At 58.8% G+C, this 195,324-nt stretch carries 166 protein-coding genes and 6 tRNA genes (1 of these 172 cut by a window edge); 129 read left to right on the forward strand and 43 right to left on the reverse strand.

Annotated features, from left to right (window positions below; translation table 11 throughout):
* On the forward strand, positions 1–123 hold the 3' portion of the coding sequence (locus tag HMPREF2878_RS04185; RefSeq protein ID WP_070652901.1) for a DEAD/DEAH box helicase. 2,049 nt of this gene lie to the left of the window's left edge; 123 of the gene's 2,172 nt are visible here — the last part of the coding sequence; its start codon lies beyond the left edge, outside the window; its stop codon occupies positions 121–123.
* Positions 124–285: 162 nt separating this feature from the next.
* Here HMPREF2878_RS04185 and HMPREF2878_RS04190 read toward each other — a convergent pair whose 3' ends face one another.
* The 3 genes from HMPREF2878_RS04190 to putP all read right to left on the reverse strand — a co-directional run bounded on the left by HMPREF2878_RS04190 (position 286) and on the right by putP (position 3,157).
* The gene (locus tag HMPREF2878_RS04190) at positions 286–786 is read right to left on the reverse strand and encodes a hypothetical protein (protein WP_048732816.1); all 501 of its coding nucleotides are present in this window, start codon (positions 784–786) and stop codon (positions 286–288) included.
* A 108-nt stretch (positions 787–894) separates the two neighbouring features.
* On the reverse strand, positions 895–1,536 hold the full coding sequence (locus HMPREF2878_RS04195) for an HNH endonuclease family protein (RefSeq protein WP_070652902.1): 642 nt from the start codon (positions 1,534–1,536) through the stop codon (positions 895–897).
* A gap of 97 nt (positions 1,537–1,633) precedes the next feature.
* Entirely contained in the window at positions 1,634–3,157 is a 1,524-nt protein-coding gene (gene putP / locus HMPREF2878_RS04200) for a sodium/proline symporter PutP (RefSeq protein WP_070546799.1), read from the reverse strand.
* Positions 3,158–3,735: 578 nt separating this feature from the next.
* Between putP and HMPREF2878_RS04205 the strand changes: the two genes are divergently transcribed.
* The 10 genes from HMPREF2878_RS04205 (at position 3,736) to HMPREF2878_RS04250 (ending at position 16,436) form a co-directional block, all read left to right on the forward strand.
* Positions 3,736–6,975 carry a DEAD/DEAH box helicase gene (locus HMPREF2878_RS04205; RefSeq protein WP_070652903.1) on the forward strand — a complete coding sequence of 1,080 codons (3,240 nt, stop codon included), beginning with the start codon at positions 3,736–3,738 and terminating at the stop codon, positions 6,973–6,975.
* Complete coding sequence (locus HMPREF2878_RS04210) at positions 6,975–8,033, forward strand: hypothetical protein (protein WP_070429342.1); 1,059 nt, start codon at positions 6,975–6,977, stop codon at positions 8,031–8,033. Before HMPREF2878_RS04205 ends, HMPREF2878_RS04210 begins: the two co-directional genes overlap by 1 nt.
* 2 nt (positions 8,034–8,035) lie before the next feature.
* Positions 8,036–9,211, forward strand: coding sequence for a metallophosphoesterase family protein (locus HMPREF2878_RS04215; RefSeq protein WP_070652904.1), 1,176 nt, complete (start codon positions 8,036–8,038; stop codon positions 9,209–9,211).
* Between the two features lie 3 nt (positions 9,212–9,214).
* A complete protein-coding gene (locus HMPREF2878_RS04220) occupies positions 9,215–11,872 on the forward strand; it encodes an ATP-binding protein (protein ID WP_070652905.1) in 2,658 nt (885 codons plus the stop codon).
* 14 nt (positions 11,873–11,886) lie between these two features.
* Positions 11,887–12,378, forward strand: a complete 492-nt coding sequence (locus HMPREF2878_RS04225; protein ID WP_070437900.1) for a MarR family winged helix-turn-helix transcriptional regulator — start codon at positions 11,887–11,889, stop codon at positions 12,376–12,378.
* 70 nt (positions 12,379–12,448) lie between these two features.
* Positions 12,449–12,901 carry a MarR family winged helix-turn-helix transcriptional regulator gene (locus tag HMPREF2878_RS04230; RefSeq protein WP_070437896.1) on the forward strand — a complete coding sequence of 151 codons (453 nt, stop codon included), beginning with the start codon at positions 12,449–12,451 and terminating at the stop codon, positions 12,899–12,901.
* Between the two features lie 169 nt (positions 12,902–13,070).
* Positions 13,071–14,273: an ABC transporter substrate-binding protein gene (locus tag HMPREF2878_RS04235; protein WP_070429338.1), complete on the forward strand. Its 1,203-nt coding sequence runs from the start codon at positions 13,071–13,073 to the stop codon at positions 14,271–14,273.
* A 30-nt stretch (positions 14,274–14,303) separates the two neighbouring features.
* Positions 14,304–15,479 carry a FecCD family ABC transporter permease gene (locus HMPREF2878_RS04240; RefSeq protein WP_070652906.1) on the forward strand — a complete coding sequence of 392 codons (1,176 nt, stop codon included), beginning with the start codon at positions 14,304–14,306 and terminating at the stop codon, positions 15,477–15,479.
* Positions 15,479–16,270 (forward strand): ABC transporter ATP-binding protein, encoded by a 792-nt coding sequence (locus HMPREF2878_RS04245; protein WP_049190084.1) that lies wholly within the window; start codon positions 15,479–15,481, stop codon positions 16,268–16,270. The genes HMPREF2878_RS04240 and HMPREF2878_RS04245 overlap by 1 nt, the downstream gene beginning before the upstream one ends.
* Before the next feature lie 93 nt (positions 16,271–16,363).
* Positions 16,364–16,436 (forward strand) — tRNA-Arg (locus HMPREF2878_RS04250).
* A gap of 97 nt (positions 16,437–16,533) precedes the next feature.
* Here HMPREF2878_RS04250 and HMPREF2878_RS04255 read toward each other — a convergent pair.
* The 4 genes from HMPREF2878_RS04255 to HMPREF2878_RS04270 form a co-directional block, all read right to left on the reverse strand.
* Complete coding sequence (locus HMPREF2878_RS04255; protein ID WP_246821914.1) at positions 16,534–17,655, reverse strand: pirin family protein; 1,122 nt, start codon at positions 17,653–17,655, stop codon at positions 16,534–16,536.
* Between the two features lie 92 nt (positions 17,656–17,747).
* On the reverse strand, positions 17,748–18,476 hold the full coding sequence (locus HMPREF2878_RS04260) for a LutC/YkgG family protein (RefSeq protein WP_083310818.1): 729 nt from the start codon (positions 18,474–18,476) through the stop codon (positions 17,748–17,750).
* Between the two features lie 2 nt (positions 18,477–18,478).
* On the reverse strand, positions 18,479–20,059 hold the full coding sequence (locus HMPREF2878_RS04265; RefSeq protein ID WP_070652907.1) for a LutB/LldF family L-lactate oxidation iron-sulfur protein: 1,581 nt from the start codon (positions 20,057–20,059) through the stop codon (positions 18,479–18,481).
* A complete protein-coding gene (locus HMPREF2878_RS04270) occupies positions 20,059–20,847 on the reverse strand; it encodes a (Fe-S)-binding protein (protein WP_042388597.1) in 789 nt (262 codons plus the stop codon). The genes HMPREF2878_RS04265 and HMPREF2878_RS04270 overlap by 1 nt, the downstream gene beginning before the upstream one ends.
* Before the next feature lie 213 nt (positions 20,848–21,060).
* Between HMPREF2878_RS04270 and argS the strand changes: the two genes are divergently transcribed.
* The 4 genes from argS to thrB all read left to right on the forward strand — a co-directional run bounded on the left by argS (position 21,061) and on the right by thrB (position 26,455).
* Positions 21,061–22,713: an arginine--tRNA ligase gene (gene argS / locus HMPREF2878_RS04275; RefSeq protein WP_049172039.1), complete on the forward strand. Its 1,653-nt coding sequence runs from the start codon at positions 21,061–21,063 to the stop codon at positions 22,711–22,713.
* A 65-nt stretch (positions 22,714–22,778) separates the two neighbouring features.
* Positions 22,779–24,197, forward strand: coding sequence for a diaminopimelate decarboxylase (gene lysA, locus HMPREF2878_RS04280; protein WP_070549675.1), 1,419 nt, complete (start codon positions 22,779–22,781; stop codon positions 24,195–24,197).
* Complete coding sequence (locus tag HMPREF2878_RS04285) at positions 24,194–25,528, forward strand: homoserine dehydrogenase (RefSeq protein ID WP_016422448.1); 1,335 nt, start codon at positions 24,194–24,196, stop codon at positions 25,526–25,528. The genes lysA and HMPREF2878_RS04285 overlap by 4 nt, the downstream gene beginning before the upstream one ends.
* Positions 25,529–26,455 carry a homoserine kinase gene (thrB, locus tag HMPREF2878_RS04290; protein ID WP_005509404.1) on the forward strand — a complete coding sequence of 309 codons (927 nt, stop codon included), beginning with the start codon at positions 25,529–25,531 and terminating at the stop codon, positions 26,453–26,455.
* Between the two features lie 45 nt (positions 26,456–26,500).
* Here the strand turns inward: thrB and HMPREF2878_RS04295 are convergent, their stop codons facing one another.
* Complete coding sequence (locus HMPREF2878_RS04295; protein ID WP_049172045.1) at positions 26,501–28,219, reverse strand: long-chain fatty-acid--CoA ligase; 1,719 nt, start codon at positions 28,217–28,219, stop codon at positions 26,501–26,503.
* 515 nt (positions 28,220–28,734) lie between these two features.
* On the opposite strand from HMPREF2878_RS04295, the gene rho reads away from it, so the two are divergent.
* The 16 genes from rho (at position 28,735) to nucS (ending at position 44,259) form a co-directional block, all read left to right on the forward strand.
* Positions 28,735–30,687, forward strand: a complete 1,953-nt coding sequence (gene rho, locus HMPREF2878_RS04300) for a transcription termination factor Rho (protein WP_069358826.1) — start codon at positions 28,735–28,737, stop codon at positions 30,685–30,687.
* Positions 30,688–30,753: 66 nt separating this feature from the next.
* On the forward strand, positions 30,754–31,827 hold the full coding sequence (gene prfA / locus HMPREF2878_RS04305; RefSeq protein ID WP_005509382.1) for a peptide chain release factor 1: 1,074 nt from the start codon (positions 30,754–30,756) through the stop codon (positions 31,825–31,827).
* Positions 31,814–32,758, forward strand: coding sequence for a peptide chain release factor N(5)-glutamine methyltransferase (gene prmC, locus HMPREF2878_RS04310; RefSeq protein ID WP_070652908.1), 945 nt, complete (start codon positions 31,814–31,816; stop codon positions 32,756–32,758). The genes prfA and prmC overlap by 14 nt, the downstream gene beginning before the upstream one ends.
* Positions 32,759–32,795: 37 nt before the next feature.
* Complete coding sequence (locus HMPREF2878_RS04315) at positions 32,796–33,452, forward strand: L-threonylcarbamoyladenylate synthase (RefSeq protein ID WP_005509411.1); 657 nt, start codon at positions 32,796–32,798, stop codon at positions 33,450–33,452.
* A gap of 82 nt (positions 33,453–33,534) precedes the next feature.
* A complete protein-coding gene (locus HMPREF2878_RS04320; protein ID WP_224784249.1) occupies positions 33,535–34,767 on the forward strand; it encodes an MraY family glycosyltransferase in 1,233 nt (410 codons plus the stop codon).
* Positions 34,764–35,213, forward strand: coding sequence for a Cg1360 family ATP-synthase-associated protein (locus HMPREF2878_RS04325; RefSeq protein WP_005509564.1), 450 nt, complete (start codon positions 34,764–34,766; stop codon positions 35,211–35,213). Before HMPREF2878_RS04320 ends, HMPREF2878_RS04325 begins: the two co-directional genes overlap by 4 nt.
* A 390-nt stretch (positions 35,214–35,603) precedes the next feature.
* A complete protein-coding gene (gene atpB / locus HMPREF2878_RS04330) occupies positions 35,604–36,398 on the forward strand; it encodes a F0F1 ATP synthase subunit A (RefSeq protein WP_016422455.1) in 795 nt (264 codons plus the stop codon).
* A 141-nt stretch (positions 36,399–36,539) separates the two neighbouring features.
* Complete coding sequence (locus HMPREF2878_RS04335; protein ID WP_016422456.1) at positions 36,540–36,791, forward strand: ATP synthase F0 subunit C; 252 nt, start codon at positions 36,540–36,542, stop codon at positions 36,789–36,791.
* A gap of 32 nt (positions 36,792–36,823) precedes the next feature.
* On the forward strand, positions 36,824–37,387 hold the full coding sequence (locus tag HMPREF2878_RS04340) for a F0F1 ATP synthase subunit B (RefSeq protein ID WP_005509352.1): 564 nt from the start codon (positions 36,824–36,826) through the stop codon (positions 37,385–37,387).
* A gap of 5 nt (positions 37,388–37,392) precedes the next feature.
* A complete protein-coding gene (locus HMPREF2878_RS04345; protein ID WP_070429330.1) occupies positions 37,393–38,211 on the forward strand; it encodes a F0F1 ATP synthase subunit delta in 819 nt (272 codons plus the stop codon).
* Positions 38,212–38,265: 54 nt separating this feature from the next.
* Complete coding sequence (gene atpA, locus HMPREF2878_RS04350) at positions 38,266–39,909, forward strand: F0F1 ATP synthase subunit alpha (RefSeq protein ID WP_005509387.1); 1,644 nt, start codon at positions 38,266–38,268, stop codon at positions 39,907–39,909.
* A 53-nt stretch (positions 39,910–39,962) separates the two neighbouring features.
* Positions 39,963–40,943 carry a F0F1 ATP synthase subunit gamma gene (locus HMPREF2878_RS04355; RefSeq protein ID WP_005509705.1) on the forward strand — a complete coding sequence of 327 codons (981 nt, stop codon included), beginning with the start codon at positions 39,963–39,965 and terminating at the stop codon, positions 40,941–40,943.
* Between the two features lie 2 nt (positions 40,944–40,945).
* On the forward strand, positions 40,946–42,385 hold the full coding sequence (gene atpD, locus HMPREF2878_RS04360; protein WP_005509621.1) for a F0F1 ATP synthase subunit beta: 1,440 nt from the start codon (positions 40,946–40,948) through the stop codon (positions 42,383–42,385).
* An 11-nt stretch (positions 42,386–42,396) separates the two neighbouring features.
* Positions 42,397–42,768, forward strand: coding sequence for a F0F1 ATP synthase subunit epsilon (locus HMPREF2878_RS04365; protein ID WP_016422459.1), 372 nt, complete (start codon positions 42,397–42,399; stop codon positions 42,766–42,768).
* A gap of 217 nt (positions 42,769–42,985) precedes the next feature.
* Positions 42,986–43,489 carry a DUF2550 domain-containing protein gene (locus HMPREF2878_RS04370; RefSeq protein WP_016422460.1) on the forward strand — a complete coding sequence of 168 codons (504 nt, stop codon included), beginning with the start codon at positions 42,986–42,988 and terminating at the stop codon, positions 43,487–43,489.
* A gap of 77 nt (positions 43,490–43,566) precedes the next feature.
* Positions 43,567–44,259, forward strand: coding sequence for an endonuclease NucS (gene nucS, locus HMPREF2878_RS04375; RefSeq protein WP_005509457.1), 693 nt, complete (start codon positions 43,567–43,569; stop codon positions 44,257–44,259).
* Between the two features lie 364 nt (positions 44,260–44,623).
* Here nucS and mce read toward each other — a convergent pair whose 3' ends face one another.
* A complete protein-coding gene (gene mce, locus HMPREF2878_RS04380; protein WP_005509354.1) occupies positions 44,624–45,076 on the reverse strand; it encodes a methylmalonyl-CoA epimerase in 453 nt (150 codons plus the stop codon).
* Between the two features lie 31 nt (positions 45,077–45,107).
* On the opposite strand from mce, the gene HMPREF2878_RS04385 reads away from it, so the two are divergent.
* Positions 45,108–45,413: a thiamine-binding protein gene (locus HMPREF2878_RS04385; protein ID WP_049172056.1), complete on the forward strand. Its 306-nt coding sequence runs from the start codon at positions 45,108–45,110 to the stop codon at positions 45,411–45,413.
* An 84-nt stretch (positions 45,414–45,497) separates the two neighbouring features.
* Positions 45,498–46,547: a co-chaperone YbbN gene (locus HMPREF2878_RS04390; protein ID WP_070595727.1), complete on the forward strand. Its 1,050-nt coding sequence runs from the start codon at positions 45,498–45,500 to the stop codon at positions 46,545–46,547.
* Between the two features lie 51 nt (positions 46,548–46,598).
* Here HMPREF2878_RS04390 and HMPREF2878_RS04395 read toward each other — a convergent pair whose 3' ends face one another.
* Entirely contained in the window at positions 46,599–46,994 is a 396-nt protein-coding gene (locus HMPREF2878_RS04395; protein WP_016422463.1) for a TIGR02611 family protein, read from the reverse strand.
* A 333-nt stretch (positions 46,995–47,327) separates the two neighbouring features.
* Here HMPREF2878_RS04395 and HMPREF2878_RS04400 point away from each other — a divergent pair, with 333 nt between their 5' ends.
* Entirely contained in the window at positions 47,328–48,500 is a 1,173-nt protein-coding gene (locus HMPREF2878_RS04400) for a serine hydrolase (protein WP_049172060.1), read from the forward strand.
* A gap of 128 nt (positions 48,501–48,628) precedes the next feature.
* On the opposite strand, the gene glgB is transcribed toward HMPREF2878_RS04400, so the two are convergent.
* Positions 48,629–50,824: a 1,4-alpha-glucan branching protein GlgB gene (glgB, locus tag HMPREF2878_RS04405; RefSeq protein ID WP_070652909.1), complete on the reverse strand. Its 2,196-nt coding sequence runs from the start codon at positions 50,822–50,824 to the stop codon at positions 48,629–48,631.
* Positions 50,825–51,004: 180 nt separating this feature from the next.
* Entirely contained in the window at positions 51,005–53,035 is a 2,031-nt protein-coding gene (locus HMPREF2878_RS04410; RefSeq protein WP_070643859.1) for an alpha-1,4-glucan--maltose-1-phosphate maltosyltransferase, read from the reverse strand.
* A gap of 140 nt (positions 53,036–53,175) precedes the next feature.
* Between HMPREF2878_RS04410 and HMPREF2878_RS04415 the strand changes: the two genes are divergently transcribed.
* The 8 genes from HMPREF2878_RS04415 (at position 53,176) to HMPREF2878_RS04450 (ending at position 61,875) form a co-directional block, all read left to right on the forward strand.
* Positions 53,176–54,012 carry an ABC transporter ATP-binding protein gene (locus HMPREF2878_RS04415; RefSeq protein WP_048735276.1) on the forward strand — a complete coding sequence of 279 codons (837 nt, stop codon included), beginning with the start codon at positions 53,176–53,178 and terminating at the stop codon, positions 54,010–54,012.
* A gap of 6 nt (positions 54,013–54,018) precedes the next feature.
* Positions 54,019–54,858, forward strand: a complete 840-nt coding sequence (locus tag HMPREF2878_RS04420) for an NUDIX hydrolase (protein WP_070652910.1) — start codon at positions 54,019–54,021, stop codon at positions 54,856–54,858.
* A 54-nt stretch (positions 54,859–54,912) separates the two neighbouring features.
* Complete coding sequence (locus HMPREF2878_RS04425) at positions 54,913–56,097, forward strand: THUMP-like domain-containing protein (RefSeq protein WP_049194092.1); 1,185 nt, start codon at positions 54,913–54,915, stop codon at positions 56,095–56,097.
* A gap of 337 nt (positions 56,098–56,434) precedes the next feature.
* Positions 56,435–57,220: an electron transfer flavoprotein subunit beta/FixA family protein gene (locus HMPREF2878_RS04430; protein WP_049194091.1), complete on the forward strand. Its 786-nt coding sequence runs from the start codon at positions 56,435–56,437 to the stop codon at positions 57,218–57,220.
* A gap of 54 nt (positions 57,221–57,274) precedes the next feature.
* Positions 57,275–58,219, forward strand: a complete 945-nt coding sequence (locus HMPREF2878_RS04435; RefSeq protein ID WP_016422471.1) for an electron transfer flavoprotein subunit alpha/FixB family protein — start codon at positions 57,275–57,277, stop codon at positions 58,217–58,219.
* A 252-nt stretch (positions 58,220–58,471) separates the two neighbouring features.
* On the forward strand, positions 58,472–59,623 hold the full coding sequence (locus HMPREF2878_RS04440) for a cysteine desulfurase family protein (RefSeq protein WP_049194138.1): 1,152 nt from the start codon (positions 58,472–58,474) through the stop codon (positions 59,621–59,623).
* Positions 59,624–59,686: 63 nt separating this feature from the next.
* Positions 59,687–60,826, forward strand: coding sequence for a tRNA 2-thiouridine(34) synthase MnmA (mnmA, locus tag HMPREF2878_RS04445; RefSeq protein WP_070437874.1), 1,140 nt, complete (start codon positions 59,687–59,689; stop codon positions 60,824–60,826).
* Positions 60,823–61,875, forward strand: a complete 1,053-nt coding sequence (locus HMPREF2878_RS04450; RefSeq protein ID WP_070652911.1) for a uroporphyrinogen decarboxylase/cobalamine-independent methonine synthase family protein — start codon at positions 60,823–60,825, stop codon at positions 61,873–61,875. Before mnmA ends, HMPREF2878_RS04450 begins: the two co-directional genes overlap by 4 nt.
* Before the next feature lie 5 nt (positions 61,876–61,880).
* Here HMPREF2878_RS04450 and HMPREF2878_RS04455 read toward each other — a convergent pair whose 3' ends face one another.
* Together HMPREF2878_RS04455 and HMPREF2878_RS04460 are read right to left on the reverse strand one after the other, a co-directional pair.
* On the reverse strand, positions 61,881–63,041 hold the full coding sequence (locus HMPREF2878_RS04455) for an ATP-binding protein (protein WP_070652912.1): 1,161 nt from the start codon (positions 63,039–63,041) through the stop codon (positions 61,881–61,883).
* 139 nt (positions 63,042–63,180) lie between these two features.
* Positions 63,181–63,849, reverse strand: a complete 669-nt coding sequence (locus tag HMPREF2878_RS04460) for a 3'-5' exonuclease (RefSeq protein WP_070652913.1) — start codon at positions 63,847–63,849, stop codon at positions 63,181–63,183.
* 96 nt (positions 63,850–63,945) lie between these two features.
* Between HMPREF2878_RS04460 and ligA the strand changes: the two genes are divergently transcribed.
* Positions 63,946–66,066, forward strand: a complete 2,121-nt coding sequence (gene ligA, locus HMPREF2878_RS04465) for an NAD-dependent DNA ligase LigA (protein WP_101738712.1) — start codon at positions 63,946–63,948, stop codon at positions 66,064–66,066.
* Positions 66,067–66,104: 38 nt separating this feature from the next.
* Here the strand turns inward: ligA and HMPREF2878_RS04470 are convergent, their stop codons facing one another.
* Both HMPREF2878_RS04470 and HMPREF2878_RS04475 read right to left on the reverse strand, forming a co-directional pair.
* Positions 66,105–68,471: a glycogen/starch/alpha-glucan phosphorylase gene (locus HMPREF2878_RS04470; RefSeq protein WP_069358818.1), complete on the reverse strand. Its 2,367-nt coding sequence runs from the start codon at positions 68,469–68,471 to the stop codon at positions 66,105–66,107.
* 144 nt (positions 68,472–68,615) lie between these two features.
* Positions 68,616–69,281 (reverse strand): ACT domain-containing protein, encoded by a 666-nt coding sequence (locus HMPREF2878_RS04475; RefSeq protein WP_048735304.1) that lies wholly within the window; start codon positions 69,279–69,281, stop codon positions 68,616–68,618.
* Between the two features lie 227 nt (positions 69,282–69,508).
* Between HMPREF2878_RS04475 and gatC the strand changes: the two genes are divergently transcribed.
* The 7 genes from gatC (at position 69,509) to HMPREF2878_RS04510 (ending at position 77,157) form a co-directional block, all read left to right on the forward strand.
* Positions 69,509–69,802: an Asp-tRNA(Asn)/Glu-tRNA(Gln) amidotransferase subunit GatC gene (gene gatC, locus HMPREF2878_RS04480; protein WP_005509328.1), complete on the forward strand. Its 294-nt coding sequence runs from the start codon at positions 69,509–69,511 to the stop codon at positions 69,800–69,802.
* A 15-nt stretch (positions 69,803–69,817) separates the two neighbouring features.
* Positions 69,818–71,332: an Asp-tRNA(Asn)/Glu-tRNA(Gln) amidotransferase subunit GatA gene (gene gatA / locus HMPREF2878_RS04485; RefSeq protein WP_049172086.1), complete on the forward strand. Its 1,515-nt coding sequence runs from the start codon at positions 69,818–69,820 to the stop codon at positions 71,330–71,332.
* A 115-nt stretch (positions 71,333–71,447) separates the two neighbouring features.
* Positions 71,448–72,515, forward strand: a complete 1,068-nt coding sequence (locus HMPREF2878_RS04490; protein ID WP_370449368.1) for a FecCD family ABC transporter permease — start codon at positions 71,448–71,450, stop codon at positions 72,513–72,515.
* The gene (locus tag HMPREF2878_RS04495; RefSeq protein ID WP_049172090.1) at positions 72,516–73,316 is read left to right on the forward strand and encodes an ABC transporter ATP-binding protein; all 801 of its coding nucleotides are present in this window, start codon (positions 72,516–72,518) and stop codon (positions 73,314–73,316) included.
* Between the two features lie 10 nt (positions 73,317–73,326).
* The gene (locus HMPREF2878_RS04500) at positions 73,327–74,451 is read left to right on the forward strand and encodes an ABC transporter substrate-binding protein (RefSeq protein ID WP_049172092.1); all 1,125 of its coding nucleotides are present in this window, start codon (positions 73,327–73,329) and stop codon (positions 74,449–74,451) included.
* A 53-nt stretch (positions 74,452–74,504) separates the two neighbouring features.
* Positions 74,505–75,536, forward strand: coding sequence for an ATP-dependent 6-phosphofructokinase (locus tag HMPREF2878_RS04505; RefSeq protein ID WP_038628534.1), 1,032 nt, complete (start codon positions 74,505–74,507; stop codon positions 75,534–75,536).
* Between the two features lie 157 nt (positions 75,537–75,693).
* Positions 75,694–77,157: a membrane protein gene (locus tag HMPREF2878_RS04510; RefSeq protein ID WP_049172094.1), complete on the forward strand. Its 1,464-nt coding sequence runs from the start codon at positions 75,694–75,696 to the stop codon at positions 77,155–77,157.
* 26 nt (positions 77,158–77,183) lie between these two features.
* Here HMPREF2878_RS04510 and HMPREF2878_RS04515 read toward each other — a convergent pair whose 3' ends face one another.
* Positions 77,184–78,017 carry a class I SAM-dependent methyltransferase gene (locus HMPREF2878_RS04515; RefSeq protein WP_049194081.1) on the reverse strand — a complete coding sequence of 278 codons (834 nt, stop codon included), beginning with the start codon at positions 78,015–78,017 and terminating at the stop codon, positions 77,184–77,186.
* Between the two features lie 53 nt (positions 78,018–78,070).
* Here HMPREF2878_RS04515 and gatB point away from each other — a divergent pair, with 53 nt between their 5' ends.
* Positions 78,071–79,579 carry an Asp-tRNA(Asn)/Glu-tRNA(Gln) amidotransferase subunit GatB gene (gatB, locus tag HMPREF2878_RS04520; protein ID WP_016422487.1) on the forward strand — a complete coding sequence of 503 codons (1,509 nt, stop codon included), beginning with the start codon at positions 78,071–78,073 and terminating at the stop codon, positions 79,577–79,579.
* 12 nt (positions 79,580–79,591) lie between these two features.
* On the opposite strand, the gene HMPREF2878_RS04525 is transcribed toward gatB, so the two are convergent.
* A complete protein-coding gene (locus HMPREF2878_RS04525) occupies positions 79,592–80,668 on the reverse strand; it encodes a glucose dehydrogenase (RefSeq protein WP_224783716.1) in 1,077 nt (358 codons plus the stop codon).
* A gap of 76 nt (positions 80,669–80,744) precedes the next feature.
* On the opposite strand from HMPREF2878_RS04525, the gene HMPREF2878_RS04530 reads away from it, so the two are divergent.
* Together HMPREF2878_RS04530 and HMPREF2878_RS04535 are read left to right on the forward strand one after the other, a co-directional pair.
* Positions 80,745–82,139: a DoxX family membrane protein gene (locus tag HMPREF2878_RS04530; protein ID WP_239271930.1), complete on the forward strand. Its 1,395-nt coding sequence runs from the start codon at positions 80,745–80,747 to the stop codon at positions 82,137–82,139.
* A gap of 75 nt (positions 82,140–82,214) precedes the next feature.
* A complete protein-coding gene (locus HMPREF2878_RS04535) occupies positions 82,215–83,099 on the forward strand; it encodes a hypothetical protein (protein ID WP_239271932.1) in 885 nt (294 codons plus the stop codon).
* Positions 83,100–83,114: 15 nt separating this feature from the next.
* Here HMPREF2878_RS04535 and ilvD read toward each other — a convergent pair whose 3' ends face one another.
* The 3 genes from ilvD to HMPREF2878_RS04550 all read right to left on the reverse strand — a co-directional run bounded on the left by ilvD (position 83,115) and on the right by HMPREF2878_RS04550 (position 87,355).
* The gene (gene ilvD / locus HMPREF2878_RS04540) at positions 83,115–84,959 is read right to left on the reverse strand and encodes a dihydroxy-acid dehydratase (RefSeq protein ID WP_070546729.1); all 1,845 of its coding nucleotides are present in this window, start codon (positions 84,957–84,959) and stop codon (positions 83,115–83,117) included.
* 134 nt (positions 84,960–85,093) lie between these two features.
* Positions 85,094–85,642 carry a PH domain-containing protein gene (locus tag HMPREF2878_RS04545; RefSeq protein WP_070437865.1) on the reverse strand — a complete coding sequence of 183 codons (549 nt, stop codon included), beginning with the start codon at positions 85,640–85,642 and terminating at the stop codon, positions 85,094–85,096.
* Positions 85,643–85,699: 57 nt separating this feature from the next.
* The gene (locus tag HMPREF2878_RS04550; RefSeq protein WP_070652967.1) at positions 85,700–87,355 is read right to left on the reverse strand and encodes a mechanosensitive ion channel family protein; all 1,656 of its coding nucleotides are present in this window, start codon (positions 87,353–87,355) and stop codon (positions 85,700–85,702) included.
* 374 nt (positions 87,356–87,729) lie between these two features.
* Here HMPREF2878_RS04550 and HMPREF2878_RS04555 point away from each other — a divergent pair, with 374 nt between their 5' ends.
* The 5 genes from HMPREF2878_RS04555 (at position 87,730) to serA (ending at position 95,088) form a co-directional block, all read left to right on the forward strand.
* A complete protein-coding gene (locus tag HMPREF2878_RS04555; RefSeq protein ID WP_069358810.1) occupies positions 87,730–89,640 on the forward strand; it encodes an acetolactate synthase large subunit in 1,911 nt (636 codons plus the stop codon).
* A 34-nt stretch (positions 89,641–89,674) separates the two neighbouring features.
* Positions 89,675–90,178 carry an acetolactate synthase small subunit gene (ilvN, locus tag HMPREF2878_RS04560; RefSeq protein ID WP_048735338.1) on the forward strand — a complete coding sequence of 168 codons (504 nt, stop codon included), beginning with the start codon at positions 89,675–89,677 and terminating at the stop codon, positions 90,176–90,178.
* Between the two features lie 53 nt (positions 90,179–90,231).
* The gene (gene ilvC / locus HMPREF2878_RS04565) at positions 90,232–91,248 is read left to right on the forward strand and encodes a ketol-acid reductoisomerase (protein ID WP_049194075.1); all 1,017 of its coding nucleotides are present in this window, start codon (positions 90,232–90,234) and stop codon (positions 91,246–91,248) included.
* Between the two features lie 281 nt (positions 91,249–91,529).
* Positions 91,530–93,254 (forward strand): hypothetical protein, encoded by a 1,725-nt coding sequence (locus HMPREF2878_RS04570; protein WP_049172104.1) that lies wholly within the window; start codon positions 91,530–91,532, stop codon positions 93,252–93,254.
* Positions 93,255–93,492: 238 nt separating this feature from the next.
* Positions 93,493–95,088: a phosphoglycerate dehydrogenase gene (gene serA / locus HMPREF2878_RS04575; protein ID WP_049190146.1), complete on the forward strand. Its 1,596-nt coding sequence runs from the start codon at positions 93,493–93,495 to the stop codon at positions 95,086–95,088.
* A 122-nt stretch (positions 95,089–95,210) separates the two neighbouring features.
* On the opposite strand, the gene HMPREF2878_RS04580 is transcribed toward serA, so the two are convergent.
* Both HMPREF2878_RS04580 and HMPREF2878_RS04585 read right to left on the reverse strand, forming a co-directional pair.
* On the reverse strand, positions 95,211–96,713 hold the full coding sequence (locus tag HMPREF2878_RS04580) for an acetyl-CoA hydrolase/transferase family protein (RefSeq protein ID WP_048735346.1): 1,503 nt from the start codon (positions 96,711–96,713) through the stop codon (positions 95,211–95,213).
* A 151-nt stretch (positions 96,714–96,864) separates the two neighbouring features.
* The gene (locus HMPREF2878_RS04585) at positions 96,865–97,941 is read right to left on the reverse strand and encodes a GTP-binding protein (protein WP_049172106.1); all 1,077 of its coding nucleotides are present in this window, start codon (positions 97,939–97,941) and stop codon (positions 96,865–96,867) included.
* Positions 97,942–98,230: 289 nt separating this feature from the next.
* Between HMPREF2878_RS04585 and HMPREF2878_RS04590 the strand changes: the two genes are divergently transcribed.
* The 3 genes from HMPREF2878_RS04590 (at position 98,231) to HMPREF2878_RS04600 (ending at position 102,561) form a co-directional block, all read left to right on the forward strand.
* Positions 98,231–99,745, forward strand: coding sequence for an acetyl-CoA hydrolase/transferase family protein (locus tag HMPREF2878_RS04590; RefSeq protein ID WP_070605060.1), 1,515 nt, complete (start codon positions 98,231–98,233; stop codon positions 99,743–99,745).
* A 201-nt stretch (positions 99,746–99,946) separates the two neighbouring features.
* A complete protein-coding gene (locus tag HMPREF2878_RS04595; RefSeq protein WP_070652914.1) occupies positions 99,947–101,470 on the forward strand; it encodes an HNH endonuclease signature motif containing protein in 1,524 nt (507 codons plus the stop codon).
* A 74-nt stretch (positions 101,471–101,544) separates the two neighbouring features.
* Positions 101,545–102,561, forward strand: coding sequence for a 3-isopropylmalate dehydrogenase (locus tag HMPREF2878_RS04600; protein WP_141753112.1), 1,017 nt, complete (start codon positions 101,545–101,547; stop codon positions 102,559–102,561).
* Positions 102,562–102,588: 27 nt separating this feature from the next.
* Here HMPREF2878_RS04600 and HMPREF2878_RS04605 read toward each other — a convergent pair whose 3' ends face one another.
* The gene (locus tag HMPREF2878_RS04605; RefSeq protein ID WP_070652916.1) at positions 102,589–103,242 is read right to left on the reverse strand and encodes a mycothiol transferase; all 654 of its coding nucleotides are present in this window, start codon (positions 103,240–103,242) and stop codon (positions 102,589–102,591) included.
* Positions 103,243–103,303: 61 nt separating this feature from the next.
* Between HMPREF2878_RS04605 and HMPREF2878_RS04610 the strand changes: the two genes are divergently transcribed.
* The 3 genes from HMPREF2878_RS04610 (at position 103,304) to HMPREF2878_RS04620 (ending at position 106,627) form a co-directional block, all read left to right on the forward strand.
* Positions 103,304–105,178 carry a DUF294 nucleotidyltransferase-like domain-containing protein gene (locus HMPREF2878_RS04610; protein WP_070652917.1) on the forward strand — a complete coding sequence of 625 codons (1,875 nt, stop codon included), beginning with the start codon at positions 103,304–103,306 and terminating at the stop codon, positions 105,176–105,178.
* 40 nt (positions 105,179–105,218) lie between these two features.
* Positions 105,219–105,773 carry a 3'-5' exonuclease gene (locus HMPREF2878_RS04615; protein ID WP_246821108.1) on the forward strand — a complete coding sequence of 185 codons (555 nt, stop codon included), beginning with the start codon at positions 105,219–105,221 and terminating at the stop codon, positions 105,771–105,773.
* 65 nt (positions 105,774–105,838) lie between these two features.
* On the forward strand, positions 105,839–106,627 hold the full coding sequence (locus HMPREF2878_RS04620) for a fumarylacetoacetate hydrolase family protein (RefSeq protein ID WP_049172137.1): 789 nt from the start codon (positions 105,839–105,841) through the stop codon (positions 106,625–106,627).
* Positions 106,628–106,667: 40 nt separating this feature from the next.
* Here HMPREF2878_RS04620 and HMPREF2878_RS04625 read toward each other — a convergent pair whose 3' ends face one another.
* Together HMPREF2878_RS04625 and HMPREF2878_RS04630 are read right to left on the reverse strand one after the other, a co-directional pair.
* Positions 106,668–107,900, reverse strand: coding sequence for an isochorismate synthase (locus HMPREF2878_RS04625; RefSeq protein WP_070549661.1), 1,233 nt, complete (start codon positions 107,898–107,900; stop codon positions 106,668–106,670).
* Positions 107,901–107,956: 56 nt separating this feature from the next.
* Complete coding sequence (locus tag HMPREF2878_RS04630) at positions 107,957–108,679, reverse strand: SDR family oxidoreductase (protein WP_070652918.1); 723 nt, start codon at positions 108,677–108,679, stop codon at positions 107,957–107,959.
* Between HMPREF2878_RS04630 and HMPREF2878_RS04635 the strand changes: the two genes are divergently transcribed.
* Positions 108,678–109,391 (forward strand): TIM barrel protein, encoded by a 714-nt coding sequence (locus HMPREF2878_RS04635; protein ID WP_070549659.1) that lies wholly within the window; start codon positions 108,678–108,680, stop codon positions 109,389–109,391. The two genes, HMPREF2878_RS04630 and HMPREF2878_RS04635, sit on opposite strands and share 2 nt — an antisense overlap.
* A gap of 57 nt (positions 109,392–109,448) precedes the next feature.
* Entirely contained in the window at positions 109,449–110,936 is a 1,488-nt protein-coding gene (gene gltX, locus HMPREF2878_RS04640; protein WP_070652919.1) for a glutamate--tRNA ligase, read from the forward strand.
* Here the strand turns inward: gltX and HMPREF2878_RS04645 are convergent.
* Positions 110,920–112,329 carry a hypothetical protein gene (locus tag HMPREF2878_RS04645; RefSeq protein WP_241482129.1) on the reverse strand — a complete coding sequence of 470 codons (1,410 nt, stop codon included), beginning with the start codon at positions 112,327–112,329 and terminating at the stop codon, positions 110,920–110,922. The genes gltX and HMPREF2878_RS04645 overlap by 17 nt on opposite strands.
* 254 nt (positions 112,330–112,583) lie before the next feature.
* On the opposite strand from HMPREF2878_RS04645, the gene HMPREF2878_RS04650 reads away from it, so the two are divergent.
* From HMPREF2878_RS04650 to HMPREF2878_RS04690, 10 genes are all read left to right on the forward strand, one after another.
* Positions 112,584–112,655 (forward strand) — tRNA-Gln (locus HMPREF2878_RS04650).
* A gap of 39 nt (positions 112,656–112,694) precedes the next feature.
* Positions 112,695–112,767, forward strand: a tRNA-Glu gene (locus HMPREF2878_RS04655).
* A 30-nt stretch (positions 112,768–112,797) separates the two neighbouring features.
* A tRNA-Gln gene (locus HMPREF2878_RS04660) sits at positions 112,798–112,869 on the forward strand.
* 49 nt (positions 112,870–112,918) lie between these two features.
* Positions 112,919–112,991: transfer RNA gene (locus HMPREF2878_RS04665), tRNA-Glu, on the forward strand.
* A 76-nt stretch (positions 112,992–113,067) separates the two neighbouring features.
* The gene (locus HMPREF2878_RS04670; protein WP_048735404.1) at positions 113,068–113,847 is read left to right on the forward strand and encodes a tRNA threonylcarbamoyladenosine dehydratase; all 780 of its coding nucleotides are present in this window, start codon (positions 113,068–113,070) and stop codon (positions 113,845–113,847) included.
* The gene (locus HMPREF2878_RS04675; RefSeq protein ID WP_246821811.1) at positions 113,844–114,629 is read left to right on the forward strand and encodes a TatD family hydrolase; all 786 of its coding nucleotides are present in this window, start codon (positions 113,844–113,846) and stop codon (positions 114,627–114,629) included. The genes HMPREF2878_RS04670 and HMPREF2878_RS04675 overlap by 4 nt, the downstream gene beginning before the upstream one ends.
* An 84-nt stretch (positions 114,630–114,713) precedes the next feature.
* A tRNA-Glu gene (locus HMPREF2878_RS04680) sits at positions 114,714–114,786 on the forward strand.
* A 193-nt stretch (positions 114,787–114,979) separates the two neighbouring features.
* Entirely contained in the window at positions 114,980–116,416 is a 1,437-nt protein-coding gene (locus tag HMPREF2878_RS04685) for a hypothetical protein (RefSeq protein ID WP_049171601.1), read from the forward strand.
* Positions 116,417–117,580: 1,164 nt separating this feature from the next.
* Positions 117,581–117,913 (forward strand): hypothetical protein, encoded by a 333-nt coding sequence (locus tag HMPREF2878_RS11135; protein WP_126107984.1) that lies wholly within the window; start codon positions 117,581–117,583, stop codon positions 117,911–117,913.
* 325 nt (positions 117,914–118,238) lie between these two features.
* Positions 118,239–119,435, forward strand: a complete 1,197-nt coding sequence (locus tag HMPREF2878_RS04690) for an acyltransferase family protein (RefSeq protein WP_246821809.1) — start codon at positions 118,239–118,241, stop codon at positions 119,433–119,435.
* Here the strand turns inward: HMPREF2878_RS04690 and HMPREF2878_RS04695 are convergent.
* Together HMPREF2878_RS04695 and HMPREF2878_RS04700 are read right to left on the reverse strand one after the other, a co-directional pair.
* The gene (locus HMPREF2878_RS04695; protein ID WP_070546713.1) at positions 119,342–119,767 is read right to left on the reverse strand and encodes a carboxymuconolactone decarboxylase family protein; all 426 of its coding nucleotides are present in this window, start codon (positions 119,765–119,767) and stop codon (positions 119,342–119,344) included. The genes HMPREF2878_RS04690 and HMPREF2878_RS04695 overlap by 94 nt on opposite strands.
* Positions 119,751–120,653, reverse strand: a complete 903-nt coding sequence (locus HMPREF2878_RS04700; protein ID WP_070652921.1) for a LysR family transcriptional regulator — start codon at positions 120,651–120,653, stop codon at positions 119,751–119,753. The genes HMPREF2878_RS04695 and HMPREF2878_RS04700 overlap by 17 nt, the downstream gene beginning before the upstream one ends.
* A 69-nt stretch (positions 120,654–120,722) precedes the next feature.
* On the opposite strand from HMPREF2878_RS04700, the gene HMPREF2878_RS04705 reads away from it, so the two are divergent.
* A complete protein-coding gene (locus tag HMPREF2878_RS04705) occupies positions 120,723–121,646 on the forward strand; it encodes a TDT family transporter (RefSeq protein WP_070652968.1) in 924 nt (307 codons plus the stop codon).
* Here the strand turns inward: HMPREF2878_RS04705 and HMPREF2878_RS04710 are convergent, their stop codons facing one another.
* Both HMPREF2878_RS04710 and HMPREF2878_RS04715 read right to left on the reverse strand, forming a co-directional pair.
* On the reverse strand, positions 121,647–122,837 hold the full coding sequence (locus HMPREF2878_RS04710) for an MFS transporter (protein WP_049189543.1): 1,191 nt from the start codon (positions 122,835–122,837) through the stop codon (positions 121,647–121,649).
* Positions 122,837–123,562 carry an IclR family transcriptional regulator gene (locus HMPREF2878_RS04715; protein WP_049171587.1) on the reverse strand — a complete coding sequence of 242 codons (726 nt, stop codon included), beginning with the start codon at positions 123,560–123,562 and terminating at the stop codon, positions 122,837–122,839. Before HMPREF2878_RS04715 ends, HMPREF2878_RS04710 begins: the two co-directional genes overlap by 1 nt.
* Before the next feature lie 65 nt (positions 123,563–123,627).
* Between HMPREF2878_RS04715 and leuC the strand changes: the two genes are divergently transcribed.
* The 4 genes from leuC (at position 123,628) to HMPREF2878_RS04735 (ending at position 129,619) form a co-directional block, all read left to right on the forward strand.
* A complete protein-coding gene (leuC, locus tag HMPREF2878_RS04720) occupies positions 123,628–125,055 on the forward strand; it encodes a 3-isopropylmalate dehydratase large subunit (RefSeq protein WP_049189542.1) in 1,428 nt (475 codons plus the stop codon).
* 62 nt (positions 125,056–125,117) lie between these two features.
* Positions 125,118–125,708 (forward strand): 3-isopropylmalate dehydratase small subunit, encoded by a 591-nt coding sequence (gene leuD, locus HMPREF2878_RS04725; RefSeq protein WP_049189541.1) that lies wholly within the window; start codon positions 125,118–125,120, stop codon positions 125,706–125,708.
* A 48-nt stretch (positions 125,709–125,756) separates the two neighbouring features.
* The gene (locus HMPREF2878_RS04730; RefSeq protein ID WP_070652922.1) at positions 125,757–127,148 is read left to right on the forward strand and encodes a 3' terminal RNA ribose 2'-O-methyltransferase Hen1; all 1,392 of its coding nucleotides are present in this window, start codon (positions 125,757–125,759) and stop codon (positions 127,146–127,148) included.
* A 2-nt stretch (positions 127,149–127,150) separates the two neighbouring features.
* Positions 127,151–129,619: a polynucleotide kinase-phosphatase gene (locus HMPREF2878_RS04735; protein WP_070652923.1), complete on the forward strand. Its 2,469-nt coding sequence runs from the start codon at positions 127,151–127,153 to the stop codon at positions 129,617–129,619.
* A gap of 3 nt (positions 129,620–129,622) precedes the next feature.
* Here the strand turns inward: HMPREF2878_RS04735 and HMPREF2878_RS04740 are convergent, their stop codons facing one another.
* The gene (locus HMPREF2878_RS04740) at positions 129,623–130,603 is read right to left on the reverse strand and encodes an NUDIX hydrolase (RefSeq protein ID WP_187269903.1); all 981 of its coding nucleotides are present in this window, start codon (positions 130,601–130,603) and stop codon (positions 129,623–129,625) included.
* Positions 130,604–130,715: 112 nt separating this feature from the next.
* On the opposite strand from HMPREF2878_RS04740, the gene HMPREF2878_RS04745 reads away from it, so the two are divergent.
* Together HMPREF2878_RS04745 and HMPREF2878_RS04750 are read left to right on the forward strand one after the other, a co-directional pair.
* Positions 130,716–131,714, forward strand: a complete 999-nt coding sequence (locus tag HMPREF2878_RS04745) for an NAD(P)H-dependent glycerol-3-phosphate dehydrogenase (protein ID WP_070652925.1) — start codon at positions 130,716–130,718, stop codon at positions 131,712–131,714.
* Between the two features lie 35 nt (positions 131,715–131,749).
* Positions 131,750–132,853, forward strand: coding sequence for a D-alanine--D-alanine ligase family protein (locus HMPREF2878_RS04750; protein WP_069358787.1), 1,104 nt, complete (start codon positions 131,750–131,752; stop codon positions 132,851–132,853).
* A gap of 10 nt (positions 132,854–132,863) precedes the next feature.
* Here the strand turns inward: HMPREF2878_RS04750 and HMPREF2878_RS04755 are convergent, their stop codons facing one another.
* On the reverse strand, positions 132,864–133,844 hold the full coding sequence (locus tag HMPREF2878_RS04755; RefSeq protein ID WP_070652926.1) for a DUF3515 domain-containing protein: 981 nt from the start codon (positions 133,842–133,844) through the stop codon (positions 132,864–132,866).
* 112 nt (positions 133,845–133,956) lie between these two features.
* Between HMPREF2878_RS04755 and HMPREF2878_RS04760 the strand changes: the two genes are divergently transcribed.
* From HMPREF2878_RS04760 to ftsY, 16 genes are all read left to right on the forward strand, one after another.
* On the forward strand, positions 133,957–134,913 hold the full coding sequence (locus HMPREF2878_RS04760; RefSeq protein ID WP_049171566.1) for a thiamine-phosphate kinase: 957 nt from the start codon (positions 133,957–133,959) through the stop codon (positions 134,911–134,913).
* A gap of 37 nt (positions 134,914–134,950) precedes the next feature.
* Positions 134,951–135,616 (forward strand): uracil-DNA glycosylase, encoded by a 666-nt coding sequence (locus HMPREF2878_RS04765; protein WP_048735462.1) that lies wholly within the window; start codon positions 134,951–134,953, stop codon positions 135,614–135,616.
* Between the two features lie 6 nt (positions 135,617–135,622).
* Positions 135,623–137,149, forward strand: a complete 1,527-nt coding sequence (locus tag HMPREF2878_RS04770; RefSeq protein ID WP_049189537.1) for a DAK2 domain-containing protein — start codon at positions 135,623–135,625, stop codon at positions 137,147–137,149.
* Between the two features lie 4 nt (positions 137,150–137,153).
* A complete protein-coding gene (locus HMPREF2878_RS04775; RefSeq protein ID WP_070652927.1) occupies positions 137,154–139,304 on the forward strand; it encodes an ATP-dependent DNA helicase RecG in 2,151 nt (716 codons plus the stop codon).
* A 24-nt stretch (positions 139,305–139,328) separates the two neighbouring features.
* Entirely contained in the window at positions 139,329–139,601 is a 273-nt protein-coding gene (locus HMPREF2878_RS04780) for an acyl-CoA carboxylase biotin carboxyl carrier protein subunit (RefSeq protein ID WP_070439653.1), read from the forward strand.
* Positions 139,602–140,168: a 16S rRNA (guanine(966)-N(2))-methyltransferase RsmD gene (gene rsmD / locus HMPREF2878_RS04785; RefSeq protein ID WP_048735471.1), complete on the forward strand. Its 567-nt coding sequence runs from the start codon at positions 139,602–139,604 to the stop codon at positions 140,166–140,168.
* A gap of 45 nt (positions 140,169–140,213) precedes the next feature.
* Positions 140,214–140,687 (forward strand): pantetheine-phosphate adenylyltransferase, encoded by a 474-nt coding sequence (gene coaD, locus HMPREF2878_RS04790; protein ID WP_016422540.1) that lies wholly within the window; start codon positions 140,214–140,216, stop codon positions 140,685–140,687.
* Positions 140,688–140,697: 10 nt separating this feature from the next.
* Complete coding sequence (locus tag HMPREF2878_RS04795) at positions 140,698–141,459, forward strand: SPFH domain-containing protein (protein WP_049171555.1); 762 nt, start codon at positions 140,698–140,700, stop codon at positions 141,457–141,459.
* A gap of 29 nt (positions 141,460–141,488) precedes the next feature.
* Positions 141,489–142,049 (forward strand): YceD family protein, encoded by a 561-nt coding sequence (locus HMPREF2878_RS04800; protein WP_048735478.1) that lies wholly within the window; start codon positions 141,489–141,491, stop codon positions 142,047–142,049.
* A gap of 42 nt (positions 142,050–142,091) precedes the next feature.
* The gene (rnc, locus tag HMPREF2878_RS04805; RefSeq protein WP_038628630.1) at positions 142,092–142,820 is read left to right on the forward strand and encodes a ribonuclease III; all 729 of its coding nucleotides are present in this window, start codon (positions 142,092–142,094) and stop codon (positions 142,818–142,820) included.
* Positions 142,820–143,683 (forward strand): bifunctional DNA-formamidopyrimidine glycosylase/DNA-(apurinic or apyrimidinic site) lyase, encoded by an 864-nt coding sequence (gene mutM, locus HMPREF2878_RS04810; RefSeq protein ID WP_070652928.1) that lies wholly within the window; start codon positions 142,820–142,822, stop codon positions 143,681–143,683. Before rnc ends, mutM begins: the two co-directional genes overlap by 1 nt.
* 18 nt (positions 143,684–143,701) lie before the next feature.
* On the forward strand, positions 143,702–145,162 hold the full coding sequence (locus HMPREF2878_RS04815) for an alanine/glycine:cation symporter family protein (RefSeq protein WP_070652969.1): 1,461 nt from the start codon (positions 143,702–143,704) through the stop codon (positions 145,160–145,162).
* On the forward strand, positions 145,152–145,433 hold the full coding sequence (locus tag HMPREF2878_RS04820) for an acylphosphatase (protein ID WP_069358780.1): 282 nt from the start codon (positions 145,152–145,154) through the stop codon (positions 145,431–145,433). Before HMPREF2878_RS04815 ends, HMPREF2878_RS04820 begins: the two co-directional genes overlap by 11 nt.
* A gap of 259 nt (positions 145,434–145,692) precedes the next feature.
* Positions 145,693–147,009, forward strand: a complete 1,317-nt coding sequence (locus HMPREF2878_RS04825; protein ID WP_070652929.1) for an ammonium transporter — start codon at positions 145,693–145,695, stop codon at positions 147,007–147,009.
* An 88-nt stretch (positions 147,010–147,097) separates the two neighbouring features.
* Positions 147,098–150,592, forward strand: a complete 3,495-nt coding sequence (smc, locus tag HMPREF2878_RS04830) for a chromosome segregation protein SMC (protein WP_070652930.1) — start codon at positions 147,098–147,100, stop codon at positions 150,590–150,592.
* Between the two features lie 47 nt (positions 150,593–150,639).
* A complete protein-coding gene (gene ftsY, locus HMPREF2878_RS04835; RefSeq protein WP_049171536.1) occupies positions 150,640–152,199 on the forward strand; it encodes a signal recognition particle-docking protein FtsY in 1,560 nt (519 codons plus the stop codon).
* Positions 152,200–152,366: 167 nt separating this feature from the next.
* Here ftsY and HMPREF2878_RS04840 read toward each other — a convergent pair whose 3' ends face one another.
* Together HMPREF2878_RS04840 and HMPREF2878_RS11260 are read right to left on the reverse strand one after the other, a co-directional pair.
* A complete protein-coding gene (locus HMPREF2878_RS04840) occupies positions 152,367–153,116 on the reverse strand; it encodes an intestinal mucin (RefSeq protein ID WP_070652931.1) in 750 nt (249 codons plus the stop codon).
* Between the two features lie 478 nt (positions 153,117–153,594).
* Positions 153,595–154,539 (reverse strand): hypothetical protein, encoded by a 945-nt coding sequence (locus tag HMPREF2878_RS11260; protein ID WP_070652932.1) that lies wholly within the window; start codon positions 154,537–154,539, stop codon positions 153,595–153,597.
* A gap of 605 nt (positions 154,540–155,144) precedes the next feature.
* Here HMPREF2878_RS11260 and ffh point away from each other — a divergent pair.
* Positions 155,145–156,758 carry a signal recognition particle protein gene (gene ffh / locus HMPREF2878_RS04850; RefSeq protein WP_070652933.1) on the forward strand — a complete coding sequence of 538 codons (1,614 nt, stop codon included), beginning with the start codon at positions 155,145–155,147 and terminating at the stop codon, positions 156,756–156,758.
* A 16-nt stretch (positions 156,759–156,774) separates the two neighbouring features.
* On the opposite strand, the gene HMPREF2878_RS04855 is transcribed toward ffh, so the two are convergent.
* Complete coding sequence (locus HMPREF2878_RS04855; protein ID WP_070652934.1) at positions 156,775–158,925, reverse strand: acyltransferase family protein; 2,151 nt, start codon at positions 158,923–158,925, stop codon at positions 156,775–156,777.
* Between the two features lie 298 nt (positions 158,926–159,223).
* Between HMPREF2878_RS04855 and rpsP the strand changes: the two genes are divergently transcribed.
* The 4 genes from rpsP (at position 159,224) to HMPREF2878_RS04875 (ending at position 161,867) form a co-directional block, all read left to right on the forward strand.
* Positions 159,224–159,697, forward strand: coding sequence for a 30S ribosomal protein S16 (rpsP, locus tag HMPREF2878_RS04860; protein WP_070652935.1), 474 nt, complete (start codon positions 159,224–159,226; stop codon positions 159,695–159,697).
* 144 nt (positions 159,698–159,841) lie between these two features.
* Positions 159,842–160,336: a ribosome maturation factor RimM gene (rimM, locus tag HMPREF2878_RS04865; RefSeq protein WP_070652970.1), complete on the forward strand. Its 495-nt coding sequence runs from the start codon at positions 159,842–159,844 to the stop codon at positions 160,334–160,336.
* On the forward strand, positions 160,333–161,220 hold the full coding sequence (gene trmD, locus HMPREF2878_RS04870) for a tRNA (guanosine(37)-N1)-methyltransferase TrmD (protein WP_070652936.1): 888 nt from the start codon (positions 160,333–160,335) through the stop codon (positions 161,218–161,220). The genes rimM and trmD overlap by 4 nt, the downstream gene beginning before the upstream one ends.
* The gene (locus HMPREF2878_RS04875; RefSeq protein ID WP_070546686.1) at positions 161,220–161,867 is read left to right on the forward strand and encodes a phosphatase PAP2 family protein; all 648 of its coding nucleotides are present in this window, start codon (positions 161,220–161,222) and stop codon (positions 161,865–161,867) included. Before trmD ends, HMPREF2878_RS04875 begins: the two co-directional genes overlap by 1 nt.
* On the opposite strand, the gene HMPREF2878_RS04880 is transcribed toward HMPREF2878_RS04875, so the two are convergent.
* A complete protein-coding gene (locus HMPREF2878_RS04880) occupies positions 161,827–162,321 on the reverse strand; it encodes a DUF1877 family protein (RefSeq protein ID WP_049171521.1) in 495 nt (164 codons plus the stop codon). The two genes, HMPREF2878_RS04875 and HMPREF2878_RS04880, sit on opposite strands and share 41 nt — an antisense overlap.
* A gap of 82 nt (positions 162,322–162,403) precedes the next feature.
* On the opposite strand from HMPREF2878_RS04880, the gene HMPREF2878_RS04885 reads away from it, so the two are divergent.
* Positions 162,404–164,719 (forward strand): Tex family protein, encoded by a 2,316-nt coding sequence (locus tag HMPREF2878_RS04885; protein ID WP_070652937.1) that lies wholly within the window; start codon positions 162,404–162,406, stop codon positions 164,717–164,719.
* 38 nt (positions 164,720–164,757) lie between these two features.
* On the opposite strand, the gene HMPREF2878_RS04890 is transcribed toward HMPREF2878_RS04885, so the two are convergent.
* Positions 164,758–165,741 carry a DUF1648 domain-containing protein gene (locus HMPREF2878_RS04890; RefSeq protein WP_070652938.1) on the reverse strand — a complete coding sequence of 328 codons (984 nt, stop codon included), beginning with the start codon at positions 165,739–165,741 and terminating at the stop codon, positions 164,758–164,760.
* A 341-nt stretch (positions 165,742–166,082) separates the two neighbouring features.
* On the opposite strand from HMPREF2878_RS04890, the gene HMPREF2878_RS04895 reads away from it, so the two are divergent.
* The 9 genes from HMPREF2878_RS04895 (at position 166,083) to HMPREF2878_RS04935 (ending at position 174,360) form a co-directional block, all read left to right on the forward strand.
* A complete protein-coding gene (locus tag HMPREF2878_RS04895) occupies positions 166,083–167,492 on the forward strand; it encodes an HNH endonuclease signature motif containing protein (RefSeq protein ID WP_049170763.1) in 1,410 nt (469 codons plus the stop codon).
* A gap of 139 nt (positions 167,493–167,631) precedes the next feature.
* On the forward strand, positions 167,632–167,973 hold the full coding sequence (rplS, locus tag HMPREF2878_RS04900) for a 50S ribosomal protein L19 (RefSeq protein ID WP_048761860.1): 342 nt from the start codon (positions 167,632–167,634) through the stop codon (positions 167,971–167,973).
* A gap of 74 nt (positions 167,974–168,047) precedes the next feature.
* Positions 168,048–168,845, forward strand: coding sequence for a signal peptidase I (gene lepB, locus HMPREF2878_RS04905; RefSeq protein WP_048735525.1), 798 nt, complete (start codon positions 168,048–168,050; stop codon positions 168,843–168,845).
* A complete protein-coding gene (locus HMPREF2878_RS04910) occupies positions 168,820–169,524 on the forward strand; it encodes a ribonuclease HII (RefSeq protein ID WP_224783775.1) in 705 nt (234 codons plus the stop codon). The genes lepB and HMPREF2878_RS04910 overlap by 26 nt, the downstream gene beginning before the upstream one ends.
* 54 nt (positions 169,525–169,578) lie before the next feature.
* The gene (locus HMPREF2878_RS04915) at positions 169,579–169,881 is read left to right on the forward strand and encodes a DUF2469 domain-containing protein (RefSeq protein ID WP_005509529.1); all 303 of its coding nucleotides are present in this window, start codon (positions 169,579–169,581) and stop codon (positions 169,879–169,881) included.
* 211 nt (positions 169,882–170,092) lie between these two features.
* Positions 170,093–170,515, forward strand: a complete 423-nt coding sequence (locus HMPREF2878_RS04920) for a YraN family protein (RefSeq protein WP_070652939.1) — start codon at positions 170,093–170,095, stop codon at positions 170,513–170,515.
* Complete coding sequence (locus HMPREF2878_RS04925) at positions 170,516–172,048, forward strand: YifB family Mg chelatase-like AAA ATPase (protein ID WP_049194022.1); 1,533 nt, start codon at positions 170,516–170,518, stop codon at positions 172,046–172,048.
* Positions 172,049–172,077: 29 nt separating this feature from the next.
* Positions 172,078–173,214 carry a DNA-processing protein DprA gene (gene dprA / locus HMPREF2878_RS04930; protein ID WP_070652940.1) on the forward strand — a complete coding sequence of 379 codons (1,137 nt, stop codon included), beginning with the start codon at positions 172,078–172,080 and terminating at the stop codon, positions 173,212–173,214.
* Between the two features lie 291 nt (positions 173,215–173,505).
* Positions 173,506–174,360 carry a tyrosine recombinase XerC gene (locus tag HMPREF2878_RS04935; RefSeq protein ID WP_070652971.1) on the forward strand — a complete coding sequence of 285 codons (855 nt, stop codon included), beginning with the start codon at positions 173,506–173,508 and terminating at the stop codon, positions 174,358–174,360.
* A gap of 14 nt (positions 174,361–174,374) precedes the next feature.
* Here the strand turns inward: HMPREF2878_RS04935 and HMPREF2878_RS04940 are convergent, their stop codons facing one another.
* The gene (locus HMPREF2878_RS04940) at positions 174,375–174,896 is read right to left on the reverse strand and encodes a murein hydrolase activator EnvC family protein (RefSeq protein ID WP_065421708.1); all 522 of its coding nucleotides are present in this window, start codon (positions 174,894–174,896) and stop codon (positions 174,375–174,377) included.
* 377 nt (positions 174,897–175,273) lie between these two features.
* Here HMPREF2878_RS04940 and rpsB point away from each other — a divergent pair, with 377 nt between their 5' ends.
* The 5 genes from rpsB to HMPREF2878_RS04965 all read left to right on the forward strand — a co-directional run bounded on the left by rpsB (position 175,274) and on the right by HMPREF2878_RS04965 (position 179,471).
* Positions 175,274–176,095, forward strand: coding sequence for a 30S ribosomal protein S2 (rpsB, locus tag HMPREF2878_RS04945; RefSeq protein WP_040360682.1), 822 nt, complete (start codon positions 175,274–175,276; stop codon positions 176,093–176,095).
* A 55-nt stretch (positions 176,096–176,150) separates the two neighbouring features.
* A complete protein-coding gene (tsf, locus tag HMPREF2878_RS04950; protein ID WP_049170780.1) occupies positions 176,151–176,978 on the forward strand; it encodes a translation elongation factor Ts in 828 nt (275 codons plus the stop codon).
* A 181-nt stretch (positions 176,979–177,159) separates the two neighbouring features.
* Positions 177,160–177,885 (forward strand): UMP kinase, encoded by a 726-nt coding sequence (pyrH, locus tag HMPREF2878_RS04955; RefSeq protein ID WP_005509726.1) that lies wholly within the window; start codon positions 177,160–177,162, stop codon positions 177,883–177,885.
* Between the two features lie 83 nt (positions 177,886–177,968).
* Entirely contained in the window at positions 177,969–178,526 is a 558-nt protein-coding gene (gene frr, locus HMPREF2878_RS04960; protein WP_038628675.1) for a ribosome recycling factor, read from the forward strand.
* Between the two features lie 39 nt (positions 178,527–178,565).
* Positions 178,566–179,471: a phosphatidate cytidylyltransferase gene (locus tag HMPREF2878_RS04965; RefSeq protein WP_049170784.1), complete on the forward strand. Its 906-nt coding sequence runs from the start codon at positions 178,566–178,568 to the stop codon at positions 179,469–179,471.
* A gap of 21 nt (positions 179,472–179,492) precedes the next feature.
* On the opposite strand, the gene HMPREF2878_RS04970 is transcribed toward HMPREF2878_RS04965, so the two are convergent.
* A complete protein-coding gene (locus HMPREF2878_RS04970; protein WP_065421645.1) occupies positions 179,493–179,921 on the reverse strand; it encodes a lipopolysaccharide assembly protein LapA domain-containing protein in 429 nt (142 codons plus the stop codon).
* A 117-nt stretch (positions 179,922–180,038) separates the two neighbouring features.
* Here HMPREF2878_RS04970 and rlmN point away from each other — a divergent pair, with 117 nt between their 5' ends.
* Positions 180,039–181,136: a dual-specificity RNA methyltransferase RlmN gene (gene rlmN, locus HMPREF2878_RS04975; protein WP_049189669.1), complete on the forward strand. Its 1,098-nt coding sequence runs from the start codon at positions 180,039–180,041 to the stop codon at positions 181,134–181,136.
* Positions 181,137–181,253: 117 nt separating this feature from the next.
* Here the strand turns inward: rlmN and HMPREF2878_RS04980 are convergent, their stop codons facing one another.
* Complete coding sequence (locus HMPREF2878_RS04980; protein ID WP_070652941.1) at positions 181,254–181,655, reverse strand: DUF2631 domain-containing protein; 402 nt, start codon at positions 181,653–181,655, stop codon at positions 181,254–181,256.
* A gap of 215 nt (positions 181,656–181,870) precedes the next feature.
* Here HMPREF2878_RS04980 and HMPREF2878_RS04985 point away from each other — a divergent pair, with 215 nt between their 5' ends.
* From HMPREF2878_RS04985 to HMPREF2878_RS05000, 4 genes are all read left to right on the forward strand, one after another.
* Entirely contained in the window at positions 181,871–183,103 is a 1,233-nt protein-coding gene (locus HMPREF2878_RS04985) for a M50 family metallopeptidase (RefSeq protein ID WP_070652942.1), read from the forward strand.
* Positions 183,104–183,162: 59 nt separating this feature from the next.
* Positions 183,163–185,010 carry a penicillin-binding transpeptidase domain-containing protein gene (locus tag HMPREF2878_RS04990; RefSeq protein ID WP_070652943.1) on the forward strand — a complete coding sequence of 616 codons (1,848 nt, stop codon included), beginning with the start codon at positions 183,163–183,165 and terminating at the stop codon, positions 185,008–185,010.
* A 68-nt stretch (positions 185,011–185,078) separates the two neighbouring features.
* The gene (map, locus tag HMPREF2878_RS04995; protein WP_049189666.1) at positions 185,079–185,990 is read left to right on the forward strand and encodes a type I methionyl aminopeptidase; all 912 of its coding nucleotides are present in this window, start codon (positions 185,079–185,081) and stop codon (positions 185,988–185,990) included.
* Between the two features lie 3 nt (positions 185,991–185,993).
* Positions 185,994–187,457 (forward strand): cobyric acid synthase, encoded by a 1,464-nt coding sequence (locus tag HMPREF2878_RS05000; protein WP_070652944.1) that lies wholly within the window; start codon positions 185,994–185,996, stop codon positions 187,455–187,457.
* On the opposite strand, the gene mtr is transcribed toward HMPREF2878_RS05000, so the two are convergent.
* Together mtr and HMPREF2878_RS05010 are read right to left on the reverse strand one after the other, a co-directional pair.
* Positions 187,454–188,878 carry a mycothione reductase gene (gene mtr / locus HMPREF2878_RS05005; protein WP_101738674.1) on the reverse strand — a complete coding sequence of 475 codons (1,425 nt, stop codon included), beginning with the start codon at positions 188,876–188,878 and terminating at the stop codon, positions 187,454–187,456. The two genes, HMPREF2878_RS05000 and mtr, sit on opposite strands and share 4 nt — an antisense overlap.
* An 82-nt stretch (positions 188,879–188,960) precedes the next feature.
* A complete protein-coding gene (locus tag HMPREF2878_RS05010; protein WP_049170801.1) occupies positions 188,961–190,001 on the reverse strand; it encodes an alpha/beta hydrolase in 1,041 nt (346 codons plus the stop codon).
* 163 nt (positions 190,002–190,164) lie between these two features.
* On the opposite strand from HMPREF2878_RS05010, the gene mqo reads away from it, so the two are divergent.
* The 5 genes from mqo to HMPREF2878_RS05035 all read left to right on the forward strand — a co-directional run.
* Positions 190,165–191,661 (forward strand): malate dehydrogenase (quinone), encoded by a 1,497-nt coding sequence (gene mqo, locus HMPREF2878_RS05015; protein WP_049170803.1) that lies wholly within the window; start codon positions 190,165–190,167, stop codon positions 191,659–191,661.
* A gap of 93 nt (positions 191,662–191,754) precedes the next feature.
* Positions 191,755–192,906, forward strand: coding sequence for a magnesium chelatase ATPase subunit I (locus HMPREF2878_RS05020; RefSeq protein WP_048735587.1), 1,152 nt, complete (start codon positions 191,755–191,757; stop codon positions 192,904–192,906).
* 106 nt (positions 192,907–193,012) lie between these two features.
* Entirely contained in the window at positions 193,013–193,690 is a 678-nt protein-coding gene (locus HMPREF2878_RS05025; protein ID WP_224784241.1) for a vWA domain-containing protein, read from the forward strand.
* Positions 193,671–194,291 (forward strand): cob(I)yrinic acid a,c-diamide adenosyltransferase, encoded by a 621-nt coding sequence (gene cobO / locus HMPREF2878_RS05030; protein ID WP_042389270.1) that lies wholly within the window; start codon positions 193,671–193,673, stop codon positions 194,289–194,291. Before HMPREF2878_RS05025 ends, cobO begins: the two co-directional genes overlap by 20 nt.
* A partial coding sequence (locus tag HMPREF2878_RS05035; protein ID WP_070549639.1) for a cobyrinic acid a,c-diamide synthase CobB occupies positions 194,285–195,324 on the forward strand: 1,040 nt, incomplete at its 3' end. The genes cobO and HMPREF2878_RS05035, both read left to right, overlap by 7 nt.

Here is a 195,324-nt window from a genome sequence, read left to right on the forward strand (position 1 = left end):
GACGGTTTCGGCGGTCGTGGTCGCGGTCGCGATGACCGTCGTGGTGGCGGACGCGGTCGCGGTGGCTACCGTGGTGACCGGGATGACCGCCGTGGTGGTTACCACCGAGGCGGACGCCGCTAAACCTACTAGGCAGCTGTGCAGGGTGGTTGTCGTCAGGCGACCAACGTCCGTGGCGCTGACCTAGAAAATAAAAACTGCCGGTGCGCATGTACTTCCCAGCCCTAAAAGTCGGGCCGAGACGTACAGGCGCACCGGCAGTTTTATTGTGTCTGAGCGTGTGCTCTAGATGAAGAACATCAGGATGCCGGCGACAACCCACAGCAGGGAGAAGATGCCGGAGAACATGGCCAGCTGGCCCTTCTGCTTGTCCCAGTCGAGCTCGTCAGCCTTCTTACGACGTTCGATGAACTCCGGATCGTCAACATCCTCGTCTTCGTCAGCGATGCCGAGGCCGGCCATCATCAGACGCTGACGCGGAATGACCAGGAAGAACAGCAGTGCCCAGGCGATGATCGCCAGCAGGATTGCGGCGTGCATTGCCCCGGACTTCATGTAGGTCGACACATCGGTGAACATGACACCGAAGCCGAGCAGCGGCACGAGCAGCGACCACATGCCGTAGGTGCGCGAAATGGCGTGCATGGTGCGCGCGGCGCCGACCGTTCCTGCCTCTCCGCCGCGGGCTGCAAGCGCGAGCTTCGGGAACATCGAAATTGCGACAGTCACCGGTCCAAGCAGCAGAATTGCCGCTAGGACGTGAACCATAAGAACTACGTTTTGCACGTATTACCTTTCCACGACTGAATGTAGGCCTCGCGTTCAAGCGAGGAGTGGCCTGGATATTTCCTTATTAAGACCAGTCCTTAACTTAACGTGCTCGCACTATTTTCTCTATTTCGTGCCTTTCCCAGCGCGGATCCCACACGCAGCTGCCAGCGCCGTCCAGTCTGCCGAAGATACGGGCAGGTCCCATTTAATGGCCACCGCTAAGTAACGATGCGAGTAGTCACACGCCTTCGCATCCTCGGGAAGCCATTCCGCCGGGCTGGCATCTCCTTTATCCCGGTTGACCGCGCTTCGCGTGGGCACGAGGTTGGTCTCGATATCGTTGGCAAATTGCCGACGCCTCTCGGGATCCCAGGCGTAGGCTCCGAAATCCCACGCCGCTGCCAACGGATAAATGTGGTCGATATCGACCTCATGCGCACCAACCGGGTCACCCGTGTAAGGGTCAGGGATTTCGCGCGGGGAGCCGTCGTCAAGCGAACACGCAGAGCCCCCGAACCACGCCGCCAACACTTTATGGCGTGTATTGCAATCGGCAGAACCTGCCCAGACGTCGAAGCGCTCGCGCTTGTATCCGGTGACGGTGGGGCGGTCGGCGACGACGCGTACGGTGCGCAGTTGCTTGACGACGGCTTCCGTCTCCGAGCCCGCGGGGGAGGAGGTGACGAGAACTCGCGTAAGCGCAAAGGATGAGACAAAGGCGGCAGTCAGGGAGGCGGCCAGGATGGCAAATAAAAAAGGGCGCATACCTAGTTGGGCGCGAAAAATACTTTTTCGGTTCCCTTGTAGGTATGCGCCGGGGCTAGCCTGCGGGGCTAGCGGAGGCCAAGCCTAGATCAAAGCGTTAGACCAGAGCCTGCTTTGCTGCGTGGTCGAACTCTTCCTTGATTTTCTCGTTCGGCTCCTTGGTAAGCAGCGTGACAATGATCATCACGACAGTTGCAGCGGCGAAGCCCGGGACGATCTCGTAGAGAGTGTCGCTGAGCGAGCTCATGCCCCATGCGAAGGAGACAACCGCACCGGTGATCATGCCGGCAGCAGCACCTGGCGTGTTCAGGCGCGACCAGTAGAGGGCGGCCAGCAGCACCGGGCCGAATGCCGAGCCGAAGCCAGCCCACGCGAAGCCAACCAGATCCAGAATGGAGCTGTTCGGGTTAGCAGCGATGATTGCGGCGATGATGGCGATCAGCGCGACGGCGACGCGGGAGAGAGCCATGTAGGTCTTCGGACGCAGGGACTTGTTGACCGTTGCCTTGAACAGGTCCTCGATTAGCGCGGAGGAAGACACCAGCAGCTGCGAGGAAATGGTGGACATGATTGCTGCCAGTACTGCAGTCAGAATCAGGCCTGCAATCAGCGGGTGGAACAGGATGCGGGTCATGTCCAGGAAGATGGTCTCGTAGGAAGACGCATCAGTGACCGAAGCATCTGGGTTCGTAGCGAAGAAAACAGTTGCGGTCAGCGCCACGAGGACGGAGCCGAGCATGCACAGTGCCTGCCAGCCAACGCCCCAGCGGCGGCCCTCGGTTGCGTCCTTTGCACTACGCAGAGCCATGAAGCGAACGATAATGTGCGGCTGGCCGAAGTAGCCCAGACCCCAGCCGAGCAGACCGATAATCGTGATTAGCGGAATGCCAGCGAACGGATCGAAGAAGGCCTCAACCGGCTGTCCCTCGCTGCCCGGGTAGGGGTTGTTAGCAGCAAAGCTGAAGATGTCCGAGGCGGAGTTGCCATTGTTGATTAGGTAGATGATGCCGACAGTCGGAACCGCCAGCAGTGCGATGAACATAATGATGCCCTGCACCGTGTCTGTGTAAGACACCGCCAGGAAGCCACCGAACAGGGTGTACGCGACAGTGATAGCCGCTACCAACAGCATGCCGACGAGGTAGTTGCCACCGAACGTCGACTCCCAGTAACGGCCACCTGCCACCATGCCCGAGGAGACGTAGAAGGTGAAGAACAGCAAAATAATCAGGCCTGCGGCAACGCGCAGCACCTTCGACGTATCGTGCAGACGATTCTCCAGGAACGACGGCACGGTAATCGAGTTACGAGCAATCTTGGTGTAACTACGCAGGCGTGGTGCGGTGAACTTCCAGTTCAGCCATGCGCCTGCGACCAGGCCGATTGCAATCCAGGTCTGGTTCAGACCCGAAAGGTAAATCGCGCCGGGCAGACCCATCAGCAGCCAGCCGGACATGTCCGATGCACCCGCTGACAGTGCCGCGACGAACGGATGTAGGCCGCGGCCGCCAATCATGTATTCGTCATACTCTGCAGTCTTTTTCCATCCGGTCCAACCGATGTAGACCATCAACAGCAGATAAATGACTAGTGCGATGATGAACCATGTGTGTTGGTCCACAGGGCAACTCCTCATTATTTATTAGTCGTACAGTCGGACTCGCGCACTACCTAGCGCACCAAAAAGCATTTTCGGCGCACAACTCAGTTTCGCTTAATCAAGTCTGCTTGACGACGTTCACAGCGCCGCGGCAGCATCGAGCCAAAAAGTGGCCGACGTCCACGGTGGAACCTGCGGTTCGCGATTCAGCACAGCTTCAGCTTCCGGACTATCTTCGACAGTCAGCGGAGCCTACTGGCACATGCGAACCATGGCAGAACTATTGCACGAGTCACACATTTTTAATTCTTGTGGCCTATACGACGTTTTCATGTGATGCGCTGCATTGCAAGATAAGAAGCGTTGAAAAAGCTTTTAAAAATCGGTTAAGTGCGACAAATTACCTGGGAAAAGGGGTATTTGGGTAGAGGAGGAGTAATTTTTGCAAGATACATAATTCGAACATGCGTGCTAATGTTGTGGTGTGGTGGAAAAGCTGATCCGGGGTGCGTGGCAGAATCTTCATTGAACAAATATCTGGTGGCGAAGTCGCCGGGTGATTAGACGGTGATGACTGAGCAAGCAGTGGGGAGGAAGTAATGGACCAAGTTGCTAAGTCAGCGGTGCCGTTGCTGCTGCACGCGGTCTGGAAAGATGATTCGGGTCTTCACCTATGGGTGGAGCGGCCAGAGGGGCACCGGATTATTGCGGACGTGGATTTGCTGGAAGTCCCGGCGCATCAGCGTCGGCTTTTTGCAGTGCTGGACCAGGGGAGTCGAGCGCAACTGACGCTAAAACTGCGCACACCGAAGGGGCGGGCAGTAGAGAAAGCGGTACCCACATGGGTGTTCCCGCCATGGGCTGCGGTGACGGCACTGGTGCAATTGCAGGAGGAAGTTTCCTCGGCGGCGATGGCACCGGATCTTCGGTTCTTTGTGGATGTTGTACAGGGATTGGATGCTTTCGCACGCTCTGGGCGGGCATTGGTGGCGCTGACGTGGGAAGACAATGAGTGGTGGCCGACGTGGCGGATGTCGGAGGGGCTGAGTGAGATTGCTTGGCAGAGTCAGGTCATTTCTCGTACACCACCGGTATTGATTGATAACGGAGGCGCCACGGTGGCTGAGGATTTCATCAATCGGATGTTTCATTGGGTCACCAACGCGCTTCTGGCCGATCTGGATGAACCGGCAGAACAGCGGCAGAGTTTCGTGCGGTCGTTGTTGCAGTCTCAGTCCCTGGGGCGTGCGACGCCGGGGGTGGCGCAGTCACTGGCAAAGTGGAGGCTGTCGGCCGATGGTGAGGATGTTCGTCTGCAGCTAATGGTGCAGGAACCTGTTGGTTTTGAAGGCCAGCTGGAAGACTTGCCGGATGTGGATCTTCCGCAGCTGTTGGAGTTGCGGAATCGAGCGGATGAAGAAGGCGGCTCAGTAACTCGCTTCAATCCTCGTTCAGCTGCGGTGGAACATGAGACTCTATGGCCATTGCGGATGTACTACCGCATCGGCGTCGCAGCTCCGGAGCGCCTGAATCCAGAAATGTGTCGCCGGTCCGTGCTGTCGCTGCTTCGCCCGCAGCTATTGGCGGCACAGGAGGCATTCCCAACGCTCAAATATGCGAAAGCAGCGGGACACCCGGGCTTGGATCTGCTGCTGACCTCAGAGCAGCTGATAGAGCTTATGACTGATGGCATCTCGCAGCTGGCAAAGGTTGATATCGATGTGATGCTGCCGCCGAACTGGAAGTCAGTGGAGACCACCCTGCAGTTGCACACTGAAGTCGTCCAGTTAGATCCGACGGGGCCTGCTGGGCGCCGTTCGGAACCGAAACTCGGATTTGACCAACTGGTTGATTACGAGTGGAAGCTGGCCGTGGGGGATGCCGTACTGACGGAAGCGGAAATGCGTGAGCTCGCTGCATCGAGTACGGGGCTAGTGCATCTGCGAGACCATTGGGTGCACGCGAACCCAGAGGTAGCTAGGGAAGCCCTGCAGTTTTTGGTGGAGCAGACCAAGGCCGGGGAGGAAACCGGTAAGGGGCAAGCCACCCTGAAAGAGCTGGTCTTCGACGGTGGCTTAGAGTCGCAAGCTCCAGCAGCAGTGCCAGTCGCCCCCAGGGACCCCTCTTGGCTCAAGGCGTTGGTGTCGAAGTACTCAGACGGTTCCACGGCCCTCGCAGAGTCGGTCGAGGTGCCACCGAGTTTTGTCGGTGAGCTGCGGGAGTATCAACAGCGCGGTGTGGAGTGGCTGGCGGATATGTCCAACCGCGGCTTTGGTGTCATTCTCGCGGATGACATGGGGCTCGGTAAGACTGTGCAAATTCTGGCGCTGTTGGAGTATGAGCGCTGCCGTCGGAAAGCAGATGCTACGGCTCAAGGGCACAAGACTTCGCTGCTGGTGGTTCCGACAGGTGTGTTGCGCAACTGGGCAGCAGAAGCGGCAAAGTTCACTCCAGAGCTTAAGGTTGGGCTGCTGCATGGTTCAAACCGCCCTCATGGAGGGGAACTACAAGAATTTATCGGAAAACACGATGTTGTTGTGACGACCTATGGTGTTGCTACCCGCGATGTGAACGAACTCGCCCAAGTGCAGTGGGATCATGTGATTGCTGACGAAGCACAGGCAATTAAGAACCCCAACGCCCAGGTATCCAGAGCGCTGCGGAGCCTGGGCTCGCGGCACAACATCGCCATGACTGGTACTCCGGTGGAAAACGACTTGGGCGAGCTGCGCACCATCATGGATTTCTGTAATCCAGGCATGCTGGGGTCGGCGAATGCATTTCGCAACAAGTTTGCGATTCCCATCGAGCGTGATGGGAATGCGGAAATGCTACTGCAATTGCAGTCGATTACAGCACCTTTTATTCTGCGCCGACTCAAGTCGGATCCAGCTATTGCGCCGGACCTGCCCAAGAAGAATGAGCAGGTGGAGATGGTTCCTCTCACGACGGAGCAGGCTTTCTTGTATCAGGAAGCTGTGAAGGACATCGAGGACAAGCTCAAGCGCTCGAAGCGGAATCGCTCTGGCAACTTCGGGCGAAAGAGCATCATCCTCGGCGGCATCATGAAGTTGAAGCAGATTTGCAACCACCCAGCGCACTACCAGCACGACGGCTCAGGGCTGCTTAATCATGGGCAGCATCGCTCGGGCAAGGTTGCACGGCTGGAAGAGCTCGTCGATGAGATTGTCCAAAACGGTGAACGCGCGCTTGTGTTCACGCAGTTCGTGGAGTTCGGCAAGATGCTCGCCCCTCATTTCAGCAAGCGCCTGGGCGTGGACATTCCGTTTATCCAAGGGGCAATGACTCCGGCACAGCGCGAGAAAGTAGTGGCAGAGTTTAATGCCCCGGACGGCCCACCAATCATTTTGCTGTCTACTCTCGCGGCAGGTGTTGGCATCAACCTGGTTGCCGCCAACCACGTCATTCACATTGACAGGTGGTGGAATCCAGCAGTTGAAAACCAGGCCACGGACCGCTCTTACCGCATCGGTCAGCGTAAAGACGTACACGTGCACAAGCTGGTCAGTGTGGGAACGCTTGAAGAGCGTATCGACGAGCTGATTTTCGAGAAGGCAGAATTGGCGGATGCGGTTGTGCGCGCTGGTGAAACCAAGCTGACGGAGATGGACTTTCACCGTTTGCGGTCTCTGTGGCAATTGGACAAGGACAAGATTCAGTCACTGCGTGAATCGATGGACGCAGCGGAGTCAAAGTCCGGTGGGACGGTGACCGATGGGGTGAACCCGGAGGGCACGGCATCGGACTCCACAATCTCGGATGACGATTCGATTCCCAACAATGTGACCCCGTTTAGGGTCCAGAAGAGGTGGTACTGATGGCCGGTGACGGAGACGTGACATGGGGCGACAATGTCATCTTTGCCGAGTTTGGCAAGGGGCCCTCTGGAAAGCGTGGTCGTAAAAGGACTACGGCGCGAAGCGCGCCAGCAACCAGCTCGACGATTGAAAAGCTCCTGGCCACCCAGGACTGGGCTGGTGCATTTACCGGACAGCAGCGACGTGGAACCGCAGCGCGCGTGGCGGTCGAGCCACGTACTACTTTTGCCCGGTGGGTGTGGGAGTTCATCATCCGTGGCGCTGATTCGGGTCGTGTTCACAGAGGTGAGAAGTACAGGTTCGACGGCAATGTGCTGGGGCTTCGAATCGCGGATGGCTACATCATCGGTGAAGTGCAGGGCAGCCAGCCGGAACCATTTTCAGTCTTTATTCGGTTCCCACGGCGGGAGCAGAAACAAACTGACGACGTACTGCGGTGGTTGGTGAACAATCCGTCGGCCTTCACAGAGTTTGAGCACGGCGAGTTGCCGTATGAGCAGATGGAAATGCTGTTGTGCGATGGCGAAGAGCACATTTACAGCGAATGCACCTGCCCGGACCCGGCACCTGTGTGTAAGCACACCGTTGCAGTTGCCGCTCAACTTGTCGCTGATATCGACCGCGATCCGCTGTCGCTACTACAGCTGCGCGATTATCCGCAGCGCGAATTGCAACGCCGGCTTCAGGAACTAACACAGCTGCGAAACCGGACTGCGCCGAAGCGCCTCGGGCTTGGTGGCGCGGTTCGGGAGAATCCCAATAAAACCGCCCAGAAGTCGAATGACGCTGGTGGAAAAGATAGCGGTGACAACGAGCAGAAGAAGGTTGCCGAACTTTTCGCTGTCGAAGCCGACTACTGGGGCAATGATTTGGAACGAGTCAGTGTTCCTTCGCTCGAGGTTATTGACCCACTAACAGTTACCGACCGCAGTTTGCTGCATGAAGCATTGCAGCCAACCTGCGTAATTTCGAGAGAGACCATTCGTGCAGTCGCTGATTTGGAAGATTGTTGGCAACATCTGCAGGAATCGCTGAGCCTGGGACAAAAGGAGCGCTAGTCATGAAATTCATTCACACCTCAGATTGGCAACTGGGAATGACTCGGTGGTTCCTAGAGCTCGACGGCGGTGAAGCCCAAGCTAGGTTCCACGAAAGTCGACTCAACGCCATCGATCGCATCGGCGAGTTGGCGATTAGCGAAGGCGCTGAGTTCATTGTCGTCGCTGGAGACGTGTTCGATTCCAACACATTGCCGGACAAGGTGTTTTTGCGGGCTCTTGAGCGAATCGCCAAGCTACCCGTGCCGGTGTATTTCCTACCCGGCAACCATGATGCGCTTGATGCTTCTTCCATTTATCGACGTAGTGCTTTCGAATCTTTGGAAGACCGAGGAGTTTACGTAATTCGCGACAGCGCGCCCATTGCAATCCGTGACGGGGTGGAACTCATCGGTGTGCCAGTGCGCGGCAAGTATTCGGCAGACGACATCGTGGCGGAAATAGCCACGGAGCTTGAGCCCGCCGATGGAATCCGAGTGATGGTCGCACACGGCCAAGTAGAAGGCTTTGGTGCTGATGCAGGAGCCACCATTGATCTGACCAGCTTGGAACAAGCTATTGACCGCGGGGCGTTGCACTATGTTGCGCTGGGGGATTCCCACTCCACGAGCCAACTCGATCATGCTGGCAGAGTTTATTTCTCCGGCGCACACGAAACCACAGCGTACGACGACAAAGAACGGGATTCCGGCAATGCACTCGTCGTCGACATTGTAGAGAGCGGCCCCGAAAAGGACTCAGTTACCGTGGCCTCCCACCGAGTGGGGCAGTGGGCTTTTCATGCCATCGACATGGATATCACTGGTGCGGAAGACCTCGATGAGTTCTTTGCTGAACTGGACGGTATCGAGGCGAAGACAGACACAGCGGTGAAGTATTCATTGCGAGGAACCGTGACACTGTCGGAGTCGACTACCTTTGAAAATCGACTTGAGCAGTATCAACAGCTTTTCGCTGCACTTTATCGCCGGGAAAGTGGCTCCGATTTGACGGTGGTTCCGTCCGAGGGGGATATCTCTAATCTCAATCTCACCGGTTATCCGCTCATAGCTGCAGAAAAACTAACGGTCTTGAGCAAAGGGCGAACCGAGAGCGGCAGCCCCCTATCAGAATCTGAAACCACCGCAGCAGCCGATGCGCTTCGCTTGCTGGCGCGCCTGGCCGGAGAGAAGGAATAAATCATGCGTTTTCACGACATCGAATTACACAATGTACGTGCGATTGATTCACTCTCAATCACAGGGCTCGCCGAGCGTGGCGTGGTAGTGATTTCCGGTGAAAACGAGTCAGGTAAGACGACAATTGCCAAAGCTATTCACGTTGCGCTGACGACAAAATGGAAGTCCAGGTCAAGCGAAGCGCTTAGTCTGAACAGTCACTCCAGCCAGGAAAAGCCGCAGGTTAAGCTCCGGCTGGAGCTTGACGGCTACGAATTTACGCTGGACAAGGTCTTTGGTAGCACCAAGGACACCGGCACAATCGTCACCGTCCACTCTCCGACAGCCGAGGTTCTTAAAGATGACCAGGCGGAAGAGTGGCTGGCCGCCCGAATGCACAATGCGGACACCAAGAACCTGTGGCAGGTTTTCGTTGCTGAACAGGGACAAGCGCAAAAGACACTCTCCTTGGGCGGGTATGCGCAGGTCACAAGCGCACTGCAGTCGGCATCGGGGCAGCGCGCGGAAACCGCAGAAGAGGTAGGTCTGTTTGAAGCCGTTGAAGCTGAATACGGCAACTATTTCCAAAAAAATGGCAAAGAGCGCAAGCAGCTTACCGACGTAGACAAGGAGCTGGCGGAAGCCCAGCGGGTGCGCGACGAAGCGGCGAAAAAGGTCCGGGAATTCGAAGCGCTCAATGAGGAAGCTGCTCGTAATGAAGAAAGCCAACACACGCAGCGGGCATCGTTGCCAGAAGCCAAAAACGAAGTCGAGCATTGGGCGCAGGCGCTCGAAGAACTCGAAAAGTTCAGGGTTGCCGTGTCCCAGGCACAGGAGGTCTCTGCAGCGGCGAAGCAGCAGCTCGACTTAGCTAAACAGGCTCAGCAAGAGCGCGAAACCTTCATTCAGCAGGCACAAGATGCCAGGGATCAGCATTCCGCCACAGAGAAGAAAGTTGCTGAACTTAAGGAAGCGTTCGATAAGGAGGTCGCAGCTTTAAAGAAGGCACAGGAAGATCGCGATGCGGTTGTGACCGCGTACCGCGAAGTTCGAAAAGCAGAAGAGCTGGCTGCAGCTGAAGTCGCATTGGGGGAGAAGCGCGGCTTGGTTGAAGCCTTGTCGAATCGAGTGGAGAAGCTCGATGCGCTCCGCGCGCAATTGGCAGAGCAAAAGGAGGTAATTGCTCGGAATTCCGTTACCGAGGAGGTAATGGAAAAACTGTTGACCTGCGAACGCGAAGTTGCAACAGCCACCGCTGTGCTGGAGGCGTCGAGCCCGAGTGTGCAGCTCTCGGCTAGTAGTGCGCAGGAGGTCACAGTCGACGGCGAGAAAGTGGGGCTAGCTCCGGAGGCTGAGACAGTTCAACGTGCGGTTACTAAGCCGTTGGCCATCGAAGTTGGCGACGTCACGGTTGCTATCCAGCCCGGAGACGGCTCAGATTCGCAGCAGCGCAAGCTAGAAAAAGCAGAGATATCGCTCAAGGAACAGCTTGAGGCGGCAGGCGCTGATTCTGTCGCGGAAGCACAAAAGGCATACGCACGACGTCGTGAAGCGGAAAAAGCAAAATTCCAGGTGGAGACATCCATAACTGCGGTGTCCGACGGTGTGGAGTATCACCAGCTCAACGCAGAGCTGGACGATGCGAAGGAAGAAGCACGAGTACAGGGCGAGCGGTATCGGGTACTTGCGGGCGAGGATGCGCCGACGGAGATTGACTTGGTAGCGGCGAAGGCGCGGTTGGAAGAAGCTGCAGCGGGGCGTAGGGATGCCGAGTCGAAGCGTGACAATGCCGATATGCGCTTGTCGAAGCTGGAAAAGCGTCCTGCACACGCCAACTATACGAAGGCCAGCAGCGAGCTTGAAGGGGCTCGGTCCGTCCTGAAGGTCCGCGAAGATTCGCTCACGACGGCGCGAGAAAAAGCCTCGGATGCCGAGATCTTTGCTGCGGTGGAAAACCGAGGCAAGGACTATGAGGCGGCAGAAGAGCAGCTGGCTACGGCTCTGAAAGAGCTGGCGCAGCGGGATGCCGACGACGTGGAAGCATCGCTCGCGGGCGCTAAGCAGCGACGGGATGCAGTTGAGAATCGCCTGGCTGAGCTGGAAAAGCGCCGGCAAGAGATTCGGGTGCACTTGGACTATTTCGACAGCGCGAATGAGAAGCTGGCAGCTGCTGAGGGGGTAGTGGAGCGAACACAGCGAGATCGGGACTCGATGCGTCGCCGTGCAGCCGCCGCCAAGACTCTTATGGAGGTAATGACACAGGCACGCGCGGCATCGCGGAATGCGCTGGCTGACCCCTTGCTCCGCAAGCTCGAAGAGTACGGCGGCGGTGTGTTCGGTGCGGGAACCCAGTTCACGATGAATGAGGACTTGCAGATTGAGTCACGGTCCAATGCCGATGGCAAGTTCGATGTCGATGAGCTATCTGGTGGAGCGCAGGAGCAGCTGGACATTCTGCTGCGCTTGGCCGTTGCCGGTGTCATGGAGGGCGGGCAAGGCGCTCCGGTGATTATTGATGATGCATTAGGTTATTCAGACGAACACCGTTTGCGGCGGATGAATAATGCTCTTGCCAAAGCGGGGCGCGATATGCAGGTATTAGTCCTGACGTGCGATGAAGCCCGGTTTGATCGTGTGACGGGAGCGGAGTTTATGAAAATTCAGGATTTGGTTTCAAGATAGTAGGCTCTGTACATATGCAAGATGTTCCGTGGTTAAGTGATGAAGAGCAGCGGTTATGGCGCTCAATTCTGAACGCTAAACGGGCCGTTGACAGGTCAATCGACCTTCAGCTGCAAGATTCTCTCGATATTTCCACTGCAGATTTTTCGGTTCTGGTTGTTCTCTCCGAGGCTGAAGACAATGTAGTGCGCATGCGCACCCTGTGCGAATCCCTGGAATGGGACCGCAGCCGAATGTCGCATCAAATTACTCGCATGGAGCGACGCGGGCTAGTAACTAAGGAACGCTGCGCCTGCGATAACCGTGGTATTGATGTCACGCTTACTGAACACGGTCGAACCGTGATTGAGAAGGCGGCGCCGAACCATGTGAAGCTTGTGCGCCATGTTTTGTTTGATGTGCTCGGTGAGAATATCGACTATCAGGGGATTTCCGCTGTGCTCGATAAGATTGCAGAGACCGCCAATGCTACGGTCACCGATTCAGTCGACGGAAAAGCAGAGTAGCCAGAAGTTTTTTGTGAGTGTTTTCTCATTTGTCTCCGCTACGAGGCTCTCACCATTAGCCTAGAGCAGTATGAACTCATTTGAATGGCTGAGTGATGATGAACAGCTCTTTTGGCAGTCGATGGTAGCTGCTTTTCGCGAGGTAGAGCGCAATATCGAGCGAAGCCTACGCACTCGAACCGGGCTGACGTTCGCGGACTTTACCCTGCTCATCGCTCTGCATGAGGTAGAGGATGGGATTCTGCATGTTGACAAGATTTGTGATCGACTGAAGTGGAACCATCCCCGCGCGCTGCTGCATACCAACAGGTTGGAAAAGCGCGGATTTATTCACACCGAAGACCACGGCGAAGACCCGGACTCGGATTATGTCGTCGTCTTAACAGGCGTTGGTCGGCACGTGTTTGCCGAGGCGGCGCCGGATTATGTAGACACTGTTCGCCAGGAAGTAATTTCACCACTTGCTAATGAAGACCGCGAAGTGATGCTGAGGTGCTTCCAGTCGGTTCTCGAAAGGAAGTAAGACTTCCACGCCCTGCTAGTAAAACAACCACTAGCAGGGCGCTTTTTTCTCTACGTTTCAAGCTGTAAGGTAAGGCGTGCCTAAAGCAAAGGGGTGACTGTTCACTTCTCTTTGTGCACCCTAAGTACCAAAAATTACGCAGAAATAAACAAGGCAGAAACTGAAACGCATGAGAGTCAATATTTTCGCCAAGGCTAAAACCGCGCCAAAGACCAAAACTCTGGCCGCAATCGGGTGTGCAGCGCTGAGCTTCGTCGCTACAGCATGCGGTGCGGACGCAGAGTCGAACGAGGCTGCCGACAACAAAGGAGAACTCACTGTCACTGATGTCGCAGGTCGCACTGTGACCTTCGACAAGCAGCCAGAACGAGTCGTGCTCGGTGAAGGCCGCGCCATGTTTGTCACCGCGATGCTTGACCAAGAAAACCCGGGTGACCACGTTGTCGCCATGGGCAGCGATTTGCATTCGGGCGCACCGTCGTTTGAAACCAAGCTTTTCGAGACGAACCCCGAGCTGAAAGACATGCCGACCATCGGCAATATCGCCAAGGGCGATGTCACAGTTGAAAACCTCATCTCCCACGACCCAGACGTGGTCGTCATGACCCTTGACCACAAGAAGGCCGCGGAGCAGTCCGGTTTCCTCACCAAGCTCGATCAGGCAGGTCTGAAGTACGTATTCACCGACTTCCGGCAAAAGCCCCTGGAGAATACCGCCAAGTCCGTCGAGCTCCTCGGCCAGATCGTCGATGAGCAGGACAATGCCAAGAAGTTCACCGACTTCTACACAAAGCGCGTCAACGAGATCACCGAACGTGCCGCCAAGCTCGAAGACAAGCCAAAGACCTTCGTCTGGCGAGCAGCCGGTCTCAAGGATTGCTGCTCGACCGTCAACAAGTCCAACCTCGGTGACCTTGTCACAGCAGCCGGCGGTGAGAACCTCGGAGACAGCCTCCTCGACACCGAATCGGGCGACGTGACCGCAGAGAAGGTCCTGTCCGTCCAGCCGGAGAAGATCATCGCCACCGGTGGTTCTTGGGCGCTCGATCCGAAGAAGCCGGAAGTGCTGCCACACGTCGAACTCGGCTACACCGCCACTCCAGAGACCGCACAGCGCACTCTGGAAGGCCTGCTGAAGACTCCGGGTTTTGACACCCTGACTGCGCCGAAGAAGGGGGACCTGTACGCCGCCTTCCACCAGTTCTACGACTCGCCGTACAACGTCTTCGCTCTCGAGCAGTTCGCTAAGTGGATTCACCCCGAAGAGTTCGCTGACCTCGACCCAGTCGCTGACTTCGCCAAGTTCCACAAGGACTACCTACCCTTCGAACTCAGCGGCACCTTCTTCACCGCGCTGGAGCCGACCAAGTAACCCATCTTCCACCATCGAAGAAGGAATCCGATGACTTACACCAATCTGCACGCTCCCGCGTCAGGGCTTGACGACGAACCCCGCGAGCCCACCTCCACCAACGACAGTGGCGGTGAAGAGTCGCAGCTCTCCACCGAACAGCACGAGTGTCCGTCGTCAAGCACGACCTACGACTCTGCGCGACAGTACCGACGACGCTCAGCCCGAAAGATCGCCGTTATTGCGGTGCTGGTGGGGCTGGCCGTGTGCGCGTTTGTAGTGGCGACAATCGTGGGGCCGATGTCACTGAGTGTGGGAGACGTCGTCCGGGGCATCGTGAGCCCGAATGATGTTGATGAAACCACTCGTACGGTGCTGTGGAAGCTGCGCCTTCCTGCATCAGTGATGGCAGTGCTGATTGGTGCAGCGCTGTCGCTTGCCGGTGCACAGATGCAGACAATCCTCGACAACCCACTGGCGGAGCCGTTTACCCTCGGTATTTCGGCTGCAGCGGCGTTCGGTGGGGCGGCATCGATTGTGCTGGGCTGGGTGATTATTCCGCATGCGCAGTTCAACCTGGCGGCCGTGGCCTGGGTATCATCCGTCATCGCGGTGGCGATTGTGGCGGCGGCGTCGGTATGGCGCGGCTCGGGTAAGGAATCGATGATTCTGCTGGGTATTGGTCTGGTGTTTCTATTCCAAGCGCTGTTGTCGCTGTTGCAATACCGCGCGACTACCGAGGCGCTCCAGCAGATTGTGTTCTGGACGATGGGCTCGCTCCAGCGCGCGAACTGGGTGGCCAACGGCATTATTGCGGCGGCACTGCTGATCGCCATTCCGTTCACCATTCGCTATGCGTGGGCGCTGACGGTGTTGCGACTTGGCGATGCCCGCGCAAAAGCCGTGGGCATCAATGTGGATAGGCTGCGCATTGCGACGCTGATTGTAGCCTCGCTGCTGGCGGCAACCGCAGTGGCCTTTGCCGGCATCATCGGCTTCATCGGACTGGTCGGTCCACACATTGCGCGCATGCTGGTCGGTGAAGAACAGCGCTTCTTTGCCCCGGCATCGATGGCGGCAGGCGCGGCGCTGCTTGCGGCAGCTCATGCGGTATCCATCACGGTGGTGCCGGGTGTGGCAGTGCCGATTGGCATCATTACCGCAATCGTCGGTGTCCCATTCTTTGTCGGTTTGGTTTTCCTGCGTAAGAGGACGGTGTGGAACTAATGGGCGTATTTCTCGATGTCAACGAAGTAGCTGCAGGCTATGGCAAGCGGAAGGTGCTGCGCGGGGCGTCGATGCGCACGCTGAAGCCGGGTACGGTGACGGGTTTGCTCGGGCCAAACGCTGCGGGTAAGTCCACACTGATGACCACCCTGGCGGGGATTCGAAAGCCCATGTCCGGGGAGATTGTGCTGACCCGTGACACTGAGCGGGTTGTCGGCTCCGAACTGCGCGATGTGGTGGGCTACGTGCCCCAGGATCTGCCAGCAAGTGCCTCGCTGACCGCATTTGAATCGGTGTTGGTCTCTGGCCGGCGCGCCGGGCGTCTGCGCGTGCGCGGCTCCGAGATTGAGCACACTGCGGCGGTTCTCCGGAAGGTTGGTATTGAGCACCTTGCCGACCGCTTCGTCGGCGAGCTCTCCGGCGGTCAGCGTCAGCTCGTCGCCGTCGCGCAGATGTTTGTCCGCGATCCCGAGGTCATGCTTCTCGACGAACCCACCTCCGCCCTCGACCTGCGCCACCAGGTGGAACTCCTACAGCTCGTCCGCGCGGAGGTCGCCTCACGGAGCTCCTTGGCGCTCGTCGCAATCCACGATCTCAATCTCGCAGCCCGCTACTGCGATGAGCTTGTCATGCTTCACGACGGCCACGTGGTTGCCCAGGGGAGTCCTGCTGACGTTCTCACACCGGATCTTTTGGCCCGCGTCTATGGAATTCGAGCCCGCGTGCTTAATGATGGAGGCGTTCCTGTGGTGTGTCCTATTGAGGAAGACCAGGTTTCTGAGGCCGCATAGTGCGGATTTGGCTGGGGTGCGGGGCATTTCGCTAATCGCCCCAGCCAAGTGGTAACATCTCTTCTCGTTGCACTTGTTGTACTTGTGCCACACGCCCCCGTAGCTCAGTGGATAGAGCGCCGGTTTCCGGTACCGAAGGTCGGAGGTTCGACTCCTCTCGGGGGCACGTTTTATCCCTTAAGCGGTTAGGTTCGATTAGATTCGCCTGGTTGCTTGAGGGATTTTTGTTTCGGGTGTACCTGGCGGAAGCGGGCCAATCCGAGTTACTGACTGCGTTTATGACAAAAATGACCCAAAAAATGGCCTGAAAGTGTCATAAACTCACACAGTTTCACATGTGCAGCCCGTCGGGGATCCCGGTTAATTGACCGGGCGACGAACCGTACCGTCCGGATAGCGGGCAAAGCGCCCCTCTTCAAAGGGGGGGCAACCGGATCGTTGGAATCAAACCGCCATGCGCCGAACTCGCCACGCTGGTAGGCATCGAATGCCTCAACGAGCTCTTCGCGGCTATTCGCGACAAACGGGCCATGCTGATACACGGGAGCGCCAATTGGCCGTCCCTGGAGGATGAGCGCGAAGGCCCCCTCGGCACCTGCAGAAATGTCCAGTGCCTCGGTTGAGCGCAGCACTGCGCCCTCTTGCACCAGCGTTTCGCCCTCGATAGTGAGGCTGCCGCGTAGAGAGTAGAGAGTCCGAATTGTCTCGGCATGTTTGGTTGGTGGCAACGTTAGCTGTGCGCCCGGCTGCAGGCGCAGCACCCACACGGCTACATCGGAATCTGGTGCAGCGGCCCAGGATTCCGGTGGTGGTGCGAGTGGCTTGGTATCGCCAAATGCGCCAGCGATGACTTTTACGTCGTAACCGTGGCCATTGTCATCAGTCCAGGTGACATGCGGAGTGTCTTCTGCCCAGAACATCTGGAAGTGCGGCTTTGCCTCCTTGCCTTCGGGCGGCAGGTTCAGCCAAATCTGAAACATGTGGTGAGGATTGGGGCCGTCGTTATGCAGAAGCGGGAACATTTCAGCATGCGCAGTGCCTGCGCCGGTGGTCAGCCACTGAGTGTCGCCGTCGCCGTAACGAGCCTGTGCGCCTTCGGAGTCGGTGTGGTCGACGTAACCTTCCTCGACAATCGAGATAGTTTCAAAGCCGCGGTGTGGGTGGGAGGGGAAGCCGGGGACGGTTGTGCCGTGGTACATGGACCAGCCGTCCTTGCCGGAAAAGTCCATCCCGATATTGCGGCCGAGTAGAGAGGCATCGGGAGCCATAGTTTGGCCCTTGGCCTGTGGATATAGGTCATAGTGGTGGACGGCAAACAGGAATGGGTCCATACCTGGAAGCTGCGGATTATCGGCTACGGAGAATTTTTGAATGATTGCGCTCATGACAGGCTCCTTTGGCTAGCTAAATTCATCATCCACAACAAAATGTTGGCGTGTCAATCAAAAATGCTAGCCAAGGACCGACCCGACTGTCTCTATTCAGCAATAATCACAATCAGCGTGCGCGGCCCGTGGACACCTTCGACTCGGGCAAGCTCGATGTCCGAGGTCGCAGAAGGCCCCGAAATCATGGTGATCGGAGCGGTGGGATCACTCTCGCGTAGACGGGAAATTGCCTCCGGGATGCCGTAGACGACCGTGGAAGCAGGGACAACGCAGATGTGAATATCCGGCACCAAGGTCAGCGCGCGGCGGCCAGAAGTGGCCGAACCGTCCAGGAAAATGGTGCCGGTCTCGGCGCAGGTGACAGCAGAGCTGGTGACAATCGCATCGAGCTCGTCCAGCTCTTTGGCGGTGAAACCGGTGTCGATGCGAATCTCGGTGGTGGCCTTACCTCCACCAGACTCCAACCCCGCAACCCACTCGCGGTCTAGACCTTCGGGAATACCAATCAACGAGGCCCCGACATCAGCAATTGCCTTCTTCACAGCCTCATTGATGTCGGTTGCCGAGTTGCCACAGTGGCGCACGTCGGCCTTGTAATCGGCGATGCGTTCGTCGGCAAGCGAGATGATCTCTTTGGCCGTCAGGTCGGAGGAGCGCTCGTAGTCGCGGGGGATGTCGAAATGCGCGCCGGGCTCGCCAGGGATGATGCCCACGTCAGAGGCCAAGTCACGGCCTTCGAAGGCGATTTTCTGAGCATTGCGGATACGCTCGAGGATTTCGCTCTTGGCAATGTTTGCGGATGCTGAGGAGTGGGACATCGCTAGGCCTCCTTGCCGGATGTGTCGGGCGAGTCAGATCGATCAGAACCCGATAGCCCATTAATCTTCGTTGGAACCTGATTGACCGATTCGCGCGCCAGCTGTGTCGAGAAATCCTCCGAACCCCACAGTGAGCGGAACGGCTTTTTCGGCGGAACCGGCGTATCACGCGCATCCGACCACCCGCTGAGGAAGAGTGGCAGAGCGTGAATCTCGCCGTCCTTCAACCCGAGTACGCGGGCGAGGGAGGCCATCTTTGCGCTCATATTCCAGAGCTTCTGATTGCCCATGATGACCCCGAGCGTGGCAAACAGCTTGCCCTCCACCGGTGGGCGGTGCTCTGTGACCTTGCGATGGCGCAGCTCCAGCAGGGCAGCGGGGATGTCAATTCGCACCGGGCAGACCTCAAAGCAAGCCCCGCACAGCGAGGACGCATAGGGCAGCGAAGCATTCGGATCATCGTAGGAATCCATGCCAGTGAGCTGCGGGGACAAAATCGCACCAATCGGGCCCGGGTAGACCGAACCGTAAGCGTGCCCGCCCACGTGCTCATAAACAGGGCAGATATTCAGGCATGCCGAGCAGCGAATGCACTTCAGAGCTTCACGCCCAATCGGATCTGCAAGAGTGGCCGAGCGCCCATTGTCCAGCAACACAATGTGGAAATTCTTCGGGCCGTCGCCGTCGGTCGTTCCCGTCCACAGAGAGGTGTAGGGATTCATACGCTCGCCTGTCGACGACCGTGGCAGTAGCTGCAAGAAGACTTCCAGATCCTGGAAGGTGGGAAGCAGCTTCTCAATACCCATCACCGAAATCAGTGTTTCCGGCAGCGTGAGACACATACGGCCGTTGCCCTCTGACTCGACGACGGCCACAGTACCGGTTTCGGCCACACCGAAGTTGGCGCCGGAAATCGCAACCTTGGCCTCCATAAACTGCTCGCGCAGGAACTTACGGGATGCCTCGGCGAGATCGGCCGGATTGGCTTTCAGGTCCGGGTCGACTCCGGGGATTCCATTGAGGAAGATCTCGCGGATATCTTCGCGATTGCGGTGGATAGCAGGAACCAGGATGTGGCTCGGCATGTCGTCGGCAAGCTGAACGATGAGTTCCGCCAGGTCGGTTTCGCGGGCGGTGATGCCGGCGTCGGCAAGTGCTTCGTTCAAGCCGATTTCCTGTGTGGCCATCGACTTAATCTTGACGACCTTTTCTTCGCCGGTCTCTTTCACCAAGTCCGTGATGATGCGGTTTGCCTCGGCGGCATCGCGCGCCCAGTGGACGTGACCGCCGGCATTCGTAACTGACTCTTCAAACTGCTCCAGCAGTTCCGGCAGACGCGCCATAACATCGCGCTTGATGTGGCTGCCCGCGAGCCGCAGCTGCTCCCAGTCATTCTTCTCGGCTACGACATGCGCGCGCTTCTGACGAATCGAACGCGTGGCATGACCGACATTTTCGCGCATGCGAGTGTTCTTGAGCTCCTCGTGCGCTGCGGCCGTGAACCCGCGCGTACCGCGCAGATGCCCGACGTTGTGCGGCGCGCGGGGAGGAAGGGCTGGCATGCCGACGTTAATTGCGACCATTACTGTTCACCTCGCAGGGAAGCCTCTTGGCGGTTGTGCACATCAAACGGGGTCTCCTTGGTGGAGGCCAGAATCTCGGCCATATGGATGGCGTGCACGCCAGAGTCCTGGCGACGCAACGCGCCACCGATATTGAGCAAGCAGGAAGCATCGCCAGCGGTGACGAACTCCGCTTCCGTAGCGCGGATATTGGCTGTCTTGTCGGCAACCATTGCAGCGGAGGTCTCCGCATTCTTCACCGAGAAGGTGCCGCCAAAACCGCAGCACTCCGCCGCGCCGGGCAGCTCGCGCAGATCGATTCCATCGACTGCGCTGAGCAGCCGCCACGGACGGTCACCCACCTTGAGTACCCGCAAGCTGTGGCAGGTGGAGTGGTAGGTCACTGAGTGGGGGAAGTAAGCACCGACGTCAGTCACGCCAGCGACATCGGTGATGAACTCGGAGAGATCCAGCGTCTTGTTCGCGCAGGCCTGTGCCGCGTGGACTTGGGCACGGGTACCGTAGCGGCCCGCGATCATCGGATGCTGGTGGCGAACGGCGCCGGCGCAGGAACCGGACGGGGCGACAACGTAGTCAATCGAGGAATCTGCAAAAGCATCAGCGTAGGTGTCCAGCTGAGGAAGGACTTCCTTTTGGTACCCGGTGTTGACGTGCATTTGGCCGCAGCAGGTTTGTTGTGGTGGAAAGACCACATCGCATCCTAGGCGCGTGAGAACTCTGGCGGTCGCACTCACTGCATCTGGAAACATCATGTCCCCGATGCAGGTCGCGAAAAGTGCTACTTTCACGGTCGCTCCAAAAAGGGTTGAGGGGTAAGGCAATAATTTCCTACCTGAATGCTACGCCTAGCCCCGGATTAAATCTGTTCTCAACCTGAATTCGGCTGGACCGTGAAAGCGGTGTAGGACAGCCGGACGCGGTGGCCTGCAGATACCCCTCAAATCAATCTTTTGGTGGCTGATGTTTCCACGACTGCGATTGACCTAATAGGATAGGCAATCGTGAATCCTGCTGATCTTGCTGTACTAGTCCGAAAAGTCACCGTCGAGGTTTTGACTGCCCACGATGCCGATGTCTCTATCGTGCCGGAAAACCCGACCGTCGAGCGTCCGCGTAACCCTGAGCACGGCGACTATGCAACCAATATCGCCATGCAGCTGGGCAAGCGCGTCGGCATGGTGCCGCGTGACTTGGCAACTGAAATTGCCACAGCGCTCGGCGCTTCTGAGGGCATCGATGAAGCAACCATCGCAGGCCCGGGCTTTATTAACATCCGCCTGGCCTCCGATGCCCAGGGCAAGATCGTCGAGGACGTCCTGGCAGCGGGGGAGAAGTGGGGTCATGCCGACTTCAACTCCAACCTCGACGTGAACCTGGAGTTCGTCTCCGCGAATCCGACCGGGCCGATCCACCTGGGCGGTACTCGCTGGGCAGCAGTCGGTGACGCTCTCGGTCGTGTCCTGTCCGCCACCGGTGCCAAGGTCACTCGCGAGTACTACTTCAATGACCACGGTCGCCAGATTGACCGCTTCTCCGACTCCTTGGTTGCAGCCGCTCGCAACGAGCCGACTCCGGAAGATGGCTACGGCGGAGAGTACATCCAGGACATCGCCGCTGCTGTGCTGGAGAAGAACCCGCAGGCACTCGAGGGCTCTGAGGAAGAGGTCCAGGAGCACTTCCGCGCCATCGGCGTGGACATGATGTTCGAGCACATCAAGAAGTCTCTGCACGAGTTCGGCACCGATTTCGACGTTTACTTCCACGAAAACTCGCTGTTCGAGTCCGGTCAGGTAGAAGCAGCTGTCAATTCCCTGAAGGAAAACGGCAAGCTCTACGAAGCTGACGGCGCATGGTGGCTGAAGTCCACCGATTACGGTGACGACAAGGACCGCGTGGTCATCAAGTCCGACGGCGACGCAGCCTACATCGCAGGTGACATCGCATACGTTAAGAACAAGTTCGACCGCGGCCACAACCTGTGCATCTACATGCTGGGTGCCGATCACCACGGCTACATCGCGCGTCTGCGCGCGGCCGCTGCAGCGCTCGGCTACAACGCCGATGGCGTCGAGGTGCTCATCGGTCAGATGGTCAACTTGCTTCGCGACGGCAAGGCTGTCCGGATGTCGAAGCGTGCGGGCACAGTGGTCACCTTGGACGACCTGGTTGAGGCAATCGGCGTCGATGCTGCTCGCTACTCGCTAATCCGTTCCTCTGTGGACTCCAGCCTGGATATCGACCTGGGGCTGTGGGCTTCGCAGTCCAGCGACAACCCGGTCTACTACGTCCAGTACGGCCACGCTCGTTTGTGCTCAATCGGCCGCCGTGCCGAAGAGGCCGGTGTGACCAGCGAAGGCGCTGACTTCTCCCTGCTGGTAGAGGACCGTGAAGGTGAGCTCATCCGCACTATCGGTGAGTTCCCGGCCATCATCAAGTCTGCTGCTGACCTGCGGGAACCACACCGCATTGCCCGTTACTCTGAGCAGCTCGCCGGTGTCTTCCACCGCTTCTACGACACCTGCCAGATTCTGCCAAAGGCAGACGAAGAGGTATCTGAGCTACACCGTGCTCGTCTCGGCCTGGCTGAGGCTACCCGCCAGACGCTGGCCAATGCTCTGCAGCTGCTCGGTGTTACCGCACCTGAGCGCATGTAGTCGAACGCGCCCGTAAAACTACACCCCGTTGCTCCGCCCGGGTAACGGAGAAAGAGAGCTGTTTCGTGCCTATCGACGGCAATGGTTTCGAACTGGGTGGCTACACTCGACCCGATTCCACCCAATTTAATGAACTACCAGCGCATGTCTGGCCAACTACCGCCCGTCGTCGGGGCGATGACGAAGATAACCCCGGCTCGGTGGAAATTGGCGGCGTGAGCCTGGTCGACATTGCCAAGGAATTTGGCACTCCGGTTTTTGTCGTCGATGAGCAGGACTTCCGCTCCCGCTGCCGCTCGATGGCCAAGGCCTTCCGCGGCGCGGAGAATGTCCACTACGCATCCAAGGCTTTCCTGTCGAAGACCATCGCCCGCTGGGTAATGGAGGAGGGGCTGCATCTCGATGTCGCCTCGGGCAACGAGATGGCTATCGCTCTGGCTGCGGGATTCCCAGCCAAGGACATGACCTTCCACGGCAACAACAAGTCCACCGCTGAGCTGCGTGATGCTATCTCCGCCGGCGTGGGCAAGATTGTGCTTGACTCCCGTTCGGAGCTACGTCGCCTGTCCGAGGTAGCGGCTGAAGCAGGCGTGGTGCAGGACGTGCTCGTTCGCGTGAAGCCCGGTGTGGAAGCGCACACCCACGAGTTCATTGCTACTGCGCATGAAGATCAAAAGTTCGGCTTTTCCCTCGCGTCCGGTTCGGCGCTGGAAGCTGCCAACCTCGTAGAAGAGGACGACAATCTGCGCCTAGTTGGTCTGCACTGCCACATCGGCTCCCAGATTGTCGATTCCGACGGTTTCATTCTCGCCGCCGAGCGCGTGTTCTCACTGGTGGAAAAGCTGGTCGAACGTCACGGCACTGAAATCTCGGAACACTTCAACACCCTCGACCTCGGTGGCGGTTTCGGAATCGCCTACACCGCAGGCGAGCAGCCCCTCGACGTTGCTCCGCTTGCCGACGAGATCCTCACTGCTGTGGACAAGCTTGCGCAGCATATCGGCATTGCGACTCCGGCAGTGGCTGTTGAACCAGGTCGTGCCATCGTTGGCCCGTCCATGGTCACGGTGTACGAAGTGGGCACTTTGAAGGATGTGACCATCGATGACGGCATGACCCGTCGTTACGTATCGGTCGATGGCGGCATGAGCGACAATATTCGTCCGGCGCTTTACGGCTCGAACTATGATGGTCGCGTTGTTAATCGCGAGGTGTCCGGTTCCAGGATTCCCACCCGCGTCGTCGGAAAGCACTGTGAATCGGGAGACATTCTGATTAACGATGCGAACTACCCGAACGACATTGTCGAGGGTGATCTGTTCGCGCTCGCTGCTACTGGGGCATACTGTTACGCAATGGCCAGCCGCTACAACATGCTGACGCGACCACCAGTAGTGTCGGTATGCGATGGTCAAGTGACCCAAATATTAAGACGAGAAACCGTACAAGACTTACTAAGCCTGGAGTGTGAAACGCCACGATGACTGCCGCAACGAATAATCCTGGAAAGGGCGAGGGCCACAAAGTTGGTGTCGCTATTTTAGGTCTTGGCACAGTCGGTACTGAGGTTTACCGCCTGCTCAACGAGAAGGCTGAGGACTTCGAGCGCCGCATCGGCGGCCCGGTCGAGGTCGTTGGTATTGCTGTGAGCGACAAGACCAAGCCGCGTCCGAATGTGGATCAGGATCTTCTTACCGATGATGCTTTTTCGCTGGTTCAGCGCGATGACGTTGACCTGGTAGTCGAGGTCATCGGCGGCATTGATTACCCACGTCGCGTTGTGCTGGAGGCACTGCGTGCCGGCAAGTCGGTCGTGACCGCCAACAAGGCACTCGTCGCCGCTCACGGCGAGGAGCTCTCTGAGGCTGCCGATTCCTCGGGTGTCGACCTGTTCTTTGAGGCAGCTGTGGCTGCAGCTATCCCGGTCGTCGGGCCGCTGCGCCGTTCGCTGGCCGGTGACACTGTCAATAAGGTCATGGGTATTGTCAACGGCACTACCAACTTCATCCTTGATGCGATGGACTCCACTGGTGCGGACTACGACGAGATGCTGGCAGAGGCCACCCGCCTGGGTTACGCCGAGGCCGACCCGACTGCAGACGTCGAGGGCCACGATGCCGCTTCCAAGGCAGCTATTCTGGCCAGCCTGGCATTCCACACCCGCGTGACTGCTGATGATGTTCACTGCGAGGGTATTACCGAGATCACCGCTGACGACATCGCAGCCGCCAAGAGCGCAGACTGCACCATTAAGCTGCTGGCTACCTGTGAGCGGGTTACGGACGAAAATGGCAAGGAGTCCATTTCCGCCCGCGTGTACCCAGCGCTGATTCCACGTCGTCACCCGCTGGCAACTGTGCGTGAGTCTTTCAACGCTGTCTTCATTGAGGCCGAGGCCGCTGGTCGCCTGATGTTCTACGGCAACGGCGCTGGTGGTAATCCGACCGCCTCCGCAGTGCTCGGTGACCTCGTTGCAGCTGCTCGCAACATTGTCCACGGTGGTCGCGCACCGGGAGATTCCACCTACGCTAACCTGCCGATTCTCGACTTCGGTGACGTTCGCACCCGCTACCACATCGACCTGCACGTCGACGATCGTGTCGGAGTGCTTGCCGATGTCGCTCGTACCTTCTCTGATCACAACATCTCCCTGCGCACCGTCCGCCAGGAAGAGGGCGCCAACGGCGCTCGCCTGGTCATCGTGACCCACAAGGCACTGGAGAAGGATTTGGAAGCAACGGTCGACGAATTGCGCGCCAACGACGCGGTTTTGGCCGTCAACAACGTCATTCGTATCGAAGGAATGGATATCTAAATGGCACAGGAGCTTTTCCCGGGTCAGAAGGTCACCGTCACGGTTGCAGGTTCGTCAGCGAACTTGGGCCCGGGCTTCGACACCCTGGGGTTGGCAGTTGCGCTCTACGACATCGTCGAGGTCGAGGTCATCGAGTCCGGTGTCGTCGTTGAAATTCACGGCGAGGGCGAAGTCGACCTGCCGCGCAACGAATCTAATCTGGTTGTGCGCGCGATTCGCGCGGGCCTTCGCGCCGCAGGTGTCGAGGCACCGGGGCTGAAGGTTATTTGCCACAACACCATTCCGCAGTCGCGCGGTCTAGGCTCTTCCGCAGCCGCCGCCGTTGCTGGTGTCGCTGCCGCTAACGGTCTGGCGGGCTTCCCGCTTACCGACGACCAGGTAATCCAAGAATCCTCGGTATTCGAAGGCCACCCGGATAACGCTGGTGCATCCGTCCTCGGCGGGGCAGTGGTCAGCTGGACCGACAAGCCTGTCGATGGTCGCACCGCGCCCCAGTACCGAGCAGTGAGCATTCCGGTGCATGAGTCCATTCAGGCGACCGCACTCGTACCGGCATTCCACGCCTCCACGAATGCAGTTCGTCAGGTGCTGCCGAGCGATGTTTCGCATGTCGACGCTCGTTTCAATGTCTCTCGTACTGCGGTTATGACCGCAGCGCTGCAGTCCCACCCGGAACTGCTGTGGGAGGGAACGCGAGATCGCCTGCACCAGCCGTACCGCTCCGACGTGCTGCCGGTGACCGCAGAGTGGGTCAACCGCCTGCGCAACCGTGGCTACGCGGCATTCCTCTCGGGTGCTGGTCCGACCTGTATGGTTCTGGGAACTACTGCAGTAGATGAGAAGATCTTGGACGATGCCCGCGAGGCTGGCATCAAGGTCATGGAGCTGGGAATCGGTGAGCCGGTTAAGGTCGTGGTCGACGGCTAAGCCGCAGCTGCGGCCAGGTGCCGGGCCAGTGGCTTAGCCTGCTACCTACTTTTCGCCCGGCCCCTTCAGTTTCACGATGCTGTACTGACCTGCGCTCAAGTGCGAGCGCAGGTCTTTCTTGTCGAACTTGCCCACTGAGGTCTTATCGATTGAGTCCACGAAGGCCCAGTACTCCGGCAGCATCCACTTTGGCAGCTTTGGCCGCAGTTCATCGCGGAGCATTTCAGCGGTCTCCTTGCTCTGTTCAACTTCCGGCATCAGCACCGTAATGGCCAGTGGGCGCTCACCCCACTTTTTATCTGGCATGCCGATAATCGCGCACTCGAGTACCTGTGGGCTTTCCATTACGAAGTTTTCCAGCTGAGCGGAGTAGATCCACTCGCCACCGGAACGAATGACATCGCGAGCACGGTCATGAATAGTCAGGTAGCCGTCGTGAGTAATCGAGCCGACATCGCCAGTGCGGAGCCACCCGTCCTCGGTGAACTGTTCGCTAGCCTCGTCGACCTCCGCACCGCGGAAGAAGTGCGCGGTGCCTCCATCTTGAGCCTCCGGAGAGCTGTAGTAGCCTCCGGTGACCGTGTTGCCGCGCACCTGCAGCTCACCCTGGTTGCGGTCATGCAGGTCGAGCACGCGGTCGTTGTCATCAACAATGCGGAACTGCATGATGTCCGGGAAACGTCCTTGGCTGACACGGTAGCGTTCGCGGGCCTCACCGGAGGCGCCGTACGGAGGTCGTGCCACGGTACCGATAGGCGAAGTCTCGGTCATGCCCCAGAAGTGGATGACATCGACACCGTAGCGCTCTTCCCATAGCCGAATCAATGCAGGTGGGACAGGAGAACCGCCCGAGAAAATCTCCTGCAGACTCATGCGCTTCGGAGGATTGCTGAGGTAGTGTGCCATGAGGTTAATCCACAGCGTCGGCACGCCCTGAGCTACGCGCGGCATTGAGGTTTCGATGATTTCTGCCAGACGCGGTGCGGACAGGTCCGCGCCGGGGAAGATTAGCGACGCCCCGCACATGAAGGAGGCCAGCGGCACGCCCCAGGACAGGACGTGATAAATGGGCACACAGCAAAGCCACGGGTTTCCATGCGAGATGGCAAAGGAGTCAGTGGTGCGCATATTCAGGCTGTGCAAGTACAGCGAACGGTGGCTGTAGACGACACCTTTAGGTGCGCCCTCGGTGCCCGTCGAATAGCACATGGCTGCACCGGAGTTTTCATCGAGCTCAGGCCAGTCGAAGCGGCTGGGGCGTCCGTCGATGAGCGATTCGTAGGAGTACCACGGGATACCATCCGGCAGTTGCTCAGCCACGTCAGACAGATCACCGATACCGATAATGATGACAGCGCGGACGCGCGGGCAGTGCGGAAGAACCTCGGCGAGTAGTTCGATCTCGGTCGGGTCCGCGATGATGACCTGGTCATCGGCGTGATTGATAATGTGCACAATCTGATCCGGCATGAGCTGCTTGTTCAGCGGCTGGAATACCGCGCCCATGGAGGCGACGCCGAGGAAGACCTCGAAGTGTTCGGCGCAGTTGTACATCAGGGTAGCGATGCGCTGATCCCCGTCGATGCCGAGCTCATCGCGAAGTGCATGTGCCAGCGCACTAGCGCGTGCGGCGATGGCGGCAAAAGTGGTGGTCTCGGGGCCGTCACTGTTCCAGGAGGTCACCGGAGTCCGACCGTGAATGGTGCGACCGTATTCCACAATCTGAGCGATATTGAGAGGAATATGAGGCATCGTACTGCGCATGAGCTCTACAGTACCGACTCGCAGCCCCGCGACCTAGCGAAACGCAGGTGAGAACTAGTGTTGCTACCTGACTATTTGGTGACTATCCTTGGGCAGTAGGTCGTTTTCAATACGCGGCTAGATACGTACTTCTTCATGTACTCCGCTTGCCGTTGACCTTCGCAGTTGTTCACACAACGCGACGGCGCAACGTGACATTGAAAACACATAAATCAGTAGTGCGACTACATAGTCTTGCGGTGCTGTGGACCTAAAATTTCCTAACCATCTTCAGCCCGGACGCTCGGGTTTGAGATGCGGAAATAACGTAGGCAAGATGCCTCGGTTTAGTTTCAACGTCGAGGTCTTTTGCCTGGCTTTTTCGATAATTTCCCGTCAGCTGCGGCTACTTTTCCGCCCGTGGTAAAGGTTCGACGACGGAGCACACGCGGTGGCGGGCAGTAAGAGCGAAAAAGTGTCAATGACATAGCCCCCTGCAGAGAGTGACTGCAGGGAAGGTCGATGAAAGGACATCCGTGACCGATACGGACACCACTGCCACGGCAGGCGGCCCAGAGAATCTTGCGGCCCTCCGAATGGCAGAACTGCGTGAAATCGCTTCCAGCAAGGGCATTCGCGGCATCTCCGCCATGCGCAAGCATGAGCTGATTGAGGCCATTAAGAATGGTGCCCCGGCTGCTGGTTCCGCTCCAGCTCGGAAATCCCGCGCGAAGAAGGCTGCGGCTGGGGCTGCGGATACCGGCTCCAAAGCGAAGGATGCCAAGGAATCGCCGTCGGAAAGCGCGGATAAGGGTTCCAGTAAGAGCGCCGACAAGAGCGACAAGGGCAACGACAAGCGAGACGACGCCAACGCGGATGGTCGCGAGGAGATGTCCCGTTCTCAGCAGCGTCGAAATCGTCGTAACCGTGCTCGTCAGCGCGAGCAGGAGAATCAGGACGATCGCAGCAACGATAGCCGCGATGATTCCGATAACGGCAACGACCGCAGTGAGCGTAACGACAATCGCAACGATCGTAATGATCGTAATGACCGCGGTGATCGCAACGACCGTAATAACCGCAACGATCGCAACAACCACGATCGAGACAACGACGATGAAGGCCGCGGCAACCGCAACAACCGCCGCGGTCGCAACAACAATCGCAATAACGACCGCAATAACCATGACGATGACGGTCGTGGCAACCGTAACCGCCGCAACCGTCGCAATCGCCGCGACCGTCGCGGACGCGATAACAACGGTGGGGGACACGGCGGTCAGGACGAGATCCGCGAGGATGACGTTCTCCAGCCGGTGGCTGGCATCGTCGATGTGCTAGATAACAAGACCGCATTCGTGCGCACGTCCGGATACCTGCCGGGCTCTAACGATGTGCTGGTGTCCGCGCAAATGGTTCGTAAGTACGGCCTGCGCAAGGGCGACGCCGTCACCGGTCAGGTCCGCATGCCGCGCGAGAATGGCTCGGGCCAGGTCACTCATGGCAACGGCCGTAATCGCCGCAAGTACAACCCGCTGGTCAAGGTTGAAACCGTAAACGGCATCGATCCGGAGCAGGCAAAGCAGCGCCCGAACTTCGCTAAGCTCACTCCGCTGTACCCGAACCGCCGCCTGCGCCTGGAGACCGAGCAGAAGATCCTCACCACTCGCGTCATCGACCTGATTATGCCGATTGGTAAGGGTCAGCGTGCGCTCATCGTTTCGCCGCCGAAGGCCGGTAAGACCACGATCCTGCAGAACATCGCGAACGCTATCGCGACGAACAACCCCGAGTGCTACATGATGGTCGTGCTTGTCGACGAGCGCCCGGAGGAAGTCACCGACATGCAGCGCAGTGTCCGTGGCGAGGTCATTGCCTCCACTTTCGACCGCCCGCCGTCAGATCACACGGCAGTGGCCGAGTTGGCTATTGAGCGTGCAAAGCGTCTGGTGGAACAGGGGCAGGACGTCGTCGTACTGCTGGACTCCATTACCCGCCTTGGCCGTGCGTACAACAACTCTTCGCCGGCATCGGGACGAATCCTCTCCGGTGGTGTGGACTCCAACGCTCTGTACCCACCGAAGCGCTTCTTGGGTGCTGCCCGAAACATCGAGGAAGGCGGCAGCCTCACCATCATCGCCACCGCGATGGTGGAGACCGGCTCCGCAGGCGATACCGTCATCTTCGAGGAGTTCAAGGGCACCGGTAACGCCGAGCTGAAGCTCGACCGTAAAATCTCCGAGCGCCGCGTGTTCCCGGCAGTGGATGTCAACCCGTCGGGTACTCGTAAGGATGAGCTGCTGCTCAGCACGGAGGAGGCTCGCATTATGCACAAGCTGCGCCGCATCCTCTCCGCGCTAGAGTCGCAGGCTGCTATTGACCTGTTGATTAAGCAGCTGAAGAAGACCCGGAACAATAAGGAATTCCTGATGCAGGTGGCTTCTTCTGCACCAATGGCCGCCGACGTTGATGTGGACGACATGCTTTAGCTGGGGTTAGCCGCAAACCACAGCACCAACCAGCATTTCACCCATCACAATCTGAAGGAATATTCAATGGCTAATCAGGTTTCCGCAGTTGACGACATCCTCTCCGAATACCACGGGCTCGAGGCGCAGCTGGCTGACCCCGAGCTGCACAACGACCCGAAGGCTGCCCGTAAGGTCGGCAAGCGCTTCAATGAGCTGCAGCCGGTCATTCAGACTCACAAGAAGCTGACTGAGGTCCAGGATGACCTGGAGGCAGCTCGCGAGATGGCATACGAGGACTCCGAGTTCGCAGCTGAGGCTGAGCGTCTCGCTGCCGAGGCAGAGGAACTCGAGGAGAAGCTCGCCGACCTGCTGGCTCCGCGCGATCCGCACGACAGCGATGACATCGTTATGGAGCTCAAGTCCGGTGCCGGCGGTGAGGAGGCTGCGCTCTTCGCAGGTGAGCTCGCTCGCATGTACCAGCGCTATGCAGAAAAGCACGGCTTTACCACCGAGATTCTCGGTCTGTCCGAGTCTGATCTCGGCGGCGTGAAGGACATGACTATGTCCATCCGAGCCAAGACTCCGTCCCGCGACGGTGCGTGGAGCGTGTTCAAGTTTGAAGGTGGCGTCCACCGCGTGCAGCGCGTGCCGGTTACCGAATCTCAGGGCCGTATTCAAACGTCCGCCGCTGGTGTGCTGGTCTACCCGGAGCCCGACGAGGTCGAAGACATTCAGATTGATGAAAAGGATCTGCGTGTCGACGTCTACCGCTCCTCCGGTAAGGGCGGTCAGGGTGTTAACACGACTGACTCCGCCGTTCGCCTGACGCACCTTCCGACTGGTCTCGTTGTTACCTGTCAGAAGGAACGCTCGCAGATTCAGAACAAGGCCCGCGCTATGCAGGTCCTTGCTGCTCGACTGCAGCAGATGAAGGAAGAGGAGATCGCCGAGGCTGCCTCTGACCAGCGTAAGTCTCAGGTGCGCAACATGGATCGCTCCGAGCGCATCCGCACTTACAACTTCCCGGAGAACCGCGTTTCCGATCACCGCATCGGTTACAAGGCTCACAACCTGGACTCGGTGCTGGGCGGCGACATGGATGACCTGCTCAAGGCCCTCCACGACGCGGAGCGCGCTGAGCGTCTTGAAGCCGAGTAGCCCCACGCCCGCAGAAAATAGCTCGCCGACGTTACCGGATTCCGTCCGTACTCTCGGCGAGCTGTTTCGCTATGCGCGTCGCACGCTTGACGACGCGGCGCTGGCTTCTCCGGATGCCGACGCACGGGCGCTATTTGCAGCCGCAGTCGATGCGGGATCGGCAGACATTATCTTCCGCGGAGACGAACCGTACACCGATGAGGACGGTCGCAAGTATCTGGCCGAGGTACTGGCCCGCAGAGTGGCTCGTGAGCCACTGCAGCACATCCTCGGTACGGCGCCGATGATGAGCCTGGAACTACAGGTTGGGCCCGGTGTTTTTGTACCCCGGCCGGAGACGGAACTGCTTGCGCAGTGGGCAATCGATCGAGCCCGTGAACTGGTCGCAAGTGGCGTCGTCAAGCCGAAAATCGTTGACTTGTGTACCGGATCTGGTGCGCTTGCGTTGGCGATTGCCGATGCCGTACCCGAAGCGGACGTGGTGGCTGTGGAGCTCTCTGAGCGGGCACGGGCGTGGGCTGCGAAGAATATCGAGACGTACGGCGATGGGCGTGTGCGTCTGATTGCTGGCGATGTCACGGATATACAGCTGATTGATGCTGGCGGTGAACTCGCAGATTGGGTAGATGAGACCGACATTGTTGTGTCCAACCCTCCATATGTGCCCGAAGACACCGAGGTTGCGCCCGAAGTGAGAGCTGATCCGCACTCTGCGGTCTTCGGCGGCGACGATGGGCTAGATGTCATTCGACCTATGATGAACCTAGTGGATGCGCTGGTGCGGCCGGGTGGAGTCATCGGCATCGAGCACGATGACTCTTCAGGAGACGATGTCAGTTCACTGCTGAAGGACACCTGGGATTACGCTGATGTAGAGATCCGCCGTGACTTTGCAGGCCGTGATCGTTTTACGGTGGGACGCAAAAATTAATCTTAAAAGCAAACTTTGAAGCAGGAGCAAATATCTGATGAGCAGGATTATGGACTGCAGCACAGATGAAAACCGCGAACGCGCAATTGCAGCAGCAGTAGATGCAGTGAAGGCAGGACGGCTGGTCGTTATGCCTACCGATACCGTCTACGGCCTTGGCTGCGATGCCTTTGATAACCAGGCCGTTGCCTCCTTGCTGCGTGCCAAGCACCGCGGCCCGGATATGCCGGTACCGGTGCTCGTGGGTTCCTGGAACACGATTGAGGGGCTCGTCCGCGAATACTCGCCAGCTGCTCGCACGCTGGTGGAGGCTTTCTGGCCGGGCGGACTGTCGCTGGTTGTGAACCAGGCGCCGAGCTTGCCATGGAACCTTGGTGATACCGCGGGTACGGTCATGCTGCGCATGCCGCTGCACCCAATTGCTATCGAGATTCTGCGCCGCACCGGTCCGATGGCCGTGTCCAGTGCGAACATCTCCGGCCAGGCACCGGCCACCAATGCCGTGCGTGCCAAGCAGATGTTGGGTGGGGAAGCGGCTGTCTACGTCGACGGCGGCGAAGCCACGATTGGCACCCCATCGACGATTGTCGATATCTCGACTCCAGTGCCGCGGATTCTGCGCGAAGGCGCTGTGTCAGCAGCGGCGGTTGCTGAGGTTTTGAGTACGACGCCCGAGCGACTGCTGGGGCAGTAGTCTTGGCTACCTAAGGTTTTTCCTGTTTAATATCTGCAGCGATTGTGTGGGTGAGTAGTACCTAGTGGCGGACATGAGCTTATTGGCAGCCCAGTCGGGTGGGGCAGGTGTGCCCATCCGCGAGCTCGCCATGCTCGTTTTAGTTTCCGCTGCTGTCAGTTATTTGCTCACTGGAGTAGTGCGTTTTGTGCTGGTTCGCTCGGGCTGGTTGGATGCGCCCCGCACGCGCGATGTCCACGATATTCCGAAGCCCAGGCTCGGAGGCGTGGCGATGTACTCTGGGGTGGTCGCAGCTATCGCCCTTGCCTCGGTTATGCCGGCCCTCAACCGTGGTTTTCCACCTATGACTCCAGATATGAGGGCAGTTGTGGCGGCCGCGTCGCTCTTGCTAATCGTCGGTATTTGGGATGACCTCTTTGACTTAGATGCCCTTACGAAGTTGGTGGGGCAGGTCGCGGCGGCACTTTTGATGTCATTTATGGGCGTCAATTGGTATCTGCTCTATATCCCGTTCAGTGGCGGCGCCACTCTCATTCTCGATCCAATCATGTCCACAGTCTTGACTGTCCTATTTACTGTGGCATTGATTAACGCCTTCAATTTTGTTGACGGAATTGATGGTCTCGCAGCTGGACTCGGCATGATTGCCGCAGCTGCAATCCTTGTCTATTCGATGGTCCTGCTTCACGACCAAGGCGGAACCGTGTCTGCCTATCCACCCGCGATGATCTCCGCGTGCCTCCTCGGCGCTTGCCTGGGCTTCTTGCCGCACAACTTCGAGCCCGCACGCATTTTCATGGGCGATTCCGGTGCCATGATGATCGGCTTGCTGCTCGCAGCGGCATCGGTGTCGGCGTCGGGACGCATCGCGCCCTCCATGTACGGCACCGCTGACGTCATCGCTCTAATCTCGCCGATTGTGGTCGTCATCGCAGCAATTAGCGTGCCAATGCTAGACCTACTTCTCGCTGTCGTTCGCCGCGTCAGTCAGGGCAAGTCACCTTTCTCACCCGACAAAATGCATATTCACCACCGCCTCTTGTCGATGGGGCACAGTCATCGCCGCGTGGTGCTAGTGCTTTACCTATGGGTGTCGGTCGTCGCGTACGCCGCCGTTGCCACCACCATTTTCCCCTTTGAATTCGTCGCTCTCACCTTCGGGGTCCTGCTTATCATCGCGGTTGTCTTCACCCTCCGTCGTCGCAATGCGCTTGCCGACGACCGTTCAAGGGGAGCGCGTCCCAGAAGTGGAAGTGGGGTCCGGCAGGTTATAAGACGTCGACGTGGACGCAGAAGGTACAATCTTCGACCGTGACTGAAAAAACAACTCCGGAGCCCGAGTCTAAATACGATGATTCGCGGCGACCGCTGCTGGCTGCTGCTCGCTCGGGCGCAATCGCGCTCGCTGTGATTACCGTGCTTTCGCTGCTGGTCTGGGGTGGCAAAAACGGTATGCCCGGTGTCTGGGGCGTACTCCTTGGAGCGGGCATTAGCGGAAGCTTCGTATTGCTTACCGTTCTAGGCATCCTCTTTACTGCTCGAACTTCGCCGTCCGTTACGCTTGCCGTTGTACTGGGTGGTTGGTTGTTGAAGATTGTCGTACTAATCGGTGTCCTGGTTGTTATTAGAAATCTTGAGTTTTATGACAACATGACTTTCTTCGTCACTGTTGTACTCACTCTGATGGTGACACTCGGTGCAGAAGTGTGGGGAATGTCGCAATCTAACCTCACTTATGTGCAACCAATGAAGGACGAATAGCTCGTTAATAACTTGTTGACCTGCTGAGAGGCTGCAATACGCTTCTAAAACCGCAGGTAATAAGCATATTGTCCAGTTTGTGCAGAAGATGCCACAAATAGAGGCCGAAACCCACAGAGGGGGTCGGCCTCTTTGTTGGATTCGGGGTCGGAAACGCGGGGGTGTACCGGGTGGGGAAAATGAGTCAGAACTGTTATCCTGAGTTTCGGGTAAGACGGCCTGTAGCGAAATAACTATCATTTCCACAGGTACGGTCCCCGTGAGCGCCGTGCTGATGAGCGAATGGAATCCGCGGCGCGACACGTTAAATGACGTCCTTCGCACCGCTTGACAATAGTTCTAGCGGCCCAATCACGGGAGAGAACGCTGAGCGTTACAACACTTGCCGAGATGCGGGGTGAGTTTCACTCACCCAACTTGCAGGAGGAGTATTTCCCGGGTGAACAATTTGGCGACTTCATTCTAGGTGGCAGTGGCGACTGGTACGCCATGGACCGCCTGATGATTGTTCGTCTTTTGATGGCCGTGATCGTCGCCGTGTTCTTCGTCGTCGCAATGCGTCGTCCGAAGCTCGTGCCGACTGGTCTGCAGAACGTTGCGGAGTTGATGCTGGACTTCGTCCGCATCCACATCGCGGAGGAGATTCTGGGTAAGAAGGAGGGGCGTCGTTTCCTTCCGGTTCTGGCCACCATCTTCTTCCTTGTTATCTCGATGAATATTGCGGCTATTATTCCTGGCCTCAATATTTCGCCGAACGCCCGAATCGGTATGCCACTGGTTCTGGCCCTGTTCGCATACGTTGCCTTCATTTACGCGGGCTCGAAGAAGATGGGCTTCTTCAAGTTTGTGAAGTCGGCAGTCGTTATTCCGAACTTGCCACCGGTACTCCACCTCATCGTGGTGCCGATCGAGATTTTCTCCAACTTCGTTCTCCGCCCAGTTACGCTGACCATCCGTCTGATGGCCAACATGCTGGCGGGCCACATGGTTCTAGTCCTGCTTTTCGGTGCCACGAACTTCTTCTTCTGGCAGCTGAATGGTTGGACCGCCCTGTCCGGGTTGACCCTTGTCGCTGCGGTAGCATTCACGCTGTTCGAGATGCTGGTGATTTTCCTGCAGGCATACATCTTTGCCCTGCTGAGCGCCGTCTACATCGAACTGTCGCTGCACGCAGACGAGCACTAACCCATAACTAATGAGGCCGCAACTTCGGCAACAAGGCCTCGCAAATTTAATAGCAAGACCCACTTGACCCACAAAAGCCCCGGGCCTACTTAGAACAATCTTTAATCCGGGGCCATCCTTTAAGAAAGGGAACGGTTCATAATGAACGACGTCATCCTCTCCGCCCAGGACGCTGTCCAGGCTGTCGACACCAACGCTGGCCTGAAGACCATCGGTTACGGTCTGTCCACCCTGGGCCCGGGCCTCGGTATCGGCATCGTCGCCGGCAAGACCGTTGAGGGTATGGCACGCCAGCCTGAGATGGCCGGCCAGCTGCGTACCACCATGTTCCTGGGTATCGCCTTCACTGAGGCTCTCGCCCTGATCGGCCTGGTCGCAGGCTTCGTTTTCTAAGTCCGGACCTTCAAGCGGAGAACACGTAAACCATGACAGATTTCACCTTTTTGCTAGCGGCGGGTGACCTCCCGATGGGAGAGTCCATTAACCCGCTGCTGCCAAAGACCTATGACATCGTCTGGTCCGTTGTCCCGCTGGTAGTTATCCTGGTTCTCTTCTGGAAGCTCGTTCTTCCGAAGTTCCAGGAGGTCCTGACCGAGCGGGAGGACCGGATTGAGGGCGGCATTGAACGCGCTGAAGCTGCACAGGCTGAAGCCAAAGCCGCTCTGGAAAAGTACAACAGTCAGCTCGCAGAGGCCCGTACTGAAGCAGCAAAGATTCGCGACGAAGCCCGTGCACAGGGTCAGCGCATCATTGCAGACGCTACGACCAAGGCTAATGACGAGAGCGCACGAATCATCGAGTCCGGTGAGAAGCAGCTCGCTGCCCAGCGTGAGCAGGTAGTCGCAGAGCTGCGCAAGGAAATGGGCCAGAACTCCATCAATCTCGCTGAGCGCCTTCTGGGCGAGCAGCTTTCCGACGACGTTCGTAACTCGTCGACGATTGACAACTTCTTGTCCAACCTTGACACCGTGGCCCCGGCCGGAAAGTAGGCGACATGCACGCAGCAAGCCGCGAATCCCTGGCAGCCCTTAGCCAGCGACTGGACGCCGCTATCAGTGGCGACAATGTCGCTGTTGCTCAGGCTGCTCAGACTGGTTCCGAGCTTTTCGACATCGTCGAGGTCCTGGACTCCGACCGCGGCCTGCGTGTCGCTGTCGCCGACACCTCGGCGACTGCGGAACAGCGTTCCGGCCTTGTCCGGAGCCTGTTCGCGGGCAAGGTATCTGAGACGACTCTTAACCTCGTCGTGGATGCTGCCGCGCAGGTATGGTCCACCCCGCGTGAAATGCGTGAGGGTTTGGTAGAGCTGGGCCGTCGAGCCCTCCTTCGCTCTGCCGAAGGCCAGGGACAGCTTGAGACTGTTGAGTCTGAGCTGTTCCAACTGGGACACATCCTGGCTGAGCAGTCGCAGCTTGAACAGCTGCTGGCCGACAAGGCCGCAACCCCCGAAGCCAAGCGTGGGCTCCTCGCCTCTGTGCTGTACGGCAAGGTCACTTCCGTGACCGAAACCCTCGCACTGCAGGCTGTTGGCCGCCCATCCAAGCGCCCCGCGGACGACATTGACTCCCTGTCCCGGCTAGCCGCCGGCCTGCGGAACCACGTCGTCGCTCGCGTGACCAGTGCCACGGCCGTCTCTGACGAGCAAGAGCGAGCACTGGCGGACAAGCTCGGCCGAGTCTACGGCAAGGCGATGTCCATCCACACCGTGATCGATAAGTCGATTCTCGGTGGACTGGTCATCCGGGTTGGCGACGAGGTCATCGACGGTAGCCTTTCAACAAAGCTTGAGAAGCTGCGCGTCGGCCTCGGCTGACGGATGGTTTAGACGATTAATCACTGGAAGAATATTACCGAGAGCAGGAAGAACATGGCGGAGCTGACGATCTCCTCCGACGAGATCCGTAGCGCGATTGCGAACTACACCTCGAGCTACTCCCCGGAGGCCTCCCGCGAGGAGGTTGGCGTTGTTATCAGTGCAGCTGATGGTATCGCCCAGGTTTCGGGAATGCCGTCGGTCATGACGAATGAGCTTCTGGAGTTCCCGGGCGGCGTTATTGGCGTCGCTCAGAACCTCGACACCGACAAGGTCGGCGTTGTGGTGCTGGGTAACTTCGAGTCGCTTAAAGAGGGTGACGAGGTAAAGCGGACGGGTGACGTCCTTTCGATTCCGGTCGGGGACAAGTTCCTCGGTCGCGTAATTAACCCCCTGGGCCAGCCGATTGACGGCCTGGGCGACATTGAGGCTGAAGAGGACCGCGTCCTCGAGCTGCAGGCACCGACCGTGCTGCAGCGTCAGCCGGTTGAAGAGCCGATGGCTACTGGTATTAAGGCCATCGACGCAATGACCCCAATTGGTCGTGGTCAGCGTCAGTTGATCATTGGTGACCGTAAGACCGGTAAGACCGCGGTCTGCCTGGACACCATCTTGAACCAGAAGGCTAACTGGGAGTCCGGTGACCCGAGCAAGCAGGTGCGATGCATCTACGTTGCTATCGGTCAGAAGGGCTCCACCATTGCTGGTGTGCGCCAGACCCTCGAGGAGCAGGGCGCACTCGAGTACACCACTATCGTTGCTGCCCCGGCGTCGGATGCCGCAGGCTTCAAGTGGCTTGCACCATTCGCAGGCGCCGCACTGGGTCAGCACTGGATGTACCAGGGCAAGCACGTCCTGGTCATTTACGATGATCTGACTAAGCAGGCAGAGGCATACCGTGCCATCTCGCTGCTGCTGCGTCGCCCGCCGGGACGCGAAGCTTACCCGGGTGACGTCTTCTACCTCCACTCCCGTCTGCTGGAGCGTGCTGCGAAGCTCTCCGACGACATGGGTGCAGGCTCGCTGACCGCACTGCCGATCATCGAGACCAAGGCAAACGACGTGTCGGCCTTCATTCCGACCAACGTCATTTCCATTACCGACGGCCAGGTCTTCCTCGAGTCCGACCTGTTCAACCAGGGTGTCCGCCCGGCTATTAACGTCGGTGTGTCGGTTTCCCGTGTTGGTGGTGCCGCACAGACCAAGGGCATGAAGAAGGTTTCCGGTAACCTGCGTCTGGACCTCGCGTCCTACCGCGACCTGGAAGCATTCGCAATGTTCGCATCCGACCTGGACGATGCCTCCAAGCGTCAGCTGGAGCGCGGTCAGCGTCTGGTTGAGCTGCTGAAGCAGAAGGAAAACCACCCGCAGCCGGTCGAGTACCAGATGACCTCCATCTACCTCGCTGGCGAGGGCGAATTCGACGATGTCCCGGTTGAGGACGTCCGTCGCTTCGAGGCCGAGCTGCTTGAGCACCTGCAGGACACTCAGCCTGCAGTCTTCGAGCAGATTGACGGCGGCGTCGCCTTCTCTGACGAGTCCAAGGCTGCTCTGAAGTCCGCTACCGCTAACTTCAAGAAGTCCTTCCAGACTTCTGAGGGCGCACCGCTGGCTTCCGAGGCTCCGGTCGAGGCACTCGACGAGGGCGAGCTCAAGAAGCAGCAGATTACGGTCTCCCGCAAGACTGCCCAGAACTAGGCAGGTTGAGCTACTCAATGACCGTTTTCGCAATTGAAGGGAGGGAATAGGACATGGCGAATCTTCGTGAACTTCGAGCCCGAATCAAGTCGGTGAACTCGACCAAGAAGATCACCAAGGCCCAGGAGCTTATCGCAACCTCGCGCATTACTAAGGCGCAGCGTCGCGTAGCAGACTCCCAGCCGTACGCCGACGAAATCGAGAAGGTCATCGGACGTCTCGCATCGGCTTCGTCGTTGGATCACCCGATGCTCGTAAAGCGTGAGGGTAACCAGCGTGTTGCAGTCCTGGTTGTCACCAGTGACCGCGGCATGTGTGGCGGCTACAACCACAACGTCCTGAAGAAGGCTGCAGAACTGCGTACCGCTCTGGAAGAGCAGGGGCATGAGGTCGTTCTCTACGTGACTGGCCGTAAGGGCACCGACTACTACGACTTCCGTGGTGTCGAGCTCGCCGGTACGTGGGAGGGCTTCTCCCAGGATCCGGACTACGCCGCAACCCACGACGTGCGTCGTCACCTCATTGATGGTTTCAACGCTACGGCCGAGGGCACTGCCAAGTACCGCGAAGGCCTGCGTGGCACCAACGGCGAGGCCGTTCAGGGCTTCGACCAGGTCCACGTTGTCTACACGGAATTCGTGTCCATGCTTTCTCAGATTCCGCGTGCACACCAGATGCTCCCGATTGAGCCTGTGTACGAGGATGTCGAGATTGCTCAGGGCGAGGACATGCTGTCCGATGGATCAGATGACCTCAAGCCGGACTATGAATTCGAGCCTGATGCAGACACCCTGTTGGCAGAGCTTCTGCCGCAGTACGTGTCCCGCACTCTGTTCGCAGTGATGCTCGAGGCCGCTGCCTCTGAGTCCGCTGCCCGTCGTAACGCTATGAAGTCCGCGACGGACAACGCTACCGAGCTGGTCAAGGACCTCTCGCGTGTTGCTAACCAGGCACGTCAGGCACAGATTACCCAGGAAATCACAGAAATCGTCGGTGGCGCCGGTGCGCTCGACGACAGCGGAGAAAGTGACTAGATATGAGCACAGCTCTAAGTGAGCAGAACACCACCACGGCTGTGGGCCGTGTTGTGCGTGTCATCGGTGCCGTCGTCGACGTGGAGTTCCCGCGTAACGAACTGCCGGCACTTTACAACGCGCTGACCGTGGAAGTTACCCTTCCTTCGGTCGCCAAGACCATTGTCCTCGAGACTGCACAGCACCTCGGTGACAACATGGTTCGTACCATTGCTATGGCTCCGACCGACGGCCTGGTCCGCGGTGCAGAGGTCAAGGACACCGGTAAGCCGATTTCGGTTCCGGTTGGTGACGTCGTCAAGGGTCACGTCTTTAACGCAATGGGCGACTGCCTGGATGAGCCGGGCCTGGGTCGCGATGGTGAGCAGTGGGGCATCCACCGTGAGCCGCCGGCCTTCGACCAGCTCGAGGGCAAGACCGAGATTCTGGAAACCGGTATTAAGGTCATCGACCTGCTGACCCCGTACGTTAAGGGCGGCAAGATTGGTCTGTTCGGTGGTGCCGGTGTCGGTAAGACCGTTCTGATCCAGGAGATGATTACTCGTATTGCACGCGAGTTCTCCGGTACTTCGGTCTTCGCCGGTGTTGGTGAGCGTACCCGTGAGGGCACCGACCTCTTCCTGGAAATGGAAGAGATGGGCGTTCTCCAGGACACCGCCCTCGTCTTCGGCCAGATGGACGAGCCTCCGGGAGTCCGTATGCGCGTCGCGCTGTCGGGTCTGACCATGGCAGAGTACTTCCGCGATGTTCAGCACCAGGACGTGCTGCTCTTCATTGACAACATCTTCCGTTTCACCCAGGCCGGTTCTGAGGTTTCGACCCTGCTGGGTCGTATGCCTTCCGCCGTGGGTTACCAGCCGACCCTGGCTGACGAGATGGGTGTTCTGCAGGAGCGCATTACGTCCACCAAGGGCCGTTCGATTACCTCTCTGCAGGCCGTCTACGTGCCTGCCGATGACTACACCGACCCGGCTCCGGCAACGACCTTCGCCCACCTCGATGCAACCACCGAGCTCGACCGCTCGATTGCATCGAAGGGTATTTACCCGGCAGTGAACCCGCTGACTTCGACTTCTCGTATCCTCGAGCCGTCGATCGTCGGTGAGGAGCACTACCGCGTTGCTCAGCAGGTTATTAACATCCTGCAGAAGAACAAGGAACTCCAGGACATCATCGCCATCCTCGGTATGGACGAGCTGTCTGAGGAGGACAAGGTGACCGTGCAGCGTGCACGTCGTATCCAGCGATTCTTGGGTCAGAACTTCTTCGTTGCTGAGAAGTTCACGGGTCTGCCTGGTTCGTACGTCCCGCTGAAGGACACCATCGTTGCCTTCGACCGCATCTGCAAGGGCGACTTCGACAACTACCCGGAGATGGCCTTCGACGGCCTGGGTGGCCTCGACGATGTCGAGAAGAAGTACGCTGAAATGCAGAAGAAGTAAGGGGCATCCTCATGGCTGAAATCACCGCTGAACTGGTTGCCGTTGAGCGACCGCTCTGGAAGGGCAAGGCCACCTTGGTCTCTGCCCAGACCACCGAGGGTGAGATCGGCGTGCTGCCCGGACACCAGCCGTTGCTTGGCCAGCTGGTCAACAACGGCACGGTGACCATCAAGACCGCAGACGGCAAGGTTCTTGTCGCTTCGGTACAGGGTGGGTTCATTTCCGTGTCTACCTCGAAGGTTTCGATCCTCGCGGATAAGGCAATCTGGGCTGACGAGGTTAACCTCTCCGAGGCCGAGTCCAACCTGACTTCGGATGACCCTGCAGTAAAGGCACAGGCTGAGTCGGAGGTCCGCGCGGCTCGTCGCGCTTCCACCAACTAGTCTTTTCGCCTGAACATCCGGTCGCACGACCGTATTCTTCCTGCTTCTTTAAACGGGGCGGGGAGCTCGCAAGAGAAATCTTGCCAGCTTCCCGCCCCGTTTTTCTTAGTTATTTTTCATGTCAGTGCAACAATCGGGTAGGGTTTGTAAAAAGCCTCTAAAGCGCTTTTGAACCAAGGTTCGTCGTCTATTCACCCGGATGCGAGGCTGGCAGATAGTGTTTTCAAGCGTAACCATGATGTCAATCATGTTCATGATTATCGGTGCGATGTTGATCGTCGGCGGGGTCCTTGCCCTGTGGCGTTTCGCCAGCCTGCATGCAAAAGGTACTCCTGTTATTGCTCGTCGCCTTCCTGCAGGTGATGGCAGTCATTGGCGCCATGGTGTCATTGTTTATTCAGAGTCGACGTTGAAGATGTACAAGCTACGTTCGCTGCGTCCTGGCTGTGATGCCGAATTTGCCCGTCACGATGTCACTATTGTGGATCGCCGAGATCCGACTGACATCGAGGCGGGTTTTTTCGCGCCCGGGCTTCGGGTAGTCAGGATTAAAACGGGGAAAAATACCGAATGGGAGTTTGCCGTGGACTCGTCCTCGGACACTGCGCTGGTGGCGTGGGTGGAGTCGAAGCCGTCGTCACGCCAGACTCGTGAGTTTCCTACAGATATTGAGCGACGTTTCCGTTCGGCTTATAACCGTGGCCGGGGAAGTCAGTACTAGTCTCTTACGACAGGCTATTGCTAAGGCTCTAGTGGGTATTGTTTTCTCCCGCGCGGCAGTCACGTTAGGGTAGGGGAATGCGCCTTGTGATTGCTGAATGCACTGTTGACTATGTCGGTCGCTTGAATGCCCATCTGCCTCATGCCCCGCGCTTGCTGTTGGTGAAAGCAGATGGGTCAGTTTCTGTGCATGCCGACGACCGTGCATATAAGCCTCTGAACTGGATGACACCGCCGTGCACGCTGACGGAGAAGGATATTCTCGACGAGTCGGGGGAAGACACTGGTGAAAAGCTCTGGGTCGTTGAGAATAAGAAGGGCGAGCAACTTCGTATCACTATCGGCAAGGTGCTGGCTGATAGCACGTACGAACTGGGAGAGGACCCTGGCCTGGAGAAGGACGGGGTAGAAGCGCATCTACAGGAACTGCTTGCAGATCAGTTCACAACGTTTGGCGAGGGCTACACCCTGATTAGGCGCGAATACCCAACCCCGATCGGACCGGTGGACCTGCTTGGCCGCGATGAAAACGGCGCCACCGTTGCAGTCGAGGTTAAGCGTCGGGGCGGTATCGATGGCGTTGAGCAGCTAACCCGTTACTTGGAGATGCTGAACCGCGATGAGCTGCTGGCACCGGTGGAAGGGATTTTTGCTGCCCAGGAGATTAAGCCACAGGCCAAGACTCTGGCAGAGGATCGTGGGATTCGCTGTGTGACCGTGGATTACGACGCCCTGCGTGGCCTGGAGTCCAATGAATTGCGGTTGTTCTAGCCATGCCTAGGCGAAACCACAAGCGGCGCGGTAATCAACGAGGCAACCAACGCGGCGGGCGTAATAACCACGGCCAGAATCGCGGCAGCCTGCCCACATTTGGCAGTTCTTTCCAAAACACCCGCACTGAATCTGGGCCTGCTGGTTGGCAGGACGTGGACTTTGCGGTGCGTAACATCAGCGCTGGACAGTCGAACAAGGTTTATCGCTGTCCAGGGTGCGACCAGGAAATCATGCCCGGGACCTCGCACATCGTAGCTTGGCCGCAGGATTATGGTGCAGGCGCCGATGACCGGCGCCATTGGCACACTAACTGCTGGCGCAACAGAGCTCACCGCACTATCACGCGCCGCTGGGGATAGATTTACTTAGCCGGCTCAACGAGCTCCAGCAGGACGCCACCGGCATCCTTCGGGTGGATGAAGTTGATGCGCGAACCTGCGGTACCGATCTTCGGCTCCGGATACAGCACCCGGGTGCCCTGCTCCTTCAGGTGCGCCATCAGCGCCTCCAGATCAGTGACACGAACTGCGTACTGCTGGATTCCTGGACCCTTCTTGTCCAGGTACTTTGCAATCGTGGACTGGTCATTCAGTGGCGCGAGAATCTGAACCAGAGTGCCACCTTCAACCTTGTCGGCCGGGCCGACCATGGCCTCGTGGACACCCTGCTCTTCATTGACTTCATCGTGGTAGTTGATGAAACCAAGGTTTGCGCGGTACCACTCGATAGCGGCATCAAAATCCGGGACTGCGACGCCGACGTGATCAACAGCGACTACGTACTTATGGGGAACGGGAATCTGTGTCTCACTCATAGTTCCCAGGGTACTCGCTATTATCGGCGCCATGATTGTCGCATTTTCTGTTGCCCCCACTTTCTCCGATCCTGAGCAGGGAATGGCTGAGGCTGTTGCTGAAGCCGTGCGTGTTGTGCGCGAATCTGGCCTGCCCAACGAGACCAATGCCATGTTCACCCTTGTTGAAGGCGAATGGGATGAGGTGATGGATGTCATTAAGCGAGCCACGGAAGCAGTCAGCCGTGTCAGTCCGCGTACTTCTCTGGTCATCAAAGCGGACATTCGCAACGGATATACCGGGCAGCTGCGTGCGAAAGTGGATGCGGTCGAGGATGCGCTGAAAGCCACCGACTAGTCTCTTGTTCGGATTGGACACGTAGGCTCTACATAGGTCTTTACATAGGCTTTACGACGACACTGGAGAGGAACCCCTTTGACGATGCCAGCTGGACATGGTCACGCACATGGCCATTCTCATGGTCACTCGCATGGAGCACACGGTCACCGCGAGTGCTCGACTCCGCCGCCACCACCCGGCACGGTTGATTTGGAGCAGCTCCACCAGCGCGCCGAAGCCGAACGTAAGCGCCGAGAGGAGATCGAGCGGGCAACCAGTGATCAGGGAAATGGGCTTCCTCCTGTAGTTGAGATTGTCCCGCAGACCCTTGAGGCAGAAGTCGTTCTGCGCTCGGAGCAGGTCCCGGTTATTGTCTTGATCGGCATGGCTGGAGCAGCTGATTCGTTGCGTCTTCGGGCTGAGCTAGAAGGCATGGCCCGTGAGGCTAATTTGAACTGGATCCTGGCGTGGGCAGATGCTGAGGAGCATCCGCAGCTGGCCCAGGCATTCGGTGTGCAGGCAGTGCCGACAGTCACGGCTGTGGCTATGGGCAGTCCCATTGGCATGTTTGTCGGCGAGAAAACCAGGGATTGGCTGGAGCAGTGGCTGGCGCAGGTTATGGAGGCCACTCGGGGTCGTCTCAAGGGGTTGCCGGCGGGAACTCGTATGGCTGGGGAGGGCAGCGGGCCGGAGGCTCCGGAGCCGACTGACTTCTTCGGCAATCCCGTACCCACCGATGACCCGCGTTTGGAGCAGGCTGAAGAGTTGCTCGAGGAGGGCGATTTCGACGGAGCGTTGGAGCTGTATGACGCTATGCTGCAGTCCGAGCCCGCAAATCAGGGGCTGAAGCGCGCTCACGCGAATGTGTCCTTCTTCGCCCGCGCTGCCAAAATCGATCGCAGCGCAGATCCAATTGCAAAGGCCGACGCTGCGCCGAAGGACGTCGCGCTCGCCCTCGATGCCGCGGATGTCACGATGCTTGTCGACGATCCAGCGAAGGCGCTCGATCGTTTGTTGAAGTTGCTCCCGCAGGTGTTTGGCGATGACCGTGAGGCCATCAAGTCGCGTCTACTAGAGCTGCTTGTGCTATTCGATACCGCAGATCCAGTGGCATTGGATGCACGCCGGAGGATGGCTAGCGCACTGTACTAGGAGTACTGGACTAGGGGCACTGTACTAGGAGCCTGGAAAGCGCTCAGGCTCCTAGCTTGAAGCGTCGGTGTATGGCCAGTCATCCGGAGCCATGAAGTAGTAGACGCTGCCCATTACAGCGGCCATAAACGCCATTAGCAACAGGAAAAGTGTTGCTTTCATTGCCACATGACGCTCCGCATACCAGGCGTAAAAGGCGTCCAATTTTGCTGCCAACCAGATGTTCAGGCGACGTGTCGGCGGATGCACCAACGAGAGAATTCCCAGTGCAACAAAGATGCAGAGCCATCCGGGAGCAGGAGTTGGCAAAATGATAATGCCAACAATGAGCAATACGAAGCCTGCGACGAGAAGAACCGGGGAGAGTACCGGCCCATACCAGGTGTTGCGCATATGGGCATGGCGAATCTGCATGCGGTCCATCAAGCGATGTACCTTTTCCTTCATTGCGATTCACTTCCTCCGATTTTCGGTGCCGTGCGCTATTTCTAGCAGCGGTCTCGGACGAGGCATCGTTGAAGCATTAAGCATCAAATGTGCAGCTCAACTGCCTGGGTGCACCGTTGGACATTGATTCTTTTAATCATGTCTATATTTAATCCATTGTTGCACAAAAGCTGCGCCCCAGTGCAACGAGATTTTTCGGAAGGTGGTAATCTTCCAACAGTTCTCAGTGGTTTACAGCAGTTACCACTGCATCTCATCCACCTGTTCACCTCAGACAGTTCATACTGCGCTAGGTGCCTTTGGTCTTCAGTTTTCTGCAGCCAGGAGTTTTGCATGCGACTTCGCCCCAAAGCCCTTCGCGCTACTTCCGCCTCGGTCATTGTTGCGCTTTCGGCCTCGACTCTGTTGGCGGGGTGCACCATCGATGTCCCAAGCACCACCGGGTCCAAGGCCACCACTGCTACCACAAAACCTAATGCTCCAGATAACGGTTGGGATGCTTCCGAGGAAGTCACCTGGTCTGATGCACAGGACGTCCTCGATACTGCGGCTAAGAGTTTCTCCGACAACTATGGCATTGATTTAGGTGTCTATTTGCGTGTCATTGACGGTCCATACAAAGGGCTCACGGCGTCGGTAGGCGAGGATACGAAGGAGTACTCCGCATCGACCATCAAGGCTCCGTTAGTGGTTACTGCGCTGAAGAAATTCGGCGATGACCTAGACAAGACGGTGACGGTCGATTGGGACAATGGTGTTGGCGGAAGCGTGATTGGCCCTGGCCAATACACGCTCGACGGGCTGTTGCAGTACGTGATGCGGTATTCGGACAACACCGCGGCGAATGGGTTGATTGACGCTGTCGCTGGTTTCGACGAGGTCAACAAAACCATCAAGGAAGCCGGTGTTGATGACAAGCGCTACCACCTGGGCAACAAGTTCAACATCCCCAATCCCAGCGGTGATCGGTCCTGGTTTACTCCCTCTCAAGCTGCGCTGTTCATGGCACGTCTCCAGGAAGTGGCCGATGGCACCTCAAAGCACAACTTCATTACCAAGGACACGGCACAAACTGCATTGACCTACCTCACTTACGGTGGTTCGCAGAAGTTTGTGATGTACGTCGGCTCCGCAGTCCAGAAGACCGGTGACACTGCCGAGGGCGTTAATGACCACGGTATTTTGTACACCGCAGCCGGACCCATCGCTTACGCCATTACGACGCGCTTTGATGAGGTGCCGCTCAATGAGCTTACCGACGGCCTGCTCGGCCAGCTGGGTTCCCAAATAGCCCCGCTTCTGCCGGATTACAATCGCCTTGGTAAGGATGGCAAGCCACTGACTGCCAAGCAGGCTGCGACGTGGAGCGCGGATGAGGATGGCGACGGCATTCCGGATCGCATCGGAACCGACAGCATGGATGGATCCGCGTACACCGATGATTCAGATTCTGCGAATTACAACGAATCTTTGGAACCTGACTGGTTCAATCCGTTCCGAGGATAAAACCTGGATACGCTCCCCAAAACAAAATTGCCCGTGTGTCAGGTTTTCAGGAGGAAACTCAGATCACTGAAAACCGTGCAGCACGGGCAATTCCTATGTGATTGTCTTTTGTTTGGCTGGATTCGGGACTAGCCCTGCCACTTCAGCCAAACGGCGGTGTTGGCCGGCAGCACCAAATCAATCGAGTGAGCCTGGCCGTTCCAACCGTGCTCGACCGCGGTCACAGTACCGTTTTCACCGTAGCCGGAGCCCTCGTAACGCGATGCGTTTGTGTTCAGAATCTCCGTCCATTGGCCACCGCGCGGTACGCCAATCTTGTAGATTTCCTGCGTGGTTCCCGACAGGTTATAGACGCAGGCGACGACCGAGTCATCGGTGCCGTAACGGACAAAGGACACAACATTGTTTGTGGAATCATCCGCGTTAATCCACTGGAAGCCCTCTGGGCGGTCATCCTGGGTGTAGAACGCTGGGTTTTCCTTGTAGATGGCGTTGATGTCCTTAACCAGCAGCTGAATGCCGCGGTGGAATTCGCCGCTCCAACCTTCGAGGTTGTCCCAAGCCACAGACTCGTCGTGGTTCCACTCGTGGTTCTGGCCAAGATCCTGACCCTGGAATAGAAGCTGCTTGCCCGGGTGTGCCCACATGAAGGTCAGGAAAGTACGTAGGCCTGCGGCCTTATCCCAATCGCCGCCCGGCATGCGCTCCCACAGCGAGCCCTTGCCGTGCACGACCTCGTCGTGGCTAATCGGCAGAATGAACTCTTCCGAGTAGGCGTAGACCATAGCGAAAGTGAGCTCATGGTGGTGGTAGGAGCGGTAAATCGGCTCCTTGCTGAAGTACTCCAGCGTGTCATTCATCCAGCCCATGTTCCACTTCATAGAGAAGCCCAAGCCACCGTGTTCGGTAGGTGCGGTCACCCCCGGCCAAGAAGTGGATTCTTCGGCCACGGTGAGGAAGCCCGGGTTGTGCTTGTGTACAGTGGCGTTGAATTCCTGCAGGAACTGAACAGCATCGAGGTTTTCACGACCACCGTACTGGTTCGGCAGCCACTCGCCTTCATTGCGGGAGTAGTCCAGGTACAGCATGGAAGCCACTGCGTCGACGCGTAGACCGTCGATGTGGAACTCTTCTGCCCAGTACAGTGCGTTGGCGTAGAGGAAGTTGCGTACCTCGTTGCGGCCGAAGTCGAAAACGTAGGTGCCCCAGTCGCGCTGCTCGCCGCGGCGCCAGTCCGGGTGCTCGTAGCAAGCCGTGCCATCGAAGCGGGCAAGTGCGAACTCGTCCTTCGGGAAGTGCCCCGGAACCCAGTCCATGATGACACCGATGCCAGCGGCGTGGAAGGCATCAACTAGACCGCGGAACTGATCTGGGGTGCCGAAGCGGCTGGTCGGAGCGTAGTAGCCGGAAACCTGATAACCCCAGGAACCGGTGAACGGGTGCTCACATACTGGCATGAACTCCACGTGGGTGTAGCCCATGTCGACCACGTAGCGCACCAGCTTCTCCGCCATAACTTCGTAGCTCAGGCCCTGCTTCCAGGAACCCAAGTGGACCTCGTAGATAGAGATGGGCTCTTCGGTCCAGTCAGTGTTGGCGCGCTTTTCCATCCACGCTTGGTCACCCCAGGCGTAGTCAGAGGTCGCAACAATCGACCCGGTAGCCGGTGGGAGCTCAGCAGCACGCGCCATAGGGTCGGCCTTATCGCGGCGCTGTCCCTCCGGTGTCGTGATCGCGAACTTGTAGACTTCGCCCTCACCCACACCCGGGATGAACAGCTCCCAGATACCTGCGCCACCCATAGAGCGCATTGGGTACTGCGCGCCGTTCCACATACAGAAGTCACCGACCACGGCGACGCCGCGTGCGTTCGGAGCCCAGACCGTAAACGAGGTGCCTTCGACCGTACCCAGCTCTGTGTCGTAACTGCGAAGGTGAGCACCGAGAACCTTCCACAGTTCCTCATGACGTCCCTCGCCGATTAGGTGTAGGTCACCAGCGCCGATAGTGGGGAGGAAACGGTAGCCGTCGGCACGCTCTACGGTCTCGCCGGAGTCCCACGTAATGCGCAGACGGTAGTCGAAGTCATCGCCGCCGGGGACGAGGGCGGTGAAGAAACCGTCGCCCAGGTTCTCCGCTTCAAACTCGCCGCGAGTGCTGACGACAGTAACTGCCTGTGCGCCGAAGACCCTCGTGCGAATAACCGTGTCACCGTCCACGACGTGTGCGCCGTAGATGCTGTGCGGATCGTGATGGGTGCAGTAGCGCAGGCGATCCATATCGCCGGAATCAATTGCGAGGCGGGGATCTGTGTGGGCTCCCATGGAAGGTCCTTCCGAAGCGTTTCTAGGTAGGTGAATGTGAAGTTGTTGAGTTCAGTTCTAAAGAAATAGAGGGAGGTAGGGGACAGTGGGCTGCTAACTCACCCGCCAGCCTAACGACGAATCGTTGCGACAGTGGTCAGGTCAGCGGCCCACTAACCCCGAAAGTTCCCAGCAAGCGTTCTAGCCCTCGTAGTCGGGGACGTCGCGCCAAGCCAACTTGTGGCGGAGCTTGACATCGATTTCCGGCAGCTTGATGATGTGCGCGACGTTTTCCCACGGTGCCAGGCGGACGTAGTTGTCCTTGCCCCAGTTGAACTGGTTGCCGGTAATCAGGTCAGTGACATCCATGCGGTCGTGGTTGCGGAGCCCAATGCGATCCATGTCGAGGTGCACGGTAGCTTCCTGGGCATTCCACGGATCGAGGTTGAGAACAACGAGGATGGCATCGCCGGTGACCGGATCGAGCTTCGAGTAAGCCAGCAGGTTGTCGTTGTCGATGTCGTGGAAGTGCAAGTTGCGCAGCTGCTGCAGAGCAGGGTGCTCGCGGCGAATCTTGTTCAGCGTGGCAATGAACGGCTCCAGCGAGTTGCCGGTGGCCAGTGCCTGGTCGTAATCGCGGCTGCGGAGCTGGTACTTCTCGCTGTCGAGGTACTCCTCGGAGCCCTCCTTGACCGGAACGTTTTCAAACAGCTCGAAGCCGGAGTACATGCCCCACAGCGGAGATAGGGTGGAAGCCAGCGCGGCGCGGATGGCGAAGGCGCCACGGCCGCCCTTGACCAGGAAGTCATGCAGAATATCGGGGGTATTGACCCATAGGGATGGGCGAGCGATGTCCGCATGGCGGGTAATCTCCTCGCCGAATTCGGTCAGCTCTTCCTTCGTAGTCTTCCACGGGAAGTAGATGTAGGACTGAGTGAAGCCAGCCTTGGCCAGGCCGTAGAGGCGGGCCGGGGCGGTGAAGGCCTCGGCGAGGAAGATGACCTCCGGGTTGGTTTCGTGAACGGTTTCAATCAGCCATTCCCAGAAGTTGCCCGGCTTGGTGTGGGGGTTATCCACGCGGAAGACCTTGACTCCACGCTTGACCCAAAACTTCACTACACGCAGAACCTCTGCGTACAGGCCCTTGGCATCGTTGTCGAAGTTCAGCGGGTAGATGTCCTGGTACTTCTTCGGCGGATTCTCGGCGTAGGCAATGGTGCCGTCCGGCAGCACGGTGAACCACTCCGGGTGAGCCTTAGCCCAGGGGTGGTCCGGTGCACACTGGAGCGCTAGGTCGATAGCGACCTCGAGGTTGCGCTCCTTAGCAGCCTTGATGAATTCCTTGAAGTCCTTTTCGTCACCGAGGCTCGGGTGGATGGCGTCGTGGCCACCTTCTGCGGAGCCGATAGCCCACGGAGATCCGACATCGCCCGGTTCCGGGGTCAGGGTGTTGTTGCGACCCTTGCGATTGATTTCACCGATTGGGTGAATCGGGGGCAGATAGACCGTGTCGAAGCCCATGCGCTGAGCGCGATCAAGCTGTGCAACCGCAGTCTTGAATGTGCCGTGCAGCAGCTCGCCATTTTCGCCGTAACCACCGTTGGAACGAGGGAAGAACTCATACCAAGAGGAGTACAGGGCTTCGCGGCGGTCAACCTTGATCTTGCGGGTCTTTCCGCGGGTCAAAAGGTCGCGCACCGGGTGCGCCTGCAAAATGGCGCGGGTCTCGTCGGAAAGCGCGGCTGCAATGCGGGCGCGAAGATCGCCGTCGCCGCGCAGACCTGCGGCGATGGAGCGTAGGTGGTTGCGGTGGATAGCAGCGGCACCAGCGGCGGCGCGGTCGAAGAGAGCGGCGCCAATTTCTAGATCATTAGCGAGTTCAGCTTCGCTCTGACCGGCCTCGAACTTCTTGGTGATAGCGTTGCGCCACGTTGCCATCGGGTCGGACCAGGCATCAATGCGAATGGTCCACAGCCCGGGAACATCTGGGACGAAGGTGGCATTGACCTGATTTGGATCATGGTCAGAAAAGTGCATTGGAATGCGCTGTGAGCGGGAAGCAAAAGCTGATTCCTTCGGCCCCTTGACGTTGAGCGTGGCGTTCATCGCGTCATGGCCTTCTCGCCAAATGACGGCAAAGGTTGGGACGACTTCACCCACTACGGCCTTCGATGGAGTTGCACCACCGTTGATTTGAGGACGGATGTCATCAATACCGATTCGACCAGTCATAAAAGACGTTCTCCTAATTGTCGGCGAGCTAGGTGAAAATCGAAGCAAAACCATCTCGAGTGAACTCGATTTGCTCTCTACCGAGGATAGATGAGAATGTCCAAGCGCACATTTGGGCAAAGTTAGGGCACCATGGATGTGTGGCTGAATTGGAAGAAGACTTTAACGAAGATTTGCTACTCGACTTTCGCGACGTAAACCTCATCCGTGGTGGCCGTACGCTGGTCGGGCCGGTGGATTGGCAAGTAGAACTTGATGAGCGCTGGGTCATCATGGGGCCGAACGGCGCAGGCAAGACTTCTTTAATGCGCATTGCTGCAGCGGAGGAGTTCCCGTCTTCAGGGGTGGCCCATGTGATGGGCGAGCAGATTGGGCGCACCGACATGCGTGATCTGCGCACAATGATTGGTTTGACGTCATCGTCGATTGCTCACCGCATTCCCAATGACGAAAAGGTCGCGGACCTTGTTATTTCCGCCAGTTACTCCGTCCTGGGGCGCTGGCGTGAGACCTATGAAGAGATGGATTTCGAACAGCTCTCCGAGATTCTCGAGCGCATGGGTGCTGAGCATCTTGCAGACCGCACCTGGGGCACTCTCAGCGAGGGAGAGCGCAAGCGCGTACTCATCGCACGAGCCATGATGGTCAACCCCGAATTGCTGCTTCTCGATGAGCCGGGAGCCGGACTCGACCTCGGCGGCCGTGAGGACCTGGTCGGTTACTTAGGCGAACTCGCACTCGACCCGGATGCGCCGGCGATGGTGATGATTACGCACCACCCGGAAGAAATTCCGTACGGCTTCACCCATGCGATGCTCCTCGACGAAGGCAATGTCATCGCACAGGGGCTTATTGACGACGTCCTGACCAGTGAGAACCTGACCAAGGCTTTCCACCAGGAAATCGTCGTCGATCGCATCGATGATCGCTACTTTGCGCGCCGGGCACGGCCTGCTGGAAAGCACCGGAAGAAGTAGACGCTCATGGCGGTTCCGACACCTGAAACCCCGAATACACCCGCGTCGCCGAAACTGGCTGCGACTGTGTTGCTGCTCCGCGACACCCACTGCGGGCTCGAGGTCTACGTTCAAGAACGCGTATCCTCAATGCGCTTTGCGGCCAACATGACCGTGTTCCCCGGCGGTGGAGTAGACCAGCGTGATTTCCCAGCTGTCGCGAATGAGGTCATGGCCGTGACCGAGCCGTCGGAAGCCGACCCCGAGTCGCGGATCGCGCAGGCTTTTAACGTCGGTCGCGCGCGGGCGCACGCGCTCACCTGCGCGGCCGTGCGTGAGACCTTTGAGGAAACAGGCACTCTGTTGGTTCGCAATGCTGGCGGTGAGATTGTCGCAGATGGCCACCGCTTCCACCGTCAGCGACGACAGCTGGAAGCCCACGAGTTGTCGTTGACGGATTTCCTTAGCAATGAAAATCTGGCGCTCGATGCCGAACTCGTCAGTCCTTGGGCTAACTGGGTGACACCCGAATCCAACCCCATTCGCTACGACACCTATTTCTTCCTCGCCGCGCTTCCCGACGGTCAAAGGGCCGACGGTGACACCTCTGAGGCATCATCTTCAGGCTGGTTCCGCCCGACTACGATTTTGGATGGATGGCGCCGTGGGCTACTTGGCCTCATGCCTCCGACCTGGGCGCAACTGACTCGTTTGGACGGTGTCGGTACTGTGGCGGAGGCTCTCGAGGCGGCCAGAAACACTCCGGTGCGACGCACCAGTAGTGACTTCCTCGGGGAACCTTTTATGGATGAGTACTTTGCCGTTGCCACCCACATGGGGCATTTGCGCAAAGGTATGAACCGTTAGCCGACTACTCAACCCCCGTTAACCGGCTGATCCCTAGTTGGAAGGAGATAACGAGTGTCCCTGTCCGCTGCAGAGGTGGCCGCTGTTGCTGCTCACCCGAAGTGGCTAGATGAGGCCGACCAGCTCGCGCTCACTAAAAAGTCTCTGATTGCAGACTCCGCGCATCTACGCCAACACTGTGGCGAGTTTGGTCGCGCGGTCATTGAGGTCGCGGCAGCTCGGCGTTCGGCGGTCAGCAAACTGCCAGGGGACTGGATCTTCTCTTCCGAAGCAGCGCAACAGGCCACGCCCTTTGTCGTCGCGATGGCTCGCGCCCGTAGGCTTGCGCATCTCGGTGTCGAAGCAGTGGCCGATGTGACCTGCTCCATCGGTACTGAAGTGGCAGCAATTGACCACCTGGGCCTGACCGTCGTCGGGTCTGATCTCGACCTTGCACGGCTGGCCATGGCGCGGCATAACGTCGGCAAGAACATTTTCGCGCAGGCCGATGCTTTGCAACCGGCCTTTGACGCACCCGTCATTGTCGCTGACCCTGCACGCCGCTCCGGGGGCCGCAGGATCACCAACCCGGAGGACTTGCTCCCGTCGCTGCCGGCGCTCATAGCCGCCTGGCCCGACAAAGAACTAGCTATCAAATGTGCGCCGGGCCTCGACTTCAGCGAGTGGAGCGGGGAAGTGGCTGTCACTTCGGTGGACGGTGCGGTCAAGGAGGCGTGTCTATATACGCCGGGGCTGGCCGGAGTTACCGATGGGCAATCCGTAACGCGATCGGCGATGGTTATCCAGACCGTCGATAAGCACAGGCCGTTAGAGTTGTCGGCGGTGGACGTGCAGACCTACGACGACACCATGCCTGACGACGTCGATGTGCGCGCTGCCGGCCGGTACATCATTGATCCGGATGGGGCGATTGTGCGCGCCGGGCTGGTGCGGCATTTTGCGGCGGCGCATGGGCTCTGGCAGCTCGATGAGCGGATTGCGCACGTCAGTGGCGATGTTTTGCCGCAGGGGATTGCCGGGTTCGAAGTTATTGAGCAAGTGGGGTTGAAGCAGGTTCGCAAGGCACTGGCAGCGTTGGATTGCGGATCGGTGGAGATTCTCGTGCGCGGGGTAGACGCCAACCCCGACGCGTTGCGCAAGCAGTGGAAACTTAAGGGCTCCAGGGCATTGGCGGTGGTTGTCACGCGCATCGGACGGAGCGCGACGGCGTTTATCTGTCAGCCCCGGGAGATCGGTTAAGGACCGCTTTACGACGGAAAACTGGTGGGGGTAGCCCGTTGGGGATCGGTGTTTGCTGTCGGCGAATACTGCGGAGATAGCTGCAGTTGATTGCGTACTATTAACGTCTGACATGCGGAAATAGCATGTTGGCGGGCGGGCTGTGCTCGTGGTGTAGAAAAAAATTTAAAAAAATAACGACATTGTTATCTGGATCACCTTCGCATTGGCGATAGGTTCTGTTATCTTCAACACAGACGACCTAGAGCGTGGCCTGGTTCACTTTATTGTGAGGCGGCTTGCGAAGTAAGGTCAGATAAACGTTCACCAGTAATCAACCAGTAAGGACGACAGAAAAATGCCGAACATCGTGGTTCTGGTCAAGCAGGTTCCGGACACCTGGTCCGAGCGTAAGCTCACCGATGACAAGTTTGTCCTCGATCGTGAGTCTGCAGACGCAGTTCTCGACGAAATTAATGAGAACGCTGTTGAGGCTGCCCTGCAGCTGAAGGAAGAGCACGGCGGAAACGTTACCGTCGCAACTGTTGGCCCGGATCGTGCCATCGAGGCACTGCGCAAGGCTCTGTCCATGGGTGCAGACGACGCCGTCATTCTTTCGGACGACGCACTTGAAGGTTCCGACGCTGTTCAGACCGCATGGGCTCTGTCCAACGTCATTGACACCCTCGAAGATGTTGACCTCATCGTCACCGGTAACGCCTCCACCGACGGTGGCACCGCTTCCGTCCCGGCTATCCTCGGTGTCTACCGCGACCTTCCGGTTCTGACTCACCTGCGTTCCGTCGCTATCGACGGTGACTCCATCACCGGTGAGCGCGAGGTCGAAGACGGCATCTACCAGCTCAAGGCATCCCTGCCGGCAGTCGTTTCCGTCACTGAGAAGGCTAATAGCCCGCGCTTCGCATCCTTCAAGGGCATCATGGCCGCTAAGAAGAAGCCGGTCACCGAGCTGACTCTGGACGATGTTGCTGCTGAGGCAGAGCAGGTTGGTCTCGAAAACGCTGCTACCGGTGTCACTGGCTCCACTCCGAAGCCGGCTAAGACCGCTGGTGAGCGCATTAACGATGAGGGAGACGGCGGCGCCAAGCTGGCCGAGTACCTCAAGGCCCAGAAGTTCATCTAAGGCGCTTGACGCGAATAGAAGACAAATAGAGATACAAGTAGGAGAAAGATCACTATGACCGACGTCCTCGTTCTCGTCGAGCACGCAAATGGCGAGCTGAAGAACACCACCGCTGAACTGCTGACCGCTGCTTCCGCATTCGGCACCCCGGCCGCAGTTGTCGTGGGTACCCCGGGTACCGCTGCTGGCTTCGCAGACACCCTGGCCTCCTACGGCGCTGGCGAGATTCTCGCTGCTGAGTCCGACGATGCCGACAAGTACCTGATCACCCCTGAGGTTGACGTTCTCGTCGGCCTGGCCTCCGAGCGTGAGGTTCCGGTGCTGGTTTCCGCTTCCGCAACCGGCAAGGAAATCGCTGGCCGCGTCGCTGCGCTGACCGGTTCCGGTCTGCTGTCCGACGTTGTTGCTATCAACGATGACGCTTCCGTTAAGTACTCCATCTTCGGTGGCGAGTACATCGTCGACGGTGTCGGCTACGGCGCATCCCCGGTCTACGCTCTGCGTCCGGGCTCCGTTGACCCGGAGGAGAAGTCCGGTTCCGCTGACGTTACCGAGATTGCATTCCCAGAGATCGGCAACAACGCTGTCGAGATCGTTTCCTTCGCACCGGCTGAGGGCGGCGACCGTCCGGAGCTGACCGAGGCTAAGCTGGTTGTTTCCGGTGGCCGCGGTGTCGCATCCGAGGATGGCTTCAAGAACGTTGTTGAGCCGCTGGCAGACGTTCTCGGCGCAGCTGTTGGTGCTTCCCGTGCTGCTGTTGACGCTGGCTACTACCCGGGTCAGTTCCAGGTTGGCCAGACCGGTAAGACCGTTTCCCCGGACCTCTACGTTGCTCTGGGTATTTCCGGTGCTATCCAGCACAAGGCAGGTATGCAGACCTCCAAGACCATCGTTGTGGTCAACAAGGACGAAGAGGCTCCGCTGTTCGAGATTGCTGACTTCGGTGTCGTCGGTGACCTGTTCGACGTTGTCCCGCAGGCTATCGAGAACCTGAAGTAATACGCACTTGCCTTAAGGCTGCTAGTTGCGTAAGGCTGCTGGCCGAGAGTCAACTCGGCTAGCAACTACCCGCTCGGGGTGGGCACAGATTTCCTGTCTGTTCCCGCCCCGAGCATTTTTTGGTCCTACTCATCTGTTCGTGCAGACAGTGAGGTTTAACTATGGCGGATAGTGAGCATAAGGCGCACGCAGCGTTATACTGCCTGCATGCTTAATGACCACATCGTTGCCGCTCCGGACGAGAAGAGTGAAATGAAGTCTGCTGCGAAGACCCGTTACTTTGTGGATCATGCCGCGACTACACCATTGCGCCCAGAAGCGCGCACGGCAATGGTCGAGAACCTAGGTCTGGCCAACCCCTCGGGGCAGTACGCCACCGCACGCATTGCGAAAAAGGTTCTGGAAGAGTCCCGAGAAGAAATTGCAGAGCTGCTCAGTGCCGATCCCATCGAGGTAGTTTTTACTTCCGGTGGAACTGAGGCCGACAATCTAGCGATTTCAGGCCTGTACTTCAAGGCCTCTGGCTCGGACATTGTGGTTCCACCAATCGAGCACGATGCAGTGTTGAAGACATGCCACCATCTGGAAAAGGAACACTGGGCCAAGATTGTTGAGGCTCCTGTAGGTGCTGATGGTCGCGTTGACATGGTGCAGTTCCCGGAGATGAGTCGGCAGAACACCGCGCTGGTGACGTGCATGTGGGCGAACAATGAGACCGGCACCATCCAGCCGGTGGAGGAGATTGCCAAGCGGGCGAAGGATGCTCGCGTGCCTTTCCATATCGATGCTGTGCAGGCAGCCGGACATCTGCCCATTGATTTCCACGCAAGTGGCGCCACTACAATGGCCATCTCCGCGCACAAGTTCGGCGGTCCCCGTGGGATTGGGGCGCTGCTTGTTCGTCGTGAAGCGAAACTTACCCCGCATAACAACGGCGGCGGGCAGGAACGCGGACTGCGTTCGGGCACGCAGGACGTGGCGTCGGCGGCGGGCATGGCGGCAGGACTGCGCGCGGCGGTGGACACGATGGCGGCGGACGATGAGCGAATCCGCGGTCTGACGCAGCAGCTCATCAGGGCAATCATGCACATCGACGGTGCGATTATCCACACCAGCGAGCTCGCTTTGCCGGGGCATGTCTACGCCAGCTTCCCGGGCGCGGAGGCCGATAGTTTGATCATGCTGTTCGATGCGGCGGGAATTGACTGTTCTACGGGATCGGCATGTAGCGCGGGCGTTAATCGTCCCTCGCACGTGCTGATGGCGATGGGCGTTTCGGAGCCGGAAGCGCGGTCGTCGATTCGTTTTACGCTGGGGTACACCTCGACGCAGGCGGATGTCGACGCCGTCATTTCGGCGCTGCCGGAAACGGTCGAGCGGGCGCGGCGTGCTGGCATGGCTTAGTTTTTGCCCCGTGGTGGTACGGTGACACGTGCACAAAATCTAGAGGGGAAAGGTTGCAACGCAATGCGAGTTCTTGCAGCAATGAGCGGTGGTGTGGATTCGTCCGTGGCTGCGGCGCGTGCATTGGCCGCAGGTCACGAGGTCGTCGGCGTGCACTTGGCGCTGTCGAAAGATCCGCAGTCCGTTCGCGCCGGATCCCGCGGCTGCTGTTCGCTAGAGGACTCCGGCGATGCCCGCCGCGTCTGCGATGAGCTGGGCATTCCTTTCTACGTCTGGGATTTCTCCGAGCGCTTCAAGGAAGAGGTCATGGATGACTTCTACGACTCCTACGAGCGCGGCGAGACGCCGAACCCATGCCTGCGCTGCAATGAACGCATCAAGTTCGCCGCTCTACTAGAGCGCGGCATCGCGCTCGGCTTCGACGCTGTGGTCACGGGGCACTACGCTTTGCTTGGCGACGACGGCCTGTTGCGCCGCGGCCGCGATGCGAAGAAGGACCAGTCCTATGTCCTGGGCGTGCTGGATCGCGAGCAGCTGCAGCGCTCGATGTTCCCGGTAGGAAACACCGAGAAGCCAGAGATTCGTGAAGAAGCCCGCGGGATGGGACTAGGCACTGCCAACAAGCCGGACTCTTACGACATCTGCTTCATCCCGGATGGCAATACCAAGGCGTTCCTGGGCGCGAAGATTGGCCGTCGCCCGGGCACCATTGTGGATAAGGAAACTGGCGACACCGTCGCTGAGCACGACGGTGTCTACGGTTTCACCATTGGTCAGCGCAAGGGGATTGGCCTGGCGGGGCCGATGCCGGATGGCAAGCCGCGCTATGTCACCGGCATTGATGCAGAGACCGGCACGGTGACAATCGGCACGGCTGCGGACTTGAATGTCAACGTGCTCGAGGCCGACCGTGCCATCTGGCTGGCCAACCCGGATGAAGTACTCGCTGCCTCGGAGGCCGGCAAGCTGCAGGTGCAGGTGCGTGCGCACGGTCGCCCCATCGACTGCCGTATTGAAGTGCTGGCAGGACCTGACGATGACATCACCGGACGCGGTGGCGCCTTCCGGCTGCGCCTGAGCGATCCGCTCCGTGGTGTCGCTCCTGGCCAGGCCGCTGTTTTGTACCACACTGACACTGCGGGCGACTACGTGCTGGGCTCCGGCACGATTGTCTCGACCGCCCGTGAAGAGGACTTGTCGTGACCTCCTTTGTCGGCCTTGGCCCGATGCCGGGCCGCAATCCACACGAGGCGGCAGAGATTGTCATTGGCGAATGCCTGGAAGGTCACCTCACGCTACCGACGTTGCCCGCCCGTGGGTTCGGCGCCGATGCCGTCGGTCGCACGGCCGCCCTCATGGCTGACCTCGTCGTGGACAGGGGAGCGCGCTCCTGGAAAGTCGCCGACCGTCGTGGTCGCGCGAGTGCCTTGGCCACTGATTATCTCCACCGAGACATCGACGCGTGCGAGGAAGCGTGGGGACGCACCCCGCAGAAGATTCGCCTGACCGCTCTCGGCCCATGGACGATGGCGACTTCGGTGGAAAATGCCGCAGGCCATCTCATCGCCGTTGACCGCGGCGCCGTGAAGTACTTCGCGCAGTCGCTGGCCGCGGGATTGGCTTCCCACATCGCCGATGTCCGTCGGCGTTTCGACAGCGACATCGAGGTACTTCTGGCAGAACCCGCACTCGGCGCAGTCGTACAGGGCAAGATCAAGGCTCCGTCCATGCTGATGGGCAACGCGGGCTATCTCCCCGCCCAGGGGCACCGCGAGATCGCGGAGATCTTCCTCGAGGTCACGGGGCCGCTGCGTGACGACGACATCGAAGTGACCATCGCGCTGTCGAGCCCCGATGGCCTGGCTGTTCAGGCCTTGGCGGATTCCGGTGCGGCCGGAGTGTGGCTACCTCGCAAAGAACTGACCACCACGCAGCAACTGGATTTTGCGGCTGCCGTGGTCGGTGCCGATATGTCCCTGGAGCTGGGTATTGTGCCAGTGACGGTCACGGAGCGAGAAGAGCACACGGGCGTCCCGGTGGCGACACCGGCTCGAGCACTCGCTGAGCAAGCAGCGCTGTTCTGGGATGAGCTGGGCTATTCGCGCCTACAGATTGCTGAGAGCTTGAATCTGGCGCCGATGGGCGGCTTTGCTGCCAGCTCCAATGAAGAAGCACAGGCGCAACTCGGCGCAGGCCGTAATGCCACGGAACTTCTTCGTCGGGCAGCCGGTGACTTGGCTCGCGACGAATAGCGACCTTATTCCACCAGCGTATTGAGGTAGTCGGCGAAGTAGGGAAGTGTGAATTCCACGTATCCCGTCGACGCTGACACAATCAACTCGCGGTAAATCAGGTCATGGCGAAGCTGTGAGATGCCAGAGAGTTTGCGTCCCATGGTCTCTGCGATGGCGCTCGTGGCCACGGGCTTTCCATTGGGGGAGAGGCGCGCCATCGCTTTGAGAAAATCAATCTGGCGAGGTGGCACTTTCCGCAGGCTGGGCGCATGAACTTGCAGCCCGATGCGGCGGATGGATTCCGCTGCGGCATCCGAGACATGCTGAGCGGTAATGGTGTCCGAGTGGGCCAACCTGGCCTTAGCCCAAGCGACTGAGCCAATGGTCTGTATGAGATACGGGTAGCCGTGGCTGAGTTCAGCGGCCAGCTCGACGGCATCCTCGGTCATCGCGCGTTCGCCGAGTTCTGCAGTTCTGCGAATGATGTCCTTGGTGGTCTCCACGTCCAATCGGCCCAGAGACACGCGCTCGGCACGGCGTAAGAATGTTGCGCCCTCTAGCTGGAGCAAGTCTTCGATACCGCTGGGCAGCCCGGCTGCGACAAAGGCAATCTCCGCATCGTCGCGATTTAGGTCCTGGATTGCATGGGCAATTTCGTTGAGCTGTGCGGGGTCTGCACTTTGAACCTCGTCGAGAGTGAGCAAGATGCCGGATCCCTGTGGCATGAGGAGAGCCGAGAGATCCTGAAGTTGGCTGAGCAGATTCCTGCCGGGCTCGGGCTGAGAAGTGCTGACTTCCGTCTTAAACCCGCCAATGCCGGCGATGGACAGGCCGGTGAGGTGACGGCCCTTGCCCATCGGTGCACTGTCAATGGCACTGAAAGTGCGCGGAATGGTGACATCGGTGAGTTCAGAAATCATTTCAGAGCCGATGTGAGCACGCAGCACAATCCATCCCAGTTGCTTTGCTGCGGCTTCAAACTCGTTGAGAAGTACCGTCTTACCGATTCCGCGGGTACCGGAAATTAGCGCGGTTCGCCAGGGATTACCGGGGCCTTCCGCCAGAGCCAGCTCAAACGAGTCCAGCTCGACATCGCGCCCACCGATGATGGCCGGGGATCGGCCGAATGTGGGGTGGAAAGGATTGCGTGGGATGGAGATGGCCTTGTCGCCGCGAGTGGTCACGCATCAATCATAGCAATGGATAATCCACATCGGCTTGGATAACTTGGATATTCCGCCGAATTTTGGATATTCGATTTCCATTGGATAATCACAAAACTCTGGATATTGGGAGAGCCGGGGAGGGTGAGGGGGCCGCTGCTCAGTCCATCGGCCACCCGAAGGTGAAGTCCGACGTATCCTTACCTTTTTCGGTCAGGTACTGCTGCAGGTTCTTCTTGTACTGGTAGTACGCGACGGCCTGCAGCTCCATCAGCTCTTCTCCCGATTTTTCGGTTAGCTCCCGGTAGTGGCGCGCCATCACCCATGCGATGCGCGCAGCCGCCAGAGCATCTTCGGTGGCATCATGTGCCCCGTCCAGGCGCACCTGATAATGGCGGGAGACATCAGTCAATGTGCGTTTTTCACGGCGTTCTGGGTCGAAGTAATTATCCAGCACAAAGGGGTCGACGACGAGGCCGTCAACAGTAAAATTGGGATCCTGCGAGCGCAGTACCGTCAGATCATAAGCCGCGTTATAGGCCACTACGGTCAGACCATCGCGCCAGGCAGCTCGAAGGCCGGCAATGGTATCCGCTAGCACTTCATCGTGCGGGCGTCCCTCCGCGCGAGCTTTTTCAGTGGTGATGCCATGCACATCAGACGCAGCTTGCGGAATTTCGACACCGGGATTAGCGAGCATGATGGTGGAATCTTTGCCCTGCTCAGTCAGTCGGACCAGTGCGGAAGTGACAATCTTGCAGGTGCGAGGATCCGTGCCGGTAGTCTCCAGATCAAACGCGAGCATGCGTCGCGGATCGAAATTATGCATGTCTCAACTGTAGCGGAGAGTGCGGATTCGCTGAGGGGCAGGAACAAGGTCAAGAGAATTTCCGTGTCCTCCGGCGCATCCGGGCAATGACATAGAATGAGCGACGTGACTTCCTCGACCGATGAGAACTCCGACCTGTCAACCTCCGATTTGTCTTCGTTTTCCAGCGCCCCCGCCTCCGAGCCAGCGCCGGCGGACGTCCGGGAGAAGTGGCAAGATCTAGCAACTCGCATTCGTGAAAACGCTGCGCTGTACTACACCGCGCAGCCGGTTATCTCCGATGCTGAGTATGACGAGATGTTCCGTCAACTGCAGCGGTTAGAGGAGCAGTGGCCCGATCTGGTGGTGCCGGACAGCCCCACGCAGCAGGTCGGTGCGCAGGTCGACACGCCTGCCGACGGGGAAGTGTTCGAGCCTGTTGAGCACCTCGAACGCCTTTACAGCTTGGACAATGTTTTCGATGAGCAGGAGTTGCGCGGCTGGCTGGCCCGCACCCCGGCCAGCACGTATCTGACCGAGCTGAAAATCGATGGCCTGTCTATCGATCTGGTCTATGAGAATGGCCGCCTTGTCCGGGCGGCCACCCGCGGAGACGGCCGCGTGGGGGAGAACGTCACCGCCAATGCGCGCACTATCGAAGATATTCCGCATGAAATCAGCGGCGAGAACATCCCCGACGTGCTCGAGGTGCGTGGTGAAGTCTTTATCTCGTTGGAAGAGTTCGAACGCATCAACGCCGATCGCGTCGAAGCGGGTCAGAAGCCGTTTGCCAACCCCCGTAACGCCGCCGCCGGTTCCCTGCGACAGAAGGATGTTGCAGAAGTGGCCAAGCGCCGGTTGTCCATGATTTGCCATGGAATTGGTCATATCGAGGGCTGGCGTCCACAGTCCCAGCACGAGGCATATCGTGCCTTGGACGAGTGGGGTTTCCACGTGTCGCCGTATACAAAGCAGGTTCATTCCGCGGATGACGTCGTTAAGCAGATGCAGTACTGGGGCGAGCACCGCCACGACGCCATCCACGAGATGGACGGGCTTGTGGTCAAGGTTGACTCCCTTTCCGAGCAGCGCGCGTTGGGCGCGACCTCGCGGGCGCCGCGCTGGGCGATTGCCTACAAGTATCCGCCAGAAGAGGTCACCACGGACCTGCTGGACATTCGAGTCTCCATCGGCCGAACTGGTCGTGCGACGCCATATGCCGTGATGAAGCCGGTCTTCGTGGCCGGGTCAACTGTCGAGATGGCGACGCTACACAACCCTTCCGAGGTGCACCGAAAGGGTGTGCTCATCGGGGACCGTGTGACCATCCGCAAGGCCGGTGACGTGATTCCAGAGGTACTCGGCCCCGTAGCCGATCTCCGAGATGGTAGCGAGCGAAAGTACATTTACCCGACTCTCTGCCCCGAGTGCGGTACTCGTTTGGCTCCGGCAAAGGACAGCGATGCCGATTGGCGTTGCCCCAATACCCGCTACTGTCCAGGTCAGCTGCGGCGTCGAATTGAATTCCTCGCCTCCCGCTCCGGGTTCGATATCGAAAACCTGGGGGAGAGGGGCGCTGCCGATTTGATTCATCGCGGCGTGCTTGCCGACGAGTCCCGCCTCTTCGACCTCACCGAGGAAGATTTGCTCGGCACTGAGGTCTACACTACGGCTTCGCGGAAAACCCTGAACGCCAATGGTAAGAAACTGTTGGCCAACATCGAGGCAGCTAAGGATAAAGAGCTGTGGCGCGTATTGGTCAGCCTGTCCATTCGTCATGTGGGTCCAACAGTGGCGCGGACCTTGGCACAGAAGTTCGGCTCGATGGAGGCGCTGCGCGCTGCGAGCCGCGAGGAGATTTCGGCCATCGATGGCATTGGCGAGATCATCGGCGATTCCGTGGCTGACTGGTTCGAGGTGGACTGGCACCGCGAGGTTGTCGAGCGCTGGGAAGCTGCCGGTGTGCGTATGGCCGATGAGGTCGCCGATCGTCCAGATCAGGTGCTAGAGGGATTGACCGTGGTAGTCACCGGCTCTTTGGAGGACTTCACTCGCGACAGCGCGAAGGAAGCCGTTATCTCCCGTGGCGGTAAGGCCGCAGGGTCGGTGTCGAAGAAGACCGACTACGTGGTGGTTGGCGAAAACGCCGGTTCCAAGGCCACAAAGGCCGAGGAGCTGGGCTTGCCCATCCTCGACGAGGATGGGTTCAAGCGATTGCTGGAAACTGGTCAGGCCTAGCTGGGGCTTGGCCCAGCCAGGATTTGACCCAGCCGGGCCTAAATCTTGGTCTCTTCCAGCTTCCAGACCTCATTGGCGTAATCGCGGATAGTGCGGTCGGAGGAGAAGCGGCCCGAACGGATGATGTTCAGGAAGCACTTCTTGGCCCACGCCAGCTCGTCGCGGTAGTCCTCGGCCATGCGGTCGCGGGTCTCGCGGTAGTCAGCGAAGTCGCCGAGGACGTAGTAGACATCGGCTGGCTCGTACCCGTTGGACTCCAGCAGCGAGAAGTGCAGGTCGTGGAACATTCCGCTGCCACCGTCAGCAAAAGTGCCGTCGACAAGCGAATCGACCGCGCGCTTGAGCCCCGGCACCGTTTCGTAAGTGCCACGCGGGCTGTAGGTGCGACGCAGCTCCGGCAGCTCCTCTTCCAGCGCACCGAAGATGTAGGCGTTCTCTTCGCCGGCGGCGTCGACGATTTCGACGTTTGCGCCGTCCATGGTGCCCAGCGTCAGTGCGCCGTTCATCATGAACTTCATGTTCGAGGTACCCGAAGCCTCCTTACCGGCAGTGGAAATCTGCTCGGAGACGTCGGTGGCCGGGATGATGTGCTCTGCCGGGGTGACGTTGTAATTCTCAACGAAAGCGACCTGCAGGCGACCGTCCATGTCCGGATCGTTATTGACCTTGTCCGCGATAGCGTTGATGAACTTAATGATGGCCTTCGCGCGAACGTAGCCTGGGGCGGCCTTGGCACCGAAGATGAACACGCGCGGTGGCACGTCCAGCGCTGGGTCTTCCTTGATGCGGTAGTAGAGATCGAGGATGTAGAGCGCGTTGAGAAGCTGGCGCTTGTACTCGTGCAGACGCTTAATCTGGGTATCGAAGATGGCGTCCGGGTTCACCGAAATACCCTGGCGGTGCTCCAGCCAGGTGGCGAAGTCCTTCTTGTTCTCGTGCTTGATGTCGAGAATCTCACGCAACACGGCCTCGTCGTCAGCAAACTTTTCGAGCTCAGCGAGCTTGTCCAAGTCAGTGACCCAGGCGTCCGAACCCGACAGGCGAGTCAGCAGTGCCGACAGGCGCGGGTTGCACTGGTTGAGCCAGCGGCGCGGGGTGACGCCATTGGTCTTGTTGTTGAAGCGCTCCGGCCAGATATCGTGCCAGTCCTTCAACGTTTCGCGCTTAATAATCTCCGTGTGCAGGGCAGCAACACCGTTGATGGAGTACGCGGCGTAGCAGGCGATCCACGCCATGTGGATGCGACCGTGAGAAATCGGCGCCATGTAGTCAATCTTGCCCTGGTCGAAGCCGCGCTCCGCCAGGTCTTCGCGGAAGCGGCGGTCAATCTCGCGGGTGATCTCCAGAACGCGGCCGAAGAGACGGTCAAAAATGGAGTATTCCCAGGTCTCCAACGCTTCTGCCAGAACGGTGTGGTTGGTGTAGGCGAAGGTGTTGGACACGACGTTCCAGGCGTCGTCCCAGCTCATATCGTGCTCATCCAGGAGCAGACGCATCAGCTCTGGGATAGCGAGCACCGGGTGGGTGTCATTGAGCTGAATGGAGTTGTACTTGTGGAAATCGCGCAGGTCCTCGCCGTGATTCTCGATGTAAGAATCGATCATCGTCTGCAGCGAAGCGGAGACGAAGAAGTACTGCTGGCGGACACGCAGGACCTTGCCGTCATAGGTCGAGTCATTCGGGTAGAGCACGCGGCACAGGTCATGGACGCGCTCCCGTTCGACAATGGCGTCGGTGAAGCGCTGCGAGTTGAAGGCGTCATAGTCGAACTCACGCATCGGCTCCGAGTGCCACAGGCGCAGCGTGCCGACGTTATCGGTGCCGTAGCCGGTAATTGGCATGTCATATGGAACAGCGCGCACCACCAAGTCATCAAAGGTGACAATCTTGGACAGTTCCTCGCGACGAATGACGAAGGGGTAGCCCTCTTCCATCCACGGGTCCGGGTGCTCATCCTGGAAGCCATCTTCGAAGGTCTGCTTGAACAGACCGTAGCGGTAGAGGATGCCATAACCGGTCACCGGCAGATTCTGCGTGGCACAGGAATCCAGGAAGCAGGCGGCCAGACGACCCAGGCCACCGTTACCGAGAGCGGCGTCGTGTTCAGCCTCGAGCACGTCTGTCAGATTCTTGCCGTACTTTTTCACGGCAGCAGAGGCCTCATCCACCAGACCTGCATTGAGCAGGTTATTCAGCAGGGCGCGACCCATGAGGAACTCGGCGGAGAAGTAGTGCTGCTGGCGGGTAGCAGCGTATGCCTCCGTGGTGCGCTGCCAGTTGTCCGCTAGGTCATCGACAACAACCCGTGACAGACCGGACCAGAATTCCATCTCAGTGGACGACTGGGGGACACGGCCGGATTCGGCACGCACGTGGGATCCGACGAGGTCACTCAAGTTCGACATCAAAGAAGCTCCTTATTGACTGGTATCATTTCCAGACTTTACCGCTAAGCGTGAATCACTGCGCTCCATAGGGGAGGAGCCATAGGGTAAGAGCTTCGAGCAGAAGGGAGCAGCCCACAGAAGGGAGCAGCCCACTAGCCGCTGCTAGTCGATAATCGCACCGACAATCGTGCCAATACGTCCCAAGTGCTCAACCTCACTTGGCAGGAAGTCTGGCCCGCCGGGCCGGCCAATAACGAGAACGAGGCCCTTGCCCATTGGGGTAGCGGCAATGGAGGAGTCCATAACCGTCCAGTCCTCCGGAAGCCACGTTTCTTCGTCCGGATCCAGGTTTCGTGGCGAGTCAATCGGGGCTTCCGGCAGAGTCCGGCCGTTATCCTCTGGAGCAGCGGTAGAGGAAGCGCGACGTACCCACCGGCCATCGCTCTGTTCGCCGAGGACGATAGCCCAGCCGGCAGTCATAGTCTGAGGCAGGCCGTCGACGACATCTCCGAGGGCACGATCCAAATTCTTCGTGTGCTGTGAGAACTTGGCCAGCAGCGCAATCTGTCCGCGGCGGTCGACCGAGCCGGAAAAAGGCCTAATTGAATCGACTTCCACTCCGCTAATGGACTGAGCCGCCGTAATCAGTGTGTCTGGGAGCAGGCCCATGGGCAGGTCAACCACGATGTCGTCGACAACAACGCCATTAGCGCCGTAATCTACGACATCGACACTGCGAATATCACCTTCTACTTCGCCCAGGGCAGCCGCGACGTAGCCAAGTGCGCCTGGTTCGTCGGGAAGCTGGATGCGAAGGAGGTAACTCATGGCTGTGTGCACAACCTTTCGAATAATTGATAGTGATGCTTGCGGTGTAACTATAGAAGTAGTGATTTAGGCTACAGGGTAAACCTTTGAAATGTAAGACCCTGCGGACAACTACTTGGCGACAACGACTACTGTTGGCAAGTACAGCCCGCTCGCGCGGTTCAAAATCAGTTTCAACTAAACTTCTGTGCACTAGCTTCGTACGAAGAAATGAAAGGGGTACTAGCGTGCCAGCTATCTCACGCGATGAGGTCGCCCACCTAGCGCGATTGTCCCGTCTGGCTCTGACTGACGCGGAACTCGACGAGTTCGCCGGTCAGATCGACGGCATTATTAACCACGTCCAGGCCGTTCAAAAGGTGGCTGCGGATGATGTTGAACCGATGAGTCACCCCTCTTCGCTGTCCGGTGTGATGCGCGAGGACGTCGTCAAGCCGACGCTGACTGCGGAGCAGGCGCTGGACCAGGCGCCGTCGCAGGACCGCCAGCGCTTCGAAGTTCCCCAGATTCTCGGCGAGTAGGAGTACGTGGAAGAAATGATTGCAGCTAACCCGAACCTGCATGCCGCTGTTGCTGAGGACCCGATTCTGGGGCTGAGCGCTTTTGAGCTCGCACAGAAGATTCACGCTCGTGAGCTGACCTCGGTAGAGGTCACCCAGGCGTTCCTCGACCGTATCGCGGCAATTGATGAGGACATTCACGCATTCCTGCACGTCGGTGCCGAAGAGGCCCTGGCTGCAGCTCGCAAGGTCGATGAGTCGCTGGATGCTGGCGAGGAGCCGGCCTCCGCGCTGGCCGGTGTTCCGCTGGCGCTGAAGGATGTCTTCACTACCACCGATGCGCCGACCACCTGCGCTTCCAAGATGCTCGAGGGCTACATGAGCCCTTACGACGCAACGGTTACTGCCAAGCTGCGTGCAGCTGGCATCCCAATTCTGGGTAAGACCAACATGGATGAGTTCGCCATGGGCTCGTCGACTGAAAACTCCGCTTACGGCCCGACTCACAACCCGTGGGATGTTGAGCGCACCGCAGGCGGTTCCGGTGGTGGCTCTTCCGCGGCGCTGGCCTCCGGTATGGCTCCGCTGGCTATCGGTACTGACACCGGTGGCTCGATTCGTCAGCCAGCAGCTCTGACCGCAACGGTCGGCGTGAAGCCGACCTATGGCACGGTATCCCGCTACGGCCTGGTCGCTTGCGCCTCCTCGTTGGATCAGGGTGGGCCGACCGCGCGAACCGTTCTGGACACCGCGCTGCTGCACGAAATCATTGCTGGTCACGACGAGAATGACTCGACTTCCACGGAGCAGCCGATTGCCGATGTGGTTGCTGCTGCCAAGGAAGGTGCTACCGGTGACCTCACGGGGGTTAAGGTCGGCATCGTCAAGCAGTTCGACCGCACCGAGGGTTACCAGGCCGGCGTACTGGACAGCTTCCACGAGGCCGTCGACAAGCTTAAGGAAGCTGGCGCAGAGGTGGTCGAGGTCGATTGCCCGAACTTCGACCACGCACTGAGCGCGTACTACCTGATTCTGCCGTGTGAGGTCAGCTCCAACCTGGCTCGTTTCGACGGCATGCGTTACGGCCAGCGTGTTGGTGATGACGGTTCGCACTCGGCCGATGAGGTCATGGCTATGACCCGTGCCGCTGGTTTCGGCGATGAGGTTAAGCGACGCATCATCATTGGTACCTACGCGCTATCGGTCGGTTACTACGATGCCTACTACATCCAGGCACAGCGCGTCCGTACCCTGATTCAGCAGGACTTCGAGCGGGCCTTCGAACAGGTAGATGTCCTGATCTCGCCGACCACTCCGACCACTGCGTTTAAGTTGGGCGAGAAGGTTGACGACCCGCTGAGCATGTACATGTTCGACCTGTGTACTCTGCCGCTCAACCTGGCCGGCATGTGTGGCATGTCCGTGCCGTCGGGCCTGGCTGAAGACACCGGCCTGCCGGTAGGCCTGCAGATTATGGCTCCGCGCCACGGTGACGATCGTCTGTACAAGGTCGGCGCTGCCTACGAAAAGGTTCGCGGCTCGATTGCATAAAGACGCTCAATAAGCCTTAGTCGGTTTTCTGCAACCGTCGTTTTCTCACTGAAGTGGGAGAGCGGCGGTTGTTGTCGTGTCGGGGAGAGTTTCATACATACGCAGGAACGCAAACATGGAGAGAGTTAGATTTAAAAACCCACCGCGGTTTATGCCTTGGATCTATGGGCTGGTCATTGTCATAGCCATTGCCGTCAGTCTGGTCGCTGCGGTGGTCTTCGGCTCGGCGGATATCACCTGGTCCACCACGACACAGGTCATTTCGCATCACATCTTCGGCATTGAGCTCGATGAATCTGTGCCCGCCAGTTCGGACACCATCGTCTGGAATCTCCGCGCTCCCCGGGGTATTCTCGCAGCGATTGTAGGGGCGGGGCTAGCTGTCTCCGGTGTGGCTATGCAGACATTGGTCCGTAACCCGTTGGCAGACCCATATCTGCTAGGTATTTCCGCCGGCGCCGGTGCCGGTGCGACCGCGGTGATTATCTTTGGTGCTTTCTCCGGTAGCCCCATCGCGCCGCTGACATTCGGTGCACTCCTCGGTGCAGTAATGGCCACCCTCGCGGTCGGTGCTTTCGCCACTGCAGGCGGTGGGCTGACTCCGCTGCGTTTGGTGCTCTCCGGCGTTGTGCTCTCCGCTGCGTTTTCCGCGCTGAGTAGCTTCATGGTCTTCGCTGGGCCAGACCCGAGGGCCGCGCAGTCCGTGATGTTTTGGATGCTGGGCTCTGTTGCCGGTGCGACATGGCTGAAGACGCTCTTCCCGCTCATTGTCCTCATCGCAGTACTGTTGTTTTTCCTGGTCAAAGCCCGTCATCTGGATGCGCTGGCAACTGGTGAGAGCACCGCAGCGGCCGTAGGTATTGATGTTTCTCGGCTACGCACACAGGTATTTGTGCTCCAGGCTGTCCTCGTTGGCACGCTCGTTGCGGTCTCTGGCGGCATCGGGTTTGTCGGCCTGGTGATTCCACACTTGACCCGCATCTTGGTAGGGGCCACGCACCGCGTTGTCCTACCGGTTGCTGCCCTCATGGGTGGACTGTTTCTCATCTGGGTGGACATCATCGCGCGCGTAGTGGGCGGAAGCCAGGAAATGCCGCTGGGAGTAGTCACGGGATTGGTTGGCGCACCACTTTTCCTCTACCTCATGAGCCGCTCGCACTACAGCTACGGAGGTGCTGAGTAAATGAGCGCTCTACCAAAATCTGTACTCGCCGCTAAAGATATGCGCTGTGATATCGCTGGGCGCACCATTGTCAGCGGAGTCAACCTCAACTTCGGTGCAGAACCCATGACCGCCATCATTGGTGTTAACGGCGCGGGTAAATCCACGTTGCTGCGTGCGCTCGGTGGAATCACGAAACCGGCCACGGGCGAGGTCGAGATTAACGGCAAATCGATGAGCTCAATCAGCTCGAAGCACCGCGCCCGCGATCTGGCTTTCGTCGCGCAAAACGAGGTTCCACCCGCCGAAATGCGCGTGCGCGACTTTGTCTCCCTGGGGCGCTTGCCCTACCAGCGCCTTTTTGGTGGCAACACCGCCGAGGACAATTCCCACGTCGACCGTGCGCTGGAGCTCGTGGGGTTGGAAGCGGTTGCGCAACGCCTGTGTGGGCAACTCTCGGGTGGGCAACGTCGTCGCGTGTGTCTGGCGCGTGCCATCGCCCAGGACTCGCCAATCATGCTTCTCGACGAGCCCACTAACCACCTCGACGTGCGCCATCAACAATCCGTCCTCCGTCTGGCCCGCTCCAGCGGAGCGTGTGTCATTGCCGCGATCCACGACTTGGACCTGGTGATGAACCACTTCGACCGCGTCATCGTGGTCGCGGACGGCGGTATCGCGGCCGACGGCATTCCCGCAGAAGTGCTTACCCGCGACTTTGTCGCCCAAATCTTTCAGGTTGAATCCTGTCAGCTCAATTCCCCCGCTGGCCGCCGCCACCTCGCAATCGATAGCGAGCTGGATGCTGCCACCATCAACTAGGAGTACTCCCTTGAATAACGCACATGCTTTCCGACGTCCCCTTCGTGCCTCAGCAGCTGGTATCGCTGTGGCTGCTCTGGCATTCGGAGCCGCCGCCTGTGGCTCTGATGAGGGAACGCAGGCCTCGTCGTCAGGCCTTACCCTCACCAACTGCGGTGAAGAAGTCAGCTACCCGGGTGTAGCTAAAAAGCTGCTGATTAATGACGGCAATATTGCTTCGCTGGCGCTGGCTGTCGGTGCTGCGGATGAGATCACAGCGGTGAGCTCTATGGCCTCGCATCTGCCGGTGTTGACCGCAGCTTATGGCGATGCAATTGCGCAGAAGCCAGAAGTTGCGAAGGAATACCCGAATCTGGAGCAGGTCATTGCGGCCGAACCGGATGTGATGCTGGCGGGCTGGGGCTATGGCTTTAGTGAAGACAAGGGCATTACCCCGGAATCGCTTTCCGAGCACGGTATCGGTGCCTACACCCTGACGGAATCTTGCCGTACTGGTGACGCAGCCTCGGCGGGCAAGGAAGGCAGTGGCGACCCGGGGCATACTCGTGGTCTGGTGGATCCGTGGGAAGCTGTCAAAATTGATTTGAAGAATATCGCTACCTTGACCGGACACGACGGTGAGGGCGACAAGGTTATTGCAGATATTGATAACCGACTGCAAGCCCTGGATGCCGCGCCAAAGGGAGATAAGAAGCCAGTGGGCTTCCTCTTTGATTCTGTCGGTGAAGCACCAATTACCTCGGGTTCCTTTGGCGCACCGCAGGGCATCCTGGAAAAGGCCGGTGCAATCAATGCGACCGAGTCGATTAAGGACACTTGGACTACGACCTCCTGGGAGCATGTCGCGGAGATGAATCCTGACTTCATCGCGCTTGTGGACTACCCAGGTCAGACCTTCGAAGAGAAAATCAAGGTTTTGCGCACGAATCCGGCAACGAAGGATCTCGAGGCGGTCAAGGAGAACCGCTTTATTAACCTGCCGATTGCATTGTGGACGGAGTCTCCGCTGAACGTCGATGCCGCAGAGTACGTGCGCAAGGCGCTCGAGGAATATGGTCTTGTGCCGGCGTCGGAGGTGACGACGAAGATGGAGCTACCGTCTGAGCTACCAGGGCAGGAGTACCTGCAGAAGTAGTTTCGACCAAGGCCGTCAAGCACGAACTGACTAACGCGACTAAGGTGGGCATCATGCGAATTGCGACCCTTACCTCCGGTGGAGATTGTCCCGGTCTGAATGCCGTTATCCGTGCAATTGTCCGTACCAGCTCGAGCGAGTACGGCTCAACCGTCGTCGGTTTTGAGGACGGTTGGATTGGTCTTATGGAAGACCGTAGGGTCCAGCTTTACGACGATGAGCGGATTGACCGTATGCTGCTGCGTGGCGGCACGATGCTGGGCACCGGCCGCGTGCATCCGGACATTCTCATGTCTAACCTCGACCGCATCAAGGAAAATCTCTCTGATGCGGGCATCGATGCCCTGATCCCAATCGGTGGCGAAGGTACGCTGAAGGCCGGCAAGTGGCTTTCGGACAATGGGGTGCCGGTCGTCGGTGTTCCGAAGACTATTGATAATGACGTCAACGGTACGGACTACACCTTCGGTTTCGACACGGCTGTGGCTGTTGCCACCGACGCGGTTGACCGTCTGCACACCACTGCGGAATCCCACCAGCGCGTCATGATTGTTGAGGTCATGGGTCGACACGTGGGCTGGATCGCTTTGCATGCGGGTATGGCCGGCGGTGCTCACCACATTGTCATTCCGGAAAAGCCATTCGACATCAACGAGATTGTGAAGTCGATGGAGCGCCGTTTCCAGATGGGTGAGAAGTACGGCATTATCGTCGTCGCTGAGGGCGCCACCCCGAAGCCGGGCACCATGGAGTACGAAGAGGGCGGTGTCGACCAGTTCGGCCACCAAACCTTCAACGGCATTGGTCAGGTTATTGGTGCGGAGATTAAGAAGCGCACCGGGTACGACGTTCGCACCACGGTGCTGGGTCACATTCAGCGTGGCGGTACGCCGACTGCGTACGACCGCGTGCTTGCTACCCGCTACGGTGTCCACGCCACCCGAGCAGTACACGAGGGGGACTTCGGCAAGATCGTCGCTCTGCACGGTGAGAACATCGAGCGTATCGACATCGACGATGCGGTTGCTGAGTTGAAGGTTGTGCCGGATGGCCGTTACCGCGCAGCTGCTGCGCTGTTTGGTTAAACGCGTCGGTTAAGCACGCGTTGCTAAACATTTAGGCACATCTTCGTAACAAAATAGGCATACTGCCCGAGCTGGTGTATCAATCACCAGCTCGGGCAGTATGCTTTGTAAGGTTCCGGTTTTTGAAAAATAGACTTATATTTAGGATTTTCTCGTTATGTGGAAAAGAGCCACAACAATCGCGATGGCCTTTGTCGGCCTAACTGTCGGTGCCGGATTCGCATCCGGCCAGGAAATGATGCAGTACTTCGTGGCATTTGGCACTAACGGCTTGTGGGGCGTGGTACTTGCCTCCGTCGTGATGATTGCCAGTGGCCTGGCAGTGCTGTCAATTGCCAGCTACTTGCAGGCTGATGAGCACTCCGAGGTCTTCGACGTAATCACCCGCAGTTGGGTTTCGAAGATTTTGGATATCGCCGTGATGATCACGCTGTTCTGTACCGGCTTCGTCATGTTCGCCGGTGCCGGTGCGAACTTGAACCAGCAGTTCGGACTTGAGGTGTGGATCGGCGCCGTCATCATGGTTGCCCTGACTTTGGGTGTAGGCATGCTGGATGCCGACAAGGTCAGCCGCGTGATTGGCATGATCACTCCATTCATTATCGTGTTCCTGCTTGGAGCCGGTATCTACACTTTGTTCACCACCGACACGTCGATGTCGGAGGCCGCGCAGTACACCAATGAACTGTCGACATCGCTGCCACACTGGTCTATTTCTGCCCTGAACTATGTCGGTTTCTGTGTGATGGTGGCCGTATCGATGTCGATTGTCATCGGCGGTAGCTACCTGAACCCGCGTGAAGCTGGCATCGGTGGTCTCATGGGCGGGAGCATCTATGCAGGTCTGCTGACGCTGGTGACCTTTGCCCTCTTCTTCAAGGTCAAGGATGTTGGCCACGAAGATATGCCGACCCTGGCAATCGTCAATGACATCCACCCGGTCCTGGGTACCGTGATGGCAATCATCATCTACGCCATGATTTTCAACACGGCCATTGGCATGTTCTACGCGCTGGGCCGCCGCCTAACACGCAATACCCCGCAGCGTTTCCGCCTGGTATTCATCGTGACGGTGCTGATTGGTTTTGGCCTAAGTTTCTTTGGGTTCAAGGCCCTGGTTGGCTCCATCTACCCGGCCCTTGGCTACGTCGGTATCGCTCTTATCGTGATTCTGTGTGGTGCGTACCTGGCTGGACGTAACAAGCTGATGGAGGAGTCGAAGCGTCGCGGCCGTATCCGTAAGCTCGCACGCCGGAAGATGCACCCGAACAAGAAGTTCACCACCGCCGATCAGAAGAAGCTCGACCGCGCTTTGGCCAACTCCAACATTTCCAACGTCGATCTTCAGGAGAGCGTCCGCGACGACATCGTCGAGGAACTGGTCAGCGACGATAATGTTGAATTCACCGAGGATGACGCCGAGCGCATCGTAGAAAAGGATAATGAGCGCCTGGAGAAACTTTCCGAAATCGAGGAAGCCTCCGATGATGACAATCCTCGCGAGACCGCGAGGGACTCCTTCCCAGGCGAGGCCACAGCCACTGCGCCGAAGAAGCTTGCCGGACAGACTAAGAATGCATTCAAGCGCGTGGCTCACCCTAAGCCGAAGAAAGAAAAGTAACTAGCGCGACTAGGCAGCTCGAAAATTTAGGCAGCTCGAAAATAGAAGGCATCGCACCGGTAGGGAAGGGCGATGCCTTCTTCGTATGTGTGCCCCAAGTGTTCGTGGAGATACCAATGCAAGTTCGCCTCCACCTTGGCGCGAGTGGCGGGCTTGGAACGAAGCCAATAGGAACGGGTTCGTGCCAGCAGCACGATGTCCTCGATGGTCAGTGTCTGCTCCCAGGCCAGACGCACCTCATCGACTAGCTCCAGCTCCGGGCCAACCTCGGGGTAGAAGCCGGGACGCAACACGTCGCCGGCGTGCATTATGCGGCTGAGCCGATGCACCCACGGTACGGAAACATCCAAGGTGTTCCACACCAACATAGCCACGCTATCCGCGCGTAGCACCCGAGTGAGTTCTTTACTTGCAGCTGTCGGGTCCACCCAGTGCCATGTCTGCGCACATGTTGCTACATCGACGCTGTTGGACTCCAGTCCCGTGCGCTCCGCAGTGCCTTCCAGGCATTCCGCCGCTGGCACATTGTGCATCAGTGCTTGCCGCATCGCGGTGGAGGGATCGAGTGCCAGCAGGGTGGCATCGCGGTAGACGTCGGCAAGCGAGGCGGTGAGCTTCCCAGTGCCGGCGCCGATATCGGCGACTACCTGTGGGTGCGGTGCGAGACGGGTAAGCGCTTCGATGACGGTTGGAGGATATCCGGGGCGCACGCGGTGGTAGCCCGTGGCTCCGTCGGCGCTTTCCTGCAGGTCGTTGTCGAAAGTAGCGCCTGCGCGGTGGCGGTCAGCGGCGTCGCGGAACGTTGGCGTATCGCGTGCTGACGTCGGTGGAATCGGTGGGTGTTCGTTAACTCCGGGCACGACTTATACCCTAGGGCACGCCTGCGGGGCCATCGCTAGTAGACTCTACAAACATGACCGCTGCATACGCTGATGACTTGATGGACTTTGATGAGGTCCTCGAACGTTTTGACCCGGTAATGGGCATGGAGGTTCACGTCGAGCTCTCGACGAATACCAAGATGTTCTCCTCCTCCTCGGCGCACTTTGGTGCCGAGCCGAATAGCAACGTCGATCCCTGCAGCCTCGGCCTACCTGGCGCGCTGCCTGTGGTTAACCGTCAGGGCGTTGAGTGGGCCATCAAGATTGGCCTGGCGCTGAACTGCGAGATTGCTGAGTCCTCCCGCTTCGCGCGCAAGAACTACTTCTACCCGGACCAGCCGAAGAACTACCAGATTTCGCAGTACGACGAACCAATCGCCTACGACGGATATCTTGACGTTCAGCTTGACGACGGCACGGAGTTCCGTGTCGAAATCGAGCGCGCTCACATGGAAGAAGACACCGGCAAGCTGACGCACTTGGGCGGTGCCGATGGTCGTATTCACGGCGCCACGCGTTCGCTGGTGGACTGCAACCGCGCAGGTATTCCGCTGATTGAGATCGTTACTAAGCCAATTCTCGGTGCAGGGGAGCGTGCCCCAGAGGTTGCTCGTGCGTACGTTTCTGCGCTGCGTGACCTGGTGAAGTCCCTCGGTGTCTCCGATGCCCGCATGGACCAGGGCTCGATGCGTGTGGACTCCAACGTTTCCCTGCGCCCAATCGGCCAGGAGGAGTTCGGCACTCGTACCGAGACTAAGAACATCAACTCCCTGAAGTCGGTTGAACAGGCTGTTCGCTACGAGATGCAGCGCCAGGCTGCTGCGATTACTAATGGCGAGGAGATCGTTCAGGAAACCCGCCACTACCAGGAGACCGACGGCACGACCTCCAAGGGCCGCCCGAAGGAATCGCAGTCGGATTACCGCTACTTCAACGACCCGGATCTGCCACCTGTGATTGCGCCGCGTGAGTGGGTGGAGGAAATCCGCGCAACTCTGCCGGAGCTGCCGTGGGTGCGTCGTGCCCGTATTCAGGAAGAGTGGGGTCTGAAGGACGAGGAAATGCGCGACCTGGTTAACGCCGGCGCTCTCGACCTGATTGTCGACACCGTTGAGGCTGGTGCCGGCCCGGCTGAGGCTCGTTCCTGGTGGGTCGCTTACCTGGCGCAGAAGGCCAACGAGGCAGGCGTGGAGCTGGCTGAGCTCGCGATTACCCCGGCACAGGTTGCACGTGTGATTGCACTGATTGAAGAGGGCAAGCTGACCAACAAGCTGGCCCGTAAGGCCGTTGACGGCGTGCTCGCAGGCGAGGGCGATGTTGATGAGGTCGTTGCTGCCCGTGGCCTGGAGGTCGTTCGCGACGACGGTGCTATTGAGAAGGCCGTCGACGATGCACTGGCTGCTAACCCGGACATCGTCGAGAAGTACCGAGCTGGCAACAAGAAGGTCGTCGGTGCCATCGTGGGGCAGGTCATGAAGGCCACCCGCGGCAAGGCAGACCCGGCTCAGGTCAACCAGCTGATTGCGAAGAAGCTGAGCTAGCCTCCCTGAAAGCTAATCCGGGGAACCGCCGGCGGCACCATCGCTCGGCAGTCTGACGACGCGCTCGTCGGACTCCGACGGTTGTGCCCCGGCGGTTTTGTTGGTCGTGGCACCCCAAACTTCAATACCCTGATTTGCTGCGACAGCCGCTACATACGAGATGTGGCCGAAGTCGCCGTCGACAAGCACTTCAGGGGAACCCTTGACCTCCCACGCCGCGTCGGGCCCACTTGACTTCGGACCCACCGGCATGGAGATGACCTTCTGCGCGTCTGGGATGGCAATGACCACGCGGTCACCCATCACTGCGCATCCACCGATGGAATCGTTCAGGTCCACACCGCCGAGGGGATTAATCACAGGGCCGGTGAGCTGAACCAGCTGTGGGGTGCCGTCGAGAATGGCGGTTGCCAACGGCGGCATTCCGTCCGGACCATGGCAGAACTGCTGAAACTCAATGCCTGGATCTCCCACGAGCAATTTGCGCGGGGACAGGGTGTCCGAAGTTCGGTCAAAATAGATTCCGAGAATGCCGGGCTCGCTGAGGTCCGGAAGTTCGCGCACATCAGCGGTGCTGCCCTCCACGAGGGTGACGCGCGCAATGGTGTCGTCGTTACGCAAAACAAAGACCTGACGGTCCTCTTCAACCGAGGGACTGGGCAGCAGTTGTTTTGCAGGGGCGCCGAGCCGTGCGACCTCACGCGGTGTCTTACCCGGTGCGACAACGGTGAGTGCACCGTCGTCGGTGGCGACGAGAGCCTCCCCAGGGCCGGTTGAGGCTAGCGCGGTGGTAAGCGGTAGGCAGGCCGCGAGAGTGACATCGTCGAGGTCGCAGGGACCTTTGTCTTTGGCTTTGCTTTCCGTGGTTGGGACCGGGGTAGAGGGCAAATCAGGGGAGGAAAACTTCGGCATGGCAATGCCTGTCGGTTCCGACTTGTCTTCAGTAAACGGTGACTCAAGCGCGCTCGAGGCACTCATGCAGCCGGAAAGAGAGACCATCCCGACGACACCAGCGGCGAGCGCAGCACGACGACGCCGCCCGCGAGCGCGAGCCTGTGCACTGCTGGTGTGGACGAGGTGGAATCCCATAGGCATACACAATACAGCCTCGTTTCCCGGCCACGCCTGCGACCAAAAGTGAGGCAGTAGTTTTAATGTGGACGATGTGAGCGACTCAGAGAAGTACCCGAACGACCGCGCCCTCGAGAATGTGGAGGACGGATTCGATGACGATCTCGACGTCCCGACCTACCGCAAGCTCGCTGAGCCAATGAACGAAGAAACAAACCGTGACGACAGCGACAACACCGCAACGCAGATTTTTCCGGGTGTGCCGGAAAAGCGCGTAGAGGAGGAGTCGGAGGCGGAGGTAGACCAAGAAAACCTGCCGCCGGAAGCCGAGACCGATAGCGGTGCTGAAGCCGAGGTGGAAACCGAGTCTGAAACAGAAACAGTGACTGAGCCGAGCCCCGAGCCGGAGCCTGAAGTTCAGGAAGCCCCGAAGAAGCGCTACGACGCCTACGCCGCTGCAGGCCGCACGGCACCTCAGGTGATTAGCCCTGCCGGTAAGCCTTCGCCGCGGGATGAACAGGCCGAAACTGAATTGGCACCCGCGGCCGATAAAGAGTCGGAGGTAGCCCCGGAGTCGGAGGCGACCGAAATCTTTGAGCAGCCGGCCCGTAGCGAGCGCGTTGATTCAGATGAGGATTTCAGTCAGCCGACGCAAGCCTTCTCGGCTTCTGAAGCAGCAGCAGCGTCCGCAGCGGGAACTGCCGCAAATAAGTCGGAAGCACAGTCAGCATTCGACGATGAGGCGGAGTCAACCTATGGCTCTGCACGCAATTCCGCAGCTGAGACTCAGTATTTCGATGAATCGGATTTCGCTGAACCGGCTGCCTCTCGCGATACCGCTGGTGCCGCTGGTGTTGCAGGAGCAGGCGTAGGGGCCGCCGGGGCAACTGCTGCTACGACTACCGCCGCTGCTGACGACGATGAAGACACGGACTTTTACGACGACAACGAACCGGAGCACCGTCGCGGCACCACCGATTTCGGCCTTCTGCTGCTGCGTCTTGGATTGGGTGCGCTGTTGTTGGTCCATGGCCTGACAACGCTGCTCGGCTGGGGTAACTCCGGTGGCACCACTGCGCTGGAGACACAGTTTAGCCAGAACAACTTCGCCCTCGGCCCTGTGATGGCCACTGCCATCCCAACGGTTCAGCTCATCGCGGGTGCCCTGCTCATCTTAGGGCTTGCGACACCGCTGGCCGCAGCATTGGCGCTGGCATTGTCCGCCTACCTCAGCATGTTTGATGTGGCTACCTCTGCCAATGGCGTGAATATCGTCGGCCAGGATTCCAGCAACCTTCAGCTACAACTGTTGATGACCGCCATGGCACTTGGCTTGCAGTTCACCGGTCCGGGCCGCATCGGTATCGACTTCGGACGCGGCTGGGCTCGTCGCCCACTGGCATCGTCTTGGATCTTCGGAATTCTGTCCATCGCTGCAGCAATTGGCCTGTGGTGGCTGACGACCAGCACGCTGCCGTTTGTTGGCTAAGGCAGTTCGCAGCTACACAAACAGTCGAGCGGCCTAAACTAGGTTCTCGGTTAGGGGCGGGGTACAATGCCCCCTATGCCAAAGTCGAGACACGCACTAAAGACCACCCTCGCGGTGGTCTTTTTCATGTCTTCGATAGGCGCGACAACGTCGATCCACTCACCGTCGACAGCTGCTGCCGACGAGCACAGTGAGGTTGCAGCCTCCGTCTCGTCGGCAAGCGTCTGGCCGACACATCAGGTGAGTCTGCCACGCATGGACCTCAACGCCGAAGGGTTGATTGAGGTTGACCCACGCACGCAAATGGCGGTGAGCTACGAACCGGTGGGCGTGGGGTACAGCAGCCAGGCATCGCAACGCCCGCTGCCGGCGCTATCCCTGATTAAGTTGTATATCGGTCAGTATGTGCTCGAACACGGCACTGCCGACGATGCCGAGCGCGTCGAAAAGATGATTTCGCGTTCCGACGACGATTTGGCAGCCGACTTCTACCGGAAGTACCCGGAATCGGTCGATTCCGTTGCGACCGAGTACGGCCTGTTCAACACCTCCGGCGGAGAAAAGTGGGGAGTATCGAGGACCACCGCGGAAGATGTGGTGTCTTTTATTTCCCAGCTCCGTCTGAAGCATCCTAATTCTGAGGTGCTTGAGGCGATGCGACACTGGTCGCCGATTGCTGCCGATGGCTATCGACAGAATTTTGGTCTTGCCGGCCTGCCCGGTTCTGAAGGCGCGAAGATGGGCTGGTCCAACCGGCGTTCGTGGCACTCTTCCGTTGTTTTTGGCCCCGGATATGTAATGGCGGCCATTACCGAGGGTGGCAAAAATGCACACACCGAGGACGTCGCTGAGGGGATTGCCGACGTCGAGTGCCGGGATTTGGTGAAGCCCACGCGGAAGACTGGGCGCAAAGCTACCCTAGAAACGCCAAAGGCCCGTGCGGTAAGCACAGGCCTTTAAGCGGGTTTGATCTAGCTAGTCGACAATGCGGACCGCGCCCTTATCCGCACTGGACGCCATCTTGGCGTATGCGCGCAGCGCCTTGGACACCTTGCGCGGACGCGGCTTGTGCGGAGTAAACGGCTTGTCGCGCTTGAGCTCCTCATCGCGGCGAGCGGCCAGCTCCTCGTCGGACACCTGAATTTCGAGGCGTCGTTCAGCGACATCGATGTACACCGGGTCGCCGTTGCGGACGAGACCGATTGCACCGCCGGCAGCGGCCTCCGGGGAAACGTGGCCGATAGACAGTCCGGAGGAACCGCCGGAGAAGCGACCATCGGTGACCAGTGCACAGACCTTACCCAGGCCAGCGCCCTTGATGAATGCGGTCGGGTGCAGCATCTCCTGCATGCCCGGGCCACCGGAAGGACCCTCGTAGATGACAAAGAGAACTTCGCCCGGCTGCAAGGTGCGGTTCAAGATGACCGAGACAGCCTCTTCCTGGCTCTCTACGACACGAGCGGTGCCTTCGAAGTGGAACTGATCCTCGCCGATACCCGCGGTCTTCAGGACAGCACCGTCTTCGGCGATGTTGCCGCGCAGGACACACAGACCGCCTTCCTTCGTGTAGGCGTGGTCGAAGTCGCGAATGCAACCATTTACGGAGTCCGTATCTAGGCTCTCCCAGCGGTTGGACGTGGAGAACGGCTCGGTGGTGCGGACACCGCCAGGGGCTGCGTGGAACAGCTCAATCGCCTCGTCAGTGGCCTTGCCGCCGCGGATATCCCAGTTGTCCAGGTGTTCCTCCAGAGATGGGGAGTGAACGGAGCGGACATTCATTTGCAGCAGGCCCGCGCGGCGCAGTTCGCCGAGGATGGCTGGAATACCGCCGGCGCGGTGGACGTCCTCCATGTAGTAGTCCGAGTTCGGTGCCACCTTGGACAGACAAGGCACGCGGCGGGAAATGGCGTCGATGTCAGAGAGATTGAAGTCGATCTCGCCCTCCTGTGCGGCAGCGAGAATGTGCAGCACGGTGTTGGTGGAACCGCCCATGGCAACGTCGAGCGTCATTGCGTTGACAAAGGCATCGCGGTTGGCGATGTTGCGCGGCAGCACGGACTCGTCACCATCGTGGTAGTAGCTCTTCGCCAAGTCCACAATCAGTTCACCGGCGCGGGTGAACAAATCGCGACGGGCCTGCTGAGTCGCCAAGGTAGAACCGTTGCCCGGCAGGGACAGGCCGAGGGCCTCGGTCAGGCAGTTCATCGAGTTTGCGGTGAACATACCCGAGCACGATCCGCAGGTCGGGCACGCCGAGCGCTCGATGTCGAGCAGATTCTTGTCATCGACCTTGTCGTTCGCGGATGCAGAAATAGCCGAGATGAGGTCAGAGCCGGGCTTGACGACGCCATCGATAACAACCGAAGATCCCGATTCCATCGGCCCGCCGGAAACGAAGACCACCGGGATATTCAGACGCAGAGCCGCATTGAGCATGCCCGGCGTGATCTTGTCACAGTTGGAAATACAGACCAATGCGTCAGCGGTGTGAGCGTTGACCATGTACTCCACAGAGTCAGCAATAATCTCACGGGACGGCAGCGAGTAGAGCATGCCGTCGTGCCCCATCGCAATTCCGTCATCGACAGCAATGGTGTTGAACTCACGGGGGACACCGCCTGCTGCGGTCACAGCTTCTGCGACGATGTCGCCAACGTCCTTCAGGTGCACGTGCCCCGGAACGAACTGAGTGTAAGAGTTTGCAATTGCGATAATCGGCTTGCCGAAGTCGCTATCGGTCATGCCAGTTGCGCGCCATAGGGAACGCGCACCTGCAGCATTACGGCCGGCAGTGGTGACTTTAGAGCGAAGGGGAATCATGGGGGCTGCCCTTCCTAGATAGGGTGCAAGGTAATTAATTATCCATATTAATCACAAAAAGCCCCTAATGTCTCATTTCGTGGTCACTAGTGTCCGCATAATGAGATTTAGGGGCTTTGTGGACTGCTTATATGTTACTCGGCAGTGGTGTCACTTTTAGGCTTGGCACCTTTGGCTTTAGCGCTTTTAGCCTTGGCATCGGCCTCAACCTCACTGACCTTCTTCATTACCGAGTAGCCATCGCGGTCGAAAACCTCGACCTTGTCATTTTCCGCCATGCGAGCCGAAGCAATCGGATCTGGAATCAGACCGCCGGTGGCTTCCTTCAACTCCGGTAGCGAATTAAAAGAGATGGCCGGCAGGGCGATGCGCTCATCGGACTTGGTCACTGCAAAGGCGCGACCGCCCTTGTTGAAGAAGATGCCCGCAAATTCGCTCCAGGGCACCGAGCGGCGCTTGGCCAATAGGTACACCGCGGTGATACCGCGTGGTCCCACAGTGGTGCGTACTCGGAAAATCCAAAGCGTATAAATCAACGGTGCCAGGAAGGTAACGGCCAGCCACGGGGCAAAACCGGTGGCAATTACACACAGCACGAGCATGAACGCAACGATGAACAGATGCGTCTTCTGTGGGCGAAATCGCTGCGTCGCAATTTTTGGCTGTGGAGTCGAGTCAGTCATGGCCTTTGATTGTAGCGGGTAGTTCGGATTCGCCAATGCACGGTGGGCGGTTGCGCGTTATTGCGTATCAGCGGAGTTCGGTTCCGCGTTGTTAGTGGAGTATGTCGACTGTGATCCGCCAGAGCTCTCGTTGTCGGTGTTGCTCTGGTCAGAGTCCGGCTCGGTGGAGGTGGCGGTCGAAGGTGCGCGGTTCTGCGTGCTCTGAGGCTGCTGTGAAGTCTCGGACGGCTGATTCTGTGGCGTCTGAGTCTGCTGCGAAGTCTCGGTGGGCTGCACACTCTGTGTAGTGCTAGTCGGCTGGTTCGATGACTGCGGAGCTGACGACTCTTCCGGGTCCTCTTCCTGTGTCGTTACCCGATCGCTCCACCTGCTCGGTGCCAGCCATCCGGACGGACCATCCTCGGTCTCGACCGTCAGCAGATTCAAAACGCCGAGGACAATTAGGGTTGCCAAGAGCATGATTGTCGAAACGCGAGCACGTCCACCTGCAGAGAGGATTCGCTGGATCTTCTGGCGCGTCGTGAGTGTCTTCCAGTCAGGGTGGCTAGCCAGTTTGCGGATGACATTGTTGCTTCCGCTGTCTTCCTGCTCGCGTCGGGCATCATCGAGGTTGGCACCTGCATGTGGCAGGTCGGATCGCTCGTTCCCGACTTGCTTGTCGACGGTCTGAGTTTCCATCAGCTTGGTTTCTGCGGTATCCGGCTGGACAGTAGTGTTCGCTACCGCTTCGACAATTTCGGTTGGAGCACTGTCGCCGTCGTCAAGCTGTTGTTTTTTCTCTTGCTTAGCATCGGCCTGTCTAAGCTGTTCGATCATCGTGTCATCACGGACGTGGCCGGTGATTTCTTCGGCGGGGGCAAACGGAGTCTGTTGGGCGCGCTCGCCGTAGTCATCCCACCAAGTGTCGATGACTACGGCGCGGATGGCGCGCTCGATGAGCCATTGGTCGCCCGGTTTGCAGTCGACAATCAAGCGCATAGTGACGGTCCACGGCAGGCCCATAACCGTTGGCGGGTTGAGTTCCGTGGAGGACTGCAGCTTGATCTCGGAGAGAACTGCGTCCTTGACGGAGTCCAGTGTGATTGCACGCTTGGCGGCGGCGACAGTGCGCTCTTCCAAATCCTTAATGGAGCCACCGGCGGTCATCGGTACGGGAACTTCAACGACAGCACGGGACCACTGTGAGGAGTAGTTGATACACATACGTGCCTCGGAGTTCGGAACGATGATTTCCTCGCCGTTAAGGGTTCGGATGGTGGTGGCGCGCAATGTCATATTGACCACGTCACCCTGCACGGTCCCCGAAGGGGCGTGGAACTCAACCCAGTCGCCAATGCCGTACTGCTTCTCGGCAATGATGAACAGTCCGCCAAGGAAGTCGGCGATGACTCCCTGTGCGCCAAAACCAACAGCGGCGGAAACGACCGTCGCGGGGATAGCGGCGGCGGTCAGTGAGATTCCGAATTTCGACAGAATCGCGATGATTAAGACGAAGTATGCAATGACTTCGACGATGTAAACCACAGCGCCAATCAGTGCGCGCCGTCCCTTGGACTGCTCCTCTGAAGAGGAGATGTTTCCGTCCGCAATTGCCAGAACGAAACGTCGGATACGGGGAACAAGAATTAGCAGAATGGCCAGACATGCGATGGCAAGGCCGTTATTGGCCACCCATTGCCATGTCCGTAACAACATGTATTGCAAGAATTCCATGCCATCCACCGTAGGTCGTTCGCCTTAATATGCGCTGAGTTTAAAGGTAAAGAATTATGCATAAAGACGAGCTTTGGACTTGGGGCTTGCGGGGCTCGGGCGTGTAGGGCTCGGGTGTGCAGGCTTGGGTGTGCAGGCTTGGGTGTCCCCGGGGTCGTGGTCGGGGAGTTTCTGGGTAGAGTGATTCCCAAAGTTGGGGCGGGGTTCTCGTTGGAATCGGGTGGGTGCTCGGGGTGTGATACGGATGGCGTGTCCAATTGACGGGATTGACTTCTCACTATGTGGACGTTAGGGTTGTAGCCAACGCCACATTCGTAGCTTCTTTGCGTGAATGTGTGTTGAGTAGTTGCCCACCATGATCCAGGAGCGAAATCGTGAACGCGCACGAGCAGCACACCCCATCGCCCGCCCAATTCGCGGCTAAGGCGCGCACCAGCGCCCCCGAGCGAATTTCTGGTGCACAAGCCATTGTCCGATCCCTTGAAGAGCTTGGTGTCGAGGTAGCCTTCGGTATTCCCGGTGGTGCAGTGCTTCCGCTCTACGATCCGATTTATGACTCGGAGAAGCTTCGTCACGTCCTGGTGCGCCACGAGCAGGGAGCTGGCCACGCTGCCACTGGTTACGCGCAGGTTTCCGGCAAGGTTGGTGTCTGTATCGCGACTTCCGGCCCGGGTGCTACTAACCTGGTGACCCCGCTCGCGGATGCTCAGATGGACTCCGTTCCGGTTGTCGCTATCACTGGTCAGGTCGGTCGCCCGCTGCTGGGTACTGACGCTTTCCAGGAGGCTGACATCCGCGGTGTGACCATGCCGATTACGAAGCACAACTTCATGGTCACCGAAGCTGAGGACATCCCGCGCGCGCTCGCTGAGGCATTCCACCTGGCTTCTTCTGGTCGTCCAGGTCCGGTTCTGGTCGATGTCCCGAAGGACCTCCAGAACACGATGATCGACTTCACCTGGCCACCGGAGATCAACCTGCCGGGTTACCGTCCGGTGACAACCCCGCACCAGCGACAGATCGACGAAGCCGCTGAGATGATTGCTGCGGCAAAGCGTCCGGTGCTCTACATCGGTGGTGGCGTCATTAAGGCCGATGCTTCCAAGGAGCTGGTCGAGTTCGCCGAGCAGACTGGGGTTCCGGTCGTGACCACGCTGATGGCTCGCGGCGCATTCCCGGACTCGCACCCGCTGCACATGGGTATGCCGGGCATGCACGGCAAGGTGTCAGCCGTCGCTGCTCTGCAGAAGTCCGACCTGCTCATCACTATTGGCGCGCGTTTCGACGACCGTGTTACCGGTGATCTGAATTCCTTCGCGCCGAACGCGAAGGTAATCCACGCCGACATTGACCCGGCAGAGATTGGCAAGCTCCGCGAAGTTGATGTTCCCATCGTCGGCGATGCCCGCGAGGTCCTTGCCGCACTTAGCGAGTCCTACACCAAGCTCGGTCTTAGTCGCCCGCAGATTGCCGACTGGCTGAAGCTTCTCGACGGTCTCCGCGACGAGTTCCCCCTCGGGTGGGAAGAGCCCGCTGATGGTGCAATCGCTCCGCAGTTTGTAATTCAGACTCTGTCCGACATCGTTGGTCCAGAGGCCATCTATGCCGCTGGCGTCGGCCAGCACCAGATGTGGGCAGCGCAGTTCGTCCAGTACGAGAACCCGCGCACCTGGCTTAACTCCGGTGGTGCCGGCACGATGGGCTACTCAATCCCGGCTGCGATGGGTGCCAAGGCGGCTGCTCCAGAAAAGGAAGTCTGGGCCATCGACGGTGATGGTTGCTTCCAGATGACCAATCAAGAGCTGACCACCTGTGCAATGGAAGGTTTTCCCATCAAGGTTGCCTTGATTAACAACGGTAATCTGGGCATGGTTCGTCAGTGGCAGACGCTGTTCTACGATCAGCGCTACTCCAACACCAAGCTGCGCCCGGAGGATAACTCCTACCTGCCGGACTTCGTCCAGCTCTCCGAGGGGCTTGGCTGCGTGGCGATCCGCGTGACCAAGAAGGAAGATGTCGCGGCGGCGATTAAGAAGGCACGCGAGATTAATGACCGACCGGTGGTTATTGACTTCATTGTCGGTGAGGATGCTCAGGTGTGGCCGATGGTGGCAGCTGGCAAGTCCAATGATGAGGTCGAATACGCCCGCGGTCTGCGCCCGCTGTTCAACGATGAGAATTCAGCAGCTGAGGCCCCGGCTGACATCCACGGCACTGTTGTGGACAACGCCGAGGACGCCGCGAAGCAGCCCGACGCTAACCACCCGTCCATGAAGACCCGCTAATCGGGATCCGAAGCAACAGGAAGTGAGTCCCAAAATGGCTGAACTGCACACTCTATCCGTGTTGACCCTCGATGAGCCGGGTATTCTGGTCCGCATTGCGGGCATGTTCACCCGTCGAGGTTTCAGCATCCAGTCGATTACCTCGGGTGAAACTGAGACCGAGGGAGTCAACCGCATCACCGTCGTGGTTGAGACGGAGACGCTGCCGATCGAACAGATCACTAAGCAGCTGAACAAGCTGGTGCCCGTGCTGAAAGTGGTCCGCCAGCCCCCAGAGACCATGGTGTCGCGCGGACTGCTGATGGTGAAGGTTTCCTGCGACAACACCAATCGTCCGCAGGTAGTCGATGCCGCCAATCTCTTCCGTGCCCGTGTGGTGGACGTTTCTCAAGAGTCTGTCATCATTGAGGCGACGGGTGAGCGCTCGAAGCTTGTAGCCCTGCTGGAGGTCCTCGAGCCGTTTGGTATCCGTGAGCTCATTCAGTCCGGTACCGTCGCAATGGCACGTGGGCCGAAGCCGATGCTCCAGGCCCGCTAACAACTAAACGCTAAGATTTTTAACGAATCCGATTCGAAAAGAGGCTAACTTTAATGGCTATTGAACTGCTGTACGACGACGATGCTGATCTGTCCATCATCCAGGGACGTAAGGTTGCCATCCTGGGCTACGGTTCCCAGGGCCACGCTCACGCTCAGAACCTGCGCGAGTCCGGTGTCGAGGTTGTTATCGGTCTGCGTGAAGGCTCCAAGTCCGCTGTGAAGGCTCGGGAAGCTGGCTTCGAGGTTAAGTCCAACGCAGATGCCGCTGCATGGGCAGACGTCATTATGGTGCTGGTTCCGGACACCACCCAGGCAAGGGTTTACAGCGAGGACATCGAGCCGAACTTGAAGGACGGCGACGCGCTGTTCTTCGGCCACGGTCTGAACATCCACTTCGACCTCATCAAGCCGGCTGACAACATCACCGTCGGTATGGTTGCTCCGAAGGGCCCGGGTCACCTGGTTCGTCGTCAGTTCGTCGATGGCAAGGGCGTTCCGTGCCTGATTGCCGTTGACCAGGACCCGAAGGGCGAGGGCCGCGACCTGGCTCTGTCCTACGCTGCAGCTATCGGTGGCGCCCGCGCTGGCGTTATCCCGACCACCTTCGAGGCAGAGACTGTGACCGACCTCTTCGGTGAGCAGGCTGTTCTCTGTGGTGGCACCGAGGAACTGGTCAAGGTCGGTTTCGAGGTTCTGGTTGAAGCTGGCTACGAGCCGGAGATGGCATACTTCGAGTGCCTGCACGAGCTGAAGCTGATTGTTGACCTGATGTTCGAGGGCGGTATTGCCAACATGAACTACTCGGTCTCCGACACCGCTGAGTTCGGTGGCTACCTGTCTGGCCCGCGCGTTATTACCGCTGATACCAAGCAGCACATGCGCGAGATTTTGTCTGACATTCAGGACGGCACCTTCACCAAGCGCCTGATTGCCAACGTCGAGGGCGGCAACAAGGAGCTCGAGGACCTGCGCGCTTCCTACAACAACCACCAGATTGAAGAGGTCGGCTCCAAGCTGCGCGACCTGATGAGCTGGGTTAAGGTCGACGCTCGCGCTGAGACTGCCTAAGTTTGTTGCTTAAGCGAATCCCTCGCTTGTTCGCGAAGTAGGGCTTCATCACTGAGCTTCACCGCCGTGATGAGGCCCTTTTCGTATCTCTCTTACTAGTTTTCTTTCACTGAACCGTGTGGGGTAGACGTGTGGAATAAACGTCTGAGCTAAAAGCAACTACTGCCAAACGGGTGTAGCCCCAGTCCTATCCGGGGTTCTAATCTGGGGTGAAAGGTCTCCCTCAACAAAGACGTTCGATAGTCTAATCGTTGAAATCAAATCATTTCACGGAGGTAAATGTGCGAGTATCCGCAATGACGCGGCGCGTGACGGCAACCGTTGCCCTGACGGTCAGCCTGGCGTTGGGGTCAAGCGCCTTGGTCGCGTGTGGAAATTCCGACAGCGCTGTTTCCACGAAGAAGGTGGACGCTGAATCGACGGTGCTTAGCGACGACATCGCAGCGTCGGAAAGTCTGATCGACAGTTCGGAAGCGGTTGTCGTTTCCTCGGCTGGCTCTGCTGAGCAGCGTAGGGCGGCAGGCATCGCGGTTGCTGCTGGTCTGCCGATGCTAGTGGCTGGTTCTGCCGAAGATGCGGAAGATGACACTACTGCCAAGAGCCCGAAGAAGGATGCTCGTGGCCGTGATACCGGCGCCGATATCGCCGATGTGGAAAAAGAGATTGACCGCCTGGGCGCAAAGACAGTCCTTACTGTGGGGGCAGTTGACCTGACTGGGGAAGAGGGCCGTCAGATCATTGCGGATCCGGGTACGACCGATGGCCTTAAGGAGCTCGTCGGTACCGAGTTTAAGGTTCTCAAGGAGACGGAGTCGAAGCCGACTCGCGCTGTCGTTGAGATGGATCCGGAGAAGCCAACTGTCGTCGAGGGCGATGCAACGAAGGATGGGGCAGCCAACCAGGAGGCTCAGGATCGCGCCAGCGATGGGCAGGACGACAAGGGACAGGAGAGCGTCACCCTGCCGAAGGGATCTCCGAAGGAGGTCAAGGACACATTGGCACTGGCCGCACCGGGTACCGGTTTGGCCTCCATTGCTACGGCCCGTGCCGCTGGCCTGAAGGTCAGTTGGTTGCCGGTGGGCGACGCGCGTGCTACCTCTGAGTCGATTTCCGCTGCTCGCGACGGCGAGTCCCTGATTGCTCTGGGTAAGGTTTTCGGCGATAAGGACAAGTTTGATCAGTCCATCGAGCTTGCCAAAGATGACAAGGTTAAGGAGCTGCCAGGTGGAGGCACACTGCTGTTCCCCGGTCGTCATCTGATTGCAACGTATGGTCACCCAGGTGTCGCTCCATTGGGCGTGATGGGCGAGGATGATCCGGAGGATGCCGTCGCACGTGCGAAGGACTACGTCAAGCAGTACGAGAAGTTCGCTGATGACCCGGTACTGCCGGCCTTCGAGATTATCGCTTCGGTCGCGCAGGCTGACCCGGGTCCACGCGGTGACTACTCCGAGCCAGCTCCGGTTGAGACTCTGAAGCCGTACGTCGAGGCCATGACCAAGGCCGGCGGCTACGTCATCATCGACCTGCAGCCGGGTAGTGCAGACTTCCTGGACCAGGCCAAGTTCTACGAAGAACTGCTGAAGATGCCAAACGTCGGTCTGGCGCTGGACCCGGAGTGGAAGATGGAACCGGGGCAGGTTCCGGCGACCCAGGTTGGTCACGTTAAGGCTGAAGAAGTCAACCGCGTTGCTGATTGGCTGGCTGAGCTGACTCGTAAGAACAACCTTCCGCAGAAGATGCTGATGCTGCACCAGTTCCAGCTACAGATGATTCGCGACCGTGAGACGCTGGATCTGTCGCACCCGGAGCTCGCATTCGTTCTGCATGCCGACGGCCATGGCACCGCGCAGGAGAAGTTTGAGACCTGGAACGTCATGCTGCAGGATTTGCAGCCGGAGATTTTCGAGGCGTGGAAGAACTTCATCGACGAGGATCAGCCGATGTTTACTCCTGAGGAGACCATGAACATCGAGCCGCGTCCGTGGTTGGTTACGTACCAGTAGGTTATAGACCAGCAGAAATAAAAATATAACGCGAAATATTTGCCGACTTGAATGTCGGGGGCAACGGCGCTTACTCCCTAAACAAAGGGTAGTAAGCGCCGTTTTGCTTAGGTAAGTCCCCCCGTGTCTCACCCCCAGAGTTTATGATGAGACGTAATGCGCGTGCACGCTTTAGTAGTTTTCTTAAGTGACACCGCACATACTGCATAAACTTTTCGAGACAAACCAGGAGATGCTTGTGAGCCAGAACGCTCGCCCCGTTGTCCTCATCGCCGACAAGCTGGCACAGTCCACTGTGGACGCATTGGGGGATTCCGTTGAGGTCCGTTGGGTAGATGGCCCGAACCGCGCTGAGCTCCTGGCTGCGGTTGGTGATGCTGACGCACTTCTCGTCCGCTCCGCTACCACCGTGGATCAGGAAGTCCTCGAGGCTGCTCCGAATCTGAAGATCGTCGGTCGCGCCGGCGTTGGCCTGGATAACGTCGACATCGATACCGCTACCAAGCGCGGCGTCATGGTTGTCAACGCTCCGACCTCTAATATTCACTCTGCATGTGAGCACGCAATCGCACTGCTGCTGGCCACCGCTCGCCAGCTGCCGGCTGCGGACGCGTCCCTGCGTGAGGGGGAGTGGAAGCGCTCTTCCTTCAAGGGTGTCGAAATCTTCGGCAAGACCGTCGGTATCGTCGGTTTCGGTCACATCGGCCAGCTGTTTGCGCAGCGTCTCGCTGCTTTCGAGACCAACATCATTGCGTACGATCCGTACGCGAACCCGGCTCGTGCTGCTCAGCTCGGTGTCGAGCTGGTTGAGCTGGAAGACCTGATGGCTCGTGCTGATTTCGTGACCATCCACCTGCCGAAGACCAAGGAAACCGCTGGCATGTTCGATGCTGAGCTCCTGGGCAAGGCCAAGAAGGGCCAGATCATCATCAACGCTGCCCGCGGCGGTCTCGTCGACGAGCAGGCGCTTGCCGACGCAATCAAGGCTGGCAACATCCGCGGTGCTGGCTTCGACGTGTACGCGACCGAGCCGTGCACGGATTCCCCGCTGTTTGGCCTGCCGGAAACTGTTTGTGCTCCGCACCTGGGTGCCTCCACCGTCGAGGCGCAGGACCGTGCAGGTACCGATGTCGCTAAGTCCGTACTGCTGGCCCTGGCTGGCGAGTTCGTCCCGGATGCAGTCAACGTTTCCGGTGGCGCTGTCGGCGAAGAGGTGGCCCTGTGGCTCGAGCTGGCTCGTGAGCTGGGTCTGGTTGCTGGCGGTCTGCTCGAGGGCGCTCCGGCTGCTGTTGAGGTCACCGCTCGCGGTGAGCTGCACACTGAGGACGTTAACGTTCTGGGTATGGCAGCAATCCGTGGACTGTTCTCTCTCATGGTGGAAGAACCGGTCACTTTCGTCAACGCTCCGCGTATCGCAGAAGAGCGTGGTGTGACCTTCACTGTCGAGACCGAGCCGGAGTCCGTCTCCCACCGCTCCGTACTCGAGGTCAAGGTCATCGGTGCTGATGGCTCCACCGCTACCGTCGTTGGTGCTCTCACTGGCCTGAACCGCGTCGAGAAGATTGTCCGTATCAATGGCCGCGGCATCGACATGCGCGCTCAGGGCCGTAACCTCTTCCTGCTGTACAACGACGTTCCGGGCGCTCTGGGTCGCGTTGCTACCACCCTGGGTGAGTCCGGCATCAACATCGAGGCTGCTGCTCTGTCTCCGCAGGAAGCAGATCAGACTGCCATCCTGGTGCTGCGCGTTTCCAAGGAGGTTCCGGAGGAGCTCGTCGGAAAGATTACCGAGGAGATCTCCGCTACCCACGCTCTGCAGCTCGAGCTGGACTAGTTCTGAGCGCCTAGGCGTTTTAGAGCTAGTCTCTAGCGCAGCTTCTACTGCATGAAAAAATCCCCTCCGCATGGAGGGGATTTTTGTTTCCCAGCTGATCTATGCAGCCGTAGCCCTACTGCCTAGCCCTTCATCGAGCCCTTCTCAATCATGTTGACGTGGAAGTCGAAGGCAGTACGCAGGTCGTGCGGGGTAGACATGCCCGGAGCGGTCTTCAGCGCGCGCTCGTAGTACTCCTCCAACAGTGGCTGGTACTCCGGGTGTGCAACGGAAATCATCTTCGCCACGCGGTCACGCGGTGCCAGGCCACGCAGGTCAGCGAATCCACGCTCGGTGATGATGACCATGGCGTCGTGCTCGGTGTGGTCAATGTGCGAAGCGAACGGAACGATAGTCGAAATCGCACCGTCCTTCGCCAGCGACGGCGAGATGAACGAGGAAACGAAGGCGTTACGGGTGAAGTCACCGGAACCACCGATGCCGTTCATCATGCGGCTGCCGTTGATGTGGGTGGAGTTGACGTTGCCGTAGATGTCGGCCTCAATCATGCCGTTGGTGGCGATTAGGCCGACGCGACGGACAACCTCCGGGTGGTTAGAAATCTGCTGCGGGCGCAGAATGATGTTCTCGCGGTAGCGAGCAGCCTCGTTGTTCATACGCTCGGCAGCTTCCGGAGACAGGGAGAAGGAGGTAGCCGAAGCGACGGTCATCTTACCTGCGTCAATCAGGTCAATCATGCCGTCCTGAATAACCTCGGTGTAGGCCTTGATGTTCTCAAACTTGGAGTCCAACAGACCCGCCATCACGGCGTTCGGAACGTTACCGACGCCCGACTGCATGATGTACTGGTCGTAAGCCAGGCGACCCGCGCGAACTTCGCCCTCGAGGAAGTCGAGGAAGTGGCCGGCAATGGCCTTCGAGGTCTCATCCAACGGCTTGAACGGGGAGTTGCGGTCCGGCGCGTTGGTCTCGACAACTGCGACAACCTTGTCCAGGTTGATGTCGATGTAAGGGGTGCCAATGCGGTCACCCGGAGCGTTGATCGGCACCGGCGTGCGGTTAGGCAGGTGCTGAATGCGGTAGATGTCGTGCATGCCCTCGAGTTCCTCGGACTGCCACGAGTTGACCTCAATGATGATCTTGTCAGCGTTGTCCATCCACTCGACGTTGTTGCCAACGCTTGACGACGGAACGAGGTGTCCATCTTCCGTAATACGAGTGACCTCAACAATTGCGGCGTCAATCGGCAGGAAGCCCTGCTCGATGTACAGCGCGGAGTGGGAGAGATGGATGTCCTGGTACTTCGCCTTGCCCGAGTTGATGGACTTACGCAGTGCCGGATCGCCCTGGTACGGCATGCGGTAGCGGATGATGTCAGCTTCTGCCATCACGCCGTCACAGTCCGGGGCAGTGGAAGCGCCAGTGTAGATGTCGACAGCGAACTCTTCACCCTTGGCGTGGAGTTCCTTGCCGCGGTTTGCCAGCGCAGTCGGCAGAGCCTTCGGGTAGCCAGCACCGGTGAAGCCAGAGATGCCGAGGGCATCACCATGATTGATAAACTGTGCAGCCTCGTCGGCGGTCATTACCTTGCCGCGCAAACCGGCATGTGCGATGCGATCAGACATGTCATCTCCTAGATAGACTGTTCGACTTTAGTTTTGTCGCCTAACCTAGCATGCGCTAACAGTGTGTTGCCACACCCGCAGGTTGAGAAGTGATTTATGACACTCTGATCGCTTCAGCGGGTCGTTTATCGGCGCTCTTCCAGGGGCTTTGTTACAGCAATTCCCGCACTTCTTCGTCGGTCAGCATGGCATCCTCGAACGCTTGCAGTGTGGCCTCTGGGTTAAATTTCACACCGATGAGTACGACCTCATTGGATGGTGGGACATCGGTCTGCGCCCACATGACGGCAGGGGTGATTTTCAGGTTCGGCCCCGCCTGACTCCACACGTGGGCGACTTCGAGGCGGTCGGAAATCCAGCAGTGCCCCTTGGATCGTACGAGCCCCTTTGTGCCGCGGAGAGCCTTGATTAGTCGTTCGCGGTCGAAGGGTCGATTGCCTCGGAAAACAACCGAAGAAATGCCGTATTCTTCAGTCTCCGGCGTGTGGGGATTCGCAAGTTCTTCTGCATATCCGTGGAAAGTGGCCGCGGTACCTTCGTCGTAAAGCGATGCGTCGAGAATGGCAGAGGTGGCGATTTCGCCGTTAGTCACGCGGACGATGCGTGCGCGGGGGTTCATTGCGCGGATCGTTTCCTCGGTACCGCCGGTGAGCTTTTCGCCGGCGAGGTCGGATTTGGTGATGAGGATGAGATCGGCGAATTCCACCTGGTCGACGAGGAGGTCGGCGACCGTGCGTTCGTCGTCAGGCAGTGCGCGTCCCTGGCGGAGACTGTCGAGGAATGTAGAGGCGTCGACGAGCGTGACCATCGTGTCGATGGGGGCGATGTCGGCGAGGCGACGGCCGTCGTCGAATTCCCACTCGAAGGTAGCGGCGACTGGCATGGGCTCGGAGATGCCGGTGGATTCGATGACGATGTGCTCGAACTTGCCGCTGCGCGCGAGCTTGCCGACGTTTTCAACGAGGTCATCTCGCAGCGTGCAGCAGATGCAGCCGTTGGACATTTCGATGAAACGGTCCTCGCCGCGCTCGAGATATGTGCCTTGCTCGATGAGGGCGGCGTCGACGTTGACTTCCGAGAAGTCGTTGACGATGACCGCGATTTTGCGCCCCTGTGAGTTTGCCAGGAGGTTGTTGAGGAGGGTGGTCTTGCCGGCGCCCAGGAATCCGGACAGGACGGTGACGGGAGTGGTCTCGGTGGTGCTATCAGAAAATTCGGTAGAAGTCACCCGACAAGATTAACGTACTGAAAATGATTATCAATAACTACTGTGTGAATTGGGCTAGGCAAGGGGTTGTAAATGTGTCGTATGGCTGATTGTTGGCCAGTTGTGACGTAGGGCATAAAACGGTGTTGTAGTCGGTTTTAGTGGCGCGTGGAGCGTGCCTAAAACGGGGGCGCTTTCGGGCTTCTGAATGAAGGGCGCTAACCGCTTCGTTGATAGGGTTGGGGGTGTGCTTCGGTGTTCGAAGTGCTACCCCCGATAGTCGCGTTGGGGGATGCAGAAAGGTGAGTTCATGTCAGATCGTATTGCCCATGCCGGCCTCAAATCCAAGGTGATGACCGCGCAGGAGGCGGCGCAGTTCATTAACCACGGAGACATGGTGGGCTTTGCCGGATTTACCGGTGCTGGCTACCCGAAGGTTGTCCCGCCGGCTCTCGCTGAGCGCATGGAGGCCGCTCACGAGCGTGGCGACGAGTTCAAGATTAAGGTCTTGACCGGCGCGTCTACCGCTCCGGAACTTGATGGTGCGCTGGCGAAGGCCAATGGTGTTGAGTGGCGTATGCCGTACCAGTCCGACCCGGGAATGCGTAACCGTATTAATGCAGGCGATGCCTTCTATAGTGATATTCACCTGTCGCACTCTGGCCCGATGACTGAGCAGGGCTTCTTTGGCCCGGTCAATGTTGCTGTGGTCGAAGCTGTTCGCATTAAGGCCGATGGATCCCTGATTCTTTCCTCTTCGGTTGGTAACAGCATTTCTTACTTGAATGCTGCAGAGAAGATCATTATTGAGGTCAACTCCTGGCAGTCCGAGGATCTCGAGGGTATGCACGACATCTACAGTGTTGGGCTGCCTCCGAACCGTAAGGAGATTCCGATTGTGAACCCGGGGGACCGCATCGGCACTCCGGATGTTCAGATCGATGTCGATAAGGTTGTCGCTGTCGTCGAGACGAACGCCGAGGACCGTAACTCGCCGTTCAAGCCGCTGGACGATGACTCTAAGGCCATTGCCGGCTACCTGCTCGACTTCCTCGATGGGGAGGTCAAGGCCGGTCGTCTGCCGGAGAACCTGCTGCCGATGCAGTCGGGTGTCGGTAACATTCCGAACGCTGTGCTCGCAGGCCTGCTCGACTCCAAGTATGAGAACCTGACCTCCTTCACTGAGGTTATCCAGGACGGCATGGTCGACCTGATGGATGCTGGCAAGCTGACCGTGGCTTCCGGTACCGCATTCTCGCTGTCCCCGGAGTACGCAGCTCGTATGAATGAGAATGCTGCTGACTACCGCGAGAAGATTGTTCTGCGTCCGCAGGACATCTCCAACAACCCGGGTCTGGTCCGCCGCATGGGGCTGATTACCACCAACGGCATGATTGAGGCTGACATCTACGGCAACGTCAACTCCACTCACGTGGCTGGCTCCCGCATGATGAACGGCATTGGCGGTTCCGGTGACTTCACCCGAAACGCCTACATCTCTACGTTTGTGTCCCCGTCGCTGGCTAAGAATGGCGACATTTCCGCAATCGTGCCGATGGTCTCTCACGTTGACCACACTGAGCATGACGTGATGGTCATCATCACTGAGCAGGGTCTGGCTGACCTCCGTGGGCTGGCGCCGCGTCAGCGTTCCCGTGTTGTCATTGAGAAGTGTGCGCACCCGATGTACAAGGAGGCGCTGCTCGAATACGTTGAGCGTGCTGAGAGGGTCACCCCGTACCTGCATACTCCGCATGACCTGGGTACTTCTTATGACTTCCACCGTCGTTTCCTCGAAAACGGTTCCATGAAGCCGGTCGACTAGGTTTCTAGTGCGGTTCCCGCTTTACGACGAAGTTTGCGTCGTAGGGCGGGATTTTCTTTCGGCTTTAGTTCGAAATAGTGTTCGAGTAATGTGGAGATTTTTGGGGTGCGCAGCGGTTTGAATCCGGGGTGGGGGATATGGTGTGGGCGAATTGATAAAGAACTGTTCGTTAGGGGACCTCGTTAGGGAGGGGACAGTGCAATGTCAGAGTTGGAATCGTGTGGGGAATTTCGGTTCAGCCATGAGGTGAGGGCTCATTCGCTCGCTGAAGTGATGCGCGAGATTAATCGTCTGGAGATGGTTATCGCTCAGCGGGTCGCACCACCAGATGATGGCGATGTCGAAGCTCATTTGGCTTATTGGTCGGTGGTGCTTGGAATCTCACGCGCCGAAGTGAACAAATATATGGAAATTGGCTACATGCTTGGACGTATGCCGCAACTAGCGGAAATGTGTCAGGAGCGCGGGCATTTGTCGATGAGGCATTTAGCAATGCTTGGTAAACATACCCGACCTGTAGCCGATGACAAGGTTGACGCAGTGGAGTCGGGTCTCGTGGACGTCGTTAAGCCTAGGCGCGACGGGGAGGCACTCCGTGGCGTGCGTGCGATGGCAACGCGGGTGCAGCGAGTGATTGGTGAGTGTGCTCCGGAAGTGCGGCCACGTGATGTGGATGTCGCTGGGTTGCAGGCTGATAGGGTCCTGGCCCGGAATGTGGAGGCGACCGTAGATGCTGCAATTGATGCGGCGGCATACCAGGTCGAGGCGGATGGAGGGTCGGCGGATAATCCCGTGGAGTCGGAGGAGGTACGGGAGGTTCAAGCTGCGGCTCTCGACTACTTCGGCGATCGTATGACGGCTAAGGAGTTTATCGCAGTTGATGAACATGGTGACGCTGGAGTTACGACACTGACTACTGTACTCGAGCGGCATCATGCAGTGGAAGCCCTTGCAATTATCGACGCAGTGGCTAAGAAGATGAAAGTGAGTCGCGCGGCAGCTTTCATGCATGCGTTACGCGGTACTTGTGAGGTGGAGGTGAATCTGGAACTCTTCCGAGTGCTCTCTCCCGGGGAGGATGGCGAACCGGAAAACACTCCAGTGTGGCTCGCTGGCGCAGGTTGGCTTTCTTCGCTGGTGGCCGAGTCTTGGCTGAAGCGGGTATCGACATTGCGGGTGCTGGGGGATAGTGCGGTTGAGGGGTATCGGCCCTCCGAGTCTCAGCGTGCATTCGTGCGTGCCCGTGACGGTGTGTGTAGTTTTCCTGGATGCGATGTCCCCGCGGAAAAGTGCGATATCGACCATATTGTGGAATTTGATCACAGCCTTTCCGGTGGTGAGCGGCAAAAGGAAGGGGTCACGCACACAGATAATCTCCATTGTCTCTGTCGAAGGCACCACAACCTCAAAACTGCCGGTATGTGGCGAGTTGTTCGAGGTGATGATGGGATCGAAGCTTGGACGTTCCTCTCTTGTGATGAAGGGCCGTTTGCGCAGTCGGAGAAAGAGCACACTGGGCATGGTCGTTACACCTTTGCCTCGCAGACTGAAAAGAAGACCGCTGCGCTGGCTGAGCACAATGAGAAACGTCGCAAATTGCATGACAGTCTCCGCGGCCTAGTGGATAAGGTGCGGCGGGATTTGGAAAAGGAGAGAGCAGTAGGCGGGGTGGATTGTGAAAACGATGGAGATGTTAAAAATCGCGCAGACAGTGACGGGGAGTGAGCGCTAGGTTCTGCTACACTCATTTGTGTCCATATAGTGAGAAGGGTATCTCAAAAATGACTGAGGTAGGAAAGCTGAAGATCGCCGTCATCCCGGGTGATGGCATCGGCACGGAAGTTACGGCAGAGGCGCTGAAGGTGCTCAAGGCTGCTATCGGCGAGTTCGACACTACCGAGTACGACCTCGGCTCGCGTCGCTACTTGCGCAATGGCGAACTGCTTACCGACGCTGACCTTGACTCCCTGCGTGAGCACGACGCAATCCTGCTCGGTGCCATCGGTGACCCGGCGAACGTACCTCCGGGTGTTCTCGAGCGCGGCCTGCTGCTGAAAATGCGCTTCGCGCTGGATCACCATGTCAACCTGCGTCCTTCCAAGCTCTTCCCGGGTGTCGAGTCACCGCTGAAGAACCCGGGCGAAATTGATTTCGTGGTCGTCCGCGAGGGAACCGAAGGTGCCTACACAGGTAACGGCGGTGCAATTCGCGTTGGCACGCCACACGAGGTTGCCAACGAGACCTCCGTCAATACCCGCTTCGGTGCTGAGCGCGTCGTCCGCTATGCCTTCGAGCTGGCTATGACCCGTCGTAAGAAGCTGACCCTTGTCCACAAGACCAATGTGTTGGTGCACGGTGGCGGTATGTGGCAGCGCACGGTCGATGAGGTCGCTAAGGAATACCCAGAGGTAGATGTCGATTACTCGCATATCGACGCTGCGACGATCTACCTCGTCACTAATCCTTCGCGTTTCGACGTCATCGTCACCGACAACCTCTTTGGCGACATCATTACTGATGAGGCTGGTGCAGTGTCGGGCGGTATCGGCCTGGCGGCGTCCGGCAACATTGACGCCTCCAATGCCAACCCGTCCATGTTCGAGCCCGTTCACGGCTCCGCGCCAGACATTGCTGGCAAGGGGATCGCGGACCCGACGGCAGCCATTCTGTCGGGTGCCATGATGCTGCGCCACCTGGGTCGTGAGGAAGACGCCCAGCGCATCGAGGCTGCTGTGGAAGCTGACATGGCTACTCGCGGTAGTGGCCCGATTAAGACCACTGAAGTTGGCGACCGCATTGCTGCTGCTTTGAAGTAGCGCAGTAAAAAATAGGGAGGGAGAGGGCTAGGCAATCACAGTTTTGCCATCGACGGTAGTGATGTGAGTCTTACCGTCGGCGGTGTGCTCGATGAAGTCCGACGCATGTCCGACCTGGCGAAGTACATCGATGATGGTGTCAAGGGGGTATGGGGATGAGCTTCCTGCGCCGTTATCGGAATCATCCCCTCCCAGTCCTGCCACTAGCGCATCCCTCGTAATCTCCGCATGTCCCAGGTGCTGAGCCGCCTCGTGGAAGACATGCACGATCACGCCTTCGATGCTGCCGCACCACCAACGGTCCTTATCGGTAGGAATAACAGCAGGAGCACCAGCGCGGTCCGCGCCTTGCAACTCCACCAGCGCGGATTCAATGGCCGCGCGGTCACGGTGGTAAATCTCCAGCCCTTCCGAAACACTGCAATGAGCAGAAAACTCCCCATCGCGATCACGGACATAATCACGCCCAAGGCAGACGCGCTCGAGCCAGAACCTCGCGGATCCGGTCACATGTCGTAACAGCACGGCCAGGGAGTTAATGGCTGGGATGGGGAGGGTTGCGTTGAAGGTGTCGTCGTCAAGCGTGGCGACGAGTGCCGCGAGCTTGTCCATCCTGCCGAGGATGTGGGCGTCGAGCGGCCATTCGGGATTTATTGAAGCGCTGTGTGTGGAATTGGTCATAAGGTCGAGTATTCCCGCAAATCAGTCCTATTGGGAGCAAAAATAGGGGATAATTGACCCCATGACCGTCGAGCTTGCGGAAATCGCAGACTTCCTCAGCCATACTCGCCCCTTTTCGGACCTCAACGATGAAGAGCGCGCGACTATCCCACCGCTTTTGGCCATGCGCTATGCCCGTCGTGGAACGGAGATTATCCGGGCGGGTGCGGATAACAACAGCTGTTTCATTATTCGCTCCGGCATGGTGGATCTCTTTGACCCAGCTGGCACGCTGTTGGACAGGCGAGATGTGGGAGATCATTTCGGCTATTCGACACTGCTGAGCAGTGACCCCTCGCTGTACACGATGACGGCAGTGGAGGACTGCGTATTCCTGGTGATCTCCAAGGAGGTCTTTGACCAGCTCAATGACCAGTTCGTAGAGGTCCGGCGCTATTACGGCGGTGAAAACGCGCGCATTCGCGCAGTGGCATCGAAGCTGCGGAGTACTGCGGCATCGGAGTCGTTGCGCACACGGGTTGCGGACCTGATGGAAACATCGCTGGTGACCTGCAGTGCTGATGCGACAGTACAAGAGGCGGCGCAGATTATGACGGAGCGGAATGTCTCCAGTCTGCTCGTGATGGAGTCTGCAGGCGCCAACCAGAGCTCGCTCGTCGGCATCATCACTGACCGTGACCTCCGTCGTCGAGTGCTGGCAGAAGCCAAGCCGGCGGAGAGTCTCGTAAGCGAAGTGATGACCGGGAACCCGGAAACTATCAGTCCCGACCTGCTGGTCTTCGAGGCCATGCTGCTGATGGCCGAGCGCGGTTACCATCATCTGCCGGTGCACGATGGGACGCGGGTGGTCGGCATGATTGTCATTGGCGACCTCCTGCGCAGTCTGCACACCGATCCCGTGTACGCGACGGCGACGCTGGCGCGAAAGAGCGATATCTCCGAGATTGCGGAGATTGCTCAGAACGCACGGCGGATTGTGGGCCGGTTTATTGACCGAGGTGATTCGGGGGAGGAGGTCGCCAAGCTGCTGACCGCCGTGGCCGATGCTGTCACCCGACGCCTGGTGGCGCTTGCGGAGGAAAAGCTTGGGCCGCCACCGGTTAGCTATGCCTTTGCAGTACTGGGCTCGCATGGGCGCGGAGAGATGGGGCTCGCGTCCGATCAAGACAATGCGCTGGTCCTCGCCGACGATTACGACGCCGACGCTCATGCTGACTATTTCGCCGCGCTTAGCGACGAGATTTGCACCAACCTCGACCGAGTCGGTTATCCGCTCTGTCCAGGGGACATGATGGCCAGCAATCCTGCGTGGCGGATGACCAAGTCGCAGTGGCTGCGCACTTTCCACGGGTGGATTACGGCACCGGAGGCAGAGGCCCTGTTACATGCACAGACCTTCTTCGACATGCGTGGGGTAGCGGGCGACGTGCAACTGGTAGAGAGCCTTCGTGCGGCCTACCTGCCGCTGGCTCAGGGGTCGCAGCGCCTGCATGCGCACTTGGCCAAGCTCGCGGCCTGGCGGGAGCCGCCGCTCGGCTTCTTCCGGGGCCTAGTGCTGGAAAAGGGCGGCGATCACGCAGAGACCCTGGACATCAAAAAGGGGGGAACTGCTGCTGTGGTGCAGATGGCGCGTCTATTTACTGTGGCGGCCGGCCTGCCACAGCTGTCGACGCGTGAACGCTTGGCGGCGAGTGCGGGTGCCGGAAGCGTGAGCCGTCAGGGTGCGCAGGATCTGGCGGATGCGTTCGAGTTCCTGTGCACGGTGCAGCTTCATCACCAGCAGGCCCAGTTCAACGCTGGCGAGCAGCCGAATAACCACATCTACCCGAAGCGTCTCTCCAGCCTGGAACGCGAGCACCTGCGCGATGCGTTTGGTGTTATCCGCAAGTTGCAGCAGAGCCTCGGGGCGAAGTATCCCATCCGGGCGATGTCGTGAGCGCGCAATGTTGAAGTTTTTCAAACCCCGCAAGAAACTCTTGGACGCACCTATCCGCGACAATGCTTGGCTCGCGGTCGATGTGGAAACCACCGGTCTGGATCCCTCCAAAGATCAGTTGCTTTCCATCGGTTGGGTTGCCGTCGAAGGCCGCGACATCGTGCTGGAAGAGTCGGGTCACCTTCTCATTCGCCCAGAGCGCGAGGAGGTGAGCGTCGGCGAGTCGGCGACGGTGCATGGGCTTACCGACGACATGGTCGCAACCGGGGTAGAGGCAGAGGTGGCCGTCGGCAAGCTGTTAGAAGCTCTACGGGGACGGAAGCTGCTGGCGCACTACGCGCGGATGGAAGTTGGTTTCCTAGATCCGTTGTGCCGGAAGTACTTCGATGCGCGTTTTGATGTGCCGGTGGCGGACACTATGACACGTGAGTACGACGCAATTCTGCGAGCCAACCGCGAGCCGGTCCGTGATGAGCTGCGGTTGTGGTCACTGTGCGACAAGTACGGCATTCCCCGTTTTAAGGCCCATCACGCGTTCAACGATGCGCTGGCCTGTGCGCTGGTGTGGCTTGCGCAGGAATCCCGCGGAGTTTAGAGCGCAGAGTATAGAGAGTGGGGGTCGTTGCATAATTATCGCAATGTGACGTGTACCCTATTTTTATGCGTATTGCTCGAATCGCCCACCCAGAGGGCATGTGCTTCGCGCTCGTCGAGGGCGAAGGCAGTGAAGTTACTTTGCACGAGATCGAAGGGCACCCTTTCGGTCAGCTGAATAAGACTGGTCGTTCCTGGCCGCTTGCCGACGTACGTCTGCTTGCCCCGATGCTGCCGTCGAAGGTCATCGCTATTGGTCGTAACTACGCTGACCACGTCGCCGAGGTGTTCAAGAAGTCGGCAGAATCGCTGCCGCCGACGATGTTCATTAAGCCGCCGACGGCCGTTATTGGTCCGGAAGCGCCGATTCGCATTCCGGATTTCGCCACTAACGTCGAGTTTGAGGGCGAGCTGGCACTGGTTATTGGTAAGCCGTGCAAGAACGTCAAGAAGGAAAACGCTCACGATGTGATCTTCGGATACACCATCGTCAATGATGTTTCTTCCCGTGACCTGCAGTTCGCCGACGGTCAGTGGGCGCGCGCAAAGGGCATCGATACCTTCTGCCCGCTGGGCCCGTGGATCCAGACGGAGCTGGACTACAACGAGCTTCCAATCAAGGCGCACCTGACTCACGAGGGTGTTACCGAGACCAAGCAGGATTCCAACTCCAACCAGATGATTATGTCCATCCCGGAGATTATCGAGTTCATCACTGCCTCGATTACGCTGCTGCCGGGTGATGTCATCTGCACCGGCTCCCCGGCCGGTACCGCTGCGATGTTCCCGGGTGACCGCATCGAGATTGAGATCCCGGGTATCGGCAAGCTGGCCAACCCTGTGGAGCGGGCTTAAGCTGCCAGGGCTTAAGCTGCTAGGGCCTATGCGCCCTGGCTTAAGCGCCCTTAACTCCAAAAGCGCGGAGTACAGTGCCCATCTTGGCGCTGGTCTCCGTGACTTCTTCTTCTGGGTCGGAGTGCGACACAATGCCGCCTCCGGCCCATAGTCGTGCCACGGACCCCTCAGTGTCGATTTCGGCACAGCGAATGGAGACCACGAACTCGCCGTCACCATTCTCATCGCACCAGCCGACAGCGCCCGAGTAGAAGCCGCGGTCAGTCTCTACGGCCTGAATGACGCCGAAGGCGGATTCCGTCGGCGTGCCACAAATGGCTGGTGTCGGGTGCACCACCAGCGCCAAATCCAGCGCGGACAGCGACGGATCCTTCAACCGACCGCGGATATGCGTGGCCAAGTGCCACATTTCGGCGGTGCTCATCAGCTCGGGGCTGTCCGGAACATCCAGCGAACTGCACAGCGGCGCCAGGTTGTCGGCGATGTCATCGACAACGAAGGCGTGTTCATCCAGGTTCTTGCGCGAGTCCGCTAAACGACGAGCCGACGCCCGGTCCACCTCTTCATTCCGGGATCTCGGCAGCGACCCGGCCAAGGGAAATGCCTCAACGATGTCGCCTGTACGGCGGACCAGCATCTCCGGGGAAGAACCGATGAGCAACTTGCCCTCATAATCGGAACCGGCGGGAGAGAGATCCACGACAAAGCCATCGCGGTTGGGGGATCCGTCGATAAGCCGCGATGCGAGTAGGAGTGGGTCAATCGGGGGATCGATTTCGAGTTCCACAGCGCGCGCGAGCACGACCTTTTCCAGCGCCGAGTACTCGATGGTGCGGATGGCTGCGGCGATGCGCTCAGCGTGCTCGTCGAGCGGGGGATCGTAAGCGACGATGCTGGCGTGAGGCTTCGGTGCGTTCCAGCGGTAGTGCGCGGGTGGCTCCAGCGGCTGCGAGGAGCGGATGACTTCCCGGGGAACGGTCAGGGCGGCGGGCTTGTCCAAGTCGAAGGGCAGGGCGCCGACCACCATCTTGTGAATGCCCGAGTGCAGTCCCTCGGCCGCGAGCCAGGGGTCGGAAATCTGCTCTTCAATACCTTGTGTGCGGATGGAGCCGTGCGCACGGGAGAGCAAAAAATCAGGAGCGGTGGTTGGGCGGGACGTGTCCCAGCGCGTCGAACGCTTCGGAGTCGCTGCAGGCTCGTTCGACGGGTGAGACTTTTCCTGCTGCTCTTCCTCGTTTCCGCCGCCCAGAGAGGGGTGGTTTTCCATGGACATAGCCCTAACCCGCCTCCTCAATCTAAACCCAGTTGTGCTCCAGTTTAAGGGGCAGGCTAACCCCTGCCCAAAAAGGGCATACCCGCAGCGGTAATCGTAAGCTGATCGATGACGGCACCTGCCGGCAGATTCGCGGCGTAGAGGAAAGTTTCCGCAGCCTGCTTGGCATCGAACATCGGCTCGCTGCCTGTGAACGTCCCCAACAGGTCAGTCTGCGCATTGCCAATATCAATGCGCGTTGCCGTAATGCCGTATTCGCGTCCGTCGAGGGCAAGCACGTGGGTCATTCCGGCAAGCGCGCTTTTCGACGTCGCGTACGCCGCCGTGTGCGCTCTCGGCACCTGCGCCGCGATAGAACAATTGACCAGGATTCGGCCGCCCGCTTGCCCTGTCTTCCTCTCGCACCCCGCCTTCATCCGCGAAAAAGCCTCGCGTGCACACAGGTACGAGCCGACCACATTCGTATCGATGACCGCCCGGAAGTCTTCAATGTCGGTCTCTCCAAACTCCGCGGGCGTGCCGGGCAGCCCCGCATTGAGCACCGCAACATCGATGGTTCCCGTAGCCACCTGCGCGTTCTCAAACATCGCACGGACCTGCTCTGGGTCGGTGATGTCACACCTGGAGTAGGTGATGTTGTCCGCTTCGGCGGCAACAGTCTCGAGCGCGTCGATACGCCTGCCGCAGATATGCACGTGCCAGCCATCGGCGGCGAAAGTCAGAGCAATTTCGCGACCAATGCCCGCGCCGCCACCAGTTACTACTACCGTTTTGGTCATGAGCACCATTATTAACTGTTCTACGGTCTACGCACACATGTCCCCGCACGACGCCGTCAACGCCGCGCGTGACGACGGCTACGCGGCCGTGGAATTCTGGTGGCCATTTGACCTCGCAGTGCCCGCACCCGATGAGGTTTCCGCTTTTTGTAACCTCTTTGACGACAGCCTTGGTCTTTATGCCATGAACCTGTGGGGAGGGGACATGGCAACGGGGCAGAGAGGAGTGCTCGATACAGACGGGCTGCCCACGGGGCACCTGGAGGCAGTTAGCCAGATCGCGCGAGCCACGGGGCTGAAATGCTCTAACGTGCTGCTGGGGCGCTCGGGGGAGCTAACGGACTTGCAGTTGCAAAGGCTGACCGAGATTACTGCACAGCTGGAGCTCAGCGGCGTTCGCGCGTTGATTGAGCCGCTGTCCGGGATGGACGATTACCCCATTACAGATCCCTGGCAGGCCGAGGAGTTAGCGCAACAGACTGGTGCTGGCGTGCTCGCGGACTTTTACCATTTTGCGGCCAATGGCATCGATGTGGATGCTTGGCTCGCTGATGTGGAGACCGGAAGAGTGAGTCTGCCGGCGCACGTCCAGATTGCCGATTTCCCAGGCCGCGGCGCGCCGGGCACCGGTGAGGCGCCACTGCGCAGCTGGGTTGAGCGGCTGCGCGCCGCTGGATACGCCGGCGAAGTGGCTGGGGAATGGACTCTGTAACCCTATGTAAAACCCTATGCATGCCTGCAGGTGGGAGGGCGGGTATCGTGGGAAAGCATGTCAGATGTTCGCGTACGCTTTTGCCCGTCGCCAACCGGTACCCCGCACGTTGGCCTCATCCGCACCGCCCTGTTCAACTGGGCATATGCCCGTCACACTGGTGGCAAGCTGGTCTTCCGCATCGAAGATACCGATGCCGCTCGCGACTCCGAAGAGTCCTATCAGGCAATCATCGAGGCCCTGAATTGGCTCGGTATTGACTGGGACGAGGGCATCGACGTCGGCGGCCCGCACGGCCCGTACCGCCAGTCGCAGCGCAAGGACATCTACGCCGATGTGTTGCAGCGCCTCATTGACGCTGGTGAAGCTTACGAGGCCTTTTCCACCGCTGAAGAGGTTGAGGAGCGCCACAAGGCAGCCGGCCGTGACCCGAAGCTGGGCTACGACAACTACGACCGTAACCTGACCGAGGAGCAGAAGGAAGCCTTCCGTGCAGAGGGTCGCAAGCCGGTGATTCGCTTGCGCATGCCAGACGAGGACATTGTCTTCGACGACCTCGTGCGCGGTCGTATCGAGTTCAAGGCCGGCCTGGTTCCGGACTTCGTCATTGCTCGCTCCAACGGTGAACCGCTCTACACCCTGGTTAACCCGGTCGATGACGCCCTGATGGAGATCACTCACGTCCTGCGTGGTGAGGACCTGCTGCCATCGACCCCGCGCCAGATCGCTCTCTACGAGTCGCTGAAGCGCATCGGTGTCGCCAAGTTCACCCCGGAGTTCGGTCACCTGCCGTTCGTTATGGGCGAGGGTAATAAGAAGCTGTCCAAGCGTGACCCGCAGTCCAATCTCTTCATCCACCGCGATAACGGTTTCATCCGCGAGGGTCTGCTGAACTACCTGGCACTGCTGGGGTGGTCTATGGACGGCGACCAGGACATCTTCACGATGGACGAGATGGTCAAGGCCTTCGATATCCACGATGTGCTGTCCAACCCGGCTCGCTTCGATCAGAAGAAGGCCGACGCTATCAACGCGGACCACATCCGCATGCTCGATCCGAACGACTTCGAGCAGCGTCTGCGCACGTACCTGGAAAGCCACTTTGACTTCCCGGCCGACTACCCGGCGGATAAGTTCGCTTTCCTGGCAACGCTGCTGCAGACCCGTGTGAAGACGCTTTCCGACGCCTGGGACCTCTCGAAGTTCCTAGTTGTGGAAGAGGACGAGTTCACCTTCGATGAGCGCTCGGCACGCCGTAACTTCAAGGAAGACGCCGTCGCTGTCCTGGAGGCCTCCATTGCAGCTGTGGAGCCGCTCAGCGAAGAGGACTTCGTCACCGAGAAGCTTGAAACTGCACTTCAGAAGGCCCTCATCGAGGACCTGGAGCTGAAGCCACGCAAGGCTTTTGGCCCGGTGCGCGTGGCCGTGACTGGTGCGCAGGTATCGCCGCCGCTGTTCGAGTCCATGGAGCTGCTTGGTCGCAGCCGCAGCCTGGGCCGACTGCGCAAGGCGCTCGAGGTCACTCCTTTTACTGCTGCTCAGTAAAGAGCGCGAGCTGGGCTGAGCGAAGCAGGTTCGTGTAAGAGCCCGCTTCCTTGCCCACCTTCTGCGGGTCGCGGTTCAGCATATTCATGGAGGTTTCGCGGTAATCCTTGACCAGCGACCCCATGTGGTTGTTGAAGAAATCGTGCCAGTCGGTTCCCCAGTGGACCGTGCCGTCCTCGTTTCGCTTGAGCAGTGCGGCAAAGGCGTACACGAGCGGGTAGATGAACCCGTCCGGAATCGCGTAGCCGATGGGCTGGCGGTAGAACTTCGAGTACTTCTGTGGAGTCTTGCCGGTCCGCGGATTCTTCTTATTGGCCTTGTCAACAGCATCAATGCCGCCGAATTTACCGCCGCTTTTGTTGTAGAGATCGGGTAGCTCTGCGTTGATGCGCTCGAAAATATCGATGAAGTCACGCGTGAGGTTCAATGCGCTGCGGACCTTCTCGTTGTAGAGAACGACCTCTTCGGTGCGCTCATTGATGCTTTCAGTGCTGGGCTTAGTGACCTCCGGTGAGCTCATGACATCCTCGAAGCGGTCAAGCAGCTTGGCCTTGCCGGAGTAGAGGCTGGTGGGGGTCGGTGCTTCAATCTGCTTCCCGTCGGCATCCTTCGGCAGGTCAATACAAGACAGCGGAATCCACGCCATAGCGATGACATCGCCCACCTTTAGTCGACCAGTATCGTTGGTGCGCCACTGCACGTTGTCGCTAATTCCCTGAGGCAGGGCATGCTTCAGATCGTCAAAGTAGCCGGCGCGATTGAGCTTTGCTTCCGCCTTGAGCTCCGCATTGTTGTTGCGGGCGGCACAGATATCGAGCAGTGCATCGGAGAAGTCCTGCACAGTGTCCTCGTCCCGAGCGCCGGGCACGAGTACCTCTACCGGAACACGGGCATCGAGCTCGGTGAGGCTTTCGTCGGCAAGCAATTCCTCAATTTCTTCCGTACGCTCCGACCAGACCTCCTTCATTTCGGACCACGTCTTGATTTTGCGGCTAGGTGGTGGAGTGAGCTTGCCCAGAACGAACAGTGCGATAGCCAGCGAGTTGTGACCGCCGTCGAGGATGCCTTCGATGCGACGGTTGCTGAAGGTGAAGCGGTAGAGATTGTCTTCACTGGTGAACTGAGTGGAGGCCAGGAGCACACCCTTGGATTTGTAGGCGAAGAGCTCCGGTGTGGTGTCGATGGTTTCCATGATGGCATCGGTGATGCGGCCGGTGCGGGACACGCGTGGGTTGGCGTCGAGGTTAAGGGCCGAGATGATTTTCGCGAACTGACGGATAGTGACAGTGCCGATGACACGACCGATGGTGCCGTTCATTTGCTCCGTGATGTCGGAGAACTCCAGCTCGAGCGTGATGGGGGCGGTTGTTGCCGTCGTTGTTGGGGAAGTCATGGTGCCTGCCTTTCAGGTCTGGTTTTTTGGTGTGTGTCGGCTGTTTACCAGCCGCTTCACCACGAAGTGTCTCCTGAAGGGCGGTTCGGCTTTGAGCTGCGATCGAATGGGCTTTCGATCTGGGACTGCGTTAGTTATATGCACTGCTGAGGTGGGCTGTGGGGAACTCGCGAATTTAAACGAGCCTTTGACCAGGTGATTTGCTCTTGTTAGCGCGAATTGGCTATATTATTCCTCGTTGCGTTCAGCAGCGATGGCCTATGGTGTAATTGGCAACACTACGGTTTCTGGTACCGTCATTCTAGGTTCGAGTCCTGGTAGGCCAGCGGAATTCGCTCACTCAGTTGGGTTGGATTCAGTTCTAAGCCCCGTTCGTCTAGCGGCCTAGGACGCCGCCCTCTCACGGCGGTAACACGGGTTCAAATCCCGTACGGGGTACAAAGACAGCGTGAAAGCGCCAGTCTTTATTGGCCTATGGTGTAATTGGCAACACTACGGTTTCTGGTACCGTCATTCTAGGTTCGAGTCCTGGTAGGCCAGCAGTGAAGAAGTTCATTGTTGAATGTATTCACTAACTGCAAAGTTCTAAGCCCCGTTCGTCTAGCGGCCTAGGACGCCGCCCTCTCACGGCGGTAACACGGGTTCAAATCCCGTACGGGGTACAAAGTTACTCCCCAGTCAGTCGGCTGGGGAGTTTTTGTTTTTTAAGAATCGAGGCGACTATGACCAGGGGCGACTATGACCAGTGAACGTTTCGCACGACTGAAGCTTCTCCTAGGGGAGGAGGGGCTAGAAACGTTAGCTGAATCTACCGTCATGGTTGTCGGACTCGGAGGCGTGGGGTCGAGTTGTGCCGAAGCTCTTGCCCGAGGCGGCGTGGGCAACCTCATCTTGATCGACGGTGATGTCGTGGAGCCGAGCAATCTCAACCGTCAGGCGCTGGCTTTTGTCTCCACGATTGGCCGGGTCAAAGCCGAGGTCATGGAGGCGATGGTTGCCGATATCAACCCGGATTGTACGACCTATGCCCGCCAGATTTTTCTCACACGCGAAAACCTGGCGGAGACCTTCGAGCAGTTCCCGCGTCCGGATTACATCATCGACGCTATCGACGATGTCACCGGCAAGATTGAGATCGCGCAGTGGTGCGCGGAAAATCGTGTCCACCTCATTTCCGCTATGGGCGGCGGAAATAAGCTCGACCCAGCTCGGCTGACCTTCTCGAAAATCAATAAGACAAAGGTCTGTCCGCTGGCGAAGGTCGTCCGTCAGGTGTGTATCCGCCGACGCATTCGCGGTCTTGAGGTGCTGTACTCATCCGAAGAGCCAGTGAGAATTGCGGACAAGGGCAGCGGTACCAAGGCGGAAACCCTCGGTACCATGAGCTACATACCGCCAATCATGGGGCAGATGCTGGCCGGAAAGGTCATTCGCCGTCTGCTCGGGTTCGAGGAAACCCCGCTGGCCCCGCGCATCGGCGGTCCGGCCGACGAAAACCAGCCACCAACGGAAAAATGATGCGGCTCATCGATACCCACTTTCACTACGATTTCCTGCCACCGGCTTCGCGCGAGTGCTTCAAAGCCGATATTGCGCAGGAAGGCGTGGAGATCATCGCGCAGACAGTCCGCCCCTCCGGATTTGTCGAGCTAGAGCGCGAAAATCTCCCCATGGCCGCAGTCGGCTATCACCCGTGGTATATCGACGGCAACTACGAGCGCGAGCTTGAGATATTTCGCGAGGCCCTTCCACACACCCGTTTCGTCGGTGAGATCGGCTTGGACTTCGCGCCCCGCAGGCTTGACGACGTTCCCGCCGAGACTCAAATCCATGTCCTCACCGGCATCCTCGATGCTGTCCAAGCCTCGAGCCTGTCACATATCCTGTCCATTCACACGGTTCGGAGTGCTGGTGTGGTGCTTGGCCTAATCGAACCACGTTTGGACACCAGCTCCAGCGTCGCACCAGGCGAGACCTTCGTGCCCATCTTTCACCGCTTCGGTGGCACTAGCGATGAACTGACGCGGCTGATCCGCGCCGGTGGTTATATCTCCGTCAACCCGCTCATGTTGCGGACAAAGCGCGAACGGGCCTATGTGTCGCAGGTGCCCGTCGATAGGCTCTTGCTGGAGACAGACCTTCCGCGCGAGCCTGGAAGCGGTGACGCGGTGGAAGCGGTCGCTGCAGAGGTAGTCGCTGCGTTGCGGGAAACTGTCGCCGAGGTTGCGGCCTTGCGAAAAATGGATGAAGCGGAGCTTGCAAACGAGCTGGCCAACAATGCGAAAACGCTAGGGATTTAATGCCTTAACCTGCGGATTTGCAGTTACTATCCACGTCTAGTGTATTGTTTAACAAGTCCGCAGCGCGCGGATGAAAAGTTCTAAGCCCCGTTCGTCTAGCGGCCTAGGACGCCGCCCTCTCACGGCGGTAACACGGGTTCAAATCCCGTACGGGGTACAAAGTGGCAGTTTCGCTTTTCTGACCTAGACAGTTCATGAAAACGGAATTTGCGACACGGGATCCCGATTCGGCTGAATGCGAATCGGGATTTTGCCTTTTCAAATGTCCTTCAACCCTATTCCATGACAATTACAGGGTTAGCAGCAAGAAACTCTTTTTCGCTGCTATTGGGGTGGGTGACAATAGAGGTATGGCTGCGAAAGAGCTAACCAGCAGACAGAAGAAGATTCTTGGATGGATCGTGGATGGTTGCGCCGGTGACCCTCCGCATGAATTTTATAAGAATACAGCGCGCATGCTAGAGGGGCACAAGTTAGTCAAGATTTCAGGTCACGGTGATAAGTGGAAGGCTGTAGCTACAAAACGTGGTGAGAGGGTTTACGCCGGTACCGAAGCGCTTGTAGTCAATAAGAAGCGGCGGAAGAACACGGCGGCGAAGGAGCCACCGGTACCCTCCACATTGAGAAAACCAAAACCAACGCCAAAACCCGACGAGCCTGAAGTTGATTTAACTCCTTACATGGCTCGAATACGCCATGGTATTGGAGAGTCAGACCTCGACGTTTTCACAATCGTGGCCTCGGCCGGTGAGATTCGCGACTTCTGGTTACCGGCGGCGGCGAAACTATCCCGTGATAGGTCTTGGTTGGAAGATGGCCACGTTTTTGACTACGCAGGAAGTACCTACGTATATGGCCAGGAGAAGCCCCGATTCAAGGCCGCTGTTATCTCTATTGAGCCAATGAAACTGGTTGGGTGGAGGGAGATTTTACGTGGCGATAAACGCGTGGCGAAATACAATAAGAAAGCTGTCGAAGCGTTTGGATACTACAAGAGGCAGTTTAGTTCCGATGTGCAATTGCGGATTAAGCGAGTTTTGCATGTGCTCTTCACAGAGATTGAACTGAACGGTGGCCGGATAGAACTAGAGACTTGGTACGACTCATGGTCTAAAGAGAAAGTGCTTCGTGCAGTTAAGCTCGGCTTTGATTTCGATCTTCAAGATCTCAAGTTCCGCGAGAGATATAACCGTGTGCAGCGTGAGCCAACACAAGATGAAATCGATTATCACAACCGTTGGCACGAGGGCGAAAAGATGAGGCGCTTCTGGGAAAAAATCCCGAATGGTCAACTTGTCCTTGAATTTCGAGGGATGTCCGCTCGTGATTCGAAGAAGAACTCAGAAGCGTTTGCCGACGGCATTGAGGCCTATTTCAAGTGGCATCAAATTCGAGAATTCTGGAAGAAGACAGATTATGAGATTGCGGGCAGAGAGAGGGCGCTCCGAGCGAAGCAATATGAGTTCGCTAAGCCAATCGCTGCGAAGACTGTCGCGAAGGATTTCTATTTCAACGCGTTGTATCAGCGCTCTCAGGAGTTAAAAAAGTTTGAAGCGGTGTGTTCCTATCTCGAATATGTGAAGCGAATTGAGCCTGACAGCCCGTGGATCTCGTGGGCTGAGAAGTATCTCGATACGTTCAATCCGAGAGACTGTATTACGATGCCGGATCCACCTGCGCTCGACATCAAGGCTCATGCCGGGCTCATTGAAAAGATTATTGATGCGCTTGGCAGGGATGAAAGCACGTGGGCTGACGCGTTCCCCGACGGTGAATTTCACGGATGATTTTTCTGTAGCACCGTGCATGTGAAGGTCAACTTACGAGTCCGTGGACTCACTACTCATTGCTGTCTTCAAATGAGCTGAGCTCAGCGAGGAGTACTTCTTGTCCGACCTTCGACTCTGAGATTGCAGCCGGTGCACGCATTTGCGCAGTATATTCTGAGCGCTGTCGAACTCTACACACTTGATGAACTAGCCTTCTGGCTGACCGAAACCGGCTTCATGCCACCGAAGTCCTGGAAGAAAACCCGCTGCAAAATCTGGTCGGGCTAGGCCGCAACTGCGCACTATTCGAATCAGCACGCACCTGAGCCTATCTCGAAATCCGCCACCACCTCGGCGACCCCGATGGGCTTGGTCTCGCTATCCAAACCGCAGCGCAATCCATGAACCAGAACTCTTCAGCGGACCACTTTCCACACGCGAAGTCGACCAGATTGCCCGATCTATCCACTGATGGATCGTCAACCGCTCACGCATGTGAGCAGACGGCTCAGCAATCTACGAAGAAACCTTTAGCACCATCCAAAGCGCACGAGGGAGAGAATCTCGTAGCAAACGTCAAGGAAGAAGAGCTGAAACCGACAAATGGATTGAGGCTGGCCATGAGTAGGGATCCAAGAAATAGATATCCGGGTTATCCACGAAAGGGGTGGTCAGTTCGGGAACTTGCTGAAAAACCGGAGTATTTACCCGTGCAATTTCTAATTGTACAAGCGAGCCAAGAGCGAGCTATCTCGCTCGAGCAGTTGAAAAACGCCAACGCGTACGCGAGCTACGTGCCAGGAGCCTAACCATCCGAGCGATAGCACAGGAAACTGGGTACTTCGTTGGCACAGTTCATAGATACGCGAGTGAAGAATCTCGCGTATAACGCGTATAACGTGCTTACGTAGTGATGAGTAACCAATCTCCATCGTTATTAGGGTCTGGGATGCACGTAACTGAGCCAAATGCATCGGTTACAAGCCAGTACCGAAACTTAGCCGTCTCACAGTCGTTCGCTGATAAGTGCACACTGATTACTCTTCCGTATAGGTCATTCCCGGCTAGAGTAGTGGCAGCCATGCCATTTGCTGTTTCGGCAGAAGGCGATGCCGCAGCAACTCCGCTTAGGCCAAAACACAGCGAAAAAAGGAAGCGATAGATGCAACTGCTATTCTCTTCATGCTTTTCCCTCAACTAGGTTCACCATTAAAGAAACACGAACTCTGGAGAGATGCAATGGCAAAATTTCCTCCTGAAACGGACTTGTCGCTCCACGATGTCATTGACATCCTGGAGTCAGTTCTCCGTGAAGAAGAGATAGACAATGCTCCAGCAGCAAAAGTATGGATAAAGTCTACCCTTCCAGAGCTAAGACGAGCTGAAGAAAAATGCGCTTCCATCTCGACTAATAGAGTTATCGTAAAAATTCTCGAAGCGATGGTTCTTATCGAGAGAAAATATGGGAAAAACCATAATCTTTCTTCACATGATGATCGTCTAGATCTGTCTTAAAAACGGCAAGAACCCAATTCCCGTTACCGTATATAGACATACGGATACCCAAAAAGTAACCCGCTTTCAGCATGAGTGTTTCCTCCGCTTCTACGAGAAGCAGAAGCACTTCGACTTTTATTTCCAACTCGCGATTGGGACAATGCCCCCGCTAGCTGGATAGGATTGCTGAGCACGGTAGGGGAACCAGACCTTCCGCATCAATATTTGAACCTCGCTGGTCACAGAACAGTTTCCGGGGTGTGTACTGAGGTAGCAAGATTTTGTAGACCGGGCTTGTGCCAAAACGAGCACGCCAAGTAGTTTGCAGTCATAAAAAATTGGCATGAATTCGGCCAAGTCCTCCTACGTTCCGGAGCTGACCAGCATTCGAGCCATCGGTGCGTTCGGTGTCCTGCTTACGCATGCCGCGTTCTGGACTGGACATTACACGGACGATTGGTGGGGGCGTCTCAACGGTCGATTCGAAATTGGCGTCACCATCTTCTTCGTGCTCAGTGCGTTTCTGCTCACAGGGCGTTGGCTCGGTTCGCCTGACGACGTCCCTGCGAATCGACCGGACTTGCGGAAGTACTTCACCAGTCGCGCGAAGAGAGTTCTGCCGGCCTACTGGATTGTGGTTACTGCGGCATTCCTCATTCATGCCGCAGATGACCCGCCACCATCGGGTGGGGGTTTGCAGGGCTGGCTGCGGTCGATGTCTTTTACTCAGACGCTCCAATTCGGCTGGATCCACCCGGGCTTGCCGCAGATGTGGTCGATGGTGGTGGAAGTCGGCTTCTACCTGGTGTTGCCACTGGTGGGACTTGGCATCTGGACGATTACTAAGGGGCGCCTGCGACCTGGCCCAACGTTGGCCATCATTATTGGTTTTGGTCTCATTGGCCCGGTCTGGACTGTGCTGTCGCATCAAGAAGAGCTGCTGCCGGTAGTGGCACGGCTGTGGCCGATGGCGTATTTCGACTGGTTCGCCATCGGTATGCTGCTGGCCTACGGGCGAAAAGTTGGCTGGCGCGTCAATTTGGCGGCCAGCTGGCTGATAGCGCTAGTCCTGTTTTTCCTATCCACAACCACCCACGTGGGGCCAGCAACCTTGGTGCCGGATGATGTCGACCAGGCGTTGTGGAAGACCACGCTGTATGGCCTGTCCGCTGGTGCATTCGTGGCCCCGATTGCGCTGGGTACGGAGGTTAGGTGGCTTCGTCATCCAGCCATGATTTGGTTGGGAGAGGTCTCATACGAGTTCTTCCTCGTCCACGTGCTGGTCATGGACTGGGTGATGACGTTGATGGGCTATCAGACCTTCCAAGGCTCGATGTTGGCAGTGGCAATCGTCACCGCTGCCTTTGCCCTGCCGCTGTCGTGGCTGCTGCGCCGCATCACTGATGTGCTTACGCGGCGACCGGGGCCTGCGAGCCCGTGGGCTACCTACCGATCGTCGTCGTCAAGCGGTCCGAGCTCAGCAACGAGCACTTCCTGCGCGACCTTCATCGCGGACAGTGCGGCCGGTGCGCCGCAGTAGCCGGAAGCGTGGACGATGGCTTCGGTGATCTCGGTGCGGGTCAGGCCGTTGGCGAGGGCACCCTTGATGTGGCCGCGCAATTCTTCGGTGGCGCGCAGAGCGACGAGCATTCCAATGTTGAGCAGGGAGCGATCACGCTTGGCCAGTCCTTCACGGCTCCAGACGGAGCCCCAGACGGTGGCGGTGATGTGCTTCTGCAGGGTCTCTCCGTCGGAGCCGGCGTTGCGAGAGAGGGCGGCATCGACGAATTCGTCGCCCATCACCTCGCGGCGAATTTGGATGCCGGCATCATAGCGGTCAGAGGAAAAGAGTTCATCATTGGGATTGCTCATGCTTGCTAAGTATAGGACTTGCAATGCGGATAAATTCCGAAATGTCCCCACTAGCTTCACTGCCGCGACGCATAACTACGCTGAGATTGCGAGTAAAACGGGTGCGGGTGGGGACGATGACGATGCGCCCGAGCGTTACCTGATCGCGAATTGCGCCGCGGGCGATGATTGTTGGCGCTGCCAGCGCAATCATGCCAGCACGCTGTGCCGAAAGGGAACCAAATTCTCCCGCGGGTTCGGCGAGATTCCCCAGTGTATCTTCCACGACCTTTCTACTGCCGGAACCGGGTTCGCGAATAACCAGCGGGGTAGTGCGCAGTTCCTCGATGGATATCTCGGCCCGCTCAGTCCACGGGTGCCCCGTCGGCACAGCGAGGACCAGCTCATCGGTGCCGATGATCCGCTCTTCGAGGTCGTGCCGACCAGCCTCGCCCTCTACCAGACCAAAGTCCACCGCACTGTCGGCTACTAGTTGCCGGACCTCCCGGGAGTTTGCCTGCACCATCGACAGTTTGACTGCGGGATGTTGCCGGTGGAACTCGGCGGCCCAGCCGGGGTAGTAGAGCTCAGCGACAGTATTGGACACCGCAAGGGTGAGGTGGCGGGGAACATCGTCGGAACGCAAGCTGGCGGCAATGCCCGAAAACCTGTGGCAGGCGGCGAGGAGGTCTGGGAGGGCGTCGATAAGCACTTGCCCTTTTTCCGTAGGCGAGACGCCGTAGGGGGAGCGTTCGAAGACGGTGATTCCCAGCGCTTTCTCCGCCCGTGCGATGCGTGCGGACATGGTCTGCTGGTTGGTGCCGAGCTCACGCGCAGCCTTCGAGATCGACCCCGCACGGGCGACGGTGAGAAGTGCATCGAGCTCGGCTACAGCGGAGGGGTACATGCATCTATGGTACCCCTCACAGAGTTTCGTGATATCTGTGACTGCAGCAAGCGCAAATACGGTATGGGCATGACCGACTCTCCTCGCAGTGATGTGCTTGCGCCCGCCGGGCCCGCGTGGGCAGGATCTCTGATGGGTACGTCCATCTTCGCTACGCTTGCGCACATTCATGACGTGCCGATGGTTCCGGAGCTGCTTCTCATCGTGGCAGTAGGCATTCTCGGTTTCATAGTGGTTGGCTGGTTGCGTCTTCGAAACCCGCCTTTCCACTCGAAGTTGATGGCACCGTGGGGCATGCTCTCGATGGGCATCATGGCTCTCGGTAGTGCTGCGACTGCGCTATCTAGTAACTCATCGTGGCAGCTGGTGTCCTGGTGGATTGGTGCGCCGCTGGCTATCTACGTCAGCCTTCGTCAGCTGCGAGGATTCGAAGGCGAACCAACTTTTCAGTGGGGCCTCGCGCTAGTCGCCCCGATGGTGGCGGCGACAAGTGGCGCGCAGCTGAGCGTTGACTACGGCACGTTCTATCACGTCTGCGCACAAATACTCTTTTGGATGGCGCTGATTACGGTTCTGCCGGTTTTCGTACGCTGCTACGTCGCGCTGTTCTCTGGCGCCATGCGCATCCCCGATTCCATCGCCGGTACTGCCTGGATTCCGCTCGGGCTGGTCGGTCAGTCCACGGCTGCTGCGCAGCTGCTTTTCAACCGAACCTTCGCTGTTGCTTACGGCACCGCTGTGCTCATCGTCGGTGTCTTCCTCGCCGTCATTGCTTTACGACGATTCACCCGCGCCGTAATCCGTTGGGCCGGCTATAGCCCTGGTTGGTGGGGTGCAACCTTCCCCGTGGGCACTCTGAGTCTTGGTACGCACAGCCTGGGTGACATTACCGGCGTGCAGTGGCTATACGTGGTTAGCGCTGGGCTGCTGTGTTTGCTGGCTGTGCACTGGGTAGCGTGCGTGGCTCGATTTGTTTGGTGGGCGCGGAGCTAGCTAGTCAAGCTCGACCCGCACCCGCCCGTTGCGGTTCTGGTCTTCTCGTGGCGCAATACCCAGCGCGGCGGCGGGGAACAGAGCCGTGACGGCAAACAGCGCGGGGAAGCCCGCAGCGGCCACAATCGCACCCGAAACCGGAGGCGTTGCAGCGTAGATAATGTTCTGGAACGTGTTCTGCGTACCCATAGCGCGTCCGGACCAGAAGGGGCCTGCGTATTCAGCAACTGCGGTGAAGGCGAGTCCATTCGGGCTGACTACAGCAACGGCCAGTGCGCAGACCAGCAAAGTTCCAAGCGTGCGCCAATCAGCCCAGCTGGCAATCATCATTGCGACAGCCAAAACAAAGGTCGCACCCGAGACCCAGCGGTAGGGGCGGATGCGAGATCGCACTCGGTCAGAGACCACACCCATCAGTGCTCGCGATCCGGCACCGAGCAGCTGCGAGACCATCACAATTGTGCCCGCCGTGCCATCGGAGTACCCCACAGACAGCAACCACACCAGAATGTAGGCACCCATCATCGACTGCGGCCAGGACAGCAGCGCCGAGGCGATGTGGATGCGCACGAGGTACTTGCCGTCCCGGTAGGGGCTGGCCGTGACGGTGGGGTTCGAGGCATCAGGGCGAGGGGGATTCTTCACGCCTATCAGTACAAGCAACGCCAGCACGGCGCACAGGATTGCGGGCATCGCGAGTGCGACTCCGATGCTGTAATTCTGCGCGAGAGGGTGCAGGGTTACCGCTGATAGTGCAGCGCCGAGGGGCTGAGCCATTTGGCGAATGCCCATCGCAGTGCCGCGCTGATGCGGTGGGTACCAGCCCGACACCACGCGGCCGGATGCCGAATTCACGCTCGCCGCCGCACACCCGGCGAGAAAGAGCGTGGCCCCGAGCAGAGCCGGGCTTGACGACGAAGCTAGCGCCGCAAGCCCCGTCGTTAAGGCAGTAGAGGTCAGGCCGGCGAACAGAGCTGCGCGTTCGCCATAGCGGTCGACAAACCAGCCCCAGGCGATGAGCGTGAAGACAATACCGGCCGCCGGCATTGCTGCGACGAGGCCGGCGGCGGAGAGGCTTAAGCCGTTTTCCTGTAGGGATGGGATGAGAAAAGGCACACCCATGTGAACGACGGACGAACCGACCGCCGCGAACATGGACAGAAGAAGGACAAGGTGACGGTAAGCGGGCATTACAGTCGGGAGCTCATCTCTTCAGCGGCGCCGAGAACCTTTGCGCCCCAGCATTCGTAGGGCGACGGAGTCATGCGCTCCACGGGGCCGGAGACGGATAGGACTGCAATCATGCGCTGGTTGCTGTCGAAAACCGGGGCGGAGACGGAGGCAAGTGCGGGGTCGCGCTCACCCATGGACTCGGACCAGCCGAGACGTCGGCAGTCGTCGAGGTCCTGTTGGTTGAAGTCGGCGTCGGGAAGCATTCGCTCAGCGAGGTTGGCCGGGCCAAAGGCCAGGAGAACACGTGCGGCGGAGCCGGCGGTTAGCGGCATGCGAGAGCCAACTGGCACGGTGTTGCGCAGTCCGGTGGCGGGCTCCATGGAGGCAATACAGGTGCGGGTATCGCCGGTGAGACGGTAGAGCTGCACGGACTCTCCGGTTACCTCTACTAGCTTCGGCAGGATGTGCGCTGCGGCGTCGGCAAGCAGGTCGGTTGTGACAGGCGTGATCTCGGTGAGGCCGGGGCCCGTCGTCCAGCGGCCGTCCGGAGTGCGGGTGACAAGGCGGTGTACTTCCAACGCCGTGGCCAGCCGATGGGCGGTGGCGCGGGGCAGGCCGGTGTCGTCACAGAGCTCGGCGAGGGTGCGTGGAGTTTCTGCAACAGACTTGAGAATGAGTACCGAACGGTCGAGAACCTTAATGCCACTTAGAGCTGGCGTCTCGGATGTGCTAATCTGTCCCATGCCATGATATTAACATCTCATTCCTTGAGATAAAAGAGATATATCCGGAAGGCGGCTCACCCACTATGCGCACCACGGACACCAGCCCGAAGACTCTGGCCGAGAAAGTCTGGCATGACCACGTAGTCAAGCAAGGCGACAACGGCGAACCAGATCTGATTTATATCGATCTGCACCTCGTCCACGAGGTTACCTCGCCGCAGGCTTTTGATGGCCTCCGTCTGGCAGGGCGCAAGGTACGCCGCCCGGATTTGACCATCGCAACCGAGGACCACAACGTTCCGACCACTGTCGCCGGCGGCAAAATCAATCTGATTGAGGAGCCGACCTCTCGTACCCAGATTGCCACACTGCGCAAGAACGCCGAGGAGTTCGGTATCCGCCTGCATCCGATGGGCGACCGCGAACAGGGTATCGTGCACGTCGTCGGCCCACAGCTGGGCCTGACTCAGCCGGGCACCACCGTCGTCTGTGGTGACTCGCATACCGCAACCCACGGTGCTTTCGGTGCTATGGCCTTCGGTATCGGTACCTCGGAGGTTGAGCACGTTCTGGCTACCCAGACCCTGCCGCTGAAGCCTTTCAAGACCATGGCGGTCAACGTCACCGGCGAACTGCAGGATGGTGTTACCGCCAAGGATTTGATTCTGGCGATTATCGCCAAGATTGGCACCGGCGGTGGTCAGGGCCACGTTATTGAGTACCGCGGCGAGGCCATCGAGAAGCTGTCGATGGAAGCCCGCATGACCATTTGCAACATGTCCATCGAAGCCGGTGCCCGTGCCGGCATGATTGCTCCGGACGAGACCACCTTCGAATACCTGAAGGACCGCCCGCACGCGCCGCAGGGCGAGCAGTGGGACGAGGCAGTCGAATACTGGAAGTCCCTGGTTACTGACGAGGACGCGAAGTTCGACAAGGTCGTTGAAATCGACGGTTCCGCGCTGACTCCATTCGTTACCTGGGGTACTAACCCTGGCCAGGGCGTGCCGCTGGGGGAGACCGTGCCAGATCCGGAGTTCATCGCTGAGGACTCCGACCGCATCGCGGCCGAACGCGCACTGGAGTACATGGATCTGAAGCCGGGCACCCCGATGCGCGACGTCAAGGTCGACGTGGTCTTCGTAGGTTCCTGCACCAACGGCCGCATCGAGGACATGCGCGCCGTCGCCGACGTGCTGAAGGACCGCAAGGTTGCCGACGGCGTCCAGATGCTCATCGTGCCGGGCTCCGCAAAGGTCCGTGCGCAGGCTGAGGAAGAGGGACTGGGCAAGATCTTCGAAGAGGCAGGCGCCGAATGGCGTATGCCGGGCTGCTCCATGTGCCTGGGCATGAACCCGGATCAGCTGACCCCGGGCCAGCGTTGCGCTTCGACCTCCAACCGCAACTTCGAGGGCCGTCAGGGCAAGGGTGGTCGTACCCACCTGGTCAGCCCGGCTGTCGCCGCAGCCACTGCCGTCGCCGGTCACTTCGCAGCACCGGCTGATCTCTAACTGACTCTCACTGCCGATCTTTGTACAACAGACCCAAGCAGAACTTCTAAGGACCTTTCACTATGGAAAAGTTTGATACTCACACCGGCGTCGGCGTTCCCCTGCAGCGATCCAACGTCGACACTGACCAGATCATCCCGGCTGTCTACCTAAAGCGCGTCACCCGCACCGGATTCGAGGATGGCCTGTTCAGCAACTGGCGCAACAACGAGTCCGACTTCGTGCTCAACCGTCCGGAATACGCAAAGGGCTCCGTCCTCGTAGCAGGGCCGGACTTCGGTACCGGTTCTTCCCGCGAGCACGCCGTGTGGGCCCTGATGGACTACGGTTTCCGCGTCGTCATCTCCTCCCGCTTCGCCGATATCTTCCGTGGCAATGCCGGCAAGGCGGGGCTGCTCGCCGCACAGATGCAGCAGTCCGATGTCGAGCTGCTGTGGAAGCTGCTGGAGGCTAACCCTGGCATGGAGCTCACCGTCAACCTGGAGACCCGCACCGTCGAGGCCGGTGAGCAGGTCTTCCCGTTCGAGGTCGACGACTACACCCGCTGGCGTCTGATGGAAGGGCTTGACGACGTCTCCCTGACCCTGCGCAACGAAGCGGACATTGTGGCCTACGAGGAGAGTCGTCCGGCCCATAAGCCGAAGACGCTGTAGGTCAAAAAATGCTCTAGTCCAATCCGCGGTAGGCGTTAGACTTGCCGTATGTATCTGGCAATCACTAAACACTCTCGGCTCGGTGAATCTTCGCCTGCTGAATCGGCACGCGATTTGGGATTTATTTTGCGAAAGCATCCCGATCGCGTGCATGAGTCCGAGTTAAAGTTCGGTGTTGCCAGAGTCTTTTTCCCCACGGCTACCGATGCCGAATGCACGGCAGCCCTTTGGGTTGATATTGACCGCGATGAGCTGCTGAAACTCAAGCAGTACCGCGCTGATACGTTCAATCTGACCGGCTACATCAATGACCGGCAATGGGCCGCGTCATCGCTTATGACAGTGGCGCTGAAGTCCGTCTTCTCCACGGCGATGGTCATGGAAAAGCCCTCGCCTTACGACGAAACCCCGAGCGACCTCACCGCGACAGTCGCCGCGGTACCCGGCACCGAGGAAGAAATCCGGGCTCTGTTCGAACCGCTGGGGTGGAACGTCGCCTGCGATTTTTCGAACAATATTGCCGGCCAGAAGTTCTCACCGACGATAACGCTTTCGGGTAGGGCAACCGTCCGCGATTTGCTCAATCACCTGTATATTCTGCTGCCCGTCCTCGACGGTGGGAAACACTATTGGGTCGATGACCGGGAAATCGACAAGCTCGCCGCGCGTGCGCGGGACTGGCTACCGGAGCACCCACAGCGGGAGAGAATCCTGGGGCGCTATCTTGCGGATCAAAAAGGCCTGGTCAACGAGGCCGTCGTGAAGCTCGCTGGGGAAGCCGCTGCAATCGAACTGCCCCGCGGTGACCAGCCAGCCAAGCCACTTAATCGACAGCGCCAAGAGCGAGTACTGCGTGAAGTACTTAGCCTGCGCCCGCGCAGTGTAGTCGACATCGGCTGCGGTTCCGGCGTGCTACTGGGGCCGATGCTGGAGAATCCGCGAATCGCGCAGATCGTTGGTACCGATGTTTCTGTGGGGGAGCTTCGTAAGGCGCACAAGGCGCTGAACCTAGATTGCATGCCGGAGCGCCAAGCCGCGCGGGTTGAGCTTTTCCAATCCTCGGTCACCTATGCCGATGAGCGCATTGCGAACATGGACGTGGCAATCCTGATGGAGGTCATCGAGCACATTGATGCCGACCGGCTGCCCGCGTTGGAGAACAACGTCTTTGGGCTCGCACGCCCGCAGTATGTCATCGTCACCACCCCAAATAGTGACTACAACGCTTGCTACCCAAACCTAGAGCCTGGACAGTTCCGGCACCTCGATCACCGTTTCGAGTTCAGCCGCGCGGAATTTCGTCAGTGGGCCAGGGGCGTGGCCGAGAAGTTCGGTTATCTGGTGGACTTCGACGGTATTGGGGACGTGCACGAAACTTACGGCCAACCTACACAAATGGCGGTCTTTTCCTACGACTTCACCGCAGCAGAGGAGAGCTAACTATGAGTACCATCTCACTTCCTAACCTCAGCTTGGTCATGCTGGTCGGTGTCTCCGGTGCTGGAAAGTCGACCTTTGCGGCACGACACTTCGGCCCGTTTGAAGTCGTATCCTCGGATACTTGTCGCGGCATTGTTTCCAACGATCCGAATAACCAGGCGGCGACGGTGCCTGCTTTTGAGCTGCTGGAGACGATCGTCGGCAAGCGGCTGGAAGCAGGCTTGCTCACCGTGGTCGATGCGACGAATGTGAAACCGCAGGACCGCGCCCGGCTCGTGAAGCTGGCGCGCAGACACCATGCGCTCAGTGCTGCTATCGTTTTGAATCTTCCGTTGGCGGAGGTGAAGGAGCGGCACAGGCAGCGCACTGACCGCAACTTCGGAGTGGAGGTGTTGGAGCGTCAGCACCGTGACCTGCGCCGAGGGCTCAAGCACCTGAAGCGCGAGAAGATTCACAACGTTTTCATCTTGAATTCCGCGGAGGAAATCGACAACGTCACCATTGAACGTGTGCCGCTGAAGGTCGATCGCAGCGATCTCCACGGCCCTTTCGACATCATCGGCGATGTCCATGGTTGCTTCGACGAGCTGACCGCACTGCTGGAGAAACTCGGCTACGAGCTCTCGGCGGATGGCAGCAATGCTCATCACCCAGATGGCCGCAAGGCCATTTTCGTTGGTGACCTCGTTGACCGCGGCCCCAATAGCCCAGCCGTCTTGAAGCTGGTCATGGGGATGGTCTCGGACGGCAATGCTCTCTGCGTGCCCGGAAACCACGACTCTAAGTTGGTGCGCGCCCTCGACGGCCACAACGTCACCACGGGCCACGGGCTGGCCGAAACGCTCACTCAGCTCGCAGGCGAAAGTGAGGAGTTCCGGAAGGACGTCCGCGACTTCATCGACCACCTGCCTGTGCACTACGTGCTTGATGACGGAGCCCTGGTCGTAGCCCACGCGGGACTGCCTGAGCACCTCCATGGCAGGGCCTCTGGAAAAGTCCGCGAGTTCGCGCTCTACGGTGCGACTACTGGCAAGCTCGATGAAAATGGCCTGCCAGAACGTCTGGATTGGGCGGCGGACTACCGCGGTGCCGCCCGTGTTGTCTATGGCCACATGGAAGCGGACCGTCTGCGCTGGGTCAATAACACCATGTGCATCGACACCGGTTGCGTATTCGGCGGTAAGCTCTCTGCGCTGCGCTATCCCGAACTAGAGAACGTGCAGGTCGATGCAAAGCAGACGTGGTGGGAGGCCCCATCCCGCAAGACCACCAACCGACCGGAGTCCGAGCTGCGTATCACTGATGTGTTAGACGTCGATGGTATCCAGACTGGGCGCCATGGACGCATCCGCATTGATAGTGACCGCGCGGCTGCAGCGCTGGAAACCATCAGCCGTTTCACGCTCGCGCCCGAGAGAATTCCTTACCTGCCACCGACCATGTCACCGGCGCCGACCTCACAGCGGGAAGGCTTCCTGGAACACCCGGAGGAGGCATTCCGCTACTACGCTGAACACACTGACCAGGTCATTTGTCAGGAAAAGCACATGGGTTCCCGAGCTGTGCTCTGCCTGATTCGGCCAGGAGCAAAGACCCGTTTCGGTGCTAGCACCTACGCATATACCCGTACCGGACGCGCCTTCTTCGAAGGTAAGAATCCAGCACTCGACGAAATGACCAAGGCCGCAGAGCGCGCCGGGCTTTTCGATCAATTCGGCGACTGGGTCCTGCTCGACGGCGAAATGTTGCCTTGGAATCTCAAGGCACAAGGGCTTATCGACGACATCTATGCACCCACTGCTGCCGCCGGTATTGGTGCTGCCAGACAGCTCGCGGCCGCTCTGCAGGCAGCTACCGGCAGGAGAATAGAGGTCGGCGGTCCCGCTCCAGAACAGACTCTGGACGAGCTCGAGAAGTTCCGCGCTGCTTACAACCGCAATGTCGACAGCGACAACAAGATTCAGTTCGCACCCTTCCAAGTGCTGGCAAGTGAGGATGCCACCTGGCACTACAAGCCGCACTCATGGCACTTGGATATCGCGAACCAGCTGGTAGCAGCTGACAGTAAGATCTACCGGCAGACGCGCTGCTTCGTCCTCGACCCCAGTGACCCGGAACAGGTGGAGGCCGCATCGCAGTGGTGGTTGCAACTGACAGAGTCGGGCGGGGAGGGGGCCGTCGTCAAGCCAATGGAAAACGCGGCAGTGGACCGCCAGGTGCAGCCCGGCATGAAGGTGCGGGGGCGGGAGTATCTGCGCATGATTTATGGGCATGACTACCTGCACCCGCAGCGTCAAGAGCAGTTGAAGCGGCGAAATCTGCAGCACAAGCAGTCATCGGCGCTGCGCGAGTATGCCCTCGGCATTGAGTCGCTGGAGCGTCTAGCGGCGGGCGAGCCTCTGCATCGAATCCACGTCCCTGTCTTCGGCGTGTTGGCGCTGGAGTCAGAGCCGATGGATCCGAGGTTGTAGGGGTTACTTCACCGGCAGCGCCGAGGCGTAGTAATCAGCCGTGGTCATCACACCGTCGTTGAAGCCCAGCACCCAGGCAGAGCCCTTCTTGCACAGGATTTCCTCGTCGAAGGGCAGGGTGCCCTCAGCGGACCAGGCGGCAAGCAGGTCTGGGATGGTGATGCCCTGAGAGCAGATGACGCTGACTCCGCCTAGCGCGACAATGTCTTCGAATGCCTTCTTGGACTCAACCTGGTTGGCAATCCAGTGCTCGTCGCCAAGTCGTTCGTCGACCGTGACCTGCATGCCCAGCTCTGCGGCGAGTGGCGCGACGGTGTCCTGGCAACGCACGGGCTCGGCGGAGTAGATCCGCTCGGGGCGGAAGCCTTCCAGGGCAGAGACGAGCAGTTCCGCTTGACGACGTCCCTTCTTATCCAGTGGCCGCAGTGCATCATTGCCGTTCCAGTTGGTGCGACGGTGCGCACGCCCATGGCGAACCAGAATGAGACGGGTGTCCGGTTCCTTGTTCATGCGCTTGCGGGCTTTGACCAGCACGTCGCGGTCGAGGTCGTAGGACAGCAGCTCCTCGGCTTCGTCCCAGGAAACCCGACGAAGCTCGTTGACCTCGGAGTTCTGTTCGAATTCGCCGTCTAGAACCTCAGCGGTCCAGTACCAGACCAGCTTCGTGCGTCCGGCGACAGGGTAAGAGACGTTGCCGACGAGCTTGCCCAGACGGACGCGGTAGCCGGTCTCTTCCCAAATTTCGCGGACAGCGGTGGCAATGAGGTTCTCGCCGGCGTCGAGCTTGCCTTTCGGCAGCGACCAGTCGTCGTAGGAGGGACGGTGAATCACGCAGATTTCAGGGTTGTGGACATCGCCGCGCCATAGAACCGCGCCGGCCGCGAAGGTCGGCTTGGTGACATCCTGACCTGGCTTCGTTGGAATCTGGCGCAGGCGACCGGTCACGGAGGTATCGCCCTTGAGGTCCTTGTCCTCTTCGTGCATCATCGTGAATTCCCTTTCAATCCTTTGTCGCCGACCTAGTTTAGTATCGCAGTGTGAGAACGTCTCGCTAGACTTGTCGGAGATTAGAGACTAACGGAGGAAGGTCGCGGCGATGGTGCAGGTTTCAGTGATGGGTGCGGGCTCGTGGGGCACGACGCTCGCCAAGGTTTTTGCTGATGCGGGCAATCCTGTACGGCTGTGGTCGCGACGTGCGGAGCAGGCACAGCGTATTCAGATCAGCCGCGAGAACCACGACTACCTGCCTGGTCTGGGGCTGCCGCGCAACATCGAAGCCACCTCGGATGCAGAGGCCGCGCTGAAGGGCGCGGATGTGGTGGTGCTGGGCGTGCCCTCGCAGACTCTGCGTGACAACCTCAAGGTCTGGAAGGACTTCATCGGGCCGGAGACGATTCTGCTCAGCCTGGCCAAGGGTGTGGAGCGCGAGACACATCTGCGCATGAGTGAGGTAATTGCGGAGGTCACAGACCTGCCAGCAGAGCGTATTGCGGTGTTGTCCGGCCCGAACCTCGCCCGCGAGGTTGCGATGGAGCAGCCAGCGGCAACGGTCATTGCTTGCGCTGATGAGAACAATGCCAAGATGATTCAGGCGGCAGTTGCCACTAATTACTTCCGCCCGTACACCAACACCGATGTGATCGGCTGCGAAATCGGCGGTGCCTGCAAGAACGTCATTGCGTTGGCCTGCGGTATGGCCGCTGGTCAAGGATTGGGTGAGAACACGCTGGCAACCATTATCACCCGTGGCTTGGCGGAAATCACGCGTCTGGGCGACGCGGTTGGTGCAGAAGATAAGACTTTCGCGGGATTGGCGGGCCTCGGTGACTTGGTGGCCACTTGTTCCTCGCCGCTGTCGCGTAACCGCACCTTCGGTGACCGTCTCGGTCGCGGTGACACGATGGAGCAGGCGCAGCACGCCACGCGCGGTCAGGTGGCTGAGGGTGTGATTTCTTCAATCTCGGTCCGTGACCTCGCTCGTCGCAATGGCGTGGAAATGCCAATTACTGAGGCCGTTTACGCCGTCTGCCACGAAGGCGCGAAGGTCAATGAGACAATTCGCAAGCTGATGGGGCGAAGCCGCAAGTCGGAGTAACCACTTCAACGAGGTCGGGGCTAAACTAAGTCACCATGACTTCGTCGAATAGCTCGTCTGCAGATCGCATTTCCGTCGCCGTCATCTACGGTGGCGCAAGCCCTGAGCACAGCGTCTCCTGTGTCTCGGCCGGCGCAATTATGGATCACCTGGATGAGGACCGCTTCCGAGTGGTTCCCATTGGTATTACCAAGGATGGTGTCTGGACCGTCGGTACGCGTGAGACGGATACGCTGCGCACGCAGGGGCGTACGATGCCGGAGGTCATCCCGGGCGAGGAAGTTGCGCTGAGCACCTCGCCGTCACGCCGCGGTGAATTCCGCTTCGTCACCGGTGATCGCGCCGGCGAGGTTTTCGACACCGTCGACGTTATCTTCCCGGTCCTCCACGGTCCGCACGGCGAGGACGGCACGATTCAGGGGCTCTTTGAGCTTTCCGGCATTGCTTATGTCGGCCCGGGCGTGCTCGCTTCCGCGGCGGGAATGGATAAGGAACGCACGAAGAATCTCTTGCAGGCAGCGGGGCTTCCTATTGGCAAGCAGGTTGTTTTGCATGTCGGCGAGTCGCTTTCCGACGAGGACAAGGAGACCCTTGGCCTGCCGGTGTTCGTTAAACCTGCCCGTGGTGGATCGTCGATTGGTATCTCCCGCGTCGATGATTGGGCGAATCTGGATGCGGCGGTAGAGCTGGCCCGAGAGCACGACTGGAAGGTCATTGTAGAGGCCGGTGTAGACGGCGCCGAAGTGGAGATTGGTGTGCTGCAGCGCGCTGACGGCAGCCTGCAGGTATCAGTTCCGTCGTTGCTGCGTGGCACGGAGGACTCTGACGAGGGCTTCTACGGTTTTGAGACCAAGTACTTGGATGATGTCGTCTCGGCGCAGATCCCGGCTGAGCTGCCGGAGGATGTTTTGAAGGCACTGGACAAAGATGCTCGTCGGGCGTTCAGGGCACTGGGCTCTGATGGGCTGACTCGCGTGGACTTCTTTGTCACGGATAATGGCCCGATTATCAATGAGGTCAACACCATGCCGGGCTTTACCCCGATTTCGATGTACCCGCAGATGTTTGCGGCTTCCGGTGTTGCCTACGAGGAGCTGCTCAGCGCCCTGATTGAGCGGGCGCTGGTAGCTCGTCGATAGAAGTTGGTTCTTACTTTTCTTCGCTCGGCGAGATGTTCTCCAGGTTGTCCGCGATGACCGAGGAGAGCACCGGCATCAGTGAGCTGGCCTCCGACATCGGCATTTCAACGGCGACGAAGCGCTCCCGGCCCATGGCGTACCAGGTGGCGGAGGTACCAGAGGAAAGCGTTGGTTCGTTGAACCAGACAATGTCGCCAACCTGCGTCAGCTGCTGCGTGGTGGTGCTATAGCCAGCCGGCTCGTCGACACCACAGCGCAGCACCACCGGATCGGCTGGGGTGCCACCCCAAATGACCATGTCCTTCGGCATGTCAGCCGGCATTTCCTCTGCGCTCAGACGGTGACGGTTGCCAAGCTCGCGGGGGAGGGCAGCCTCCAAGCCGCTGCAGCGCTTATCAGCTTCCGGAGCTGCCAATTCTGCCAGCGGGACGCCGCCGCGCTCCGGCTTGTTCTTGTACTCGGAGTCCGGGCGCAGCGCCTCGGCGAGGTCACTCAGGGCATCCTCCGCCTCTGCATTTCCTTCGGCGGTAATCGCAACAACCGGTTCGCGCCCGACGGTGAACCAAGTCGCCAAAGACTCGTCGGTACTGTCGACAACACGCAGCCACGAAATGCCCTTGACCTCTTCGGTCTTAGCCAGCTCGTTGTACTGGCTAGGTACGTTCGCGCCACAGCGCAGCGTGATGCGGTCTTGTTCCAAGTTTCGGTACACAGCGGCGCCTTCTGGAGCCGGCTCTGCAATGTCGGCGCGAACCAGACCTGCGGCGCGATCTGGCAGTCGGTCGAGCAGTTCCGCACACTCGGGCGAGTCATTAGCGGGGAGCTCCGGGTTGGAAATCGCGACTGGCTTTGTTGCCTGATTATCCTGGTAAATCTTTGCGGCAAAAATGATGCCGAGGATAGAGATAATGGCGATAGCGAGTGCGATGCCCGCGCGTGTCCGGCTACCCTTGGACTGAACTGTTTCTCCCGATGGGGGTGCGTCTACCATGGGCCTGATTCTACGTTGTCCGGTACCAACTCCAATTGGTTGGGGGGCAATACCGAGACGGGTTCCGCTATTAACGGTTAACCATCGACTATTAGGAATGTGACTCGACACTGTGACTGAATTGACCATTGGCGATATTGGCGAGTTTGGGGTCATTGAGGCCATCCGGGCTATCGCCCCGTCGGCACGCAATGGCGACGATGCCGCCGTCTTGACGCAGACAACCCCCAACGCCCGTTTTGTCACTTCCACCGACATGTTGGTGGAAGGGCGCCATTTCCGCCTGGACTGGTCGACACCTCAGCAAGTTGGAGCTAAGGCCGCAGTACAGAATTTCGCCGATATCGAATCGATGGGTGCGCGTCCAACGGCCATGCTTTTCGCCATCTCAGCACCGCTGCATACTCCGGTGAGTGTGGTCACCGGTATCGCCGAGGGGTTGTGGCAGGAAGGCAAGCAATGTCCGGCGGAGCTCGTCGGTGGTGACATGGTCAGCGGAGATTCTCTGGTGATTTCCATCAGTGCGATGGGCGAACTTGGTGGGCTTGGGCGGCCGCTGCTGCGCTCAGCGGCACGCGCGGGGGATACGGTGATTGCGTCGGGACGCATCGGCTACTCTGCTGCGGGCCTTGCGCTGCTGCAGCACTGCGGAAGCCCGGCAAAGGTTCCAAGCGAGTTTGCGCAGCTGGTGGCAGCACACTGTACGCCCGAATTTGAATATCGCAGGGGTGCTACGGCGCGAGCCACAGGTGTGCGTTCACTGACGGACAATTCCGATGGACTGGTGGTGGATCTCCGCGCTATTGCGCAGGCCTCCAGGGTTACTTTGGAAGTTGACAGCAGTGCCATTGCGCCCGATGAGTTGCAGATTGCCGCTGGTGAATACCTGGGCATCGACCCGTGGGAGTGGGTGCTTACCGGCGGGGAGGACCACACACTGATCGGTTCGACGCCGGGGGAGCCTCCGACGGGGTTCCGCGCTATCGGCACGGTGTCGAAGGAAAAGTTCGATTCGGTGCTTATCGACGGCAAACCTCCTGCCCGCGATGCCGGTTGGGTTTCCTTTTAAGAGTTCGAAGAGGTTTTGAGAAGAAAGGCTGCATGACATGGATCCGTTGCCGGTCGAAGAAGGGTGGCAGAAGGCGCTGGAGCCAGTGGCCGATGACATCCACCGGATGGGGCAGTTCCTGCGCGAGGAGAACGCGGCCGGCTACGGTTACCTGCCCGCGGGCACCGATGTGCTGCGCGCCTTTACTTATCCATTCGATGAGGTCAAGGTGCTCATTATCGGTCAGGACCCGTACCCGACCCCGGGGCATGCGATGGGGCTTAGCTTCTCGGTCCAGCCGGATGTGAAGCCGGTACCGCGGTCGTTGGCGAATATTTTTAAGGAGTACTCCTCCGACCTGGGGCTCCCGACTCCCTCCAACGGTGACCTCACTCCGTGGAGTAGGCAGGGCGTGGCCCTGTTCAACCGTGTACTGACCGTGCGCCCGGGTGCTGCTGCCTCGCACCGCGGTAAGGGCTGGGAGGCAATCACGGAGCATGCCATCAAAGCATTGGTCGCCCGTGATCAGCCTCTCGTGGCCATTCTGTGGGGACGCGACGCGCAGAGTTTGCAGCGTTGGCTCCCCGGCGTGGACTGCATCTGTTCGCCGCACCCGTCACCGCTGTCGGCATCCCGTGGGTTCTTTGGGTCGCGTCCGTTCAGCCGGGCCAATGAGTCGCTGATTCGTCAGGGAGCTACCCCTATCGACTGGACGCTAGAATAGGAATTCATGTCTTTGCAGATTGGTTCTGCCGCCATCGTCGGCTGGGTTGCCCGGGGGATTGACGCGCTTCAATCCCGCCGCGATGAGATCAACAGTCTCAATGTCTTCCCAGTACCGGATTCCGATACCGGGTCGAATATGCTCGCGACGTTGAGTTCGGCCTATGAGGAAGCGCAAAAGGCTGACGCTTCCGATGTTCGCGCAGTCACCGCGGCCCTAGCTGCCGGTGCAGTGCGCGGTGCCCGCGGTAATTCGGGCACTGTGCTCTCGCAGGTTTTTCGCGCGGTGGCTGAGGCTGCCTCCGGTAGTGGCATTGGCGTTGAGTCGGTACAACACTCGCTAAAGCTAGCTGTGCAACATGTTTCCCAAGCGATTGCCAATCCGGTGGAGGGCACGATTCTGACAGTCCTGCGGCACGCCGCGATTGCCGCGGAGGAATTTGAGGGCGACTCGATTGAGGAGCTCGCCGACACGATCGCGGATGCCGCTCGCGATGCGCTGGCGAAAACCCCCAGCCAGCTCCCGGCACTGCAGCAGGCGGGCGTGGTCGACGCCGGCGGCGCGGGGTTGGTCATTCTGCTCGACGCGCTTGCCGACGAAGTCAGCGGCCGCGCAGCCGCACCGGTCGATTTGCATGTCGACGCGCCACACGTAGCCACCGTTGAGATGGAGGTCATGTACCTGATTTCCTTGGCGGATACCCAGGCGGTGGAAGCGCTGCGAGAGCGGTTGAACCCGCTGGGCAATTCGCTCATCATCGCAGGTGATGCTGGTAATGCGGAGACCGCGCAGTACATGGTGCACATCCACACAGTGGAGCCGGGCGCGGTTATCGAGGCAGCACTTGACTTCGGTCGTCCGGAACGCATCCGTATCGAGGTGCTCGATGAGCCGGAGACAACACCTGAGTCCACTCGCATCCTCATTGCGGTAGTGCCGGACGGTCCGCTGAATGATCTCATCACCTCCTCTGGGGCGATTGCTATCAGCCCGACCCCCGCTCCGACTCCCACATCCACTCCCACAGATCGAGCAGCCATCGCCGACCAGGAGTTCGCTGACAATGTGGTCACCAAGGCACTGACTGCCATGAGGGGCGCGGACGAGGTTATCCTGCTGCCAAATGGGCTGGTCAGCGACCAGGAATTGGCGGATATCGAATTCGCTGCTGCCGCGGCTAATCCGACGCTCGCGGTAGTGTCCACAGTCTCCATTCCGGCTGGCCTTGCTGCCTTGGCCGTGCATTCGGCTGAGCTGCCGCTGGCGGTTGCTGCGTATGCGATGGGAGAGGCTGCCAATGGCACGCGAACGGCTGTAGTCGCTGCGGACGTCGATAAGCCCCTGACTGACGCGCTCACAGAGACCATCTCAGACCTGTTGGCTGGCGGCGGGGAACTAGTGACTCTGCTGCTCGGGCGCGGAGCTGAGGGCGTGGACATAGCGCAAGTGCGGGCGCGGCTGGACAAGCCTGTGGAGGTCGTAGCCTATGATGCGACCGGCATCGATGAGCTGGTGCAGGTAGGAATCGAGTAGCGCGATGCTCGGATGGCTCGGCTCGGATTATGCGCGCACGCCCCTGAATATCGTGGTGGGGCCAAAGATTGCAAAGAAGCTGCATACGGCTTTTGGTATGGAGACCGTCTCGGATGCGCTGACGAATTTCCCGAAGCGCTACGTGGCGCAGGGTAAGAGCTTAGATGTGTCATTTTCCGACATTGGCGACACCATCACCACAGTCGTGGAGGTGCACAGCATTTCGCCAGCGCCCGCCTTCGCCGACCGACGCAAGCCACTGAAAATCTATGTCAGCGACGGCGTGCGCATTCTTCCGGCCGCGATTTTCGGTGCCGAATGGCTGCGCAATATGCTGCACCCCGGTGTGCGTCTACTCATTGTTGGCACGCTCAGCGAGTTCCGCAATGAGCTACAGCTGAAGAATGTTGATTGCATGGTGCTTAAAGCCGATGGTTCGGTAGGCGCAGCCACTGGCAAGCTGGCCACACTGACGAAGACAGCCAAGGGGATTGCGGAGATGCAGCGGCTGCTCACGCGCCCCTATCTGCCCATTTACCGTGGCCGTAAAGGAGTAGCGGGTATTCACCTGGCTCTGTACATGCAGCGCATCCTCGAATGGTTACCGCTGCAGCCAGACCCATTGCCCGCCACGCCGGAGGGACTTACCGATTTCGACTCCGCACTGCGTGGCGCACACTTTCCCTCCATCGCGGGCCCCGATATTGCGCTTGCCCGTCTGAAGTACGACGAAGCGCTTGAGCTCCAGCTCGCCGTTGGTGCACGCAAGCGTACTCAAGCGAGCCTCACCGCGCCGGCCTGCATGGAAGTCGCCGGGGGACTTCGCGACGAGCTACGCCGGGGGTTGCCGTTTTCGCTTACCGACGGTCAGGTCGCGGTCGCAGCCGATATTGCGCACGATATGGCGAGGCCTAACCCAATGAACCGCCTGCTAGCAGGTGAAGTTGGCTCGGGTAAAACCGTGGTGGCCCTGCTGGGAATGCTGCAAGCAGTCGATGCCAGCAGGCAGTGCGCGATGCTGGCGCCGACGGAAGTCCTGGCCCAACAGCACTACCGATCGCTGACAGCGATGCTGGAGCAAGCCGGAGTAGCAGTGACTGTACGACTGTTGACGGGATCGATGTCGACGAAGGAGCGCCGGGCAACCCTGTTGGAGGCAGTCAACGGGGAGGCTGACATTGTCGTCGGCACGCATGCCCTGCTCAGTGAGGGCGTGGAGTTCTTCGATCTCGGGCTGGTGGTCGTCGATGAGCAGCACCGCTTTGGTGTGCGCCAGCGCGATCAGCTGCGAAGCAGGGGACGGGGTGGAATGACACCGCATCTGTTGGTGATGTCGGCAACCCCGATTCCGCGCACGGTAGCGATGACCATTTTTGGCGACCTCGCAGTTTCGCAGTTGACGGAATTGCCACGGGGACGTCAGGAGATCCAATCTTTTGTCGTACCGACGCTGGAAAAGCCGCGCTGGGAGGCACGAACCTGGGAGCGGATTGGGGAAGAAGTGGCCAAGGGCAACCGCGCCTTCATTGTCTGTCCCCGCATTACCCGCGACGAGGAACAGTTCCTCGACGAGTCCGTGGAGGCGGTGTTCGACCGAGCGAGGAAGAAACTTCCCGGTGTACGTATCAGTCAGTTGCACGGCAATATGGCACCGGAGGACAAAGACCGCGTGATGCAGGCCTTTGCCACAGGACAGCTGGATGTGCTGGTGTCCACCACAGTTATCGAAGTCGGCGTGGATGTACCAGAGGCCACGATCATGATGATTCGCCGCGCCGAGAGCTACGGCATCTCGCAGATCCACCAGCTGCGCGGTCGTGTCGGCCGTGGTGACCGTGGTGGACTGTGCTTCCTGTGTACACACACGCATTCACAGACACCAGAGCGCACCCGGCTAGACCGCATTGCCGCCACCACCGACGGCATTCAACTGGCGGAGTTGGACCTGGCCACGCGTAGTTTCGGCGATCTGCTCGGCGATGACCAATCGGGACTGGCAACAGGCCTCGGCCTGGTGGACCTCACCACCGACGGCGAGATCATCGAGCGCACCCGACACGATGCCACGGCTCTCCTCGACAGTGATGAAAGGCTTGTGGGAGAGCTTATCTCCGATATCGATGAAGAGCAGTCGAACTACTTGGACCGCTCCTAGTAAGACCAAAGTAGACTGTTGGGCATGGTAAATGTCTGTGCACCTTTTGCAGGAGTAGTCCGCTGGGAGGTCGCCGAGAAAGACTCGGTGACGACCGGTCAGGTCATTGCGGTCGTGGAGGCCGTCAAGCTAGAAGCGCCGGTTTTAGCGCCCTGCCCGGGCACGGTCGCGGAGGTGGCGGCAGATCAATTTGTGGATGTCGAAGGCGGTCAGCTGCTGGCAAGAATCACGCCAGCAACTCACAGCGCCACGGCACAGCACAACGGCAACGAGAACACATCGCACGAAGGGAAGTAGATGACCCGCATTATTGCAGGTGAGGCACGCGGTCGTAGGCTAGTCGCGCCTAAGGGAGAGACCACTCGGCCAACTAGTGACCGCGCGAAGGAAGCCATCTTTTCCTCCTGGTCAACACGCTTTGGGCTAGAGGGAACTCGCGTTCTCGACCTGTTTGCTGGCTCGGGCGCGCTCGGTTTGGAAGCGGCTTCTCGCGGCGCGCGTTCCGTCGTGTTGGTGGAAAACGATCCGAACGCCATTGCCGCTATTGAAAAGAACATTCGCACCGTGGGGCATCCTGATGTGGCCGTGTCTCCGATGAAAGTGTCGTCGTACCTTGCGGGCGCGCCGGGCGAGCCTTTTGACCGCGTTATTGCGGATCCGCCCTATGAGCTGGCGGGGGAGGCCGTTACAGAGATGCTGGAGGCGCTGCGCAGTTTCCTCGCGCCGGGCGCGGTCGTGACTGTGGAGCGTCACCGCGATGACGAGGAGACGCAGTGGCCCGAGGGCTACGAACAGCTCCAGCAGAAGCTGAAGCGTCGCATTCACGGTTTGGCGCGCTTCGACACCGCTATCTACAACGCTTAACGTTCTTCTTTACGCTTTACGACGGCCAAAGGTGGTTTGACCTCTATGACTCACGCATGCTGCCCCGGTTCCTACGATCCCATGACCTCTGGTCACCTCGATGTGATTGAGCGTGCCGCGCGCCAATTCGATCAGGTGACCGTGCTGGTTACCCACAACCCGAATAAGCAGGGCATGTTCAACGTCGAAGAGCGCATGGACCTCATTCGGCAGTGCACGCAGCACTTGGACAATGTGCAGGTGGACTCCTGGTCGAAGCTGTTGGTTGACTACACCTCCGCGCAGGGTATCACCTGCCTGGTCAAGGGTCTGCGCTCGGCGGCGGACTACGAGTACGAGGCGCCCATGGCGCAGATGAATCGGCGCATGACGGGCATTGAGACTCTCTTTGTGGAAGCTGATCCGAAGTACGGTCATGTGTCGTCGACACTGATGAAGGAAGTTGTTCGCTACGGCGGTTCGGTGGAAGGGCTAGTTCCTGAGCCTGTCTTGCACGCCCTGCAGCGCCGACTGAAGTAGCATGTAAGTCATGTTTCGCGTCTTCGAATCTCTTGATGAACTGGTCCAGATCCTAGAAGAGGCACACGGCGTGCCACTGTCGGCCAATTGTATGGTTCCGCGTCAGCGTGTTCTCGAGTTGCTCGATGAGCTGAGGGATGCTTTCCCGGCTGAGCTCGATGACGCGCAGGATGTCTTGGACCAGCGGGATGAGATTATCAACGATGCTGAAGCCCGGGCGAACAACACCATTTCGACTGCGGATGAAGAAGCCCATCGCATTGTCGACGAGGCCGAGGCCCGCGCTAACCACACCGTCGAGGATGCCAATGCCCACGCAGCTGGCACCGTCGCGGCCGCTGAGGACGACGCCCGTCGCCTCCGCGAGGATGCTCAGCACGAGTACGACAGCATTGTGGATCGTGCTTCTGCCGAGTCCGATCGCCTGATTCACGCTGGTAACGAATCCTACGAGCGTTCCGTTGCGGAAGGCCGCGAAGAGCAGGCTCGCCTGGTCGCTGAGTCGACGGTCGTCCGCGAAGCCAACGACGAGGCGAATCGTCTGCTTTCCGACGCACACGCGGATTCCTCTCGCCTCCGTGAAGAGTGTGACCGCTACGTCGATTCCAAGCTCGCCGAGTTTGAACAGACTCTCCAAGAGACCCTGCGTAATGTCGGTCGCAATCGCTCTGTACTGCGTTCGGGAGCCGGTGCCGTCGGCGGTGGTGCAGGGGCACAGAGCGCGCCGTCTTCCTTCTCCGAGGGGCAGGAACGCCGCCGGTACGAGCGTTAGCGCATCTTCGGGGTAGACTGAGGTCTATCATGACTGACTCATCCCCATTTGTTCTGGACGTTTCGACATGTCTGCAGGGCGGCATGCCCGAGCAGTTCCGCAAGGTAGGCGATAGCCCTGTCCGCGTTGGTGTCGAGATGATTGGCATCGCCGCTGGCGAGGAGGTTGTCGTTGACGGCATTGTCACGAACCTCGGCAGTGGTGTCATGGTTGACGCGACTGTGACTGCCAAGGCCACCGGCGAGTGCGTGCGCTGCCTAGCCCCGCTGAATCCGGAGCTCAGCTTCCACATTTCGGCTGTGTTTTCCAACAACGAGGACTTCATCACAGGCGACGATGCCGAGGAAGAAGACCTTGAGGACGAAGTTGGCCAGATCGTCGACAATACGGTGGATATCACTCAAGCCGTCATCGATGAGGCGGGCTTGAATCTGCCCTTCAATCCGACCTGTCTGGATTTCGATTCCAGCTGTGCTGAGTCGGACTCGGAAGTGCCCGAACCAGACGGCATCTCGGGTGAAGAGGAGCGCATTGATCCGCGTTGGGCTGGCCTGGCGGAAAAGTTTGGCTCGCTCGGCGACGAGAAGTAATCGACGACGACTTAGACTAAGACTTTAAAGGAGATATAACGGATGAGCCGCAAGCGTCGGCTAACCGGTGAGGCGGCTAGAAAGGCGGCTTTCGAGGCCGTCGATCACGCCCCGCTGCTGGAAAAACTCGGTGTTGAGCTACCAGAGGAGTCCCTGAAGCTCGCTCTGACCCACCGCAGTTTCGCGAATGAAAATGGCATGCTGACCAATAACGAGCGGCTAGAGTTCCTGGGCGACGCCGTGCTGGGCATGTGCGTTGCTGAAGAACTCTACCGTCGCTTCCCGGATCGCGCTGAGCAGGATATTTCCAAGATGCGCGCAGGTGTCGTGAATATGTACGCGCTGGCTGACCTGGCTCGCAGTATCGGACTGGGGGAGCACATTCTCCTCGGCCGCGGTGAGAAGGCCACCGGTGGCGCGGATAAGCACTCGATTCTCGCGGACACCACCGAGGCGCTGCTGGGTGCTATTTACCTGCAGCATGGCTTCGAGGTTGCCCGCGAGACCGTGCTTCGCCTGTTCAACCAGATGATTGACGATGCCCCGACTGAGTCCCGCGGCCGTGACTGGAAGACGCTGCTGCAGGAACGCCTGGCGGCCAAGCAACTACCGGCTGCTGAGTACACCGTGCGCACCACCGGCCCCGACCATGACCTAACTTTCTACGTCGACGTGCTGGTTGACGGCGTGGTTAAGGGCAGCGGTACCGGCGCCACGAAGAAGGAAGCTGAAATGCACGCCGCGCATCAGGCGCATACCGCACTGGCCTAATGCCCGAGCTTCCTGAAGTCGAGTCCGTACGCCGCGGTCTCGACACTTACGTCGTCGGTGGCCGCATCGACGATTCCTTCGTCTACAACGCTCGTGCCGTGCGGCGCCAACCCGGTGGCGCCGCGGAGTTTATCGGTCGTACGCGCGGGCGGACGGTTGTCGCTACGGATCGTCGTGGCAAGTTCATGTGGCTCACGCTTGACGACGACTCCGCAATCGCCATCCACCTGGGCATGAGCGGCCAATTGCGCGTGGAAGCTCCGTACCCTCCCGATACGCTGCCTGGCCGTCACACCCGAGCCGCTTTCGACATCGCCCTGCCGGACGGCGCTCGGCACCTAATCAACTTCAACGATCAGCGCACCTTTGGTTGGGTCTGGGCCTGTGAAATGGTCGAATCCCACGGTCGCTTTGTTCCGGAACCCGCAGCCAAGATCGCGCCCGATCTATTGGAGCCAACTGTCGATGTGGTTGCACTTGCACACCGCATGATGAAGTCGCGTTCGCCGATTAAGGCCGTATTGCTCAACCAGAACATTGTGTCGGGTATCGGTAACATCTATGCCGACGAAATGCTTTGGGCAGCGAAGGTCGATGGGCGCGTGCCGGCGTGTGACCTTTCGGTCCGTCGTTTAGCGAAACTTTTGCGCGAGGGGCAAGCGGTACTTCAGCGGGCGCTAGCGGCGGGTGGCACGAGCTTCGATGCGTTATATGTGCATGTCAACGGCGAAAGTGGCTATTTCGAGCGGAGCTTGAACGCCTATGGCCAAGCGGGGGAGCCGTGCTCGAGGTGTGGGCGCGCAATTGTCCGTCTGCCATTTGGGAATAGATCGAGTTATCTGTGTCCCACCTGTCAGCGCTAGAATTTCCTTATGAGCTTCATGGAACAAGCGACCGATTGGGTCAACGCCTGGAATGACAAGTACTGGCTGTTCATGATTCTGCTACTCAGCGGTGCAGGCCTGTACTTCTGCTGGCGGACCATTGTGGTGCAGCTCCGGTACATCCCGGAGATGTTCAAGGCAATTACCGAAAAGCCGTCTGACATCTCCGAGGGGGTCAAGGGCATCTCGGCCTTTAAGGCCTTCACAATCTCTGCTGCCTCGCGTGTCGGTACCGGTAACGTCGCAGGTGTGGCGGTGGCAATCACTACGGGTGGGCCAGGTGCCGTGTTTTGGATGTGGCTGCTCGCTGCGATTGGCGGTGCTACCAGCTTCGTGGAGTCGACGCTGGCGCAGCTGTACAAGGTGCGGGCTAAGGACTCTTACCGAGGAGGGCCCGCGTACTACATCACCAAGGGGCTGGGAGAGAACTGGCGCTGGATGGCGTCGCTCTTCGTCATCGCTATCACGGTGACCTACGGTTTTGTGTTCAATGCGGTGCAGTCCAACTCAATCACGGCGGCTGTGGCTGAGTCGACTGGTCAGGGAACGCCGATCTTTAAATTCTGCGTCGGCATTGTGCTGGCAATCTTGGCCGGCGTCATCATCTTCGGTGGTGTGCAGCGCATTTCGGCGGTGACGCAAATTGTCGTACCGATCATGGCCGTGGCCTACATCATCCTCGGTCTGATTGTGCTGGCTCTCAATATCACTGAAGTGCCGGGCATGATCAAGCTCATCTTCGAGCACGCCTTCGGTATCCGTGAGATCGCTGGTGCCGCTGTCGGTACCGCCATGATGCAGGGTATTCGCCGTGGTCTGTTCTCCAACGAGGCCGGTATGGGTTCCACACCAAATGCGGCGGCTACGGCGTCGGTGTCGCACCCGGTCAAACAGGGCCTCATCCAGACGATGGGCGTCTACTTCGACACCTGGGTCGTCTGTACTATCACCGCAGTTATCATCCTGTTGTCCGATCCGACCTTCGGCGGCGATGCGGAGGGCACCGCGTTAACTCAGGCTGCGCTGTCGGCGCAGGTGGGTACGTGGGCCATCCACGCGGTCACGGTTATCATCTTCTTCCTCGCGTTCTCCTCGCTGGTGGGTAACTACTACTACGCCGAGGCGAATATCCCGTTCCTGTCAAAGAGCAAGGCTGTCCTGAACACCGTGCGTGTCCTGGTCATCCTGTGCGTGATTGGCGGAGCTGTCGGTTCCGTGCCGCTCGTCTGGTCGCTTGCAGATACTTTCTCCGCACTCATGGCCACCATCAATATCATCGCCATTCTCCCGCTGGGTGGCGTCGCTGTCGCCCTGCTGAAGAACTACTCCGAGCAGAAGTCCAAGGGGCTCAATCCGGTATTCCACCGCGATGATCTGCCAAACCTCCGCGGCCACGACAAGATCGAGTGCTGGGACGGTTCCGACCCGATGACAGTGCGTGAGTCCGATGTCGCTTAACGACGTCCGCCTCACCGCGTGGGTACACGGTCGTGTTCAAGGTGTCGGTTTTCGCTGGTACACCCGCGCGACGGCTCTGGAGTTGGGGTTGGTTGGTTATGCCCAGAACTACCCGGATGGTCGGGTGTTAGTTGTTGCTGAAGGGCCACGGGCAGACTGTGAGAGTTTGCTCGCTTGGCTTGAGGGGCCGAATACTCCGGGCGATGTGACGGCAGTGGTGCCGTTATGGCAGGAACCGAAGGGGGCATTGAGCACGTTTGACCGTCGTTAAGGGGTGCCAACTGCCTTCCTCCCCCCCCCCCCATGTCGGTGTAGGAATCCGAAAAATTCGAAAACGTTCTATCCCTCGCTCTGCGCCATTGTTTTTACGCAGTTAGCGGGGGATTTTTCGTGTCTTGAGGTAGTCGATTGGTGCGTTGTAGAGGTCTCAGAGCGCTAAAAACCTACGCAACCGGGAAAAAGAATACGTAAATACGGAAGTCGGGTGGTTTAAGTTAATAACTACCTACTGACAGACAGGGGAGGCACATATGACGCCTGAAGAAGTAATTGCACAGTCGGGAAACTCAGCGTGGATGCTGATTTCGGCTTCGTTGGTTTTGCTGATGACACCGGCGCTCGCGCTGTTCTATGGCGGCATGTCGCGACAGAAGTCGGTGCTCAACATGATGATGATGAGTTTTGGTGCGGTCGGCGTTGTCGGTGCCATTTACGTGCTGTGGGGCTGGTCGATGTCCTACGGATCGCAGTCGATCGGTGGTGTTTTTGCCAACCCATTCGAGTTCTTCGGTCTGCGTAACTCGATTACGGATGGTGACGGCAACTACATCGCAGGTGCGAACGGGTACCCGAACATCATCGACATCGGGTTCCAGCTCACGTTCTGCTCTATCTCGGTGGCGCTGATTTCCGGTGCGCTGGCTGAACGTGTGAAGTTCTCCACCTGGTTGATCTTCGTCGGCTTCTGGACGACGCTGGTGTACTTCCCAATGGCCTTCATGGTCTGGGGCGGTGGCCTGCTGAGCCACTCGGCAGAGGGGCTGTCGGCAAAGCTGTTCGGTACCGCTGACGGTGAAGCATTGATCGCTCCAATTGACTTCGCTGGCGGTACGGTTGTGCACATTGCTGCTGGTACTGCCGCTTTGGTGCTGGCGATTATCGTCGGTAAGCGCAAGTCCATCGATGGCAGCCAGCATCGCCCGCACAATCTGCCACTCGTCATGCTGGGTGCTGCACTGCTGTGGTTCGGCTGGTTCGGCTTCAACGGCGGTTCGGCATTTGCGGCCGACGGTGTCGCTGGTCTGGCATGGCTGAATACGACGGTGGCAGCGTGCGTGGGTATGCTCGGCTGGATTTCACTCGAGCGTATTCGTGATGGACATCCCACCTCGCTGGGCGCCGCTTCGGGTGTCATCGCAGGGCTTGTGACTATTACTCCGGCCGCAGGAGATATGAACCCAGTGACCTCGATCATTCTGGGCTATATCGGCGGTGCGCTGGGTTGCTGGGGAGTGGGCTTAAAGTACAAATTCAACTTCGATGACACCCTGGATGTGGTTGGTCTGCATTTGGTCGCAGCTATGTGGGGAACGATTGGTGTCGGTCTGCTGGCCAACGACCGAGGGCTGCTTACCGGCGGTGGCATCGACGGCCTGAAGTTGTTTGCCATCCAGGTCATTATTGCTGTCATCGCAGCTGTGTTCTCGGGCGTGCTGACGTACATCATTGCCCGAGTCCTGAAGGTAACCGTCGGTTGGCGTATTCACGGCGAGCAGGAACATTCTGGTATCGACGTCGCTCAGCATGGTGAGTCGGCCTACACGTCAGCCAAGCAGGCGGCTGTGTAAACAACGCCGTGTAAACAATTTTGTGTAACAGGGGGCGTGCTTGGGGTAATTCAGCTCCAAACCGTAACTACGGGTAAGATATTGCTCCATGTATTTGAAATCGCTGACTCTGAAGGGCTTTAAATCCTTCGCTTCGGCGACGACGATGAAATTTGAGCCCGGCATCTGCGCAGTTGTCGGCCCGAACGGATCCGGAAAGTCGAATGTCGTCGATGCACTCGCGTGGGTCATGGGCGAGCACTCCGCCAAGACCCTTCGCGGCGGCAAAATGGAAGATGTCATCTTCGCGGGAACCTCCGGGCGAAAGCCCTTGGGGCGCGCGGAGGTCACTCTTACCATCGACAATTCCGATGGGGCACTTCCCATTCAATATAAGGAAGTCTCTGTCACGCGTCGCATGTACCGCGACGGCGCAAGTGAGTACGAAATCAACGGTTCTCGCGTCCGCCTCATGGACGTACAGGAACTCCTCAGCGACACCGGCATTGGCCGCGAGATGCACATCATCGTCGGCCAGGGCCGGCTTTCGCAGATTCTGGAGTCGCGGCCAGAGGAGCGTCGTGCGTTTATCGAAGAAGCAGCGGGTGTGCTCAAGCACCGCCGCCGCAAGGAGAAAGCGCAGCGCAAACTCCAGTCGATGCAGGCTAACCTCGACCGTCTGCAGGATCTGACAGGTGAGCTTTCCCGTCAGCTCAAACCGCTGAAGCGTCAGGCTGAGGCCGCCTCTCGCGCCCAGACTGTGCAGGCAGACCTGCGCGACGCCAAGTTGCGTTTGGCTGCCGCGGACTTCGTGGATTTGCAGGACAGCCTCAATGACATTGCTGGTCAAGCCAAGCTCATTGAGGAAAAGGTGGAGGCCGCCACGGAGCGAGCCGAGATTGCCGCTGAGCGCACTGCAGAACTCGAAGCCGAACTGGAGGACATCACTCCAGCTGCCGATGCTGCCCGTGACCTTTGGTTCCGTCTCTCCGCACTCGGTGAGCGTATTCAAGCGACGGCCCGCATCGCCGCCGATCGTGCGGCCGACCACTCCGTCGCTCCGTGGGTAGGCCCAGACCCGGACTTCCTGGAGCAGCGTGCCGACGATGCCGCCACCGAAGAGGCCACGCTCGCTGAGGCTGAGGCAGAGGCCCGTGAAAAACTGGAGGAAATCCGCGGAACGCTCTTCGACGCCGAGGAGACTTTCCGCGAAGCCGAAGCGGAGCACCTCGCGGCCGTTCGCGCAATCGCCGACCGTCGCGAAGGCGTGGTTCGTCTCATTTCCGCAGAAGAATCTCTGCGCACCCGCTTGGAAGCCGCCGAGGCCGAAGCTGCACGCCTTGCCGAGCAAACCAATGAGGCCGACGAACGCCGTGCCGATGCCACTGAAGCTGTGGAAAACGCCGCGCAGGAGCTAGCCGAGGCAGAATTCGAAGGTCCCGAGCTGCAGAGTGCTTATGAACAGGCCAACCGGGAAGCAGAGCTGGCCTCTACACGGTTGAAAGAACTCCGCGCTGACGAGCGCGACCTCGAGCGCAGCGTCTCAGGTCTTTCCGCCCGCATCGAAGCTCTGGAGACCGCCCGCACCGCCGCTGCCAACGACGGCACCGCGTGGCTACGTGAAAAGCACGAGCTCGGCGTTCTCTCTGAAGTCATCGATGTCGACGCTGGCTGGGAAAAAGCGCTCACTGCCGCCCTCGGCGCGGCCGCCGAAGCACTGGTCAGCGAGGGCAGTGGAGATTCGCTTATCGACGAGCTTGTGGCCGCGGGCAAGGGTAGTGCCGTCGTTATCAATTCTGCGGATGCATCCGACTCCTGGCGCTTGGACATCACTCTACCCGCACAGGCATCCTGGCTGCTCGATCATGTGACAGTGCCCGCGGAGCTTTCAGGTTCGTTGACCTCTCTGCTCGTTGACATCGTGGCCTGCGACGACGAGCACGTCGCCCGTGAGCTGGTGACCCAGGATACTCGACTGCGCGTTGTTGACCGCGATGGTGTGCTGCGTGGCTCCGGTTGGGTAGCTGGCGGTGCTGGTGGCACTGCATCAGGTGTGGAAATCGCCGCCGACATTGCTAAGACTCGCGAAGAACTAGCAGAAGCACAGGTGCGTTTGAGTGACCTCGGTGGTGTGCTCTCCGGTGCACAGGCCGAAGAAGAGGACCGCCGCACGGACGCGGCGGCCGCCCGTGCTGCGCTGCGTGAACATCAGAGTCGTATGAAGGTCCTCACGGATGCCCGAACTCGGGCCACAGCGCAGCTGTCCGGCGTGGTGCATGATGCCGAACGCGCTGAGCAGCGCGGAGCCGAAGCCGCGGACCGAGTAACGAAGCTCCAGAAGGAGTTGGCGGAGGTCGCAGACCGCTTAGCTCGCGTTGACCGTGACCCCGAGGAGGGGGAACCGTCGACAAGCGAACGTGACCGTGCCTCGGAGGCGCTGACGGCTGTGCGCGCCATGGAAACAGAGGCGCGTCTGTCGCTGCGTACGGCAGAGGAGCGACTGTCGAGTGTACGAGGCAAGGCCGAGCGGCTCCGTCGCCAGGCTGCATCGGAGCGCGTAGCGAAGGCCCGCCATGAGCAGGCGCAGATGGCGAAGGTTGCCCAGCGCGAATTGGCAGAAGTCGTCGCGGAGCTGGCTGAGGATTTGCATGCGAAGGTCAACGTGTCGTTGGCGCGGGCAGAGGCCGATCGCGACGATGCCGAGGCGCAGAAGAAGACGGTGTCGCAGGCACTATCAGCGGCCCGGACGGAGGCAAATACGGCGCAACGTGAGCTGGCACAGCTAACGGATTCCGCGCACCAGGGCGACATCGCCCGTGCGCAGGCGCAGGTCCGCGTGACCGAGGCTGCAGAGCGCATCGTCGACCAGTTGGGGCTGTCTGTCGATGACCTGCTCGCGGACTTTGCTCCTGATGAGAACTTCGACCGCGCAGCCGTGACGAAGCAGCTCAAACAGGCGGAGAAGGATCTGCGTGTGCTCGGCCGCGTCAACCCGTTGGCGCTGGAGGAGTATAAGGCGATGGAGGAGCGCTACTCTTTCCTATCCACGCAGCTCGATGATGTCCTCAAGGCCCGCCAGGACCTCACCGATGTTGTCGAGGAAGTCGATGCCACGATCCTGCAGCTCTTCACAGACGCGTGGAACGATGTCGAGGCAGAATTCCCCGCAGTCTTTCAAACGCTTTTCCCGGGCGGCGACGGACGACTGGTTCTCACCGAGCCGGACAACCTGCTCACGACAGGTATCGAGGTTGAAGCCCGCCCGCCGGGCAAAAAGGTTAAGCGGCTGTCGTTGCTCTCCGGCGGCGAGAAGTCGCTGACGGCGCTGGCAATGCTCGTCGCTATTTTCCGCGCGCGCCCGAGTCCCTTTTACGTACTCGACGAGGTGGAAGCCGCGCTTGACGACGTTAACCTGCGTCGCCTTATTGCGCTGCTCGAGGAACTCCGCGCGACCAGTCAGCTGATTGTCATTACGCACCAGAAGCCAACAATGGACGTTGCGAATGTGCTCTACGGCGTGACCATGCGGGGCGATGGTGTGACTCGAGTAATCTCGCAGCGAATGTCACCGGCATCCGCAACTCCGTCGACAGGAGCGGAGTAAGCGCGGAGTAAGTGAGGAAGAGTCGTTGATACTGCATAATGAGAGTTATGACTCCAACTCAGTGGATACTCCTTGTCGTCGCGATTGTCGTTATTATCGCGCTGCTCTTTGTTGTGGGCTATGTCCGCAGGAAGAACCAGCGCATTTCCTTTGCGAAGGAAGATACTAAGGAACTCACCCAGCAGGAGAAGTCTGGAAATTACCAGGCCACTAGTGGTTTTAACTTCGCTCCGGCCGGTGGTGGGACTGATACCCGCGAGAAGCAGCCGGTTGAAAAACCGATGCCGAAACCGGCGGAAAAGCCGATTGAAAAGCAGGCCCCGGAGCCAGAGGAAAAGCAGGCTGATATACCTGCCGATCAGCCGGACGGTTCACTGCTGAAACCAGAAGGTCGACTGGTTATTCCGGATAACCCCACCGAAATGGAGGGGGATTATGACCGCGTAATGCGGGAAATCCCAATCGATTTGCCAACGGCCGGGGAAGAGGAATCAGAGCCCGAGCCGGAACCACAACCAGAGCCCGAAGCAGAGCCTGAGGTAGAGGTAGTTCCTGCTCCTGAACCGGAGCTGGAGCCGGAGCCGACTCCCGAACCAGAACCGACGCCAGAGCCGGAGCCGGAAGCTGCGCCGGAGCCGACGCCAGAGCCAGAAGCAGAACAGCAGATTGACTCCATCGACCCGGCTGAGGGACGTCTGGGCCGCCTGCGCGGTCGTCTGTCACGGTCGCAGAATGCAATTGGCCAGTCTGTGCTCGGCATCTTGGGCGCGGGTGACCTTGATGAGGACGCGTGGGAAGAGGTTGAAGACATCCTGGTTATGGCTGACCTCGGTGCGGCTGCGACGCAGCGTGTCGTCGATAAGCTGCGCGAGCGTATTGCCAGCCAGAAGGTGAGCACGGAAGAGCAAGTGCGCGCCCTGCTGCGTGAGGTGTTGATTGAGGAGTGCAAGCCTGAGATGGACCGCTCCATCCGCGCACTTCCGCACGAGGGCAAGCCCGCAGTGATTCTGGTAGTCGGTGTCAACGGCACAGGTAAGACCACGACGACGGGCAAGCTGGCTCGTGTACTGGTCGCCGGTGGCCACCGTGTTGTTCTCGGCGCAGCGGATACCTTCCGTGCTGCTGCAGCCGACCAGCTGGAGACCTGGGGGCGACGCGTTGGCGCGGAGACCGTTCGCGGCGCTGAAGGCGCCGATCCTGCTTCTATTGCATTTGAGGCAGTTGCTCACGGTATCGAGTCCGGCGCTGATGTGGTGCTCATCGACACCGCCGGCCGCCTGCACACCAAGGTCGGTCTGATGGACCAACTGGACAAGATTAAGCGCGTGGTGGAGAAGAAGGCTCAGGTTGACGAAGTCATCCTGGTTTTGGACGCGACGGTTGGCCAAAATGGTCTACTGCAAGCTCGTACGTTCCGGGATGTAGTAGACATCACCGGCGTTGCCCTGACCAAGCTGGACGGTACCGCGAAGGGCGGCATTGTATTCCAGGTGCAAAACGAGCTCGGTGTGCCGGTGAAGTTGGTTGGCCTTGGTGAAGGTGCTGACCACCTGGCGCCGTTTGAGCCGGAGAGCTTCGTAGACGCACTGCTCGGCGGCCGCAAATAGTAACTAACATCGATGAGTGAATTTTCCATCGATTGGTGAGTACAGCGTCGCCCGTTGCCCCCGGCAAAAATAAAGGCCTCGGAGCCACCGCGTAGATTTCTGTAGAGGATACGCGGGGCTCCGGGGCCTTTAATGTTGAGGTGCTAGGAATCTAGCGGAGAGTTGTGCTAGGAATCCTTAGAATTCTTGCGTGCGAGGCGGGTAGCTGCCACGCCACCGACCAAGAGTGCAAGAGCGGCACCGCCGAGGGCAGTCGCCTGAACACCAGTGACTGCTAGCCCAGTGTTCTTGGTCCCGGTTTTCTTACCGTCATTCTTAGGGTTGTCGGGCTTGTCGCCTGGTTTTTCCTCCCCAGGATTCTCGTCCTCCCCGGGCTGTTCGTCACCTGGGTTTTCATCGTCGCCCGGAGCGTCATCGCCTGGGTTCTCATCGTCGCCCGGAGTTTCGTCATCGGAGGTCGGACAGTAGCCGTAGACTCCGGTTGCCGGGTCGATCTTGCTCATATCACGCGGGGAACCGTCGGGGCACGTTGCGGTGTCATCAACTCCCGGCGGAATTCCGTCATTTTCTGGGGCATCTTCATCAGGCTCCGGAGTTGGGCCGGAATCATCTGAAGTGCCACAAGCACCGTAAGCCCCGGTTGCCGGGTCAATCTTACTCATGTCACGCGGGGAACCGTCGGGACAGGTCTGGGTGTCCTCAACGCCCGGTGGAATGCCATCGTTCGATGAACCTCCTGGATCCGGATTTGCAGCGTCATCTACACACTGGAAAGTACCGCCAACATTTTCAAAATGTTGACCGGCGGGGCATTCCGACGGGGCGGGGTCAGGAATCTGTGCGGTGGCGGCGCCAACGCCGATGAGCATGCCGGCTGAAGCGGCAGCGGCCACCATGGTCGAAGAGAGCTTCTTCATTTGGAAACCTCACAATGTCTATAGGAAAGCCCTGCAATCAAAGGACTTAAGGGGGAACACTGTTCACACTTTTGATTCGAATAACTAATTACAGTCTTTGGTGGTATGGGTTTGGGAAGGGGGGGGTAAAGAGAAATTGTTGACTTGTCCAAACCCCAGTAAGGGGAAGTGGGAACTTATATTTACAACGCTGAGTGTGTACACCCGTTGTGGGTAGGGCGTTTATAGAACCAGTCACTGTCGACTCGGTAGGGGGCTTTTCTGTCTTCGCTAGCGAAGCGTGGTACCTGATTGTGTCGGGTGGTGAAAGGTGGATGGGGCGTAGAGGTTCGGTAAAAAATCGGTGCCTGTGAGGTTTTATGCTTCGGGCTATAGGAGCTATGACTTTTCGGAGGTATGGCGCACAAAAATGCTCCCGATGCTAAATAGGCATCAGGAGCATTTTATGTTTCGTTACCGGGGTAGAACCCCAAGCTTCTTAGCGGTTCTTGCGGGCGATGCGGGTAGCGGCGACACCGCCGACAAGGAGAACCAGAGCGGCTCCGCCCAGGGTGGTGGCGTCAACGCCGGTGGCTGCCAGGCCAGTGCTCTGAGTCGAAGAAGCCTTCTTGGACTCCGAGGTATTCTGCTCAGACTTCTTGGAGTCCGAAACCTTCTTTACATTCTCGGAAGAGGTCGTCTTCTTGGACTCGGAAGCCTTCTTCTCGGCCTTTTCCTTGGCCTTCTTCTCTTCCTTCGTGCACTTGTTTTCGTTCTTGCACTCAGCAGAGATCTTGATGTCAACGTTTACCTTGACATCCTTGCCGTCCTTGCCCGGCTTACCGTCCTTGCCTGGCTTACCGTCCTTACCGTCCTTGCCGTCCTTGCCTGGCTTACCGTCCTTGCCGTCTTTGCCGTCCTTACCCGGCTTACCCGGCTTCTCGTCGTCCTTGCCTGGCTTGTCAGCGTCCGGCTTGTCCGCGCCTGGTTTGTCAGTGTCCGGCTTCGCCTCGTCCTTGACGCAGACACCGAAGACGTTCGGGTTGCCTGGGACTGGCTTGCTCATGTCGAAGTGCTCGCCCTCCGGGCACTGCTTATCAGAAATGCCTGGGTTTCCCAGGTCGCCCGGCTGGGACTCATTGTCGCCCGGTGTTTCGGGCTTAGGGGCCTCCTGGTCCGCGACGCACTGGAAGGTTCCGCCGACGTTCTCAAAGTGCTGGCCGTCTGGGCACTTGTCCGGCATTGGGGCCGGAATTCCGTCAGTGGAATCCTGCTCAGGCTGGTCTGCGACGCACTGGAAAGTGCCTCCGACGTTCTCAAAGTGCTGGCCGGCGGGGCACTCGGTCGGCATTGAGTCCGGAATCTGTGCAGTAGCGGTGCCTGCGCTTGCAATCATGCTCGCGGAGAAGGCAGCGGCGGCGATAGCCGTGGTGAACTTCTTCATGAAAACCTCTCAAGGAGTCAAACGGTCAGAGACCAATGAATATGATTTCGCCGTTCATCCCTCATCGTGCACGGCGGAAAACAAAACCAGGCCAACTGCGGTTAACTAGGTTCATGATTAACCATAAACTGGTTGATATATGAACGGTATTGGAGGTAGTTATAGGAATAACATCAGGTGCGCAGTGGCGTGCTTTGACCTGCTGCAATGCCGCCGGTTTGCTATTTGGCTTACACCATTCCGGGGGAGGTTCTTACTAAGGGTGGCCTTAGCAAAAGCTAGCCACTGGCGTTATCTTTCTGTTACCTAGCTGGTGGTAACTGGGTTGGATAAACGTTCTTTATGCAGTAGGGCATTCATATCTGCAGGCTCGTTTAATTGTCACGTTAAAATAACGAACAGTAATCTAACGTCCTTGAGAATAAAAGAGCTTCATCCTATTGCTATTTTTTACTTCCTATTGGTTACACCCGAATCGGGGCATTTAGGGTGGGTGGGCTGCAATCGTTGTCGATAGGCGAAGCTGTAGATATGTGCCAAATGGAGTATCCAGCGGGTACGGTAGAACAGTTAAGAAAAAACAAGGCAAAAGGGGAGCTGGAAACTTGTTTGAGTCTCTTTCCGATCGTTTGACGGGTGCCCTGCGGGGGCTGGGCGGGAAGGGCCGCCTGACTGAGGCGGATATTAACGCCACCGCCCGCGAGATTCGGCTGGCTCTTCTGGAAGCCGATGTCTCCCTCGAGGTTGTCCGTACCTTCATCAAGCGCATCAAGGAACGCGCTAACGAAATTATTGGCAGCCAGACTGTCAACCCGGCAAACCAGATTATTGAGGTCGTCAATGAGGAACTGATTAACATCCTCGGTGGCGAGACTCGACGGCTGAGTATGTCGAAGCAGCCACCAACAGTTATCATGCTGGCCGGTCTGCAGGGCGCTGGTAAGACCACCTTGGCCGGTAAATTGGCCAGGTACCTCACGGATCAGGGGCACACCCCGGTCCTCGTCGCCTGTGACCTGCAGCGTCCAGGTGCGGTGCAGCAGCTGGAAATTGTCGCTGAGCGTGCAGGCGTGCCGTGCTTCGCACCGTTCCCGGGCACCAGCCTCGATTCCACCCATGAAATGGGCACCAGCGAGGACAACCCAGTTGACGCCGCGTTCCGTGGCCTCGCTTATGCTCGCCAGCATCGCCACGATGTGGTGATTATCGATACCGCAGGTCGCCTGGGTATCGATGAGGTTCTGATGAAGCAGGCTCGCGACATTCGCGATGCCATCAACCCGCATGAAGTTCTGTTTGTCATCGACTCCATGATTGGTCAGGATGCGGTAGAGACCGCCAAGGCCTTCCGAGACGGCGTTGACTTCACCGGCGTTGTACTGACCAAGCTCGATGGCGACGCGCGCGGTGGCGCTGCACTGTCTATCCGTGAGGTCACCGGTAAGCCGATTCTGTTCGCCTCCACGGGCGAGAAGTTGGAGGACTTTGACGTCTTCCACCCAGACCGTATGGCCAGCCGCATCCTGGGCATGGGTGACCTGAAGACGTTGGTTGAGGTCGCTTCCAAGGAAATCGATCATGAGCAGGCTGCCAAGTCCGCCCAGAAGATTGGTTCCGGCGAGCTGACTCTCGAGGACTTCCTCGAGCAGATGATGATGGTCCGCAAGATGGGCCCAATCGGCAACATCCTCAAGATGCTCCCCGGCGGCGCGGAAATGTCCAAGGCCGCGGAAATGGTCGACGAAAAGCAGCTTGACCGCATCGAGGCGATTATCCGCGGTATGACTCCGGAAGAGCGCGAGAATCCGAAGATTTTGAATGCTTCACGACGTCGTCGTATCGCCAACGGTTCCGGTGTGTCCGTTTCAGAGGTTAACCAGCTCATCGAGCGTTTCAATGAGGCGCGGAAGATGATGGCGCAGATGGCCGGCCGATTTGGTATGGGCGGTGGTCGCCCATCGAACCGCAAGGCCAAGCGTGGTCGAAAGGGCAAGGGCAAGAATAAGCGCAAGGGCGCTAACCGTGGTCCAACGCCGCCGAAGGCAATGCGCGGTGGCGGAATGCCCGGTATGCCTGGAATGCCAGGTATGCAGGGCATGCCGGGTATGCCTAGCATGGCTGAACTGCAGAAGCTGCAGAAGCAGATGGGTAATCAGCTGCCAGAAGGTATGGAGGACTTTGACCTCAACAATCTCGACTTCGGACAGGGCAAGAAGTAGCGGGGACTAGAAGTAGCTAGTCCCGCAGAGCCTTCTGAATCTGGCGGTCCATTTCAGGACTGAAAGTGGCCGCTAGTTCATCGGTGATGTGATTGCTGTCGCGGTAGACGTAGATATTGCCAATAACTTTACGGCAGGTGGTCGGACCGCAGAAGATGTCGGAGAAATCTAGACTGTGCCCGTTGGGGAAGTTCGCAAGAATCTCCTCAGCGGGATTTTCTGCATTTAGGGCAGTTTTGCGGTGGATAGTGCAGTCTTCTTCCGCTTCTTCGCATACGCTGGGGGAGAATTGGTCCAAGTCCTCCCGTAGCGCCCATGGGTTATCGCGGATGGCGAAGAAATCAATTCCGCGTTCTTGTAGAGCAGCGAAAAACGAAACGTAACCATCCGGTGTGTAGTCGCCCGGCTGCGGTGGGTCCGCCTGGAACAAGGGTCTGGTTGAAGTGGTGAAAACCATCTTTGGCTGAATCTCGTCAATTTTCTGCAGAGCCTCGAAAGTCCAGGCCACGCAGATATCGCCGACTCCGTGGATCGGTTCTAAGGTCGCTGGACAGCCTTGTCGGAGAAGAACCACCACTCGGTACCCGTTGTTTTTGCCGTAGGCATCAATCGGGGCAAACCAATGTTCCATGTGCGAGCCGCCGACGATGACAATCGATTCACTAGCATCTGGATCACCGTAGACACACGGCTGGGTCTCATCGCGCCAACGGCGATTCGGCGGGAAGTATCCGACGTCCTCACCGCCTGTCGCAAGGCAGCCATCGAGGGCAGGTTCCGGCCAAAGGTCCGTGATGAAATCGGTATTCGGCTTTGTGGCTGCCTTGGGGACCTCGTACCCGTCGGTAAGCGCGAGTGCACCTGGATAGACCTCTGGATCTAGGCTGGTGGCGGAGGCGCGATCGACGCGCACCTGTTGCACGTTGACAAGGCTGGACATGCCGACCAACGCAATGACGACAACAGTGCCGACTGCCGCTAGACGACGAGCCGGGCGACGATGCTTCATTGCGTGGATTGCATCGCCAACGACGGGCTGAGTCCGGGTCGGTCGGCGAGTCGATTGAGCCAGCGGCAGCTCGACATACTTGTTGGTGAGTTTGGCCAAAATAAAGGAAACGACGATCACTGTGGTGCCAAGTTTCAGCCCCGGAGTATCGCGGTTGAGGTAGTTTATGGCCAGGATGAGAAGAGGCCAGTGCCACAGGTAGAGCGCGTAGGCGCTCTGGCCTACTTCGCGCATTGGGCGGCTGGCCAGGAACTTGGAGATCCAGCCCGCCTCAGGGCCGGCGATAATAATCAGCGCAGCACCACCGAGGGGCCATAGGGTCCAAGGGCCTGGGAACTGTGCGGCGCCGTCGAAGATGAAACCGGTGGAGACTACCAGTGCGAGGCCGATGCTGGCTAACAGCACTCGAAGTGGCTTGGGCATGGGGATGGAGCCCCGGACAAGAATCAGTCCGAGTAGTGCGCCGAGGCAGAGCTCCCAGAGGCGGCTGACAGTGGAGTAGTAGTTCCAGCCCTGGTTTTCGGAGTGCATATAGAAGGCATAGGCAAGCGAGCCGAGAGTGATAACTGCCAGCAAAGGGGTGAGGATTCGGCGGAGTTTACCGCCGGTAGCGTCGGTGCGCTTCGCCTCCACCGGTGAGGTAACCGCGCCGACAATCTGGGGTGAGCGCGTCATCCAGGCGAGTAGGGAGATGAGCAAAATGGAGCCGAGATAAAACTGGCCCTGCACCGACATTGACCACAGGTGCTGCAGTGGGGAAGTTTCGCTCTCTGCGGCAGCGTAGTCCGAGCCCTGGAGTGCCAGTTCATAATTTTGGTAGTAGAGCAGGCTGGCGCGGAGTTGCTGGGCAATGTCGATGGTGCGAAGCGATGGAATGAAGTAAATGACAAACAGGGTTGTCGCGAAGAGGACCAGCACCAGTGTCGGGATTAGGCGACGCAGCGTGCGCCAGATACTCCACCACGGATTGATGGACTGCCTGGGGTTGATGGCATTGCGGTACTGCGCGCCGAAGAAGAAAAACCCGGAGAGCAAGAGGAATACGTCCACACCACCGGAAACGCGGCCGACGTAAACGTGGAAAAGGACTACGAGGGCAATCGAAATGCCCCGTAGTCCGTCCAAGTCATACCTATATTGGGTGCCGGTGGTTTTCATAGAATGTTACGTTACCGCACTGTCAACGACGTTCAGCATTAGTGGGTATGCAGCGTTTCGAGTGCGCAGTTTTGTTAATTTCCAAAAACTGCTGGTAACATACCTCGAGTTGTCTCAATGAGAATCCTCAGCTGAGGCACGACTGCGAATTCATCGGATCCGGCCACGGCCGCCCGGTGGTCACGCGCAGTGTAAATATCCCAAGGGCAAAACCGGTCCGAGGCACTTCGTTAGTAATTACTCGTGAGCTCGGATGCATAAGTATTGTCCAGTGACATAGAAGAAAGAGGAACTCCTCATGGCAGTCAAGATTAAGCTGCAGCGCCTGGGTAAGATTCGTACTGCTCAGTACCGCGTCGTCGTTGCTGATGCTCGTACCCGTCGCAACGGTGCGGTCATTGAGAACCTGGGCATCTACCAGCCGAAGGAAGAGCCGTCGATCATCAAGATTGACTCCGAGCGCGTTCAGTACTGGCTGGGCGTCGGTGCACAGCCGACCGAGCCGGTTCTGGCTCTGCTGAAGGTCACCGGCGACTGGCAGAAGTTCAAGGGCCTCGAGGGTGCAGAGGGCACTCTGAAGGTTGCTGAGCCGAAGCCGACCAAGCTCGAGCTGTTCAACAAGGCTCTGGAAGAGGCCAACAATGGCCCGTCCGCTGAGGCCATCACCGCTAAGCGCCGCGAGGCCAAGGAAGCAGCTAAGGAAGCTGAGGAGGCCGCAAAGGCTGCCGAGGCTGAGGCTGCTGAGTCCGAGGCTTCCGAGGACGCCGAGTAATAAGGACGCTGAGTACGCCGCTTAGCTAATCCGGGCGCTACCTTATACTTCAAGACGAAGTGTTGGGTGGCGCCTTTTTGCTTTACGCGGGGTGTTTTACAGAGCCTTTATAAGAGAGGGAGTGTGCGCGTGTCGGTAGCTGACATGGTGCTTATTGGCCGAGTGATCAAGCCCCACGGTGTGCGCGGGGAAGTCGTCGTCGATGCGACAACGGATGACCCGGAAGGGCGTTTCGCAGTCGGGGCCACGCTGTTGGGTGTACAGGCCGGCCGTGAGGAACAGCTGACTGTGAAAACGGCACGCCCGCACCAGGGGCGTTTGCTGATTCGCTTCGAGGAGATTCCGGGCCGCAATGAGGCCGAGCGTCATCGGGGTATGAAGTTTTATGCCGAGCCCGTCTTCGAAGACGAGGACTTTTATGACTTTGAACTTGAAGGCCTGCGCGTAGTCCATAACGGCACCGATATAGGCGAGGTCACTTCTATCGTCCGCGCGCCCGCTCATCGTCTCCTTGAAGTCACGCTTGACGACGGGGCCCGGGAGGTACTCATCCCTCTGGTAGAGGAAATCGTTCCGGAAGTTGACCTTGAGAATTCTACTGTCACCATCACCCCGCCGGAAGGACTGTTGGAGCTGTGAGCTTACGTCTCGATGTAGTCACAATCTTCCCGGAGTACCTCGAGCCACTGCGTCATGCGTTGCTGGGCAAGGCAATTGAGCAGGGCATTTTGAGCGTCGGCGTACACAACCTGCGCGACTGGGCGCCAGGTGTACACCAGGCCGTGGATGACTCACCCTACGGCGGTGGCCCCGGCATGGTTATGAAGCCGGATGTCTGGGGCCCCGCCCTCGACGAGGTAGCGACGCTGAAAGCGGAGCAGTCGCTCACGTCCGCGGTGCCACATTTGGACAATGTCCGCCATGATCAGAAACTGGGTTTGGCCGAGGAATCTTCCTATGCTGCAGCGGAAGTGCCGTCGTTAAGCGAAGAAGATTCAGCGAAGCCCCTGCTGATCGTCCCGACCCCGGCGGGCGAGCCGTTTACGCAGCAGATGGCGCAGGAGTTCTCACACGAGGAGCACATTGTGTTCGCGTGCGGGCGCTACGAGGGCATTGACCAGCGCGTTATTGATGACGCTGCTAATCGTTACCGCGTGCGTGAGGTCTCTATTGGGGACTATGTGCTGATCGGCGGGGAAGTGGCGGTGCTCGTGATTGCGGAGTCCGTCGTGCGGTTGATTCCGGGTGTGTTGGGCAATCGCAAAAGCCACGAGGAGGACTCTTTCTCTGACGGTCTGCTCGAAGGGCCGTCCTACACCAAGCCGCGCGAGTGGCGTGGACTGGCAGTGCCGGACGTTCTCCTCAGCGGCAATCACGCGCTGGTGGACCGTTGGCGGCGCGACCAGTCACTCATCCGCACGGCCGAACGTCGTCCCGATTTGCTTGCCGACGTCGACCTCAGCGCCCGTGACCGGGAAATAATCCAAGGAGTCATTGGGGAAGTAACCGAGGAGAACTGCTAGTGGCACGTGTTCGAATTGCGCGACCTCGGCACGTCATTGGTTGGTTAGCTGTCCTAGGTGCACTGGCGTGGTTCACTCAGACGCAGCTGGCGGGGAGCGTGGATCAGTCGTTTGCGGGCTGGGTCAGTGACCTGCATGGGGCGCGGGATGGCCGCGTCGATAGTTTGATGCTGGCTTTGAGCGAGATTATCCGGCCGATTTACATCGCGCCGGTCACGCTTGTTGCTGCGGCACTCCTGTGGTTCCGCTTCCGTGCGTGGGCGTTGCTACTGCCGGCGTCATTCGGTTCGTCGATTGCGGTGACTTATGCCATGAAGTGGTTTTTGGACCGCGACCGACCGGGTGAGGAGTTCTCGCTGGTCAACCTACATGACGCGGCGTTTCCTTCTGCACATGTGGCAGCGGTTACTTCCAGCGGTATGGCCGCGATGCAGCTTGCCATCCCCGTATTGCGCCGTACAGCCCGCAAGTTGCTCGACTTGGCCATCATCGCGCTTATCGGCGCTGTGGCACTGTCGCGCGTGTGGGTCGGGGCACACTGGCTCACCGATGTTATCGGCGGCCTCATCGCCGGAGTTATCGGCTTAGCAGTTGCGCTGCTAGTTCTTAGGAGATGGCCACGAGCACGGCGCTACGCGCTGCCTTAGTCTCCTCGTAGAAGGCCACGAGTTCGCGGTACCGCTGTGTCGCAGTGGCTTCGTCGATAAGCGAACCATTGTCCGTGATGCGGGCGGCAAGATCGATGCTTGCCAGCGTCTGGTGCACGTCGCCGACGCGATCGGCGCGGATGACTGCAGACAGCGGCTTGCGGCAGACGCGGTCGGCGCCGAGGATGGCCTCCGCCAGCGGGTCGCCGAGTGCCTGGCCGTCGATGGGATTGCCGGTCAACGTGCGCAGCAGGGACTCCCAGTCCGTGTCGATGTCCAGGGCATCTTCGTCCGGAACGTCGACGAAGTGCTGCAGGATAATCTTCTCCGCGCCGTCGGTAACAAGCCCCGCCGTGCCGCCGTCGCTGGTCGCCGCAGGTGCTGCGACCTCAACTAACCGCGCTGCCTCCTCATCGGAAATGCGCAGGTATTCGGCACAGAGTTTCTGCTTCATGGGGCTCCTTTTCCGGTGTTTACTGCGAGCCTTCTGTGGGGCGTTCGCCAATTGGTACTTCCACGATAGTAAAGTTGCCCGGGTGATTTCATCAGTAATTGCCCGAGAACTCGCCGCCACTGGTGCGGACGTTGCCGAAAGTGCCGTCGCCGCCGCTATCAAGCTTCTCGACGAAGGCAACACCGTGCCTTTCATCGCCCGCTATCGCAAGGAAGTAACCGGCGGGCTCGATGACACACAGCTGCGTTTCATCGAGGAACGCGTCGTTTACCTGCGCGAACTAGAAGAGCGCAAGCAAACGATTCTCGCCGCCATTGAAGAGCAGGGAAAGCTTAACGACGATCTCAAGGCCGCCATCCTCGCCTGCGACACTAAGGCGCGGTTGGAGGATCTCTACCTGCCGTACAAGAAGAAGCGCAAGACCAAGGCCGATATTGCACGTGAGGCCGGGTACGAACCGCTGGTGGAGGAGCTGCTGGCCGACCCAGCCGCGGACCCCGAGACTCTGGCCACTAAGTACGGCGAGGCAGCTGGTAAGGATGCGAAGGACGCTCTGACCGGTGCCCGTGCCATCTTGGTCGATCGCTTCGCTACCGATGCTGATTTGGTTGGCTCTGTCCGTGAGCAGGTGTGGTCCTCCGGTTCCGCCGCCGCTGCCGTGGTGGAGGGCAAGGAGACTGCGGGTGCGAAGTACCGTGACTACTTCGAGCACAACGAACCTCTGGACACCATGCCTAGCCACCGCGTGTTGGCCGTGCTGCGCGGTGAGGCCGAGGGCATCCTGACGCTCAACATCGATGCGGGTGAGGATGAGACCTACGAGCACATGATCCGTGAGGCCTTTGAGCTTCCCGACGGCGGTACCTCCAAGTGGATTGACCAGGCCGTTCGTTTCGGTTGGCGCACCAAGTTGGAGGTGTCCGCTGCCCTCGATGCCCGCACTCGACTGAAGGAGCGCGCCGAGGCCGAAGCCGTGGATGTCTTCGCCCGTAACCTGCGTGACCTGCTGCTGGCCGCACCGGCTGGCCAGCGCGCCACTCTCGGCCTGGACCCGGGATACCGCAATGGTGTTAAGTGCGCCGTTGTCGACTCCACTGGCAAGGTGCTCGACACTGCCATCGTCTACCCGCACCAGCCGCGCAATGACTGGTCCGGCGCCAAGGAGCAACTGGCCACTCTCTGCGCCACGCACCGCGTGGAGCTCATGGCCATCGGCAACGGCACCGCTTCCCGCGAGACCGAAACCCTGGCCCGCGAAATCGCTGACCTGATAGCTCAGGCCGGTGGCAAGAAGCCGACCCCTGTGGTGGTTTCTGAGGCCGGTGCTTCCGTCTACTCCGCATCGTCCCTGGCAGCAGCTGAGTTCCCGGACATGGATGTATCTCTCCGCGGTGCCGTATCGATTGCCCGCCGCCTGCAGGACCCGCTTGCTGAGCTCGTCAAAATCGATCCGAAGTCCATCGGTGTCGGCCAGTACCAGCACGACGTTTCCCAGACCAAGCTCGAGCACTCTCTCGATGCCGTGGTCGAGGATGCCGTCAACGCTGTCGGCGTGGAGGTCAACACCGCCTCTGCGCCGCTGCTCGGTCGCGTTGCTGGCGTGTCCTCGACTGTTGCGGACAACATCGTCGCTTACCGAGACGAAAACGGCGCTTTCACCTCCCGCAAGGAGCTGCTGAAGGTTCCGCGTCTTGGCCCGAAGGCCTTCGAGCAGTGCGCCGGCTTCCTTCGCATCCACGGCGCTAACAACCCGCTGGATGCCTCCGCCGTGCACCCGGAGTCCTACCGCGTCGTCGATGCCATCGCCGCTTCGACCGGCGTTAGTGTCCAGGAGCTCATCGGCAACTCCCGTGTCCTGTCCAAGGTGCGTGCTGCAGACTTCGTCGACGAGTCCGCAGGTATCGGCCTGCCCACCGTCCAGGACATCTTGACCGAGCTGGACAAGCCCGGCCGCGATCCGCGTCCCGAGTTCGTCACCGCCACCTTCAAGGAAGGCGTGGAGAAGGTCTCCGATCTTCAGCCCGGCATGATTCTCGAGGGCACCGTCACCAACGTCGCGGCCTTCGGCGCCTTCGTCGACGTCGGAGTCCACCAGGACGGCCTCGTCCACGTCTCCAACATGGCCCGCGGTTTCGTCTCCGACCCGCACGAGGTCGTCCGCTCGGGCGAGGTGGTCAAGGTGAAGGTTCTCGACGTTGACGTCGAACGCAACCGCATCGGTCTATCGCTCAGGCTTGACGACGACGCCTCGGATGCCAAGCCAAAGCGTGACGGCGGTCGCGGAGAAGGCAGTGGAGGCGGCCGAAAGCGTGGTTCCCAGAATAAGAAGCGCGGTGGAGCCAACCGCGGTGGAGGCGGCGGTTCCATGGCTGACGCGCTGCGCAGGGCAGGCTTTTAGCTCCTGATCTGTTAGCGCTTGATTTATTAGCGCATAGCCTATTGGCGCATAGCGTCGATGCGGCTGTTGATCTCACCCGCGACAGCCGCAGCCATTCCATCCGGTACGACGATGGTGTAATCGGACCCCGAGGTCTCAATCTTGACTGCCTCGCCTGACCGTGCCGCCACGGTGATGCGGCCATCATTGCCAAGTCGAAGCCCAATACCGCCACCGTCGGCCCAGTTATAAGTGGCCGGCTTCGCATATTTGATGGTTCGAAGCTCAATGGGGTGTTTCATCTTCAGCGGTCCACAGCCGTTAAAAACGGTAATGGAATCTGTCTTCGGGTCCGTGTCTAGTGTCATGCCGGTTTCATATGCGATGAGGAATAGCGGCGTGCACAGCAGAAAAACAATGCCGAGGCTTGGCAGGAACACTGCGAGCGCTACAGACACCACGCACCAGACTGCGAGGGTGACCTTGACCCCCTTAGAGATGGTCACACTGACATCGATGGGAGTCGGGGCTCCTTCTCGATGGGGCAACTGTGGCGATGTCGGCTCGGTGACCGTGGCGTCGGTAAGCGAGGAGTAGTCCTTGAGGCGGCGCGTCACGAGCAGGGCCGCTACTAGGCCGATGATGACGCCGGCTATTGCATAGATCCAGCCGATTCGGGCGGTCGTAGGGTCCGTCGTGCCGATCTGCGGGATGATAATCGCGAATTCAATGCCGATTAAGAAGCCGCAGAGGGCGAGGTTGGTTATTGCAATTGGCTTGCGCACGACAAGCGGCGTGCTGGTCTTTGCACCGAGCCAACCGATCTGCGCACATGCGATGACGATGATGCCCATAATCAATGTGCTTTGAATTGGCGGCATGAAACCGTTGGGAGTGCCGCTACCGCTCCAATGCGTTGCTAACTGCTCCGGTAGTCGGTCGGAAATGGCAATTACCCACAGAAGCTGTGCAATCGCCAGAACGCACGGGGCGATGATTGTTCCTCGAACAATCCAGGGGTCAAAGCGTGGAATCTGCTGCATGGAGACAATCTAGCAGTTGGGGGGGGGCTTTGTAGCAACGGTCGGCAGCGGTCGTTATTGGAGTGCTGTATCAGCGTGACGTTGTAGCGAGCGGTTGTAGCGTGCCGTCTTAGTGTGCGCGGAGTTTCGCCAGAAGATGCACCTCGTGACATTTGATAACACGCTCAACAATTCACTCGAATGTACAAGCGAAAAAGTTTTATTAAAGGGGTTGCGCAATCGAATGGGTGTGCTAAAATGGAGGCATCAAGAACAAAGTGCTTGAGCTTCTCTTCTTGGCGTTGGGCTAGTGGTATTCACTGGTTATCGACACTGAGCGGGGTTGGGGCTTTGGGGGAACAATGTCTGAAAAAGATAGTCCGGCCAAACAACCGTCCGATGTTTACCAAGCGGCTCTGCTGCCTGAAGCGCCGCAGTTTTTCCACGAGTCATCCACGAACCAGTTGGCGGTGGCGGGTATCCAACGCAATCGCCTGGAACTGGGTATAGCTTGCGGTTGCACGCCGAAGTCGCTTGAGATTGATGTGGATGCATACATTGCTGAAATCGCACCCGAGTTGGGTATTTCCCGCGGTAAGGCGCTCGAGTATGTAGAGGTCGGCATTCAGTTAGCGCGTATGCCCCGGCTGGGTGCCTTTATTAAAGCTCGAGCTCATTTGCCCTTTGCGCATCTGATCACCATTGCTCGCGCGACAGCGCCGCTCCACGATCCAGAGGTGCGTGCAGCTGTTGAAGAAGAAATTGCCCGCTTTGTCATTCCCCGAAAGCATGGCGAGGCACTCCGGGGAGTTCGCAGCCTACATAAATTCCTGCAACGGGTTATCGAAGAAATTGAACCTCAGCTTCGCCCCAAAAACCTTCCGGGTGATGTCGATCCGCTGCTTCCTGCAGGAGAACGCGAAATAGTAGGAGAGAGTATCGGTTTTGAAGAGAGCGACAACTTCGCGGAAGTTTTTATGGAGCTGGAAAAGACCCGCGCTCTCGAATTCAAAACCACCCTCGAGTCCATCTCCAGCTCAGCTGGCTGCACTCGAGTCGAAGCTTTGACACACCTCATCCGCGGCACCGCCGAGGCAAAAATCGTACTCAACCTATACTGTCCTGCCACAGAGGAGCGTCCCCGCACCGCCTGGCTTGGCGGCGTTGGCTGGATCTCGCAGTTAGCTACGCAGGCGTGGATTGATAAGGTCACGCATATTCGTATGCTTGCCGACGAAACCGCGGAGGGCTACGCCCCAACCGAAAGTCAGAGAGCCTTCGTTAAAGGTCGGGACGGAACGTGTCGCTTTCCGGGGTGTGATGTACCCGCGGAGCTCTGCGACATTGACCATATTGAGCCGTACGACAAAGAGCACCCAGAGGAGGGCGGGGCAACAGAAACGCCGAACCTCCACTGCCTCTGCCGCCGGCACCACAACATGAAAACAGCTGGTCTGTGGAATGTTGCACGTGATCGGGATGGGGTGGAACTGTGGACGTCGTCAAGCACGGGCAAAAAGGCGGTGAGCCTGGAAGACGGGCCGCTTGCCGGGCACGGGCGCTACACTTTCGACAAACGGGGACTGCGGATGACGCAGGCGCTGGCAGAATATAACGAGTATCGCCAGGAGCTGATAGAGCAATCACGGAAGCTGGTCGAGGAAGCGCGCAGGGGAGAAGACACCGATACTCCCAACCCGCAAGACCCCCAAGACTCGGAAGCTCCCCAAGACCCGCAAGACCCGCCGAACATGGAAGAGTTTGGTTTCTGACCAGGGGGTGTGTAATAATTTCCAGGTTGTCTTTATAGGCAGCTTTACCTGTTTCGGGCATGAACCGGCCGAGCGTCCCTCTGTGGGAAAGCGCCGCCAGGGTCCTCTGTCTATGCAAAAAGTAAAGGAATAAGTTTCCATGAACATTCTTGACAAGGTTGATGCAGCATACCTGCGCGACGACATTCCGGAGTTCCGCGCTGGTGACACCGTCGAGGTCGACGTAAAGATTGTCGAGGGTAAGACCGAGCGTATTCAGGTCTTCAAGGGCGTCGTTATCCGTCGTCAGGGCGGCGGCGTCCGCGAGACCTTCACCGTCCGCAAGGTATCCTTCGGTATCGCTGTTGAGCGTACCTTCCCGGTGCACTCCCCGAACATCGACGAGATTCGCGTTGTCTTCAAGGGCGACGTTCGCCGTGCGAAGCTGTACTACCTGCGCAACCTGCGCGGTAAGGCTGCACGCATCAAGGAGCGCCGCTAGTCTTTTGGCGCAAAATAATCCCCATCGAGTGTTGAGCTCGGTGGGGATTTTTCTATCGCGTATAGTCTTTTCCCATGACCGACGACGATTCTCGCGAACAGACTGACGGCCAAAAAGAAGACCGTACTGAAGGCTTGAAAGGCTTCCGGAAACTTGACGAGGAGCCTGAAAAGCACACTCCGTGGTACATCGAGATTCCAATCATTATCGTGATTGCCCTGCTCATCAGTGCTGGTGTGCAGTCCTTTATCGGCCGTGTCTACGTGATTCCATCCGAGTCGATGCAGCCGACGCTCAACGGATGTGTCGGGTGCACCGGTGACCGCATTTGGGTGGATAAGGTTTCCTACCAGTTCTCAGATCCCAAGCCCGGCGATGTTGTCGTCTTTAATGGCCCGGAGTCCTGGAATAGTAACTACGTGTCACAGCGTTCTACTAACCCGGTGGCAAACTCGCTGCAGACGGTTGGTTCCTGGATTGGCCTTGTCGCCCCTGATGAAAATGCGTTGGTCAAGCGTGTGATTGCCACGGGTGGGCAGACTGTGCAGTGTCGCCCAGGAGATCCCGGCATCATGGTTGACGGCAAGATGACAGACCAGGATTTCATTAAAACTCCAGCAGACAAGCCGGTGGTGGATAATCTTGGCTCAGAGCAGTGTGGTGGCCCGTACTTCGGGCCGGTAACAGTGCCGGAGGGGCATCTGTGGGTCATGGGTGATAACCGCACCAACTCCGCGGACTCTCGCTATCACATGGGCGACGAGCTGCAGGGTACTGTGCCACTGGATAACGTCGTCGGCAAGGTGCAGGCAATCATCCTGCCGTTTAACCGCATCGGTGGCGTCGATGATCCGGACATCCAGCACAACTAGTCAGCACAGTCTGCTCACGCCGCCGGCGCCGAAACTGCGGAGGCTGAAGCAGTCGCGCACGATAGAGGTCGCGCTGGCAAAGCGCGGCTTTGGACCTGTAGCCGGGGTCGACGAGGCTGGTCGCGGCGCCTGTGCAGGCCCGATAGTTATCGCCGCCTGCTGCCTTCCAGAACGCCCTATCGCAGAGCTGGATAAGCTCACCGATTCTAAAAAGCTCACGCCGGCCGCACGTGAACGGCTCTTTCCGCTCATCCAACGCTTCGCCACCTCTTTTTGCGTGACGACGATTCCCGCGTCCTACATCGACCAATTCGGCATTCAGGACGCGAATGTCACTGGAATGCGCCGCGCGGTAGCCGGGTTGGGACAGCGTCCTGGCTATGTGCTTACCGACGCACTCAAAGTGTCTGGCTTCACGGCACCCTATTTGCCCGTGATTGGTGGTGATTCCGCTTGCCGATGTATTGCTGCTGCGAGTGTCTTAGCCAAAGTCACCCGCGACCGCATTATGGTTGACCTATCGGAGAAGTATCCGGACTATGGTCTGGCGGGGCATAAGGGCTACGGCACGTCATCGCATATGGAAGCGATTTCACGCCATGGCGCAACCCCGGAGCATCGGTGGTCATACCGCAATGTGCGCTTGGCACACGCGGAGTATCTTGAGCACCCCGAATAGACCAACATGTACAAAAAGAGCAACATGTAAACACTCGAAGGAGCCGTCGCGGTCGTGAGCGCAGAAGATCTAGAAAACTACGAGGCCGACGTTGAACTATCCCTGTACAAGGAGTTCCGCGATGTCGTTAGTCAGTTTTCGTACGTTGTTGAGACGGAGCGCAGGTTCTACCTTGCTAATGCTGTGGAGCTGATTCCGCACAACAGCGAAAACGAGGTCTATTTCGAGCTGCGGATGTCGGATGCGTGGGTGTGGGATGTCCATCGCCCGGCTCGGTTTGTCCGCTACGTGCGCGTTATCACTTTCAAGGATGTCAATATCGAGGAACTGGATAAGCCGGACTTGCGACTGCCGTAGGTTATCGTCGCCTGTCATCACTTGTTATGGCTAGCTGCTAACAGTTATCCACAGTCGAAAAATTATCCACAGTTAGGGCCCTCTGAGCATTTATCGGAGGGCCTTTGTCATGCCCGCTGTGCAAGAGTGTTTCCGAACCGCCAAGGCGGCAAAAGTCTAGGCAGTAAACCGCCAAGGCACAATTCAACGGGGGACCAGGGGGACCAGGGCGATGACACAGAGCTTTGAAGAACTGACTACGAGACAGCTCGGCGCGTTTGGGGAAGATTTCGTCGCCGAGATGTTGGAGGACCAGGGGTGGGAAATTATTGCTCGGAATGAGCGGGTGGGGCGCTATGAGCTCGATCTTATTGCTGAAGACATCAACGGCAGGCTGCATTTTGTGGAGGTAAAAACGCGGCGCAGCTCGCGAAGTAGTCAGTTTGGGGACGGCAGAGAGTCCATCACAGCAGCCAAGCTTCGTCATTTGCGCAAGGCAGCGGCACAATGGCTGTCAGAGAGTTCTACCTACTGGTTAGAGTCCGTAGTTATCGACTGCGCAGAAGTCACAGTGTCCAGCCCTTCGTCCGGCCCTCCAGTCGTTGCAGTTACGTACATTCCCGCAATCAGCGACGCGATCATGTGGGACTGCTAGATGACTGTCGGTACAGCTCTTGCAGTCAGCCTCAGCGGCATTGAAGGAACTATTGTGCAGGTGGAAGCCGATGTTGGGCGTGGCTTGCCAGGAATGTATATCGGTGGGCTCGGCGATGCCGCCGTCGGAGAAGCCAAACATCGCGTGCGCACGGCGGTTGCTAACTCGCAGTTGCCCTGGCCGAAGACAAAAGTCGTGGTGAGTCTGTCTCCGGCGCATATCCGCAAGCACGGCACTAGCTTTGACCTCGCCATCGTCTGCGCCATCCTTATCGCAACCAGCGATGACATGGAGGCCCGAGGTCGTCTCCGCCACACGGTTCTCATTGGCGAACTTGGGCTCGACGGTTCCATTCGCCCGGTGCGTGGAGTGCTGCCGCAGGTCCTTGCCGCCCGCGAGGCAGGTGCCCGTTGGGTTGTCGTCCCCGCCGCCAACGCCGCCGAGGCCGCGCTCGTCGACGGCATCGCAGTCTGCACCGCAGCCGACCTCACACAGCTATGGGGCTGGGTACTCACCGGCTCAGGTTTGACGACCGCGCTTAACGACGACCCCAGCGAACAAGCCTTCTCGGTAGACCTGGCCGATGTCGATGGCCAACCTGAGGCCCGCTTCGCCCTCGAGGTAGCCGCAGCAGGTGGGCACAATCTGTTCATGCAGGGTTCTCCGGGAACTGGGAAGTCCATGCTCGCTGAGCGCTTGCCCACAATTCTGCCGCCATTGCAGAAGTGGCAGCAGCTGGAGGTCACCGCGCTGCATTCGGTGGCCGGAGCGCTCGATACTGCGGACACTCTTATTCAACATCCGCCGTTTGTGGCTCCACATCACAGCGCGACTGTGGCAGCGTTAGTCGGCGGCGGTGCTGTGCCCAAGCCCGGCGCGATTAGCCTTGCCCACCATGGGGTGCTCTTCTTGGACGAAATCACCCTCATGCGCCCGGCGGTATTGGATGCGTTGCGGATGCCGATGGAAAACGGGGTGGTCGTCCACCTGCGTACGCACCATCGAGTGACTTTTCCGGCGAGAACACAACTAGTCATGGCGACCAATCCCTGTCGGTGTGGGGCGGCGTATGCCAGCGAATGCACCTGTTCTAGTACCGAGCGAGCCAAGCATGGTCGCGCATTATCGGGCCCGCTACGCGATCGCATGGATCTCAACGTCACGCTCAGTCCTGCCGGGGCCAAGCTGGGAATTAAAAACAAAGCACACAATGAGCCCTCCGCGGCCGTTCGCGATCGGGTACAGGCCGCACGTGACCGTGCCCGCCATAGGTGGCAGGCCCTGGGGCTTGCCGACGAAGCAGCCGTCACCAACGCGAGTGTGCCACGCTCGCTTCTCCGTCGTCACGCGGGCTTAGACGAAGAAGCGATGGCGTTATTGGACTTCCAGTTGAGGAACGGAGAGATTACCCAGCGGGGAGTGGACAAAGTAATCGCAGTGGCGTGGACGCTCGCAGATCTCGGGGGAGTAGACGCGTTTACCTTCGAGCACGTGCAACGCGCCTGCCAGCTGCATGACCGCGAGGGCGGCTAATACAACCGAACCATTATCAAGGGGGAGAAATGGACGAAATTCACGCGTGGGCTTACCTGAATCGTGTGGTAGAGGCGACGCATCCGCAGATTGTGCGGCTCGTGACGGAGTTTGGGCCGGTAGAGGTAGCAGAGAGGATCAAGGCTCGCGCCGGGCTGCCGGAAGGTCTGCTCAATACGACGCAGGCGCGAGCCGACGTTGACCAGAGCGGCCACGATTTGGAGCTGGCGGCAGCGATGGGGTGGCGTCTTATTTATCCGGGGCACCCAGAGTGGCCGGGGGAGCTGCTGTCCTGCTTTACGACGCTCGAAGTCCGTGACCGCGCCGATGCACCACCACTTGCGCTGTGGGTGCGTGGCCGTGACTTGCGGGACGTGGTCAGTGAAGCGGTGGCGATTGTCGGAACGCGGATGGCCAGCAGCTACGGGACACAGGTGGCGGCCCAATTCGCGGGGCAGTTCGCGAATGCGGGGGTTAGTGTCATCAGTGGTGGTGCGTTGGGTATTGATGCCGCGGCGCATCGAGCTGCGCTCGACGCTGGCGGCACTACGGTTGTGGTCGGAGCCGGTGGTGTAGGGGTTGACTATCCGCGGGCGCATGCAGAACTCTTCGACGGGATTGCAGAGCGGGGTGCGCTGATTACGGAGTATCCACTGGGGGTGCGACCTGCGCGGCATCGGTTTTTGACTAGGAATCGTCTGGTAGCGGCCCTATCGCGAGCAACCACAATCGTCGAGGCGGGCTGGCGTTCAGGGGCGCGCAACACAGCGCACTGGGCAGTGAGGCTAAACAAGCCCTTGGGAGCAGTGCCGGGACCGGTGACGCTGCAAACTACCTCTGGCTGTCATGACCTAATCCGCAGTGGCGAGGCTGTCCTGGTGTGTAGTGCCGATAATGTGCGGTCGCTGTATCGGTCAGTTGGCACAGTGAATGAGGATGCTCAGCTTGAATTGTTGTGGGAAAAGTCGGCGGTGCAGAAGCTTTCTCGAAACGAGCTCGCTGTCTACGACTCTCTGAATTCTGCGGAGCCAACGCCGGTGGGAGAAGTCGCAGCGCAGGCGGGATTGGCCGTGGCGCTTACGACACATTTGTTGCTGGAGCTGCAGGGACGGGGGCTGACCAGTCGGGTGGAGGGTGGGTGGTTGCGCCAGGAACAGAAGCGTTAGTGAGGCGCTAATAAAGCCTTCTGCAGAGAATCTCGAAAAAATCTTGAATTAGGTATTGCAATTCTCTGTACGCTCAGTAATATAGGCAAGGCAAGCCTAAGTAACTGTTACGGAAACGGGCTTGTGACATGGGTGAGGCAATAGGGCAGTGGCTCTGGCGAAAGTCGGAGTCACTGCCTTTTTCCGCTGTCTGGTGAGGTCTCGCGGTGTGCATCTACTAAGGTCAGAACCGTGAAGCGCGCAACCAATAACGACGACAGGACTGAGCCGGATCTCGGGTTATCCGCCAATATTGAGGCCGTGCTCATGGATTTTCTCGATGAGCTGACTTATTCCCGCAGACTCTCTGACGCAACCGTCCGTGCCTATCGAGCCGATCTCATCCCCCTCCTCGCCGGCCTGGACCACATCAGTGAACTCTCCACCCCTGTCATCCGTGCGCACCTCGGCGCGAAGCATGCGGAGGGTGCTGCGCGGTCATCGCTGGCTCGCTTAACGACGTCCATTCGCCAGTTCTGTAGTTGGCTCGTAGCTCGGCAAATTCTCGATGCTGATCCGTCGCTGCGGCTGTCAACGCCGAAGAAACATCAGCATCTTCCGGAAGTGCTCTCGCCGGAGAGGGTTGAGGAGGCAATCGAGAAAGTCTCCTCCGAGGACAGCGCAGTTGCGGCTCGCGACTTGGCCATTGTGGAACTGTTGTATGCCACTGGGATGCGTGTAGAGGAGCTGTGCAAGGCCGACGTCTCTGATGTGGACTTTTCCCGCCACATCATCTCGGTAGTGGGTAAGGGGAACAAGCAGCGCATCGTGCCCTTCGGTGTACCAGCGGAGGCGGCACTCAAAGGCTGGCTCCAGGTGCGTGGAAGCTTTCATGCTTCCGCACAGGCCGAACATGCGCTTTTTCTCGGTGTGCGTGGAGGTAGATTGAATCCTCGTCAGGCGCGCCGAGTGATTCATAAATGGGCTGATGTTTCACCGCATTCGCTCCGGCACTCTGCGGCCACAGCCATGGTGGAAGGTGGCGCTGACTTGCGTGTGGTGCAGGAGATGCTCGGTCATTCGAGTCTGGCGACCACGCAGATTTATACCCACGTCTCAGCGGACCGCCTCCGTGAAGTACACAAGCGGGCACATCCGCGCGCTTAATCGCGCAGGGTTGTTTAATTGCGTACAGGCTTGAGCACGATTGGTCTCCGCTGTATCAAATCCAGTGGGTTGAGATAGTCTTTGCCGCGCAGTGCGCCCCAATGCAGGCCCGGTTCGGGATGTTTGGCGTTGACCACAAGATGACCAATCACCTGGCCAGCGGCCACGTGGTCTCCCTTTTCTAACGCGGTATCTATGGGCTGATAGGTTGTGCGGATGCCATCGGCGTGCATGATTGACACGGACGTCATTCCGGCGATTGAACCGGCGAAATGCACCACACCGGGAGCTGAGGCGCGGATTGGCTGACCCGGGGAGGCGTTCAGGTCTACTCCGCGATGTCCAGGCTGCCAGCGTTTTTCCGGTGGGGCGTAGTCGCGTAGTATTTTGCCGTGCACAGGGAAGGTATGCGCACTAGCGGATATTGGCTCGCCGGTAGCTGCAGGTGGGCTTGGGGGTGTTGTTAGCGCGACAGCGAGCACGAATAGCGCTAATGTGCGCATTAGCGAGCGCTTGAAACTCTGCTTGGTCGTCATGCGCGATAGTGTGGCGGACGCTGCACTCGTCGACAAGCGGCAGTGCATTGCAAACGGTTCTAGCTGTGGATGACTTTTTGTCCTGTGGATAGCAGGGCGTGTCAGATATTGCGACCTGTGCGATGTATCAGATAAGATGACGCTCGCGGTGTCTGCCTTAATGGGCGGTCATTAGCACAAAGACTACGCGCGCGACCCATTCCGGCTGGTTCACGGGTGCTCGGCAAGGATATCTGTCGGGTGTGAGGCAGCGGGGGAGCGCTAGGGCACAGGGAAAGCCTGTGCGTGAACTGTAACCACCTATATCGGATAAGAAAGGAAGGGAAGCAGCCGCAGCCCTAGTCAGGCTGGACGCGAGGATCTTCCCTGAATATGACATGGCTGTTGTATCCATGCGAGAACTGCTCGATGCAGGTGTCCACTTCGGTCACCAGACCCGTCGTTGGAACCCGAAGATGAAGCGTTTCATCTTCACCGAGCGCAATGGCATCTACATCATTGACCTGCAGCAGACCCTGACCTACATCGACGAGGCTTTCGAGTTCGTCAAGGAGACTGTCGCTCACGGTGGCAACATCCTGTTCGTCGGTACCAAGAAGCAGGCTCAGGAAGCCGTTCAGAACGAGGCAGAGCGCGTTGACATGCCATACGTCAACCACCGCTGGCTCGGCGGTATGCTGACCAACTTCGCCACCGTTTCCAAGCGCCTGGCTCGCCTGAAGGAGCTTCAGGCAATGGACGCTGCTGAGAACGGCTACGAGGGTCGCGGCAAGAAGGAAATCCTGATGCTGACCCGTGAGCGCACCAAGCTGGAGCGCACCCTGGGCGGCATTCGCGACATGTCCAAGGTTCCGTCCGCACTGTGGATTGTTGACACCAACAAGGAGCACATCGCTGTCGCCGAGGCTAAGAAGCTGGGCATTCCGGTTGTTGCCATCCTGGACACCAACTGCGACCCGGATGACGTTGACTTCCCGATCCCGGGCAACGACGACGCAATCCGCGCTGCTTCCGTGCTGACCCGCATCATCTCCACCGCTGTTGAAGAGGGCCGCAAGGCTCGCGCTGAGCGCGAGGCCAACGCTGCTCGCGAGGCAGCAGGCGACGCTCCGATCGAGTCCGCCGCTGAGAACACCGACCAGGCTGCAGAGATGGACGCCGAGGGCTCCACTGCAACTGAGACGGCATCCGCTGAGTAAAGCTGAACTTTCTAACCACCACAAGTTCTAACCACCACAAGGAGGAACGCCCAGCATGGCGAATTTCACTGCTGCTGACGTCAAGAAGCTCCGTGAGCTGACCGGCTCCGGCATGAAGGCTTGTAAGGACGCACTCGTCGAGACCGACGGCGATTTCGACAAGGCTGTCGAGATCCTGCGTATTAAGGGCGCAAAGGACGTCGGCAAGCGTGCAGAGCGCACCGCCGCCGAGGGCCTGATCGCTGTTTCTGGTAACACCATGGTCGAGGTCAACTCCGAGACCGACTTCGTTGCCAAGAACCAGGAGTTCATCGACTTCGCCAACAAGGTCGCCGACGCTGCCGCAGCAGTCAAGGCAAACTCCCCGGAAGAGCTCGCAGCAGCTGACCTCGACGGTCAGACCGCAGCTGACGCTACCCAGGAGCTCTCCGCAAAGATCGGTGAGAAGCTGGAGCTGCGTCGCGCCGCTACTCTCGAGGGCGACAACATCGCTGTCTACCTGCACCGCCGTGCAGCAGACCTGCCGGCAGCTGTCGGAGTTCTGGTTGCTTACACCGGTGAGGGCGAGGGTGCTGCAGAGACTGCTCACGCAGCAGCTATGCAGGTTGCCGCTCTGAAGGCTCAGTACCTGTCCCGCGAGGATGTCCCGGCCGACCGCGTCGAGGCAGAGCGCGCTGTCTACGAGAAGATCACCCGCGAAGAGGGCAAGCCGGAGCAGGCTATCGCCAAGATCGTCGAGGGTCGTCTGAACGGCTTCTACAAGGACGTTGTTCTGCTGGAGCAGCCGTCTGTCGCCGACAGCAAGAAGACCGTTAAGCAGCTCATGGAAGAGGCTGGCGTTACCCTGACCGGTTTCGTTCGCTTCGAGGTTGGCCAGCACTAATTCGCTGTAATTTGTGCATAAGCCTCTAGCTGTGAGCTAGTTTAAATGCCCCGCTCGGGAACCCGGGCGGGGTATTTTGCTGTCCTGTAGCCGATAATGCGGAGCGTCAAGTGTGCCTTGCTGTCGTGACCGGGTAGACTCGTCTGCGACTTTTTAAACGGTGTGAGAAAGGTGCATGGTCATGGCAGAATCTGTCGAGCGCAATGGCTTCAAACGTGTGATGCTCAAGCTCGGTGGTGAGATGTTCGGTGGCGGCAAGGTTGGCGTTGACCCGGACGTGGTGCAAAACGTTGCCCGACAGATTGCGGAAGTTTCCCGAAAGGGCGTCGAGGTCTGTGTCGTCATCGGCGGAGGTAACTTCTTCCGTGGCGCACAGCTTCAGCAGCGCGGCATGGACCGCGCACGCTCTGACTACATGGGCATGCTGGGCACGGTCATGAACTGCCTGGCTCTGCAGGACTTCCTCGAGCAGGAGGGCGTGGACTGCCGCGTTCAAACTGCAATCAACATGGCACAGGTCTCGGAGCCGTACCTGCCGTTGCGTGCTAAGCGCCACCTGGAGAAGGGCCGCGTGGTCATCTTTGGTGCAGGTATGGGGATGCCGTACTTCTCCACCGACACCACCGCCGCCCAGCGCGCCCTGGAGATCGGCTGCGAGGTGCTGCTGATGGCAAAGGCCGTTGACGGTGTCTACTCGGCCGACCCACGTGAGGTGCCGGACGCAGAGCTGTTCGATGACATCACCCACCGTGAGGTTCTGGAACGGGACCTGCGCGTTGCTGATGCCACCGCCTTCTCCCTGTGCATGGACAACAACATGCCGATTCTCGTGTTTAATCTGCTTACCGACGGAAACATTGCGCGCGCGGTAGCCGGTGAGCAAATCGGTACTCTCGTCCACAGCTGATAAATTTGTTCGTAATACGTTCTTTCCACAGAGCGCTCTAGAACTATCTAGAACCCGCGTAGAAACCCGAGGTTAAAAACACAATGATTGATGAAGTCCTGCTTGACTGTGAAGAAAAGTACGGTAGCTCCGTAGAACACTGCCGCGAGGAGCTGACCCACATTCGCACTGGCCGTGCGAACCCGGCGATGTTCAACGGCGTTATTGCGGAGTACTACGGTGTTCCGACTCCGATTACCCAGATGGCTACCATTTCGGTTCCAGAGCCGCGCATGCTGCTGATTAAGCCGTATGAGCTGAGCGTCATGGGCGACATCGAAAACGCGATTCGCAACTCCGACCTGGGTGTGAACCCGACTAATGATGGCCAGGTCCTGCGCGTAACTATCCCGCAGCTGACCGAGGAGCGTCGTCGTGAGATGGTTAAGGTCGCACGTTCGAAGGGCGAAGACGCCAAGATCGCGATTCGCAATGTCCGTCGTAAGGGCATGGAAACTCTGAAGAAGATTCAGAAGGACGGCGATGCTGGCGAGGACGAGGTGCAGGCAGGCGAAAAGGAGCTGGACCAGGTCACCAAGAACTACGTCGAGCAGGTGGACTCCTTGGTTGAACGCAAGGAAGCGGAATTGATGGAGGTTTAGGCCTTCATATTCAACCGGGAGAGGGGATTTGAGGCGCCAATGCCAACGTCGAAGCCAGCGTCCAATAAGGAACGTGTTCTAGACGAGCTACGGCTTATTAAGCCGCGTAACTCGGCAGGTCGGAACCTGCCGGTTGCAATTACGGTGGGCGTAGCACTTGGTGCAGTCGTCATCATCGGCTTGCTGCTGGGGGCGCTCGCCTGGACCGTTCTGGTCGCCGCGGCGGTTGGCCTTGCAACCTGGGAGGTCTGCGAGCGGCTCCGCGAGTCCGATTGGCAGGTCCCTCGCCCGGTTCTGATTTTCGGCGGACAGCTGATGGTGTGGCTGTCCGCCTACTGGGGGATTGACGGTCTGGTCATGGGCCTGACTGTTACCCTGATGCTTTTACTAGTCACCCGTCTGTTTTTGCACGGGATGGCTGAAGCACCACGGAACTGGCTGCGGGATGTCGCAGTCGGAGTTTTCGTGGTGATGTGGATTCCGTTCTTTGCGGCGCTAGCTGTGCAGCTGGTGCACATGGACAATCCCTGGGAAGTCGATCCCCGTCTGGTCATTGTGACCTTCATGATCGGGGTGATTTCCAATGACGTCGGAGGCTATGCCGCCGGTGTCATGTTCGGAAAGCATCCGATGGCTCCGAAGGTAAGCCCTAAAAAATCCTGGGAAGGGTTCGGCGGCTCTCTCGTACTCGCCACTATTACTGGAGCGCTCTGTGCAATCTTTATGTTGCACGCGCCGTGGTGGCAGGGCATCGTGCTGGGCATTGCCTTGGTTATCTCCGCCACGCTTGGTGACCTGATGGAGTCCCAGTTCAAACGCGATCTGGGGATTAAGGATATGTCCTCGATATTGCCGGGCCACGGCGGTCTGATGGACCGCCTGGATGGCATGCTGCCATCAGCCGCGATGACGTGGCTGATATTGCAGCTTTTCAGCCTGGTTTAATTTGGCTGGTTCAGTCGGGCTTTAGTTGTCGCCCTTACGAATCTGGCGGCGCAGATCAAACATTCGCCAGCCACCGATTAGCGCAGTGATGAGGGCGCCGAGGATAGCAGCGAACAGCATTCCGACACCGACCGGGAAGTTCCAGGCCCAGCCGAACAGGTTTAGTGTGGTCTCCTGCTGATTCTGCAGAATGAATACAAGCAATACGATCAGCAAAACTGCACTGATGACCAGGCCAACCCACATCGAGCCCGCGGTAGTCTTTTTCACCTTGCGCCGGCCAGGAGCGGGCGCTGGCTCCGGTGTGGAGTCCTTCTCTGCGGGCGCGTCAACGACTGGCTCTGGAAGGTTGTCCTGCTCTGGTGCAGGAGCCACTGAATCATTTGGAGAGTACGACGGAGTATCGTCGAAAAGCGGACTGTCGTTATTCGGTTGATTAGCGTTAGTCATACCTATCATTCAACACGTTTTGGCAGGTATGTACCACTTGTAAAGGTCCACTTAGTTGCGGCTGCCTAGTCGCTCATTAGGCCAAAACCGTCATTACATGCGAAAATGGGTGCCATCATGGCATCTTCACTTCCAATCGTTCTTAAAGCTCCACGTCGCGGCATGCCCGCGACCCATTTTGCGGACCTCGATGTTGAGGAACGGAAGGCTGCGGTCAAGGAACTGGGCCTGCCGGCCTTCCGCGCCGATCAGATTGCCCGGCACTATTACGGTCGGCTTGAGGCTGACCCTATGACGATGACTGATCTGCCGGAAGCAGACCGTCAAAAGGTCAAAGACAGTCTCTTCCCACCTTTGTTGACTCCCGTTCGCCACATCACCTGTGACGACGGCGAAACCCGTAAGACGCTGTGGCGTGCAGGTGACGGTACGCTGCTGGAATCCGTGCTGATGAAGTACCCGGGGCGTGCGACCCTCTGTATTTCCTCACAGGCCGGCTGCGGTATGGCATGCCCATTCTGTGCGACGGGTCAGGGCGGTCTGCAGCGTAATCTCTCCACCGCGGAGATTGTCGACCAAGTTCGTGAGGCCGCTGCCACGATGGCAGCCGAGGGCGGTCGCCTGACCAACATCGTATTCATGGGCATGGGTGAGCCGCTCGCGAACTACAACCGCGTTCTCGCCGCCGTCCATCGCATCACGCGACCGTCGCCGGAGGGATTCGGCATCTCGATGCGCAATGTCACCGTCTCTACAGTCGGTTTCGCGCCGAACATCCGACGGCTTGCCGACGAGGACCTGTCAGTAACCCTCGCGGTGTCTCTGCACACTCCAGATGACGAGCTTCGCGATGAGCTGGTACCGATCAACAATCGCTTTACAGTAGCTGAGGTGCTTGATGCAGCTCGCTACTACGCAGACAAGACAGGCCGTCGCGTATCTATTGAGTACGCTTTGATTCGCGATATTAACGACCAGGATTGGCGTGCAGACTTGTTGGGTAAGAAGCTCCACAATGCTCTGGGCTCACGTGTCCACGTCAACCTGATTCCGCTCAACCCGACTCCGGGGTCGAAGTGGGACGCCTCCCCGAAGAAGCAGCAGGAGGAGTTCGTCCGCCGCGTACAGGCGCAGGGGGTACCGTGCACGGTCCGCGATACCCGTGGCAACGAGATTGCGGCAGCGTGTGGTCAGCTGGCGGCCGAAGAGGTTTAGCCGACAAATAGCAAAAGATCCGCACCGAATTCGGTGCGGATCTTTTTGTGCGCTGTAGCGCTATAGAGCTGTTGCTATAGAGCTGTTAGGCCAGACTTTCTGCAAAAGTGGCTAACTTTACTGGTTCTGGCCTTCCGGCAGACGGTTCCAGGAGCGCAGCTGAGAGTCGGTCAGGTTAGCGTAGACGCCAGTGCCGTTAACCTGGTCGCGTGCCCACTCCGGCTCAATGTGGCCTTCCGGCTTGTTGTGACCGGTAACGGTGCGGACCTGAGAAGCCTGCGGGGCGAACAACTGCAGCAGCAGGCCAATAGCGATCAGGGCGGCGATGACGACCAGCCACCAGTTCTCGACGTTGCCCTTGTGGTTACCAATGGTCATGCCCAGCAGGAAGATCACGGAAATCCAGCCGGCCTTCTGCATAGCGCTCTTGCTAATGCCGTGCCAGCCCCACTTCGCCGACGGCTCGTCGAGGGTGCTGACGCCGCGGTAAATCTCTTCCTTTGGCTCGTGGTTGCTCACTTGAAAGTCCTCCTGTTAACACTTTCGGCGAATTGCACTCTATATGCACTTCAGTCTATCTGCGGTTTTGCTGAAAGCGACTGAGCGCATTTTCAGACAATCTTGAGTATCGGGTGTAAGGATACCTTAGAACTTGCTGAAATTGGGACTCAGCCCGGCCGGAAACTGTTCGCCGGTGTGCTCGTTTGCCCAAAGTGGGGGTAGGGTGAGCACTCGTGACATTTCTTCTTGGAGTTTTACTCTTCGCAATCGGCATCGCGGTGACAATCGCTCTTCACGAATGGGGCCATCTCACCGCAGCTCGCCTGTGTGGAATGCGAGTGCGTCGATACTTCATTGGCTTCGGCCCAACGCTGTTTTCCTTCAAGCGGCATCACGCTGCGGCAGGTGGGCATGACACCGAGTATGGAATAAAGGCAATTCCCTTTGGCGGATTCTGCGACATCGCAGGCATGACAGCAATGGATCCCATCGCTCCTGCCGAAGAACCCTACGCCATGTACAAGAAGCCGTGGTGGCAGCGCATTATCGTGATGCTCGGTGGGGTGGCAATGAACCTCATCGTTGGATTCATCATTCTTTACTTCATTGCCGTGACGTGGGGTTTGCCCAACATGGGTAAGGAAATGGCGCCACGCATTCAGGCGGTGCAGTGCGTCTCGCCGGCACAGCGTGCCGACGGCACGCTGGAGCCCTGCACTGGTTCCGGTCCTGCAGAGCGCGCAGGGCTACGTGCCGGAGATGTGATTGAGAAGATCAATGGCACCAAGATCACGTCCTACCCCGAGGCTGTGTCTCTCATCGGTAGCTCTGCAGGTGGCGACATCAAAATGACCATCGACCGCAATGGCAGCACCCAGACGGTCACGGTCACCCCGGAAGTCGTCAAGCACAAGACTAACGACGGGCAGGACATCGACCAGCCAGCAATTGGTATCGCCTTCCAGCGACCAGAGACCATCCTTCACGAGTACAACGCAGTGACTGCCATCGGCGGTGCGGCCAGCTTCACAGGCAGCCTTTTCGGGGCGGTTTGGAACGGGCTGCTCTCCATCCCGGAGAAGGTTCCCGGCGTGGTCGCCTCTATCTTTGGTGCTCAGCGTGACCCGGCCAGCCCAATGAGTGTGGTCGGCGCGTCGCGTGCCGGTGGTGAATTGGTGGAGATGAACCAGTGGCCTTCATTCTTCCTGTTGCTGGCCAACCTCAATTATTTCCTGGCCGTGTTCAACCTCGTGCCGTTGCCGCCACTCGACGGTGGCCACATCGCCGTGGTTATTTATGAGCGCATCCGCGACCTGATTCGCAAGGCGTTCGGTAAGCCTGCGCTTGGGCCTGCCGATTACACCAAACTCATGCCAATTACTATGGCCTTTACCGCAGTCTTGCTGGTCTTCGGCGTTCTGGTTATGGCTGCTGACGTGGTCAATCCAATTGTACTGAACCGCTGATAGCAGGTTGCGGCGCGCCAGCGTCGTCGTAAAGCAAAGCGGTGCTAACGTCAGCCCACATGGAACAAACTTCGCGCCGCAAGCCCCTGCTTCGCAGTATCTCGGCTGTGGCAATCACGGGTCTGGTGTTGTCATCCGCCGCGTGTACGCCGCGGCCTGACACCGGGCGCGAGGTGCTTGAGGAATTCCTGGGGGCGCTGGCGGGAGGGGATGTCGCTAAGGCGGCGGCGCTGACCGATCATCCGGATTCCGCTGAAGGAGATTTGAAAGCGGCCACCGACGGCCTCCAGCCGGAGGGGCTTGAGTATGAAATTGCGGGTATCGATTCCAGTTCGAATCAGTCCTCTGCCGAAGTTGCCATGAATTGGCAGTTACCGCACCAGCGACGCTGGGGATATGACACGACTTTTACGCTGACTAAGACTGAGGCTGGGCAACGGGATTGGGCGTTGCGCTGGTCGCCAGCATCCCTGCATCCACAGCTGGGGCGTAATCAGCACCCAGAATTGCGCACTATCGCAGCTCCACGTCCGTCTGTGGTTGGTTCGGACGGTGCGGCCTTGCTTGAGCCGGGGACTGTGCACCGGGTAATTCTCAATCGTGATGGGGCGGAGAATGTGCAGTCGTCGATTAATCGGGCGGCGACGGTCATCAATAATGAAATGCCGGAAGATGGTCCGAAGCTTGACGCGCGCGCTATAGGGGAGCAGGCAGCTGGTGGGAAGGGTAACTTTTCACTGATTGTGCTGCCGGCATCCACGCCGCAGCGAGTCAAGGATGAGCTCGCGGACATTGACGGAATTTCTGTTAACGATGAAGCAGCGATGGTGCGACCCGACCCGGGGTTTGCGCCTGATTTGATGAGCCGTGTGGAAAGGCTAGTGGACACTGGTGATCACGGTGCCGATGGCTGGAAGATCGTGGCGGCCAACGAGGGCGGAGCAGTCGTCGGCACGCTCTATGAGGTGTCTCCGGATGTAGCCCCGGCGGTGCAGGCATCGATTAGTAAAAAGGTGCAGGACGCAGCGCAGAAGGCAGTCGATACGCGGCAAGATGCGAAGGCAATGCTGGTGGCTGTGCAGCCGTCTACGGGCAAGATTCTGGCGGTAGCCCAGACGGCGGAAGCAGACAAGGACGGTGACCTTGCGCTGATGGGACAGTTCCCGCCGGGATCGACGTACAAGATTGTCACTGCCGCTGCAGGTGTGCAGCACGAGGGACTAAATGCGGGATCGACTGTGCCGTGCCCAGGTTCGATGGAAATCGGTCCGCGAATTGTCACCAACTACAACGGAAGTGGTGTCGGGGATACCTCGCTGAGCGATGCCTTCGCGCGGTCTTGCAACACCACGTTCGGCAACATCTCCCACAAGTTGGAACCAGGGCAGTTCAAGGAGGAGTCCAAGAACTTCGGCATCGGAATCAACTATCACATCGCGGGCCTCGACACTATTACCGGCAGCGTGTCTGACGGTAGTGATGAAGTCGAGCGTATCGATGCGGGCTATGGACAGGGCAATGACTTGGCCAGCCCGTTTGGCATGGCGCTGGTTTCCGCGACGGTGGCGGCCGGGCGCACTCCGACGCCGTCACTCGTGCCAAGCGCGGGAACGTGGCAGTCGCAGACGTCGAAGCCACTTCCACCTGAGGTTTTGAACGAGGTTCGCTCACTCATGCGGGCGGTGGTGACCTCCGGTACCGGTTCGGCCATTGCCGGACGCGGTGAGGTCTACGCCAAGACCGGTGAGGCCGAGTATGGAGGTGGCTCGCACGCTTGGTTCACTGGCTATCGAGATGACTTGGCCTTCGCCACGCTCATCGTCGGCGGTGGTGGATCCGAACATGCGGTGGCGATTACCGATGCCTTCTTCGCCAATATGGATGAAGGTTCAGGAGACGAGGGCTAGAGCATTTCTGGCTTCGAAACCGGCACAGGCCGAAAGGCTAATCCGGGGGTAGGGGTAGAGTATGTTCCATGACTCAGCGTTCTCCACTTACTCAGCAAAAGTCCACGCCAATTCGCACTGTTCCGGCACATATTGAACGGCCGGAGTACGCCTGGAAGGACGAGGTTCAGGAAGGCGTCGGCGAGCCGCTGGTACAGACTCCGGAAGATATTGAAAATATGCGAGAGGTCTCTCGCATTGCTGCCAACGCGTTGGTGGAGGCCGGCAAGGCCGTAACTCCGGGCGTGACCACGGATGAGATTGACCGGGTGGTGCACGAGTACCTGTTGGATCACGACACCTACCCGTCCACGCTGGGGTACCGCGGTTTCGAGAAGTCGTGCTGTGTGTCTCTCAATGAGATTGTCTGCCACGGTATTCCGGACACTCAGGTTATTGAAGACGGCGATATCGTCAATGTCGACGTCACCGGATACAAGAACGGCGTCCACGGTGACACCAACGCGACTTTCCTCGCGGGCAATGTCTCGGAGGAGCACCTCCAGCTAGTGGAGCGCACTTACAACGCCACCATGCGCGGCATTAAGGTCATCAAGCCGGGCCGTGAGATTAATGTCATCGGCCGCGTAATCGAGTCTTACGCTAAGCGTTTTGGATACAACACCGTTCGGGACTTCACCGGTCACGGTGTCGGTACCACGTTCCACAATGGTTTAATCGTTCTCCACTACGATGAGCCGAGCCAGGACACCATTTTCGAGCCGGGCATGACCTTGACTGTTGAGCCGATGATTAACCTTGGTGAGCTGCCGTACCACATCTGGGATAATGGCTGGACTGTGCAGAATGATGACTTCAAGTTCACCGCCCAGTTCGAGCACACGGTGCTGGTGACCTCCGACGGCTATGAAATCCTCACTCTGCCGGATGAGCAGAACGTGCCAGGTCAGTTCCAAACTGGTTGGAAGCCCGAGGCCTAACCCGTGCAGGCCCCTGCAGCTCTGATTGCCGGCTGCACCTCAGATGCCGGTAAGTCGGTTCTGGTCGCCGGCATGTGTCGGCTGCTCGCGCGCCGCGGCGTGAAGGTCGCACCCTTCAAAGCACAGAACATGTCCAACAACTGCGCTGTCACGCTTGACGGCGGCGAGATTGGGCGCGCGCAGGCTCTGCAGGCGCTCGCCTGTGGGCTGGAGCCGGATGTCTCCTTTAACCCGGTGCTTCTCAAGCCGGGCTCGGACCACACTAGTCAGGTGGTGGTGAAGGGCAAAGCCGATGGGCATGTGAGCGCTCTGACGTACCGGTCGCGTCGAAAAGCGTTGCGCGGGGTAGTCGCGGAGACATTGGAAGAGCTGCGGGGGCAGTTCGATGTCGTCTTGTGCGAAGGCGCTGGTAGTCCTGCCGAGGTCAATCTGCGAGAGTCAGACATCGCCAACATGGGCTTGGCAGAGCTCGCTGATTTGCCGGTTGTGGTCGCCGGCGACATCGACCGCGGTGGGGTGCTTGCACATTTCGTCGGCACGCATGCAATTTTGAGCCCCGAAGACCGCGCGCGAATTACCGGTTTTATCGTCAACAAGTTCCGGGGCGATGTTTCGCTGTTGACACCGGGATTGGACGTGGTGCGCGAGCACACCGGCGTGCCCGTACTCGGCGTAGTGTCTTTTATTCCGGGGCTGTGGATCGATGCGGAGGATTCGCTCGGCACAGTCGCTGGTGCGTCGGTAGGGCCGGCGAACGCACCGCTGGGTACGGAAACGTTGTCCGTGGCCGCCATTCGCTTGCCGCGCGTGTCCAACGCCACCGATATCGAAGCGCTTGCCTGTGAACCAGGGGTACACGTGCAGTGGACGGTCGATCCGTCGGTCGTTGCTCGCGCCGACCTGGTCGTGTTGCCCGGGACGAAGTCGACGGTCGCCGATCTCAAGTGGTTGCGCGAGCGTGGGCTTGACGACGTACTGGAGAACCGAGCCGCCCGAGGGCTGCCGCTGATTGGCATCTGCGGTGGGTTCCAAATGCTCTGCACCACCATCACTGACTCGGTGGAGTCGGTAGCCGGGACAGTGAACGGGCTTGGAGTGTTCGATACCGACATTGAATTCGCGGGGACGAAGACGCTGGTGAGCCACCCGGATGGCTCTTACGAAGTCCACAATGGACAGGTTGTGCGAAGCAGCGAGGCGCCCTTTATCACTGAGCCTGAAGAAGGGGCGCGGCGTGGCATGGTGATGGGTACGCACCGCCACGGCTACCTGGAAAATGATCAGGCGCGCCGTCAGTTGCTGAGCGAAGTCGCAGTTGCCGTCGGTCGAGACGGCTTTGAGGTCAGCTCTAATACTTCGTTTGCCGAAGAACGGCTGCGGCAGATCGACCTGTTGGCCGATGCAGTCGAGGAGTACCTGGCTGGGCCCGCATTGGCCCAGGCCACAGGTATTGAACAGCTGGGCTAGTTATCGAACTCCAGGCCCAGGATTGCGTTTTCAATCAGCTCTGGCAGTGCTGGGTGAATCCAGTGCTGGCCCTTGACAACTTCGCGCACATCCATCTCGAAGCTCATCATCTGGATGCACTGCTGCACTAGAGTGGCAGCCTGCTCGCCGATGAAGTGCGCACCCAGCAGGCGGCCGGTGGCGCGGTCCGCAATCAACTTGGCAAAGCCATCGCGATCCTCCAGCGCCCAGCCGTAGGCGACATCGCCGTAGTTCTGTACCTTCACGGTAATGTCCGTGCCATTTTCCGCAGCCCAGGCGCGAGCTTCATCCTCGGTCATACCGACCTGACCAATCTGCGGATGTGAGAAGACTGCCGACGGAATGTAGCGGTGGTCAAATTCGCGCAGGTCCGACGGATTCAGCACGTTGTGGAAGACAACCTTGGCCTCATGGTTGGCAATATGCTTCAGCTGGTACGGGCTAGAGACATCGCCCAGCGCCCACACACCTTCGGCAGAGGTGCGGCCGTACTGGTCAACCTTGATGCGACCATCGTCGTGCATCGCCACACCACCGGCTGCAAGGTCCATACGGTCACCGTTGGGGATGCGTCCGGTTGCCACGAGCAGGGCATCGGCTGCGAGCTCCGTGCCGTCGTCAAGCGTGACCGTGACGATCTCGCCCTCCTGGGAGAGCTCAGTGATGGAGGTGTTCATACGGATGTCAATGTCGCGGGAGGCAACCTCGTGGAAGCGCTCGGAGATAGCGGCGTCTGAGCCACGCAGCATGACATCGGAGCGCACCAGCATGTGCACCTTCGTGCCGAAGGATGCGAAGACATGCGCGAACTCGCTAGCGATGTAGCCGCCGCCGACGACGATCATTTCGCGCGGAAGCTTGTCGACGCGCATGATGTTCTCGTTGGTGTAGTAATCGACCCCGGAGTCTGCGATGAGGCCCGGAACGTGAGGGCGGGAGCCTGCAGCGATGATGATGTTGTCGGCTGTGATGTCGACGGTTTCCTCGCCGATGCCGGTGCGAATAGTGCGAGGGCCGACGAACGTTGCGTGGCGGTCGTAGACATCGATATTGGGAGTCTCGTCCCCGCGGCGGTATGCCTCGCCGCCGTCGGCAATCTGGTCGACGCGCTGGGCAAAAACGCGATCCTGGATTTGCTTGAGATCAACGGAGTCGAAGGTGCCGTGCACGCCCAGGCGGCTGGCCTCGCGGATGTTGCGGGCGGCATCAGCGGCCAGAACGAACATCTTGGTGGGAATACACCCAACGTTGAGGCAAGTACCGCCGAAACGTCCTTCCTCCACCAGAGCGATACGGACATTGTCGTAGGCCGGGGCTGGAATGGAATTGCCGGACCCGGTTCCGATAATGATGACGTCGTAGTGGCGTGGGGTAGTCTCAGGCGAATTCTCAGTGGTCACAAGCACTCCTAGCATTCTGGTCAAACTAGTTTGGTTCAACCGTACTGAATGCTGATTTATTCCGAGTTCCTATTCTGTGCTCCTATTTTGAGCTGTCTCCTGGATTGACTGTGGCAAGGAACTGGAATGTCTCATTAAAAGCGCGGTCTAGTGCTTCGGGTGCGGAGAGATACACGTCGTGGAGAGCACCCGGAATCGCGACGTTGCGAGCCTGCGGTCCCAAGTGGGCAGTGGCATCGGCAATTTGCTCAGTGTTGAGGACAGAGTCAACGCGGCTGAGTTCCGGTGTGTAGTCGGAACCGAGAAGGTAGTTGTCCGAGTGGAGAACGAGCGTCGGCACGCCGGTATCGATACCGCGGCTGACACGTTGCTGGCCGACGATGATGGCATTGAGCCAACGCCAGTTCTTGTCATGGCCAGCCAGCGGCTTGAAAGTGCGGTTGTACTCCCAGCGTCCCTGGTGGTCGGCGCTAATGGATTTGCCATAGCCGCCCGCAGACTGCACCGGAATGAGACTGTTAGGGCGAATCCGCGACATAACGCGAGTCACCAGCGAGTACACGGGAGCCTTTGCCCGGGAAACGTGCAGAGTCAGCCACGGTGAGTTCAAGACGGCAGCTGTGACGGAAATATTGGGTGCTTGCGGGCAATGGCCGCCTGTGCTTCGTAACCAATCGAGCCAGAGCACGGCAATGAGACCACCAGTGGAGTGCGCATTAACAGTGACAGTTGTATGACCGGCGTGGTCTAACACTGCGAGTGCCCTGTTGAGATCCTCGAAGTAATTCGTTAGATCGCTGCAGCCATGCCAAGTCTGCCCCGGTTGGTGTGCGCGCCCGCACTTACGCAGGTCAATAGCGTAAAAGGCGTAGCCTTCGGCGTGGTACCGCTCCGCCACGTGCTTCTGGAAGAAATAGTCCGACATCCCGTGAATCCATAGAACCGCCGGACGTTTTTGGAAGTCGCTTGCCGACGAGTCGGGGCAGTAGCGGACCAATACCGCGTGTACGGATCCCTCACCGTCGGGATCCTGGCCGAGTTCGATGACATGTTGGCTGTAGTCTTCGCCTAGGTTATCGGGGTTAAAGGTGGGGGTAACGAAATCGGGAATATCGGTAGTCACAGGGTCAAGCCTAGCGCCGATTACCGGGGGTAGTGGGAATGTGTGCCACAATAGATTATGGACTGAGACGGTAGCTCTCTTTTGCGTCTTTAGTTGTGTGCGCGCATGTGAGCGAGCGCTAGTTTGAATCACTAATCAAGTTAGTAAGGATGTTGACAGCAAAATGGCTGATAACAAGCTTCCTGCTTCCAGTGGCGACGAGGTAGACGTCGTCCTCATCGGTGCAGGTGTAATGAGTGCGACGCTGGGTGTGCTGCTCAAGGAGCTCGAGCCATCCTGGTCACAGGTTCTGTTCGAGCGTCTCGATCAGCCCGCCAAGGAGTCTTCCTCCCCGTGGAACAACGCTGGTACCGGCCACTCTGCTCTGTGCGAGCTGAACTACACGCCGGAGAAGAACGGCAAGGTCGATGTCACCAAGGCTAAGCTCATTAATGAGCAGTTCCAGGTTTCCCGCCAGCTGTGGACCTCGCTGATTGAAAACGGCACCCTGACTGACCCGAAGGAATTCATCAACCCAGTTGATCACACCACCTTCGCTCAGGGGCCGGAGCAGATGGCGTTCATGCGTCGTCGCTACGAGGCACTTGAGAAGGAGCCGCTGTTCCACGGTCAGGAGCTCATTGAAGATCCGGACCGTTTCGCTGAGTACCTTCCGCTGATGTCCGAGGGCCGTGACTTCTCCAAGCCGGTCTCCGCTATTCGTAACCCGAATGGTACGGACGTTAACTTCGGTGCACTGACCAAGCAGTACCTGGCCGCACTGTCCGATATGGGTACTGAGATTCGCTACGGACACGAGGTCACCGGTCTGAAGCGCGACGGTTCCAAGTGGATCGTCACCGTGAAGAACCTGCACACCAAGGACGTTCGCACCCTGGTTGCCAACTTCGTATTCGTCGGTGCCGGCGGTGACGCACTGCCGCTGCTGCAGAAGGCTCGTATTAACGAGATTCGTGGTTTCGGTGGCTTCCCGGTCTCCGGCCAGTGGCTGCGCTGCACCAACGAGGAAGTCATTGCTAAGCATGACGCCAAGGTCTACGGTAAGGCTTCCGTCGGCACGCCGCCGATGTCCGTTCCGCACCTGGACACCCGTGTTATCGACGGCAAGCGCGGCCTGCTCTTTGGCCCGTACGCCGGTTGGAACATGAAGTTCCTCAAGAACGGTAACAACCTGGACCTGATTAAGTCTCTGCGTCCGGCCAACCTGCCGTCCATGATGGGTGTTGGTGTCCAGGAGATGGGGCTGACCAAGTACCTGATTACTGAGGTTCTGAAGGACTTCGACGCACGTATTGAGTCCCTGCGTGAGTACGTCCCGAACGCTCGCCCAGAGGACTGGGAGCTGATCGTCGCTGGTCAGCGCGTCCAGGTCATTAAGCCGATGAAGGCTCCGGTCTTCGGTACCCTCGAGTTCGGTACCGCGGTCATCAACTCGTGGGACGGCACCATTGCCGGCCTGATGGGTGCATCCCCGGGCGCTTCCATCGCTCCGGCTGTGATGATTAGCCTGATTGAGCGCTGCTTCGGCCGTCACATGGGCAAGTGGGCTCCGAAGCTGAAGGAGCTCGTCCCGTCCTACGGTACGCACCTGGCTGATGACCCGGCTCTGTTCAAGGAGGTCTGGGAGGCTTCCCAGAAGACCCTGAAGCTGGAGCGCTAGTAACTCGCTGAAGAGCTTCAAAGAGTTCAATTAAGCCAACATTGTTCTACCCCGCTGTGAGCCATCCGTTCGCAGTGGGGTAGAACTGTGCTTATGGAAAAAATCACGTCAGCGACCACTGCACAAACAGAGCCCACTTTTCCTTTTACTGCGATCGTCGGGCAGCAGCGACTACAGCTTGCGTTGATTCTGACCGCGCTATCCCCGGAGATTGGTGGTGTCGTCATCCGCGGTGAGAAGGGCACAGCCAAGACCACTACGGTCCGCGCGTTGGCGCCATTTCTCAGCGGATCGTTGGTAAACCTGCCACTCGGCGCTACGGAAGATCGAGTCGTAGGCTCCATCGATGTGGAGACCGTCCTGACTACCGGACACGCACAGTTCAATCCGGGACTACTCAGCGCGGCTGACGGTGGCATTCTCTATGTCGACGAGATTAACCTGCTGCCGGATCATCTCGTTGACTCCGTGCTCGATGCCGCAGCCACCGGTCGCGTGGTTGTTGAACGCGATGGTATCTCGCACTCCGCAACCTCCAGGTTCGTGTTGGTCGGCACGATGAACCCGGAAGAGGGCGAATTGCGTCCCCAGCTTCTCGACCGCTTTGGGCTCGCCATCGACGTCACCGCATCCAAGGATCCGGCTGTCCGCGCGGAAATCGTCGCCCGCCGCCTCGACTTTGACGCCGACCCGGAGAGCTTTGTCACGCGGTTCGCCGCCGACGACGATGCGCTACACGCTCGCATCGATCGCGCGCGCGCACTGCTTGACGACGTCGAATTGACCCCCAACATTCTTGGTCAAATTGCCACAGTGTGCGCTGCTTTTGATGTGGACGGGATGCGTGCCGACATCGTCATTGCACGTACCGCCCGCGCTCACGCTGCCTGGCGAGTAGCCGGGGACGAGTCGGCGCAGCCGGCACCCGGCAATCCAATTGAGATCACTGCGGAAGACATTAAGGTAGCTGCGGAAATGGCACTGCCGCACCGTCGTCGCCGTGACCCCTTTGATGAACCAGGACTGGACCAGGAACAGCTCGACGATGCTCTGCAGGATGCAGAGGAGCAGTTCCGAGATGACCAGAATCAGCCAGAGTCGAGTCCGGAGTCGGATCCAGAGCCCGATGCTGAGCAGGTCTCCCAGTTCGACTCCAACTCCGAACCTCAGGAGCCACAACAGTCGAATTCCTCGGGATCGAAGGGAGGTCGCGCCGCTGAAGGCGCCCCCTTTCGCCGTTCGTAAAATCAGCGTTGACGGTGTCGGCCAAGGGGATTCCGGTCGGCGTTCCAAGGCCATTGGCCCGCGGGGCAGCACCATTGGTGCCGAGCGGGGAGGCCATGGTCTCCACGTGCCGGCGACAGTGCTGGCGGCGGCCAATCGTGGCGCCCGCATGGGCGACTCCATGATTCCCCTGGAACCGGAGGACGTTCACGGCGCTATTCGACAGGGAACTGAGTCCAATCTGGTCGTCTTTGTCGTGGACACCTCGGGTTCCATGGCAGCACGCGACCGTCTGGCAGCCGTCACCGGCGCGGTCACATCGCTGCTGCGTGATGCCTACCAAAGCCGCGATAAAGTCGCTGTCGTTACTTTCCGCGGAAATAACGCCGAATTAGTTTTACCGCCGACGAAGTCTATCGACACCGCAGTACGTCGCCTCGCAGATGTCCGCACTGGTGGCCGAACTCCATTGGCCGAAGGATTGCTGAAGGCACACGAAGTGGTAGTTCGGGAAGCCCATAGGGAGCCCACACGGCGCGCAATCATGGTCTTGCTCTCCGACGGCCGAGCAACGGGTAAAAATGGCCTGCAGCAGGCGAGGGCTGTGGCCGCAAAGATCCGTCGTCAAGCGTTGGCGGCGACGGTGGTTATCGACTGTGAGCGCTCTCGCGTGCGGCTGGGGCTGGCACAGGAACTCAGCGTGGAATTGGGTGCGACCTGCATAAATCTCTCCGAACTCAATGCCGAAGCCGTGGCGGGCGTGGTCCATGCCTATCATCGAGACCATGGCACAAGGAAAGCTTGACCCCAAATCAATTCCCAACGATGGACTGACCACCAGGCAGCGTCGCATGATTCCGATTACTGCGGTGCATACGGGCCCAGGTAAGGGCAAGTCCACCGCGGCATTCGGTATGGCGATGCGCGCGTGGAATCAGGGGATGAATATCGGTGTCTTCCAGTTTGTAAAGTCGGCAAAGTGGAAGGTTGGCGAGGAAGCTGTCATGCGCCGGTTGGGCGAGCTTCACGACGACACGGGGGAAGGCGGCCCGGTCGAATGGCACAAGATGGGCGAAGGTTGGTCTTGGTCGCGTAAGCAGGGCACTGAGGAGGACCATGCGGCAGCTGCTGCCGAGGGATGGCAGGAGATTAAACGGCGCCTGGAAAATGAGGTGCACGACTTCTACGTCCTCGACGAGTTCACCTACCCAATCAAGTGGGGTTGGATTGATGTCGACGATGTGGTGGAGACATTGAGGAACCGTCCCGGCCGCCAGCATGTGGTGATGACTGGCCGCGATGCGGATCCGAAGCTCGTGGAGGTCGCGGATCTGGTGACGGAGATGACCAAGATTAAGCACCCGATGGATGTCGGACGTAAGGGACAAAAGGGCATCGAGTGGTAGCGCCTGGAATTGTCATCGCGGCGACAGCTTCAGGCACGGGAAAGACGACAATCTCCACGGGGCTGATGCGTGCACTGTCGCGTCGTCACGCGGTGGCACCTTTCAAAGTCGGACCCGATTATATTGATCCTGGCTATCACGGGGTAGCCGCTGGTCGTCCCGGGCGCAATCTGGATTCCTTTATGTGCGCGCCTGAGATGATTGGGCCGCTCTACGCACATGGAGCTGCCGACAGCGATATTGCGGTGGTCGAAGGGGTTATGGGGCTTTTCGACGGCCGCATTGGTGACGACCCGCTATCGGTGGAGGGCTCGACGGCTGAGATTGCCTCACTGTTGGGCCTTCCGGTGGTGTTGGTGATTGATGCCCGGCATATGTCGCAGTCGGCGGCGGCTGTTGTCCACGGTTTCTCCACGCTTCGCACTGACGTCCGTGTCAGTGGCGTGATTATTAATCAGGTGGGCAGCCCGCGGCATGCGGACATCATTACCCGTTCTGTGGAGGCCATGGGGGTCGAGGTGCTCGGCGCTATTCCGCGAGTGACTGATATTGAGGTGCCCAGCAGGCATTTGGGGCTGGTCACTGCAGTCGAGCAGGGTGAGCAGCTAGAAGCGGTCATTGAATCGATGGCCAACTTGGTGGAAACCTACATCGACATCGACCGGATTATCCAGCTTGCCCGGCAGCCCTATCCAGCTGAACCATGGGCCCCTGCACAGTTCGTTGCACCGCTGGCTCTTAATCGCCGCGTGCGCGTGGCGGTCGCGGCGGGTCCTGCGTTCTCGTTTACCTATGCAGAGCACCGTGAGCTATTGCAGGCCGCTGGAGCCGAGGTCGTGGATTTTGACCCATTGGTTGACGAACTGCCGGAAGCCGAAGGCTACATCGTGCCCGGTGGATTCCCGGAAGAGCATGCCGACGCGCTATCTATTCGTGATGACATTCGCCGCGATCTACGTCAGGCTGCCGACGATGGTGCGCTGATCCACGGCGAATGCGCGGGGCTGCTCTGGCTGCTTGAAGATCTCGGTGG

The sequence above is a fragment of the Corynebacterium sp. HMSC065H09 genome (assembly GCF_001812845.1).
Taxonomy (GTDB): Bacteria; Actinomycetota; Actinomycetes; order Mycobacteriales; family Mycobacteriaceae; genus Corynebacterium; species Corynebacterium jeikeium_D.

Bases quoted from the DNA above. Each gene is read 5' to 3' on its own strand.
- HMPREF2878_RS04195 (WP_070652902.1), bottom strand. From the start codon at position 1,536: ATGCGCCCTTTTTTATTTGCCATCCTGGCCGCCTCCCTGACTGCCGCC.
- HMPREF2878_RS04205 (WP_070652903.1), top strand. From the start codon at position 3,736: ATGGACCAAGTTGCTAAGTCAGCGGTGCCGTTGCTGCTGCACGCGGTC.
- HMPREF2878_RS04210 (WP_070429342.1), top strand. From the start codon at position 6,975: ATGGCCGGTGACGGAGACGTGACATGGGGCGACAATGTCATCTTTGCC.
- HMPREF2878_RS04215 (WP_070652904.1), top strand. From the start codon at position 8,036: ATGAAATTCATTCACACCTCAGATTGGCAACTGGGAATGACTCGGTGG.
- HMPREF2878_RS04220 (WP_070652905.1), top strand. From the start codon at position 9,215: ATGCGTTTTCACGACATCGAATTACACAATGTACGTGCGATTGATTCA.
- HMPREF2878_RS04225 (WP_070437900.1), top strand. From the start codon at position 11,887: ATGCAAGATGTTCCGTGGTTAAGTGATGAAGAGCAGCGGTTATGGCGC.
- HMPREF2878_RS04230 (WP_070437896.1), top strand. From the start codon at position 12,449: ATGAACTCATTTGAATGGCTGAGTGATGATGAACAGCTCTTTTGGCAG.
- HMPREF2878_RS04235 (WP_070429338.1), top strand. From the start codon at position 13,071: ATGAGAGTCAATATTTTCGCCAAGGCTAAAACCGCGCCAAAGACCAAA.
- HMPREF2878_RS04240 (WP_070652906.1), top strand. From the start codon at position 14,304: ATGACTTACACCAATCTGCACGCTCCCGCGTCAGGGCTTGACGACGAA.
- HMPREF2878_RS04245 (WP_049190084.1), top strand. From the start codon at position 15,479: ATGGGCGTATTTCTCGATGTCAACGAAGTAGCTGCAGGCTATGGCAAG.
- HMPREF2878_RS04255 (WP_246821914.1), bottom strand. From the start codon at position 17,655: ATGAGCGCAATCATTCAAAAATTCTCCGTAGCCGATAATCCGCAGCTT.
- HMPREF2878_RS04260 (WP_083310818.1), bottom strand. From the start codon at position 18,476: ATGTCCCACTCCTCAGCATCCGCAAACATTGCCAAGAGCGAAATCCTC.
- HMPREF2878_RS04265 (WP_070652907.1), bottom strand. From the start codon at position 20,059: ATGGTCGCAATTAACGTCGGCATGCCAGCCCTTCCTCCCCGCGCGCCG.
- HMPREF2878_RS04285 (WP_016422448.1), top strand. From the start codon at position 24,194: ATGACTGCCGCAACGAATAATCCTGGAAAGGGCGAGGGCCACAAAGTT.
- thrB (WP_005509404.1), top strand. From the start codon at position 25,529: ATGGCACAGGAGCTTTTCCCGGGTCAGAAGGTCACCGTCACGGTTGCA.
- HMPREF2878_RS04295 (WP_049172045.1), bottom strand. From the start codon at position 28,219: ATGCGCAGTACGATGCCTCATATTCCTCTCAATATCGCTCAGATTGTG.
- prfA (WP_005509382.1), top strand. From the start codon at position 30,754: ATGGCTAATCAGGTTTCCGCAGTTGACGACATCCTCTCCGAATACCAC.
- HMPREF2878_RS04315 (WP_005509411.1), top strand. From the start codon at position 32,796: ATGAGCAGGATTATGGACTGCAGCACAGATGAAAACCGCGAACGCGCA.
- atpB (WP_016422455.1), top strand. From the start codon at position 35,604: ATGCGGGGTGAGTTTCACTCACCCAACTTGCAGGAGGAGTATTTCCCG.
- HMPREF2878_RS04335 (WP_016422456.1), top strand. From the start codon at position 36,540: ATGAACGACGTCATCCTCTCCGCCCAGGACGCTGTCCAGGCTGTCGAC.
- HMPREF2878_RS04340 (WP_005509352.1), top strand. From the start codon at position 36,824: ATGACAGATTTCACCTTTTTGCTAGCGGCGGGTGACCTCCCGATGGGA.
- HMPREF2878_RS04345 (WP_070429330.1), top strand. From the start codon at position 37,393: ATGCACGCAGCAAGCCGCGAATCCCTGGCAGCCCTTAGCCAGCGACTG.
- atpA (WP_005509387.1), top strand. From the start codon at position 38,266: ATGGCGGAGCTGACGATCTCCTCCGACGAGATCCGTAGCGCGATTGCG.
- HMPREF2878_RS04355 (WP_005509705.1), top strand. From the start codon at position 39,963: ATGGCGAATCTTCGTGAACTTCGAGCCCGAATCAAGTCGGTGAACTCG.
- atpD (WP_005509621.1), top strand. From the start codon at position 40,946: ATGAGCACAGCTCTAAGTGAGCAGAACACCACCACGGCTGTGGGCCGT.
- HMPREF2878_RS04365 (WP_016422459.1), top strand. From the start codon at position 42,397: ATGGCTGAAATCACCGCTGAACTGGTTGCCGTTGAGCGACCGCTCTGG.
- nucS (WP_005509457.1), top strand. From the start codon at position 43,567: ATGCGCCTTGTGATTGCTGAATGCACTGTTGACTATGTCGGTCGCTTG.
- mce (WP_005509354.1), bottom strand. From the start codon at position 45,076: ATGAGTGAGACACAGATTCCCGTTCCCCATAAGTACGTAGTCGCTGTT.
- HMPREF2878_RS04385 (WP_049172056.1), top strand. From the start codon at position 45,108: ATGATTGTCGCATTTTCTGTTGCCCCCACTTTCTCCGATCCTGAGCAG.
- HMPREF2878_RS04390 (WP_070595727.1), top strand. From the start codon at position 45,498: ATGCCAGCTGGACATGGTCACGCACATGGCCATTCTCATGGTCACTCG.
- HMPREF2878_RS04395 (WP_016422463.1), bottom strand. From the start codon at position 46,994: ATGAAGGAAAAGGTACATCGCTTGATGGACCGCATGCAGATTCGCCAT.
- HMPREF2878_RS04400 (WP_049172060.1), top strand. From the start codon at position 47,328: ATGCGACTTCGCCCCAAAGCCCTTCGCGCTACTTCCGCCTCGGTCATT.
- glgB (WP_070652909.1), bottom strand. From the start codon at position 50,824: ATGGGAGCCCACACAGATCCCCGCCTCGCAATTGATTCCGGCGATATG.
- HMPREF2878_RS04410 (WP_070643859.1), bottom strand. From the start codon at position 53,035: ATGACTGGTCGAATCGGTATTGATGACATCCGTCCTCAAATCAACGGT.
- HMPREF2878_RS04420 (WP_070652910.1), top strand. From the start codon at position 54,019: ATGGCGGTTCCGACACCTGAAACCCCGAATACACCCGCGTCGCCGAAA.
- HMPREF2878_RS04430 (WP_049194091.1), top strand. From the start codon at position 56,435: ATGCCGAACATCGTGGTTCTGGTCAAGCAGGTTCCGGACACCTGGTCC.
- HMPREF2878_RS04435 (WP_016422471.1), top strand. From the start codon at position 57,275: ATGACCGACGTCCTCGTTCTCGTCGAGCACGCAAATGGCGAGCTGAAG.
- HMPREF2878_RS04440 (WP_049194138.1), top strand. From the start codon at position 58,472: ATGAAGTCTGCTGCGAAGACCCGTTACTTTGTGGATCATGCCGCGACT.
- mnmA (WP_070437874.1), top strand. From the start codon at position 59,687: ATGCGAGTTCTTGCAGCAATGAGCGGTGGTGTGGATTCGTCCGTGGCT.
- HMPREF2878_RS04460 (WP_070652913.1), bottom strand. From the start codon at position 63,849: ATGCATAATTTCGATCCGCGACGCATGCTCGCGTTTGATCTGGAGACT.
- ligA (WP_101738712.1), top strand. From the start codon at position 63,946: ATGAGCGACGTGACTTCCTCGACCGATGAGAACTCCGACCTGTCAACC.
- HMPREF2878_RS04470 (WP_069358818.1), bottom strand. From the start codon at position 68,471: ATGTCGAACTTGAGTGACCTCGTCGGATCCCACGTGCGTGCCGAATCC.
- HMPREF2878_RS04475 (WP_048735304.1), bottom strand. From the start codon at position 69,281: ATGAGTTACCTCCTTCGCATCCAGCTTCCCGACGAACCAGGCGCACTT.
- gatA (WP_049172086.1), top strand. From the start codon at position 69,818: ATGATTGCAGCTAACCCGAACCTGCATGCCGCTGTTGCTGAGGACCCG.
- HMPREF2878_RS04490 (WP_370449368.1), top strand. From the start codon at position 71,448: ATGGAGAGAGTTAGATTTAAAAACCCACCGCGGTTTATGCCTTGGATC.
- HMPREF2878_RS04495 (WP_049172090.1), top strand. From the start codon at position 72,516: ATGAGCGCTCTACCAAAATCTGTACTCGCCGCTAAAGATATGCGCTGT.
- HMPREF2878_RS04505 (WP_038628534.1), top strand. From the start codon at position 74,505: ATGCGAATTGCGACCCTTACCTCCGGTGGAGATTGTCCCGGTCTGAAT.
- HMPREF2878_RS04510 (WP_049172094.1), top strand. From the start codon at position 75,694: ATGTGGAAAAGAGCCACAACAATCGCGATGGCCTTTGTCGGCCTAACT.
- gatB (WP_016422487.1), top strand. From the start codon at position 78,071: ATGACCGCTGCATACGCTGATGACTTGATGGACTTTGATGAGGTCCTC.
- HMPREF2878_RS04525 (WP_224783716.1), bottom strand. From the start codon at position 80,668: ATGGGATTCCACCTCGTCCACACCAGCAGTGCACAGGCTCGCGCTCGC.
- HMPREF2878_RS04535 (WP_239271932.1), top strand. From the start codon at position 82,215: ATGCCAAAGTCGAGACACGCACTAAAGACCACCCTCGCGGTGGTCTTT.
- ilvD (WP_070546729.1), bottom strand. From the start codon at position 84,959: ATGATTCCCCTTCGCTCTAAAGTCACCACTGCCGGCCGTAATGCTGCA.
- HMPREF2878_RS04545 (WP_070437865.1), bottom strand. From the start codon at position 85,642: ATGACTGACTCGACTCCACAGCCAAAAATTGCGACGCAGCGATTTCGC.
- HMPREF2878_RS04550 (WP_070652967.1), bottom strand. From the start codon at position 87,355: ATGGAATTCTTGCAATACATGTTGTTACGGACATGGCAATGGGTGGCC.
- ilvN (WP_048735338.1), top strand. From the start codon at position 89,675: ATGGCTGAACTGCACACTCTATCCGTGTTGACCCTCGATGAGCCGGGT.
- ilvC (WP_049194075.1), top strand. From the start codon at position 90,232: ATGGCTATTGAACTGCTGTACGACGACGATGCTGATCTGTCCATCATC.
- HMPREF2878_RS04580 (WP_048735346.1), bottom strand. From the start codon at position 96,713: ATGTCTGATCGCATCGCACATGCCGGTTTGCGCGGCAAGGTAATGACC.
- HMPREF2878_RS04590 (WP_070605060.1), top strand. From the start codon at position 98,231: ATGTCAGATCGTATTGCCCATGCCGGCCTCAAATCCAAGGTGATGACC.
- HMPREF2878_RS04595 (WP_070652914.1), top strand. From the start codon at position 99,947: ATGTCAGAGTTGGAATCGTGTGGGGAATTTCGGTTCAGCCATGAGGTG.
- HMPREF2878_RS04605 (WP_070652916.1), bottom strand. From the start codon at position 103,242: ATGACCAATTCCACACACAGCGCTTCAATAAATCCCGAATGGCCGCTC.
- HMPREF2878_RS04610 (WP_070652917.1), top strand. From the start codon at position 103,304: ATGACCGTCGAGCTTGCGGAAATCGCAGACTTCCTCAGCCATACTCGC.
- HMPREF2878_RS04620 (WP_049172137.1), top strand. From the start codon at position 105,839: ATGCGTATTGCTCGAATCGCCCACCCAGAGGGCATGTGCTTCGCGCTC.
- HMPREF2878_RS04625 (WP_070549661.1), bottom strand. From the start codon at position 107,900: ATGTCCATGGAAAACCACCCCTCTCTGGGCGGCGGAAACGAGGAAGAG.
- HMPREF2878_RS04635 (WP_070549659.1), top strand. From the start codon at position 108,678: ATGAGCACCATTATTAACTGTTCTACGGTCTACGCACACATGTCCCCG.
- HMPREF2878_RS04630 (WP_070652918.1), bottom strand. From the start codon at position 108,679: ATGACCAAAACGGTAGTAGTAACTGGTGGCGGCGCGGGCATTGGTCGC.
- gltX (WP_070652919.1), top strand. From the start codon at position 109,449: ATGTCAGATGTTCGCGTACGCTTTTGCCCGTCGCCAACCGGTACCCCG.
- HMPREF2878_RS04645 (WP_241482129.1), bottom strand. From the start codon at position 112,329: ATGACTTCCCCAACAACGACGGCAACAACCGCCCCCATCACGCTCGAG.
- HMPREF2878_RS04670 (WP_048735404.1), top strand. From the start codon at position 113,068: ATGACCAGTGAACGTTTCGCACGACTGAAGCTTCTCCTAGGGGAGGAG.
- HMPREF2878_RS04675 (WP_246821811.1), top strand. From the start codon at position 113,844: ATGATGCGGCTCATCGATACCCACTTTCACTACGATTTCCTGCCACCG.
- HMPREF2878_RS04685 (WP_049171601.1), top strand. From the start codon at position 114,980: ATGGCTGCGAAAGAGCTAACCAGCAGACAGAAGAAGATTCTTGGATGG.
- HMPREF2878_RS11135 (WP_126107984.1), top strand. From the start codon at position 117,581: ATGCTTTTCCCTCAACTAGGTTCACCATTAAAGAAACACGAACTCTGG.
- HMPREF2878_RS04690 (WP_246821809.1), top strand. From the start codon at position 118,239: ATGAATTCGGCCAAGTCCTCCTACGTTCCGGAGCTGACCAGCATTCGA.
- HMPREF2878_RS04695 (WP_070546713.1), bottom strand. From the start codon at position 119,767: ATGAGCAATCCCAATGATGAACTCTTTTCCTCTGACCGCTATGATGCC.
- HMPREF2878_RS04700 (WP_070652921.1), bottom strand. From the start codon at position 120,653: ATGTACCCCTCCGCTGTAGCCGAGCTCGATGCACTTCTCACCGTCGCC.
- HMPREF2878_RS04705 (WP_070652968.1), top strand. From the start codon at position 120,723: ATGACCGACTCTCCTCGCAGTGATGTGCTTGCGCCCGCCGGGCCCGCG.
- HMPREF2878_RS04710 (WP_049189543.1), bottom strand. From the start codon at position 122,837: ATGCCCGCTTACCGTCACCTTGTCCTTCTTCTGTCCATGTTCGCGGCG.
- HMPREF2878_RS04715 (WP_049171587.1), bottom strand. From the start codon at position 123,562: ATGGGACAGATTAGCACATCCGAGACGCCAGCTCTAAGTGGCATTAAG.
- leuC (WP_049189542.1), top strand. From the start codon at position 123,628: ATGCGCACCACGGACACCAGCCCGAAGACTCTGGCCGAGAAAGTCTGG.
- leuD (WP_049189541.1), top strand. From the start codon at position 125,118: ATGGAAAAGTTTGATACTCACACCGGCGTCGGCGTTCCCCTGCAGCGA.
- HMPREF2878_RS04730 (WP_070652922.1), top strand. From the start codon at position 125,757: ATGTATCTGGCAATCACTAAACACTCTCGGCTCGGTGAATCTTCGCCT.
- HMPREF2878_RS04735 (WP_070652923.1), top strand. From the start codon at position 127,151: ATGAGTACCATCTCACTTCCTAACCTCAGCTTGGTCATGCTGGTCGGT.
- HMPREF2878_RS04740 (WP_187269903.1), bottom strand. From the start codon at position 130,603: ATGCACGAAGAGGACAAGGACCTCAAGGGCGATACCTCCGTGACCGGT.
- HMPREF2878_RS04745 (WP_070652925.1), top strand. From the start codon at position 130,716: ATGGTGCAGGTTTCAGTGATGGGTGCGGGCTCGTGGGGCACGACGCTC.
- HMPREF2878_RS04750 (WP_069358787.1), top strand. From the start codon at position 131,750: ATGACTTCGTCGAATAGCTCGTCTGCAGATCGCATTTCCGTCGCCGTC.
- HMPREF2878_RS04755 (WP_070652926.1), bottom strand. From the start codon at position 133,844: ATGGTAGACGCACCCCCATCGGGAGAAACAGTTCAGTCCAAGGGTAGC.
- HMPREF2878_RS04765 (WP_048735462.1), top strand. From the start codon at position 134,951: ATGGATCCGTTGCCGGTCGAAGAAGGGTGGCAGAAGGCGCTGGAGCCA.
- HMPREF2878_RS04770 (WP_049189537.1), top strand. From the start codon at position 135,623: ATGTCTTTGCAGATTGGTTCTGCCGCCATCGTCGGCTGGGTTGCCCGG.
- HMPREF2878_RS04775 (WP_070652927.1), top strand. From the start codon at position 137,154: ATGCTCGGATGGCTCGGCTCGGATTATGCGCGCACGCCCCTGAATATC.
- HMPREF2878_RS04780 (WP_070439653.1), top strand. From the start codon at position 139,329: ATGGTAAATGTCTGTGCACCTTTTGCAGGAGTAGTCCGCTGGGAGGTC.
- rsmD (WP_048735471.1), top strand. From the start codon at position 139,602: ATGACCCGCATTATTGCAGGTGAGGCACGCGGTCGTAGGCTAGTCGCG.
- coaD (WP_016422540.1), top strand. From the start codon at position 140,214: ATGACTCACGCATGCTGCCCCGGTTCCTACGATCCCATGACCTCTGGT.
- HMPREF2878_RS04795 (WP_049171555.1), top strand. From the start codon at position 140,698: ATGTTTCGCGTCTTCGAATCTCTTGATGAACTGGTCCAGATCCTAGAA.
- HMPREF2878_RS04800 (WP_048735478.1), top strand. From the start codon at position 141,489: ATGACTGACTCATCCCCATTTGTTCTGGACGTTTCGACATGTCTGCAG.
- rnc (WP_038628630.1), top strand. From the start codon at position 142,092: ATGAGCCGCAAGCGTCGGCTAACCGGTGAGGCGGCTAGAAAGGCGGCT.
- mutM (WP_070652928.1), top strand. From the start codon at position 142,820: ATGCCCGAGCTTCCTGAAGTCGAGTCCGTACGCCGCGGTCTCGACACT.
- HMPREF2878_RS04815 (WP_070652969.1), top strand. From the start codon at position 143,702: ATGGAACAAGCGACCGATTGGGTCAACGCCTGGAATGACAAGTACTGG.
- HMPREF2878_RS04820 (WP_069358780.1), top strand. From the start codon at position 145,152: ATGTCGCTTAACGACGTCCGCCTCACCGCGTGGGTACACGGTCGTGTT.
- HMPREF2878_RS04825 (WP_070652929.1), top strand. From the start codon at position 145,693: ATGACGCCTGAAGAAGTAATTGCACAGTCGGGAAACTCAGCGTGGATG.
- smc (WP_070652930.1), top strand. From the start codon at position 147,098: ATGTATTTGAAATCGCTGACTCTGAAGGGCTTTAAATCCTTCGCTTCG.
- ftsY (WP_049171536.1), top strand. From the start codon at position 150,640: ATGACTCCAACTCAGTGGATACTCCTTGTCGTCGCGATTGTCGTTATT.
- HMPREF2878_RS04840 (WP_070652931.1), bottom strand. From the start codon at position 153,116: ATGAAGAAGCTCTCTTCGACCATGGTGGCCGCTGCCGCTTCAGCCGGC.
- HMPREF2878_RS11260 (WP_070652932.1), bottom strand. From the start codon at position 154,539: ATGAAGAAGTTCACCACGGCTATCGCCGCCGCTGCCTTCTCCGCGAGC.
- HMPREF2878_RS04855 (WP_070652934.1), bottom strand. From the start codon at position 158,925: ATGAAAACCACCGGCACCCAATATAGGTATGACTTGGACGGACTACGG.
- rpsP (WP_070652935.1), top strand. From the start codon at position 159,224: ATGGCAGTCAAGATTAAGCTGCAGCGCCTGGGTAAGATTCGTACTGCT.
- rimM (WP_070652970.1), top strand. From the start codon at position 159,842: ATGGTGCTTATTGGCCGAGTGATCAAGCCCCACGGTGTGCGCGGGGAA.
- HMPREF2878_RS04880 (WP_049171521.1), bottom strand. From the start codon at position 162,321: ATGAAGCAGAAACTCTGTGCCGAATACCTGCGCATTTCCGATGAGGAG.
- HMPREF2878_RS04890 (WP_070652938.1), bottom strand. From the start codon at position 165,741: ATGCAGCAGATTCCACGCTTTGACCCCTGGATTGTTCGAGGAACAATC.
- HMPREF2878_RS04895 (WP_049170763.1), top strand. From the start codon at position 166,083: ATGTCTGAAAAAGATAGTCCGGCCAAACAACCGTCCGATGTTTACCAA.
- rplS (WP_048761860.1), top strand. From the start codon at position 167,632: ATGAACATTCTTGACAAGGTTGATGCAGCATACCTGCGCGACGACATT.
- lepB (WP_048735525.1), top strand. From the start codon at position 168,048: ATGACCGACGACGATTCTCGCGAACAGACTGACGGCCAAAAAGAAGAC.
- HMPREF2878_RS04910 (WP_224783775.1), top strand. From the start codon at position 168,820: ATGATCCGGACATCCAGCACAACTAGTCAGCACAGTCTGCTCACGCCG.
- HMPREF2878_RS04920 (WP_070652939.1), top strand. From the start codon at position 170,093: ATGACACAGAGCTTTGAAGAACTGACTACGAGACAGCTCGGCGCGTTT.
- HMPREF2878_RS04925 (WP_049194022.1), top strand. From the start codon at position 170,516: ATGACTGTCGGTACAGCTCTTGCAGTCAGCCTCAGCGGCATTGAAGGA.
- dprA (WP_070652940.1), top strand. From the start codon at position 172,078: ATGGACGAAATTCACGCGTGGGCTTACCTGAATCGTGTGGTAGAGGCG.
- HMPREF2878_RS04940 (WP_065421708.1), bottom strand. From the start codon at position 174,896: ATGACGACCAAGCAGAGTTTCAAGCGCTCGCTAATGCGCACATTAGCG.
- rpsB (WP_040360682.1), top strand. From the start codon at position 175,274: ATGGCTGTTGTATCCATGCGAGAACTGCTCGATGCAGGTGTCCACTTC.
- tsf (WP_049170780.1), top strand. From the start codon at position 176,151: ATGGCGAATTTCACTGCTGCTGACGTCAAGAAGCTCCGTGAGCTGACC.
- pyrH (WP_005509726.1), top strand. From the start codon at position 177,160: ATGGCAGAATCTGTCGAGCGCAATGGCTTCAAACGTGTGATGCTCAAG.
- frr (WP_038628675.1), top strand. From the start codon at position 177,969: ATGATTGATGAAGTCCTGCTTGACTGTGAAGAAAAGTACGGTAGCTCC.
- HMPREF2878_RS04965 (WP_049170784.1), top strand. From the start codon at position 178,566: ATGCCAACGTCGAAGCCAGCGTCCAATAAGGAACGTGTTCTAGACGAG.
- HMPREF2878_RS04970 (WP_065421645.1), bottom strand. From the start codon at position 179,921: ATGACTAACGCTAATCAACCGAATAACGACAGTCCGCTTTTCGACGAT.
- rlmN (WP_049189669.1), top strand. From the start codon at position 180,039: ATGGCATCTTCACTTCCAATCGTTCTTAAAGCTCCACGTCGCGGCATG.
- HMPREF2878_RS04990 (WP_070652943.1), top strand. From the start codon at position 183,163: ATGGAACAAACTTCGCGCCGCAAGCCCCTGCTTCGCAGTATCTCGGCT.
- map (WP_049189666.1), top strand. From the start codon at position 185,079: ATGACTCAGCGTTCTCCACTTACTCAGCAAAAGTCCACGCCAATTCGC.
- mqo (WP_049170803.1), top strand. From the start codon at position 190,165: ATGGCTGATAACAAGCTTCCTGCTTCCAGTGGCGACGAGGTAGACGTC.
- HMPREF2878_RS05020 (WP_048735587.1), top strand. From the start codon at position 191,755: ATGGAAAAAATCACGTCAGCGACCACTGCACAAACAGAGCCCACTTTT.
- cobO (WP_042389270.1), top strand. From the start codon at position 193,671: ATGGCACAAGGAAAGCTTGACCCCAAATCAATTCCCAACGATGGACTG.